The sequence below is a fragment of the Entomomonas sp. E7T21 genome, assembly GCF_058693955.1.
In genome coordinates this window covers 1,095,496-1,326,181 of record NZ_CP191672.1, presented here as the reverse complement: position 1 = coordinate 1,326,181, position 230,686 = coordinate 1,095,496, and the positions used below count along the sequence as shown (strand labels likewise).

The window sequence follows — 230,686 nt, the reverse complement described above, 5'->3', positions numbered from 1 at the left end:
AGAAAAACTACTGGATCATCGAGCAAGGCTTACACTTACTAAAGAGTTAGGACATGGGCGAGAAGAAGTAACTGTACAATATTTAGGGAGATAGCAAGTTCTAAATACAATTTATACTTGATATTTATATATAACCTATGAAATAGCTACATTATTAAAAGTGATGTAGCTATTTAGTACTGTTGCTATATTTTGTTTATTTAGTACAAATTATTTGGATTTTAATTTTGTGTACACTGTACACAGTTTTTTAGTTTTAAAACTCAAAGGTTAATTATGTATTTGTCATCATCTGAGTAATTGTTTCAATGGTTGCATTAACAATATATAAGGGTTTTTATCTAATTATTCTCTTGCAAGGGATATACTAATAATATCTTTCCTATTATTAAGCATACAAACAATAAATCTTGCATAAATATCGATGACTTTTAACTTTGTATACAGTGTATACAAAATTTTTAATAGCTATATTGAGTTATTTAATAATAAAAATTTCACCTTATATCCTTATTTATGTGTTACTTATATAAATACCTAGAAGGCCAAAGCTCAGTAACAGAAATATTAAGCGCATCTGCAATCACCCTTTCTAATTGTGAATATTTAAACTGTAATCCTTGATTTAGTTTATGTGTTCTTAATAATTCATAAAGTTTTATACCTCGTTTATTAAGCGCTTGAATAATCTCATTAGGTGTCCAGTCTTCCTCTAGCATATTTATATCCTATTTATCAACATGAAATAACAGATAAATCTATTATCCCATTTTGGGATAATTATGAAAATAGTTGATATTCGAATTTAGGATTTTTTTGAGATAACCATATGAGTTCTATTTATACTAAAGAATATCAACTAATCATTAATACGTTGAGAAGTGCAAGGATAGCTAAGGGTATCACACAAGTACAATTAGCTGAGGCTTTAGGCAGGCCACAATCATTTGTAGCAAAAATAGAAAACGGTGAAAGACGACTAGATATTGTGGAATTTATGTATATTGCCCAGTTATTAGCGCTTGATCCTTTTAAAGCACTCAAACAACTTACAATAAAGCATAAGCCTCTTACCTCAGCTAAATAGCCATGACCAATAAACAACAACCTGATTACTATAAAATCATTCCACAACATTTATTAGCCGATGCTGACGCACTCATAAATTACGTACGTTATTTTCCCTATCAGTTTCCAACTAAATGTCCTCATTGTGAATACAGTAGCTTTAAACAATTAACAACTAGAAATGTTGTAGATGAACCTCGTTTTCAGTGTTATTTTTGTAAAAAAGAATTTAGCCAATTGACGGGGACTTACTTTGCACGTATGACTCGTATGGAGTTATGGCCTGATTTTATTATGTATCGACTGGTAGGGTTACCTATTAAAAAGATTCATCAGCGGCTGAATATTTCGCAACATGCCTGTATTGTTAGAGAAAGAAGATTAAACCAAATGATGCAAGACCTTTTTCCTAAGCTTTACCAGTGGTGGAAACCGCATCATGATTATACTGATCACACACTAACAGCCGAAATTACCCAAGAGCAGAAAGTTATTGTCAATTGGGTTAAAGAGCGTATAAACCAGCAAACAGCAACCTGTTCCCAATGTGGACACTTTATAAAACAACGAATCAATTTAAGAAATAAAAAAGAAGGTGTACATAAAAATAGACCTTATTTTGAATGTGGTAAATGTGCTTATAAATTTAGTATATTTAAAGAAACTCCACTTAATAGACTACGCCACAAGGATTTTTGGGTACCTTTTATTAAAGAACTTTGTCAAGGCAAAAATAATGAAGAGATTTTAAACACCCTTTCTAATCAACATAAACTTAAATTAGGCTTAGGAACTATTATAAACTGGCGTAAGCGTTTTATTGAACAAATGCAGATATTAGGATTAACTAATTTAGTAGCATGGTTAAAATGGCAGCGTGTTCGAAACAAAGCTGCTGAAACGCGAGAAAACAAAAAACAAGTAACTTATAAGAAAAATAAAAATAAATTATAAGCGTTTTTATAAAGTAATTAGTTAACAAAATCAGATGATTAATACATACTATACCTGGAGCATAAGTGGTCATTATGGCGGCAATGAAACCAATAATACCAACAAAAAAAGTTAAAAACTTGCTCGCTCCATAACTAAAAGCAATAACATGGGTACGCAAAGCCATAGGCGCATAACGAATAGCCTGTTGGTCTATGGCGTTACCTGTTTGATCTAGGCTATAGGTGCCTGCTTTAATGCCTTGTTCTATTTGCTTTTGTAGTGTTTGATCATAGTCATTGCGACGCAAATAGTCTGGCGAATGCTCTTGAAAAATAAGTTAGGCACTACAGGTTCGGTATAGCCCCAAGGCAGCAGAATTTGTGCAAATTGCTTTAGCCAGCCCCTTTTTGGGGGCTTGGCTTGAGGGGGTATCACTTCGGAGTTATAGGTAGTCGTCGTATAGTAGTTATTATTATTTATCATTTATTACCACTATCCTTAGTTTATGGTGACTAGTTATTTATTGCTACTTTGCGGCAAGCCTTGTACATGGTAGCTCATTAGATCAGGGCGACCTATGGTATCTAATTGACGGGCTTGTAAACGCATGTCACTGCAAAGTTGTTGAAAGTGTTCATCACTCATTCCCATCCAGTAGTTAGGGTCTCGACCTGTTTGCTGATCGTATTTAACCGTCACAGGGTCATTTTTGCGGTAGTAATCCCATGCAGGAATATCGGGTAACGGTTGACTAATATCCATAAAGTTTTGCAAACAATCCCATGCAGCTAAAGCATTAGCTTGATCTGGCCCTAAGGGGGCAATATGGCTTAAATCAATAATCTTTTTGGGCTGGTAACGATGAATTAACGAGAGTTTATAGTACATTACTCCTGAATTGGTAGGCACCATACCTAAATAAGCATCCCATTCATAAAAAGGGGCGCTAAAATCCCCTTTACGGTGATTAACAATAGTAACCATGCCAGTACGACGATTAAATTCCCATACGATGCCCTTTCTACCTGTAGCTAACCACCAATTAGTAGGCAACCAATTCATTACAGCATAACTAATTAACCAAATAATTAGAAAGGGTAACCAACACAAGAATGTCAAAAGTAATAATTCTAAAGCAGACCATTCTCCACCTGCAGCTAACCAACTAATAAAGAAGAATGGTACTAAAAGAATAGGAAACCATTTAGTAAGAGTTTCACCAGCAGCATGGGCATATAGCCAAAAACGGGTACGAATCGCTAAAGGGGCATAACTAAATACTTCTTCAGTTAAATCGCCCCCTAAATCTAAACGACCAGTAATAGCCTCACCCTTTGCCCGTAGCTGTTTTTCTTCTTGCCAATCCGCCACATTACGCCGTAACAGAGAGGGTAGCAGAATATCAAACATATTTTGTGAAGCCACTGGCTGGGTATTGCCCCATGGTAAGCGAGTGGCGGTTGATTTTTCTAACCCTGACCATTGGGTAGCCGCTGATTGATCAGGGATGGTTTGGGAGTTATAGGCGGTAGTACTATAGTAATTACTCATACATATTTTTGCTGTTGCTAAAATTGGGATTATTTATTACTTTTATTTGTTAGTATTTTTATTTGCTCGTTAATTAAAGATTCCTCAGTAGCCATCATAAATTCTTCATATTCTAAAGCTTTTCTCTCTATTTCAACTTGATAATTTTTAAGTTCTTCTGCTGTCATTGTTTTTTTTCTTAGCTCATGCTCTGCTAACTCTTGTTGTATGGCTTTATCCTTACAAAGCCGCAATTTTTTTGCTCTTCTAAATATATTTCCTCTAGTAACTCAATTTCAGCCTTCAACTCTTCTATATCCTTCATTGTGCACCATAATAGTAAACCTTATAGGCAATAATCCCTAACTGTAACTGCTAATTATTACTACTTTGAGGTAAGCCCTGTACGTGATAACTCATTAGATCAGGACGCCCCATAGTATTTAATTGGCGGGCTTGTAAACGCATGTCACTACAAAGTTGTTGAAAGTGTTCATCGCTCATTCCCATCCAGTAGTTAGGGTCTCGACCCGTCTGTTGATCATGTTTAACAGTCATAGGATCATTTTTGCGGTAGTAATCCCATGCAGGAATATTGGGTAACGGTTGACTAATATCCATAAAGTTTTGCAAACAATCCCATGCAGCTAAAGCGTTAGCTTGATCTGGTCCCAAGGGAGCAATATGGCTTAAATCAATAATCTTTTTGGGCTGGTAACGATGAATTAATGAGAGTTTATAATACATTACTCCTGAATTGGTAGGTACCATACCTAAATAAGCATCCCATTCATAAAAAGGGGCGCTAAAATCCCCTTTACGGTGATTAACAACAGTAACCATGCCTGTTCGACGGTTAAATTCCCATACGATGCCCTTTCTACCTGTAGCTAACCACCAACTATTAGGTAACCAATTCATTACAGCATAACTAATTAACCAAATTATAGGGAAAGGTAGCCAAAAAAATAAAACAAAAAGAAATTGTCCCAATATATCCCCAGTTCTTTCTGTTAAAACAAAAGTAAAAAAGCATGGAATCAAAATAGCTGGAAACCATTTTGTTAATGTTTCACCAGCAGCATGGGCATATAGCCAAAATCGGGTACGAATCGCCAATGGTGCATAACTAAATACTTCCTCGGTTAAATTACCCCCTAAATCTAAACGCCCCGTGACGGGCTTGCCCTTTGCCCGTAGCTGTTTTTCTTCTTGCCAATCCGCCACATTACGCCGTAACAGAGAGGGCGGCAGAATATCAAACATATTTTGTGAAGCCACTGGCTGGGTATTGCCCCACGGTAAGCGAGTGGCAGTTGATTTTTCTAACCCTGACCATTGAGTAGCCACTGGTTGATCAGGGATAGCTTGCGAGTTATAGGCAGTAGGGGCGTAATAATTACTCATGAACGTTCTTTCTCTTGCCAAAAGGGTTGACTACCATTGTTAAAATCAGGTGTATTATAGCGTGACCCATCCGTATAACGTACATTACTATTTTCGATTGTAGGCGCTGGGAAATAAAACCGTTTACCTTGATAATTAACGGCTAGTTGTACCTTGGTTTTAAACTTAGTCCAAAGTTGTTCACTAAGTGCGCCATTGCCCACTAAATGGGGGGCAGTAATAAAACGACGACCATATTGAGTATCATGGGTTTCTACCACCCTTTCTATTTTATCATCCACCCCAAAGGCTAATGCTCTGCCTACATAACGGCATTCTATTTTGTAATCCACTTTCACACCTAATAAGCTAACCAGATGATTATTCACTCGAATATCATCAGAAACACCTACTTGACGCATCATGCCATAACGTGTTTGATATGTGGAAACAGTGCGATCAGTACGGTAAATATCAATATTAATGCCTGCAAATAAACCTATTAAACGATAATAAGCTTCAGTAGGATCCAGCAGATGAGTCATTGACGTACCACTGGCACTAAAGGGGCCATTTTTTAGCCAACTTTCTAGTTGAGTATCTTGGAATAGATAAATTAACCCTGCTGCTATTAAGCCAATAATAAGTGCTGCCCACATCATGGGGGTTAATAGTAAGAAAGTAGCCCCCGCAAAATAAGGGGCAATGATAGCAAGCGCACTGGAAGCGACCATTAGCCAACGAGCAAACCGTACTAGGCTATCTTCACGCCGATGGGCAGTAGTCATTACATCATAGAGACTATTGCCTAAAGCAACTACACCTAATATAGATTGTGCAACCGCTAAACGGGAAATAGCCGAGCCTAAAGCAAAAGGAGATTTAGCGCCAAAGATTCTTGGAACTTTATTAGTATCTATATTCCAAATTACTTTACGTAACCCTGTTTCATTAATATTTTGTTTAGCCAAAAAGGCTACATAATCTTCTATTGCAAAACCTAGATCAATAAATCCAGCAATTATACCAGTCCTTCCTCTAATATCTCCATCACTATACTCTATAGCTCTAGCAAAATTATAAACCTGAAACCCTACAATAGCCGCTTTAAAATAGCCTGTATTAGCAATACGGTAAAGGCGATGCTCCACTACCTGGCGCATATTTTGTTGTTGTTGCATAATATCTCGACTAACAATACTCATATCGTTTAGATATCGATCATAAATAGCTTTTTCTCCTGCTAATACATCGCTTAGTGCCTTTTTTGCATTAATAGCTGTTTGTAATTCTGCTTGAGCCGTTGTTAATTGGCCTCGTTTAACATCTAAGTCCTCTTCAGCATGTCTAATAGCTACCCGATCTGTGCTTTGTTGTGTTTCCAACACTCTTGTTTTTGCTTCTGCCAACGCTTTTTCTGCATCTAATACCCTTAAATGTTGTTCAGAAATTCTTAGCCGTTCAACTGGATTATTAACAAGGTGTTCTTGATAAAGTCTATTTTGCTCAGCTTGTTTTAAAGCATCATTTAATCTTGCTATTTCTGCTTGGTTAGCACCACTGCCTTTGCTAATTTCTGCAGCCAATTCAGCACGGATTCGTTGTTCTTCGGCTAGCGCTCGACCATATTCAGTTTGGCTAGTTCTAATTTGTTGTTGATCTGCCAGATTTTGCTGTCTTGCACGTTCTAGTCTTATTCTTTCCTGCTCGATTGCTTGTCTTTGCTCATCACGATTTAAACTAGAAACAATGGGGGTGCTTGTGTCACCTTCATTTAGTTCAGAGATAAGACGTTCTAATTCGCTGCCTTTACGGGCAAAAATAACACCCTCATATTCAGGCATAATATCTGCTGATACACCGCCTACAGAAGAACGAGTAGTACCTGCATTTACTCCCCCTTGTCCATCTGGCACTATTCCGCCAAGGGTTTTTAAGTCATCAAAATGTAACCCTTTTAATGGCATTCTCACTAGCACACCGTCAACCATAGAGCCATCTATATAGCGTTTGAATGGCGCTATATAGGCATCTTTTAACATACCACCAAGAATATTTCGTTGGTTTTCGAATAATAACGCACGCCATACTGGTATTGTACCTTGACCATCAAACAGACGTATTCTAGCAGCGAATGCTTGAGTAGTATTACGTGTATTTGCTGATGCTTCGCCAATTAGCTCTGATATATTTTGAATAGCTAACCATTGTTTTTGTGCATAAATACTGATTTCTTGACGATAAATTTGTCGATTTAGTTCTGTTATTTGCTGTTTCTGATCATTTATTGGTCCGTCTAACTCAGCTTTTCTAGTAGTTGTTTGCTGTTCCTGTTGTTGTATATCAACTTGTTGATTAGCTACTGATTGCTGTCGACTCTGAACCTCTTGTAATTTTTGATCATAGTTTTGTTGTGCTGAGGTGTATCTGGCTAATGCAGTATTAAATTGTGGGGTGATATTATTTAACGTTTTATTTAGTGCATCAAGTTCTTTAAATGCTTTAACAAATAAACCATCAAGAATATTAGCTGCATTACTAACAGCGCCTATTAGGCCTTTTGCTACTGCAATTGTTGTATCTGTGTTGCTAGTTCCTGTTTGTCCTGCAGAAGCTTCACTGCCATAGATTAGTACAATAGTTGCTGTATCTATAGTATTTTGTTTATCCTGTGGAATATTACCACTTTCTATACACTCTGCTAGCAAATCTGGTCTAGCCCAACCTAATCCATAGTTTGGAGTGGCCGCTACTTGTTGTTTTGCATCTGCCAGATCATCTCTATTTAAGGGGGCAAATAACATTTTATGTAATGTCATTTGTGGATTTTCTATTACTGCTCTTAGAAAACTAAAATTTGCCTTAGCATCTTTAGTAAACATGGCTATATGTCTTTTACCATAATAGATACGATGGTCTGGACTCATGTAGGGGTCAATTTCTGGCGTTGGTGTTCCTAACATACCCAATGTAGTAGCTAGAAAACAATAAGCTGCCGCGTAATGTTCTTTGCTATTTAAGCTTAAGTGGTCTGCCCATATATTGAGCTGATAGGATGATTGAAATGAGGTCAGTAAATGGCGCGTAACTTCATCATAACGTGCGGCAATTACCGCTCTTTCAAGAACTCCACTATGATAAGCTAATTTTTTCTCACCTTCTGCATCTAATTTATTTAGTGCACTGCTATGGGTATTGTCTTTATCATTGATTTTTCTTGGAGATACTACTTGTTGTATGAGTAATGCACTATCAAAATACTGACGTTGTGCTATATCGGCTGTCATTTTACCCATTACTTCTTGACTACGACTAGCTGCTTGCACTGAATGACGTATACGATAGTGACTATCATCTACACATACGCAGTATATTTTACGATCTTGGGCATCTTGTAAAGCATTAATAAAAGGTTGTGCAGATGGAGCATCCCATATTGAGTTGTCTTTTTTATCATTAAATACGGCAGGATTTTCTCGTTGTACTTCGCCTATTACTTTATTGATTGAACTCATAAAGTAGCCAACTGATTCAGGCTTTTCCTGTTCATTTTGATTTTCATTTGACACTGACGAATTTGTTGTATTCACTGTAGGAGAATAAGGTACCATTGAAGAGTTAAAAATTGACTGTGTACTAAGCAGTTGGGCCACCATTGCTTTGATTTGAGTACGTTGTTCTAGGGTATATTGTAATGCTCCTAACTCTAATATTTTGCCATTAGGTAGTTCATTACCTTCTTTGGCTTGGTCTAGAAACTCTCTGGAAAAAGCTATAGCATCTGTTAGATAGCTATTTGATTCGTCATAAATATATTTACTGGGGAAATCTAATAAGTTTTCAAATAGATGATCTCTTCCCCGTTGAGGTGCCATCTCTGTGGCAGGGAAAGCTGTGCTTTGAATTTTTTGTATTGTAGTACGTACTCTGGGTAGGTCTGCATGACTACGTTGTACAGCCCCTGCATAATTACCAAAACGTGGCCTAATATAGGTTAATGCCGATGCTTCTAGTAATTCTTTACCTTTTAATAAATCTTTTGTTACTGTTGCCCAGTCTTGCGCTAACGACACAGTTCTTTGTGGATGCTTTACACTATCACCAGCAATTAATAATAAGTTTATCCGTACGGCACTTAATTGAACTTCTGAATAAAAAAAGCTAATTTCACTTGATACATCATCATTATTGTAAACACTTGGCACCCAAATCTCTTTTAACGGTGCACCTGATGCCTCTCGCTCATCTGCCTTAAAAATAAGCTCCTGATTGTCGTAATATTGTGTATCTGATAAGGCAACATCTTTATAAATTGGGTACAGTGTACCTTCCTCTTGTTCTATTTTTATTTCACGCCAGAGTTTACCTGGGCTAAACATATAAAGATATCCTTCTCTTGCTAACACAGGAGCGCCTGAGTTAGGAATACTTACTGTGCTATTGTCAACATTATGCAGTTGAGTACAAGCAATGATAGGAACTATTTGATTAATTTGTTTATCATACTGCTTTGGCGTTTGAACTACATCCATATGCAATGCAAAAGTAATTGGAGTACCTTTAGTATTAGTAATTTCTAAATAAGCCCCTAAACCACTTTTATCTTTAAGATTTTCCCAACTCCACATATAAAGGGTACTAAGTAGTTTACCTTTAGCATAGGTTGTACGCGTGGGATTTACCTCTTCTAATAGTTCTTTGTTATCAGGATAATACTTATTACCTTGATCATCCATTACAAATAGCTTTTGTTCTTCTGGGTGATCTTTACCCATTACTTGGATTATAAAACTAGGTGTATCACAAGCTATTTCTGTACAGTAACCATTAACTTTATCATTCATTATTGCACTTCCATTTTTAATTCATTTAAGCTTTTACTATATTATTTGCTGACTTATGCAAAATAATGTTCTAAGTAAATTAATCGATGCTCTAAATTATCCGTTGGCCATTCTTCTGGCTTATTTTTAGTTGGGTATTTTGCTCTGATAGCTAGATATTGCTTTAAATTAACCTCAGTATTAAAACCATCCTGTATACCTTGTTTAACCCATAAAATAACTTGGTCTATACCAGCATTATTGGTATTTTCTGTTAAGTTTTGTTGCCAATGATAGGCAAATTTTTCTTCCTGCATATCTTGTAATGCAAGGTGTTGGTTTTTTCCTAAAATGGGCGTTGGCTGTGTTTTCTGTTGGTTGCTTTGCCAATCATTAACCAATTTATTATCCCAAAACTGCCATTTATCAGACTCAAAAACTCTATTACGCCAAGTAATGTTGTACCATTCAATGCGACTAATAGGTCCTAACCATTGAGCAGCCTCTTGCTCACTCAAACTGGTAAAAAAATAACTGGCTATGTAAGGATCATAGTAACGAAATAATCCTTTATGTTCAGTTGTTACATAAACTATAAGTATATACTTAAGTTGTTGTATTACTGATTTTTTTGGAAAACTGCTAGTCACTATAAGACCTGCATTTTTTTCTAAAAAAGAACGATAATTACTAGTAGCAGTGTTATCCTCAATTAATAAAGGACTTTGCTCTTTATAATCTGCAAGCTCTGTATCTTTAAATAAATAATCTACTTGTGGTTTTTGGAATTTACCACTAAAGACTTTTTCTAATGCGCCATTTTGTTGATCTAATAATAAATATTGGGTCATGCCATTGCTCCCTGTTCTTTTTTACGACAAGGACAATCAGTTAATGGACAATCAGCAGAGGTACCACCTTGTTTCTTGCCACATAGCAGAATAATAGGAGTATGCTGTTGCTGAGCCTGTGTTATTTTATGGCTTACTACAGGCGCAGAAGTTACTTCAACGGCTTTATCCTGATTTAGTGGTAACAAAGGTGCAGCAGGAGTACCAATCATAGGAACACCCCCAGTCCATTGCGGAGTAGTCATCCAAATACCCATTGGGTTTAATACTATATGCTGTCCGCCTGCTTTGAGTGTTAAGCTCAAGCCACCATCTATAACTAGATTCATACCTGCCTTAAGATGAATTTCCTGGCCTGCTTCGATAGTTTGTACTGTACCAATAGTAGTATGTTGGCTTATACCAATGGTTGTGTGATCATTGGCTAGTAGTTGGGTTTTTCTGTCTAATTGAGTTAAATGATGTTCTTCACTCTCGTTTTTGGTGTATCTGTTCTTTTTAATGGTTTCTGAGTGTTCGTTATTAACTTGTAGATGGCTGTTATTGTTTACTTGTACTGTGTGGTTATTTTTTGTGAGTTGATCAAAGTCTTTTTGGCTTTGCACAAAGATTTGTTCTTGACCCGCTTTGTCTTCTATTCTTAACTCATTAGAACCAACACCACCTTTTGATGAGCTTGTTTTGAAGACACTTCTGGTTTTATTTGCAGGAAGATCGTAAGGGACTTTGTTAACCCCATTATGAACTGCGCCTTTGATTAGGGGTTGATCTGGATCTCCTTCTAGGAAATCTACCATGACTTCCATACCCACTCTAGGTATTACTACCGTACCATAACCATCATGTGCCCAGTTACTGGCTACTCTAATCCAATGGGAAGAGTTTTCATCCATAGTACCTTCACGATCCCAATGGAACTGAACCTTCACGCGACCATATTCATCACAGTAGATTTCTTCACCTGCTGCGCCTGTGACAATGGCTGTTTGACTACCCAGTACTTTTGGTTTTGGATGGGTATGTTGTGGTCTAAAGGGCACTTCTTGGGGTATGGCATTAAATACATTGAAGTAACCCTGTTGTTGATTTTGAGCAGGGAATTCCAACTCTAAGCTAGTATTGGGATCAAGGTATTTATCCAGTTGGCTGGGTAGGGTAGTATTAGTGGCGCTGGCTTCTCCACCAAAAGCCTCTAATACCTGTGGTTGGTATGCTTTATGTTTAATTTGAGTAATAAGCCAAGGTTTAGTAGCATCTAGGGTATCTAAACTAGGATGATCTTCTATACTAATATAATAACCACTATGTAAGGTAGGTATATCACTATAGCCTTCTGCTGTTAAATGCTCTACGCGTAAACGTTCTATTTGTACTTTAGCGAGTTGCTCATTTCTCGCTTTATCCATCCCAGTGGAAGGATAATCATAAAACTCTAGGTTAGGTTCTGTGGCTGAATTACCTTTTTGACTTTGTTTACCCTCACTTGTGCCTTCAGGGATCTTCATATTAGTAAAGTTATAATCACGCCAAGCCGCTGTTTGGGTTTTAGAGGCTAAAGACACATCAAAATATTTTAAAGCCTGAGTATCCGCCACCATTCCCGTATCATTCATAAACTTAACGGCTTCAGCCACACTAGGGAAAAAAGGCATGGCATCGGTAAAAACCATCTTATGGGCATTAGCAGAATGTTGGAAGTGATAAGCTATTCCTTCCTCTTGGCAAAGACGCGATACAAAATGATAGTCGGATTCATCATATTGCACACAAAAGTCTCGTACAGGATACATACTGGCGTCTTTAAATTGATACGCAAAGCCTGATTCAGCATTCTCCATAATACCGTGTTCTTCTAAAATAACTTTAATAATCTCAGGCGTCGTTTTACCCACAAATTTACGCTGATTCACTCTTCTCATTAGATTAGAAAAACGTGGCGTAATCACCATAGAAAATGTCGCATAATGCTGCCCAACAGCACCACGCTTAACGGATTGAACAACTCCATGAATACCAGAGCCAGACTTACCTTCAGGCGTAAAAGCTAAAAACACAGACTTACTTAATAACTGGGTGATATCAAAGCGTACATGCTTATTGACTAACACCACTTCAAACGCATAAGGTGAAGAGATACCTTCGGTACCCATAAAGGATAAGACTTGTAATTTATCTAAAGCGGTTTCAACGTTAGCATTAGAAAGAGTATCTTTTAGACCACCACTTAACGCAGTAGTAAGCGTAGAAAAGGGATCTAAGGATTTTGCACTGCTAGCCAAAGAAGAGAGTTTATCACCTATACTACTGCCTGTATTACTAGATAATCCTGTAGCAGAATTTGATTCATCCCAAAACAACTGGAAGTGGCTGTCATTAGCTTTATAATACATTCTGTAACTTCCCTAATATAATTTTAGTATAACAGTAAGTAATATATCTCCACTTACTGAGAGCCAGATAGACTCCATTATTGGGTTTAATTATAAACTAAAATACAAAATCATATATAGATTTTAGTACAACTAAGTCCAATTAAACATTTATAGAGAGAAAAGGCTCCAAAAACTAAAAGGGCTTAAAGGAAAAGATATTAAAGGGTAAAGGACTTATCTTGAAAAGGCTTTTAAAAGGTTTGTGTACATTAAAAAATGACATGATATTCACTCTTAAATCTATATAGAGTACAATAAATAACAGCATATCAATTTGATTTTCAAAGTAGTTTAACTTGTACATCATATTGTACAATAAAATTGGTAATTTACTAAAATATCTTGAATAATTAATAGGATAGATAACTGATGAGAATCTCGTTTTCCGCCCCATATTCAATTTCTTATTAAAAATCAAAAGCTTATATTTAGCTATTATTATTCTAATTTTATTACTATTCACTATCTTAATTTATCTAATTCGTTGATATATGGTATTTTTTAGTACTTTTCTCAAGTGGTTTTTTCTCCATTTTTAATAATCTATGATTAATCAAATGGCACCATAATGGTACCTAAATTTAAAAAATTCATTATTAATTAAAATAACCCTTTGGTAATTCAATTATTTTTCCTATGATTCTGAGTCGTACGTTACGCCACACCTTTATCTAGAGATATTTATAGCTTTATTTTTAGCCATTAATTCTATTATCGTTGCATCCTCTTTTAGCAGATGTATTTCAAATCTGGCAACCCCCAGAAATAAAAAACTTCAAATTTCAATAGTATGTACTGTAATGTTGGCTAATTTATGTTATCTGTCTGGTCAAACAAACTTCCGTGAACTACTAGATACAAAATGTGCATTATTTAACTCAGAAATAGAGTTAGTTAAAAGCACAACTTAATGTAGTAACTAACCCATACCAAGTATTAGGAGATTATTATAAATAAACCAAAACAAGTTATTTAATTATATTAATCTATTAACTTATACTGTAGCAGTGAAACCCAAAAATCATATCAATTATTGTAACAGTATGCCATTTTCATTGTTACTAAAGTAAATTTAGAGAATAAGAGCCTTAAAAGTCAATTGAGGAAATAATAAAAAATAAGACTTTTCAATTTTTATAAAAATACTTAAAAAACTATTAATTGAAACTTAATCAAAAAATTAACTATTAATCAATCAGTCATAAATTTAAACCCTACTCTACCCTCCAACTGCTACTTTTTACTTTCACAAGCTTACTGTTCTATAAAGTTAAATAAAAACTATAAAGACATCTTTACCTTCTTTTTTTGTTGCAGCAGAAACGCTTGAAAGTTATGTACATACGTATAACCCTCGACGCCTACCGCGCCCTTGGCAAAGAACAATGAAACACATGGCGACTGTTCAGGGAACATTGCTCTAAAAAACGAAGCGGTAGCCAACGTTTACCTGCTTCTTGTCAAAACGGCTGCCACTTGCATAGTCCACGTCCACATAGAGGGAATGACGGTTTGCGATCTCGCCCGTTACCCCCAGCCCTAGGTCCAGCCATTCTCCCTTGTAGTTGTAATTATTGTGGAACACTTTGTTGTAATGCACGTCCACATCGGCCGTGAATTCCCTCACATAACCGGCCTTGAGATAGACATTCAGCGGTATCTGGCTTTCCTTGAGGTTATAGCCCATTAGCCCGCCGGCACGAAGCAGTGTGGAATCATATGCGCTCATCTTCGTATCCAAGCCGTTGTCAGAAGAAAAGGATACCTTATTTTGATACGTATACACCCCCTGCACCTGCGGTTCCACGTAAAAACCCTGCCGCTTTTCGGCAAAGTAAAACCGTTTACCGATTTCCAAGCCAAAAGTGTAGGCGTTGCTCGAACCATCTCCTTTAACCGTCATGCCTTGGCTGTCCGAGGTCTTAAACTGGTTCCGGATATGCGATACTTTGGCAGTGGCGTCGATATAGAGATCGTCCTCGGTGCCCCAAAGCGCATACAGACCAGCATGGAAGCTCTTCATATCACTGCTGGACTTGTCATGCTCTGGGCTGCCCCACGTATAGCCACCCATGACACCCACAAAAAACTTGTCACTGATCGAACTCAGGTTTTTATCAGCCCCGAACTGAATTCCGTAATAATCCATGGAATATTTGGAAAGTTGATGAAACTCTGTGGCGTCCAAACGGCCGACAAAGCTCCTTGCCCATACGTCACCCTCTCGAGTGTGTCTAAGATCGCCCATCCTTTGCAACAATGTCTGGAGCTCAATATAAGTTATAACGTAGTTGGTAGTTATGAAGTTGGACGATGTTTCGGCTGGTCTGTTAAGATCGGGTGGAACCCCAGTTCCAGTTCCACCTCCACCTCCACCGCCACTACCACCACCGCCGCCACCCGGTTCAGTCACGCCCCCGTCGGCCACGAGATACCAGTGTCCATCGCTGTTTTGAATGAGCTTGTAAGTATATTGGCCTATGTCCACCGATTTTCCCTGATAGAGCGAAAAGCTCCCGCCGCCATCAACGCTGTGCACGAGTTTCAGTACTTCCTGCCCGTTGACAGCCACGCTACCGAGTCCGAGCTGTGCACTGGGGACAAGCAAACTGTGGCTACCGTTGGTGTTGGTGACATGAATAAGGTCACCGTCGTTGTAAGCACCTGCCCCAATCCCATTAACATGAGGCCGCAATTCAAAATTACCGTTGCCTGATAGATTGAGAATGTCCAGTTGCACCCTGTTGGCCGCCCCATTCATATTGTAGTTCTGCGCCCCCAGATACACCCAAGCTCCGTCGGTCAGGGAAAGATTGGACACAGCGGAGGCGTATTGGGTGCCTGTGGCCCCGTTGGCCGCGGATATACGGTTGGATTGGGTGACATACCAAGCAGTTCCTGAGCCATTCAGAGAAATATCGGCATTGCCCCATTCAATCGCGCTGGAGCCTTTGAGCCAACTGTTACCATTGAGAGTAAACGTGGCTGTCGTGCCCGCCCCAGTGAAAAGGTCACCCGTGAGATTACTACTGTCATTAAGGGTCACCGTCGTGCTTCCGCCAGGCTCCGTATTGACATTACCGACCCAGCGGCTGGCGTCGTTAAGGGTAAATGTTGACTGACTGCCACCCAAAGTGGTCAGGTCGCCACTAATCGTGGTGTTATCATGGGTGGTGAAGGTCAGTATGCCGCTCCCGCTCACGTCCATGTTACCAGTGTATGAAGCGCTGTCCCACAAGGTGAAGTGCGAAGTGCCACTGCCTTGTACAGTAAGGTCGCCATCCACGATCGAAGTGCCGCTTGCATAGAGATCAAGGACCGAGGAGCCGCTTTCGGATATGATCGGGCCCTGTAGGCTGGCTGAGTCACTGAGATAGAGTGTGAGCTTGCCGCCAGAGGTCACTGTCAGACCGCTGGACATTGTCGTCCTGTCCTTGGCGCGGACAGTGATGTTGGTTGAGGAACCTCCAGTGATCTGGCCGCTAATTTCAGCATCATCTGCCAAATTCAACTCCACCATGCCACCAGAACTCTCAAGAAGCAAATCGCCGATATAATGTGCGTTTCCGTAGAGGTAGATGTTCGCGTGCGCTCCATTGTTGATGTCCAGAACCCCGTGAAAGGTCGAGTCGCCTCCGGCCGTCAGGTATAGATGCCCTCCCAAGGTGCCTTCTATACGTCCAGTGACGGAAACGTCGTCCAGGGTCGAGACTCTGACTATACCAGTGTCGTGAACTGTTAGGTTGCCCTGAAGAATATCGTCCCCACTGAAGGTATAGGACAAATCCTGTCCAGAACCGACATCTATGTCTCCAGTATAGACAGTTGCTACGGACGAACCAGCATGGAAGAACAAAGCAAAAAACAAGGTCGCGATACAGCTAGTAATTTCAACATTATGTGTATGAGTATTAAATATCTCTTTTTCTTCATAAATCTGCGCTGTATTCTTCTTAATAGCAGATTCCAGATTTTTTAATGAAAAAGTTTTCACTATTGTCATACACCATATCCCCAAAAATATTCTTAACATTACATACAGGTGATTTTATCTGTATATTCATATTTAACTCTTAAAATAACGATTTAGATTATTTTTTAAGTCAAGCATATTTCATAAGATTTATTAGAGCAATGCGACGATATGCTTAAAGTTTAAATGAATATCTTTCAAATCACACATAGATATATTTGGGAATAGTCCACTATGTTGTTCGCGTTTTTATTTGTTTGTTGAGTAAATATTTAATAAGGCATGAGTTAAAAATTTACTTTTCTCAACTAACAGGTATTTTCAAAAACTGTGATATGCCAGTGAGTTCAAGTCGGTATTTAGCCTTAAACGAGCAAAATAATTTAATGATAGCACTATTAATACTAGCTAGGCTGTCAAATTATTTAGGGCACAAGCTTATATCATTCATTACAGTTCTATTAGCAGCCATCGGTTGTTTAATTTTCTATCATGTCTCATCAAGTAGTTCTTCTCTTTTTATTGGCAGATTGATGCAAGGCTTATCCTATGGTTTGTATTCTATAGCTACCTATGCTGTAGACACCGCTCCTGAATCCCCTATCTGGTTAGGTACTACCGTAATCAGTGGCTCACCCATGCTTGGACTAACCTGCGGAGCATTTGGTTCAGGTTTACTGAAGGAGTCAAGCTAGGGTCAACAATATTAGTTTTTGAAGTTCTTTTAGCCATATTAATTATTTGTGCTGTTTTATTTATATTCAGCATTGAAACTATTGGGCAAAATAAATGTAAAGGTGTTATACGCTCTTTAATTCCACAGATATATGTTCCAAAATCAGTTAGAAAATATTTGCCTGCTACAACCTGTATATTTATTGAGATATTGGCTATTGAGGGTCTTTATCAAGTATACAGTTTAACGATGGCATTTCAACAACTTGGTATAACTAATAGTATTGTGGCTCCCAATCTAATTGGTGGTTCCATTGCGGGAAAATTAATCCTATTAAAGCTCAGAAATTGGAAATGATATTATTTTTAGTTAGTATTGTTGCGGTGATCTTATTTTTACATCTAGCTAGTTTTATTCCCTTTCTTATTGCTAGTATTTTTGCAGGCATAGCTTGGGGAGCAATATTTACAGGCTTTATGCGTTCTCATCTTAAATGAAACAAATGAAAAAGATAGGGCTAGTGTCCTTTCTACTATATTTTTTATTTCTTATAGTGGGGCTACCATACCTAATTTGATCGTTAGCCAAATTGCTCATAAATCTAGTTTTATTGAATTAGCGATTGGATATGGTTTCTTAATGACTTTAACTTGTATTTTAACGTTAGTTTTTACAAAAAATTTTAGATAATATTTAATTAAGAAAGCTATAGCTACAGCCCATATAGGCTGTAGCTATAGTAAAACATTGTTAGTAGTTATTAAGGTATTGGTTAAAAAATTAAGTTAACTTATTCCATAGAATCAAATCTGCACGATAATACAAATCTATGCCATTAGCTTTTGGCACAATAACAAGCTCTTTAGGCTCTGCGGCTAATTTATAAGCATTATCAATGCAGCCACGAGAAGGGGCGATTTCACCAACCACAAGTAATATCGGTCTAGGTGAAGTGGATTCAATATCATTGAATGGATAAAAGTCATAAATTTGGCATAGGTAGCAGCTATACTTCTGCGATCATTAGAAACAACTTTTCCTCTTTCTGTCTGGTAAAAGTCATTTGACTCTTTTCCTTCAATAAATTCAGGATCATTTAGCTAAAACCTCATCTACAGAATAATATATACCCGTTCTTTTCGCATGATCTCGTGCGGCTAACGCTCAGTTAATAAATTGCTCTTTAGTTTCTCTCATTTCATTATTAAATTCTGACTGAGTTTGGTCTGATATTACTTTATTCATTATAGCTTCCTCAATCCTTATACTAATAATTATTTGATAACAATAACATTTATATTAGAGATGACTATCTTAATGTTGTATTTATCAATTATAAATTGATGATTTTTAAAGCGATATTTTGAGTAATAAACTTTACCACTCAACCTTTGAATAACTTGTTAAGTTAAAATTATCCATATCTGGAATATTAGCTTTGTAATTTGGGAAATCTACTCTCTTACAGGGTTTGACAACATTGTTTCATTGAAATAAAATTGACGGTACCAGAAATGGCGCCAAAGTGCGTTCTGGTAAAAATTAATTTAATTAAAAACAACATGTTATAATCTGAGTTCGAGTCTCGTTTCCCGCTCCAATTCATATGTTATTAACATCCAGTAAGTTCCAAGATTCTATATAAATCACATAGTTATAGTTTTTCAGGTGCTTATAGTTTCCATTAAAAACCTATTTAAGCCTGAAAAATTTAGTACATAAATTAGTACATCTGTGATTTTGAAATAGTACATGTCTATTTCCGTTTTCTCATTAACAACATCACCGCGTTAATCTACATTGTATTAACGTTTGTATTTGTTACGTTATGAGGAAAATGTCATGTCAAAACTAACTGACCTTAAAATCAACACGGCTAACGACTCATTAGCCACTAATAGAGCACTAATAAAGGACGAACTATCATTATCCATCGTATTATCAGTAATAACTAAATATAACGCAGGCTCTTCGTTATCAATTAATTGATTGGCGTTAAAAGGCCCTTCTTGATTTGACTCTATATATTGAAACTCGAGGGCAAGTGTTAGCTTTAATTCGTTATACGCACGTCGAATGAGTATTTCGGTATCTTGTCTTCGTTCATGCTGATTTAACTGTAAAATAGTTAGAGTATCACCATCATCCATTTGGCTTAATCGGTCATACAAATTGGATAAAATCCACTGATAGGACTCTAAATAAAACCATTTATTTGTCTCACTAAAAGCAAATACTTCATGAGCTGAATAACTTTGTTCAGCCTGATTCGCTAATAAGTCATCAGTCGATAAATTTTGAGGGGTAATGACAACACTACCGAGCACAGCCAATGATTGCATTGACCAGTCTTGCCATTTTTCATCGCGGAGTTTTATTTCCTCACTCCAAAGAGCGATTTTTTCCTCGCTTAAACCATAGATAAAAAGGCGGAGACCAAAAAGCATACCCGTCACCGCCACTGTAATTCCGACAAGAATCACAACAAAGAAGGTATTATTATTGTTAACACTATCGGAGAAAAAGAATAGCGTTATCAGTATGGCTAATGCAAAAACCAATAGGATGATACACAACCAGTTCCAGAGTTTAATTGGTTGTGGCGGAGGTAATTTTGCTATGTCTGACTTAGGCCACATGATATCCACCTTATGTCTTATTTTTTATATCTCAATAGTTTTACACGAGCCAAGGTTATTTTTATTGCTTATTTCGTGCGTACGCCACCATGTCTTTAGGGTAATACATAAAATGCTGTAAGCTACTGTCGTCAATATTTTTTAAATATGCGACTGCCGCTGCTTCAAAACACCAGTAACCATAGAATGAGCAATAGTCACGTGAATCCTCTTGCTGTGATAAGTGAATATCAATATATTCATAACCTGCTTTACGTAGTCCGTCATACCAGCGACATAAATATTCATCTAAGTATTTTAAGGTTTCTTTTGGGGTTTCAGCATGTATCGCTTTATAAAGAGGATTTCTAAAACTGAGCCCTCTTGGCGTGTTAGCTTCGGTAATAGGATAGTTAGGGATTTTCATCGCAATTAAACTATCAATCGCCTTTTCTCTATTTTCCTGATCAAGATCGGTCGCTTTAACAATCGTTTCAAACCAGTCTTGTCTGTCAAATAAGATACATAATCCCAATAAATTTGAAAGAAACTCACTCTCAAAGTACTTACTAAAGCTATTTAATTGCGTCACAAATTCATTATTTTTTACCGATGAATGTCTAACCACAAAATCTATAGCTTCTGTGGTAAGTTCTACTATAGAAACCATCAAGGGTGGTAATTCTGAAATAGATTTACCCGCTGTATAGTCTAAACACAATTGTTCATATTGAAGAAAAACCATCGGTTCAGTAAAAGGCTCTTTAGTTGTTTTCATATGTTTATCATATTCAGAAATTTCCCAATTCAAAATTTTTTGAAAATAGTGATAAAAGTCCTCATCTAATAATTTTTGACGGCGTTGTTGTTCAAATTCTGACATTATTATTTCTCCTATTATGCTTTTACTTAGGCTTGTTTCCATTGCCTTTAGAAGTTAAGCGACGTCGTTTTTCCTTGATAATATTTTCTATGGTTGGTTCACCGTACTTATGTATCACAATACCGCTATGAACTGCATGATCAAGATCAGATTTTGTATCATCCATCATCGCCTCAATATGAGAGAGACCTGGCTCAACTAACAGTGATACAGCAATAATATGACGGGTACATATTATTGAGTAGTTAGCATTTTGAGAATAAGGTCTAAAATCAGCCCTAATATCAGGCGACAATGATATCATTAATCTATCCACTCTCTGCTTAACCCAATGATGATCCATCTGAATAACTGGTTTACCTTTATGTTTTTCTGACAATACCCCTAGCCGACTGGCAAGATACTTGGTCGTTGGTCTGGCAATACCTGCGGTGGCTTTTGCTTCAATAATGGCATATTTTTTACCTTGGTTATTACTAGGATTTGCTCGCCACAAGCCATCAATACCTGTATCATTGCCAATATAGCTATTTTTATTGAGTTTTTTGCCGTCGTTTAGTTTGCCTGGGTGATGTGAACTTGGTGATTGTTGCCAAGACCCTGCTTGTCCTTTATCATGCTCAATCCATTGTCCTTTACCTCATCCTAATTGCTCAAGACAATAGTAATCGGCAACATGTTCGCCAACCCCGCCAATCACAAAATTCATATTAATATTTTGGAACTGACTTCTAATTCTGGCCGTCAAATTACCGCGACTTTTGGTTACGGTTGGTATACTGGTCTTACCATGGGGTTGGGTATTCCCCGTTTTTCCTTGTGGTGCGAAACTGTTTTTGGCTGAGTTTATACGCTTTAATAGACAGCGTTCAATGGCAATACGTACTGCAGGAACTAATACATCTTCGACAATCATGGTTAATTGGCCACTCACATCACGTAAAAAACTATCCAGTTTTTCAGGGGCTCCCAACCAACGTGCTACAGTATACTCATTAAGTTCCGCGACACTTTTTACACGAACTTCATCAAGGTATCCTTGTAACGCTGGTACATCTATCATTTGCATCAAGTATTTTTCAGGATTTAGTGGTAAATTCATGTCGAATAATCGGTTAGCTTCTTCTAAAATCGCTACAACAACATCAAACATGACAGGACCATAGAACTGCGTTTTTCTGAGGAGTGACTTAAATGCTAACCGAAACCCGCCCCCAACACCCGGAATTACACAGATAATCCCCATTAAGAGCTGAAATTTCGCTTTTAATTTGTTACATGTAATCTTTATGGTTGTTATATGTAATTGTCGATAGTTATAAAACGCTACATTATTTTTGTCAAAAATCTAGTTTGCGACCATGCTTGATTTTATGTTAATTTTTTAAGCCTTACTCACTTCTTTAAAATGTTTATTTATATTTTTTAAATTAATCGAATAGTTTACCTAAAATAATTAAAAGCCAAATCAAACAAGACTAAAAAATATCCGTGAAGTAGCTTAGCCAAAAGCGGCTTTCAGACGTTGTAAAAACAGTTCAGCCGGTTTAGAGAATATCTGATATTTTTTCCAAACAATATCCACATCTACTTCCAGTACTGGTTTAAGTGGACGGAAACAGAGTGAGCTATTACCAGCAGTATTGACCAGTTTATCCAGACATAATGCATAACCAATACCTTTTTCCACCATTAAGGTTGCATTAAAAATTAAATTATACGTTGCAACAATATTTAGTTTTTTATAATCACGTTTAATCCATTTTGCGATGCGGTCATCAACAAACCGTTGCTTTGAACCAATCAAAGGCAAGTCCCATAAATCCTTCGGTTGAATGAACTCTTTTTGCGCCAAAGGACTATCTTTGCGCATTAATACCCCCCATGTATCTTTTGCTGGTAAAACTAAAGAGTCATATTTACTGATATGTGCTGGTTCAATAAGTACTCCGAAATCTAATAAACCTTTATCGATACGTTCAGTAACTTCATCCGCATCGCCACTAAAAATATGAACATTAACATGTGGATAATCGTTCTGTAACTCTTTAATCACATCAGCGACCAATCCCATCACATAGCTTTCACCACCACCAATGTAAATATCGCCGCTAATGATTTCCACTGGAGCCTGAAATTCGGCCTCAGTCTTTCTGACCAATTCAACGATTTCCTCCGCTCGTTTACGCAACCGCATTCCTTCATCAGTTAGTGTTATTTTTCGGCTACCGCGAATAAACAATGTAGTACCGAGTTCATCTTCCAGTTCGCTAAGTTGTCTTGATAAGGTTGGTTGAGTTAAGTGTAAATATTCGGCAGCAGCAGTTACACTCTCCTCTCTGGCAAGTGCTAAGAAATAACGTAGTACTTTGATATCCATGAACTGTACTCCCTATATTTAACAAAATATAGACCTATGCTTTAAAGGCATTACTTACTATACAATATAAGTATTTTACATACCTTTATTATCTTAATAAACTTAAAAATATTAAAAGTAATCGGGTTAAAAGATGAGATGGATGTGTTTTTGGTGAGTGTTCAAAACTTAAAAGATGCGGGTTGTAAAGAAGCGTTCATAGCGAAGTATATTGACTTGCAAGCAAAAGGTAATACAGCAGAACAATTACGCATATTACTTCGTCACCGTTGCCAGTTGCTTGAACTACTCCATGAAAAACAAAAGCAGATCGATTGTCTTGACTATTTGCTTTACTCCTTGAAAAAAAGTCGTAATGGCAATTCACCTCAATTTTTTAATAAATGAGAGAGTAAGTTGCCTTTTACTGACAAAAGTAATGCGTTCGTTATGACACGTTCGCTGATTTTTAACTGATTGAGTATTAAGATGAAAGTAGAGATAAATGCATCATTGGAAAAAGCACATTGGTCGGCAATCTGCTCGCTGTTTATAGGGGTAACCAGTTTAATTGCTGCAGAGTTTATTCCAGTGAGTTTATTAACACCTATTGCGCAAGAGTTAAATATTACCGAAGGTATGGCTGGGCAAAGCGTAACAGTGGTGGGTGTTTTGGCCGTGCTTGCCAGCCTGACATTATCGCCATTAACGAAGACGATTAATCGGCGTTATATTTTACTGATATTGTCTGCTTTATTAGTGATTTCAAACATATTGGTTGCCTTAGCACCTAATTATCCTGTGTTGTTAATGGGTCGCGGTATATTAGGGCTTTGCGTCGGTGGCTTCTGGTCAATGGCTTCGGCAGTTGCGTTACAGCTGGCGCCTAAAAGAGATATTCCCCGTGCGTTAAGTATTATATATGCGGGAGTTTCTGTCGCGACCATTATTTCCTTACCACTTGCCAGCTATTTAGGTTCTATAATTGGCTGGCGTAGCGTTTTCCTACTTTCCGCGCTGTTAAGTGCTATTGCACTCGTCTGGCAATATTTTGCTTTACCTTCCTTAACAGCGCAGACAGGCAATGGTTTTAAAAATATGTTTGGTCTGTTGCAGCAAAACTGGGTGCTTATTGGTATTGGTGCCACAATTTTCAGTTACGGTGGTTACCATATCTTTTTCACTTATCTTAGGCCATTTCTCGAATATAACCTGACATTATCGTCAGATACATTAGCAACTGTTTTACTAGTATTTGGTATCGCTAATTGCATGGGAACTTTTATTGCTGGTTTTTTCCTCGGCAAACAGTTTCGAGCAACCATGATTGCTGTTCATCTTATCCTGCTCGTGCTTGCGATTTTATTATTGAGCAGTAATGGACAAACCATTTGGAACTTGATCTTAGTCATTGGCTGGGGATTGATGTTTGGTTTTATCCCTGTCGGTTGGTCTACGTGGATTGCTCGTACTCTAGCAGATAAAGCAGAAATGATTGGTGGCCTATCGGTGGCTGCAATTCAATTTTCGATTGGCTTAGCAGCAGCGATCGGTGGACTGATTTTCGACAATATAGGCATGTACGGTATCTTTATCACAGCAGCGCTGATTCTGGCTGGATCAGCAATATTAATCAAATTGAGTTTCTCATTATTTTTCAGGGCAACAAATAGATTAGCGTAATGTTTTATTTTGAAAATTATTAATGTAAACGACCATTTATTATACCAAAGGGGGTCTTATGACAAAACTTCGGCAACTCCTCAACTTTAATGGTGCGATAGCAATATTGATCGCTTTCGCAGGCATTATTTCATCCACATCAGCTATAGGTCAAGATATGTCAAATGGTGCAAATAATTTTTATCAAAGCGATAAAGTAACCGTACAAAAAGTAACCTTTAAAAACCAATTTACTATGAATGTGACAGGTAATTTGTTTATGCCTAAAGCGTTCGACCAAAATGCTAAGCATCCGGCTATTATTGTCGGTCATCCTATGGGAGCGGTAAAAGAGCAAAGTGCTAATTTATATGCAACTAAAATGGCAGAACAAGGCTTCGTCACGTTAGCAATTGATCTGTCGTATTGGGGGGAAAGCGAGGGACAACCACGTAATTTAGTATCACCCGATATTTATGCCGAAGACTTTAGTGCGGCCGTGGATTATTTAGGAACGCAGCCTTTTGTGGACCGAGCAAATATAGGTGTAATTGGTATTTGTGGCAGTGGCAGCTTTGCCATCAGCGCGGCTAAAATCGATCCCCGCTTGAAGGCGATTGCGACAGTGAGTATGTACGATATGGGGGCTGCAAACCGCAATGCGTTAAATCACTCATTAACGCTGGAACAAAGAAAGCAAATCATTGCCGATGCTGCTCAGCAACGTTATGTTGAATTCACTGGCGGTGAAACAAAATATACCAGTGGAACGGTACATGAAATTAATGATAAGTCTACGCCGATTGAGCGCGAATTCTTTGATTTTTATCGTACGCCTCGAGGAGAATTTACGCCTAAAGGTTTGTCTGCTGAGTTAACAACTCATCCAACCCTGACCAGCAACGTGAAATTTATGAATTTCTATCCGTTCAATGATATTGAAACTATTTCACCACGGCCAATGTTATTTATTGCTGGTGAAAAAGCTCATTCAATTGAATTTAGTCAAGACGCTTACAAACGCGCAGCACAACCCAAAGAACTTTATATCGTTCCAGATACAGGACATGTGGATTTATATGACCGAGTGAATCTTATTCCATTTGATAAACTAACCACATTCTTTAAAACCAACTTGCAGTAATGTTAAAAAACGGGAGATACCAACGTATCTCCTAATTAAGGGAGCAACGCTATGATTAAAAAACTTTTTTTCACTTTTTTCATAGGTTTTATGTTTACAACATGGGCAAGTGCACAAATGAACACATCAAATAACTCTCGAGATACGGTGATTGCCCGTATTAAAGTCACTTTTGCCAACAATGAAGTCGTGGTTAGTTTGTTTGATACAGCTGCCAGCCATGAACTTTTGGCTCAATTACCGTTAACCTTAAGTTTCTCTGATTTTTCTAATACAGAAAAAATTGCCTATCCACCTAAAAAGCTCACGACACATAACACACCAAATGCAGAACAAACAACAGGTGACTTTACCTATTATGCACCTTGGGGCAATTTAGCCATATTCTATAAAGGTAATGGCCATGGCACTCAATTATATGTGTTAGGACGAATTGAGTCAGGCAAAGAAAAGCTGGTCACCATGAAACGTGATTTTAACGCTGTGATTGAGCTGATCGACTAAAGCTCTTAAGGTTTGCTTATATGGTTAAACATTAGTGAGAAACTCGTATGAATATAAGACAATATATGATCGTGCTTTTGATATTTTTCAGCCTATCTACCCATGCGCAAAATACTCAGGTTCGTCATTTCCCTACGCCAGAAACCGTCAGCACTCAAATTCTGCCACTGGTTTCTGGTGAGCCTGCATCTATTTGGAATGACCATCCAAAAACAAATCAGGAGTGGAAGAACTGGGTTAATCAATTTGCTCAGCATAGTATTCAGCAATTGCCAGCTTTACGTAAGCAGATGCAGGTTACTGTTGAACCTGTGCAGTTTGGTGGTATAAATGGCTTTATTATTACACCAAAACAGACTCGATCTGAAAACAAAAATCGTGTATTGCTACATTTTCATGGGGGCGGTTATGTGCTTAATCCGGGAGAGGCTGGAACGGATGAAGCCATTTTGATGGCAGGCTTTGGCCAAATTAAAGTGATTTCAATTGATTACCGTATGCCACCTGATTTCCCCTTTCCAGCCGCTATTGATGATGCAGTAGCAGCTTATCGTGAAATTCTTAAGCATTACCCAGCGAACAAAATAGGGGTTTTTGGCACCTCTACTGGTGGCGGTATAACGCTCGCGCTAATGTTAAAAGCTAAAGCAGAAAGTTTACCATTACCAGCCGCAATTGTTGTGGGAACACCTTGGACTGATTTATCTAAAACAGGCGATTCTTATTTCACCCATGAAGGGATTGATAATGTTCTGGTTAGTTATGACGGCTGGCTGGGTGATGCAGCAAAACTGTATGCTAATGGTGAAGACTTAAAGGATCCGTTACTTTCACCCATTTATGGTGATGTTACAGATTTTCCACCAACACTGTTATTCAGTGGAACACGCGATCTGTTTTTAAGTAATACCGTACGAATGCATTTAAAACTACGTGATGCTGGTGTGACTGCTGATTTAATAGTACTTGAAGGTTTATCACACGCCCAGTATTTAATGGTGCCAGATGCCCCTGAAACTAAACGTTACTTTAATGAAAGCAGCCGATTTTTTAACCATTATTTAGCACAATAGTTGGCTTTCTTCTCCATTAGAGACTTATGGATGGAAGAAGCTCCAATGATTATTTATTTGTAGTTAGATTGGTTATACGATTGTGCCAGATGAATATTTAAATGCAGTCAAATTATGGTGGAGTAAACGGCATAATTTTCAGATAAATAAAGACTGGATACTTTATTCAACTAATGTCATACCAGCTATCTTATCTATTATTCATACAGTGACCTCACCAGGGGAACATGTTTTAATTAAACCGACTGTTTATAACATTTTTTATAATAGTATTCTCAATAATGGCAGACGCTTATTAGAAAGTAATTTAGTGTATAAACAGGGACGATATAATTAGGATGAGTTCCTCGTTCTTTAGACAAATAAATTAAATTCCTTGTGCTATCAACATCTAAACCAACAAGCCTCTCTGCTAAGCGATTATGCATAGACCTAGGGATTACATAATGATTTTAATAGCATTCTGGAACTTAATATTAACTCTCTCTTGCGGAGTCCAGTTTCTTGCTCCTCCACCAGCCTTAACTAAATCATGCTCTTGTACCCATGCACGATTTATTGCAGTCCCCCTTGAACTCGGTTGTGCTCTAATTTCATCTCTTGGTTTATACCTATATCATCCCCAAGGATCAACCCAATGAATAGGATTCGGAGCATATTGATAAAGATTGTGCCCGTCTAACAAACCTATAGGATCAGGCTGAATAAATCGTCCTATATCAGGGTCATAATACCTAAAGGTATTATAGTGCAATCCTGTTTTTCTATCCAGATACTGGCCTTGGTATCTTAAGTTTTGCTCAAAGTAATTTTGGTTGTTTTTCCATTTGTTTGTTATATTGTCTCAAATTTCATATTCCGCTTGCCAAGTGGTATTGTCTTGATTGTCTGTGAGTTGTTCAGACCGGCTAACCAAACGAGTATGGAGAAAAACTATTATTCATCTAGGTTATTAATCAGTCTAAGATACTGTTTTTTGCAATTCCATCAATCCCTTTTCAAGTTTTGTTATATTTTCAGCATTTCCACCTTTATCTATATATTTAAACCAATTAGGTATTATCTTGACAAATAAAGCATTACCAATATCTGTTAGATTAGATTGTTTAACAACTAGATCTAATTTTAAATAGCCTTGTTCATTAAATGGATCAATATTGATTAAATTATTATCTTTTAAAAAAGACAATAATATTGTAGACGATTTTATAACTCTTTTTTGATAATCATCACTTTTATTTCTTGATAAAAGCATTGGCATATTATGCATGTTAAAATCTATATCACTCATATTTACTTAGCCCTATATACAGTTGAAACATCATCAACTTTTATTAATTCCCGTGTTTTAGGATCTCTTACATAAACCCCACCTGCTTGACGAATTCTATCCTCTTTAGCCAGCTGTGCAATTTTATCCGCAGTTTTACTAGTTATTTCCTTTGCTACTCCTGTTTTTCCATCAGCATTTTTGATCACAAAATCAACTCTTCGACCTTCACCTGTAATAGGATCTCTAACTATTTTTCCATTAGAATCTCTTAAGTACCTCTCAGATAGAACGTTATCTTTTCCATAGCGTTGTTCAAATATTTTTTGTGCTCTTTTCTCTCTTGCTGTCCCATCAACTTTATTTTTTATACAATCCCACCCCCAAGGATCGATCCAAGCTATAGGATTAGGTGCATATTGATAAAGATTGTGCCCACCTAATAACCCAATAGGGTCTGGCTGAGTAAATCGTCCTATATCAGGGTCATAATACCTAAAGGTATTGTAATGTAATCCCGTTTCTCTATCTAGATACTGGCCTTGATATCTTAAGTTTTGCTCAAAGTTATTATGACTATTTTTCCATTCATTTGTTGTATTGCCCCAAATTTCATATTCTGCTTGCCAAGTGGTATTGCCTTTATTATCTGTAAGTTGTTCAGGCAGACCTGACAAGTTATTATGGAAATAACTTATTTTTTCTTTACCTTTTTCTCCATCTACTCTAGCCAGTAGGTTGTAACCATTATCATAGATATAGTAGCTAGTTAAGCCATTTTGTTTTTCGCCTAGCAAGCGCATACCTTGCCAGTAGAATTCTGTTTTAGCTACAGGTGTTTCTAAATTAGCGGGTAGATAAGTGGCTTTTTCTATACGCCGCCCGATAGGATCATATTTGAAACGTATATATTTTGTATTCTGGTGTTGAGTATGTTTAATTTCGGTAATACGGTGTTCGGCATCGTATTTAAAATGCTGAATAGTATGCCCACCTATACGCTTTTCTGCTAACCGACCAAAGCGGTCATAGTAGTAACGTTTATCTTGATATACTTGAATACGGTTGTGTTTTACATAACCTTGACTGGTATCACCATTGAGTAAGTTAGCAGCAGCATCATATTGTAATATTTCATAGTTAACCGCTTGCCCTTGTGGAGTATTTTGATAGCTTTGTAAAACACGCCCTGTACTATCATAGTTATAATAACGTGTTACTTGGTAACTATTTTGGCTAATATTTAGATGCGCTTCACTGCGTTGTGTTCCTGTGGTGTTAGCTGCATTTTGGGCAAATAGTCTACCCATAATTGGCGGATTATCTTTTTGTTGAGGTTTAATATCTTGTAAACCATGAGGCTCTAAAGGTAGCTTTTGCCCTAAGCGATCAGCGAGTGCTTTACCTTGCTGTGGATTGCGTTGGTATTGGGTAAAATGTTCTGCTATTAGGTTATCAGCTCCATCATATTGGTATGCTTTTTCTAATAAAGGTAATATATTTTGCTGTTTTTGTTGAGGCTGGCTAATTTGTCGCCTAATTAAGCGTCCTGTTTTATCATATTTAGTATGGGTATCAAGTTGTCCTTGAGTTCTTAGGATTTCTTGATGCAGTCTATCACGTTCAAAGTCAGCAATGATTAAACCGTCTAAATTAATTTGATGTAAATAACCGCTACCATAATAAAGGTGGTTTAGATTACGTCCATCAGGTAGTGTAAATTGTTCAAGGTTGCCTAGTTCATCATAACTATATTTTAAGTTACCAAAATTATTAATTTCACTTTGTAGCTGACCAAGCTCATCATAAGTATAAGCTAATGTTTGTTTTTTACCTTGGCTATCAGTAAAAACTATAGATATTAAATTATCATTTTTATCGTAACTATATTCTGTTATTCCATCATCCGTTATTTTTTTTATTAAACGCCCTATGGCATCGCGCTCAAAACGATGACTAATAATAGTTTGATAATCCTTTGTATCAATATGGGTAGATTCGGTATCATCATTAGCAGCTAGGCGTTTTCGTGGATCATTTTCAATAGGTGCTCCGATATAGTCAATACCAATAACTTGATCCAAATTATTATAATGATAACATCTTGCACCACCATCAAGTTCATGTTGCACAGTCAGGCGATCTAGCGCATCCCATTCAAAACGATAACTTTCTTTATTCTCATTGGTTAACGCAGTTAAACGACCATAATCATCATAATGATACCCTACTGATCGCCCCTGCGCATCAATACGTTGGGTGATTCGACCTGCTATATTATATTTATATTGAGTGATATTTTGAACCGGGTCAATATACCCTGTTATAAGACCAATTTGGTTGCGTTGATAACGTATTACACGCTCATCAGCTAAAGTAATCTGTGTTAAAAAGCCTGTTAGGTCATATTGATAGGTAGTGGCTTGATTTAATTCATTAATAACTTGCTCAAGAAAACCCCGTTGGTCATATTTATAATAAGTATGATAACCTGAACAATCACGATACTGTATTAATTGTCCTGAAGCTGTCCAGCGCAGTATCTTTTCTTTACCTGTTGCATCAGTAATATGAGTAATTAGTCCTCTGGTATCATATTCATAGGATGTGACTTGTTGTAATGGATCAATAACTTTTATAAGGTTACCTACACCATCATAGTAGTAATACCACGCATTGCTATTAAAATCTATGACTCGGCTTGGTAAACCTTTATAATTGTTATAGTAAGTATATCTAGTACGTCCTAAAGGATCTGTTGCTTCTATCTCATGGCCATATTCATTGTATTGAAATTGCCATGCATTTCCTAATGGATCAATACTCTTTGTTAATAGTCCATCTTTCCATTCATCTAGCCATTTATTACCCAAAGCATCTAGTTGCTCATAAACATTATGGTACTCATCCCAATAATAGAGTTCAGTGCGACCTAAACTATCTGTAACTTTAGTTTCACCTTTAGTTAAATCATAATTAAAGTAATAGTCTTCACCTGTATCAGTCCAGTGATGAATAACTCGCCATTCTTGTTGGGGTTGAGGCGCTTTTAAGGTTTTTGGTATACGTTCATTAGGCACATCATAAACTGCCCACTCATAATAACAGGTATTTCCTGCTGGCTGAGTATGACTTGCCATTTTACGATCAGCATTATAAGTAAACTGACGTAATACAGTATTTTCTTGGTTTTTAACAGTTTTTAAATCACCGTACTCTGTAAATTCATAGCTAACTAATAGTTCTGATTTTTCAATGGTAGCTTTATTTTCATTATTTAAATAAAGACGCTCTACTGATTGTAAACGCTTCAGATATTGGGGGTGATAGTTAAGCTGGATAACAATATGTTGTTCATTATCACTAATACGATCAATACGACCATCCTCATCATAACTAAGATCAAGATGGTTACCATTACGATCGCTCAAGCGTAATAGTCTTGAACGATTAGGATTAGATGGGTCTTTATCAAAAACACTAAGTATGCCAGAGCCAACATCTTCAATGACTGTAAGACTTGGCGTAATTTGAGTTATGCATAATTTTTCTTCTGGTACATAAAGATAGCTTCCTTCTTTTAAGTTACCTAACTCTAATTGTCTTCCTATATCATCATAATAAAGCCATAGCTCTCCCTCTTCTGGATGAGGAATTCTTCTAATTTCACATTCATAAAATAAACTCCATCCCATACCCAATAAAGTATTATTTCTATCACTAGCGCTACTATAATTACGTTGCCACACAATAGGTAATAAACTAGGTAATTGAAAATCTAAATCATTACTTTCATTCCATTGTAGTTTTGTACCACTATTAACCATTACTGGGTTACCCTTACCACAACCTCCTTTAATTTTTGCGATACCTCGCACAATCATAATGGCATCAAAGATCATCGTGGCCGCTTGCACCCACTTATTTTTACCACTAGTAATATCTCTAACTGTAATAGTTTCTCCACCTATACGCACATCGGGGGACACTTTATCTGCCTGATAGTTCTCATTAATATCACCTTCACAAGTGGTTTTCATGTTACTACGGCCAGCAGGTTGGCCATTGATATTAACTTCTTCTGAACCTTGAGCAATATATTGAGACGTTTTAGAGAACTCTTCTGCAAAATCATTGCCTGTAAAAAAGTCAAACACACTATTAATCATGTATGAAAAAGAATCATTAGTATGGCGCTCACAAAACACACAATCTTCATCAGCAGGCTCAGTCCCCAGATCGGCCTTTGTCACAACAGGGGAGTCAGCAATTGCTTTTCCTCTATCAATAAAGCCTTCAACAATACCCATTGGAGTCATTCCCCATAAGGTTTTTTTCAATGCATCCCAAGTGCTAGGTCCAGTTTCAGGAACTTTTTCTATATCAGCTACTTTCTTACCCGCTGCACGTGCAGAAAACCGAGAGTTTGTACGAGTATCTCTAGATGCTGTAGAGATAAACCCCATCTCCTCTGGTGGAGATACCCAATTTCCCACTGAATCGGCAATTTCAGTAATTTTTTTCCCTATTCCAGTAGATTGAGCGGCTGTTCCCATCACTGCGCCAGCTATTAAACCAACACCTAATGCCACTGCTGGACAAGCTATAAAACAAGTAACTGCAAAAGCAGCTGCACCATAAATAAGAGCCTCTGTTGCCCAACTAACCAGCTCCCCAAGCCATGAGGTGTGTATTAACGGATCTTGTAACCTTGCTGCCCATTCATCTGACATAAAATATCCTTACTAGTTAATTATCCTTAAATTGGGAAAGATCAATACTGGCTTTAATCTCATCCCATTGGGTTTTATCTGCATCATCTAGTGGTTTCTGCTTTACATAATTAATTGCAATCGTATTTTGAGTATCAGGCACTTGTAGTAATAATTGAAATTGATAGGTAGGTACTTTATTACGTAAAAACTGATTACGTGTTTGTACAGCTTCTATATCTTGATTGAGGCCTACTTTTACTGATTCAATTGAGTCATTTTTAAAACCATCTACTGTTTTTTGAAGTTTTTTCATTTGTTGATTAAAATCTGTTGCAAGATCTTTACCATTCAATAAACCTCGACCAATAACAATAGTCATCTCTAACGCTTTATAGGAAAGAATGTTTAATGTCATATCTCTATAATCATTAGAGGGAATATCTATTTGTATATCTTCTGCATGGTATTTCATGAATCATTTCTACCCTTTTAGTTTTATGATTACTTAGCTTTAGTCCAAGGCAATACACCTTTCTTTTTTCCTGGCTTTAACTCCCCAACATGCTGTAAAACAGCATTAAACTCTTTCGTACAGGGTTTATAACGGACAAGTGTTTGACCTTTCATGCTATTATTTTCATCAATAAAAAGCTGTAGCAAAATATCACCATTCTCCTCCATCCAGGCTTCACCAACATAACTAGTGTTTTCTATTTGATTAATTACTTTATGACATTGGTTCAAACTGATAAATATTTGTATACGCGTTTCTAAAATATTACGTTTTAAATAAGCGGCACGCTCCAAATTACCTTTCTTCTCTTCAGTATTAGCTAGTAGCATTTTCATTTCTGAATCATCTTTTATCTCACCAGAAAGATATTTGTTACCAATTAATTGAATGCCTTTATTAAATGAATGAATAGCTTTTTTAAACTCGTTGTTAATAAGGGATTCTTTTCCTTGTTGAAGTATGTTATTAAGAACGACAAGGTCATCACACATTGCAACAGTACTAATTGCAGTAAACGTTATATAGTTAACTGGTATATTCTGATATATATAGTGATCCACAGGAATATAATCCATAAGAGAACTCCTATTCACACTCATACTTTTGTTTAGCTAATGCAATACGTGTATCTAAAGTATTGTGTTTTAAATTTGCCGCTGTTTCTATATTTCCTTTTTTTTCTTCTGTTTCAGCTAATATTAATTTAAAGGCTGTACTGTCTTTTATATTATCTGAAATATAATTATCACCTATTATTTGAATACCTTTAGAAAATAGATTTAAAGCATCCTCAAACTCATTAACCTTAATGCATTTTTGCCCCTTCATGAGTAGTTGCTCTGCTTGCTTAATTTCTTGACAATTCATCTTATAAACTCCATTATTTAAGGATATATCCTTTTTAATATACCGTTCTTACCTTCATAGTAAGCCATATTATTTGCTGTAGCTGTTTCTTTTGCTGCAATACTAGAGGCTTCTGCTAGAGATTTTCCTTGATTAACTAACTCAAAAACACGTGTATCATGAGCCGTTGCAGAAATATTCTCTTTAGTAGCTGTTGTTGTCATCATAAGGAATTGTTTATCGCCACTTTGTACCATATCAATATATTGTTTATTGGAAATAGTGGTTGCTATATCTCCTCCACTAAAAGAGATATCCGTAAATCCCCCTTCGGATATATCATAAGGATGAGTATGGAAAACACCTACCATTTCCTTTCCTTTCGGAATATTAAAATCTGGTGTAAAAGAGCCACTCGTTCCTCCAGCTGTGTTTATGATAGAGTATTTCCCTGTAGTAGTATCTTTAACAAACGTACCACCAAACTCCTGACTTTTGCCATTAGGAAAACTATTTCCCCAGAGTTGATCAAAAGTTCCTTGCATGCTAGATAAATTAACTTCTTTGGGAGTATTGGTTACAGTTGTAGGCATTGTTTCTGGTAATATGCCTTGTACTGGGGGAGTTACGCCATTAACTGCGTTATTCTTATTTTTCTCTGATGTAATATTCAATGAGCTTACACCACTCTCATTTAATTGATTTTGATGGGTAACGGCATCTTGTTTATCTTGTTCTACAGAACTACCTTCCTGACTACCACCGCCACCACCAAAATAACTTTCAACTTCCTGATTAATTGTACCAGAAGCAGTTCCTGGTACAGTTGCAACACCTTTACGTGAGCCTTTTGATCCAATGTTAAGATCTAGCAGTCCTGTATTAGTATTAATTTGTCCTGCTGTTTCACCAAAGATATTAAAAGTCTTACAACTGATGTTAAGTGAACCGTCAGCATGTAAATCAATAGCTGTTTCACCACACACTAAACGAAGCATTTCACCCGCCTCCATTTCATAGGTGGTAGTAACTTTATCTTTTTTATTAGCACCTACTTTAAGTTCATCAGTTTTACGAACAACACGAGTACGATTATTACCAATAGTAACGTTTTCATCGTTACCTATATTTTTTGAACGATTCACCCCAACTTTAAGAGTTTCATTATTTTCTACTACAATATTTTGGTCTTTTTGAGCATGAATATAAATTTGCTCCTCACCCTTTTTATCCTCAAAAGTGAGCTCATTTGAACCGCCACCACCAGGCGAACTATTAGTTTTAAAACCTGTTTTGGTTTTATTATCAGGCATACCCTCAGCTTGGGTATTAATACCATTATTAACACAACCTGTTATCATTGGCTGATCAGGGTCACCTTCTAAAAAGGTAATCACTGCTTCCATACCTATTCTTGGGATAGTAAATGTCCCATAACCTTTATGTGCCCAATTACTACCTACTCGTACCCAACAGCTAGAGTTTTCATCAAACTGCCCTTCACGATCCCAAAAAAACTGGACTTTAACACTACCATACTCATTACAATAGATTTCCTCACCAGCAGGACCAACCACTTTTGCTGTTTGACTTCCATAAATTCTGGTTCTTGGATGTTGTAATGCAGGTCGCCAAATAACGTCTTTAGGTGTTGCTGTAAAGGTATTACGATAACCTTGGTGAAACTCCCCCTCAGGAAATGCTAAATCATTATTTGATGAAAATTTGTTTTTGAGCCTAGCATTATTTTCCCCACCTAATGCTTCAACGACTTGTGGTTGTTTTCCTTGATGGATAATCGTATTAAGTAACCAAGGGTCTTTTGCATCAATGCTTGGATGTTCATCTATAGATAAATAATAACCTGTATGTAGGGTAGGTACATCACTATAACCTTCAGCTAATACATGAGTTGTTCTTAAACGTTCTACCGCTATCTGAGCCAGTTGTTTACCTCGTGCATTATCCATAAAACGTCCAGGATAATCATAAAACTCTATATCAGGTTCAATGGCACCATTTGCCTTGGCACTTTGCGTTCCCTCTGCTTGACCTTCAGGTATTTTGGTATTCGTAAAGTTGTAATCCCGCCATGTAGTACGTTTAGTTTTACTGGTAAGATTAACATCAAAGGCTTTAATTACAGAATCGTCTGCAACAAAACCAGTACCTGATGCATAACGAACAGCCTGAGCTAGTGAAGGAAAAATAGGATTACTATCACCAAATACCATTAAATGATTATCTGCTGTATGTTTAAAGTGATAATGAATTCCCTCTTCTTCACAAAGGCGTTGGATAAAATAGGCATCTGTTTCATCATACTGTACACAATAATCTCGTTTTGGATAGGTTTCTTTTAAATGAAATTCATGTTGTGAACCTTCCATAATTCCATATTCACTAAGAACTTGTGTAATAATTTGAGGAACTGTTTTATGCTGAAAAATCCGTTGATTTGTTCGTTTTTCAAGATGTGCAAAACGTGGTGCTAAAATAACGCTATATTCTGCATAATCATTACCTACAGCACCGCGTCTAACAGACATAATAACGCCATGTACACCGTTTTTTCCATCAGGCGTAAAAGCAAGATAGGCTGGCTTACTTAATAACTGGGTAATATCATAACGAATATGTTTATTAACCAGATTGATTTCAAAGGTATAGGGTTGGCTAATTGATTCCTTTCCTTCAAAACTTAAGATTTGTAACCCTGTATTTTCTAAACCAGCAACTGACAGATTGAAGTGGGTTTCATTAGCAAGATTAAACATAAACATACCTTTAAAATTATCCTTAAATTACTCTCGAATGATAGTACCTTAGTCTTAAAAACACGTATTAGACCTAAGTCTAATATGAGGAAAAGAATACTATGACATTAAGAGCCACTATCCTATTAATTTTTAATGAGTTTTATAAGTTTAACTAGCTAAAAAAAAGTTAAAGTGATTTGTGATAAAAGTCTCAAAATAAACATTTATAATATTTAAAATAAAAACTGTTTACTTATAACTTAAACTGGATAAACAAGATAATAAAATAAGTAATCAGAAAAGATTAAAACTAATTAACTAAAAACTATTTATCTAATTCCTTATTTATGAGAAATTTTATAACTCTAACTTCAATTATATTCAATCTCTTAAAAAGGTTAGTTAGCTAATAGATATACATCAAAGATACAGAGACGTATAGGATCTATAGTTACCCTAAATTTTGCAAGGATTAATTTGATAACTGTAAGCTTGCTTCAATCTATCCGATGTCTATTAGATATATAACATATCAGCATCACAATGAGTTACGCACTTAATAAACCTAAAAAAATCACAGCATCAAAATACCATTCTTATACACAGGTTAATCATTAGGTTGATAAGCCATTCATGTCATTAATTATTAATCTTCACAAAACTAATGTAGGTAACTAAAAAACCCTCTATTTAGTTACTATCTTAATAGCAGTTAATAGTTTGTATTAAATACTGTTTGTTTAGTAGTATTAAAATACCTTTTTACAATGCAGTACCTTTTTTTGGTATAAATAAAGAAGACATATCAGCGCCTTCTAATTCCAATAATTTTATTTTTGTAGCAATCCCTCCAGCATAGCCTGTTAAGCTACCATTTGCTCCCACTACTCGGTGGCAAGGGATTATAATAGAAATAGGATTATGCCCAACTGCACCACCAACTGCCTGACTAGACATACTTTGTTTATTCATTTTCACAGCCATTTTTTTGGCAATATCACCATAGGTAATAACTTTACCGTAGGGTATTTCAGTCAAAATATTCCATATTTGTTGGCGAAACTCTCCACCAATAGGTGCTAATGGTAATTCAGAAATGGCAGGTTGCTTGCCAGCAAAATATTTTTCTAACCAATTTTTGGTTGCCTTAAAAACAGGTATGTTATCCTTTTCTACCATGGCCTCAAGTATAGTATCACCATGATACTTTTGCCCTGCTATCCACAAACCAAGCAGACTTTCGCCATCACATGCTAAAGTAAGTAAACCGACAGGTGATAAATAAGTTGTTGAGTAATACATTTTTAGCCCTCCTCTCATTATTTGCAATTTACAGAGAGTTCCAAAGATTTATTGTTGCGTAACTGCGCCAAGGTCGCCATGCTTCTGCCATAGAAAGAAGTTGCTTTGATGTATAGGGTTCAAGTGCTTTTTTTACACCCACATCTGTTTCCAGAAAAGCATCAGTCCATGCCATTGTACGCATAGCAATATACTGCGCTGTCCAACTACCAATACCACGAATTGCCATTAGTTTTTTTATTTCTACTTCTGGTTGCGCACAAAAGCCAAAATCAATTTTTCCGTATACTAATGCCTGTGCTAATTCAAAAATAGTCCTTACACGGCTTGCAATAATACCTAATGGCCCAAAGTGATTTTCAATAAGGCCATCCAGAGCAAGTATATTTTCAGGTGATGGAAAAACATGAGTCAACCCCTCTACTCCTGTTTGCAAGGGTGTACCATAATGCTCAACCAACCTAGCTGCTAATGTACTTGATGCTTTTACCGTAATTTGTTGTCCTAATACTGCTCGTACTGCCATTTCAAACGCATTAAAACAACCAGGTAAACGAATTCCCAAAACACAAAGCCCAGCTCGAATATTATTCATTGGTGCGAGGGTTTCATATACTGCATAGGGATCACAATACAAATCAAATAAATGACGCACTCTTGCTAATACTTGTGATAATACTGGTAATAGGGTCTCGCTTATGGTAACAGTCAAAACATCTTGTTTTGGCTTATGCCCTACCCGTACCCAACCATAGATATGTTGTTGATCTGCATTGACTAAATGGACAGTACGCAGATATTGCCCATCCTTTACTATCTCTACACCTTTAATTGCACGTTGCGCTAGAAAGTTTAATATCTGTTGCCACTGATAAGGAGGACGATAGCCTAAAGCCAACGTTATATTGCTGTCATGCTTTTTTCTTTCTGAAATTCGTTTGCGTAAAACCGTAGGTGCAAGGTTATAGTGTTTTTTAAAAAGGTCATTAAATCTTCGTAAGCTACCAAAGCCTGCTACCATTGCAACATTTAGTACAGATAAATTGGTATCAGTAAGAAGATTTTTGGCAGAGAGTAATCGACATGTTTGAAGATATTGTACTGGTGACACATTATATTCGGCCATAAATACTCGTCGTAAATGCCGATCTGTGCAGCCAAGACGTATAGCAAGCTCATCTAATCGTTGGCCACTTCCACAATTCTCCTCCAACATTCTTGCAGCTCGATGAGCCAAGGTAACAGTAGCATCAGTGATTGACATACCTGGTGCAAGCTCTGGTCGACATAAAAGGCACGGCCGATACCCCGCCTGCTCGGCTTCCGCTGCGGTTGCATAAAAAGTACAATTTTCAATTTTCGGTTGCTTTGCTCTACAGACTGGACGGCAGTATATTCCAGTGGACGATATAGCTACAAAAAAACGTCCATCAAAACGTGCATCTTTCGCTTTAAATGCTGTATATAAACCAGTTTTATCAGTAATCAGCATGGCTACTGCCCTTTATTTAAACTTGACCTAATTATGTCATATATTTAAAAAAATTCTGGCTATTTTCGGACATCATATTGTAAGAGTATTAGCTATTATTTAAATATAAGCTAATAAACCAAGACAGGTTTAATTACTCATAGACATTACATTAGTGTAATGTAATGAATAATAAGCTCACTTTTGCTACAGTACTGATATAATAAGCGTTCGCTCATTTTTAAAGCCACCTATTTAAAGTACCAATCCTATTACTTATGAATAAAACAAAGCAACAACAGCTTATTCGCTGGCTAAAACAACAAAATGGCATAGCAAAGAACTGGCTACGGCTATCAATGCTGCTTGGTACGATTAATGGCCTTGTTATTATTTTTCAGGCTTGGCTGTTGGCTACTATTCTACATAGCCTTATTGTAGAACAGGTTAATAAAGAATCACTCTCCCTTTACTTTTTGGGGCTGATTGCTACTACTGTAATACGAACAGTTCTAGCGTGGGCAAGAGAGAAAGTAGGCTTTTTATGTGGTGCAGCAGTTCGTAAAACTATTCGTAAAACAGTGTTAGATAAGTTGGAGGCATTAGGCCCTGTCTGGATTCAGAATAAACCTGCTGGTAGTTGGGCAAGCATGATCCTTGAACAAATCGAGGAAATGCAAGATTTTTACTCCCGTTATTTACCACAGGTAGCGTTAGCTGCCATTATCCCTATTTTTATATTAATTGCTGTTTATCCTACTAACTGGGCGGCTGGCCTTATTCTTACATTTACAGCCCCGCTAATCCCTTTATTTATGGCATTAGTAGGTATGGGTGCAGCAGAAGCAAACCAACGTAATTTTGCGGTATTGGCTAGATTAAGTGGTACTTTTCTTGATCGTTTAAAAGGGCTTAATACACTGCGTTTGTTCTTTCAAGGTAATAATGAAATCAAACAGCTCGAAGAATCTTCAGAAGATTTCAGACAACGAACCATGACTGTATTAAAACAAGCCTTTCTCTCTTCAGCAGTATTAGAATTTTTTGCCTCAGTATCAATCGCCATAGTGGCTGTGTATTTTGGTTTCTCCTATTTGGGTGATCTTAATTTTGGACACTATGGTTTAGGGGTTACCTTATTTGCTGGTTTTTTTGCCTTAATACTAGCCCCCGAATTTTTTCAGCCATTACGAGATTTAGGTACTTTCTACCATGCCAAAGCACAGGCAATAGGTGCAGCTGAATCATTAGTAACCTTTTTAGCACATGAAAATAATAATCCCTTAGTGGGCGATAAATTAATTGATAATCCAGATGAGATTATCATTACCGCTAATGAGTTATTTATTCTATCGCCACAGGGTCAGCAATTAGCAGGCCCTTTATCTTTTACCATCAACAGTAAACAAAAAATTGCTATCGTTGGGCATAGTGGTGCAGGTAAAAGTTCGCTATTTAATCTATTACTAGGATTTCTACCCTACCAAGGTTCGTTAACTGTTAATGGTGTTGAGCTTAATCAGCTTGATATTGAGAACTGGCGCAAACAACTCAGTTGGGTGGGACAAAACCCCTATTTACCCGAAACAACGATTAAACAAAATATCTTACTTTCTAACCCAAACGCTTCTGAACAGCAATTAACTACCGCCATTAAAAAAGCTTATATTGATGAATTTTTAGAGCGTCTGCCTAATGGTATAGAAACCTCAGTGGGTGAATATGCCACTCAACTTTCCGTAGGACAGGCACAACGCCTTGCTGTTGCTAGAGCCTTATTAATGCCTTGTCAGCTATTGTTATTAGATGAACCCACCGCTAGTTTAGATGCTAATAGTGAAATGTTAGTGATGCAATCATTAACAGAAGCCGCTCAACATCAAGCAACGCTTATGATTACCCACCAGTTAAAAGATACAGCTAACTATGACACTATCTGGGTGATGGATAAGGGTATGATTATACAAACAGGTAACTATCAAGAACTCTGTAGTGTTGAGGGTGCCTTTGCTCAATTATTAGCTAGCCAAAGAGAGGAGATTTAAACAATGCGTGATTTATATCCTTTCTTAAAACTTTATCGTCAATATTGGCGAAAAATCGCATTAGGTATTTTGCTGGCTATTCTCACCTTACTTGCCAGTATTTGCTTATTAAGCATATCGGGTTGGTTCTTAGCTTCAACCGCTTTAGCAGGCATTATGGGCGTTACCTTCAACTATTTACTACCTTCAGCAGGTGTCCGTGGTTCTGCGGTTCTGCGTACCGTTTTTCGTTATGGTGAGCGCTTAGTTAGCCACGATACCACTTTTAGAATTTTAGCTAAGCTACGTGTTTTTACCTTTAGAAAATTACTACCACTAACCCCTAGTGCTATCTCTCGTTTTAAACAAGCCGAATTATTAAATCGCTTAGTGGCTGATATCGATACCCTAGACCATCTTTATCTACGCCTCATCTCACCAATAGTCAGCGCCATTATGGTGATTTTTATCATCACTACTGGTTTATTATTTATTGATGCTAATCTAGCTTTAACCTTAGGCCTTATACTCACTGTATTAGTGTTAATCACCCCTCTTATCTTTTATTATGCAGGCAATCCTATTGGCATTAGCCTAACCCAATTAAAAGGCCAATATCGAACAGAGCTTACTGCTTGGTTACAGGGGCAAGCTGAACTCGCTATTTTTAATGCACTAGCACGTTTTCGTTCACAACTAAATAATACTGAAATAAAGTGGTTAAACACTCAGAAAAAACAAGCTTCATTAACGGGCTTATCCCAATCCTTTATTATTCTAGCTGCTGGCCTAACTACTGTTCTTATACTCTGGTTAGCGGCTAATGGTGTTGGAGCTAACCATACCTTAAACCCTCTGATTGCCCTATTTACCTTTGCTTCACTAGCAGCTTTTGAAACCCTTGCGCCTGTTGCAACTGCTTTCTTACATTTAAGCCAAGTTACCTCATCTGCTAAACGAGTCAATGAATTACTATCGCAACAAGCCGATGTTACCTTTACCCAAGCAAAAGCAGATTATCTACCTCAAGCCAGTCTACAACTAAACAAAGTCTCTTTTAGCTACCCTGACCAACCACAAAATGTATTAACCAATATCAATCTACAACTGCAAACAGGCCAGCATATTGCGCTATTAGGTAAAACAGGCTGTGGTAAATCAACATTACTACAGCTACTAACCCGCGCTTGGGATCCTCAACAAGGGCAGATTACCCTTAACCAAATAGCACTGGCTGACTACGATGAACAAACCTTAAGACAAATGATCTCAGTGGTGACACAACGCGTGCATATTTTTAGCGCCACATTACGACACAACCTTTTAATTGCTAATGCAGATACTACAGAGCAACAACTGATAGAGGTTTTAAATCAGGTTGGGCTTAGTAAGCTACTTGAAAATGATGGCCTTAACCAATGGTTAGGTGAAGGTGGTAGGCAACTTTCAGGGGGTGAGCAAACCCGTATAGGTATTGCTAGAGCCTTACTCCATCAAGCTCCACTTATCTTATTAGATGAACCAACCAATGGCTTAGACACTGAAACAGAACAGCAAATATTACGCATCTTAAAACAACATGCTCAACATAAAACCTTAATTATGGTGACACACCGTTTAACCAACTTAAACGAAATGGATATGATTGTGGTGATGGATGCTGGCAACATTATCGAACAAGGTAATCATCACGCACTGCTAGAACAAAAAGGTCGCTACTGGCAGTTTGTTAACAGTGCTGCTCAATAGTTACCTATACCATAAAACCATTGATTGCATTTATTCAATGGTTTGTAATTTACAAATTAAAAGATGTTTAATTTACCGTTTAAACCTTATTTAACAATTGAAGTTAAATAATTAGTTAATACTGGCATATGATCAAAAATAAAAAAGTGATTACCTTGCATTTCAATAAAATTAATAGGTTGTTTATTTTCCTGTTGCCACGCGTAAACAGACTCTTTAGTCATATCCTCCTGATCACCATAGATAACTGTCATAGGTACGTCTAAACTATATTGAGCTATTGTGTAGTTATAATTTTCTACTAACTTAAAATCATTTTTAATAATCGGCTCAAAATAATCTTTTAATTCTTGATACTCTAAAAACTCATCAGGAATTCCTCCCATGTTTTTTAAAGAATCCCAAAACTCTGTGGAAGGCAAATGATGAATGAACTTACTTCTTCTAAAACAAGGCGCATTTCGTCCTGAAACAATAAGATGTGTAGGATGTGGCAGATTCTCTTGTTTAATCTTATTAGCCAGAAGATAAGCTAATAATGCTCCCATACTATGACCATAAAATATATATTGTCTATCTAACTCTAAAGGTTTAATCACCTTCATAAAAAGATAATCTACTAATGTATTTATATCATCTATTAATGGTGTATTTGATAAAGCTTCCCTGCCAGGTAATTCAGGTGTTACTACTTCATAAACTGTTTGCAATGGTTCTAACATCTCTCTATAAGATAATGAATTACCTCCTGCAAAAGGGAATAAAATAAGTAATGGCTTCTTGTTATTCATGCTATTTTCCTCATTGACTACTAAACAGTTACTGTTAGTAGTTATCCTTTTTCCATATAGTTTAAATAATCTGCACTGTTGTAATATTTATCATCATGGGTAATAGTGAAAAGTAAACTCTTCTTTTTTTAATAATGGCTGAGTTTTTATATAAAACTTCCCACAAAAAGCTGAATTTAGATAAGCACTCCACTCATCTACTATTAGGGCTAACTGTTTATAGAGACTTATAGATAATATTGTGATAAAAAAATGACCTTTCTCTAAAGTTAGTTTTTTATCAAAAACAATTTCACTACTAATAGTGTTGTCATTATGGTGAACAATTAATTGGTAAGGTTTTAATTTTATTTTCACATTGTCTAAAGCAGATACAGCTGATATTTCTAACATAACTCAGTAATCTCTTATTAAGCTAATTCCTTGTCAAATAAATATCAACTTCAAACTAACTAACAATTACTGCAAGTTATAATAATATTTATAAAATTCTGACTCAATATAAGTAAAAAATAATGCTATTTACATTACAAAAAGAAGTCCGAAATCGGCATGATTTAAAACGAAATTTATGTTCTTTAATTAATTAATTTAATCCAATCGCTATCCATTAGACAACAGAGACCAAAGTCTAATATATTAATTTTATTAACATTACCATGAATAGCAGTCATATAATTCAACACTTTTATAATTTGCTAATGCATACTTAAAATTCTTATAAATATTAAAATATCTATGTTCCACTAAAAGGTTTCTCAAAGAACTCCAATTAATTTATCCAGATTCTTAAATATTTTATTTTGGAAGTTTGTACATTTTTCTAAAAAAGTAATCAAGTAATCTTGGAATATTGCCCAATGTTATTCTCTTTAGTAAGGATTACACTTCTATATGATCTGTGAATCTAGTTAATAATGTTTTGTATTAATTAGATAATTTTCTGATTTATTACTTAGTTAAAACAGAAATCTGAATGTTATCAATGGAAGTAATCATGAAAAAGACTAAAATCGTATGTACATTAGGCCCAGCAACCGATACAGCAGAGATTTTAGAACAGTTATTGATTAATGGGATGAATGTAGCTCGATTTAATTTTTCTCATGGCAGTCATCAAGATCATCGAGCAAGGATAAGTGCTATTAGAGCTGCTTCTAAACGAGTGAACATTCCAATAGCTATTATGTTAGATACCAAAGGGCCAGAAATGCGCTTAGGTTGCTTTAAAAATGGCAAAGCAAACCTAAAAAAAGGTCAATCATTTACCTTAACAACAGCAGAGCTTGTAGGTGATGAAACAATAGCCTCTATCACTCATCACAACTTACCTCAAGAAGTACAAGTAGGTAATAAGATTTTATTAGCAGATGGTTTGATTGAGCTGACTGTACAATCTATTGAAGATAATCAGATAGTAACAATCGTTGAAAATAGTGGCAATATTAGTGATAGAAAACGTGTTGCCGCACCTGGTGTTAGTTTAGGATTACCACCTGTTTCAGAAAAGGATATCCAAGATATTCTATTGGGCATTGAGGAAGATATAGATTTTATTGCAGCCTCTTTTGTACAACGTGCCTCTGATGTACAAGTAATTAGAGAAATATTAGACGAACATAACTCAAGTATCCAAATTATCTCTAAAATTGAAAATGCCGAAGGCGTTAAAAATATGGCAGAAATTTTAGAAGTATCGGATGGCCTTATGGTCGCCCGTGGTGATTTGGGGGTTGAAATACCAGCCGAAGAAGTACCACTTATTCAAAAAGCGATGATTAAATTATGTAATAAGTTAGGCAAGCCCATTATTACCGCAACCCAAATGCTCGAAAGCATGATGGTTAATCCAAGACCAACCCGAGCAGAAGCGAGTGATGTTGCCAACGCTATTTTAGATGGTACAGATGCTATTATGTTAAGTGGCGAAACTGCTTCTGGACAATATCCTGTAGAAGCGGTTAAGACTATGGTATCCATAGCTAAACGCACTGAACAAGCCATTGATTGTGAAACGGAGCTAGTTCGCTCAGGGTTTAAACGAACCAACACAACGGACGCTATCAGTCATGCATCGGTACAAATTGCTGTCGAGCTAAATATTAAAGGCATTATTACCGCAACCGAAAGTGGTTTTACCGCACAGATGGTATCCAGATACAGACCCCAACCTTTTATTTTTGCAGTAACACCCCATGAAAAAACCATTAGACGTTTACAGCTCATTTGGGGAGTTATTGCTGTTCAAGGAAAACCCAGTGACAATACTGACACAATGACCAAAGAAGCAATTCAACGTTGTTTAGACGCTGGTTATATTCAAACCGGTGATCTTGTGGAAGTAACTGCAGGAATCCCCATTGGTACGAGAGGAAGTACCAATATGATTCAAGTACATGTTGCTGGAACCAGTTTAGGTAGCTAACACAATGACTAGTTACCTCTTTTTATCTACTAAGCTATATGGAGTAATAAGCTTTAAGCTTATTTTACCCATTAAAAAGCCTCACATCTTATTAAAAAATCACTCACTGCTCAAAAAGCACCTAACGAGTGATTGCCGTTTTGTTGCGGCTATACCAAGCCAACAAAACTATCGTTTTTTTTCCAACATCCTAAGGAAATAAATATGAGCAATTTAACTGATAAACAAACAGTTGCATGGAAAGGTTTTAAAGGCACTCACTGGCAAAATGAAGTGAATGTACGCGATTTTATTCAAGCCAACTATACGCCCTATGAGGGTGACGAAGCTTTTCTAACAGAAGCGACTGAAGCAACAACTAAGTTATGGAATGAAGTTTTGGAGGGTATTAAGGTTGAAAATACAACTAAAGCACCACTCGATTTTGATACGGACATTATTTCTACTATCACATCCCATGACGCTGGCTACATCAGCCAATCTTTAGAAACTATTGTCGGCTTACAAACTGATAAACCACTAAAACGGGCAATTATTCCCTTTGGTGGTATTCGGATGATTGAGAGCTCTTGCCAAGCCTATAATCGTACACTAGACCCTACTGTAGCAGAAATCTTTACTAAATACCGTAAAACGCATAACCAAGCGGTATTTGATGTATATACGCCTGAAATTGTAGCTTGCCGTAAATCGGGGATTATCACTGGTTTACCAGATGCCTATGGGCGTGGTCGTATTATTGGTGACTATCGTCGTGTAGCACTCTATGGCATTGATTTTTTAATGGCTGATAAGCGTAAACAATTTGATTCACTACAAGCTGATTTAGAAAAAGGTACAGACTTAGAAGCCACTATCCGTTTACGTGAAGAAATCACTGAACAACACAAAGCATTAAACCAAATAAAACAAATGGCAGCCAAATATGGCTATGATATTTCAATACCAGCCACTACTGCTCAAGAAGCTATTCAGTGGACTTATTTTGGTTACTTAGCAGCTGTTAAATCGCAAAATGGCGCAGCTATGTCGCTAGGCCGAGTATCAACTTTTCTCGATATTTATATTCAACGTGATTTGGATAATGGTGTAATCACAGAACAACAAGCACAAGAGTTTATCGACCATTTTGTGATGAAATTACGGATGGTTCGCTTTTTACGTACCCCAGAATATGATGAGCTATTTTCTGGTGATCCAATATGGGCAACTGAATCCATTGGTGGTATGGGACTAGATGGACGAACATTAGTCACTAAAAACTCATTCCGTTTCTTACATACCCTCTATAATATGGGTCCCTCTCCAGAGCCTAATATCACTATTTTATGGTCTGAAAAACTACCACAAAGCTTTAAAGAATACGCCAGTAAAGTATCCATAGATACCTCATCATTACAATATGAAAATGATGATTTAATGCGTCCCGACTTTAATAGTGATGACTATGCTATTGCTTGCTGTGTAAGCCCTATGGTAGTCGGTAAACAAATGCAATTCTTTGGTGCACGGGCTAACTTAGCCAAAACCTTACTATATGCAATTAATGGCGGTATTGATGAGAAATTAAAAATTCAAGTAGGCCCAAAAACAGCGCCAATGCTAGATGAAGTATTAGATTTTGATAAAGTAATGGCTGGTTTAGATTCATTTATGGATTGGCTCGCTAAACAATACGTCACTGCTTTAAACTGCATTCACTATATGCATGATAAGTACAGCTATGAAGCAGCCTTGATGGCATTACATGATCGCGATGTTGTTCGCACCATGGCTTGTGGTATTGCAGGGCTATCTGTAGCAGCCGACTCACTAGCTGCTATTAAATATGCCACCGTCAAACCCATTCGTGATAAAGATGGCATTGCTATCGATTTTAAAATTGAAGGTGACTACCCTCAATTTGGTAATAATGATGCGCGAGTTGATGATATTGCTTGTGATCTTGTGGAACGGTTTATGACTAAGATCAGTCAATTAAAAACCTATCGTAATGCAACCCCGACTCAGTCTGTACTTACTATTACTTCAAATGTTGTATATGGTAAAAAGACGGGTAATACACCTGATGGTCGCCCTGCTGGCGCACCCTTTGGCCCAGGCGCTAATCCTATGCATGGCCGCGATAAAAAGGGAGCGGTTGCCTCATTAACCTCTGTCGCTAAATTACCTTTTGCTTATGCTAAAGATGGCATTTCTTACACCTTTTCTATTGTTCCCAAAACACTGGGTAAAGATGATAGAACTCGCAAAACAAATCTTGCTGGAATGATGGATGGCTACTTCCATCATAGCAATGAGTTTGAGGGAGGTCAGCACCTCAATGTTAACGTGTTAGATCGTGAAATGTTATTAGACGCACAACAACACCCTGAAAAATACCCGAGCCTAACCATTCGTGTATCAGGCTATGCAGTGCGTTTTAACTCTTTAACCAAAGAGCAACAAAACGATGTAATCAGTCGCACTTTTACAGAAGCGATGTAATTTAACTACTACAGAAAAGACTCTAGCAAGAGTCTTTTCTTGTACAGGCAATATTAAAGATAATGACTACATCTTTAGCATCAGCAACAGGCAGCATCCATTCCATTGAATCTTTTGGTACTGTTGATGGTCCAGGAATACGTTTTATTGTATTTTTCCAAGGTTGCGTTATGCGTTGTCTGTATTGTCATAATCCCGATACATGGGATATAAAAGCAGGTCGTTTGATTACCATTGACGAACTGATGCAAGAAATTATTTCCTATAAACACTTCTTAATACCCAATGGTGGAGGTGTTACCGCCTCTGGCGGTGAAGCCATGCTACAAGCTGAATTTATAAGCCAATGGTTTAAAGCTTGTCATTCAGCAGGCATAAGCACCTGTTTAGATACCAACGGCTATGTAAAACGCTACACGCAACACATCATAGACTTGCTGCAAGAAACTGATCTGGTTATGTTAGATTTAAAACAAATCAATAATGACACGCATAAAAAACTAACGGGTATTTCTAATCAATATACCTTAAATTTTGCACGCTATTTACAGCAACAAAATAAACCTACTTGGATTCGTTATGTAGTTGTACCTGGTTGGACAGATGATGATAATTCAGCTCACCTATTGGGTCAGTTTACCCAATCTATGCAAAACATTGAAAAGATAGAACTATTGCCTTTTCATAAACTAGGCGAACATAAATGGCAAAATTTAGGATGGAAATACAAGTTAGAGAGTACGCAGCCTCCCTCTTCCGAAACCTTAAAACGTATTCAACATATCATTGCTAGTTATGGTCATAAGGTTACTTACTAGGTTTTATAATCAACTATACTTTTAAGCTAGAGATCGCCAAGCAACGACCTCTATTTATCTTTTAACTATAAACACAGTGGGATAATAAGTCATACTATCCCACTAAACCCTATAAAATTAATATCGCTCTAAAATCGTTAATATTAGTTCGACTAGGGCCTGTTTCCACTAAATCACCCAACTCACTAAAAAGACTATAAGCATCATTTTTAGCCAAATATTCTGCCCCAGAAAGCCCTAATTGAGCCGCTCGAGTTAAAGTATCAGGTGTTATAATAGCACCTGCATTATCCTCACTGCCATCAATGCCATCGGTATCACAAGCAATCGCATAAACATTATCTAAACCATTTAACTCAATAGCTAATGCTAATAAAAACTCAGTATTTCTACCACCACGACCACCTTCAGCAGCAATGGTCACTGTTGTTTCACCACCCGTTAATAATAAAGCGGGTTTGGCAACAGGAGTTTCATGTTGTTTAATTTGCCTAACAATTCCAGCGTGCATTGCCGCCACATGTCGTGCTTCTCCAGTAATACTATCACCTAAAAACAGCACATTAAGCCCCATCGCCTGCGCTGCTTGTTCAGTTGCTTTAAAAGCATCATAGGGCGTTACAATTAGGTGAGACTCCGTATTAGATAACGACTTAGGTGTTTCATCTTGTTCAGTAGCAGATGCTAAAAATTGAGCAACTGCTTCTGGTAACTGAATATTGTACTTTTTCAGAATACGTTTCACATCAGCAAAGGTAGATGGGTCTGCAACCGTTGCACCTGAACCAATTACAGATAAGTCATCACCCACCACATCAGAAATGGCAAAGGTAATTACTTTTGCTGGTGCCGCCACTTGTGCTAAATGACCACCTTTGATAGCTGATAAATGCTTACGTACTACATTCATTTCATCAATTGGCGCACCACAAGCTAACAACTGTTTAGTGATAAATTTCTTATCATCTAAAGTAATACCTTCACGTGGTAAGCTCATTAATGCAGAAGCACCACCTGAAGCTAAAAAAATCACTATATCATCTGCTGTAGCCGACTGGGCATATTCAAATAGCCTTTTAGCTGCTGCTTGCCCTTTACTATCAGGTACAGGATGTGATGCTTCAACAATTTTAATAAACTTAGTGTCTAAGCCATGCTCATAGCGGGTGATCACCATACCTTCTATAGGAAATGGATAAACCCTCTCTAACTCGGCAGCCATACTAGCAGCTGCCTTACCCGCACCTAACACAATGGTTTTGCCTTTTGGTGATGTTTTTGGCAATAGCTGCGCTATTTTACCTTCTGGCATTGCTGCCTGTAAGATAATCCTAAACAATTGATTTAGCATTTCTTTTGGCTGAGGCATTGAATATAACCCTCATAAAATAATAAATAAAAGACAACTGTCACCCTTACAAGGCAACGCTCATAACAAATTTTCTAATGTTACTGACTAAAAGGTTAATTCTCCTCCCTAATCTAATGCATAGTGATTAGGGAGGTATCATTAAAAAACTACTTTTTAATCTCAACTTTAGCAAGCTTCTCGTAAAAACGTGCAATGGCACTATGGTCAAGATCACCCATGCCATCAGTACGAAGTGCTTGCATTATTTCCATTACAGAAGCGGTTAATGGCAATGAAGTACCCACGCCATGAGATGTATCTAAGGCGTTTTGTAAATCTTTAATATGCAGATCAATACGGAAACCAGGTTTAAAGTTACGCTCAAGCACCATCGGCGCTTTAGCATCTAATACCGTACTACCTGCTAAACCACCGCGAATTGCTTGATAAACAAGCTCTGGCTCAACCCCTGCTTTAGTGGCTAAAGCAAATGCTTCTGACATAGCCGCGATATTGAGTGCTACAATCACTTGGTTAGCTAATTTAGTTACGTTACCAGCACCAATAGCGCCTGTGTAAACAACAGAACCTGCCATTGTTTTCATTAGATCATAATGTTTATCGAATAAAGCCTTATCACCGCCTACCATCACTGAAAGCGTACCATCAATTGCTTTAGGCTCACCACCACTAACGGGAGCATCAAGCATGGCAATACCTTTCTTAGCCAAGGCATCATGAATTGCTCGACTGGCTAAAGGAGCAATAGAACTCATATCTATTAACACTGTGCCTGCTTTGGCATGCTCAGCAATTCCTCCTTCACCCAATGCGACTTCTTGCACTTGAGGAGAATTAGGAAGCATGGTAATAATTACATCAGCTTGTTCTGCTACCTCTTTGTTGGATTGAGCTGCTTTGGCACCTGCTAATACAACTTCATCAATAGATGCTTGATTATGATCATAAACAACTAACGAATAACCTGCTTTTAACAAGTTTTTGCTCATTGGTTTACCCATAATACCTAAGCCAATAAAACCTACAATCATCATCTTCTCCTAAATAAACAAATTAAAAAACACTCAGTCATTATTTTAAAAACTTATCTGCCAATGCCTGAGTTGCACCACGGAACACCCCTAAATCACTACCTACGCCTACAAAAGTCGCTCCCATTTCAAGGTAGCGTCTAGCATCAGCCTCAACAGGTGCTAAAATACCTGCTGCTTTATTGTGCGCTTTTGCTACATCAAAAATATGTTGGATGACTTTTTGTACTTCTGGGTGATTAGGTTGCCCAAAATGATTTAATGCGGCTGATAGATCACTGGGGCCAACAAACAGTAAATCTACACCATCAACTGCTGCGATTTGCTCAACGTTCTGCACGCCTAACTGACTTTCAATTTGTACCATGACACAAATATTTTGATTAATCTTCTCAAAATAATCCGCCACCGTACCAAACTTATTACTTCGATGAGCAACTGATACCCCCCTTATACCTTCAGGTGGATAACGAGTTGCTTTAACCGCTTTAATAGCCTCTTCTTTGGTTTCTACCATAGGTACTAAGAAGTTATAAAAGCCGATATCAAGTAACCGTTTAATCAATACAACGTCATTACTAGCAGGACGCACTACAGGTGCACTCCTGCTATCTTTAAGAGTCATTAACTGTGGAATAAAGGTTAAGACATCATTACAAGCATGTTCACCATCTAACAATAACCAGTCAAAACCAGCTAAACCTAAGACTTCAGTTGTAATTGGACTGCCTAACGCCGCCCAACAACCAAATAATGTTTTTTTATTAATCACATCATGTTTTAACTGATTAAAACAGCTATTTTCTTTAGACATTTTCATTCTCTCAACAGCAATTAACGAACTAAGCAAGGACGTTTATTATCAAATGTCCAGTTAGGAATTAAATATTGCATGGCCATTGCATCATTACGATTACCAAGCCCCATACTCTTGAAAAGCTCATGAGCTTTCATCACTTGGTCCATATCAATTTCAATACCTAGCCCTGGTTTTTTAGGTACTTGCACCATACCTTTAACAATTTGTAATGGCTCTTTAGTAATACGCTGATTACCTTCTTGCCAAATCCAATGGGTATCAATTGCAGTAATATTACCCGGTGCCGCTGCTGCAGTATGAGTAAACATTGCTAAAGACACATCAAAATGATTATTGGAATGGGAACCCCATGTCAACCCAAACTCATGACACATTTGCGCAACCCGTACAGAACCGTTCATTGTCCAGAAATGTGGATCAGCCAATGGAATATCTACTGATTGTAGGGAAATGGTATGTCCCATTTGTCGCCAATCAGTGGCTATCATATTAGTAGCAGTTGGCAGACCTGTTGCACGGCGGAACTCTGCCATAATTTCACGGCCAGAATAACCTTGCTCAGCACCACAAGGATCTTCCGCATAGGCAAGCGTACCTTTTAAATATTTACCAATCTTAATGGCTTCATCTAATGACCAACCGCCATTAGGGTCTAAGGTTACGCGGGCATTAGGGAACCTTTTCTTAATGGCAATAATCGCCTCTGCTTCTTCTTCCCCTTTTAATACACCACCTTTCAATTTGAAGTCATTAAACCCGTATTTCTCATAAGTAGCTTCCGCTAAACGAGCAATAGACTCTGCTGTTAACGCTTCTTCATGGCGTAAACGATACCAGTCACAAGATTCATTCGGCTGACTTTGATAAGGTAAATCAGTTTTATTGCGATCACCCACATAGAATAGATAGCCAAGCATTTCTACTTCATCACGTTGCTGACCATCACCTAATAATGATGCTACGGTAACGCCTAAGAACTTACCTAATAAATCCAACATCGCTGCTTCAATGGCCGTTACCACATGTATCGTTGAACGTTGATCAAAGGTTTGATTACCACGGCCACCCTCATCACGATCAGCAAATTGCTTACGCACCACATTCATCACATTTTTATATTCACCAATGGGTTTACCCACCACTAATGGCTTAGCATCTTCTAACGTTTTGGTGACATTGCCAACACAAGGTACTTCACCCACTCCCACATTACCACTGTTATCTTTTAAGATAACTATATTACGGGTAAAAAATGGTGAGTGAGCACCACTTAAATTCAATAGCATACTGTCATAGCCAGCTATAGGGATTACTTGCATTTCTGTAATTACAGGTGTCTTATTCATAAAACAGCTCCTAATATTAATACTTGTTCTCTATACATTAGCCTTAATACCCAATACTGCTAGCGAACCATACAAGGCCGCTTCCGATCAAATGTCCAACCCTGATAATAAAACTGCATAGGTATGGCATCGTTACGCGCCCCTGTTGGCAGTTTTTTATGTAACTCGTGTGCTTTGGCGATTTTATCCATATCTAACTCAATGCCTAAACCCGGTTTATCATTGAGTTTAATTTTTCCATTAACAATCTTTAAGGGATCTTTAGTCAACGTCATATCACCCTCTTGCCAGATCCAATGGGTATCTAATGCCGTTGGATTACCCGGTGCAGAAGCACCTACATGGGTAAACATTGCCAATGAAATATCAAAGTGATTATTAGAATGACAACCCCATGTTAAGCCCCATTCATTACATAAGTGAGCCACTTTACTAGCGCCTGTTAATGTCCAGAAGTGAGGGTCAGCTAAGGGAATATCTACTGATTGCAACATGATGGAATGACACATTTCACGCCAATTAGTAGCAACCATATTAGTAGCAGTGGGTAGACCTGTTGCTCGTTTAAACTCAGCCATAATTTCCCTGCCTGAATACCCCTGCTCTGCACCACAAGGGTCTTCTGCATAGGTTAGAACATCCTGCATACCTTTACAAAGGCGGATAGCCTCTGCTAATGACCAACATCCATTAGGATCTAAAGTAATACGTGCCTCAGGGAAACGTTGCTTAAGTGCAATAATGGTTTCAATTTCCTTTTCCCCCTCAAGCACACCACCCTTTAATTTAAAATCTTTAAAACCATAAAGATCTGTAGCTGCTTCTGCTAGCTCAACAACTCGCTGTGTGCTCATTGCTTGTTGACGACGAATACGATACCAGTCATGGCTATTAGTAACAGGTGCTTGATAAGGCAAATCAGTAATTTTGTCATCACCTATATAAAATAAGTAACCTAGTACTGTTACTTCATCCCGTTGCTTACCAGGGCCTAGTAATTCAGCCACCGGCACATTTAAAAACTGCCCCATTAAATCAAGTAACGCCGCTTCTAAGGCAGCGACAGCATTAACACGCAACTCAAATGTCCAAGCACCACTGCCAAAGGTATCGTAATCAGCATCCAAATAGCCATTGTGCATATCATTAACGATACGGTTTAAAATAGAGATAGGTTTACCTTCTACATGAGCAACAGCCTCTGCTAACGCATTAAAAATCGTTTCTCCACCGGGTGCTTCTCCTGCGCCCACATGCCCTGCGTTATCTTTAAGGATTACAATATTGCGCGTAAAATAAGGTGAATGTGCACCACCTACATTCATTAGCATACTGTCATAGCCTGCTACAGGAATAACTTGCATTGAAGTGATCGTAGGAACTGTTTGTGTACTCATCATCTTTCTTCCCATTTATCAATTCTTTACGGGATCCTTTTTAAGCTCCATTCGCTTAATAGGGCCAACAATAAATAAGAAACTAAACGCTGCCATAAATGCATGGGCTGCCACGAATACTAAAGCCCACTCAAAACGACCTGTAGTATGAACGATATAACCAATAATAATAGGCGAAATAATACTAGAAGCATTACCAAACATATTAAATAAGCCGCCTGCTAAACCACTGATTTCTTTAGGTGCAGTATCAGCCATTACAGCCCAACCTAACGCTCCTACTCCTTTACCAAAGAAAGCTAATGACATAAACAAAATAACCATTGGAATAGAATCTACATAATTACAAAAGATCATGGTCATTGAAAACAACATGCCAAACACAATCGGTGTTTTACGGGCTATGGCTAAAGAGTTGGTTTTTCTCATTAAAAAATCTGAGAATATGCCACCTAAGATACCCCCACCAAAGCCACAGATTGCAGGTACAGCAGCTAAGAAACCTACTGACTTAATATCTAAGTTACGCTCTGTTGCTAAATAAATAGGAAACCAAGTAATAAAAAAATAGGTCAATACATTGATGCAATACTGACCTAAATAAACGCCTAACATCATTCTATTGGTAATCAATTGTTTAATATAACCAAGATTAGGACCTTCGTTCTTTTTCTCTTTTTTCTGGTCCATATCTACTAAACCACCACCTTCGGCGATATAGTCCACTTCTGCTTTATTAGCCCAAGGGTGATCTTTAGGATTATGCACTAAAATAATAGTGACAAAACTGATAAAAATACCAATTCCGCCCATAAAGAAGAACACTGATTGCCAACCATATTCATGAGTTAACCAACCCATAATAGGCGCAAAAATAACGGTCGCGAAATATTGTGCAGAGTTAAAAATAGATACGGCTGTAGCCCGCTCTTTAGCTGGGAACCATGCTGCAGTGATTCGACTATTCCCCGGAAATGATGGAGCCTCAGCTAAGCCCATTAAAAAGCGGAAAGTAAATAACATTATCAGTGCCCATGCACCAATAAAGAAATGAACAGTCCCTTGTAACAAAGTAAAAATAGACCAAAATAGAATACTACAAAAATAAACTCGTTTTGAACCGAATCTATCTAACAACCAACCACCAGGTAACTGACCAATAACATAGGCAATACTAAAAGAAGCGATAACCCATCCCATCGCAGCTGCGTCAAAGCCAAGCTCACCACTCAAACTCTTACCAGCAATACCTATAGTAGAACGATCCCCATAGTTAATAGCAGTTACAATAAATAAGAAAATAACCATCATCCAACGTACATTAGTACGTTTAGCACTTCGCGTTACTACATTTGTATTCTCAGCCATAATAGATACCACCATGATTTGAGCAGAAATTCTTTCCATCGATTTATAATTTAACGCTGAAATCAAATGTAACACCTGCTTTGCTTACAAAGCATTAGGCAAACGCCCAATATTTTTATAGTTTCTATTTTTTTTAATGGGCAGATACACTAACAATCTCTAAGCTCCCTGTCCTGCAATATATAACCTATATCCACTAGGCATATTCACTAACATTGCTGCATATCTAGAGGCAAAATTGTTAGTTTGCACACTGTTATTTAGCAAAAAATCACATAAGATGATACCAATCCAAAAACCAATAATTTATAAGGTGAGGAAACACGCATGACTGATGAGACTACTAGCACACCTCTATATATTAAAGTTCACCCCAGTGATAATGTTGCAATTGTTGTTAATGACCATGGTCTACCTACAGGCACTGTCTTTGCAGATGGTTTAACACTGGTTGAAGATATTCCTCAAGCACATAAAGTAGCACTGACAGATATTGCTGATGGTGAAGCCTTTATCCGTTATGGCGAAGTTGTTGGCTATGCCATTGGCAATGTAAAAAAAGGGAGTTGGGTACATGAAGGCATAACCCGTATGCCAACAGCGCCAGAACTACATGAACTGCCTATAGCCACCAAAATACCAAAACCTCTTCCGCCCTTAGAAGGCTATACTTTTGAAGGCTATAAAAATCCAGATGGTAGTGTTGGTACTCGTAATCTATTAGGGATTACCATGAGTGTTAACTGTGTATCGGGTGTTGTAGAGTATGTCACTAAAATAATTGAACGTGATCTGCTGCCTAAATACCCTAATGTGGATGGTGTTATCCCTCTTACCCACCTTTATGGCTGCGGTGTTGCCATTGATGCGCCAGCAGCTATTATTCCTATCAGATCAATTCATAACTTAGCTAAAAACCCCAACTTTGGCGGTGAGGTAATGGTTGTTAGTTTAGGTTGTGAAAAATTCCAACCAGAACGGTTGCTCAAAGGCACACCTGATACACAACCTATCAAACTAGTTGATGCCGATGATGTGGTGGTACTACAAGATGAACAACATCATGGTTTTCAATCCATGGTTGAACATATTCTAGCGGTAGCAGAAAGACACTTAGCACGTCTCAACCAAAGAAAACGTGAAACAGTCCCTGCCTCCGAACTTGTGGTTGGTATGCAGTGTGGTGGAAGCGATGCTTTCTCTGGCGTTACAGCCAATCCTTCAGTTGGTTTTGCTTCTGATTTATTAGTACGTTGTGGTGCAACCGTTATGTTCTCTGAAGTGACAGAAGTACGTGACGGGATCCACTTACTCACACCACGGGTAGCCAACGAAGAAGTGGGCAAAGCACTTATTCGAGAAATGGCATGGTATGACGATTATTTAAATGCTGGCAAAGTAGACCGCAGTGCTAACACTACCCCAGGCAATAAAAAAGGGGGCTTAAATAATATTGTAGAAAAAGCCATGGGCTCCATTGCCAAATCTGGCACCAGTGCTATTGTAGAAGTATTATCACCCGGCCAACGCCCCACAAAACGCGGCCTAATCTTTGCCGCTACTCCTGCCAGTGATTTTGTTTGTGGCACACAACAAGTCGCCTCTGGCATTACTGTTCAAGTATTTACCTCAGGGCGTGGTACACCTTATGGTTTAGCCGCTGTACCTGTTATTAAAATGGCCAGTCGCAATGCTATTGCAGATCGCTGGTTTGACTTAATGGATATCAGCGCAGGTGATATTGCATTAGGCAAGAAAACTATTGAAGACGTAGGTTGGGAATTATTTAAAATGATCTTAGAAGTAGCCAGTGGCAAAAAACCTTGGTCAGATCATTGGGGACTACATAACCCACTGGCTGTATTTAATCCAGCTCCTGTAACATAATACAACCCATTACATGGGATCGAGTTAATCATCGATCTCATGTAATGCATCTTCTACAGCATTAGTGCCATCCAACTGCAAAGCAATATACATCAACAACCTATCATCCAATAACTCAATATCCAAGCCTGTAATAGAAGCCACTTTAGTTAACCTATACTCCAAAGTATTACGGTGAATATGCAAGGCTTTAGCGGTATTACCCATTTGCAGATTATGCTTAAACCAAGCATGCAATGTTTTCTGTAATATGCCATTGCTATCTTGAGCTTTTAACTTATTTAAAGGAAGTGAAAATTCTGAAGCAGTCCAGCCTGAGTTTAACGAATTTAACAACACAGGTAAGGACATTTCTTGATAATAATAGTTTTTTACTTCAGGCTTACGTTGCTTACCTAACATTAACGTAGTATAAGCAGTCTGGTATGAGTAGGCTAAATGATTGCTACCCATACCCTCCTTAAAATAATGCCCTAAAGCCGTTCTAATATTTAACTTACTACGTTGCTCACTTAATAACACCAACTGAGCAAGCCTTGCCTTATGCTCTTCTATATCCCAACGTCCATACTGGTTTAATGCAGGCGACAAGACAATCATTTCTGTTAGCGAACGAATAGCAAATAAACAACCTATATTTTGTGCAACCAGATAATCTTGCAGTAGCTTAATTTCATCAATGGCTACTTCTACTTTTAAATTTTCGCTATCAATACCAACAACTATCGCCACTCGTGGCACATTTAAATCAATACCTAAACGCTGTGCCCACTCAAAATGCCGTTTAGATAACTCTTTAGACTGCAATAGATCAAGCACCAGCTCCTCTCGTAAACGAGTTTCTTGAGCGACGCTACGCAATAACTTAGCTTGCTCCATCATCATCACAGCAGACATACAAACTAATTCGCCAAACTGTTTTAAATGCGCAGGTTCCCCTGTTAATCCAATAACACCAACCACTTCATCATCAATAATTAGAGGCAAATTAACACCCGGTTTAACACCGTGTAAATCACCACTCATCTTTGAATCAATAGCTATCATACGACCTAATGAAAGAGCCATCATCGCCCCTTCATGTAACTCACCTATTCGCTCAGGATCACCACTCCCTATGATCAAACCATTGGTATCAATAATATTCACATTACAACCAATGATCTTCATTGTTTTATCAACAATCTGTTGAGCTAATTCCGAAGTAAGAAGATAAGCACTCACTAAAGTACTCCCTAAGATAACAATCTTTCCCCAACTTAATTAACCTAGTTTACTCCCAAAATCCACAAAAGATAATAACAACTTTATTTATATAAATTTGTGCGTTTAGTTATCCAATACTAACTATTAAAATACTAAGCAAAAATAAAGGGGAAAAATTCCCCCTTTAAAAAGTGCTTAATATAACAATATGTTAGTTATTGCGATTATTTTTAACATGACGACGCAGCTTACTAAATTCGCTAACACTGCCAAACATATTATTAATTTTCGCATGTTCTAACTGACGTGAGTTTAGTCCCTCATACTGAGTTTCCCTTGCAAGTTTTCGATAGCTCTCCAACCGCTCCAATGATAATGTACCATCAGAAATCGCTTGTTGAACTGCACATCGATTTTCACTGGTATGTGTACAATTTCTATATTTACATTGTAAAGCCAATGATTCGATATCTTCGAACGCTTTAGCTAGATTTCCCGTATCTAACTGCAACTCACGCATTCCTGGTGTATCGATGACAGCCCCACCATTAGGCAGTACTAATAACTGTCTTGATGTGGTTGTATGTCGACCTGAATCATCACTACCCACTGCTTGAGTTAGAAATACATCCTTACCTAGCAGTTGATTAACTAATGATGATTTCCCAACACCTGACGAGCCTAAAAAAACAACCGTTTTCTCCTTACTGAGATAAGGTGCAAAAACCTTATAATTATCAGACTGTAGAATAGAAGTAACTAACACATTTACACCTAAACTCACCGCCGCTACTTGTTGCAGTTTATTTGCTAAATCAGCACAAAGGTCTGACTTTGTCAAAACAACCACAGGTGTTGCTGTACCTTGCCAAGCAATCGATAAATAACGCTCTAAACGACGTAGATTAAAGTCATTATTTAATGACATACAAATAAAAATATAATCAATATTCGAAGCAACAATTTGTACTGTGTTTTGAGTTCCTGCTGCCCTACGCTCAAATGTAGTTTTTCTTGGCAAGATATGATGAATAATAGCTGTTTGTTCAATATCAGCTAAACTAACCATTACCCAATCGCCAACCACAGGAAAATCTGTATTGGTATTAGCGCAATGGATAAATTTACCAGATACTAAAGCGTGTGCTTCACCATGCTCAGTAATAATTGTATAAATATTACGATGTTGCCCAGTAACTCTTGCTAGCGTTAATTCTGGGAATAGCAAAGCGTCTTGTTCGAAACGAGATGATAATCCGTAACTTGTTAACTGTTGATACGGCATTTAAACCTCCAAATCAATGTATATATTTGGAGGAAAAAAGTTTACTTGACCTCTTCCTCCATCATTGTTTCAAAAATGAAGGTCACTACAATATCCCTAAACATACTCTTCTCCTTTGCAGGATTAACAATAAATTTATTTAACTATATAACAGTATATTTTATAGCAATTATAAGATCAAAGGTAATTCTAGTGATTATCTAAATAAGAGGAATTGTAGGTAAAACACTTAAAAAAGGCTCATTGGTTTGTTGCCATTCTATTTTAGTTTGCATTTGTTGGTTAAAATTAAATATTTTACTTAACAACTTTTTTAGCATATTTAGATTCTTTTCATAAAAATATTTTTTAGTAGAGGTTACTCTTCACTATAAATAATCGATAAATTATTATGTTCTGCTTGTTGTTTTATAAACGCTATTAAATCGTCTTTATTATGTTTGTTATAAAATAAATCTGTATTTTGTTTTTTATGATAAAAATTTGTACCCCATATATAGATTATATTCATTGGCTCAACTATCTCTATCTTTGTAACTTTATCCCAGCTTGTTAAAAGATGTTTATAATCAAGATGACTTGCAATATAACCTTTAGAAAATAAGGTAGCACCTGCCAAGATACCTACACCAACTATACCCCCAAAATTAACTGGGATTAGTGTAGGATTTACTATACAAACAATCACCAATAGAATACCAACTAACCAAAGAAAAACTAGAGAAAAGAATTTTATAAATAAAATACCATCTACCCAGCTTGCAAGTTCAATATTTTTAATTGTGATTCGATAATAGTAAATTTTTCCTCCTAAAAAAGCTAAATATAAGCTAGTTGAAAAAAAAAATATAATTCCCCATAAAATTATTAACATTAATATTTTTATTAATAATGATTCGTTATAGGAAAAAATATCTTTAGAAAAAAATATTCCCATCAATACAAATAAACCTGATGTGGTATAACCAAAAACTTTTTTTAGTAGCAAATCCTTTTTATTATCTACTAATCCTCTTTTACTCCATTGCAACACAACAGACTCATTGGTTACTTCCCACTCAGTTTTCTCTATTAACTGCTGGTTATAATTAAATAAGTTAAATAATTTTCTAATCATTTTAATATCAATCAGGTTCATAAGCTCGACCATAAACCACTTCAATATGGTTAATAGTTGCTTTTTCAGTTACAAGTTGAACTAATTGATTAAAATTTTCTTCTGTACAAAATAAATTAAAAAGTTTACTTCGTTGTTTTCTGCGATTAAAACTTTTAGCCACTAATAAAATAAGCTTTCTTGAGTTATCTATTTTTAATTCCTCTACTGTATTTAAATAAGTAAATAAATGTTTATATTTAAGATGGGTTTCTAAATAACTTTTAGAAAATAAAGTAGCACCTGCAATAAGCCCAACCCCAACCATACCACCTAAACTAATTAATAAAATAGCAGGATCAGTTATAAATATAAAAACTAAAAATAAAAAAACAACACATAGAAATATTTGCATAATTTCTTTAAATTTTGGTAATCCCTCATTCCAACTTGCTAATTCAATAGATTCCTTGGTAATACGATAAGTATAGAATTCGCCACCTACTGTATAAAAATAAGACATAAAAATTATTGGACCTGCCATAATTCCCCCAATACACATTATGCCAATAATATCTAATTGATCCTTAGCCGCTATTAAAAGAAGAGTTGTAGGGAAAATACCAAAAAGAAGAATAATACCTGCAAATCCTAATTTCCCTAATAATATTTCTCTTTTATTTCCCACACGTCCTCTAGCAGTCCAACTAAATAAGATAGGCTCATCTGTTTGTTGCCATTCTATTTTAGTTTGCATTTGTTGGTTAAATCTAAATATTTTACTTAACAACTTTTTTAGCATTATTTTATTTCCTAAAGGGTAATTATTTACTACCCCCAAGTTTCACAATAATGAATTCCTTTTTCTAACTCTTCTTCATTAACTTGTTGCTGTATTAGTTTAACTATTTCATCAAAAATCTCTGGATTACAAAATAAATTAAATAGATCAACCCGCTGTTTTTTATCATAAAAGTCTTTTCCCCAAACTAATATAATTGGTTTTCCTCTATTATCTATTTCTATCTTTAGTAGGCTATCCCACCGAGTAATCATATGTTGATAGTTAAGGTGACTTTCAATATAGCCTTTAGAAAACAAGGTAGCACCTGCCAAGATACCTACACCTGCCATCCCCCCTAAACTTACTAATAATGCCGTAGGTTCTGTAATAAATACTATAACTAGAAAGGGAGTTATTATAATAAGTAACCCTTGAGCTAACTGCTTACCAAATAATAAGTCTTCTTTCCAACAGACTAACTCTAATTCTTTTTCTGTAATACGATAAGTATAAAATTTAAATTCAAATATTCCAAAATAGCCAAGCGTAACAAATGGAATATAAAAAACAAGCATAATTAATAAACTTATTAAAGAATCCATCATTGTCTTAGAAGCAGTCAAAAGCAATATTGATGTAAAAATTATAAGACATAAAAAAAAGCCATAGAATGTGATTTTTTTCCAAAAAATATCTTTCTTATTTCCTATAATACCCCTATTTGTCCAACTTAATAAAATAGGTTCATTGGTTTGTTGCCATTCTATTTTGGTCTGTATTTGTTGGTTAAAATTAAATATTTTACTTAACAACTTTTTTAGCATATTTAGATTCTTTTCATAAAAATATTTTTTAGTAAAGGTTACTCTTCACTATAAATAATCGATAAATTATTATGTTCTGCTTGTTGTTTTATAAACGCTATTAAATCGTCTTTATTATGTTTGTTATAAAATAAATAAAATAAATCTGTATTTTGTTTTTTATGATAAAAATTTGTACCCCATATATAGATTATATTCATTGGCTCAACTATCTCTATCTTTGTAACTTTATCCCAGCTTGTTAAAAGATGTTTATAATCAAGATGACTTGCAATATAACCTTTAGAAAATAAGGTAGCACCTGCCAAAATACCTACACCTGCCATCCCCCCTAAACTTACTAATAATGCCGTTGGCTCTGTAATAAATACTATAACTAGAAAGGGAGTTATTATAATAAGTAACCCTTGAGCTAGCTGTTTACCAAATAATAAATCTTCTTTCCAACTAACTAGCTCTAACTTTTGAGGTGTAATATGGTAATTATATAGTTTACTTTCCATAATACCCCAATAAATAATAGGAGCTAATGGTAATAAAATTAATAAGAAAACCATGCTGTAAATTAATAAATTAACTACTGATGTGTTATTTCCCATAAAAAGTATAAATGAAAAAATACTAAAAAATATCCCAAATATAAAAAAACACATAAACTTACGATACTTTAAATCAGACCCAACCCATTGTATTCCTCTCTTTTGCCATTGGAATAGAATAGGATCATTGTTTTTTTCCCAAATAATACTTTCTATCATTTGCTTATTGTAGTTAAGTAATTTTTTTAACATAACTATTATTTCCTATCAGTAATAGGCTGCCCTACCATCAATCTGTAAGTTTTTAACTGGTTAGCGTATTGAGGATTGTTGATATGGAAACCTGCTCCATCCTGCTTGCCTTCATCAATAGTAAGATGTCTAGGCTGACTCTTGCCTTCTATTGTACCTATTGTACCTGTCTGTAATACTTGTTGATAGCTAAAATCTATATTTTCTGGTTGACCTTCTATACCTGGTGCATTAAGTAAGCTAGCGGGTTGATTAAAGTTCATTGGGAACTCCAGTTTAAAACTAAGGATAGTATCAGTAGTAGACTCATAAGCTACCCAAGCGGTATAGATATAGCGTTTAAAATCATCATGGGCTTCATAATCAAAAGGTTCTACCCTGTATTCAGAGGTGGCTGGTGGATTAAGAGGTAAACCTTCTCCTAAAGGCTTATTAGGATCTGTCCAGCTACCCCAACGTTCAAGGGTATCAGTAAAGGTTTGATAGCCTTGTTCTAGTGGTACATCATCACGAAAGAATATTCGATCTTCCATTAGTAGGGTTTTTAGGGTAATGGTATTGCCTTTTAATTCTACAGGTAAGGCAAACTGTAACCAAAAACCCGTTATTTTTTGGTTGTGGTATAGAATATCTCCTCTACCACCGTATTGTGGACCTTTATATTGCTGGGTATAGGTTAGATGTACGGCTGGCTCTAGTAAAATTTTATACAATGCTTTTAACTCGGTAAGTTGGGTTTGTTCATCATTACCCTGTGATTCACACTTTGTTCCCCAAATACATTTATCTAACCAAAGGGCTAGTCCCTCTCTATGGAAGTATTGTGTCCAAATAGTTGCTACCAAATAAACAATACCTGCAACAAATAATACAGGTGTAACCCATGTTCCTACTACAAAAGCACAATCAAACAGTAAAAATAAGATAGCATTACTTGCTGCAAATGTACCAACTCCACCAGAAACAATAAGTGAAACTAATTTTACTACTTGTCCTGCCCCTTCAAACCAATTTGATGAGTTCTCAACATCTTTCCAAGTTGTTCCAATTTCTGCTAAAGCGCCTACCGCCAATAAACCATTTAAAATACCCACCCGTGCAATTAGCTTAGGAGCTATTCTTGCTAATCCAGTATTTTGAGCTGCTAAATCTTTAACTGTTAAACTAAGCAGTTTTCTTGCATTTTGATTACGAAGAATATCATTAGTGCTATCAATCACGCCCCTAGCCAATTTATAATAGCGATCCCATACTGGCCCCATCCAGAGAGTCATCACAGATTGGCCTAGATACCCAATATTACTGGTAATCGTTAGGGTATCTTTGGTATTACTGAAGCTTTTAGCTTGGTTAATGGCCTCCGCTGTATTGTAGAGATTCCATACCACCGCCACTAAGGGTAAAAAGTTAACTTTGACTTCATTAGTAAATCGGCTAACAAAGCGGCTCGCCATACTTTTAGCCTCTAGTGCTGAATGTGCTCGAGCATAGGCACGCTCCATTGCTTCGTATTGGCCACTTTGGCGATAGAAAAATTCTTCTGTACCTACTGATGTATTAATAGTTCCTGCTGTTGCTACAAAAGGAATAGGTTTTTGTGCATTTCTTAGTGCAAGTTGCCTTTGTAATTCTGTACGCTGACGTTGATTTGCCCTTATTGTTTCCCTATCTCGTAAGTGTTCTTCTTTAGTCGTGCGCCCTTTGCTACTCAGTTCTACGTTTTGTTGAGAGAGTGCTTTAATATCGGCATTTAATTTACGTACATCCTCAGCCCAAACAAGAAACTCTTCTCTAAAACGAAGATTTTTATAGAAGCTCATATCATTAGAAGGCGCTAGAGTAATTACGCTTGCATAGGGTAGTAGTTCATTGGGTTGCATTAAAGCAAATTTAAATAGGCATTCTAGTACCATATTGTTATATGCTTTACCTAGGGCATTACCAATAGACATGCGCTGCATAACTGCATAGCTACGCTTGGCAACATCATTAAGCTCTCTAAAGAATGGTAAATCTTTTAAATGTTCATTGGATAAGGCGCCTATGGTGTCATTAACTCGGCTAAAGATGTTATAGCCTAGTTGACTACTCATTTCTACTCCACCTGTACCTGATTTATCACCTGTTTGGTTGATGGCTAAATCTTGGCTAGCTTCACTCGCTACACGAACAAAAAGTTTGTAGAGGTCTTCATTAAAGTTAAAAAAGCTTAAGCCAAAAAGGGTGTTAGGTTTTTTGAGTTGTTCAAACAGCCATTCACTGCCTTGACTATTTTCTTGGATAAGGTTAATAATTTTTTCTGCATTAACAAATAGTTCTGTTGAATGTTGAAAAACAGTGGTGTCATGGAATATTTCATCGGCATCAGGAGATAGTTTATCTAGCCATAGCACAAGATCTGCAATCATATTATCTGTGCAGTATTGGTAAGCTTTTAATGCTTGTTCTCGTTTAACCAAATGGTCTAATGCTTCTTCTAGTTTAAGGTGACGTCTTAAATTAGAACAACGATCCCACTCAATTACTTTATTTAACCATAAGATAGTTTGTGTTTCACCTGTTGCACTGGTAACGGTAGCACTTTCTTTAGGCTCTCCCCCTTTACTAGCCCATTTAGCTTGAAATGCTCTTGCTACACTATTAAATTGTTTTTCAGAACCACTAAAACCGCCCCAAGGTGCAGGAGGATCCATCTCAGCAGCCACTCTATTTTGCTCACGTTCTAGATAGGCATTGTATGCCGCATCTAGGTAGCCTAAACTTACTAGATCTTTTAGATATTGGTATTTTTGTTCTTGATCTTCTTTAACTTGGTCTGGAAGAAACTCATCAACACCCAAGCCGCTTAGGCTAATGGCTATTTCTGCAATACGCGTTTTACGTTGGTTTTGCTCTTCGTAGTTGGTCTTTTCTGTTACTACATAGCTTAAGCCCAATAATAGGTCATCTATAATACCGAATGGGTCATCTAGTGCGGCAATAATATCTGCTTGTTTGTTATCTGAGGCAGCTAAGATTGATATATCTGGTATATTGCTAACAAGTTCTCTAGTTTCATTTATATGTTCTACATTTGATGTTGTTAAACTTGATTTGAAATTAGTTTGCGGTTGACCTTGAAAAATATCTGCTACATTTTTTGCAAGGTTTTCTAGTGTGTCAGTATGTTCTGGCAGGTAGTTTGGCAAATTAAATTTGCGCATCCATTTGCTGCTATTTACAGCAGATTGCATTTTTTCACAGATACGCCATGACCATTGCACAGATGAGTAGGCCATATACACTACAGTATTAGGAACTGTTATTAACTGACTCGCTTCCCCTGCTGCTGTTCTTTCGTCTTTATCTTTATTTGCTTCTAGGTCAACCTTGATAAACTCTGGTTTACCACCTACGCTTTGAGCAGGTTTGATTTGGTATTCTTCCAGTTTATTTTGACTTGTCCAAACATAAAGCCAGCCTGAACGTAGTTGCCGTAAGTTGTAGTTACGGCTGCTAAGGGTTGGTAAGAGTGTATCTAAATCTGGGTGTTTAGCTAGCCATTCTTTGCTTAAGCCATGCTCACTTGCGGTAGTTATTATTTTTTTCCAATCTTGTGGCTGATCTAGTTGAGATAGGTCTTCTAAAAAGAAATTTTCATCTACTGCATAGCGTACAGGAAATATTTTGATTTCAGTAACCTGATTAGGACATTGACCACTTCCACTTGCAGTATTATCGTGCCTAGCTCTTACTGTATCATTTCTATTAGTTTGTGCTGTATTTCCCATTATACTATCTCCATTGTTACTGCTTCACTAGGCTGGGTACGCTCATCAAAAAAATGTTGTATATTGACTTCTGCTGGAAGCCCTTTGTACTTTGGTTGCGATGCCAACCAGCTTTGATAAATGCCTTGTGGTTTGGATGCAAAATCATTACCAAACTCCATAGCCATGACATACCACATTGCATAGCTACGATTACTAATAACACCAAATTCTGTCGCTTTTTTATGTTGCAATTCCATCCATTGGCTAATTTTGCTTTCTGGCTGATTTTCAAAGAAATTAGGCATTATTTCTAGGCAAGTTTCATAGATTTCATTTTTTAATTTGAAAGCAGCCGCATTATTAAGTGCCTCAACTTGAGGTTCATTTAGGTAGTCAAGCTGAATCTTTAAAGGTTCTGTTTGTGGATTTTCAAAAGTTTGCCACTCTATAGCTGGTTGTTGCCACTTAGCAACTGGTACAGGCACTTGCCATGTATTAATAGGCCCCATGATGTCTGGTAGTGCATTTTGCCCATAGCTATTTAGCCAATACCAAGTAATTAGTGGGTCTGCAAATCTAAATAGGGCTTTGCTATTTGTTTCATCTGTCACTGTAATTATCTGTTTTAGATGATCTGCTACTGTTTGTAGATATTCATTGCTATGAATAATGGTTGCACTGTTAGTCCAACTTTGTTTTATTTCATTAATTAAATTAGAACCATCTAACGCTGATACCAATATTGGACCAAGATCATAATTGTCTTTATAGGGCGTATTGATATACAGTGGTATGGTTTGTAATGGTTCCTTTTTTGAGTACAACTCACGTATTGCTGTTTGTCGCATAACTCCGTCAACAAGTGCATAAGTATATCGAGCCATTATGCATTTTCCTTAGCTTGTGCAGCCATTTGTTCGCAAATCTCACAACGAGGTTGAGCTTTCAATAAAGCTTGCCGTTGCGCTACAGGTGAACTAGTTGACTCTACAGCCTTATTTTTATTTAAAGGCAGTAATGGCGTTGCTGGCGTACCTGCCATTGGAACACCACCTGTCCATACTGGCATGGTCATCCAGATACCTGCTGGATTTAATACAATATGTTGACCACCTGCTTTTAGGGTTAAACTTAAACCTCCATCAATAACTGTTTGCATACCTGATTTAAGATGGATTTCTTGCCCCGCTTCAATAGTTTGCACTGTACCAATAGTGGTATGTTCACTTATCCCTACTGTTTTATGATCGTTCATCATTATTTGAGTTTTACGATCTAACTGAGTTAAATGGTGTTCTTCACTTTGTTGGTGCTGGTAACGGTTCTTAACAATCGTTTCGCTATGTTCATTTTGAACCTGAAGATGTGAGTTATTGTTGACCTGCACAGTGTGGTTATTTTTTGTAAGCTGATCAAAATCTTTTTGGGCTTGTACAAATATTTGTTCTTGCCCTGCCTTGTCTTCAATACGAAGCTCGTTAGAACCTACACCGCCTTTTGAAGAACTGGTTTTAAATACACTTCTAGTCTTGTTGGCTGGTAGATCATAAGGTACTTTATTAACACCGTTATGGACTGCCCCTGTAATTACAGGGGAATCTGGGTCACCTTCTAAGAAGCTGACCATTACCTCCATTCCAACTCTAGGAATAACTACCGTACCATAACCATCATGTGCCCAGTTGCTGGCTACTCTGATCCAATAAGAGCTATTTTCATCATAAGAGCCTTCTCTATCCCAATGAAATTGTACTTTAACTCGACCATACTCATCACAGTAGATCTCCTCACCTGCAGCACCTGTAACAATAGCTGTTTGTGATCCTAATACTTGAGGTTTTCTATGTAGTCTTGCTGGTCGGTAAGTAACTGCCTGTGGAGTAGCAACTAGACAATTACGATAACCTTGTCGATAGTCTTCATAAGGGAACTCTAACTCTTCAACAATAGGATGTCTAAAATACTTCTGAAGTGTATTGTATAATGCTTCAAGGGTAGTTGTATTGGCCGAGCTCTCCCCTCCCCATGCTTCTAGTACTTGAGGTTGTCTTGCCTGATGGAGGATTTGTTTAACTAGCCATGGTTGTGTGGTATCTAAAGTATCTAATGCTGGATAATCTTCTATTATGAAGAAGTAACCTGCGTGCAGCGTTGGTACATCAGAGTAAGCTTCCGCTAGAATATGACTTGCTCTTAATCGTTCAATCTCTATTTTTGAAAGTTGGTCAGCTTTGGCTTTATCCATATGTGGATTTGGATAATCGTAGCTTTCTAGATCTGGTTCTACTGCTTCATTAGCTTTTTTACTAAGTTTCCCTTCTGATGTACCCTCGGGGATTTTCATATTAGTAAAATTATAGTTTCTAAAACTCGCTGTTTTAGTAGCGCTACTTAATCCTACATCAAAACGCTTAAGCACAGGATGGTCTGCTACAAAACCTGTATCACTAGCATAATGAATTGCTTCTGCTAGTGAGGGTAGAAATGGTTGAGCATCACTAAAAACCATTTGATGTGAGGTATTGGTAAAGTTATATGTAATACCCCATCCTTCTTCTTCACATAAGCGATGAATGAAGTCAGCATCATTCTCATCATACTGTACACAAAACTCACGAGGTGCATAAGTTTCTTTAAGTTTAAATTCAAAACCATTTTTATCACCTTGTTGCATGGCATGCTCATTGAGAATAGAGGTGATAATTTCTGGTACTGTTTTTTCAACCCAACGACGTTGGTTTACTCTTTTGTAAAGATGACTAAAACGAGGAGCAAGTATTACTTTGAATTGAGCATAGTGATTACCAACAGCCCCACGCTTTACACTATGAATAACACCATGAATCCCTTGCTGGCCATCTGCTGTAAATGAAAGATAAGCTGGTTTGGAAAGAAGCTGTGTTATATCAAATCGTAAATGATTATGAACAAGTGTAACTTCAAAGGCATACTCAGCATTCATTCCTTCAATACCATCAAAACTCAATACTTGCAAACCAGAACTCTCTAACCCTTCTATTTGCAATGAGTAGATGGTTTCATTAGCTACACTAAACACTTTTTAACTCCTTCAAACCGCAATAGCCAAATACATCAATATCATTTTATTTATTCAATATTAAATAAAACTTAATTATGCTACTAAACTATCTCTTATTATTAGACTATAGTATAAAGACAATTAAACATTGATAAAAGCAATAGCTTATTAATTTTCCATGCAATGATTTAAGACTTTGATATTGAAGTAATTTTTATCTTTAATATTATTTACCTAATAAAATAAGAGGCTCTCTAAATATAATGAAAGTCATGGTTGTTATACTCTAGACAAAGTCCATATTATTCAAAATTGAGACAGGTTTAATCTTCAATTAACCTTTTAAAAGAAAATTTTTAATCACTAAAAACTTATAAATCAAAATATTTAACTTAAAAAGAAATAATATTGTAGCTATTTTGCTTTCTAAACAATGGTATGAGTTTTTCTTAAAATATGTTTATAATCATTATATTAAAGATTAATTAATACTCATACCACATTGATATTAGTCTAGTTATAATGTGAACTCTAATAGGTATTATATTCATCACATAATCAATAGCTTATATATCATTAACCCAATATAATGTATAAGACATTGGTATAATTATCATTAATATCTTACTAGGTTACTCTGTTAGTCACATTTTTGTAGATTTTCTTCTACAAGGGTGTGTTTTTTTAATCATCGAAATTATGGAGAAATGAAGATGAAAAAAATTATTTTGGCAGGCACTGTTGCCTTATTTGCAGTTATGGCAGTTCCAGCACAAGCAGAACTAGCTGATCAACCTTGGGTTTTAACAGGCACTTCACTTGTTAAAACAGGCTTTTTACAATACATAAAAGCTTGCCATTGGAAAAGAAGTGAATATGTAAATGGTATTTATCAAGCTCAAATGACCACTACATACACCTCTAAATTCAGTGGTTGTCCAGCGCCTATGAATTGATATTCAACTATATCAATCTTTCATTGGTGAGAGTTATCTTTGCGGTATTGTTTAAGGATAAGAAGTATTGGCAATAAGGATAACTCTTTGGTATTATTAAAAATATCTATTATTAACTAACTCATAAATAAATTTAGTTATCACTCAATAACAGGCTGTAGACAATCAGCCCAAAATTTTATCTTTATAAGATAGAATCGCATAATTATCTAAAATTACAATTGATATAAACGAATGCCAATATATAATTCAATGTAAAAATAGATATAAGGAACTGGAATGAAGAAGGGAATAAAAATAGTCGTTTCTCTCCTAATATTGTTGGGCTTAATTTATTGGTGTTATTCTGCATTTTTTTCTACTTCTGATGAAGTTAGCTACATTACAGAACCTGTTCGTGTGGGCACTATTAAAAGAACTGTTAATACCTCTGGCGAAGTTGGGGCTGTCCAGTTAGTAACAGTAGGTGCTCAAGTTTCAGGCCAAATAACAAAGCTATATGTAAAACTAGGTCAAAAAGTTAAAAAAGGCGATAAAATTGCGGATATTGACTCTATTACACAAATCAACGAATTAAATATTAATAAAGCCAGATTAGAAACCTACAAAGCACAATTAGTATCCAGAGAAATAGCGTTAAGAGTCGCTCAAAAAAAATATACTCGAGAAAAAAACTTAAAAAAACATAATGCCACTTCAGATGAAAATCTTGAATCCGCAGAAGATGCCTTAGCATCAGCTCGAGCAAGTGTAACAGAGATGAAGTCGCAAATTGTGCAAGCACAAATAGAAGTTAATAATGCTGAAACTAATTTGGGATATACCAAAATTATAGCACCATTAGATGGAACTATTGTTTCAACCCCTATCGAAGAAGGTCAAACAGTTAACTCCAATCAAACAACACCAACTATTGTAAAAATAGCTGATTTATCCAAAATGGAAATCAAAATGCAGATTTCTGAAGGAGATATAACAAAAATACAACCAAATATGGAGGTTAGTTATACCATTCTTTCAGAACCTAATACTGTTTATCAAGGAAAACTGAATCGCATAGATCCTGGCTTAATATCCCTCACCAAAGGCGACTATAACGGTTCTACAGAAGCAAACACAGCTGTTTACTATTATGCTAATGTGATTGTACCTAACGAAGCAAATAAATTACGTATAGGCATGACTACTCAAAATACGATTACGATTGCCAGTGCAGAAGATGTTTTACTAGTTCCCAAAGTAGCATTAAAGGGACAAGGTGATAATACTTATGTTGATGTGTTAGAAGCTGATGGAATCACTGTAAGCACTAAAAAGGTAACTATAGGATTATCCGATAATATAAATGCACAAGTACTATCTGGCTTACAAGGAGGTGAGCAAGTCATTACCATGCAAATGACCTCAGCAGAAATGCATAACAAAGTCATGTCTAGTGTACAACGCATGTAGTTGAGATTATATAAATGGCTATGATTGAAGTTACTAATCTCAATAAATATTTTGGTGAGGGTAATAATAGAACTCACGTTCTGAAAGATATAAACCTTGCCATTGAGGCTGGAGAGTTTATAGCTATTGTTGGGCAATCTGGTTCAGGTAAAACAACTTTGATGAATACACTAGGTTGTCTTGATACGCCCTCCTCTGGCTCCTATAAAATAGATAATATTGAAACCAGTAGCATGACGTCTAATGAGTTAGCTCAAGTTCGTGGAGAAAAATTTGGTTTTATCTTTCAACGTTATAACCTATTAGCTAATTTATCGGCATTAGATAATGTTGCATTACCAGCTATTTATTTAGGTGTCGATCATACAGAACGTACTAATAAAGCAACAAAATTATTAAATGATTTAAACCTACCCGATAAATTAAAAAATAAACCTAATGAACTATCAGGTGGGCAACAACAAAGAGTAAGTATTGCGCGCGCATTAATGAATGGTGGTGAAATTATCTTAGCCGACGAACCTACTGGAGCACTAGACTCACACAGTGGTGAAATGGTTATGGATATTTTAAAAGAGCTGCATCAGCAACAACATACCATTATATTAGTAACTCATGATCAACAGATTGCAAGTTATGCTCATCGTATTATAGAAATAAAAGATGGTGAGATTATTGCAGATACTCGCAAGCAAAATCAGCCTAACACGCCTATTGAAGCAAAAAAGCAGCCTATAAAATACAACCCTTTTGTTTTTTATAAAGACCAGTTATTTGAGTCTTTTAAAATGTCTATTCAAGCAATTGTGGCACACAAACTTCGCTCTATACTAACAATGCTAGGAATTATTATCGGCATAGCTTCCGTAGTCACTGTTGTTGCATTGGGTAGAGGTTCGCAACAAAAAATTCTATCTGATATTAACTCATTAGGCACAGATACTATCACTATTTATGCGGGTAGTGGCGCTGGTGATATGTACTCAGGAAGGGTGACTACTTTAACCGATGATGATGCTAAAGAACTGGCAAAATTAAGTTATATTGATGGCGCAAGCCCTACTATTACCTCATCAGGCACTTTGGTTTTTAACAATATTTCGGTCAATAGTCAGGTTACAGGTGTTAACGAACAATATTTTTATATTAAAGGCCAACAGATTGCTGAAGGTAGATTTTTTAATTTAGAGGATGTGGTTAATAATAATTCGGTTGTTGTTATCGATCATAACACCCAGCAAAGACTTTTTCCTTCATCTTCTGCTATAGGAAAAGTTGTTCTATTTAATAAACAACCTTTCGAAGTGGTTGGCGTTACTGTACCTAACAGTGGTTTTATGGCTAGCAGTAATAATCTAGAACTATGGATGCCTTACACAACTACCATGAGTAAAATCGCAGGTAGCAGCAATATATCTTCCATTATTGTGAAAGTTAAAGAGAATATTAATACCCAAATTGCTGATAGCGGTATTACTAAATTTCTAACTATTAAACATGAAAAAACAGATTTTTACACCGCGAATATGGATGCGATTAAACAAACCATAGAAAGTACCACCGATACCATGACACTATTAATATCTTGTATTGCCTTAATTTCTTTGATTGTAGGAGGTATAGGTGTAATGAATATTATGTTGGTGTCGGTAACCGAAAGAACCAAAGAAATTGGTATACGCATGGCTATTGGTGCAAGAGAACACAGTATTTTAGAACAATTTCTAATTGAGGCTATATTAATTTGCTTAATTGGCGGTATATTAGGCATTGGCCTTTCTTATTTAATTGGTGTTATTTTTAGTCTATTATTTAGTGATTTTCCGCTCGTTTTTTCAATCGAGTCTATTATACTAGCATTGTGTTGCTCAACGGCTATCGGTATTATTTTTGGATTTATGCCGGCTCGTAATGCCTCCAAACTTAATCCAATTGTTGCTCTTTCAAGGGAATGAAGAAAACGATAATGAATAAATGCACCGTTACACTAATTACATGTGTTTTTATACTGCTTGTTGTAGGTTGTACATCTACCAAAAATCCTGATGAGCAATTAAAAGAACGTGTTCAGTTAACAGAGGATATTCTTAAGCGTTATAAAATCGATGATCATTGGTGGAAGGTTTACAATGATCAACAGCTTAATCGGCTTATTGAATTAGCCATGAGCAATAATATTGATTTAGCAAAACGGGCTATTGATATTAATAGAGCTTTATACCAAGCCAATCTAATTGGAGAAGATTTAGTACCTACTTTTTCTGCTGGAACAGATGGTTCCATCCAAAAAAGCCTTAAAACAGGCGATGCATCAACACGCTCTTTCTCTGGAAAAATTAATGTTAGCTATGAAGTAGATTTATGGCAAAAAATTGCTAATACTGTTTCTGCACAACAATGGGAATATGCAGCCACTATTCAAGATCGAGAAACCACTCGCTTAGCTTTAATAAATAACGTGGTAGATGCTTATTACCACCTTCTATATTTACATCAAGCGATTACTATCACTGAACAAAATATAGAAAACTATCAACAAATTAGTCAGCTAGTTTCATATAAATACCAATATGGCAGAGTGTCCTCATTAGATCCTGCACAGGCTAAACAAGCGATTTTAAATGCTAGAAATAGCCTTATTGATTTACAAAACCAATTAAAGACCACCGAACAAACATTACGTGATTTACTGAATTTAAAACCAACAGAATCCTTATTAATTAATTATCCTGATCTATTAACATTACAACTACCTAAAGTAGATTTAAATGTTCCTCTTTCAGTGATCGCTAACAGACCAGACCTACGCGCTGCTGAATACCGCTTACAGAAAGCTGCACTCGATTTAAAAGCCACTGAAAAAAGTTGGTATCCAACTATAACCTTAGGTGCTGCTGTTAATAGCTCATCTGATAAAGCACGAACTACTTTTGACTTACCAATGGCAGCAGGTAATGTCAGTATTGATCTTCCTTTTTTAGACTGGAATAGAATACGCTGGCGTGTAAAAATTTCTAAAGAAGATTATGAAGGTATAAGACTTGACCTAGAAAAAGCTATTACCACAGCCTTAAATGAAATTAGTACCTACTATTATAATTACTCAAATGCTCAAGCATCATTAGCCAATTTACAAGATAAATATAATTATGATGTAGAGATCACACAGTATTATGATATTAGATATCAACAAGGTGCAGGTGAACTTAAAGATTGGCTAGATGCACTCAATACAGAAACCAATACTAAAATATCTTTACTGTCTAATCGCTATCAACTTATTCAATATGAAAATCAGATTTATAAAGCAATAGCGGGAAGATATATAGAATAATATTGTTTATATTTTTCTTAACGGTATCCAAAACCAATTTTAAAAAGTATAAAAATTATTTCTCCATCAACTGATAAACCAAATCAACATTTACATGCTGGCGGATATGGTCGGCTAATTTATCGTATTGTTGGTCTTTAAAGGCGGTATAGTCAAACGGTTGTTCTGTTAGCTTATCAGCATAAGGCTCTAGTAAATAATCAATAACCTCTGCATTATCTAAAATACCGTGAATATAAGTACCAAAGCATTTATTATTCAATAGATAACCATCGGTTGTATTATCCGTTAAGTGATTGACAGGTGATGTGGGATTATCATCCATTGGGGTGGTAATTCCCATATGGATTTCATAACCATCACAAAGGCTAGCAGATTGTTGAAAGTTAAATTTAACTTGCCGTGTTACTTTTTCACCTAGCATCTTGGTAGATACGGGTAATAATCCTAAACCTGGTAATCGTTCAATAGAACCTTCCACATGGTCAGGGTCACAAATCTCCTGCCCCATCATTTGGAAACCACCACAAATACCTACTACCGTAGCGCCAGCTCGATGGGCTTTTAAAATACTTTGTGCTACTCCATTACGACGTAACTCATATAAATCATCTAAGGTGCTTTTACTACCAGGCAATAAAATAATATCTGCTTTGGCAATTTCATCTACATTACTACTGTAATATAAATGAACTCTTGGGTCTCGCTCTAAACGATTAAAATCGGTAAAGTTAGACATATGCCTTAATAGTACCACTACCACATTAACCTTACCATGGGATGCTTGAATTTGCTTAGTATGTAGTGCAACAGAATCTTCTTCTTCAATATGAATATCTTTATAGTAAGGCACTACACCCACCACAGGAATACCACATAAATCTTCGAGTATTTTAATACCCGATTCAAACAGTCGAATATCACCACGAAATTTATTAATTAATATACCTTTTACGTATTTTCGTTCTTCTTCTGTAAGTAGCATAATAGAACCATAAACGCTGGCAAATACACCACCACGATCAATATCTGCTACCAAGATGACACTGGCTTTAGCGTGAATAGCCATTGGCATATTAACTAGATCAACTTCCCTTAAATTGATCTCCGAAATACTACCTGCACCCTCCATTACTACAGGATTATAGCTGCTTGCTAAACGATCAAAAGCCGCATTTACCTCTGCTCTCAACTCCTCCCTGCCTTCTGTTCGGAAATATTGATAAGCATTTTGATTACCTATGGGCTTACCATTTAATACTACTTGGCAAGTATGATCTGATGAAGGCTTGAGCAATAATGGATTCATATCGGTATGACAAGCCACCCCTGCCGCTTCCGCCTGTACTGCTTGCGCTCTGCCTATTTCTAAGCCCTCTTCCGTAGCATAGGAATTATTAGCCATATTCTGTGCTTTAAAAGGTGCTGGAGTATAACCATCCTGTTTAAAGATACGACAAAATCCTGCGGTAATAATACTTTTCCCAACATCACTACCTGTACCAACAAACATAAGGGGTGAAAGCTTTTGCATAATGTTAGCCTTTATTCAAATTGCAGTTAGGAAAAATAGTTAATGGCGTAATAGAACCATAGCTAGGCGCATTATTAAACATATTTTCTATGGTTGTCACCCCTGCATAAACACGGGCACAGTTAATAATACCACCATGAGTAAAGATGGCTGCTTTTTCGATTGTCGTTGGTAAAGTATTAATAAACTCAATAAAGCGCTTATATAAATCTTGGAATGATTCGCCATTGGTGGTGGCAGTATTTATCCAATCATTATAAAAGTTTTGTAAATTAGGGTCTTGAATATCATCCCACTTTTGCATTTCCCAATCACCAAAATTAAGTTCTTTTAAACGATGATCCGTAATAGCATTAGTAAAACCACAATAATTAGCTAACTTGGTACAGCGACTTAATGGGCTAGTAAAAACATGATCAAACTTAATCTGTTTAATCTGCTCAAATACTACGGTAGCTTCATCGTTAAAACTATCCTTTAAACCCACATCACTCCAGCCATAGCAAATACCTTGCGGCACATCTACCGCTGTATGACGAATAAAATAGAGCTTCATACTAATCCTACTAACGCAACAAATGACAAGTAAAAAGACAACTCTGTCATTAAAAATAAAGCCCCTGCACAATCGCCTGTATAACCTTGTATTTTACTTTGCATAAAAGCAGTTAATAGAAAAAATACTGCAATAGGTAAAAGTATTGATAGGTAGTAAACGGGTGAAACAATGCCAAAGATTATTAATAATGGCACTAAAGCAAAGCTGATTGAATATAAAAAATACTTAGTTTTAATATCATCATAAACAACTTTTACTTTACTGGTTTCAGCGGTACGAGCATAGCTTAAACGGACGGTAATAAAAGAAGATAATCCTTTACAAAATGGATCAGCTACTAAGATAGCTAAACAAGCCAAATACACAGGTAAAGCACTTAATAAAGTGAATAATAAAAGAAAATAAACAATTAAACCCAATACACCATAACAACCTATATGGCTATCTTTCATAATAGCCAAGATACGCTCTTTAGAAATTCCACCACCAAAGCCATCAAAAAAATCAGCTAAGCCATCTTCATGTAGTGCACCTGTTAATAATAACCTACTGGCTATCGCTAGCATAACAGCTACTGCTATAGGGAATAATAGACTACTTAAATACAGTACCATAGCCATTACCGAGGCAGTTAACCAACCCGCCATTGACCAATAATAGATAATATTTTTAAAGTACTCGTCAGGAATCATCCGATTCCTAAAAAAAGGTAGTCGCGTAAAAAAAATAATAACGGCAATAAATGCTAACATTTGGTAATCGGAGTAACTTCCGCCTTTGCAAAAGATTTCATTTCATTCATCATTCGCACTGCTGATTCAACCAATGGAAAGGCACATACTGCACCTGTTCCCTCACCTAATCTAAACTGTAACTGCAACAATGATTGCACACCCATATAATCTAATAGCAGTTTATGACCTGTTTCTTCACCCTGATGACCAAAAATCGCATAATCAATAATATGAGGATAAAACTTAGCAGCCATTAAAACACAGTTGGTCATAATAAAACCATCTATCAAAATAACCATCCCTAACTCGGCAGCTCTTAGCATAGCACCTACGGTCATCACCATTTCATAGCCACCAAAATAACGCATAATATCTAGGGTAGAACCATCCCCCCGATAGTTATCCACTGCTTGTTGCAATACTTGATATTTACGCAATGTACCCTCAGAAGCCCAACCTGACCCAGCTCCTACACATTGTTTTAAATCGATACCTGTTAAATAGCTCATCCAGATAGAAGATGGAGAGGTATTAGCAATGCCTAATTCACCAAAAGAAATAATATTACAACCTGCTTGATGACATTGCTCAACTAACTCCACTCCAGTGTTAATAGCCTGCTCCATTTGCTGTTCGGTCATGGCTGCTTGATAAAGAAAATTAGCGGTACCTTTACTAATTTTACGATCAATTACCCCTGTATCTGCCTCAAAATCGTAGTCAACACCTGCATCAACTACTAATAACTTAAATCCATGTTGTCGTACAAAAATATTGATACCACCACCACCCTCAACAAAATTAAGGGCTTGTTGCCATGTAATGGCTTTTGGCGAAGGGCTAACCCCTGATTCAGCTATGCCATGATCCGCAGCAAATAAAATATGGTGAGGGTTAGTTAATTTCGGTGATAAACTTTGTTGAATAGTGCCTACTTGTGCAGCTATTTTTTCTAATATGCCTAACGAACCCTTCGGCTTAGCTAGGTTATCAATCTTATCTTGTAATAAGGAGCAAATCGCTTCATCTGGTTTATTAATCACAAAACTTCTCATCACTACCCCTTAATTTTCATCGGTATGCCTGCCACTGTGAAATAAACTTCATCAGCCTGCTGCGCAATATATTGATTTAACCAGCCTAATAAATCGGTAAACTTTCTTTGTAAGGTATTTTCTGGTGTGCCACCTAAACCAATTTCATTGGTCACAAAAATAAACTGTGCATTTTGTTGTGTAAATAAAGCAAACTCTTGCTTTAGCTCTATTAACGCCTGTTCAATAGCACTGTCTAAATCAAAAAAATAATTAGTGGCCCATAAAGTAACGCAATCTACCAACACCACTTTATTAGTCACATCATGCTGTGATAATTTTTTTTCTTCCTCAATATTTGTCCATTGATCACCACGTGCTAATTGATGTCTTTCAATACGTTGCCGATACTCCTCGTCCCAAATACGAGAAGTAGCTATATAAATAGGATTCGCGCTTAACGATAACGCTAACTTTTCAGCAAAACTACTTTTGCCTGATCGCTGTCCACCTGTTACTAAGGTTATTTTTTTCATCACTCTTGCTCTGTTAGCCATTCACTAATGGCAGCTACTAGCAAATTATTTTGCGCTACACTCTGACTAGCCACCCTAAAATAATGTTTATCTAAACCAACAAAATTAGCCGCATCACGAATTAATAAATGATGTTTATTAGCTAAATAGTTTTTTAACTCTGCAGCACTTTTACCATTTAATAATTTCACTAAAAAGTAATGGGTTTGAGTAGGTAAAACCTGTAATTGTTTAAAGGCTGCTAGGGCTTGCTGTAATTGTTTGGTTTGTTGCAGTAGGACTAATAAATCAACCTGTAACTCATTAGCATGTTGCAATAAATAGTTGCCTGCCACAATTGCTAAACTATTAACCGACCAAGGCATCCGAAAATAATTAATGCGCGCGAGCAAATCACTATTAGCCACCAAATAACCTAAGCGTAAACCCGGAATAGCAAACTGTTTAGTCATTGAATGCAACACTATCACATTAGGGTATTGAATCACTTTATCAATTGCCAATAATGCATCTATAGCAAACGCTGCATAGGATTGATCAACTACAAAATAAGTGGTTGGATACTGCTTAAATAAAGTAAGTAATTGCTGCTCCGAATAAACTTCACCCGTTGGATTGTTAGGACTACATAACCAACATAATTCTGTTTGCGGTGCAATATCATGCAGATCAAAAACATGTTGTAGTTGATGTTGATGTATCTCACAAGCATCCGCATACTCACTAAATACAGGCGATACAATGGTTGTTTTACTACCGCGAAATGCTTGCGCAATCAGATAAATCGCTTCTGTTGCACCATTGGTAACGGAGATACAAGCTGCTGCAATATTAGTTTGCGCTGCTAATAACTCTCTCACAGAAACCGCATCAGGTTCAGGATAACCATGAATAACATCAATATGCTGTGTTAAGTATTGTTCTAACCCTGATAAATCTGTTTGGTGATAAACATTAGAACTAAAATTAGCTATAATTTTTGGATATTGATAACCATCATCACCATGCCCATTAATCATTTTTAGTTATCTCTACTGTTTATACTAGGCTGATACTCTCGTCTTAATAAGCTATAAATAGCTAAATCCGTGAAAACACCATCAACCAATAATTCTCCATCTCGTTCAATACCCTCTAAGGAGAAACCTAATCTTTCTGGAATGCTACGACTTTTGCTATTAGCTACTGCTACCTTTATTTGTACTCTATTTAGCGCTAATGTGGTAAATGCCATATCAAGTAAAGCAGCTACGGCAGCAGTCATTATGCCCCGCCCTTGCGCCTTTTCAGATAACCAATAACCAATTTCTATTTTGTGATTTAGAGTATCGTTATCTTTAAAACCAACTAAACCGATTAATTGGTCTTGTTCATAAATAGTAAACTGTGGCGTATTTTCTAAACCTAAAACACCTTCAATATATTCTTTAATGGTTTGTTCTTCTTGTGAAGCGTCTACAAAAGGTAACCACTGCCGTAAATAACTACGCTCATTATTAATAACCTGAAAGATATTACTACTATCCTCTAAAGATAATGGCTTTAACACAATATGCTGATTAATAATGGTTAGCATAATTTATCCTGACTATTAAAAAATTCCTGCTCATTGCGATACAACGGTAAACCTTTCTCTAAATGTAACCTAACTAACCAAGGTTGTACCAAGCCTGCTTGCTTGATTAAATCACTTTCTAGAAATACTTGCTGAGTTGCGCCCTGTGTTAATAAACGTCCTTGATTCAGCACATAAACCTCATCACAGACTTGATAAATCAAATCAATATCATGGCTAGAAATAACTACTTGTTTCCCTTCTGCTACTACCCTTTGCAGAATTTCAATAATATGTTGTCGCCCCATCGGGTCTAAGCCTGCGGTAGGTTCATCCAACAAAATACAAGGGGCATCTAGTACTAATGCGCCTGCAATAGCCACCCGTTTTTTCTGTCCAAAACTTAAATACTGAATAGGTTGATCTGCAAAATGTTGCGCATCTACTAACGCCAAAGCGTTATTAACTCGCCTAGTGATTTCATCTTCAGTTACCCCTAAATTACGTAAACTAAAAGCAATATCACTGCGTATATCGGTATAAAAAATTTGCTGATCTGGGTCTTGAAAAACAATGGATACGTTTTGTCGTAATTGATATAAATCTTGCTTTTTATAACTGATGGGTTTGCCATTCCAGCACACTTCACCAGCATTAGGTTTTAAAATACCTAGCAAAATCATAAATAAGGTAGACTTACCTGAACCATTGGCACCAATTAGCCCTGTTACCTTACCCGATGATAAACTTAAGCTAATATCCTCTAATGCCCAGTCACCTTGCTCATATTTAAAACTAACGTTGTTTGTTGATAACATATACTTCTATTCCAACCTTAAAGGTGAAAATCACCCTTAAATAGCTTAGTTTCTAAGGCTATAGTCATTTGACTATAACGAGTTAAAACTCGGCTAAGTAACATGGTTATCAACATACCCAAAGAACGATAACTGGTTCTAGGTGAGATATAACCAAAACGTAATGTTTGTGCGCGTTTAATAGCAGACACTTCATCTAAAAAGATAAAAATAAATCGATAAGTCAGTAAAATAATTTCCAATAATGCTTTAGGCATATGAATTTTTTTACCAATTTGAATTAACTGATCAAAGGGTGTGGTTAGCACAAATAAATAAGTGACGGCTAAACAAGATAAACTACGAAAAAAGGCATTTTGGGCAACCCATAACGATTCAGCACTAACGCCAATATACAGGGAACCAATATGGAAACTAGCTAACATCCGACTATTACTCCAGTCAAACGATAACAAAATACCTACTACACTCACCATCAGAAAAGCAAAAGGAACCATCATCCATCGACAGTATTTGCTAAAACTAATACGCGTCACATAACAAGTGATAGGTGCTAGCACAACTAAAATAATTAATTGAACTAATCCTATTGAACACAAAGCCACTAGCAATAAAACAATATAGGCTAATGCCTTAGTTAGCGGATTTATTTCGCGCCAGCGACTTTGATAAGCATAATGATCAATTTCTAACATCAGTCTTTGGCCTTCTACCGCGATAAAAGCCTAAAATATAGCAAATTATCCCTGTACCAATGGAGCCTTGTAAGGTAAATAACAAACTCTCTACCTCACCACTAGCAGGCTCAAAGAAAGACTCAAACCATGGTTCATAATCAGGATGGCTTTGGGTAATAGCCTCCTCAGCTTGACCATCTGCACCACTGAACTCTGCCCCTTTATTGGAAGGGAGGAAAAAGGGAACTAAACACATAATTACCACAATGGTTAATAACAACAGATTCTTTTTCATTGTGTAAAGCCCCCTGCTGGTGCAATTTTACGCTCAGTAATAACATTATAAATAATAACTGTTAATAACCCCTCAGCAATGGCAATAGGGATTTGTGTTAAGCAGAAAATACTCATAAATTTAGTGGCTGCGGCCACAAAACCTAATTGTGGATCTGGGAAAGCGCCTGCTAACTGAATAGAAGTGACAAAGTAAGTAACGATATCCGCAGTAAAGGCGCATAAAAACACCCCGACATCTTTACGGATTTTAAATTTGCATGAAATTCGCCAAATGTAGTAACCAACCACAGGGCCAAATACTGCCATTGACATACCATTAGCGCCTAAAGTGGTTAACCCTCCATGGGCTAAAAACAAGGCTTGGAATAATAAAACAATACCTGCTAAAACAGCCATCACCCAAGGGCCAAACATCACCACCCCTAAACCAACACCCGTAGGATGAGAACAACTACCCGTAACTGATGGCATTTTTAAAGAAGAAAGCACAAACACAAAAGCGGCACAAAGTGCTAGTAATACTTTTTTATCAGTACTGCCTGTAGATATTTTCTTTAATTGATAAATGCCCAAAATTAAAAAAGGAATATAGATTGCCCACCAAGTACCAGCCCAAACAGGTGGTAGAAACCCTTCCATAATATGCATTGCAAAAGCTTGCTGCGGAAATAATACCAGTAAGGCCGCCCCGCCAATTACTGATAAACGCTTGAATCTTATATTCATCGTTATAACCTTAATTTGTTAGGTAACAAATATTCCTCGCTTCATGCAGGTAAGGTTATATAGAGAAAATAAATATTTCATAGATATAACCCTTCCCACCGAAGGGGGTATTCTTCTGTAATCAGACAGGTCTTCTGGCTTGGCTTCATCCTCCTCTGTTCCTTCCCGAGTTTCCTCAGTGGTTACAACAGATTCGTCCACCTTACAGCAGCGGGGGCTGCGCAGGAATTTCACCTGCTTCCTTAGCAAAAATGCTATATCTGACTACAACTTAGTGAAAAGTCTATGCCCTTTTTAGTGGCTGGTAAATGTGAATTTGAGAAAAGATTGACGCAGGTAATAGGTTAGTTAAATTAACTTTAAAGATAGTTAATAATCATTTCAAAGTAACCCCAACTATTTGCCTGAATAGAAGTCATCCAGATAATTCACATAACCTACTACGAATACTAGAACTCTTTAATAGAGCATGGCATACTTGTGTACACAATATAGAATGTAACTATCCACTCAAGCAGCCAAATTTAAATTGATAGCAACCACTACAAAATCCTATACGCAATCATGGAACTAATCGTTATTAGCCTATTTGGCCTTGCCTTACTATTTTGTCTATTAGCTAACTTATCTGTTTTATATGCTTTACTAGTGGGCTATATTCTTTTCTTCTGCTATGGATTACTAAAAAAGCATAGCTTTAAAGAAGTTATGCGAATGTCACTACAAGGCGTTTACCAAATAAAAGTTATTTTACTGGTACTTATATTGGTGGGAATAATAACCGCTACATGGCGAGCCTCTGGCACTATTCCCTTTATTACCTACACCTCATCCCACCTGATTATTCCTTCATTATTTATTTTAATTGTATTTTTACTTAACTGCCTAATCTCTATTATTACAGGTACTGCTGTGGGAACATCCGCAACCATCGGCATTATTTGTATGAGCCTTGGTAATATTATGGGGATTAATGAAGTACTGGTAGGCGGTGCTATTTTATCAGGCGTTTATGTGGGTGATCGTTGTTCCCCAGTATCAACCAGTGCACTGCTGATAAGTACTCTCACCCAAACCAATATTTACCAAAATATAAAGCTAATGATAAAAACCAGTCTTGTGCCTTTTATCGTGACTTGCGCCATTTATCTATTACTTGGCTTAACAACTACAGCAACACCGCAAACCTTAGCAGTGCTCGATTTAATCCCAGATTATTTTAATCTGCATTGGATAGTGTTATTACCAGCGATACTTATTATTTTTCTAGCCCTATTCAAAATAAGAGTGTTATGGTTAATGTCTAGTTGTGTCATCGTTAGCTGTTTGCTTTGTGTATTTATGCAAAATATCCCCGTAAGCGAGCTAATACAGATTATGGTATGGGGCTACCAAATAGATAATGCTGAACTGGCTGTAATCTTTAATGGTGGTGGTATACTCACCATGTTAAAAGTAATAGCCATTGTGTGTATTTCTGCCACTTACTCGGGTATCTTTAGTGGAACAGATATTTTAAAAGGCTTAAAGAGCTCTATTGCTGCCTCTTCTAAATACCTAAATGTTTTTGGCAGTACCCTGCTTACATCATTTTGTACAGCCATTATTAGCTGTAACCAAACCCTCACTATTATCCTAACCTACTTGCTTTGCAGGGACTTAACAACAGATAATAAAGAACTAGCCATCAATCTAGAAGATACAGCGGTAGTAGTCTCTCCCCTTATCCCATGGTCAGTAGCCTGCGCAGCCCCCCTTATAACCGTTGGCGCGCCTACCCTATCTATTGTACTAGCTTGCTATCTTTATTTAATTCCACTATGGCGGTTGTTTTTTCTTAAAAGATATCCTCTAGTAAATAACTAAATTTTTTTCAATAGTTAAAAATAGTTTTAAATCACCTGACCCTAAAAATTATAACTACCTCTTTAAAATAATACTTTATCTCGCCCTAATAAAAAAATCTATGTTCTTTTATTGAAAGATAAGTGTATATTTACAAAAGATTAAAGCAGGCAATATACCCGATTAAATAAATATATTTTGTTAAAATAAATAGTAATTGATTAAATTGTAAGGAATATTTAATGAAAACATATCCCCGTATACTTTCTACATTGTGTTTAATTGGGCTAATAAGTCACTCTCCTTTATGGGCAGAAACTACTACAACTAACTCTGAACAAGTACCAATAATCAGTAAAAATCTAACAGAGAATACTATTATTGTTTACTTCAATCTCTATGATGAAACTGTTGCTGATAAAGAAAGCAGCGAAACCTATCGCAAGTTATTAAAAGTTAATAATGACGGAAGTTATTTAGTACAAGACTTTTACAGCAAAACAGATAATCAATTAACTAGTCCAATGACTTTAAAAAAAGCTCAAGACCTTACAGTTAATTATCTACACCTAAAAGATTTAGATGGAACTATTCTTTACTCGAACGAAGATGGTTCAAAAATGTTGGAGAAAACTTTTAAAAATGGCAAAGTAGAAGGTACCCTAACTCGCTGGAATAAAGCTGGTCAAAAAAATTATGAAGCTCATTATAAAGACAACAAATTAGAGGGTGTAGTATATAGTTGGCATGACAATGGTAAAAAGGCATCAGAGAGCCATTTTAAAAATGGCAAGCTTGATGGAAAGACAATTAACTGGAATGAACTTGGTAATAAAAAACAAGAAGCTAATTATAAAGCGGGCAAACAAGATGGTGTAACTACTCATTGGTATGAGGGCAAAAACCAAAAACTCTATGAAACTCATTATAAGGATGGTAATAGAGATGGACTTCATACCACTTGGTACGAAAATGGACAAAAGAAATCGGAAGAAAATTATAAAAATGATATGCTAGATGGTTTATCTACATCATGGGACGAAAACGGACATAAAGAATATGAAATTAATTACAAAGAAGATAGACCATTAGATAGTACTCGCTAATAAAATGAAACTGAGCATTAACTAACTATTAACTCTATAAAAGCTTACTTATCTATACAGTAAGCTTTTTTAATGAAACCATTCAGATAATATATAATCCATTGTTAAGAAATATTTTTCATTTAAGTTTAAGCTAAATCTTCCACTCCTTATTCACCAAAATAGTAGTAAAGTAAGGTAGTTTTTCATCGGCTGGAATATCTTTTAAATTGCGGTATTGCTTTTCAGAGGTCAGTGAAGCATCAGATACCAATACGGCATAATCTAATAAACCTAACTCTTCAATTAATGCTTTTACATCAGGTAAGCAAGAGGCTGCTTTCATTAATACTAGGCTTGAATGTTGTTGTAGGGCTTGGGCTAATACTTCTTTACCCACTGTACAAGACATAACCACTAAGGATTGGGTTTCCATTGCTAAAGGACGTTTTGTTTTGGCGGCAATCAGTGCAAACGAAGTAATACCGGGGATAATTTCGATATCTAAACCATCGGGTAACCGTTCTAAAATACTTACCCATGTGCTATAGAGCATCACATCGCCTAAGGATACAAAAGCTACTTTTTTACCTGCTGTTATATCGCTAACAATTTCATCGGTTACTGCTTGCCATGCTTGTTGTTTTTCCTCTGCATTATTACTCATGGGGAAATGGCGTTCTTTAATTTCGGTTTGGTTGCCAATATATTCACGTACAATGGAAAGCGCCAAGCTATCACCACCTTTACGGGCAGCAGGTGCATAGACTATATCCATATGTGCTAGTAATCTAGCGGCCCTTACAGTAATTAAATCAGATGCACCGGGGCCTGTACCTATTGCGTATAACTTTCCACTCATTTTATTGTTTCTCACTAACAGCATCTAATAAATGTTGTGCAAATAATGCTCTGATTTGTTCGTTTTCACCTAAGCCTTGTAGGTAACACTCTGTTTCAATACCTAGCGCTTTAATTTGGCTATTCCATGAATCTTCTTCATCGGATGCCATATCATTAATGGCATGATCGCCTGCTACTATCATAAAGGGCATGAGGTGTACTTTACGTACTTTATCTCGTTGTAAACGTTCTAAAATAGTCTCTATTTCAGGGTAGCTTTCTACGGCGCCCATTATAAAAGGTAATTTTTTGTCCATAAATAGATGGTCGATACAAGCATAAGCAGCGAAAGTATGGTGAGTAGTACCATGCCCCATAAACAGTACCCGCTCATCAGGTTGTAAGTTAGGTGCTTGTGCTTTTAGTGCCTCTATTACTGCTTCAAAATCTGCAAAGGTAGTTAGTAGTGGCTTGCCAATTTCCATACGTTCAAACTGATCTTTATACACCAATACTTCACTAGTAATTTTCTCGTACTCATCACCATTAATAATATGCAGTGACTGAATAACCACATCCGTATAGCCTTGCTCAATTAACCGTTCTAACGCTTGTTGTGGACTATCCACATACATTTGGTCGCGCTCAGCTATCTTGCGACGAATAATATGCGACGTCCACGAACGGAAGAAGTCACGATCAGGACAAATATCACGCATGGCCTGTTCACAGGTTTCAATATTTTTGATCCGTGTTTCTGGGTAACTCGTGCCAAAACTAACTACTAATAATGCTTTTTTCACAGCTATCACCTTATTCAGCAGGGTCGCTAATAAATTGAGAAAAATCCAGTAAGTTATGCAAACCAACCACTTCACCAATTACAATTAAGGCAGGCGGTTTAACCTTTTGCTCTTCAGCTACTTGTACAATATTACCTAATGTACCTGTTACTACGCGTTGGTTAGCTCGGCTTGCCCACATGATAATACCAACGGGGGTATCAGCACTTTTGCCATATTGCATCAATTCTTCGGTGATATTCGCTAAGTTAGAAACACCCATTAAAATCACAATAGTACCTTGCAATTGTGCAAGTGCTTGCCAGTTAATTGGGTCTTTTTCTTTGTCTGCTCGTAAGTGGCCTGTTACCACATGGAACGAGGAAGCATGGTCACGATGGGTAACAGGAATACCTGCATAGGTTAAGCCGCCAATAGCCGAAGTCACCCCTGGTACTACTTCAAAAGGTACTTGTTGCTCAACTAATAACTGCGCTTCTTCGCCACCACGCCCGAATACATAAGGGTCACCGCTTTTTAAACGAACTACTTTCTTACCTGCTTTAGCATGGTCGGCTAAAATTTGGTTAATATCTTGCTGTGGAATAGGATGATGATCGCTTTCTTTACCCACATTAATTTTTTCACAATATTCTGGTGCAAAGGTTAATAACTCAGGATTAACTAAGCGATCATACACCAATACATCAGCATGCTTGATACATTCCATACCTTTTACGGTAATTAAAGAAATATCACCTGGCCCTGCCCCTACTAACCACACTTTACCTGCCATTTTTTCTACCTTCTATTAACTAAATGCCTTTAACTGGCACTCTAATTCCTCAATCGTTGAAACAAACCTTTGATAGATTTGTTTAGGACGACTAATCACGATACATCTAATATTAAGAGCCAAACAGGGTAATACTTTTTCGGTATAACCGCCCTCTGCCCCAGACTCTTTAGTAATCACTACATCAGGTTGATAAAACTGATACATTGCCTGATTCATTTCACGAGTGAATGGCCCTTTCATCGCCACAATTTCACCAATCCCTAAACCTAAATCAACACAGGATTGAATAACCCCTACTGTGGGTAATACGCGCGCAATTAATGTTTTTTCAGGCAATAACTGTTTATATTTGGCTAACTCTTTACTACCAGTGGTTAAAAAAACCTTATTGCCTACTTCTTTAGCAGCCATACAAGCTTCTTCAACCGTTGCCACTTTAATCAGTAAAGGGTGCTCCAATAAATCAATTTGAGTTTGTCGCTCATAACGAATTAAAGGTAAATTAACCTTACTGGTCGCTTCCATAATATTTTTGGAAACTTCCGCAGCAAATGGATGAGTAGCATCAATCACTAAAGCAACTTGTTCTTTGGTAAATAAGGCAGCCATTTGCTCAATATCTAATCTACCCACGTGTACTTTGCCATTTAAAGCCAACGCAGTTTCACTGCCTGCTTCAGTGGCTACTGAAAGGCCATAGCTTAAGCCTAGCCTTTCTAACATCTGACACAATAAGACTGCATCAGAGGTGCCACCAAACACATGAATTTTTCCCTTAAAAGCTTGGCTCACACCCTATATCCTCGTGGTGTAATCATATAGTCCTTATAACGATAGGTTGATTTATTACCCACAATCACCATCGAGGTCATGCCTACCACGGTATAATCAATATCTTTAAAAGTGGTTAGCCATAAATCTTCTTTGCTACGACCTGCCGCTTTTACTATTCCGACTGGCGTATCGGGGCTTTTAAAAGGAGCCATTAATTCAAAAGCTTTTGCTAAATGGTCTGGGCGGCCTTTGGAACGTGGGTTATAAAAACAGATTACAAAATCAGCTTCTGCCGCCATACGCACTCGTTTTTCAATTAACTCCCAAGGGGTTAATAGATCACTTAAGCTAATATGACAAAAGTCATGCATTAATGGGCAACCTAAAATAGCGGCACAAGCTACACTAGAGGTAACACCAGGAATCACTTGCACATCAATATCTAAGTTATCACGGGCAATAATTTCAAAGATAGGCCCTGCCATACCGTAAACACCTGTATCACCGCTGCTTACTAAGGCGACATTTTTGCCTGTTTTGGCGGCTTCAATCGCCACTTCACAGCGCTCTATCTCTTTACACATACCTGTTCTAACGAGCTCTTTACCTTCAATTAAAGGCTTGATTAGATTGGTATAGGTTTTATAACCGACTATTACCTCTGAATTTTTAATAGCGGCTACTGCATCTTGAGTCATTGAACCTTCATCACCAGGGCCTAAACCTACTAAATACAACATATACTTACTCCTAATGTGATGGTAATACCATCCTGTTTTAACGTTTCACCTAATAAATTGCCGTCGCTCATAATCCACGCAGAGGGCTGTGATACACTGCCTATGCCTAGGGTTTTGCGGACAAATTCAGAAGCAGCAAAGCGATGCTCATGCTGCTGTAACTCTTCAATCGTAAATACGGTAAAGGGCACTGCTAAACGCTTAGCTAAAGCAATAAGCCCTTGTTCATCTTGCTTAATAATGACACTGCCAATTTGTTTAATGGCTCGTATATCTAGCTGATATTTTGCTAAGTGCTGACAAAGTGTTTGATAGATTAACTCAGCATCGGTATCACGCCGACAGCCCATCCCCACTACAATATTTTTGGGAATAACTTGAATCACTGGGTAATCACTATTAACCTGTAAATCGGTGCGATTGGATACAACCACGAGGGCAGCTAATTCGCTTGGTAATTGCTTAAGGTCTGTTACCGCTACAAAGCCTCGAACATCTTTGACACTAACCTGTTCAAGGTATAGTCCAACTCGCTGACCACTCACCAATATTTGATTAATATCTTTAACCTGTTGTCGATAAGAAGCTACATCCCCGCCTACTTCTTGAATTAAGGTATCTAATGCCGCCACTTGATTAACATCAGTAGCCGTAGTAATAACAGGGGTTGCCCCTAACAGTTGGGCAATCTGCATAGTTAGCTTATTACCACCACCAACATGCCCAGAGAGTAAACTAATGACATGCTGTGCTTGCTCATCCATTACCAGTACCGCAGGGTCTGCTAACTTATCAGTCACTAAGGGCGCAATCATGCGCACCGTAATACCAGTGGCACAAATAAACAGTAATGACTGATAACTAGCGAATAACCTTTTTACACAATCCGCCATGCTACCGTTAAAGCCTATAAAGCCTTCGCTAACCAGCTTATCGCTGGTATAACAATCACAAGGAATTAACTTAGCCAAGCGTAAAGCCTGTGCTTTAGCCCCTGGTGTAACGGTTAGTATAGCTAATTCAGGCTTTTCTAAATTCATGGCTAAAATCTGCGTCATAGAGTTTCGAGTAGTGGTACTCTTCACCAAGAAAACGACCCACTAAAATAAGTGCCGTTTTATTAATACCTGCTTCTTTTACCTTCTGTGCGATATCCGCTAAGGTACCCTCAACTTTTTGCTCATCTGGCCATGTTGCCTTATAGATCACTGCCACAGGCGTATCCATAGGATAACCCTTGCCCTCATCATGTAAGTTATCGACCACACTGGCGATATTTTGTACTGATAAGAAGATAGCCATTGAGGTTTGGTGTTGTGCAAAAGCCTCTAAAGATTCTTTAAAAGGCATTGGGGTACGCCCTTCCATACGGGTAATAATTAGACTTTGTGCCACTTCAGGCACGGTATATTCCACGCCTAATTGTGAAGCTGCGCCTAAGAAAGAACTCACACCAGGTACAGAAACAAAACCAATATTCAACTTGGCCAATTCTTCACTTTGTTCACGAATTGAACCATACAGTGATAGATCTCCCGTTTGGAGGCGTACCACTAATTTGCCTTGCTCTATGCCCTGTTGCATTAAACTGATAATTTCTTCTAAGTTCAGTTTTGCACTGTCGTGACAAGCTGCACCCTCTTTACAATACTTTAATAAATCGTGATTAATGAGTGAGCCTGCATAAATCACTACATCCGCCTCAGCTAAAATACGGTAACCTTTTAAAGTAATTAATTCACAATCACCAGGGCCTGCACCAATAAAATAAACTTTACTATAATCAATGGTTGCTTGTGTCATTCGCTTACTGCCCCTTTTGTACAGGAAATAATATAGGTTGGATTATTAGGTTTAAAATATTTGCCCTTACCCAACTTGGTTAAACGTGATACTTGTAGCTGGCTTGCTTCAATATTTTCAAAACCAACTTGTTGTAGAATATCTAAGGCTTCCATGAGGTTATTTAATAAAATAAAGTTCAGTACTAAACGCCCTTGTGGATTTAAATGGGTAAATGCCCAGCTAATAATTTCATCTAAAGCGCCACCACTACCGCCTACAAATACAGCATCAATAGGTTGCTTAGGTAATACTTCGGGTGCATTACCTTCAATAACCTGTAGATTAGTAACAGCAAACTTGTCACAGTTTTGTTTAATTAAACTAATGGCCTCTGGATTTTTCTCAATGGCAATAGTTTTTAAATTAGGATAACGTAAACTAGCCTCAATACAGATACTGCCCGTACCTGCCCCCACATCAACTAATGTGCTCGCATTTTCTAAATTTAACCAGTCGATGGTTAATACCCGAACTTCTTCTTTAGTCATGGGTACATCACCCCGAATAAATAATTCATCTTTCATCAATAATCACCACTACATTCATTTGATAAGGTTGGTCTAATACTTCTGTGGCTGGCATAATCGTAATTTGTTCGTTGGGATAAGAAAGATTTTCGCCAATCACAAGAGTACGTTGTAAACCACGGTTAATAATTTGTTGTGCAATTTGGTAAGGACCGATTTTGTCATCCGTCACTAAGGCTACTTTCTTATGCTGTAACATAAAATCAAAGTCGGGGGTTTTACCATGACTGCTGGTTAGATAAACATCATTCATATCCAGTGCAATACGTGAGAAAAGGTATTGCATAGAGCTGATACCTGATACTACCTGTACTTCACTGCTACTCATTTGCTGGTTAATATATTTACCCAAGCCATATAACATGGGATCACCAGAAGCTAATACCACCACTTTTTCATGTTGGTGTTGTTTTAGCCATACAATAAGATCGGATAATTTTTTATCTAATAAATGCGCTTTCGCATGCTGATGAGGTACTGCCACTAATTGTCGTTCTGCACCAACAATCCAGTCACAATCATCGATTAGACGTTTAGCTAAAGGCACTAGATAATCCGCTGAACCTGGCCCTAAACCTACTACATTAATCATTCCCGAAACTCCTCTATTAATTCAGTTAAAGGAGCACTACTGCCTAAAATTCTGCCATCCATCGAACATAAAATAGCATCGGCTTGCATGGGGTTTTTAGTAAACTTTGATAGTTGCTCAACACGGTCTTTAATACGTAACGCAATATGTTGGTAAACCGCTTGATAGCCTTCTTGCTCAATGAGTTCCATAGCAGCTTCAGTGGTTTTACAGTCATCAATTTTTAATAAAAATGCTTGTGGTACACCCATCAGTGCTAATACCGCAATAAGCGTTTCAATACGTCCATCTGCCACATGGTTGTGGGTATGGAAGATACCCGCCGCCACTTTAATTAATTTACCTAAATGACCTAACAATAAAACTCGTTTAAAGCCTAATCGCTCAGCATCTTTTAGCACATAGCGCACAAAGTTACTCATTACCACCACATAGTTACTGTTCATGCCCATTTCTTCAGCAAACTTTTCACCATGATTACCGGGAACAAAAATAATTTTCTGTAGCCCTTGCGCCTGTTTCATCTCAATTTCTAGGGTGATGGACTTTTTCCAACTTTCATCAGACATAGGGGTAACAATACCTGTTGTACCCAAGATAGAAATACCATCCATAATTCCTAAACGAGGATTAAAGGTTTGTTGTGCTCGTTCTGCACCTTCAGGTGCAAAAATAATCACCGCTGCCCCTTTTTGCTCACCGATTACTTCACGCACTGCTTCCTCAATGGTTCTTCGAGGAGTATCGTTAATAGCCGCAGAACCTATTTCATGGCGCACCCCTTTACGGGTTACTCTGCCTACCCCTTCACCGCCATCAATGGTAATTTTGCCTGAATCATTCAGTGTTACTTGGGCAAAAATTAACATACCGTGAGTAACATCTATATCATCACCACCATCTTTTTGAATGGCGGCAACGGCTGTATTACCTTCAATACTAGGCTCTAATACATCTAAATCTAATACCACACCTGATGGTGTAATAATTGAAACTTGTGGAATAACAACTTGCTGCAATACCATTAAGGCCGCTACTTTAGCTGCTGCTGTGGCACAAGAGCCAGTGGTATAGCCTTTACGGTACTGCTTATTGTCAATCCAAACAAAGTGTTCCATTAGTTAATACTCACATGCTATATAACAAAGCATTGATAATAGCTGCCGCAATATTAGAACCACCTTTGCGCCCTGCCGCGGCAATATAAGGTAAATCACTTTGCATTAAGGCATCTTTTGATTCAGCCGCTCCCACAAACCCTACAGGAACACCAACCACAGCGGCTGGTTTTAATTTACCCTCTTGATATAACTCTAATAAACGGAACAGTGCCGTTGGTGCATTACCAAATACGAAGATTTTCTCACCCTCTTCGCCAGCTGCTTGTTCAACCGCCGCCATGGAGCGAGTAATTCCTTTAGCATGGGCAATGTCACGGGTAATCGGGTCTGCTACATAACAACGATACTGACAACCTAACTTATCTAAACGGGTTTTATTCATGCCAGATAACACCATATTAGTATCGGTATAAATAGTGGCACCATTTTTTAAAGCAGCTAATAATGCTTGATTTGCATCATCAGAAAATTTAAGAATATCTAACCAATCAAAGTCAGCACTGGTATGTACACAACGTTTAATGATCTTTTCTTGCAGTTCATCCACAAACTCATAATCAGGTCTAATTTCTTCAATAATTTCTTGAATAATTTCAAAACTTCTATCTTCAATATTTTGTGGTTGGGTTATATAGGTCATTTGTTTTCCTTAGCCTAAAAACTTAATAAAGCAATAACTAGCCGTAAACACTAACAAAGCTAATGTTGCGGCTACATACATCAGTTGAATGGTGCTAGTAATATCATTTTGCTCAATAGGGCGAACTTCATCCCCTAACCAAGGTTTCTCTACTAACTCACCAAAATAATTATTGGGCCCACCTAAGCGAACACCAAGCGCACCCGCCACAGTCGCCTCAGGCCATGCACAATTGGGGCTTTTATGTTGTTTACGATCACGCCAACCGATAACTAAAGCAGCTTTAGCATTGAGTTTGAGTAAATAGGCGGCAAAGGCAAATAACAACCAACTAATACGCGCAGGGATATAATTAAAGATATCATCTAACTTGGCAGAAAAATAACCAATGGCTTTATATTTAGGGGTTTGATAACCCACCATTGAATCTAAGGTGTTGACTGCCTTATAAGCCATCGCTAAGGGCACACCACCAATAAACAAATAGAACAAAGGAGCAATAATGCCATCGACACTATTCTCTGCTACGGTTTCAACCACTGCTCGAGTCATCTGTGGTTTATCTAGTTCTGTGGTATCCCTACCCACAATATAAGATAACTGCACTCGTGCTTGCTCTACTGTACCTGTATCTAATGCCTGATAAACAGACATTGCAGCATCTTTTAAACACTTAGTAGCTAAGATGGTATAGGCTAACACACATTCAACAATAAAACTCACCCACCATGACCATAAGCCCAGTAAATAGAGTAAGCCCCAAGTTACTAAGAAAGTACCACCGACAATAATCAACCATAACCATAAACCACCCCATTTTAGGGAGGCATCATTAGTGCATAAGTAGCGAATCTTTTGTTGCACAAAAGTAATGCTATTACCTATCCAACGCACAGGATGAGGCCATCCTTGCGGGTCACCCAATAATAAATCCGCCACAAAGCCAATAATGATTGGAAGAATAGGCAATAAATAACTCATACTAGCGCCCTATCCAGCCAATGGCACAGCATAAAAGGATTTTGATAAAAATGAATATGCAGGTAACTTGCTAGGGTATTGCCTACTTGATAACCACCTTGCCATTGTTTAATAACTTCGCCATCACGGGTTTTATACATGGCAAAAGCACAAGGCAAATCTGTGAAAAACTCTGAATGGTGGAATTCATGGCCTTTTAATATTTCACCCGTATCAGCCAATAAAGTATTGGTTAATGCTCTACCCTCACAATAACCAAAACGTTTTAAGCCTTTAGTCATTTGACTATAACCTGCTAATACCCCCACCATGTCAAAACTCTTACCATCAACCTGTAAAGACTCGCCTAAATACATCAAACCACCACATTCAGCATAAATAGGTTTAGCTTGCTGATGTGCTTGCAAAATAGACTGGCGCATAGCTTGATTAGCAGCTAGTTGCTCTGCAAACACTTCGGGAAAACCGCCCCCTAAATAAACCAAATCGCATTCAGGTAATTGGCTATCCGTTAATGGGCTAAAAGGTATTAACTGCAAGCCTAGTTGCTTAAGCAAATCTAAATTATCTTGGTAATAAAAATGGAATGCTGCATCCTGTGCAATGGCCATTGTTAAACCTTGGTATTTAGCTGTATTGGGTAATTTAGGCTCATTAACTGCAAGCTCTTGACCTGCACTTAACTCAATAATACGATCTACTTCAATATACTGTTCTATAGCATCGGCTAATTGCTGCCAGTAACTTTGCATATCCTGCATTTCTTCAGTAGGTACTAGACCCAAATGGCGTTCAGGCAATACTAACTCTGGCATATTAGGCAAACGACCTAATACAGGTATTTGACAATAGGTTTCTATGGCTTGTTTGAGTAGTTGATAGTGGCTATCGGTATTCACCCGATTAACCAATACCCCCACAATAGGCACATTGGGTTGAAATTTTTGAAACCCCATAACCGTAGCAGCAATAGAAGTTGAAACCGCTTTTCCATCAACCACTAAAATAATCGGGCAATTTAATATTTTGGCTAAACCTGCGCTACTGCAATAATTAGGGTCAACACCATAACCATCATATAGCCCCATTACCCCTTCAATAATGTTAATATCGGCAGTTTTAGCGTGAGACTGGAAAAGGTATTTAAGATTATTTTCAGGTAACATAAACGCATCAAGATTAAATGATGCATAGCCTGTAGCTAATTTATGCCAACCTGTATCGATATAGTCAGGACCTACTTTATAAGGTTGCACCTTTAAGCCTCGTCGCGTTAAAGCATGCATTAAACCTAACGTTACAGTGGTTTTACCTGCCCCACTGTGAGTTGCCCCAAACATAATTTTTTTCACAATATCTTTTGTCCATCCGCCCGAAAACAAAAATCCCCACCTTCTGTCAGGTAGGGATTTTCGTTTTGCTATAGATTGTATATGGGCTAAATAAACAAAATAAGCAGAACATACCCTCCCACCGAAGGTGTTACTCTGCGTTTAGATGGTCTTCTGGCTTTGCTTCATCCTTTCCTCTACCTTCCCAAACATTTCGTTCAGTGGTGTCTTAGAGGATCGTCCACATTACAGCAGCGGGGGCTGCGCAGGAATCACACCTGCTTCCATAATAACAACTTGTTATTACTAATCAAAAACGCATTAATTAAGTAACATACTAATTGAAATAGCTGGAAAACTACAACACTATTCAAAATAATCACTAGTTTGTTGATTTAAGTAAAAAATCAGTGATCTTTTGTTTAATTAACTTGGCACGAGTAGGATCTCGTGCTTCTGTAGAAATAGATACGATTAGACCCTTTTCTCGAATAACCGCAGGTGTAAAAAAATTGGAAGCCTCAGGCAATGCAGTATCATCAAACCATTGCCAATGTTCAATATATCGCCCTACCTCATCATTTACCTGCTGCTTATCCGTTGCTGCATAAATAATATGCATTCCTTTAGTATCATTAGCTTGAAAAGGACGTTGGATTATTTGTATATCAGGCAATGTTTTTATTTCTGGCAATACCTCTGGCGATACTACTGTAATCTCTGCACCTGTTCCCAGCAAGCCTTGCAACTTACGCAAAGCTACTTTTCCTGCGCCCACTACCAATACTTTTTTGTTTACTAACTTAAGCGTCAAAGGATATAACTTTGTCATACTAAATGGCCTTAAAATATTAAATCTGTCTATTTAAAACAATTTCTGAAATACCTTGCTGTTTATTTAGCACCCTTGCTAATACAAACAATACATCAGATAGACGATTTAAATATTGAATAGTCATCGGGATATATTCATCTTGCAGATCAGCAGCAATAACATAGCGTTCAGTACGACGACAAGTTACCCTCGCCACATGACAATGCGCACCTGCTTGCGAACCACCAGGTAATACGAAATCTTGTACTGGTTCTAACTGCTTCATTAACTCAGCCGCCCAACTCTCTAGAAACTCAACGTGACGCGTTGCTAATGCACAACGATTAGAGTTTGCTAATTGTGAACCTGCTACTAATAATTGATGTTGGATTGTTACTAGATTATCAAAAATTTCTTTATCTTCTATATAAACACGCAATACACCAATAGCAGTATTTAACTCGTCAATACCACCAATAGCCATAATACGTGGAGAGCTTTTGCTGATACGAGAACCATCACCTATACGAGTAGTACCTTGGTCACCTGTTTTAGTAATAATCTTTGATAATTGAAATCTCATAATAACTCCCCATAGTCTATTTATTATGCTACAAGGTTTATTTCTATTTATCTAGAAAATAATAAAATGATGGGAAGTATTTCACTTCATGAATAAGAATAAGTGTTTTGCAACAATAAGGTGTGAAAATTTGCTACAAAGCGCGTCTATCAATTCCGCCACAGTATAATACTGGCAGGACTCAAATCTGCAAAACCCGAAGGTCACAATGCCCTAATGTATTTCCACTGGCATTTATTTGTCACTTAAAATCTTTATTACTATTATCCACCCACTCCTGTGGTTAGTTTATAGTGGCAGGATTACCCGCGATATAGTAGAAGCTGAGATTCAACGCCTTGAGTGGATGTGGAAAAAAACTACACCCGCAGAACAACAATCTCAAACACAACAACAGTTTTGTATCCAACGACTAGACCAAGAAACTTGGGATACACTGGATTTATTTGATCAATTACAATTGCCAAGCATTATAGAAATATGTAGAAAAAGCCGTAATATGTCAGAGGCAGGTCGTAAACTGTTTAATCAGTCATGCCAACAAAGAGCCACCATCAATGACTCTGACCGTTTACGTAAATACCTACAAAAATTTGGATTAACATGGGAGATGATACAATAAATTATTTTATTGTTATCACAGAGACAATGGATGCAATAAAAAGCTTTCACAGACTTAAAAACAATGAAAATAACTCTATTGGATTATCCAATTACACGATAAAGTTATATCAATATTCGTAAAAGTTGTTTGACTGTTTAAGCTAACCACGCTTTAATTTATGTTTGTGAATTTAAATTAATCCAAGAGGATAGTGTGTTTAACTGGTCATATATTCAACAAGTTTTACCAACCTTTGAACATGCTCTGTGGCTTACAGTTAAAATATCAGCAGTAGGGATTTTGGCTGCGATTATTATAGGTGCTGTTTGTAGCATTGTTATTTTTTATAGGATTACGGTTATCTCTGCTATTGCTAGAGGTTATATAGCTTTTTTCAGAAATACGCCACTGTTGCTTCATTTATTTTTTATCTATTTTGGTTTACCTAGAGCCTTTAAGATTACACTAAGTTTTGAGGTAACTGCACTGATTGGTTTATCTCTGTTAGGCGGCGCTTATATGGCAGAAGCTTTTCGTAGTGGTATTGAAGCAGTGGCTAAATCACAATTTGAATCAGGGCAAGCAATTGGTTTGAATCGTTTGCAAATGATTCGCTATATAGTATTGCCACAAGCTATTTCCTATTGTGTACCTGCATTAGGTGCTAACTGTATTTTTTTATTTAAAGAAACCTCTGTATTTACTGCTATTGCAGGGACTGACATCACTACTATTGCCATTAACTTTATTAGTAATGATGGTCACAGTAATGAAAACTTACTGTTACTAGTGGTTGCTTATCTTATTGTGATATTACCTTTTATTTGCTTATTGTCTTATATTGAAAAGAGGATGCGCCATGCAGAATTTGGGAATTAATATCCTCTTTGATTGGATTACTATTAAACGCCTTTTAGAAGGGCTGTATTTCACCTTAGAAGTTTCTTTTGCTGCTATTTTACTAAGCAGTTTGTTGGGTACATTATTTGGTATTATTCGTACCTCTAACAAACTGGTAGTACGTATTATCTTCCGAATTTATTTGGAAGTTGTTCGCGTTCTGCCTACCCTAGTACTACTTTATATTCTTTACTACACCTTACCGAGTATATTTAATTTAAATATTGACGGTCGGTTAGTCGGTATACTTGCTTTCACCTTTTGGGGTGCTGCTGAAATGAGTGATATTATTCGTAGTGCTATTATTTCATTACCTAAACACCAAACAGAATCTGCCTTAGCAATTGGTTTAAACAAAACCCAATTATTCTGTTATGTATTACTGCCTCAAGCTTTAAAACTTGCTGTACCCCCTGCTATTAATTTAGCCGCTAGAATTATTATGACTACTTCTTTACTTGTTTTAATCAGCGTGCAAGATATTACTAAAGTGGGCAAAGAAATTATCGAATATGCCACCATGATGGGTAATGATATGGCACCGTTCTGGATTTATGGATTTATCTTATTAGTGTTCTTTGCTATCTGCTATCCATTATCCAAACTTTCACAACGTTTAACCAAAAGAAAAGGTTGATAAGGTCGGGCTTTAAATATGATTGATAACACTGAAACACTATTAGCAATAACCGATCTTCATAAACGCTTTGGTGAACGTGAAGTGCTAAAAGGTATTGATCTCTCTGTACAGAAAGGCGAAGTAGTCACCATACTTGGCCCTTCAGGTTGTGGTAAATCAACCCTATTACGTTGTTTAAACGGCCTAGAAAGTATTCAACAAGGTTCTATTAAACTGGATAATATTGAACTTAACACCCCTACCACCTCATGGATTCAAGTAAGGCAAAAAGTAGGCATGGTTTTTCAAAGCTATGACTTATTTCCTAACATGAATGTGATTGATAATATTTTATTAGGTCCATTAAAAGTACAAAAACGCGCTAAAACTGAAGCTATGCAACAAGCCGATGAGTTACTTACCCGTGTTGGTTTAATTGATCGTAAAACAGCTTATCCTAGACAACTATCAGGAGGTCAAAAACAACGTATTGCTATCGTTCGTGCCCTTTGCATGAATCCTGAAATTATGCTTTTTGATGAGGTAACTGCCTCTCTCGATCCTGAAATGGTTCGAGAGGTACTAGAAGTTATTCAAGATTTAGCCAAACAAGGGATGACCATGATTCTAGTTACTCATGAACTGAGCTTTGCTAGACGTGTGGCTAATAGAATTGTCTTTATGGATCAAGGTAAAATTGTAGAAATGGCTGAACCTGAAGCCTTCTTTACAGATCCTCAAACAGAACGTGCTAAACAATTTTTGACTGTATTTGATTTTTAAGGAGCAATAATGAAATTATTAACTAAAAAAACCACAGGCTTACTCCTCAGCAGTATTCTTTGTTTTGCTTTAACTGCTTGTGGCGACAGTGATAAACCAACTGTTGAAACTGATAACGTACAACCTCCTTCTGCCTCAAGCCTACAAGCCATTAAAGATCGTGGAGAGCTACGCGTAGCGGTTTTTAGTGATAAACCACCTTTTGGTTATGTTGATAAAGAAGGCAATAGCCAAGGTTATGATATTGAACTAGCTAAACGCCTTGCTAAAGATTTACTAGGTGATGAAAATAAGGTGAAATTTGTGCTTACTGAAGCACAAAATCGCATTAATGTACTTACCTCTAATAAAGTAGATATTACGCTAGCTAATTTTACAGTGACACCTGAGCGTGCTACCCAAGTAGATTTTGCCAAACCTTATATGAAAACAGCAATAGGTGTTGTTTCTCCTAAAACTGGCGCTATTACCGATGTTGAACAATTAGATGGCAAAGTACTGATTGTTAATAAAGGTACTACTGCTGAAACTTATTTTGCCAAACATTACCCTAATGTTAAATTGCAGAAATATGACCATAACTCAGAAGCCTTTGCTGCACTTAAAGATGGTCGTGGTGTAGGCTTAGCTCATGACAATACATTACTTTATGCATGGACTAAAAATAACCCTGATTTTGAAGTAGCCTTACATAAAGTAGGTGAAGATGATGTGATTGCACCAGCAGTTAAAAAAGACAATGTTGAATTATTAAACTGGGTTAATGAAGAAATCGGTAAACTGCAAAATGAAGAGTTTTTCCATAAGGCTTACGATAAAACTGTTAAACCTTTCTATGGTGACAATATTGATCCTAATAATGTAGTCATTGACACCAGTAATTTAAATATGGCTGAAGTGCCTACAACTAACGATGAAGCTGAAGAAACAGCAGAATAATAACTGCTGTTAACCAATAAAAAAGCGACCCTTGAGTCGCTTTTTTATTATGAATAATATCTATGATAGCTGTTGCTATAAATCTAGTATTAACTTATCACTCTTACACCCAGACACACATACCATCATCACATCATTAGCCGCCTTTTGACGTGGGCTTAGTACGCTATCACGATGATCTGGCATTCCCTCTAGCACCTTAGTTTCACAAGCGCCACAAATACCCTGACGACAAGCAGTATTCACTAACACACCGGCTGTTTCTAAAACCTCTATAAGAGAACCACCTGCTGGCACATCTAAAATCATCCCTGACTTAGCTAACTCCACCACATAGGCATGACTTTGCTCTGCTTCTACTATTTCTTTTGCAGCAAAATACTCTACATGACTATTGTCATAACCTAACTTTTGACAGGCTGCTTCAAAAGCTTCTAACATCGCCACAGGACCACAACAGTAGAAATGCACATCTTTATCATGTCCTGCTAAATATTGCTCAAGGTTTGGTATACCTGCTTTCTCATCATCGAAATGCCATGTAATTTTTACATTCAATTTTTCTAACTGATCAAGATAAGCCGCTTCTTGTCGGCTACGCGCACAGTAAATTAACTCTACTGAATTACCCAATGTTAATAAACGCACTAACATACAATAAATAGGTGTAATACCAATACCACCTGCTACTAATACACTGTGATTTGCTGCTTCATCTAAGGTAAAATTATTACGTGGTTTAGAAATCTGTAGCTCCTGCCCTACTCTAAGTTCCTTATGAATATAGGTAGAACCACCTTTACTATTGCCATCTAACAACACACCTAATACATAACAATCTTTTTCTTCTGGAGAGTTTAATAATGAATAGCTTCTCACCAGACCATTGGGTAAATGTAAATCAATATGAGACCCTGCTTCGAAAGATTGAAACTGCGTACCTACTGTAGGTGCTAACTCAATACTAATAATATTTTTAGCCTCATAGCGTAAGCCACGCACAAAAGCTGTTTGAAACTCTGACATAATTTTATTTTACCTTTATTTTTAGCTACTAATAGTGAATAAGAATATTTAGACAAAAATACAAAAACTAATTATTCTTAATAAGAACTTACCATTACCTATAAACACGTTTATTATACAACTTTAGTACAATATCAGTAACTTTATTCCTCTACTCAATGACTTTGAGCTCAATATTCTGATGAACCTAACTACTATTATTAATAGGCAATCTCCTCCTACTCCTTGGCAAACAGGTGAGAAAATACCTTGGAATGAACCAGCATTTAGTCAACGAATGCTAGAGAACCATCTTTCACAAGAACATGATTGGGCAAGTCGTCGTTATAAAATCATCGATCAACATATCGCTTGGATTAGCCAACAATTACCCAATAAACAATCTAAAATACTTGATCTAGGTTGTGGACCTGGTTTTTATACTCAGCGTTTAGCGAAACTTGGTTATCAATGTACTGCTGTTGATTTCTCACCTGCTTCTATTGAATATGCCAAGCAACAAGCTATACAAGATAATCTTAATATAAACTATCTATTAGCTGATATTCGCAACTATCAACCTACAGATCGGTTTGATCTTATTATGATGACATTTGGTGAGTTTAATGTCTTTAAAGAAACTGATATTAAAGCTCTACTTAACAATATAACCCAATACCTTACCCCAAATGGGTATCTATTAATTGAAGCACATACTTATCAAGCTATATTAACTTATGGCCAACAGACAGCTTCTTGGCAGTCGTATAAAACAGGACTATTTTTAGATTCTCCTCATATTTGCCTAGAAGAACATTTCTGGAATGAGCAACAAACAACAGCTACCACACGCTACTATATAATTGATACTGTAAATAACCAAACAATAGAATATGGTAGCTCCATGAAAGCCTATACCGACTTAGCGTATCAACGATTATTTCAAGAAGCTGGCATGATTAGCATTAACAAACTAACGCATACTCAATGGCCAACAGGCGATATTTTTACTGAGAAACTACAAACCTTTATTTGTCAGAAATAACTATTTAGAAGACTTCCTATGAAAAATAAACTAATCACTCTACTCATTATTATGTTACTCCCTCTATATAGCATGGCTGATCAATGGGATGATACTTTCTTACAACTAGTTGCGGATAAAAATAATGCTCTGCCTTATGATATTGTTGAAGGCTACCAAGTATTTGACATTGACTACAACCTTAAACAACGAATATTTAAAAATCATATTCAAATTACTAAAAGTAACATTACTAAACAAATGATAGAACAAGAATACAACAGAGATATAGCTGAGTTTTGTAAGATTGAAGACACCCAAACAACACTTAATGAAGGTATTTCTTATCAGTTTCTATTTTATAGACAACAAAATGAAACACCTTTTCTTATAATTACTATTGATAAAACTGTTTGTAAATAACACTTCACCAACAATTACTTGCGCATAAATGCTCAAGTAACTCCACTAAAAATAACTAGGCATATTTTCACATATAACAACCATAAAGATTACATGTAACAAATTAAAATTGTGTTATTAAGTGACGTTTTTTGTCATACAACAGATTTAATTGTCATTTTTAAAACGCTTTATTTTTATGCAAATATTTGAAGCAGATCACACTTTTTTATGTTTGTTGGTTATAACTGTTTGAAATAATTATGTTTTAATTTATATGGCATGCTAATTGCTGAATAAAAGTAATCTTAATTAAAATGTAAGATGCTTGATAAAGGGATGCTTTAGCAATTAGGTTTGTCGTCAATTGTTTTTCTCTTCTAAGATTTTGGAAATGCTTCAAGGTGTTTTTTAAGATCTTGTACTTAACGTTTGAATAAATTTTTACTTTAATTTCATTGTTACTTTAAATAATGAAAATGGGTATTTTTTTGCCTAAAAAAAGTGGGAATCTAATAAAAATAAGTGGTTATTACAAGGACTATGGATTATGTTTGACCCTGCTAATACAACACATTTTTCTATCACTATAGATGGACTCGAGAATACTCGGCTACAAGTATTAAGCTTTGAGGGTATTGAATCATTAAACTATTCTTATGCGTTTGAAATAAATTTAGTTAATGACCATATTCGCTACGATATTACTCAGTTACTCAATAAACCCGCTTTTTTAGCATTCGACCCAGAGGGGCAGAATGGAATCCATGGGATTATTGATTCCGTTAAACGTGGCTCTATCAGTAATCACTACGCTATATTCCAAATTATATTAGTACCTCGCTTTAAACAATTGGAAAGGAATGTTGATCAGCGAATTTTCCAAAATAAAACTGTACCGCAAATTATTAGTCAAGTTTTAGCTGAGTTTGGTATTTTAGAGGGCAGTCATCATGAGTTTAGGTTAGGCCCTACGCCTTATCCTGAGCGTGAGTATTGTGTGCAATACGATGAATCAACTGCTCATTTTATCCATCGTCTATGCGAGGAGGAAGGCATCCATTTTCATTTTGAGCATAACTCTACCCAGCACTTGATGGTATTCGGTGATTCTCAGCCTATCTTTCCTTCTCTAGCTGAAGCCATTAGTTATGTATCTGATACAGGTTTTGTGGCAGATAAACAGGTTATTAAACAATTTGACGTTAGCTTGGCTAGTCGTACCCAAAGTGCCTCTTGGCGAGACTATAATTTTAAACGCGCCAAAATTCCTACAGGTAGTGCTGAAGGTAAACAAAGTAAAAAGGCCAATGAAGCGGTTGAGCCTGCATTAGAATATTATGATTACCCTGGTCACTTTGTAGATAATAAACGAGGTGAACAATTAGCTAATATCGAAATTGAACGCTTAAGAACCAATCATCTCATTGCTGAAGGACAGAGTGACGTTACTTGCCTACATAGTGGTTATTACCTAACCGTTGATAAACATCCCAGTACTGATACAGAAGACCCTTGGCTAGTCAATACTATCCGCCACCAAGGTAAACAACCACAAGTGTTAGAGGCTTTTGGTGGAGAGGCATCAGCGGCTAGCATTGTGCCATCAAAAATTGAAGTCATTATTAATTCTCCTGAACTAAATAACAACCAACTGCAATTTACATCCAGTAACTTTAATCAAGGTTATCGTAATGCGTTTGTGGCGACACCAAGGGAAGTAGTATGGCGGCCTGTTCGTTTGCATCCTAAACCTAAGGTGTTAGGGAGTCAAACCGCTATTGTAACAGGCCCATCAGGTGAAGAAATTTATTGCGATGAATATGGCCGCGTTAAAGTACAGTTTCATTGGGATCGTGAGGGTAATTATAACGAGCGTTCAAGTTGTTGGATCCGTGTTACTTCTAGTTGGGCACATGATGGTTATGGTGCAGTAACCATACCGCGTGTCGGTATGGAAGTAATGATCGATTATTTAGAAGGTGACCCTGACCAGCCTATTATCACGGGTTGTTTACATAATGGGGTTAACAAAGTTCCTTATGAGTTACCAGCCCATAAAACCAAAAGTGTTTTTAAAACCAGTTCCTCTAAAGGGGGTGTTGGCTCTAATGAACTTAGGATAGAAGATAAAGCAGGTAATGAGCAAATCTTTATCCAAGCGCAAAAAGATTTTGAGCAACTCACTAAAAATAATCATACCGTACAGGTTAATAACAATAGTCATTTACAAGTTAATAATGAACACAGTGAAACGATTAAGAAAAATCGTTATACCAAGAACGAAGCTGAAGAACATCACCTTACGCAACTAGACCGTAAAACACAAATTCTAGCTAATGACCATCTTACTGTAGCTAAAAGCCAACACACTACTATTGGCACTATTTCAAGCACAGAGGCAGGTCAAGAGATACATATCAAAGCAGGTATGAGTATAGTGATTGATGGTGGGTTATCTTTAACTTTAAAAGCAGGCGGGCAGCATATTGTATTAAACCCTGCGGGTATTTTTACCTCTGTTCCAATGGTAACAGGTGGTTCGCCTATGACAGGTACTGCTGCTAGTCCATTATTACCTCTTAATATTGAAAAAGCTGTTCCTCCAACACTAGCTCCTTTTGCGCAACGCCATGCTCTTTTACAACTAAAACCTCGTTGTGAGATTTGTGAACAAATGGCGGCTCAAGCGAAGGAGAATGCTTAATGGCAATTAATCAATTTCTTCTAATTGATGGTGCTTTAAGGCAAACAGCCATTAAAGACCTTTATGCTAATTATCAAGGGTTAAAAATAATGCCCCTGTATATTGGCACACCTTACCATGATAATTATGATATAGGCCCTATTCTAGTGGGCAATCTCAACCAATCTCATTTACGTCAAGAAATAAACCAATACGATTGGGCAATTACTGCTTCCATTATAGAAAGCACACAAGATATCAATACCATAGCCGAACATTTACAACAATTTCTTGTAGTAGATGATGAAGCAGGCAGTCATGCTCTATTTCGTTTTGCTGATCCATTAATTACTTGGCACTGGCTTAATAGTTATGGAGAGCAGGTACATAACGAAATTATGGGACCAATTACACAATGGCAAGTGATAAAACCTATTCCCCATTGGCAGAACGATAAAACACCACAATGGCAAACATTTACCAAAGCAGAAAAATCTATAAAGCTAACAACAGCTATTAACTTTTTACTTCCTCCACAAACAGAAGCACTCAGTAAAGCCAATGATTTTCGCTTTAAAAATCGCTTATATGATTGGCTAAAAGAACATAAAGCCCATGCTTTTGAAAATAAGACAGAAGAGCAAATTAGTTATTGGATGGACTACTGCTATGAAGAAGCAGAGGTTTTTAACTTAATTAGCGAACGTAGCTTCGCCATGTGGTTTGAATTATCTGCTGACTATGGTTATGACTTCGCTACTCGTATTGAAGATAACCCTTATAAGGAATGGTTCACTCAGAATCCTAAAGAAAAAGGGTTGCCTACTGAGGTTACTATTCAGCATTTTTATCAATCTCTAATACAACAATTATCAAATTCAGTTACAGGAGTTTAAAATGAATACTAATGAACACTATAACAATTTAGCTGAAAGTTTCAGTCAACTTCCTGTTAATACTGACGCTTGCTGTACTAATAGTCTAGATGTAATTATTACTCCTGTGCGTTATGCAATTGATGATCTAATTAACATTAATGACACTGGCTTAAAAGAAGATTCTCTACACACAGGTAGAACATGCCAACGCACAAGTCGATTTGATAATCAATTAAAAACCCGTCATTTCACAATGCGTCAGCTTCGTGATGGTTGGTTATATGTTTATGATCAAACAACACAACAACTTGATGAGTATAAAATACAAGGTAGTTTTTTTATCAAACAAGATACAAAACAAACATCGCTACCTTATATAAGATACCCTGCCTGCAGTATTTTATATTTATTCTTTTGTCCAGTGCAGCTAACAGATAGGCTTAAAAAGGGAGATATGTTTTCCTCAAGCTCATTTCTAGAAGATAATCGCTGGGTAAAAAAAGTCGACCTCCCCACTTTATGTAGTGACGGATTTCCTTATGAAGAGGGAAACTGGCTAGATCGTATGATTCCATTAGAAGAGATCACAACTTTTGTTTCTGATATAAAGCGCGCTGATGATAAAAGCTTGGACCCTTTTTATAGTACAAGTATTTCCACTATTGAAAGACCAAATGACGTAGTTTCAAAATTAAGTATATTGTCACCTAAAAAAAGCTCTCCTTCTCTGCCTATTAAAGAAAGAGTGTCTGAAAGAGTAATAAGACAAGGAGAGGTAATAGATTCTACTAAAACTAATCAAAGTTTAAATATGATCGCTATACTTGAAGATCCTTTTGCAGTTATTGATGATCTAATATTAAATATCTTACCTTATTATGCTCAAGATATAGCATATACAACAGATGAAGGAAGACGAGCTATTGAAATAGCTCAACATTGTATATCTCTGATTTTCTCAGAAATTATTAATGATGTAATGCCATTAGAAACAAAAAATAACTTATACAAGCGCTATTCTTTATTAAAAGAGATTACAAACCATATAAGAGGATTAGATAGTGTAGTAATTGAGCAATACCGTACTTTAAGGCAATATTATAAAATAAATGAAAGCTTTAAACTTAAAACTAAATATCTTAAACCAATTAAAGAAATCTTAAAGATAGCTGATGAAGATCTAAATTTAGACGATATGCTCAACACTTTAATAGATTGGTCTAAAACAACTTATGAGCTTGATCGTAGGGTAGAGGATATCATTACTTATCTTAATTACATAGGGTATTGTGAGGGGATTGGTAGCTCAGCAACACTTCTAGTAGATTTTGGTCTTGATAATATAGATATAAAGCAAGCAACTATGGCACAGGAAATTTGCCATAAGGTTACTTTTTATATTTCTCATGTAGAGCGTGGTAGGCAATGGATAAAAGACACAGTAGAACTTCATAGAGAACATTTTATAACTTTGTCGCCTTTTAACTTTGAGTTTGATATTTATAAAACTATACGGGATATTAGCTCAAAAATTAAGAAAACAACAACTGTTACTAAAGATATTTACAATTTGGTAACACAAAGTATTAAATCAAATAATATTGCTAATCTAGCATTTAAAACTTTAGAGAAAATTTTAAATGATCCTAATGCACCTTTAAATATTTATTACGATACATTAAAAATAATTCAAACAAACTTAATAACACGCAATGGATTAGCTTTACATACAATAACTGGCTTAATACTAGATAATAGATTTAAAAATTTTTCAATATCTTATTTCTCTAATTCTAACGAATTTATAAAATGGAAAAAAGAGGTTATATCAATTCAAAAAGATATTATAAGATGGAACAAAATACTTAAATTGCCTATATCTAACTTTGAAAAAAATACAAAAATTCCACAAGGCTCAAAAACGAAAAAAATGTCTAGAGCAAAATTTAATGAGCTTTATACACAATGGATATCTCAAAGAACTGAGGCAATCAAAAAATTAGAAAAAAAATTAAAAGAATTCCCTACAGCAATGATATTAGAAGACCTTGATAAAAAGCATCAAAACACTTTAAAAACTATAAATAAAAGAAGTAATGACCTAGAAAAAACTACCAAAAACTTGGATGCAGCATTCACAGTAATATCATTAGGATGTGCATTAACCAGTGTATGCATCGCTATACGTGAGTTAATAGATGCATATAAATCAGAGAAAATGACAACTGATATTATTGCAAAAAATATTTTGATTCTTTCAAATTCAACAATAAGTATTATTGATAGTATTATTAAATTAAACACCCCCATTATTACTGATGCACTAACAAAATACCTTAAAGTAGACACTATCATTAACAAAAAAATTGATGCTATTGAAAAAATAAATGAAAAGGCTTCAAAAATTAAAATTTCTGCGGATAGTCTAGATTGGTATATGAAAGCACCTGCTAGGGGAGTTTTACTTATAGGATGCTTAGTTAGTCTTTATGAAATGCCCAATCTCGTTAACGGATATCAAGATGCAAAAACTACTGAAGAGCAAATCTGGTATGGTGTAAAAATAGCTTCCATTATGGTATCTGTATCGCTTTCAACAATTGCTTTAGTTACAGGTATGACAGCTGGCCCTATAGGAATAATACTCTCAATTGCTGCAGGAATTTTATATCTTATAAGCTCATATTTTATTGACTCTGCATATCGAACCGAGCTGCAAGCTTGGATGAAAAAATGTTACTGGAGAAAACATGAAAATGGCTATAATGATATAAAAACAGAATTAACTGAACTCTATAAAATTCATCTTTGCCCAGTAGTAAAATATAAACATATTTATGAATTAGACAATGACAAATCTAATATTGTAGGTGTTTGGGTGGATATTTATTTATCTTCCTACCTTGAAGGCTCTACTATTCAATATGGTATAAATGGTACGCCTCTTGCGCAAAATAACAAAACACTGAATATTGAATACTCTAATTGGATTAATCTTGATTACAGTAAAGACATTTTACCAAATCGACCTCCTCAAGTAGCTACAGATAGTAAAGACACTAAAGAAATAATAATAATAGAAAATCTTAAAGGAGACATTGAGTCTATCATTACTACTACTAAACAACCAGACCTTACAGTGGATGCAATATATGCAAAAGATGATAAACATCGTATATGTAGATCTTGGATTCCTTTAACAAAAAATATAAATACTTCTCTTGGATTTCACATATCATTATCATATGAAAACTTTGATCTTAATTACATTTATAATCTGTCAAGACCTGATAAGAGTAAGTCTGAAAGCACAAAACTTTCAGATGCAAAACTACTTTCTAGGAACACTGATAAGAAAGGACTCTTATTAACTGAAACAAAAAATATACCTGAATCAATAAATGATAATTAATAAAGTTTGGGGCTAAAACCCCAAACCTTTTAAACAAAATAACTCTTCAGCGGAGGAAAGCCATTAAACTCAATAGCGCTATAGCTAGTAGTATAAGCACCTGTTGATAGCCAGTAGAGTCTGTCACCTGCTGAGAGGTTTAGGGGTAGGCCGTATTTGTAGTTTTCGTACATAATATCAGCGCTATCACAGGTAGGGCCTGCGATAATGACTTCTTCTAGCTCGCCTTTCTTTTCGGTATAGACTGGGAATTTAATGGCTTCGTCCATAGTTTCGATTAGACCTGAGAATTTACCTACATCGGTAAATACCCAGCGTTCTACAGCGGTTCTAGATTTGCGTGAAACCATTACCACTTCACTTACCAACACGCCTGCATTCGCTACCAGTGAACGGCCTGGTTCTAGGATAATTTCTGGTAGCTCTTCGCCAAAGTCTTCTTGTAAAAAACGTAAGATTTCTTTGGCATACATTTCTAATTCATTAGTTTTTTGTAGGTAGTTAGCAGGAAAGCCACCGCCCATATTAATCATTTTTAGTTCAATATTGTCTTCTTCTTTAAGACGTTGAAAAATCACTTTTACCTTAGCAATAGCGCCATCCCATACGTCAATTTCACGTTGTTGCGAACCCACATGGAAAGATACTCCATAAGGTACTAAACCTAGTTGTTTAGCTAAAATTAATAAATCCATTGCCATATCACTTTGGCAACCAAACTTACGGGAAAGTGGCCAGTCAGCTGAACTTGAACCTTCACTTAAAATACGTACATAAATTTTTGAACCTGGTGCTGCTTTGGCAATATTACGTAAATCAGATTCTGAATCTGTAGCAAATAAACGTACGCCCTTTTCATAGAAATAACGAATATCTTTGCTTTTTTTAATAGTATTGCCATAGCTTACTTTTTCAGGTGATACACCTTGCGCCAGCACTTTATCTAATTCATAGATAGAGGCAATATCAAAATGTGAACCTTTGTCTTTTAGTAAACGAGTAATTTCTACTGCAGGGTTAGCTTTTACTGCATAGTAAATTTTAGCAAAGGGAAAGTTATTTACTAGCTGGTCATATGCATTTGCAATGGTCTTGGTATCAATTACAACGAATGGGGTGTCATGCTGTTCAGCACATTCTTTAATGCGTTTAAAAGTTTCAGGCGCATAGTAGTCTTCTACTTTAATAGTAGTCATGGTCATTGTGGGTTACTCCAAATTTATTATTAAACATTTTTACTGGATGAACGCCTAATCAGTATCCCCACTTTGGATCGCCTACTTCCCAAGGCATGTCGCCGAAATATATAGTATTAAAACTGCTATCTCTCGTCATCAGTACTTGAGCCGGATGGATCGTTGCCAGCATGAGCGTTCAGGATGCGAACTTTATTCTTTAATTTATTTAAGATCAATAAGAAATTTGTATAAGTAATCCTTTATTTGGAATAATAAATTGTTTATTAAGAGCTTTTTCTTATAACATTGTTTTTATTTATAGTTATAATATAACATAACAAATCTTTATTGATCATGGGCAAATAATATGCGTTGTTTTTTATTAATAGGCTCTCTTTGCTATTCTTTAGTAATATCTACCGCAATGGCTACAACCTTTCATGATGAAGTATATGAAGGCAGTTTAACAGCCCATGAGCATGGTCGAGCACAGTTAAATATAGCTATTAGTGATGATACATTAGAAATAGGATTAGATTCTGCGGCTATTAATTTAGTAGGATTTGAACATATTCCTACAACAGAGAGTGATAAGACATTAGCATCTCAAGCACAACTACAGCTTAATAATCCATTAATATTATTTGCCATTCCTACTGTTGCAAAATGTAGCCTTATCGATAAGGAAATTATTAGTCCTATTTTTGTTAATCAGGCTATAAATAATAATATTGCGCAAAAACTAACTCATCTGGATATAGAAGCTAATTATAGCTTTACTTGTGCCAATATTACTGAGCTCAATCAGCTTGATTTAAGTTATTTCTTTAAACATTTCCCTAATACTAATAAGTTAACCATTCAATATATTAGCGATAATGGACAGAAGGGAATAGATCTAACCCCTGCAAAACCATTATTTAAACTTCAATAATGGCTAACTTAATTGATCTTAAAAATTTACAATTTGCTTGGCCTAAACAAGCCACTTTATTAGATATTGCTGAATTCACACTAGGTTATAATGAAAAGTTGTTTTTAAAAGGCCCTTCTGGCAGTGGTAAAACAACGTTATTAAGTTTATTAGGTGGTGTCTTGAAAGCTAATAAAGGAATTATTCAATTATTAGGTCAAGATTTATCCATGCTTTCCTCTGGTGCTAGAGACCAATTTCGTGTTGAACATATTGGCTATATTTTTCAACAATTTAATCTATTGCCCTTTTTATCTGTTGAAGAAAATGTACTACTTCCCTGTCATTTCTCTAAACGAAGAACACAAGTTGCTAATGAACACTTTGGTAGTATTCAACAAGCGGCTAAGTCTTTATTAACTGATTTAGGTTTGGATAAGACATTATTTTTACGACGTGCGGATCAGTTATCAATAGGACAACAGCAGCGTGTAGCTGCTGCAAGAGCATTAATTGGCTCACCTGAATTAATTATTGCCGATGAACCCACCTCTGCTTTAGATACTGATACTAGGGAAAGTTTTATTAAGCTGTTATTTAATGAATGTGATAAAACAGGTAGTAGTTTATTATTTGTCAGTCACGATCAAACCTTAACACCCTTATTTGATCGTTGCCTTTCCTTACCTGATCTCAACCAAACAAGTCAAGGTAAGGATACTGTCTAATATGTATTTATTTCGCCTTGCTTTTGCTAGTTTACGTAATCGATTGTTTACAGCGCTTCTTACTATTATGGCAATCGCTTTGTCTGTTTGTTTATTGTTAGCAGTAGAACGTGTAAGAACAGAGGCTAAAACAAGTTTTGCTAGCACTATTGCTGGTACAGACTTAATTGTAGGAGCTCGTTCTGGTTCAGTAAATTTGTTGCTTTATTCTGTCTTTAGAATTGGTAATGCAACTAATAATATTCACTGGTCTAGTTATCAAGATATTAGCCAAGATCCTCGTGTAGCATGGACAATTCCCCTTTCGCTTGGTGACTCTCATAGAGGATATCGTGTATTAGGAACTGACTTAAATTATTTTAAGCATTATCAGTTTGGTCACAAACAGCAGTTACAATTTGTTGAAGGTAGAGCTTTTAAAGATATATTTGATGTGGTGTTGGGTTCTGAAGTCGCTAAAACATTAAACTATAAACTGGATGAGAACATTGTATTAGCTCATGGGGTTAGTACCATTAGTTTAGTAAAACATAATGATAAACCTTTTAAAATAGTGGGTATTTTAAAACAAACAGCAACACCTGTTGATAGAACAGTGCATATTAGTCTACAAGGAATGGAGGCAATTCATATTGATTGGCATAATGGTATGCCTGCTCGTGGTAACCAACAAATATCAGCTGAACATGTTCGAGAATTAGATTTACAGCCTACACAAATTACTGCTTTTTTGCTAGGAGTAAAGAATAAGGTAGCCACTTTCGCATTACAACGACAAATTAGTAACTACAAAGCTGAACCTTTAATGGCTATTTTACCAGGTATTGCCTTGCAAGAATTATGGGGGTTAATGAGTACAGCTGAACAGGCGCTATTAGTTGTATCACTTTTCGTTGTGCTAACAGGTTTAATCGGTATGTTAACCGCTATTTTAACCAGTTTAAATGAACGCCGACGAGAAATGGCTATTTTAAGATCAGTAGGTGCTAAACCTTGGCATATTGCTAGTTTGCTTATAATGGAATCTTTTATGCTGGCTTTTATTGGTATAGCACTGGGTTTAGTTCTGTTATACATTGGTATTTTATGTAGTCAACATTGGCTACAAACAAACTACGGGTTATATTTTAGTTTTAATTTACCCAGTGTCTATGAATGGGGATTATTGGCTTGTATCTTACTAGCAGCCTTACTAATGGGGCTTATTCCTGCTTGGCGCGCTTATCGCCAATCGTTAACAGATGGATTATCTATCAAAATTTAGTCATCAATTATGATTATTAATTTACTGTTATGTTCTTTATTTTTATAGCCCTTAATCTATCAGTCTACTTCTTTTTATATGGTTATTTGATTTGTTATCCTTTAAATAACAAAGATAGGTTATAATTTTGTATACTATTTTAATAATTTCCCCATAAAGCATAAATAATTAGAGAAACAATCATGACTGTGATTAAACAAGATGATCTTATCCAAAGTGTAGCTGATGCACTACAATATATTTCTTATTATCATCCGCTTGATTTTATTGAAGCAATGAAAGAAGCTTATGACCGTGAAGAATCCCCAGCGGCTAAAGATGCTATTGCACAAATTTTAGTAAACTCAAGGATGTGTGCTACTGGTCACAGACCAATCTGTCAAGATACAGGTATTGTAACTGTATTTGTAAAAGTGGGGATGGATGTCCAATGGGATGGCGCCACCATGAGTGTTGACGATATGATCAACGAAGGTGTACGTCGTGCCTATACTTGCCCAGATAATGTGTTACGTGCATCTATTTTAGCTGACCCAGCAGGTGCTCGTAAAAATACCAAAGATAATACACCTGCCGTTATTCATTACTCCATAGTACCTGGTAATAAAGTTGAAGTTGATGTGGCCGCTAAAGGTGGTGGTTCAGAAAACAAAAGTAAAATGGCTATGTTAAACCCCTCAGACTCTATTGTAGATTGGGTGTTAAAAACTGTGCCTACTATGGGCGCTGGTTGGTGTCCGCCTGGTATGTTGGGTATTGGTATTGGTGGTACAGCCGAAAAAGCAGCAGTAATGGCTAAACAAGTATTAATGGATCATATCGATATCCATGAATTAAAAGCACGTGGCGCTAAAAATCGTGTTGAAGAATTACGTTTAGAGCTATTTGAAAAAGTTAATGAATTGGGTATTGGAGCACAAGGATTAGGTGGTTTAACCACCGTACTTGATGTAAAAATTATGGATTACCCTACCCATGCAGCCTCTTTACCTGTATGTATGATTCCTAACTGTGCTGCTACTCGCCATGCTCACTTTGTATTAGATGGTTCGGGTGCTGCTGAATTAAAAGCACCTCCACTATCCGCATACCCTGAAGTAGCTTGGGGAGATGCTGGTGCAGCAAGACGTGTTAATTTAGACACATTAAAACCTGAAGATGTTTTAGAGTGGAAATCAGGCGAAACTATTTTACTAAGCGGTAAAATGTTAACAGGCCGTGATGCTGCCCATAAACGCATGGTTGATATGTTAAATAAAGGTGAGCAATTACCTGTTGATTTAAAAGGCCGTTTTATATACTACGTAGGCCCTGTTGACCCTGTCCGCGATGAAGTGGTTGGCCCTGCTGGCCCTACTACAGCAACTCGGATGGATAAATTTACTCGTCAAATCCTTGAACAAACAGGTTTATTGGGAATGATTGGTAAATCAGAACGTGGCCCTGCTGCTATTGACGCTATCAAAGATAACAAAGCTGTTTATTTAATGGCGGTAGGTGGTGCAGCTTACTTAGTAGCGCAAGCCATCAAGAAAGCTAAAGTACTTGCTTTCCCAGAATTAGGTATGGAAGCTATCTATGAGTTTGATGTGGAAGATATGCCTGTTACTGTTGCAGTGGACAGTTCTGGTGTGTCTGTTCATAACACTGGCCCACAAATATGGCACGAAAAGATAATTGAAAAACTCAAAGAAACTAAGTAAAACTAAAAAGGCTTCTTAAAAGAAGCCTTTTTTACATCTGTATTGAGGAGTTGTTGGTGTATCATTTCATCTTTTATAGTCTATTTTCTATTGTTTCTATCGCTCTTCTTGTTGCTATCGTTCTGCATTATCGTAAAATTTTAAAAAAGGCGGAAGAAGACCAATTAAGATTAGAAGCTATTGTAAATACAGCTGTTGATGGAATTATTACTATTAATGAAAATGGTTTAATACAGAGCTATAACAAGTCTGCAGAGCGTATTTTTGGCTGGACTGCTGATGAAATTATAGGTCGTAATGTCAATGTCTTAATGAATAGTAATGACCAACAAAATCATGATCACTATTTACAACATTATCAAAAAACAAAAATACCAAAAATAATTGGCTCTGGTCGAGAGCTATTAGCTGTAAAAAAAGATGGTTCAACCTTTCCTATCCGATTAACACTTGGGGAAGCTAAACTACCTGATCACTCGCTTTATGTTAGTATCATCATAGATATGACGCAACGTAAAGCCATGGAAAATGCTCTACGTGAAAATGAGCAACAATTTCGCTCACTGGTTACTAATATTCCAGGTATTGCCTTTCGTATTACTGCCAACTTAGAAAGAAAATCAGTTTATATTAGTGATGGTATTTCCCAACTTACAGGCTTAAAAATAGAAGATATAACATCCGGTAGAAGATCTTATCTTGAAGTGATTAAACCCGAGTTTATTTCTCTATTAGATGAAACTTTATTAAAAGTCATTGCAACTAAAAAACGCTATACAATAGAGTATCAAATAACTCACTTAGATGGTCGAGAACTTTGGGTTTGGGAAAGTGGTGTATTTGTTTCTAATGGTGATCAACAATGGATAGATGGTGTTATTTTAGATATTACCGATCGTCATTTAATTGAAGAGCAAATACGTACTTCTCGAGATATAGCAGAAAAAAATGCGGCAAATACTATGGAGTTCTTAGCCAATATCAGCCATGAAATACGAACACCACTTAATGCTGTGTTTGGTTTTACTCATCTATTGGCTGAAACACCTTTATCTTCTATTCAAAAACATTATATGGAGTCAGTAACTAGTGCTACAAACTCCCTATTTTCATTAATCAATAATGTACTAGATGTAATGAAACTAGATCGTTCAGCCATGGAACTAGAAAATATTGATTTTTCTTTAAAAGCACTACTTGAAGATTGTATAACCCTTTTCCGACTCTCTGCTCAAACAAAAAATCTAAAACTTACATTAGATTACTCACCTAATCTAAAAACCTTTTTTAAAGGTGATCCATTAAGAATTCGGCAAATAATTACTAATATTCTCTCAAATGCCATTAAATTTACTAAACAAGGCGAAATCTCAATCAATGCCTTTATGGATCAAAATAAAGTTCATTTAGCTATTAAAGATACGGGTATTGGTATTAGTCCTAGTAATTTAGAAAAAATCTTTCTACCTTTTACTCAGGAAGATGCTTCGATGTCTCGTCACTTTGGAGGTACTGGTTTAGGGACAACAATTGCTAAACAGTTAACAGAGCTTATGCAAGGCAAAATAATGGTGGAAAGTAAACTTGATGTAGGAACAACTTTCCATATAATCCTGCCACTGCAAGAAGGTATTTATACACCACCTAAAGACAAAGAAACTCAACAAAAATTACCCTTATTAACTATTCTAGCTGTTGATGACATTCCATATAACCTAGAACTATTAGAAATCATTCTAAAAAAAGAAGGTCATACTGTGATATCTAAAACCAATGGTTTTGATGCCATAGAAGCTTTTAAAACAACACATTTTGACTTAGTGTTAATGGACATACAAATGCCTGACCTAGACGGTATTGAGACAACTAGAATAATACGTGAGTATGAACATAAACAAAATTTAAAAGCCACTCCTATTCTTGCATTCACTGCAAATGTGTTAGCACGTGAAAGACAAAATGCACGTACGGTAGGAATGAATGGTTTTGTAAAAAAACCGTTTGATTCACAGGACATAAAAAATACTATTGCTACAGTCTATTTTAATGGTTCCTTAAATGAACATTTATCCAATGATAATAATAGCGCTCCAATGGAAACTTCTTTATTAATAGACTGGAATAACGCGATCAGTTTATGGAACGATAAAGATCACTTAATTAAAGTAATTTACAATTTTTTAGTATCTATCAAAGAAGAATTAAGTACTTTTAAACTAACTGAACAAAATACTGATTTATTTTTCAATATCATCCACAAAGCTAAAGGAGCTTCTGGTAATCTTTGTTTATCAAAACTTTATCAATGCATAGTAAAAATTGAACAATATAAAAAGCCATTAGATTTAAATCAACTAAGTACTTTATTAGAAAGTTTTTTAGAAATTACAGAAGAGACTCTCAATGAAGTTATACCTTTGTTACCAATTACTGAACAACCTGCAAAATCAGCTATTATTATCACATCCATAGATGATAAAACATTCATTGCAGACGTTAGTACAAACTTAACATTAGGCAAAATGAATGATAGCCAAATACAAAGAGTATTTGATATATTGACGGCACACCATCAATATCAAGTATTATCTCAATTAAAGGAATCACTTGATAAATTTGAACTTATAAACGCTAGTTTTTTATTAAAAAACTTAATTAAGTAACCCTATGCACGCTAAAATTTTATTAGTTGATGACGAACCATCTAATTTGCAACTATTACGACAAACATTAAAAGAAGATTATGAACTATTCTTTGCAAAAGATGGTAAAACAACCCTACAACTTGCTGAGCAAAACAAACCAGATTTAATTTTATTAGATGTTCTAATGCCTCTAATGGACGGTTTTGAAACTTGTCGTCAACTAAAAAGCAATCCAAAAACTAAGCATATTCCTGTTATTTTTATTACCTCCCTTAATGACACTATTGATGAGTCTAAGGGTTTTGAAGTCGGTGGTGTCGACTATATTAGTAAACCCATAAAACCTATTACTGTAAAAGCTAGAGTTAAAACACACCTTACCTTAGTAGATATTGCTGAATTACGCAGAACACAGTTACAAATCATTGAATGTCTTGGCCGAGCGGCTGAATATAAAGATGATGATACTGGGCAGCATGTATCACGGATGAGCCGTTATGCAAAAGTGTTAGCAAAGGCAGTTGGTTTTTCAGAAGAGCAAGCTGATTTATTAATGAATGCTGTACCTATGCACGATATAGGAAAAATTGGTATTCCTGATTCTATCTTAATGAAACAAGCAGTGTTAACCCCAGAAGAAAGGGATATTATGCGCACCCATGTGGAAATTGGCGTAAAAATTATTGGTGAAGATCCCGCTGAACTTTTCAGGATAGCTAGAACAGTTGCACAACACCATCACGAAAAATGGGATGGTTCGGGATATCCTCAGGGTTTAAAAGAAGAAAAAATTCCTATAGAAGCTAGAATTGTTGCTATTGCTGATGTATTTGATGCACTCACTAATAAAAGACCTTATAAGCCTGAATGGTCTGTAGAACAAGCGATAGAATATATGTTGGAGCAACGAGGCAAACATTTTGATCCTAAGCTACTATCATTATTTATTGAAAATATGCCTTCTATTTTGGAAATCAAAGCTAAATTTGCAGATCAAAATTAATCTAAAAGAGATGATATACAACATAAAATCTATCAAAATGCTTTATTACTAACGATACAATTAGTATACTTCTCAAATCAATAATTAAATATAGTATTACTATACATAGCTGTTAAGTTTATAATTTATAGTTTCTATATTGTTCTAAGGATCGTACTAATTATTATGAGCGCACAAAATCCTCCTTTAACAGGACTTCCAAAACTGTTTGTAGATAACAATATCTTATCAGAAAATGATATGCGCCAAGCCATGCAACAATCAAAGGTAGAACAATTACCGCTTGTTACTTATTTAGTACAAAATAAAATGGCTAGTGCAAAAAGCATTGCTATACTCATTTCAGAACAATTAGGATTACCTCTTTTTGATTTAAGCAGTTTACAAATAGATGATGCCTTAAAGTCTGTAGTTACTGAAAAGCTAGCTCGTCAACACCGAGCAATCCCTCTATGGAAGCGTGGCAATAGTTTATTTTTAGGTATTTCTGACCCATCAAACCAACAGGGCTTAAGGGATATTCAATTTAATACAGGCTTACCTGTTGATGCAATTCTTGTTGAAGAAGATAAATTAACTTCTTTACTGGACCGTTTTTTTGATACAGAAGCAGAACAAGTCAGTACTAGTCCCTTACAAAAACCTGGTTCAGGTGATGATGAAAAAGAGGACGAAGCAGTTGTTAACTTTGTTAACCAAATGCTATTAAATGCTATACGTAGTGGCGCATCTGACTTACATTTCGAACCTTATGAAAAGAGTTACCGAGTACGTTTCCGTAGTGACGGGATTTTACAGATAAAATCACGTCCGCCCATTGAACTCGCACCGCGTATTGCAGCTCGTTTAAAAGTAATGTCTGATATGGATATTTCTGAACGTCGGAAACCTCAAGATGGTCGTATTAAATTAAAAGTTTCAGAAAGAAAATCCATCGATTTCCGGGTTAATACTTGCCCTACTTTATGGGGTGAAAAAATTGTATTACGGATATTAGACTCCTCTAGTGCACAAATGGGTATTGACTCTCTAGGTTATGAGCCTGAACAAAAAGCACTCTATATGGAAGCTCTTAGTCATCCCCAAGGTATGATTTTAGTAACAGGACCAACGGGTTCTGGTAAAACGGTATCCCTCTATACAGGTTTAAATATACTTAATACACCAGATATTAATATCTCCACAGCAGAAGACCCTGTTGAAATTAACTTAGAAGGGATTAACCAAGTTAACGTTAACCCTAAACAAGGAATGGATTTTGCGGCAGCGTTACGGGCATTCTTACGTCAAGATCCAGATATTATTATGGTTGGTGAAATTCGTGACTTGGAAACAGCAGAAATTGCTATTAAAGCTGCTCAAACAGGCCATATGGTAATGTCAACTTTACATACTAATAGTGCCCCTGAAACATTAACACGTCTAATGAATATGGGAGTTGCTTCTTTTAATATTGCGACCTCTGTCAATCTAATTATTGCCCAACGATTAGCAAGACGTTTATGTCCACATTGTAAGCAAGAAATGGAAATCCCCCATGAAGCCTTAGTAAAAGCAGGATTTCCAGAAGATAAAATTGGTAATTTCACTGTTTACGGCCCTGTAGGTTGTGACCGCTGTAATAATGGTTATAAAGGCCGTGTGGGTATCTATGAAGTAGTAAAAATAACTCCTGCTTTACAACGTATTATTATGTCAGAAGGCAATGCTATTGAAATTGCTGATGAAGCAAGAAAAGAAGGTTTTGCGGACTTAAGAACCTCTGGTCTCAAAAAAGTAATGGATGGTTTAACCAGTCTAGAAGAAGTTAATCGTGTTACATCGGATTAATAACTGGTAGAAACGATTAAAACTTTGATATTCATCATATTTTGACTATAGAACAAATATTCAACTTCTATAGCATGTAAGTTATGGTAGAATTACTACAGTATTTTATTGATGTAATAATGGATTGATTATAAAGAGTTTGACTTCAAAAAGTCAAAATGCTTGTAAAAAGAGGTGCTCATGGCGCAAGTAGCAAAAACACGTACTTATTTATGGAAAGGTGTAGATAAATCTGGTAACAAACTAAAAGGGGAATTAAATGCAACAGACCCTACTGTTATCAAGGCTATTCTCCGTAAACAAGGTATCACTGCTAAACAAATTAATCGTAAACTAGAGCTTGGTATGGGTGGCAAAATCAAGCCTATTGATATTGCTATTTTTACGCGCCAAATGGCCACTATGATGAAAGCCGGTGTACCTATGATTCAAGCTCTTGAGATCATAGCCGAAGGTGCCGAAAAACCTAAAATACGTGAGCTACTGGATAATATTAAACAAGAAGTAGCTTCTGGTAATAGTTTTACTTCTTCTTTAAGAAAACGTCCATTATATTTTGATGAGCTTTTTTGTAGCCTTATTGAGGCTGGTGAAAAGTCAGGTACTTTAGAGACATTATTAGACCGAGTTGCTGGTTATAAGGAAAAAAGTGAGTCACTAAAGAAAAAAGTAAAAAAAGCAATGATTTATCCTATTGCTATTCTTGTAGTGGCGGCTATCGTTTCTGCCATTCTCTTAATCAAAGTAGTACCTCAGTTTGCTGCTATCTTCCAGAGCTTTGGTGCTGAACTACCTTGGCTAACTCAGCAAGTTGTTGATATGTCAGAATATTTACAATCTGATGGATGGAAAGTACTTGTTGCGATTTTTGTTATTGGTTTCGCAATTAAAGAAGCCTATAAGCGCGCACCGGCTTTCCGAGATCTTATTGATAGAGGATTGCTACGTATACCTATTGTAGGTTCTATTATCTATAACTCTGCTGTTGCTCGTTTTACTCGTACTTTATCTACTACTTTTGCTGCTGGTGTTCCTCTAGTAGAAGCATTAGACTCAGTAGCAGGCGCTACGGGAAATATTGTATATAAAAGAGCTGTACTAAAAATCAAGCAAGAAGTTTCTACAGGTAGACAGCTCAACTTTGCTATGCGTGGTAGTAATGTATTCCCTGCCTTAGCCGTTCAGTTAACTGCGATTGGTGAAGAATCTGGTTCGTTAGATAGTATGCTTGGTAAAGCAGCTAATTTTTATGAAGAAGCGGTAGATAATATTGTTGATAGTTTATCTGCCCTTATGGAACCAATGATTATGGCTGTATTAGGGGTTATTATTGGTACATTGATTATTGCTATGTACTTACCAATTTTCCAAATGGGCAGTGTTGTATAATATTAATGACTGTTTTTACCGAAATTCCTTCGTTATTTATTTTTGCCTCCCTACTAATAGGTTTATTAGTAGGGAGTTTTCTTAATGTGGTTATTTATCGTTTACCTAAGATGATGATCAATGCTTGGCAGCAGGAGGCTCGTGAAATTCTTGAGCAACCTCAACCTATTGAGCCACAAACTAAGTTTAATCTATTTCTACCCTCTTCTACCTGTCCCCATTGTGGCCATAAAATAACAGCAGTAGAAAATATACCTATCATTAGTTACTTAGTATTAAGAGGTCGTTGTAGAGGCTGTAAAGCGCCTATTAGTAAACGTTACCCCCTTGTAGAATTATGTTCAGGTATTCTTTCTGGTTGGATTGCTTGGTATTTTGGCTTTTCTGCTGAAGCACTATTGCTTATTTTATTAACTTGGGGTCTTATAGCAATGAGTATGATCGATATCGATCATCAGTTACTACCTGACTCATTAGTATTACCTTTATTGTGGGTAGGCATTCTTGCTAATGCTTATGGATTATTCCCTGATATCAGCATCAATAGTGCTATTTTGGGGGCTGTAATAGGTTATATGTCACTATGGACTGTAAACGCCCTCTTTAAACTACTACGTGGTTATGATGGCATGGGGCATGGCGACTTTAAACTACTTGCTCTGTTTGGTGCATGGGGTGGCTATCAAATTTTACCTGTAGTTATTCTACTATCCGCCGCAGCTGGTGCAGTAATAGGTATTATTGGTCTATTATTATTTGCAGGCAAAAATAAAATGCCCTATGGTCCCTACTTAGCTATTGCTGGTTGGATTGCCCTAATTTGGGGACAAGATATCGTTTCTGCTTACTTAAAGTTTTCAGGCCTCAATTAACTCTGCTATTATTTGTTAGGGATATTAATTTATATTAGTATCCCTTACTATGTCTTCTATTATTTCTTAACAAGAGACTAACTACAGTGAAAAGGTGGACACTGGGTATTACAGGTGGTATAGGCAGTGGTAAAACTGCTGTTGCTCAACTATTTGCCAATAAAGGAATTGAGACCGTTGATGCTGACCAAGCTGCCCGTTGGGTAGTAAGTAAAGGAAAACCTGCTCTAACAAAAATAGTAGAACATTTTGGTTCACAGATCCTATTAGAAGATGGTAATTTAAATCGGGCAGTATTACGCCAACAAATTTTCCAAAATCCACAGCAACGTGAATGGCTTGAAAAACTATTACATCCCATTATTCGTCAAGAGATTTGTCAATTCTTAGAAAACACTAACTCACCCTATAATATTTTAGTCTCCCCTCTTCTGATAGAATCAAAACAATATGAACTGGTTCATCGTGTCTTGGTTATCGATACCACCGAATCAATACAAATTACCCGTAGCATGCAAAGGGATAATAATTCAGAAGAGCAAATTAGAGCCATTATGCAGACTCAATTGACTAGAAATGAACGAATTCACTACGCTGATGATATAATAATTAATGATCAAGATATATCTCATTTAGAGCAACAAGTAGAACTACTACATCAATTTTATTTAACACTCTGTAAGAGTTAAGTTTATGAAAAAACAACCTATTGTTAATTGTCCCACATGCCAAAAGTCACTTATGTATAGTAGTAATAATCCCTTTCGTCCTTTTTGCTCTGAACGTTGTAAATTAATAGATTTAGGAGCATGGGCTGCAGAAGAACACAGCATTGCAGGACAAGAATTAATTAGTGATGAGTTTATTACAGAAGATGAATTAGCAGAAATAATGTCTAAACAGTTACATTAGTCCATTAAAAAACCCTGCTAAAGCAGGGTTTTTAATAACTAAATACTTACTACTCTTGTACTGGCGTATCAGATACAGCAGGTGCTGTATTCTCAGCAGCTACCGCATCCTTAATAGATAGTTTGATACGACCACGGTTATCTACATCAATAACCATTACTTTAACCATTTGACCTTCTTTCAATACATCTGTCACTTTCTCAATGCGTTGTTCACTAATTTGTGAAATATGCACTAAGCCATCTTTACCAGGTAAAATATTAACAAAAGCACCAAAATCAACAATACGTTCTACTTTACCTTCATAGATCTTACCTACTTCAGCCTCAGCAGTAATACCTAACACACGTTGTTGAGCCATTTCAGCTGCTTCTTTAGTTTCACCAAAGATTTTGATAACACCATTATCATCGATATCAATAGAAGCTTTTGTTTCATCACAGATACCACGAATAACCGCACCACCTTTACCGATTACATCACGGATCTTATCAGGATCAATTTTGAAGGTAAGCATAGTAGGTGCATTAGCAGATAGCTCACGAGGTTGACTAATCACTTCGTTCATTTGCTTAAGAATATGTAAACGCGCTTCCAATGCTTGGTTTAACGCAATCTCCATAATCTCTTCAGTGATACCATTAATTTTGATATCCATTTGTAACGCTGTAACACCTTGAGCAGTACCCGCTACTTTAAAGTCCATATCACCTAAATGGTCTTCATCACCTAAAATATCGGTTAATACTGCAAATTTATCACCTTCTTTCACTAAACCCATGGCAATACCGGCAACAGGGGCACGTAATGGAACACCAGCATCCATCAATGATAAAGAAGCGCCACAAACTGAAGCCATAGAGCTAGAACCATTAGACTCAGTAATTTCAGAAACTACACGCACAGTGTAAGGGAATTCAGCTTCATTAGGTAAAACTGCCTGTACACCACGACGAGCTAAACGACCATGACCAATTTCACGACGCCCAACACCACCCATACGACCACATTCGCCTACTGAGTATGGAGGGAAGTTATAATGCAACATAAATGCATCACGTTGTTCACCTTCTAAAGAGTCCAGTAGTTGTGAATCACGTGCAGTACCTAAAGTAGTGACTACTAAAGCTTGTGTTTCACCACGTGTAAATAGTGCAGAACCATGAGTTTTACCTAACACGCCTGTTTGAATATTTAATGGGCGCACAGTACGTGTATCACGGCCATCAATACGAGGCTGACCATTAACAATATTCTCACGAACAATACGGTATTCTAACAAACCAAAAATATTCTTAACTTCTTGTTCAGAAGGTTGGCCTTCTTCACTACCCGCGAATTTAGCAACGGCTTGCTCACGTAAAGTATCTAGTGCTGCATAACGTTCTTGTTTTGCTGTAATGGTATAAGCTTTAGAAATAGCTTCACCTAATTCTGCTTTAATAGCATTAATCAAAGCAGTGTTTTCTACAGGTGCTTGCCATTCAATTGCTGGCTTATTTACTTCAGCAGCAAACTCTTTAACTGCTTTGATTACTGCTTGCAATTCTTGATGAGCAAATAACACACCACCTAACATTTGGTCTTCTGTTAATTCTTTAGCTTCAGACTCAACCATTAATACTGCTGTTTCAGTACCAGCAACTACCATGTCTAAATGAGAAGCTTGTAACTGCTCATAAGTAGGGTTTAATAAATAACCAGAATCAATATGGAAACCTACACGAGCGGCACCTATTGGACCTTCAAAAGGAATTCCAGAAATAGCTAAAGCTGCTGAAGTACCTATCATTGCAGCGATATCTGGATCAGATTTTTTATTAGTAGAAAGCACTGTACAGATTACTTGTACTTCGTTTACAAAACCTTCTGGAAATAGTGGACGAATAGGACGATCAATTAAACGAGAGGTTAATGTTTCTTTTTCTGAAGGACGACTTTCACGCTTCAAAAAACCACCTGGAATACGTCCAGCTGCATACGTTTTTTCTTGATAATGTACAGATAATGGGAAAAAATCTTGTCCTTCCGTTGCATTTTTAGCAGCAACTACACTTACTAGTACACTTAAATCGTTATCAATAGTAACTAACACTGCACCATTTGCCTGACGTGCAATACGACCTGTTTCTAAAGTTACCGTTGATTGACCAAATTGAAATTGTTTTTTAACCGGATTTAGCACGGTATATTCCTTCTTTATCTAACTTACTTAATATGAAATTGGTTGATACGTTGGGAGTTGGACCCTAACTCATCAAATAAAAAATCTATTCTCAAAACAGAAAGCTGGAAGCAGCATAACCTGGTTTCCAGCTTTCTTGCACCTTAGCGGCGAAGTCCCAAACTAGCAATTAACGCTGCGTAACGTTCAGTATCCTTAGATTTTAAGTATTCTTGAAGTTTACGACGTTGGTTAACCATACGAATAAGACCACGACGTGAGTGGTGATCTTTTGCATTAGCTTTAAAGTGATCGCTCAACTTGTTAATATTGGCTGTTAATAGCGCAATTTGAACTTCTGGAGAGCCAGTATCACTCGCACCACGTGCATATTGCTTAACGATTTGAGCTTTTTCTTCTACTGTAAGTGCCATATTTTATTACCTTTTAAAAGCAGACCAGGGAAACTCCCTGTGTTATTGATAAGAGGATTAACCGTGTCTGCTAACAGCCACCCTCTAAAGGTATTAATCAACTAATACCTTATTCTCAAAAATCTTTAATTCAGCCTGATATTATAACAGTTATTAGCTATTTTGTATCAAACGTTTTGGCGCTAATCGACCATCATTAGCTACTTCACCAATACCAATAAAACGACCTTGATGATCGCGTACTCGAATATAAGTATTTAAAGGTGCTTCTGGCACACGAACTGGCTGACCATGTAACCAATAATAGCTAGTATGCTCTGTTAGCTCTAGGCAAGGCCAATGCAATAGCCCTGCATCAACTGGTAACAAAAATTGATCAAGCGCTTCACTACCTGATTTTTCTTGCAATTCAATCAGCGTTTCTAAATCAATAGCTTGCTCAAGATGAAAGGGACCCGCCTCGGTACGACAAAGCATTGCCACATGAGCACCACAACCTAACACCTGACCAATATCTTCTACTAGCGTACGAATATAAGTACCTTTACTACAAGAAACTACTAAACGAGCTTTATCACCTTCAAAAGACAATAACTCTAATTCATCAATAGTAATTTGGCGTGGCTCTCTATCGACTACTTCCCCTGCCCTAGCCAATTTATAAAGAGGCTGACCATCTTTCTTAATAGCAGAATACATGGGAGGAATCTGGGTAATTTCCCCTCTAAAACGAGGTAATACAGCTAATAAATCTTGTTCAGTGCAGTTTACTGGTTTTTGTTCTAATACCTGCCCTTCAGCATCCCCCGTTGCAGTAGTAATACCTAACTGCATCACCACTTCATAACGTTTATCTGCATTTAATAAATATTGAGAAAACTTAGTAGCCTCACCAAAACAGATAGGTAATACACCCGTTGCTAATGGATCTAGACTACCTGTATGACCTGCCTTGTTAGCATTAAATAACCAACGTACTTTTTGCAATGCTGCATTAGAGCTAAACGTTAATGGTTTATTTAGTATCAATACCCCATCCACAGATCTGCGCTTACGCTTTACCTGACTCACTCCTCATCATCTCCCTGACGATATTTACGATCTTCAGCAAGTGCTTTATCTATTAATGCTGACATCGTACTACCACGTACAATACTTTCATCATAAACAAAGTGTAACTGAGGAATAGTACGCAACTTCATCGCTTTACCTAATAGACTACGCAAGTAACCGCTGGCATTAGTTAATATCTCTAGACTTAATGCAATATCATCTTCTGCATTTTTACCCATCACAGTGATATATACTTTTGCATGCCCTAAATCACGTGCCACATTCACAGCTGTAATAGTAACAATCCCTAAACGAGGATCTTTAATTTCACGTTGAATTAACAAAGCTAATTCACGCTGCATTTGATCACCTACACGCTGAGTTCGGCTATATTCTTTTGCCATAATTTTTAATTTAACCCTAGCTTTATAAACTACTTAGTATAAAAATAATTCAATTAATCTAAATAAATAAGTTCCCCATAATGAAATCACTATGGAGAACTTAGTTGATAATGCTATTTATTAAAGTGAACGAGCGACTTGAACTTTTTCAAACACTTCAATCTTATCACCCACTTTAACATCATTGTAGCTCTTAACGCCGATACCACACTCCATACCAGCACGTACTTCAGCCACATCATCTTTAAAGCGACGTAGTGATTCTAATTCACCTTCAAAGATAACCACATCATCACGTAATACACGGATTGGACGGTTACGATGCACTAAACCTTCAGTTACCATACAACCTGCAATGGCACCAAACTTAGGTGAACGGAATACATCACGTACTTCTGCAATACCTAGGATATTTTCACGAACATCACTACCTAACATACCCGATAGTGCTTTCTTCACATCCTCAATAATGTCATAAATAACGTTATAATAACGTAAGTCTAAACCTTCTGACTCAACAATCTTACGTGCACCTGCATCAGCACGAACGTTAAAGCCGAAAATTACTGCATTAGAAGCTAAGGCTAAGTTAGCATCACTTTCTGTAATACCACCTACACCAGTACCTACTACTCGTACTTGTACTTCATCATTACCTAAATCAACTAACGATGACTGTAATGCTTCCAAAGAACCGCGCACATCTGCTTTTAACACAATATTGAGGCTCTTCTTCTCATCTTGTCCCATGTTGTCAAAGATATTCTCTAACTTCGCTGAATGTTGACGAGCTAATTTAACTTCACGGAATTTACCTTGGCGGAATAAAGCCACTTCACGTGCTTTCTTCTCATCAGGTACCACATTCACTTCATCACCAGCATCTGGCGTACCATCCAGACCCAATACTTCTACAGGAATAGAAGGACCAGCCTCTTTAATAGGCTTACCATTTTCGTCCAGCATAGCACGTACACGACCATAGTTAACACCTACTAGAATCATGTCACCTTGATGTAAGGTACCATTTTGCACCAAAATAGTAGCAACAGGGCCACGGCCCTTATCAAGGCGTGACTCAATAACAATGCCCTGTGCAGGCGCACTTGGTACAGCTGTTAATTCTAAAAGCTCAGCCTGTAATAATACTGATTCCAATAACGTATCAATATTAGTACCTTGCTTAGCTGATACAGGAATGAATTGGGTATCACCACCCCAATCTTCTGGGATAACATCACGACCAGCTAGTTCATTCTTAATACGATCTAAATCAGCTTCTGGCTTATCAATTTTGTTAATCGCTACAACAATAGGTACACCTGCTGCTTTAGCATGTTGAATCGCTTCTTCAGTTTGAGGCATCACACCATCATCAGCAGCTACCACAAGAATAACAATATCAGTTGCCTGTGCACCACGGGCACGCATTGCAGTAAATGCAGCATGGCCTGGTGTATCTAAGAAAGTAATCATGCCACGATCTGTTTCCACATGGTAAGCACCAATATGCTGAGTAATGCCACCTGCCTCACCCGTAGCCACTTTAGTACGGCGGATATAGTCAAGTAACGAAGTTTTACCATGGTCAACATGCCCCATCACTGTTACTACAGGAGCACGATGAATAGCTTCACCTTCAAATTTTAATGACTCTGCTAATTGATCTTCTAAAGCATTATTGTTAATTAACTTAACGGTATGCCCCATTTCCTCAACTACTAACTGAGCTGTATCACGGTCTAATACTTGATTGATAGTGACCGGAGAGCCCATTTTAAACATAAGCTTAACAACTTCCGCACCTTTTACGGCCATTTGTTGAGCTAATTCTGCTACAGTGATGGTTTCACCAATATTTACTTCGCGCACTATAGGTCCTGTTGGTGCTTGGAAACCATGCTGATTTTCCGCAGCACGTTTCTTTTGTTTATTTTTACCACGGCTACCGCCACGACGAGCGTAACCTGCCTCTTCATCATCATCACTTATTGCATGAAGATTACGAGGAGCACTTATCTTAGTAGGTTTTGCAGCAGCAGCTTTACGCTCACGACGCTCTTCTTCCTCATCACGGCCTCTCGAAGCTCGACGAGGCTCTTCACGCAATACCACTTTCTCTTTTTTAGGCTTATTCTTAGCCTTTGCTGCTTCTTCTTGCTCTGTTGTTACAGGTTGAACTTTATCTTCAACATTAACAGGCGTTGCTTTAACTGCCTCATTAACATCTGTTTTACGGCGAACTTCAACTGTAACAGTGTTAGAGCTAGGTATTCTAACAGGCTCTACTTTAACTTTTTCTGGCACTTCTTTTTTCTTAGTTACTTCAACAACGGGTTCTTTCACTTTTTCTACTGGCTGAACTACAGGTTTTTCTTCTTTAGCCTTAGTTGCACCAGTTTCTTTAGTTGCAGTAGGTTGCTTAACCTGTTTCTCTGCTTCTTTTTGATTTTTAGGAGCTTCTTTGGCTTTAGACTCCTTCACGTTTGGTTCTACCTGATTTTCTACAACTTGTTTAGTTTCCGCAGCAACAGTAGCTTTTGGCTGTTTCGGTGCAGCTTTCTCAACTACTACTGGTTCCTCTACAGGCTCTTCAGGTACATCACGTTTAACAAACGTTTTCTTCTTACGATGCTCTACCTTAACTGTTTTAGTACCGGCTTTAATCTGTTCTGTGGTTTTACGTTTTAACGTTATCTTTTTAGGTGCATCAGTTTTTGCTTTATCACCACTTAAATAAGTTAATAATTGTTGCTTTTCTTTATCTGATACTTTTTGATCAGCACTTGTATGTGGTAATCCTGCTTCTTTCATTTGTTGTAGCAAACGATCTACAGGAGCTTTAACACTTGCTGCCAATTCTTTTACTGTAACCTGTGTCATTTCTCTCTCCTCAAGCCTATTAACCATTAAATGCTCTACTCAAACCAATGAGCACGAGCAATCATGATTAACTCTCCTGCACGCTCTTCATTCATCCCTGTAATTTCGACTAAGTCGTCAACACTTTGTTCAGCCAAGTCTTCACGAGTAATAATGCCATTAATAGCTAGCTGTCTAGCCAACTCCTCATCCATACCTTCCAATGCTAAAAGATCTTCTGCTGGCTTCGCAGAGGCCAATTTTTCTTCAGTAGCAATAGCTCTAGTTAATAAGCGATCTTTAGCACGGTTTCTTAATTCACTTACAATTTCTTCATCAAAACCATCAATACTTAGCATCTCTTCCATAGGTACATAAGCAACCTCTTCTAAGGTAGTGAATCCTTCCTCTACTAATAATTGAGCTAGCTCTTCATCTACATCCAACTCATCAATAAAGGCTTGCAGAATATCTCCTGTCTCTGCTTGTTGTTTTTCCTGAATCTCATCTTCAGTCATTACATTTAAAGTCCAACTAGTTAGTTGACTTGCTAAACGTACATTTTGACCACCACGACCAATCGCTTGTGCTAAGTTCTCTTCAGCCACTGCAATATCCATCGTATGAGTATCTTCATCAACAATAATGGTTGCTACTTCCGCAGGAGCCATTGCATTGATTACATACTGCGCTGGATTTTCATTCCATAACACAATATCAACACGCTCACCACCTAACTCACCAGATACTGCTTGCACACGTGAGCCACGCATACCAATACAAGCACCTTGCGGGTCAATGCGTTTATCTTTAGAACGTACGGCTAATTTAGCGCGCGAACCTGGGTCACGAGAAGCACCCATTACTTCGATTAAGCCTTCTGAAATTTCAGGTACTTCAATACGGAATAATTCAATAATCATTTCAGGTGCTGTACGAGATAAAATAAGCTGTGGTCCACGGTGTTCTGTACGAATCTCTTTTAATAATGCACGAACTCTCATGCCTACTCTGAAAATCTCACGAGGTATCACTTGATCACGAGGTAAAATAGCTTCCGCATTGTTACCTAAATCTAAAATAATACTTTCTCTTGTTACTTTTTTAACAGTACCAGAGATAATTGAGCCTACATGTTCACGATAAGCGTCAACCATTTGTGCACGTTCAGCTTCTCTTACTTTTTGTACAATAACTTGCTTTGCTGTTTGTGCGGCAATACGACCAAATTCTACAGAAGCAATTTTTTCTTCAACAACATCGTCAATCTCTGCATCAAAACCTTTTTCTTTTGCTTCTTCTACTGTTAATTCAGCCGCAGGATTAACCTGATCTATCTCATCAACTATATGCCATTGACGATAAGTCTCATAATCTCCTGTACGAGGATCGATTTGCACCCGTACCTCTATATCATCGTCATAAGACTTTTTAGTCACTGTAGCTAATGCAATTTCTAGTGCCTCAAAAATTACACTTGGTGGCACACCTTTTTCATTTGATACTGATTCAACAACCAATAATACTTCTTTACTCATTTCTCTGCCTCTTCCCATCCTTAATAACTGTTAACTGTTGTTAATCAAAATTTGGCTCTATATTAGCCTTCTCTATTAGTTCTATTGGTAATAGATACTCTTGATTATCAACTCGTAATACTATTTGTTGGTCCTCGATGCCTTGTAAACTTCCATTAAAATTACGTCTACCTTCAAAAGCACTGCGTAACTTAACTTTTATCTGTTCGCCTATATATTGTTCATATTGCTCTAAGGTAAACAATGGTCGATCCATTCCAGGCGAAGAAACCTCCAAGGTATACTCATAAGGAATAGGATCTTCTACATCCAATATTGCACTGACCTGCTTGCTGACTTTTTCACAATCTTCCACACCAATTCCATTGCTATGATCAATAAACACTCTAAGTAAGGAGTGCTTACCTTGTGAAATAAATTCAACTCCCCAACACTGATAACCTAAAGACTCAATGACTGGAGCTAGCAGTGTCTGTAATTGTTCTAATCTAGTAGACACTTTTGCCTCCAATAAAAAATGGGCGTATAGCCCATTTTTATAATTAATTTTAAAACTGTAATTAACAAAAAACCCCATAATTGGGGCTTTTTAAAATATGGTTGCGGGGGCTGGATTTGAACCAACGACCTTCGGGTTATGAGCCCGACGAGCTACCAAGCTGCTCCACCCCGCGTCAAAGTGGGGCAATGATATAGAAAAATAATACATGCGTCAAGTAAAAAGACTGTTTAATTTTTATTAAACACAAATTTAACTATTCTTTAATAACTTTCTTTATTACTTAAAATTATTATTATTATCATGTAAACTAACTAATGCCCCTTACTTACTAAATCTTAGGTAGATACTTTATGTCTAAAACTGTTCATGAAAATTTAATTGATTTACAGTATAAATTAAACCATGCCAAAACCAATACTACTGCTGATAAAGAAGAAATAGAACGTTTGGCAGAGAAGATTAACCATCAACTGGAACTAGAAAAACTAGGCCAACAACCTGATATTAATTTAGTAGAAGAATTAGGACTAGCTGTAGGAGAATTTGAAGCTGAACATCCTACATTGTCAGCAGCCCTGAGAAATATTATGATTACACTACAAAATATTGGTATTTAATAATAAGGCAGTTTTATTACTGCCTTACTAATCGATTGTTACCATACTCAATTTGCTTAAGGCTACGACAAGGATTAATATCCAGACCACCACGCCTTACATAACGCCCTATTACTATCAGTTGTTCTGGTTTCAATAAGCCATTCAAATCCAAGAAGATACGTTCTATACATTGCTCATGAAAATCAGCATGTTGTCGAAAGCTAATAATATACTGTAATAAACTACCATGATCTAATTGTTTAGCTGCTTTATAAGTGATGGATAATGTAGCCCAATCAGGTTGTCCTGTTACTGGACAATTAGATTTTAATAGATGAGTATATACTGTCTCCTCTACTTCTTTATCATGGGTTTTTAATAAAGTTGCTGTAGGGTGATTATATTGATCAATCTTGATATCAAGATCATCTATACAAATACCTTCTACATTAGTAAGGCCAAATTTAGTAAAAGCATCTAACGTATATAAATTAACAACAACAGACTTTCCTGCTGCTGCCGAAAGGTCAGTAATTAAGGCCTGCTTTACAACCTCATCCGACTCAAATACCGTTTGATTAAAACTATTTAAATACAGCTTAAAGGACTTAGACTCAATAATAGCAGGTGAGTCCGCAGGTATAATAAACTCAGCAATCATAACCTTTGGTTTACCTGAAGGCGTTAACCATGACAGTTCATAACTATTCCAAATATCAACACCGTAATAAGGCAAGGTATTTGCTGTTAAACCTAACTCTTGCCACTTAACTTGACGTGCTATTGGAAATAGCAAATCTGGCTGATAATGATCAATATATTGATTTACTTTACCTAATGGCGACTCTTCAGCTGGATGATAATTCATAACTAATTAGCTAACTCTTGTTTAATACTTGCAAAAGTACGTACCCAAGGCTTACTTTCTTGAATAGCTGCAGGTAACTTTTTAATTGCCTCTTGTGCAGCAGAACGACTCGTAAATTCACCTTGAGTAATTACATAATCAATTTTATCTGCTCTTAAGCGTTTAAAATATTGATAACTACCCGATTGTTTACGAATAAAATCTTGTGCTGCCTTTTCGTTACTCGCCACACTAACTTGAATAGTAAAGTTAGCTCCTGTTTTACCACGATACCACGCATTACCCTGTGCAACTGGCTTAGCTGTTTCTTGGGGTTTGGTTACTTCTTGTGGATTATTTGCAACTGGTTTAACTTCTGGCTTAGTAACAGTTTGGGTTTGAGTAGCAACAGGTGGTGTAGGTTCTGTTACTACAGGAGGAGGTAACATTGCATTATCAACAACTGGAGTGTCATTATTTAACGGCTGATTATTGGATGGTGCGACATCTGTTGATAATGGTATATCTTGAGTAACTTGACCAGAACCTGCATCACTAGGTAAATCTGCATAATGGCTGGCAACAATGGTCGGCTCTTGCTCCGTAGAAGGTGATTTTGAAAATAATAAAATAGCTACTAAAGCGATTGCAATGACACCTGCTATCGCTAAATGTTTTTTGGGTAACATTAATTTAGGTTTTGCTGCCTTTACTTCTCTTGTTGTATCAGAGGCATAAAGAGCAACTTCATCCTCACTTTCATCAAAATCATTAAATAATGAAGATTGATCTTGATGTTGCATATTTTCAATCAAGATATCTCTAGCCACCTGATTAATAACACCAGGCCAACCACCTGATTTTGTATAAATCTCTAACAATTGTTCATCAGTAAATATACCTAACTCTTGCCCTGCTCCCTCTAAACGCAATAAAAGATATTCTTTAATTTCTTCTAAAGTATAAGGCGTTAATGGCAAATTAAAGGTAACTTCTTTAGCTAATGAAGAACTTTCTAATTGATCTAATAAATTTGGTCTAGCAAATAAAAATATGTGCAAACTGGCTAAATGCTCATTAGCTAAATTTAATAATAATTGGATAATATCTTCTGATAATTGGTCAGCATCATCTATCATAAAATATAGGCTGATACTTTGTTCTGACAACTTACTGATTTGCTCAATAATAGCTGCTATTGTATTATTGGTCGCTTGTAGCTCTTCTACTAACAAAGCTAAAACATCTGAAACTTTTTCACAATCAGCCGCTGAAATATTAATAATTTTTATAGTGTCTTTATTAACACTTGCTATCAGTGCTTGTCTTAATAGTGTTTTACCACTACCTTTAGGCCCTGTTATTAATAACATCAACTGACTATGACGAGCTAAATGATGCAACTGCCCTAAAATAGTTTTACGCTGAGCAGGGAAAAATTTAAAGTTAGGAACCCTTGCAGCAAAAGGATCATGGTCTAACTGATAATAACTTAAAAAAGGTTCATCTGCCCGTAACGTATTCATTTATTTAATCCGTCAAAATAGAGTCAAGCAATTGTTGATAATTAGTGGATAGTATAGCATTCAATATATCACTAGCAAATTCACTTGTTACTACTGCTTCACCTATTTTTTGTAATAAAACAAGACGTATTTGTCCATCTAACGTTTTTTTATCTACCCGCATATATTTTAGAAAATCATTTGCGGTCATGTTAGTAGGTGGAACAATGGGTAAACCAGCTTTAGCGAATAATTTAATACCTCTATCACGATCTTGTGCTGATAGCCAACCTAGTTGCATAGACATTTCTAAAGCCATTACCGTACCTGCTGCAACTGCTTCGCCATGTAACCAATTACCATAGCCTTGATGCGTCTCAATAGCATGACCAAATGTATGACCCAAATTTAAAATAGCGCGAATTCCTGACTCTGTCTCATCCATCGCCACTACACGCGCTTTAATATCGCAAGACCATTCAATCGCTTTAATTAAACTTTGTGTATCCAAGCTTTTTAGCTGATCAATATTTAACTCTAACCAGTCAAAAAAATCTTTATCTGCAATCAAGCCATATTTGATAACTTCTGCTAAGCCTGCTGATAGCTCTCTTGCAGGTAATGTATGCAAAGTGCTAATATCAATAATAACTGACTTAGGCTGATAAAATGCACCTATCATATTTTTGCCTAAGTCATGATTAATCCCTGTTTTGCCACCTACAGAAGAATCAACTTGAGATAATAATGTAGTAGGTACTTGAATAAAATTAACACCTCGTTGATAACAAGCAGCAGCAAAACCAGTCATATCACCAATGACACCACCACCTAAAGCAATTAAGGTAACCTTACGGGTACACTCTGCTGTAAGCAAACCATCAAAAATTAGTTGTAATGTCTGCCAATTTTTATACTTTTCTCCATCTGGTAACACTACACTTTCATATTGATAATCTACTAGTTGAGCTAATAAACTATCTAAATATAAAGGTGCTACTGTTTCATTGGTTACCACAACTACTTGACTACCTTTAATATAAGGCTCAAGCAATTCTTTTCGAAATAAGCTTTCACCAATAAAAATAGGGTAGCTACGATCACCTAACTCTACTTGTAACCTATGCATATTAAATTCCAGATAAATAATAGAAGTAATTGAGTAGAACTTTACTACAAACCTAAAGATTCTAAAATATGTTGGATTAAAAAACGTGGATGACGCTCATCAGTTGTGATAATTATATGAGCTACTTGACGGTATAATGGATCCCTTATAGCCATAAGGTCTTGTAATACTTTTTTAGGATCAGCTACTTGCAATAGTGGCCTTTGTTTATCTTTTGCTGTGCGTGATATCTGCTGTTCAACAGAAGCATGCAAATAAATAACGGTTGTTTTATCAAACAATATCTGTCGTGTTTCTTCTCGAAGAATTGCACCACCACCTGTGGCTAAAACAAAACCATCATTACCTTCATTACAAATCTCTGTAATAATATTTTGTTCTCTATCTCTAAATCCCTTTTCACCTTCCACATCAAAAATCCATGAAATACTGGCACCTGAACGTGCTTCTATCTCACGATCCGAATCAATAAAAGGTAAATTGAGCTCTCTAGAAAGTAGACGCCCAATGGTGCTTTTTCCAGCTCCCATTGGGCCCACTAATGTTAAACATCTTGACAACGTGTTATCTCGAAGCAAACGCCTTACTATCAATAATACGTGGAGTTATAAAAATTAATAACTCTTGTTTAGTATTAGATACAGTATCACGACGGAACAAGCGTCCCATCACAGGTAAATCACCTAAGAATGGTACTTTTTCTGTTACTTTACTTTGTTCATTCTGGAACACACCACCTAATACAATAGTTTCACCATCAGACACTAATACTTTAGCATTAACTTCATTTTTATTAATGGGTGGAACACCTTGATATGTCCGTGACTCATTAACAGAGTCTTTAGTCACTGTAACAGCCATCATAATTTGATTATCTGGAGTAATTTGTGGAGTTACCTCTAAAGAAAGTAATGCCTCCTTAAATGAAGTAGAAGTAGCACCACTTGAAGAGGCTTCTTGATAAGGTACTTCTTGACCTTTCATAATCCTTGCAGTTTCTTTATCTGAAGTTGTTACTTTCGGTTGAGAAATTATCTCACCTTGTCCAGATTTCTGCATAGCATTTAATTTTAAATCAATCATTACATTCGAACTAAAAAAACCTATACCAATACCTGAGGTGGCATTTGCCGCACCTAAGTCTACTACTGGTGCTGCTGGTGTCCACATGTAGTTATCTCCATCATGAGTAATCGATGTACCAAGATTACCAAAATCTTTGCCAGCGCCCTCAGAGTTTACACGACCATCAGCACCACCATAACTTTGCCAATTACGAGATTTTGAGCCAATATCAGCTCCCCAACGAACCCCTAGGCTTTTAGCGAAATCAACATTAGCCTCAACAATACGTGCTTCAATTTGTACTTGACGCACAGGTCGGTCTAACTGAGTGATAATACGTCTTAACTCTTCTAAACGTTCTTCTGTTTGATAAGCAATAATCGTGTTAGTACGCTTATCAACAGTCAAAGAACCTCGATCATTACTAGTCATATTCGCATTATAAGCACCATTCTGATTAGTTTGTACACTATTAGTCTGGGACATAGTTGCTTGGAATAATGCAATAATACTTGTAGCATCAGCATAATTAACAGGGATAAGCTCACGACGTAAAGGTTGTGTTGCTTTTAATGTTTGTTCAGCATCAAACATTCTACGAGCAGACTCTGCTAACTCATCAGCAGGAGCAATAATAAGAATATTACCTTCTTGACGCTTTGCAAGCCCTCTTGTACGCATGATAATATCTAATGCTTGATCCCATGGTACATTTTGTAAACGTAAAGTAATATTACCTGTTACTGAATCAGTAGCCACTAAATTTAATTTAGTAAAATCTGCTAGAATTTGTAATACACTTCTTACTTCAATATCTTGGAAATTTAAAGATAAAGTATCACCTTTAAAAACACCTTGATCTTCTAAACGGCGTTGTTTTTCTTCTGCAGATACATGTTTAACACTAACAGTTAATTCATCATTAGCTTGAAAAACTAAATAATCATAATTTCCCTTAGGCTCAATAGAAATACTCGAACCATCCGATTTAGCTGTTGAGTTAATAAACTGCACAGGCGTTGCAAAATCTTTAACATCTAACCGTACACGTAATGATTCAGGTAATTGTGTTTTAGGGAAATTAAGAACTATTTTACCTCCCTTTTCTTGTACATCAGGACTAATTGTACTATTTGATAACTTAACGACAATATTACCTTCACCATTATCACCACGTCTAAAATCAATATTTTCAATAGCATTTCCAACTGAGGTAACTGCTTTTGTGGTAACTGGCGTAACATTATTTGTTGGCTTAGTAGATACTGTAGAAGCAGTATTTGTTTGAGCAACTGGTGATGCCGTAGTTTTATCACCTAATATAATAAAAATATTATTGCCTTCTGCACGCGTTGTATAAGGTACTAAAGTATTTAAGCCTACCACTAATCGCGTTACATTTTTAGATTCAACTACTGTTAGATTTCTTACATTACCTATACCAACAGCCCTTCTTTTCTCACCTAATTGGCTTGTAACACCAGGTAAATCAAGGGCAATACGTGCAGGCTGATCAATTGTATAACCATTAGGCGCTGCTACTGGTTCATCAAACATTAATTTAAGCTCTACCCGTTCGCCAGGTAAAGAAACAACATCCATATCTTTTAAATTAGCTGCATATAATATTGAGGGAATAGCCATACCTAATAAAGCTACACTTAAACGTATTAAAGAAACATTCATTGCTGTTTTCCGTTGTTCAATTGGGGTATTCTTTTTCATCTGTAACATCCTTAAGATTAATTTTTAAGCTCTAAGGTATAGGGTCTTTCTCGGCAACCTTCATTACCATCAGAAATTTTCTCTAGAACTTCAAGTCCAAAATCATTAATGGAGATTACTTGTCCATGATTTACACCAATGTAATCTCCTACTCTTATGCGATGAATACCTCCAGCACCACGCAATAATGCATAATGCTCTTTGTCATTTTCTATTGTACCCACCATAGCAAATGATCCTATATCAAAGCCTTCTAAATATTGTTTTGGCCTTGTCAAATCAGGCATAACACATTTAACACCTGACTCATCAGGATCTGGTTTTGGTTGCATAATAGCATCTTGACTTTGAAAAGGGTCTCTCATAAAAGTAGCTGTATATGAAAAAGGTAAATAAGGCTTTGGTTCAGGCAAAGGTTCAATTGCCCTAGCAGGCCTAGCTTTAATACGATCGGTATATTCTTCTAAATCGGTAATACCTGAGTTTCCACAACCTACCAATACACTTGTTAATACACCCAAGAATAGAATGCGTTTAAACATTATCATTTCACATCCTCACGGTAACGGTATGTTTTCGCTAAAACATTAATAGTTAACTTAGAAGAATCTCCTACCACCTCTGGTTTTATTGAAAAATCATTTAATGTAACAATCCTAGGTAATGCAGCAACCTTAGTAGCAAAATTAGCAAATGCGTGATAATTACCCGTTATGGTAATTTGTACAGGCAACTCTACATAAAAAGGCTGTTTTACTTCTTTTTGAAGTCTAATTTGTTTAAATTCTAAACCGCTCGTTAAACCCGCTTTAGTTACATCTTCAATTAAACCTGGCACTTCAGTTTCAGCTGGTAATTGCTTTAGTAAACCACTAAATGATTCCTCAATAGCATCCATTTGAGCCTTATAAGCGTTTAAACTAGCTGATTGAGCAGCCTTTGTTTCAAAGTCTGCTTTCAACTTTGGCTCTTGACCCCTTGCTTTTTCTAAAGAGGCACGAACATCACTTAAAACAAAGTTATAACCTAAAACACAAATAACAATTAATACCAATAAACAAGCAAGAACCATAATAGGTAGAGGCCATGTTCCAGGACTCTTAAGATCTAAATTGTTTAGATCTAAGCTTTTTAAATCAAGACTCATTGTATAGCCCCCCCATCCTTTGGTTCACCTTGATCAACTAATAAAGTAAAACTTGCTGTTTTGTCATTTGGATCTTTTTTGTTGATTTGAGTAATCACAGCCAAATTAGGATTAGCTAACCATGGTGAGTTATCAAAATTACGCATCAATTGTGAAACACGATTATTAGAAACTGTCATACCTTGAATAGTGATTTGTTTATTACTTTTAGATAAAGAAGTATAAAAAACACCCTCTGGCAAGGTACGAACAAATTGGTCTAATAATCTCGCTAGAATTTGACGATTTGACTGTAAATCTTGAATAATCTTCATCCGAGATAATAATTCAGATTTTTTAGATTTCAAATCCTCAATTATTTTAAGATTATTATCCATTACCGTAATTTGTTGCTTTAGATAACTATTACGTAAATTTTGATTTTCAACTTGTAACTCAAAATACTTATTAGCAATATAAACCAAAATAACAGCAACCACTACAGCAACTGCTACAGCTATAAAAAATTGACGTTTCCGCTCTTCCCGTAGCTGCTCACGCCATGGTAATAAATTAATACGTACCATTAGTCAAAACTCCTCATTGCTAAACCACAAGCAATCATCAGTGATGGTGCATCCTGTGCCAATACAGATGCATTAATTTTAGATGATGTTTTCATCTCGGCAAAAGGATTAGCCATCTCTGTTGCGATGTTCAATTTATCTTGGATATAACTTGGTAATTGCTGAATACGTGCACCACCACCAGCTAGAACAATTCCATCAATAGTATTATGTTGTCCTGTTGCAAAGAAAAACTGTAAGGAACGAGCTATTTGATCAGAGATTTGATCCATAAATCCTTGTAATACTGATTGCTCATAATCCTCAGGCAACTCTCCTCTTTTCTTCGCACGCTCTGCATCAAGGAAGGTTAAACCGTAGTGTCTTTGTATCTCTTCAGTAAGTTGACGACCACCAAACATTTGCTCACGATTATAAATAATATGTCCATTATGGATAATATTAAAACTAAGCATTGATGATCCAATATCAATAACAGCAATTGGTGCAGCAGCGCCGGCGCTTTTCACCATAGGGATAAGTGCTGCTGCCCGCTCCATAGCATAGGATTCAAGATCAACAACACCTGCTGATAATCCTGTATAAGCTAATACTGCTTCTCTCGTTTCGATACTTTCTTTGCGGCAAGCAGCTAACAAAACTTCTTCTTTAGAATCATCATTGGGTGATGATGTACCTAAGCGTGCAAAGTCAATAGCCACTTCATCTAAAGGATAAGGAATATATTGATCCGCTTCTAATTGCAGTTGAACTTCTACATCCGCATCACTCATTCCTTTTGTAACTTCTACAACACGAGTAATCACAGATGAGCCACCAACTGCTACTACAGCAGACGTTGCCTTAACCTTAGCAGCTTTAACAGCTTTCTCTAAGACTTTACCAACTGCTTCGATATCATGGATATTTCTATCAGAAACAACGCCCAATGGCAGTTCTTCGACAGCATACCCATTCAATATATAAGAAGCACCTGACTGATCTAAGTCCACCACTCTCACGGAGCTAGCCCCTATATCAATCCCCAATAACTTTTTAACTTTCTTTTTGAATAGCACGATGTTTTTCCCTATCTACATCCGCAACTTACGGAAAAAATTACTCTGTACACACTATATACTATATATAAATATCAAATTTTACTACTCAATTCATAGTGATCTTTACGTAAAAAAGCTATAATATGTCGCAAGTGTTGTTCTAACTCAATAATTTTAACAAAATATTACTATTATTTGCTAGGAATTTATTAATTTTGATTCGTTTATATAAATTTATTTGGTGGTCTTTTATATCATTAATTTGTGTAGTTCCACTTGTAATCAGTGGCGCAGCTCTTTATTTGAGCCACAATTTACCGTCTATTGAATCAATACGCCACATAGAATTACAAATACCATTACGTGTTTATAGTGCAGATAATAAGCTAATTGCTGAATTTGGAGAAATGCGTCGCTCACCTATTGCCTACAAGGAAATCCCTCCTAATTTTGTTAATGCATTATTGGCAGCAGAAGATGATAACTTTAAAAGCCACTATGGCATTGATCTTAAAAGTTTACTACGTGCAATACTTGAATTAGCAACCACCGGCCATAAACAATCAGGTGGCAGTACTATCACTATGCAGGTTGCAAGAAATTATTTTTTATCAAGTGAGCAAACCTATATACGTAAAGCAAGAGAAATCTTGTTAGCTTTAAAATTAGAACAGGAATTAACCAAAGAAGAAATTTTAGAGTTATACCTTAATAAAATATTTTTAGGTTATCGCTCTTACGGAATTGAAGCTGCTTCTCAAGTTTATTATGGGAAATCTGTTAAAGATTTATCATTGGCTCAAATGGCCACTTTAGCTGGTCTTCCTAAAGCACCATCAGCTAATAATCCAATTATTAATCCTAAACGTAGCTTAGAAAGAAGAAATTGGATTCTTTCCAGAATGTATAACTTGAGAATGATCAATAAAGCAGACTATGAAAAAGCTAAAGCTGAACCAGAGACAGCTAAACGCCATGATGCCATTCCTGAGCTTGCCGCACCTTATATAGCTGAAATAATACGCTCAGAAATGGTTGAAAAATATGGTGATGCTGCTTATACAGATGGCTATCAAGTAACTGCTACTATTTCCTCACCTTTACAAGAAGCGGCTAATCAGGCTTTACGCAAAGGTTTATTAGAATATGACAAACGTCATGGTTATCGTGGTGCAGAACAACCATCAATAGCAATAGAAAGTTGGTCTAATATACTTAAAGAACAAAAATCTATTGGTTATTTAGAACCGGCTATAGTAACAGCTATTGATGAGCAAAATATTACTGTGCTTACTCAACAAAACCAGCAAGAAATAGTTGCTTGGGCAACAATGAAATGGGCAAGATCTTATTTATCTAACAATAGCATGGGGCCTCTACCTAAAACCCCTAAAGATATTGTTAAAGTGGGTGACTTAATTCGTGTACAAAGGGATCAACAAGGAACTTTATACTTTAGTCAGCTCCCTAAAGCGGAATCTGCCTTAGTTTCATTGAACTCACAAACAGGTGCTGTTGAAGCGCTCGTAGGCGGCTTTTCATTTGATCAAAGTAACTATAACCGTGTTACCCAAGCTAAACGCCAACCAGGTTCCAGCTTTAAACCTTTTATTTATAGCGCAGCATTAGATGCAGGGTTCACTGCAGCAAGCAAGATTAATGATGCCCCTATTGTTGTAGAGGATGGTTCTAATAAGAAAAAATGGAAACCAAAAAATGATGGTAATAAATTCTTAGGACCTATTAGTTTAAGGGAAGGTTTATACCGCTCTAGAAACTTAGTAACTATTCGTTTATTACAAAGTGTAGGTATTGATAATACATTAGACTATATTGAAAAATTTGGTTTTGCCAAAGAAAGTTTACCACCCTCTCTTTCACTTGCATTAGGCTCAGCTGATGTATCACCAATGCAAATAGCCCGTGCATGGACTGTATTTGCTAGTGGTGGCTATAAAATCTATCCTTATGTAATTGATGAAATTAAAGACCGTAATGACAAAGTTATTTTTACAGCTACACCACCTGCTATTCCAGAAATAAACCAAACAATAACCGAAGTTAGTGAGCATAAAGCTGTACTTATGCCTATGGAAAAAGATGATCAACCAAAAACCATACCTAATATAGCTGAGTCTGTTATTGATAAGCGCACAGCTTATATTATGAATAGTATCTTACAAGATGTAATTAAACGTGGTACAGGTACAAGAGCTTTAGCATTAAAACGTACAGATCTAGCAGGAAAAACAGGTACCACAAATGACACTAAAGATGCTTGGTTTGCAGGCTATAATGGTGATTACACAACCGTTGTTTGGGTTGGCTTTGATAAACCAGATACATTAGGACGCCGTGAATATGGTGGCACCTTAGCTCTGCCTATTTGGATTGACTATATGCAAGTAGCGTTAAAAGATAAACCTAATAAGACCATGCCCAAGCCCGCAGGTATTGTACAACTTAAAATAGATGCGGATACTGGCCGTCTAGCTTCTGATAACTCACAAAGAACTTATACGGAGCTATTTAAGAAAGAGGATGCTATCAAGGGAGATGATTCTTCAGGTCTTCCTATGTCAAGTGATGATGTAGCGCCTATGGAATTATTCTAATGCTATAAAAAAGGCTTATTTGTTGATCAAATAAGCCTTTTTTACATCACTATAAATTAACTCTATTTGCTAACTTACCTTGTTTATAATGTTCTTCTTTTATTTTATTTCCGTATTTATCCCAGAAGATCCATACACCCTCTTTTTTGCCATTTTTGTATTTTCCTTCTGAACGCTTAGTTTCTGCATCATCTAACCAAAAGGTTTTCCAGACTCCCTCTCTCTTATCATTTTTATAATAGCCTAACATTTCCCTTTTACCTCTATCATCCCAAGAAACCCAAACACCCTCTTTTTTGCCATTAACTAACATAACTTGTGACTTTAAACGACCATTTTCATCCCAAACTAACCAAATATTTCGATCCATTTTATTATCATTTAAGCTACCTAATTTACTTTTTTGGTCTTCTTTTATATCAGATAAAACAGCCTCTAAGCGTCCATTTTTATAGAAGGTTTCATTCATATTGGAACCATCTATATTCCACATACGCCATAAACCTTCTAGTTTTCCTAACTTATACATTCCTTCAGCATGTTTTTGTCCATTACTAAACCAACGTGTCCACATACCATCTTTTTTACCATCAATATAATTTCCATCCTGCATTTTAATGCCATTCTCATACCACATAATATAAGCGCCTGTAATACTTAACTCTGACTCAGGCATAGTGTAGTAAACATAAGGGATACGAGTGACATCTTCTATTCTTTCTAACACAAATGGATCTGTCGCTTTATTATTAGTATCCTTATATATCTCCTGTACAAGAAATCCTTCAGGAGCTTTCTTTAAAAAAAGACGATAAACTCTGTAATTAAACAATGCTGTATCATGACTACTATCTGTCTCAGCCACAATTTGCCCCTCTTCCCATGGAAGAGTTGAATTTGCTCCTTCTTTTTGTTCTGCTTTAACAACAGAAACTAAAAAAAAGACTGCTATAAACAATGTTATTATCTTATTCATGCAAAATATCTATTGGCTGTAGAGCGTCTTAAATTTACTAATTAAACACTATTAAATACAAGTATAACCTATAGCCGTAATGCTATAATCAATTTTATTTATTAATCAAGAGTAATTATTACATGCAGATTTGGATTGACGCTGATGCCTGCCCCAAAATTGCTAAAGAATTAGTTTATAAATTTGCCCATAAACGCAACCTACACGTCACTTTAGTGGCTGGGCAAGGGCAAACTAAACCCATTTTTAATTGGGTAAGCCTTATTATTGTACCAACAGGTATGGATGCTGCTGATGACTATTTAGTAGAGCACTCCCAACCCAATGATCTTGTGATATGTAGCGATATTCCATTAGCAGACAGATTAATAAAAAAACAAGTCGCTGTACTTGATCCTAAAGGCCGTGAATTTACTCCTAATAATATGTCCAACAAACTAGCGATGCGCAACTTATTTACAGAACTTAGGGATCAAGGCCAGATTAACTCACAGCAGGCAAGTTATGGTGACAAAGATAAACAACAATTTGCTAATAGTTTAGATCGTATTCTTACTCGGCTACAGAATCAAACAAAGTAAATATATTTACGAACGTACCTCGCTACTACTATATAAGTTATAATTAATTTAATTTTTTATTTGTTAACTGGTTTATTAATGGACACTCAAAACACACCTATTGTTACCGTTATTATCTCCTCCTATAATCATGCACACTATATCGAAGAAACGATTAATAGTGTTATTAATCAAACCTACCCTAACATAGAACTACTGGTTATTGATGATGGCTCATCAGATAATAGTGTTGAACTATTAACAAAGCTTCAAAAACAACATGGTTTTGATTTATTAATTCAAGAAAACAAAGGGTTATCAAAAACCTTAAATGAAGCAATTGCTAGAGCCAAAGGTGAGTTAATAGTCCCCTTTGGTTCAGATGATATTATGTTGCCTGAACGTATCACTACCCAAGTTAACTATATTCAAGATAAACCAGAAGTAGGTATCTGTGCTTCCAATATGGATATTATTGACAGTGAAGGAAATCTTTTTCCAGAAAAAGAACAAAAACATCGCCACATACCTTTTCGCCGCTTAGATTTTGATGATATTTTTCTTGATAGAAAACCTGGCGCTATGGCTGCAACATTGATGCTTCGCAAAGAAGCACTCGTTAAAATAGGTGGCTTTGATCCAGAAATTAGATTAGAAGATCTCTATATTATGCTTGCTATTACTAAAGCAGGTTATTTTATGGATGTGCTTCCTCAGGTACTTTCTCTGTACCGCAAGCATCCAACCAACACCTATAAAAACTTACCCTTTATGTTTGATTATAGTTGTAAAACCTATGCACGTTTTAAAGACAGTCCCCATTATCAAGATGTACTAATGAAAATGTGTAATTCAATGTTCTTAAAAAGTGCTTCCAGAGATAAAGTACTAGCTAAACGAGTGCTTAAACAAATACCTTGGAAATATTGGAATAAAAAGACATTCCGTGGACTACTACGATTATGGTTCAGTTAACAAGTAGCAAAGAAAAAAGGGAATAATTTATATTCCCTTTTTCTTTATTAATGACTTAATCCATTAATATTTTCTTTAAATACTCACCATAACTTGTTTTAGATAACTGCTCAGCTTTTTTCTGCAACTGTTCAGCCGTTATCCAACCTTTTTGGAAAGCTATTTCTTCTAAACAAGCAATTTTAGCGTCTTGGCGTTTTTCTAGAGTATATACATATTGACTAGCTTCTAATAACGAATCATGTGTACCACTATCTAACCAAGCAAAACCACGTCCTAACAACTGTACATCTAATGACTGCTGCTTAAGATATACACAATTAACATCAGTAATCTCTAGCTCGCCTCTTGGTGATGGCTTAATATTTTTTGCAATATCTATTACTTGATTATCATAAAAATAAAGCCCTGTTACTGCATAATGAGACTTTGGCTTTTTAGGCTTCTCTTCAATACTTAATACCTTACCATCCTTGTCAAACTCTACCACACCAAAACGCTCTGGATCAGATACATGATAACCAAAAACAGTTGCTCCTGTTTGCTTTTGATTAGCTTGTTTTAAACTAATAGAAAAATTAGCACCATGAAAGATATTATCACCTAGAATCAAACAACTAGGATCATTACCTAAAAACGACTCACCAATAATAAAAGCTTGTGCTAAACCATCTGGAGAAGGTTGTGCAGCATACTGAATATTTAATCCCCACTCACTGCCATCACCAAAAATTCTTTGAAAACCTGGTAAATCTGTAGGTGTAGAAATAATTAAAATATCCTGAATATCAGCCAGCATTAAAGTAGACATTGGATAATAAATCATTGGTTTATCATAAATAGGTAGTAGTTGCTTAGAAACACCCAAAGTAATTGGATGTAATCTTGTCCCAGAACCACCCGCTAAAATAATACCTTTTCTTTTTCCCATGTTTTATTCCACGCTATAAATTTGTTAGCCAATTATTTTACTAACTCAATGTTAGCTAATTAAAAGTCCTATTATATAAGACTATGCATACAATTAACAAAAAACCGCCCTATAAAGGCGGTTTTATATTCAATTAAACCATTAAATCTTAGCGCTTAATTCTTTAATCTCATGATTTAAAATATGATCATTCTCTGAATAATCCACAGGACAATCAATTAAATGCACACCAGGCTCATTCAAACATTTCTGCACTAACGGTGCAAACTCTGCTGCACTATTAACTCTATGTCCCTCAGCACCATAGCTTTCTGCATATTTCACGAAATCTGGATTACCATAAGTTAAACCAAAATCATCAAACGCCATATTAGATTGTTTCCAACGGATCATACCATAAGCATCATCACGTAAAATAATCACCACAATATGTAAGCCTAAGCGTACAGCTGTTTCTAATTCTTGACTATTCATCATAAAACCACCATCACCACAAACGGCAACAATAGGTTTATCTGGATGAACAAGACGTGCCGCCATAGCAGAAGGTAATCCTGCCCCCATAGTAGCTAAAGCATTATCTAATAATACTGTATTTGGCATATGGGCTTTATAGTTGCGGGCAAACCAAAGTTTATAAACGCCATTATCTAAAGTCACAATACCATCGGCTGGCATAATTTTTCGTAAATCTGCTACTAAGCGCTGTGGATACATAGGAAAACGGTCATCATCAGCACCTACTTTTAAGTGAGCTTCATTAGCCTCACGAATAGCCAATAAACGAGAAAAATCCCATGTAGGTTGCACAATAATCTCTTGTTTAATTTGCCAAATAGCATTAGCAATATCACCTACCACTTCAATTTGTGGGAAATAAACAGGATCCACTTCTGCTGAACGGAAGTTAATATGAATAACTTCTGTACCACCACGTACCATAAAGAAAGGTGGTTTTTCAATAACATCATGTCCAACATTAATAATAAGATCCGCTGACTCTAATGCTCTATGTACAAAGTCACCTGAAGACAACGCTGCATTACCAAGGAAACGAGGATGACTCTCATCAACCACACCTTTCCCCATTTGCGTTGTTACAAAAGGAATACCTGTTTTCTCAATTAATTGATATAAAACACGCGCTGTCATTTTACGATTAGCACCAGCACCGATTACTAATACTGGGCTTTTGGCTGTTTCCATTTTAGAAACAGCCGCACGAATGGCTTTTTCTTCTGCTAATGGACGACGTGTTAAACTGGCTGGAATGGGCGTATTATCAGTTTCATCTGCTGCCACATCTTCTGGTAACTCTAAGTGAACCGCGCCTGGCTTTTCTTCCTCTGCTAAACGTACTGCCTCGCGTATCCGAGATGGAATATTATCCGCAGAAGCCAATTGATGGGTAAACTTAGTTAATGGAGACATCATCCCCACCACATCCAAAATCTGGAAACGGCCTTGTTTTGAGCGTCTAATTGGCTTCTGACCAGTGATCATTAATAATGGCATACCACCTAAGTAAGCATAAGCGCCCGCAGTAACTAAATTGGTTGCACCTGGGCCTAACGTTGAAAGACACACACCTACTTTACCTGTTAAACGGCCATAGGTTGCGGCCATAAAACCTGCTGATTGTTCATGACGTGTTAAAATAAGTTTAATTTGTTCTGAACGAGATAATGAATCTAATAAATCTAGATTTTCCTCACCAGGAATACCAAAAATATACTTAACACCTTCACTTTCAAGGCATTGCACAACAAGATCAGAGGCTTTAGTCATCAGTTACTACCTTCGTAAAATTCGCACCGCAGAATGATATAAAATAAATTAGTCAATAAAGCGTGTAATAATGCAACAGCTTTATTCATTTGTCCATAATTAAACGACTTTTATCCTAGTATAGAGTGCTTTACTACCAAAGAGTTCGATAAAAAAATTAGTTTAGCTAGGATTTATATTTTGCATCACTTATACTAAATTAATCATATGTAAAAAAGTTAGTTAATGAATAGATCAACAATGTACAAATTTATTTACTACTGTTTAGTACTTGTTACTACCAGCTTACCTCTCTTAGCAACTACTACTAACACAGAGTCTACCTCTGCTACTCAAAGTCACTCAATAAAAGTGGGAGACATTGTTGCTAACAATGATTTTCTATACCGAAAAATTGTAGAAGTTACAGCAGACGGATATAAGGTTCAAAATTTCTACAAACAAACTGATGACAAACAATCTGATATTTTTCTTATCAAAGAAACTAAATACCTCAATTATTTTCAACCACTGGATTACTATAATCTACAAAACCTCATTTTTGATGGGCCTCTTATTTTATGGTCTATCAATGGTCATAAAGCCTTAGATATTATTGTCAGTAATGGCAATGCCGAAGGCCCGTTTAAGAGTTATTATTCTATTAATGGCAATAAAGAAATTGAAGGCAACTATAAATTAGGTAAACCCGAAGGGCTTTGGCAATATTGGGATATGGATGGTAATGTAGAAAAACAAGTATATTATAAAGCAGGCATTATACAGTGGCAGAAAGACAGCATTAGTTTAAAAGGAATCTAATTAAATGCCTGATCAGTACCCTCAACCCAATACGATTAAGAAAAGAATCTATTTTTGGCCTCCAATACTAGTGGGTACAGCAAGTGCACTTATTATATTTACTGCATTACTTTATTTTAGCTGGCTTAATGTCATAACCTGTTTAATTATTCCTATTATGAGTGGCTTTATTACATTAGCAATAGCTAATCCTTTGGTTCAATCGGATAGAGTCTGTCAAATCTTTCTACCTTGGGCTTCTTTAGTACTGCTTATTCCTTTTGCTTATTGGAAATTAAAAATACTTATTTTACTGGTTTTTCCAATAGCCAGTTTAGGTGGTTGGTTAGCTGGCCAACTATTCACTAAAATTCGTCAATATTATGATGAGTAAATAAAAAATATTTTCATATTATATTTTTATGATATTATAAAAACATCAAGTGAAAAAGATGTAATATGAATACGATACAAGAAAATGCTAATACTGCTGCAAATTTTTTAAAAGGAATTGCTAACCCTCATCGATTATTAATTCTTTGTTTATTAGCAGAAGGCGAAAAGAATGTAACAACCTTAGTAGAAGCTACGGGTATACCTCAAACTTCTATTTCCCAGCACTTAGCAAAATTAAAGCAAGAAAAAATGGTTACTTTTCGGCGCGACCATAGGGTGTTGTACTACTCTATTTGTAACGAAGCAGTAACTAAAATTATGGATGTACTTTACCAAACATTTTGTAAGGAGTAACAATATGACTACTAATATTTCCCCGAAACAAGCAGAAGAAATGTTAAAAGCAGGTGATGCTATTCTAGTTGATGTACGTGATAACGATATGTATCAAGCTGAACATATTATTTATGCAGCTTCAGTACCTGTAGAACAACTTAACCAACAACAACTACAAGTATTAGCAGAGCAGCCTAAGAAAGTTATCTTTCAATGTATGAGAGGAATAAAATCTCAACAAGCTAGTAACTTAGCAAAAGATTTAGGTGACAAAGTATATAATATGGAAGGTGGCCTTGTAGCATGGAAAGAAGCAGGATTACCTACCCTATTAGGCACTAATACAAACGGCCCCAAAATGTCACTAGTTAGACAAATGCAAATTACTTTGGGTATTGTTTTACTAGTAATCTTCCTCATTCCTTTCTTAACAGGTCTCTTTGGCTTCCTTCTCTATTTAATCCCCGTTATCGGTATTGTTCTTATTGCGGCAGGTTTCGTTGGTTGCTGTCCATTAATGAAAATTCTAGGTCAAATGCCTTGGAATAAGTGAACCCTATAAAGGAGTAATTAATAATTACTCCTTTATAACTTTATTAAAACGCTATATAAATAACTGGTTTTATCCCATCTCGTTCGTTATTACTATACTTATATTTAGTATCATCTAGCCAATCACTACTTAACATTTGTTGCTGCTCATTCCATTGCAAAGGGTGTTGATTATAAGGATTAACAATTTTATTAGTGACCAACCAATCGCCTACTTGCTGCTTATCAAGTCCTTTCTGTTTAATAGCCAATTTAGTATTTACTAGCAATAAATAAAGAGATAGATCATATAATCTAAACTGATAACTATCATAGTTAGGTAATGCCACATTCAGTAAAACTTCACCATAAAAATTATGTAAAAAGAAAATCCCTTTTTCATTCATTAGATATACTAAGAAATGTTTAGCCTTTTTGTCATCTTGCTTATTCACTTGCTGTAAATAATAAGAAGAAGCTTCTGGTAAAACCAACATAGCATTTTGTATAAAAGAGTCATATAACTTATAATTTTTATTTAATGAGGCATTTCTATCAAACAGCAAGAACCACAAAGTTAATCTGTCCTTATTAATAAGCGACTGATAAAAATAAAGCCCACCATTACGCTCTATCATTAAAGCTCGAGCTATTGCTTGTTGCTCATATATCGTTAAAGGCTTTAATAGGCTATTAATTTCTTCATTATGTAAATAATCCATTAATTCAGGTTTATCTAACAAATCTTCAATAACATGATAAATAGTTAATAGTTGCCTTATCGCGACCATAGGAGCAACTAAGGTATCTTGACCTGATAATATTTTTTTATAAAAATCAATTTCTTCTTGTAAAATTACAATACCCTTTTCTACCTGATCTTGATTAATTAGTAAAACTGCCTCACCTACCCTTAGTTCAGTAAGCCGCATCATATTTTGAAAGTTAAGTATTGGCGCTGATAATGATGTGAAATAACCATTGTAATTAGGTAATTTAATTATTTGTTTATAACGATCTAATAAAATATGATTTTTTTCTATTAAATGTGTTATAGATCTAGAATGCTCAACAATTTTTCTTGTACAACCTAACTCTGTTAAATTTTTACAAGGAAATTGGTAGTCTTTTCCATTCACTTGGTAATTAAGTTCTAATGCATTACCTTGGTTATAATAGCTCCATTGCTCCATTAATCTAGAGTCTTTGGTTACAATAGCTGCCTTAATCTTTTGTTGGTTATCAATAATTATTTGTTTACCGACTAGAAAATAATCCATATCTACTGGAGCATCAATACCCATAAAACTAACATAAGCATTTTGCTCCATTGTCTTTTTATCAATCTCAAGGCTATGAGTAAGTATATCAGCAACTTGTGGGTTTAGTTTTTCTTGCTTTAAAACGCCAATAACAAAAACAGCTAACAGTCCTAAAAAAATAAAACCCATTAGGTATAAAAGCTTTCGTATCATAATATCCCTATCTATTATAACTTCTACTGAGTTTCTTGATTGAAATAGCTCTCTCTTATTTTTACTCCTTTTTGATAGATAATTTCTTTATCTTTACTGCCATCTTCTTTCCAATATGTCCAAGTATCATCCTGTAAGTCGTTAATATAACTGCCTTCAGCCCATTTTTTTCCTTCTGCATAGTAAGTCCATAACCCCATGCGCTGATTTGCAGAATACTCTCCTTCAGAAACTTTTTCCCCTTTACTATCCCAAACTATCCATAAGCCATTTAACAAACCATTTTTATAATTCCCTAGTGTTTGTTGTTGACCATTCTCATACCATTTTTTATAAGGTCCATTTAATACATTATTTACATAATTAATTTGTGATTTTATTCGTCCATCAGCATGCCACTCTGTCCACTGACCAGCCTTTTTACCATCATCATATTGACCTTTTAATTTTAATATACCACTGTCATACCAGACCTGCATGACACCATCTAAAACACCTTTGTCTTTATACAATAATTCATACTGTTTTTGTTCATTTTTATACCATGTAACATAAGGCCCTTCAATACTTCTTAAAGAACCTAACTGCTTCAACTCATAGATATTGTGAATTAATACAGGATCAGATTGTTTTTTATTAGTATCTGCAAAAAAATCTTGTACTACAAAACTATTCTCACCTTCTATTGTTACTATCTTTCGGTAATAACCATTGTTATCAATATTATCTACAGGTGCCCAATACTGATTAAAGTATCCAACAACCATTCCTTCCTTTAAAGAAGCACGAAAACGCTGGTCTGGTGTTAGATTCTCCGGCTCAATAGCAACATTATTTGTTGCTGTTGATGCTTGTTGCTCAGTATTTTGAGCAAACCCAATATTCACCACTCCTACTAACAATAAAAGTTTTAGTGATAAAAGATACTTTATATATTGCCTCACTGTAGCTATTACCCTTTCATTACCTACACAATTTTTTGATTATAATACAGTATAGTCATGGAATTAAGAATTTAACTAAACTAATTCAGCTAGTTTTTAAGTAAAAATAGCTATTTATCACAAAACTCTCTAAAATGATCAACCTCTTCTTAATATTCTTATTAAATTTAGTAATATTCTTCTCAATACACAATAGTTGACTAAAATAGTAGGAAATAGCATAATAGTCCTATATTTATAGATATTGAGGCAAATTAATGCGCTTAACAACCAAAGGCCGTTATGCAGTTACTGCAATGCTTGACCTTGCCATCAATGCTGAACATAATCCAGTATCATTAGCTGATATTTCTGAAAGGCAAGATATCTCCCTATCCTATCTTGAACAATTATTTGCTAAACTACGTCGTTATGAACTAGTAACCAGTGTACGTGGGCCAGGTGGTGGTTATCAGTTAGCCCGCAGTATGGAAAATATTGACATCGCAGAAGTCATTGATGCTGTTAATGAGACAGTAGATGCTACCCGTTGCCAAGGTCATGCTGGTTGTAACTCTGGTGATATTTGCCTAACACATCATTTATGGCAAGGTCTTAGCCAACAAATACATGATTTTTTAAGTGGTATTACATTAGCTGATCTTGTTAATAAACGTGAAATTCGTGATGTTGCCCGTAGGCAAAATGAACGCCAACAAACAGCATATACACTTAATAGTAATAAAATAGAAACATCTTTTCTTGAATAAGATGATTTCTTCCGTGAGGAAAAACTGATGAGCTCTCCAATTTATTTAGATTATTCTGCCACTACCCCTGTAGATCCACGTGTTGCAAAAAAAATGATCGATTGCCTAACAATGGAAGGGAATTTTGGTAATCCAGCATCTCGTTCTCATATTTTTGGTTGGAGAGCAGAAGAAGCTGTTGAAAATGCTCGCCGCCAAGTGGCTGACCTACTAGGTGCCGACCCACGTGAAATAGTTTGGACATCAGGCGCTACTGAATCAGATAATCTTGCCATAAAAGGTGCTGCTCATTTCTATGCAAGTAAAGGTAAACACCTTATTACTTCAAAAATTGAACACAAAGCTGTACTTGATACCATGCGTCAACTAGAACGTGAAGGCTTTGAAGTAACCTATCTTACACCTACAGAACAAGGTGAAATTACTGTAGACATGATCAAAGATGCATTACGCGAAGATACTATCCTTGTGTCAATCATGCATGTCAATAACGAAATCGGCACTATCAATGATATTGCTGCTATTGGTGAGTTAACACGTTCTAAAGGTGTATTACTCCATGTAGATGCTGCTCAATCAGCAGGCAAACTACCTATTAATTTAGAAGAACTTAAAGTTGACTTAATGTCTGTTTGCGCTCATAAAATATATGGCCCAAAAGGCATTGGTGCTCTGTATGTACAACGTAAGCCAAGAGTAAGAATCGAAGCGCAAATTCATGGTGGTGGTCATGAACGAGGCATGCGCTCAGGCACATTAGCAACGCATCAAATTGTTGGTATGGGAGAAGCATTTCACCTTGCAAAACTAGAAATGCAAAAAGATACTGAACATTCAAAAACTTTACGTGATCATTTCTTCAAGCAAGTTAATCAACTAGAAGAAGTGTATGTGAATGGTTCTTTAGAAAATAGCGTACCTAATATTCTTAACTTAAGTTTTAACTATGTTGAGGGTGAATCACTAATGATGTCTTTAAAAGACTTAGCCGTATCATCTGGTTCTGCTTGTACTTCTGCATCACTAGAGCCTTCTTATGTATTACGTGCACTAGGACGTAATGATGAGCTTGCGCATAGTTCTATTCGTTTTGGTTTTGGGCGTTTTACTACAGAAGAAAATGTTGATTTAGCTGCACAAAAAGTTTGCGAAGCAGTTAGCAAACTTCGCGAATTATCCCCCCTTTGGGATATGTATAAAGATGGTGTAGATATTTCTAAAATAGAATGGCAAGCCCACTAATTATAAAGATTAATTACCGTATTAACTGATTTGAGGAATTAAACAATGGCCTATAGCGATAAAGTGATCGACCATTATGAGAACCCACGTAATGTAGGTAAAATGGATGCTGAAGATCCTAATGTAGGAACTGGCATGGTAGGCGCACCTGCCTGTGGTGACGTAATGCGTTTACAAATTAAAGTCAATGACCAAGGTGTTATTGAAGATGCTAAATTCAAAACCTATGGCTGTGGTAGTGCTATCGCCTCTAGCTCATTAGCGACTGAATGGATGAAAGGTAAAACCTTAGACGAAGCAGGTAGCATCAAAAATACCCAGTTAGCTGAAGAATTAGCATTGCCCCCAGTAAAAATTCACTGCTCGGTTTTAGCAGAAGATGCTATTAAAGCAGCTATTACTGATTATAAAACCAAAAAAGGAATGGTTTAATCCATCTTATTTGGTAAGGAGATTCTATGGCAATTACTATGACCCCTGCAGCGGCTAAACATATAGAAAGCGCTTTAGCTAACCGTGGTAAGGGTATTGGTATTCGTTTAGGGGTTCGTACAACAGGTTGCTCTGGCATGGCTTATGTACTTGAGTTTGTTGATGACACCGACCAAAATGATGTTGTATTTGATAATTTTGGTGTTAAAGTGGTTGTAGACCCTAAAAGTTTAATTTACATTGACGGAACAGAACTTGATTTCGTACGAGAAGGCCTAAATGAAGGATTTAAATTCAACAACCCTAACGTGCGCGGCGAATGCGGGTGTGGAGAAAGCTTCAACGTCTGAAGAATGCAGAGGTGATAAACCCTGCTACTTTGCACTATTAGATTTAAAGCCACATTTTAATATTGATTTAAACGATCTTGCTGAACGTTACCGTAAAAAGGCTGCATCAGCACATCCTGATCGTTTTGTATCGGCTACTGAAAGAGAAAAACGCTTAGCATTAGAACACTCTGCTAATCTAAATGAAGCTTATCAAATTTTAAAAACACCTTCACAACGTGCTCGTTACTTACTCAGTCTAAAAGGTAGTAATATACCGCTTGAAACTACAGTACAAGACCCTGAGTTTCTTATGCAACAAATGCAATGGCATGAAGAATTAGATGAGCTTAGAGAACAACCTGATACTAAACAGTTAAATAATTTCAAAACTCGTATTAAACAAACACAAACTAACTTAGAAGCAGAGTTTGATAAATACTGGCAAGATCATGAATATTATTTACATGCTGAACAGCTTGTTAGACGTATGCAATTTATGGACAAATTAACTTTGTCTGTAAAACAGCTAGAAGAACACTTAGACGATTAACCTAAACCATTAAGAAATATACATGTCTTTATTGCAGATAGCAGAACCAGGTCAAAGCCCTAAACCACATCAGAAAAAACTAGCCGTTGGTATCGACTTAGGTACCACCAACTCATTAGTTGCGAGTGTATTAAGTGGCATTCCTAAAGCATTAACAGACCTTGAAAACAATGTTATTTTACCTTCAGTAGTTCATTACTTACCTGATCAAATAGAAGTAGGAAAAACAGCTAAAGCAGGTACAACACAAGATCCACTTAACACTATTTCCTCTGTCAAACGCCTAATGGGACGAGGGATTAGTGACGTAAAACAACTAGGTGAACAACTCCCCTATCGTTTTACACAGGGCGAATCCAATATGCCGTTTATTGAAACGGTACAAGGTCCTAAAAGCCCTGTAGAAATTTCTGCTGAAATACTAAAAGCACTAAAAGAACGTGCAGAACAAAGTTTAGGCGGTTCACTGGTAGGCGCTGTAATTACAGTACCTGCTTATTTCGATGATGGACAGCGACAAGCAACCAAAGATGCTGCTCGTTTAGCAGGGCTTACTGTACTACGCTTGTTAAATGAACCTACTGCTGCCGCTGTGGCTTATGGCCTAGACAAACAAGCTGAAGGTATTATTGCAATCTATGATCTAGGTGGTGGTACATTTGATATTTCTATTTTACGCCTTGCCAAAGGTGTCTTTGAAGTTTTATCAACAGGTGGTGATAGCTCGTTAGGTGGCGATGATTTCGACCATCTTATTGCTGATTGGATTATTACAGAGGCCAATCTCTCCAATGATCTCTCCCCTTCTGAACAAAAAACATTGTTAAAAATTGCTTGCGCGGCTAAAGAATCACTCACTGACAATCAACAAACCACCATCAGCTATAAAAACTGGCAAAGTAATTTGACCCGTGAACAGTTCAACAACTTAATCACTCCTTTGGTTGAACGTACCCTTAAAGCCTGTCGTCGAGCAGTGCGAGATACAGATATCGACCTAGATGAAATCACCAATGTAGTAATGGTAGGTGGCTCCACACGAGTTCCCCTTGTTCGACAACAAGTAGGAGAACTATTTGGTAGTCAACCCCTCACCGATATTGACCCTGACCAAGTGGTTGCATTAGGTGCGGCTGTACAAGCAGATGCACTAGTGGGTAATCGCAGTGATGATGATCAACTATTACTACTCGATGTTATACCTCTCTCATTGGGTCTTGAAACAATGGGTGGACTAATGGAAAAAGTTATTCCTAGAAATACCACTATTCCCGTCGCCAGGGCGCAGGACTTTACCACCTATAAAGATGGGCAAACTGCTATGATGATTCACGTACTACAAGGTGAACGAGAACTAGTAGCAGATTGTCGTTCTTTAGCACGTTTTGAACTTCGTGGTTTTCCGCCAATGGTGGCGGGTGCCGCTAAAATACGGGTCACCTTTCAAGTAGATGCTGATGGTTTATTAGCAGTATCAGCGCAAGAACTAACCAGTGGCGCCCATGCAGCAATCCAAGTTAAACCCTCTTATGGCTTAACTGATGGTGAAATTGCTCGCATGTTACAAGATTCTTTTGCATATGCAGAAAATGATAAACAACAACGTAGTCTAAGAGAAGCACAAGTAGAAGCAAACCAACTAGTTGAAATTACTGAAGCAGCATTACAAGCTGATGGTAAAGAACTCCTTAACCAAACAGAATACCAAGAAATAACTAAACATGTAGCTGAATTAAAGAAAGTAGTTAATAGTAATGATCTACTGACTATTGAAAAATATACTCAAAAACTTTCCACAGCTACAGACTCTTTTGCGGCCAAACGAATGAATGCTACCGTTAAACAAGCATTAACAGGCCGTAGACTTAATGAAATAGACAGTGAATAGCACAGGATAATTTTATGCCTACCATTACTTTTTTACCTAATGAAGAACATTGCCCAGAAGGTGCAGTAATTGAAGCAGAAACAGGCGAAACCATTATTGAAGCTGCCCTACGCAACGGTATAGAAATAGAACATGCCTGTGAAATGTCTTGTGCTTGTACTACTTGCCATGTCGTTGTACGTGATGGTTTTGACAGCCTAGAACCTTCTGATGAATTAGAAGATGATATGCTAGACAAAGCATGGGGACTTGAACCTGATTCCCGCCTCTCCTGCCAAGCTGTTGTAGGAGATGAAGATTTAATTGTAGAAATCCCTCGCTATACTATTAATCAAGTTTCAGAAAATCACTAACAGGAGCCTTAAAATGACTCTTAAATGGACAGACGTACAAGAAATAGCTATTCAACTAACTGATACTTACCCTACTGTAAATCCACTCACTATTAACTTCGTTGAGTTACGCCAAAAAGTAATGGATTTACCTGAATTTAATGATGATCCTAATCGTTGTGGTGAAAAAGTACTAGAAGCTATTCAAGGTGCTTGGATAGAAGAGTTAGAATTATAAATTTTTATAACTCATCAGCTTATCCTTTTATGATGTACTTAACCAGTATTGACATCATTATGGCTATCATTACATTGATAAAAAATTAACTAAAGAAAACTGCACTATACCTAAAATCAATGCGGGTTAACTTGTATAAAGTTTATTTATTTTATAACTAATAATACTAACTCTAAATGATTCAAAACTTATTAAAAACTATCAAAATTCAATAGATAATTTTTAGTCTAAATTAAGTCTTTTTTATTAAAAAAACTATCCACAAAAACTGTGGATAACTTTGTTAATAATATTTGAAAATATATGGCTATCCCTACTGAATACTACCTTTGCCACAAATTGATCACTTTTCAATTAAAATATAACATTATAAAAATCAATAACTTATAAAAACAAGCTATATTTTAAATCTTTACCAATGAAAAAGCACTGAATTATCAATAAGTGTGCATAAGTCAAGTTAATTCTATTTATTTTTTAAATCATTAGTCGATTAAAATTAACACGCTAAATACTAAAAATAGTTAACTTTATTAACACACAAACATAATAGAATACTGACTCTATTTTTAAATTTTATTATTCTATAGTATTAATTATTCAGCTTGATTAGAGTAATCTTTATTATCTAACATTATTCTTTCCATCCACTATCAATTTATAGTTAAATTAGGAAAGATATAAAAAACAACAACTCTAAAAATAAAAAGACCTTAATAGAAATCTATTAAGGTCTTTTATTTGGTGGAGCCGGGGGGATTTGAACCCCCGTCCGCCAGCACTCCGCTATCGGTTCTACATGCTTAGCCTTATCTACTAAATTGACCCATTGCCGCCCGATAGGCAGGGTGCGCTGGGCTAGCTATATAAAATTTAGTCACGCCGCCTATAGCAAACTTTGTGACGATCCTGTTCTATCTGACAGATGGTTCGGGTTTACAGGCATCCCCTAGCATCTGCTAGCTGATTAAGCAGCTAGAGCGTAGTTGTCGTCGTTGGCAACTATAATTTTGTAGCAACGAATTTACGAGGTTTGCTACCAGCTCGACATGCCCCTCAAGTTTCATCACCAGCGTCGAATCCTAATCGACCCCAAAGGGAAACCTTAGGTTATGAGCATTATAGATGATTAATCATTAGATGTCGAATAACTGCCTTATTCACATTACTAACTAGAAGCTAAAACTTTTTTATAAAGCTCTATATATTGCTTACTTACTACTTCTTGTGACCATAATTCAACAGCTCTTTCTCTAGCATTTTTTTGGAGTAGCTTATAGTTATCTTGATCTGTCAAAATTTTCCTAATGCCTTCTGCAAGATCTTCACTATCATACGCTTTGGCAAGATAACCTGTTTTATTATGTTCAATTGCTGAAGTAAGTCCTGTGCAATTAAATGCTACAACAGGTGTTCCACAAGCCTGTGCTTCTGTTGCTGTTTGAGGTAAATTTTCTTGTCTTGAAGGAACGACCATTATATCAATTGCATTATAGAAAAGCGCCATTGTATAGTCATCATAAAAGCGTCCCATATAATGAATAGGAATATTTAACTTTAACTTTTCTTTTGGTTCAGTTTGTCCTACAACTACACATGCAATATCCAATAGATTTACACTATTTGATAAATGATTTAATGAGTCTAGTAATAGGTCAAATCCTTTTCTAAAATCTTTTGTATTAATAGCTCCAAAACCAATTAATAGAATATCTTTTGGTAACCCCAATATTTCCCTACATATATTCTTATCTAATGGTTTATAAAGTGTTGTATCTAATGCATTAGGTATTGTAAATATTGGCCATCCCGTAAATAAATTACTTTCAGAAACACATTGAGATAACCAATCACTAGGAGTCACAATAGAAAAAGGTATTTGCCAATATTTCTTCTTACGCTCCCATACTTTACGATCAATGTCTACTCCCTTCTCGCCTTGTTCCCTATTACTTTTTAAATACCCTTCCTTAAACCTAATTGAACTATCTACAACATAATGTTCTGAACCACAAAATGCCCACATATCATGTAAAGTCATCACTATAGGCTTATTAATAGAGGCAATTTGTTTAATTGATAAAGTCTCAGCATTGCACCAATGTAAATTAACTAAATCAACCTCAAATGTATTAATATTTTTTAATAAATGACTTCTAAACCAATTACCTGAATGTAAATCTTTATTTTCAGTTTTTTGAAGATTTTGTATTCTATTTGCCATAATATTTCTTAAAACTGTCCATAGTCTTTCTATTTTAGAATTAGGTTTATTTACATAATAACAATCTGTGTATTTATGTAATACAAGCATTTCAGCATCAACATCAAATTTTCTTAATGCACTTAGAACTCTAAATGCAGCTCTATCTGCCCCACCTAAACCATCTGTAGCTGAGACAATCAAAGGTTTCATAATGAAAATATTCTCTTTAGTTTATATTTGACACGAGTAATAAAACTAAGCTTATGCTGTAAATAAAATCTTCTAATTCTCTCTGTTGCAATGGTGTTTTCTGCTATTTTCTCTGAAAAGACTAATGGATATTTATTATTAACTGAAGAAACATAAACATCTTTATCATCACAATTTTCACCAGAACCATCTATACCTATATTTTTAACAAAGGTTTCTGTAGGATTTAAACAAAACCCCTGTTTTTCAAAAATGGTGGCATACCAGAAAATCGCCCAGGTATTTAATTGCCCGTTTGCATTGGCAACAACTTGCGTCCAAAAATCATGTGCGCCATCTAAATTAAATTGTTTAATTTTTCTTCTATTCCAGCTCTCTACTAATCGACTAGGATCTTTTTCAAAATATTGCCAACGATCTTGCCACGTTGCCCATCCCCAACAATTCATGACTCGCCAAAAAAAAGTATCTCCTATATCCGTATTCTCAATAGGATAATTCCACCCGCTTATATGCCATACTTTCTTTGATTTTTGATATTTTTCTAATGCTTCATTCATAAAACTTAAGAAATATTTAGATGTTACAATATCATCTTCTAAAATAATTGCTCTTCCATAAGTTTCAATAACTGAACTGACTCCCTCAATAATACTCTTGGCTAAACCATAGTTTTCTTTTCGTTCAATTATTTTGATAGTTTTAAAGCCTTCTATGGTTTCTAGTACTTTTCTTACTTCCTTAACAGAATCAGACATAGATTCACTTTTGGGAGCATCTGAGAAAACAATTAAATCTGTTTGAGAAGCTAGAATATTTATTTTTAATGCATTAATAACTTTTTGCGTATGAGCTGGTCTAGCATAAACAAATAAAATAACAGGGGCATAAGTTTTTATATTGTCAATATCCAATTTCATGATTCCCAATACTTATGACATATCACTTAAATTAAGATTAGTTATTAACTTCTAATAAACGTTGCATTAGCCCCATCCATACAAATATGCTTCATCCTTTTACTTTTTAGTAATTCAATATATTTATGAACACGATTATGTGCACCATTATCCAATGGTGTATGTAGCTCATCAAACTCTATTAGTAATAAGTAAGGTAAATTACCTGTACTAATTAAATGCTCAATAACCTGATATTCAGCACCTTCAATATCTAACTTTAATAATGCCACATTATTATGAGATAATTTTTCACAGATTGTAGAAATTGTATAACAATCTGCTTCAAAAAATTCTTCTGTTCCTTGTAAGTTTAGAATAGAACAAGATACATGATCTGGATTATAAGGCATAAAAAACTTCAATCGTGAGTTTTCTCCTGTTACTCCCCATGGATAAAAATGAATTTTTTGAAAATCAGTTGAACTTATATCATAATATTTCGTTGTATTATTAATAGCAAATAGTTCCTGTAATTCTATTGCTTTGGTTAAATTGTTGAAATGAGTAAGAGCCTTTGGCGTAGGATCAAAAATACAAATATTACAAGGAAAGCGTTTAGCAAGTTCACAATCAAAACTAATATCCTCTCCTGCACCAGCTAAGTAGCAATTATCTGTATCAGTCAAAGATAGCTGTTTTGGAATATACCACCCTCCATAGTCTGTTCCTAAACGAATAAGTAAGGATTTATCCCAAAAATCACTCTTATCAACTTGAAATTCCCTTTTCCCAAAGAAATGCTTCTTAACTCTTCCTAAGAACTTTTTTATCATTTCATAATCCTATAATGTATAACTTAATTGATGCATAGTATACATTGTTAACAAACTATAAAATAATAAAAAAGGGTGTATCAACACCCTTTTTTATTAACAATAATATATTAACTTCTATCTTATTTTTCTAAGTCTTTTACTGAGCTTTGAATATCCTCAGTAGTTTTCTTATCTACTGACTTATCAATATTCTCCTCTCCCCCAAACAAATCAATATTACTAAACTTTGGAATAGAGTCCTCTCTTTTTTTCACTATCTCACTCTTAACATCAGAAGAAAAACTAGAAATATCTGAACGTTGCTCAGTTTCTAACTGACGACGCTTAATTTCACGTGGGTCATTAGGAGCACGTCCAACAGACCGAGCAGGTTGTTCCACTACTTTTTCTGCCTCTGTTAACTGCGTTACTGATGGAGTTAACTGCGCAGCATTATTAACTGATGATACAACTTGCTGTTCAACAGCAGGTTTTGAGGCAACATGCTCTTTTACTTCTACTTCTTTTAAATTAGCTTCAGTAGTAGATTGAGCCTGTTCTCTCACCTCTTCCTTAACAATAGTAGTAGGCTGTTGCTCAACCTTTTGTACCTGTTTAGCGGTTTCAGAAACAATAGTGATTTCTTTTGATATAGAAGTCTCTACTTTTTCCTGCTGCTGCTCAACAGGCTTTTGAGCTCTCTCAACAGTAGCAGTTTGACTATCTTGAGCATCAATAGACTGCTTCTCCATTGTAAACTGTGGATTTTCTGTTTCAACCGCTTCATTACGTTGTTCACGTTGACGATCATTTCTTGGATTACGACGACGATCATTTCTTGGATTACGACGACGCTGGCCTCTAGCTCTACGACGAGGACGCTCATCATTATCTATTATATTCTCATCATTTTTTACTAATATTTCCTCAGTTTTTTCTATAACTTCAGGCTCAATATTCTCTTTAACTCGATCATTGTTTTGATTACGACGATTAGGACGCTCCTGTTTAGGCTTACGCTCTTCATCTTTATCTTTAGTAGAAGTATTTCTATCTTCTCTCGAATTATTTTGTTGTGTATCACGACGATTATTACGGCGTGGTTGGTTTCTATTTTCGTTTTGAGGACGACGACCATTACGATCATTATTTGTTGTATTCTTTTCAGTTTTATTCGCTACCTCTTCAACAGGTTCTTCTTTAACTGAAAATAAACTAACCAACGACTTCACTAAACTTCTTAAACCACCAACTTTTTTCTCAGCCTCAGGTGCAGGTTGTTTTGGAGCGATTGTTTTAACCATTGCTTCTTGACGAATTAACGCTTTAGAAGAGCTTACATGATTATGATCATCTTCAGCCTCAGCGTGGTGAATTTCATAGCTTAATTCATTAAACTGTGCATCAGGGCTATCAGTACGTAACCGTTGAACCTCAAAATTAGGTGTTTCTAAATGATCATTAGGAACAATAACTATTCTAACTTGGCTACGTAATTCGATCTTAGTAATAGCATTACGTTTTTCATTTAATAAAAATGCTGCCACAGGAATTGGTACTTGAGCCCTTACTTCAGCAGTAGACTCTTTTAAAGTCTCTTCTTCAATTAAACGTAAAATAGCTAAGGCTATAGATTCAATATCACGAATAGTACCTTGACCATTACAACGTGGACAAGTTACACCACTTGTTTCACGTAATGATGGACGTAACCGTTGACGTGACATTTCTAAAAGACCAAACTTAGAAATAGAGCCTACTTGAACACGTGCACGATCCGCTTTTAAAGCTTCTGTCATACGATCTTCAACAGCACGACGGTTCTTTGATGGAGTCATATCGATAAAATCGATAACAATCAAACCGCCAATATCTCTTAGTCTAAATTGACGAGCAATTTCATCAGCAGCTTCTAGGTTAGTTTGTAAAGCCGTTTCTTCAATATCACTACCACGTGTTGCACGTGCCGAGTTAATATCAATAGAAACCAATGCTTCTGTTGGGTCAATAACAATAGAACCCCCAGAAGGCAAACGTACTTCACGTTGGAAAGCGGTTTCAATTTGGCTTTCAATTTGATAACGGTTAAATAAAGGAACAGGATCTTGATAAAGCTTCACTTTATTTTTGTATTGAGGAATTACCTGACTAATAAAGTTTAATGCCTCTTCATAAGCATCTACTGTATCAATTAATACTTCACCAATATCTTGACGTAAATAATCACGAATAGTACGAATAATAACGTTACTTTCTTGATAAATTAAGAATGGTGCAGGGCTACTATCTGCTGCTTCTTTAATAGCAGACCATAATTGTAAAAGATAATCTAAATCCCACTGTAATTCTTCAATACTACGGCCTAAACCTGCAGTACGAACAATGAGTCCCATATCAGGTGGAGTTTGTAAAGCATTGAGAATTTCTTTAAGTTCTGATCTTTCATCGCCTTCAATACGACGAGAAATACCACCGGCACTTGGGTTATTCGGCATTAATACCAGATAACGACCAGCTAAGCTAATAAAAGTAGTTAACGCAGCACCTTTATTACCACGTTCCTCTTTCTCCACTTGCACAATAACTTCTTGGCCTTCTTGCAGTAAATCTTTAATACTAGGACGACCACCACCATTACCATCAGGGTTATTAATGAAATACTCACGGGAAATTTCTTTAAGGGGTAAAAAACCTTGACGACCAGAACCAAAATCAACAAAAGCCGCTTCTAGGCTTGGTTGAATAGCTGCAATACGGCCTTTATAAATATTGGCTTTCTTTTGTTCACGAGCACCAGACTCGATATCTAAATCAAATAGACGTTGACCATCTACAAGCGCTACGCGTAACTCTTCAGGCTGAGTTGCGTTAATCAGCATTCTTTTCATATTGTACCATCTGTTTCCATGCAAGCAGAAACACTCGGGCACACAACGCTCAAGGTCAGTGTTTGGGGCGCGCTAAAGTGGTATACCACCTTCGTGTCTAGCGTGACTAACAAATCATAGTTAGTCCGCGACCGCGTCTCCTGTTTTTGTAGTTACAAAAACATATAGTAGCAGGAGGAGGAATCTATTCAGTAAGGCGGATGCTATGGCATCTAACGCTTTAAACTACACTCTTACTTTGTAGTGCATCTCCACCCAACATGTTCCATGATAAATCGGGTGCCGCGTTCAGTATTTTCGCCCGCGGGTTATTACTTTATTAAAACCATCTTTATTATTAATAATGGTTTTAGCCATATTTCCAGAACTTTTATCAGATTAAATGATTACTGATTGGTAGTCTGAACCTACATACAATTTTTCACTTATTACTAATTAATTATTAGCCAATGCTCTACTTTGCAGACATTTTATAACCAGAATGAAATAAGGTTTCAATATCTGTATATTTGTTTCTCTATAAACAAATAATTCTGCGACAAGCTATATAATTATAAATAAACTTTGTAATGCTTAAAATAGTTCTCATTAATAATTCATGAGCGGATTAAATGGCCTTTTTTAGAACCATATTTTAGTTATTCCTTATAAAACTTATTTTAAGCTAATAACAATCATATATACCTTTTATAGGTTCGCTGAATATAACAGTTAATATACTATTCTTCAATGGAAATAGTTAACTACTTAACAATTAGTTATATAACTTTTAAAATACCTACTATATAAATAAAAGATTAATAACCTAGACACTGCAAAAACACCTTAATTTAAGGTAAAATATACGACCTTCATCTTATCCTTTTTATTGAGATTATCTGACAATGCTGATTCTGCGTGGTACTCCTGCTCTTTCTTCATTCCGTCATGGAAAATTAGTTAACCAATTACAAGCTGCTGCGCCTCATGTTACAGCAGTTTATGCTGAATTTATGCATTTTGCAGATACTACTGCCGAATTATCAGCAGAGCATAAACAGGTTCTAGAACGCTTACTTAAATACGGTCCTGCTGTAAAAGTTGAAGAACCTAAAGGGAAACTTTATTTAGTATTACCCCGTTTTGGTACTATTTCACCTTGGTCAAGTAAAGCAACTGATATTGCTCATAATTGTGGTTTAGATACTATTATTCGTATAGAGCGTGGTGTTGCTTACTATATTGAAGGTGATTTATCAGCGGCTGAACAGCAAACTGTAGCTCGTATCTTACATGATCGCATGACACAACAAGTGCTTGATAATATAGAACAAGCAGAAAAACTATTTAACCATGCTGAACCACGCCCTTTAACTTCAGTAGATATATTAGAGAAAGGTCGCTCAGCATTAGTAGAAGCTAACCAACAATTAGGCTTAGCACTCGCAGAAGATGAAATTGATTACTTAGTAAATGCTTTTACTGAGCTAAAACGTAACCCTAATGATGTTGAACTAATGATGTTTGCTCAAGCAAACTCTGAACATTGTCGCCACAAAATTTTTAATGCCAGTTGGGATATTGATGGCGAAGCTCAACAAAAAAGCCTGTTTGGTATGATTAAAAACACTTATGAAATGGGACATGAAGGTGTTTTATCTGCTTACAAAGACAATGCTTCAGTGATCGAAGGCTTTACTGCAGGCCGCTTTTTCCCTAATTCAGAATCAAAAGTATATACAGCCAACCAAGAGCCTGTACATATTTTAATGAAGGTTGAAACCCATAATCACCCCACAGCTATTGCTCCGTTCCCTGGGGCTTCTACAGGTTCGGGTGGTGAAATTCGTGATGAAGGTGCTACAGGACGCGGTGCTAAACCTAAAGCAGGTTTAACAGGCTTTACTGTTTCAAACTTAAATATTCCTAACTTTATCCAGCCTTGGGAAAAACCATACGGTAAACCAGATCGTATTGTTAGTGCATTAGATATTATGATCGAAGGCCCGTTAGGTGGTGCTGCCTTTAATAATGAATTTGGCCGCCCTGCACTAAATGGCTACTTCCGCACCTTTGAACAAAGTGTTGATACTCCTCACGGTGAAGAAGTTCGCGGCTATCACAAACCTATTATGCTAGCAGGTGGTTTAGGCAATATCCGCGCTGAACATGTGCAAAAAGCAGAAATTAGCGTTGGCGCAAAACTTATTGTACTCGGTGGCCCAGCTATGCTTATTGGTTTAGGTGGCGGTGCTGCCTCATCAATGGCAACAGGTACTAGTTCAGCAGATTTAGATTTCGCCTCGGTACAACGTGATAATCCAGAGATGGAACGTCGTTGCCAAGAAGTTATTGATCGTTGCTGGCAATTAGGCGATAACAACCCTATTAAGTTTATTCATGATGTGGGGGCAGGTGGTCTTTCTAATGCCCTACCAGAACTTATTCATGATGGTGGTCGTGGCGGTAAATTTGAATTACGTAATGTACCAAATGCCGAACCTAATATGACCCCCTTAGAAATTTGGTGTAATGAATCACAAGAACGTTATGTGATGTCAGTAGATGCTGCTGACTTTGAACGTTTTAAAGAAATTTGTGAAAGAGAGCGTTGCCCCTTTGCTGTAGTAGGTGAAGCCATTGCAGATCACCAGCTTACTGTACACGATAACCACTTTAATAATAATCCTGTGGATATGCCATTACAGGTATTACTAGGTAAAGCTCCTCGTATGCACCGCACGGCTAAACGTGAAAAAATAGCAGGTGATAACTTCACAACACAGGGTATTGAATTAAAAGAAGCTATCAGCCGAGTATTACACCACCCAACCGTAGCCAGTAAAAGTTTCCTAATCGCTATTGGTGATCGCACTATTACAGGTTTAGTAGCCCGTGACCAATTTGTAGGCCCTTGGCAAGTACCTGTAGCAGACTGTGCTGTAACAGCTACTAGCTTTGATGTGTATACAGGTGAAGCAATGGCAATGGGTGAAAGAACACCTCTAGCCTTATTAGATGCACCTGCTTCTGGTCGTATGGCTGTAGCTGAAAGTATTACCAATATTGCTGCTGCACGTATTGAAAAACTATCAGATATTAAATTATCTGCTAACTGGATGGCAGCAGCAGGCCATGCTGGTGAAGATGCGCGCCTTTATGATACGGTAAAAGCAGTAGGTATGGAGTTATGTCCTGAATTAGGTATTACTATTCCAGTGGGTAAAGACTCTATGTCAATGAAAACTCGCTGGTCAGATAATGGACAAGAAAAAAGCGTAACTTCACCTCTTTCTTTAGTAATTTCAGCCTTTGCGCCTGTACAAGATATTCGTCAAACCTTAACCCCTGAACTTCGTTTAGAGCAAGGTGCTACAGATCTTATTTTAATCGATCTAGGCCGTGGTCAAAATCGTCTAGGCGCCTCTATTCTTACTCAAGTATATAGCCAACTAGGACAAGAAGTACCTGATTTAGATGATGCAGAAGATTTAAAAGCTTTCTTTGCTATTATCCAAGGTTTAAATGCTGATAATAAATTATTGGCTTATCATGATCGTTCTGATGGTGGTTTACTAGCTACTGTCTTAGAAATGGCCTTTGCTGGTCATTGTGGTTTAAATATTCAATTAGATCCACTGGTAGAAAGTACTGATGATGTATTAGCTGCACTCTTTAATGAAGAACTAGGTGCTGTTATCCAAGTTCGTCAGGAAGATACTGAAGAAGTGCTTGCTCACTTTAGTGGCGCTGGTTTAGAAGATGCTGTATCCGTAATTGGACAGCCCACTAAACAACAAAATATTCATTTTAGTTTAGAAGGAAACTCACTCTTTAATGAAAGCCGTGCTAACTTACAACAACAATGGTCAGCAACTAGCTATCAAATTCAACGTTTAAGAAATAACATAGAGTGCGCTGATCAAGAATTTGCAATCATTGCTGATGATAGTAATCCAGGTTTACAAGTAAAACTTACTTACGATCTTCAACAAAATATTGCCGCACCTTATATTAATAAAGGTATTCGCCCTCAAGTAGCTATTTTACGTGAACAAGGTGTAAATGGTCAGGTAGAAATGGCAGCCGCTTTTGATCGTGCTGGCTTTGCTGCTGTGGACGTACATATGAGTGATATCTTAGCAGGCCGTATAAATCTTAATGACTTTAAAGGTATTGTAGCTTGTGGTGGTTTCTCTTATGGTGACGTACTAGGCGCAGGCGAAGGTTGGGCAAAATCTATTTTATTTAACAGTCAAGCTAGAGATGCATTTACTGCTTTCTTTAATCGTAATGACACCTTTACATTAGGCGTATGTAATGGTTGTCAAATGCTCTCTAATCTACATGAATTAATTCCTGGCACTGAATTATGGCCACATTTTGTACGCAATAAATCAGAACAGTTCGAAGCCCGTGTAGCTATGGTAGAAGTACAACAATCCCCTTCTATCTTCTTACAAGGTATGGCAGGTACTAAAATGCCTATTGCTATTGCTCATGGTGAAGGTTATGCAGAATTCACAGATCAACAAGCATTAACTAATGCTGATCAATCTGGTTTAGTGGCATTACGTTATATTGATAACTATGGTAAGGCTACCGAGCAATACCCAGCTAACCCTAATAGTTCACCTCTTGGTATTACAGGGTTATGTAATACTGATGGCCGCGTAACTATTATGATGCCTCACCCAGAACGTGTCTTTAGAACTGTGCAAAACTCTTGGTACCCTGATAAATCAAAAGAAGATGCAGGTTGGATTAGAATTTTCCAAAATGCTCGTGTTTGGGTAGACTAATTGTTAAAAAGAAAAAGCCAAGCAATTGCTTGGCTTTTTTATTTATTACAATTTACTAATTACTGATTGGTGATGAAGTTCCAGACTGAACTTGCGGTTGTACAGGTTGTAACTTACTTAATAAGTTTATTGCTTCCTGATCACCTTGATCTGCCGCTTTCTTTAATAACTCAATAGCTTTCTCTGGGTTCTTTTCAATACCATCAATACCAGCCATATAGAGTATAGCTAAGTAGTATTGAGCAGGAGCATAACCTTGGTTAGCAGATTTTTCATACCAAACAGAAGCTTCTTTCTCACTTTCTTTAAGCCCTGCTTTACCCTCTGTATACATTTGCCCTAAATGATATTGACCTTTAGCATCACCTTGCTCAGCAGCCTTTCTGAACCATTCTAATGCTGCTACATCATCTTTTTTTCCAGATAAACCAAAATAGTAAACTTTACCTAAATCTACTTGTGCAGGAGCATAGCCAAGGTTAGCAGATTGATTAAGTAAATCAGCTATCTTTTGTTGATTTGCTTTAGCCGTTTTAGAATCACTCATATATTGAATAGCTTGCTCATAGAGTGCTTTTGCTTGCTCTTTATTATCTACCACTTGAGTTCCAGATACAGCTTGAGCCATCACATAGGAAAATTGTGATGTCCCCACAGTAACTAATCCCAAACAAAGAATACCTGTAGTTAGATATCGTGAACAAGAACCGCTTATTTTCATGCCTAATGCATCCTTAGTAGCCAAAAGTATTAGATGGATAGTGTACCCTTTTTTTCAAAAGGGTTAATTGAGTTTTTTAATCAATATATTTCTATACATTTATATATACTATTTTTCCACATCTGTTAGCTCAAATTGCCTTACAGTAATATTATTAAATATCATAAAAATCAAACTATTGTCTGTATATTTAGCACTATAAGCACCTGTATAGTTATATAAGCGCATAGCCATAGAGGTATATTGCCAAGCCCTTATATCGGAACAAATAATGGATTGTTTTAATAATTCTGTATAAGCATGCTCTTTTGCAAAGCTTTGTACAGCTTTTGCTGCTTGTTGTAGACTAGGTTCCACTTGTGGATTATCCCATCCCCAAGCAAAAGTACTATTATCTAATGTATAAATCCCCACTACTTGCACAGGCGCACAAACCTCTATACCTACTGTTTCACTATTGAAATAAAAATAAATTTTTTCTTGTTGTTGATCAATATTCCAATAATTACAACGCTCAATACTCCATGTATCAATATGAAACTGGGTGGCTACTTCTAGTGCTTGCATACTACTTTTGATATATTCTTCCAAGGCTGGATTCTTTTCAAAAGTATCTATCATGTATCATTCCTTACTAATTAATCCTAGCATTTTAGAGTAGCATTAAATACCCATTAACAACAGTCAAATCATTAATAAGTTACTGGATAATACACTGTTCTACTTCATATTAAGTAGAACAGTAACTATTAAGTTTAATGGGCTGTCCAGCCACCATCCACAGAAATCATTGACCCTGTAATAGAATTAGCTGTATCACTACATAAAAAGCTAGCAATACCTGCTACCTCTTCAACTTTAACAAACTGCTTATTAGGTTGCTCGCCTAATAAAACCTCTTTAATTACCTGTTCCTTGGTCATATTATGGGTTTTCATTTGATCTGGAATTTGCGACTCAACTAATGGTGTTAATACATAACCTGGACAAATAGCATTGGCTGTAACACCATGTTCAGCAGCTTCCAAAGCAACTGCCTTAGTCAGTCCTGCAAGACCATGTTTGGCTGCTACATAAGCTGATTTAAAGGGTGAAGCAATTAAAGCATGGGCAGAAGCAATATTTATAATACGTCCCCATTTATTTTTCTTCATAATAGGTAATGCATGTTTGATCGTATGAAAACTAGCGGTTAAGTTAAGCGCAATAATGGTATCCCATTTTTCAGTAGGAAACTCATCAATAGGTGCCACATGCTGCACACCGGCATTATTTACTAAAATATCTAAACTACCAAATAACTTATAGGTTTGCTCAATCATTATTTGAATTTCATCTGGCTTAGTTAAGTCAGCACCCATATAGGCTACTTTTACGTCATAGTCCTCTTGAATCTGTTGTACCAGTGTATTTATATCTTCCTCTTTGCCAAAACCATTCAACACAATATTAGCACCTTTTGCAGCCAAAGCCTCTGCAATAGCTTTGCCAATTCCACTGGTTGAACCTGTTACTAACGCTACTTTATTTTTTAACATTATTTTTTCCTCAATAATTTAATTCAATAAATGCCTTAACGCCTATGGCAAACCATTTTTACTAACTATGCAAATCTAGACTATAAAATAAACACTTTTACTGCAAAAAAGATCTTGGGCTAATTAACTAATTATAAATAAATTATTTAACAGCAATACGCATACGATATGAAAAATCTATTTCAAAAGACTCTTGTTTAAAAATACCTTTGATTGTCTTACTAAATCTTTGAACATCCTCTTCTATAAGTTCAGGACGTTTTTTTAATAATGTTTGTAGACTACCCTGACTCAATATAATATTGATAAATCGCTCGGCTGTGCATATTTCGGTATTGCTAAAAACCACTTCCCGCGAATACCTGAAATAGCCACTTTCTCTGATTCTAGATAAGTGTTTATTTTTCTCATAACGTGTGAATGTATCTCTTATGTCAGGTAATTCAATCTCCATTTTCTTTACCTTTTCATAAAGATTATTATAAGCCTGTTCTGCCTGCCACTTAGCAATAGGAGGCCAATCACAATCTACTGTAGCAAACACTCCACCTGCTTTTAAAACACGATTTATTTCTTTTAATGTTGTTATTGGTTCCATCCAATGAAATGACTGGGAACAAATAACCACATCAGCACAATTATCTTCTAACCCTGTATCATGGCTATAGCCATTGCTAAAACTAATATTGTCACTTTGTTTTTTTTGAGCAACAGCTAACATATCTAAACTTGGCTCAATACCAACCACATGCTTACAGAAATCTTTCCATACAACCGTAGAAAGTCCTGTTCCACAACCTAAATCAATCACTTTATCAGGTTGTTTTTCTAAATAACGAGTAATAATCTTTACAGGATACACTGGCATAGTCGGTCTTGCACTTTCATAGGTATCTGCAAAACCTGTAAATCTATCAGCATTTTTTTGAATTTCATTGACCATACGATTACTCACTTTATAGTTACTAGCCTGCCTATTGCTAGACAAGCTTAAAACTGGTGACTAATTCATATTATTGCATATACAACCTATAGAAGTTGTATAAAGTACGAGAAAACTGTTTAAGGGTATTACAGTATATTTAATACTGAGAAAATTAATATTATTCTTTACAAACTATGGTATTTCTCTTTGTTTTTGTAACCAAGGTGGTAAATGAAACATTAAAAAAAGACCAAGTAACGCAATAACAAAATATAAAAAACCACGTAACTTATAACCTAGCAGCCCTAAGCTATTCACACCCAAAAATACAATAGCGGCCAGCAACACTGCTATTATAGCTAGCCCTATTGGGCTATTAAATAACGAGCCAAAACCTGATGTTTTAATAAACAAATAAAGTTGCAAAACAACACAAACTAATATTATTAAAACAATTCTTGGCTCCAGTTCTGCTATTACATTATAAGCAAGAATAGGAGCCAATACAGACTTATTGAGAGTAGGAAAGATAACCAATAAGGTTATCCATATTCCTCCCACCCAAAGAGATTGTAAAAATGCCCAAGCAAATCGCTCAACGCTATTTAATCTCTTATTAGACATGCTTCACTTCAATTATTTCATATTCCACTTCACCACTAGGAATACGAATTAATATCACCTCACCTTCCTCTTTACCAATAATGGCTCTGGCTATAGGTGAGCTAACTGAGATTTTACCCTCTTTAATATCTGCTTCATCATCACCAACAATCTGATATACCGTAGACTCATTGGTATCCATATTGATAAGTTCTACTGTTGAACCAAAAATTACCTTACCTGAAGGTGGAATCGACGAAATATCAATAATATGAGCATTAGATAACTTCGCTTCAATATCCCTAATACGCGCTTCTACCATACCTTGCTGCTCACGTGCAGCATGGTATTCAGCATTCTCTTTAAGGTCACCTAATTCACGTGCTTCACCAATGGCTTTACTAAGCTCTGGACGACGTTCAGTTTTTAGATATTTTAATTCTTCCTCAAGGGCTTTTGCACCTTGCACAGTCATTGGAAATTTTTTCATGTGTTAAACTATTCCTGCATGAAGGTCCTGCAAGCGACGCACATTTCTCTCTACACCAAATTTTAGTGCTTCACAAACCGCTTGTCCACCTGCAATAGTAGTAGTAATACAAACTTTATGTTGTAATGCATTACGACGAATTGAGTAAGAGTCTGCAATGGATTGACGACCTTCAGTAGTATTAATGATTAAATCAATTTCACCATTTTTAATCATATCTACAATATGTGGGCGTCCTTCAGTTACCTTGTTAATACGCTTAACAGGTAAACCAGCACTCTCTATTACTTTAGCAGTACCAGATGTTGACACGATTTCAAAGCCTAATTCGACTAAGTCGCGTACAACACTGGTTACAATGAGTTTGTCTTCTTCACGAACACTAATAAATGCTCGGCCTCCTTCACTCGGTAGTATTTCATTAGCGCCTGCTTGTGCTTTTGCGAAAGCCTCAGCAAAACTATCACCAACCCCCATCACTTCCCCTGTAGATTTCATTTCTGGTCCTAAAATAGGATCCACACCTGGGAACTTAGCAAATGGGAATACCGCTTCTTTAACACTAAAATACTTAGGAATAATTTCCTCGGTAAAACCAATTTCTTTCAGTTTTTTACCAGCCATCACTCTAGCTGCTATTTTAGCCAGTGATGTACCAATACACTTAGATACAAAAGGTACTGTACGAGAAGCGCGAGGATTTACTTCTAATACATAAATCTTATCACCTTGTAAGGCTAATTGGACATTCATTAAACCAATTACACCTAACTCTAAAGCCATTGCTTTTACTTGCTTACGAATTTCATCTTGTACTTCTTTAGAGAGTGAATATGGTGGTAAAGAACAGGCAGAGTCACCAGAATGCACACCTGCTTGCTCAATATGCTGCATAATGGCACCAATCACTACATCTTCACCATCACAAATAGCATCCACATCTATTTCAATCGCACAATTTAAGAAATGATCCAATAATACAGGGCTATCATTAGACACCTGCACAGCCTCACGCATATAGCGTTTTAACTCATCCGTATCATAAACGATTTCCATTGCACGACCACCTAACACATAGGATGGGCGCACTACCAATGGATAACCAATTTTTTCGGCACCATCAATCGCTTCTTGTTCACTACGAGCAGTTGAATTAGGTGGTTGTAAAAGATTTAAACGCTCTACCATTTGTTGAAAACGCTCACGGTCTTCAGCGCGGTCAATCGAATCAGGGCTTGTACCAATAATAGGTACACCCGCTTCTTCTAAGGCACGACAAATTTTCAGTGGTGTTTGACCACCATATTGCACAATTACCCCTTTAGGTTTTTCAACACGAACAATCTCTAATACATCTTCAAGGGTAACAGGCTCAAAATATAAACGATCAGACGTATCATAATCAGTAGATACTGTCTCTGGGTTACAGTTAACCATGATGGTTTCGTAACCATCTTCACGCATAGCTAACGCAGCATGCACACAGCAATAATCAAACTCAATACCTTGTCCAATACGGTTAGGGCCACCACCTAATACCATAATCTTGTCACGGTTAGACGGATTAGCCTCACACTCTTCTTCATAAGTAGAGTACATATAAGCCGTGTCTGTAGCAAACTCTGCCGCACAAGTATCTACACGTTTATAAACAGGTAATACTTCTAACTTATGACGATGGCCACGTAATGCTTTTTCACTAATACCTAATAACTTAGCTAAACGAGCATCAGAAAAACCTTTACGTTTTAATTTACGCATCATTGGCTTATCAAGTGTTGCTAAACCAAGGGTTTTAACCTGTTCTTCTAATTTAATAATTTCTTCAATTTGCACTAAGAACCAAAGATCAATCTTAGTTAAATCAAAAATCCTTTCAATTGAATAACCAGCACGCATAGCATCCGCTATATACCAAATACGGTCAGCACCAGGTACTGTTAATTCACGATTTAAGATACTTTCAACTTCTGGGGCAGATAAATCCACTTTAGGATCAAAACCATTAGCACCCACTTCTAAACCGCGTAATGCCTTCTGCACAGACTCTTGGAAAGTACGACCAATAGCCATCACTTCCCCTACTGATTTCATTTGCGTGGTTAAGCGTGCGTCTGCTTTTGGAAATTTCTCAAAGGCAAAACGAGGCACTTTAGTTACCACATAATCAATCGCTGGCTCAAATGAAGCAGGCGTTCTGCCACCTGTAATATCATTTTGTAGTTCATCTAAGGTATAACCCACTGCTAACTTCGCTGCCACTTTTGCAATAGGGAAACCTGTTGCCTTAGAAGCTAATGCAGAAGAACGCGATACTCGTGGATTCATCTCAATAACCACCATACGGCCAGTATCTGGACAAATACCAAACTGTACGTTAGAACCACCTGTTTCAACACCAATTTCACGCAATACTGCTAAAGAAGCATTACGCATAATTTGGTATTCTTTATCCGTTAAAGTTTGCGCAGGCGCAACAGTGATTGAATCACCTGTATGAACCCCCATAGGGTCAAAGTTCTCAATAGAACAAACAATAATGCAGTTATCTTTTTTATCCCGCACCACTTCCATTTCATATTCTTTCCAACCAATTAATGATTCATCAATCAGTAATTCATTAGTAGGCGATAAATCCAAACCTCTGGTACAAATTTCTTCGAATTCTTCGCGATTATAAGCAATACCACCGCCCGTACCACCCATAGTAAATGAGGGGCGAATAATACAAGGAAAACCAACTTGATCTAATACGCCATAAGCTTCTTCAAGGGTATGGGCAATACCAGAACGTGGGCACTCCAAACCAATAGCTTTCATCGCTTGGTCAAAACGTGAACGATCTTCTGCTTTATCAATTGTATCCGCATTAGCACCAATCATTTCCACGTCAAATTTAGTTAACACGCCATGACGTTCTAAATCTAAGGCACAGTTAAGTGCAGTCTGACCACCCATAGTAGGTAATAATGCATCTGGTTGTTCTTTTTCAATAATTTTAGCCACTGTTTGCCATTTAATTGGCTCAATATAAGTAGCATCAGCCATCGCTGGGTCAGTCATAATCGTAGCAGGATTAGAGTTAACCAAGATAACTCGATAACCCTCTTCTTTCAAAGCCTTACATGCTTGTGCGCCAGAGTAATCAAACTCACAAGCCTGACCAATAACAATAGGGCCTGCACCAAGGATAAGGATACTCTTTATATCTGTACGTTTTGGCATGGTTCTCTCGTGCTTCTCAATTAATCTAACTTAGGCAGTGGCAAGTCTAACGCCAAAACCCACAAATAAAACCCCAACACTGGCAGTAGCTGTAGCGGCTAAACGTTTTCTCTTATGAAACCACATCGCTAAAGACACACCAGCAAAAATTAAAAATGACAAATAAATAAAACTGCAGGCTTGTAAAGTTAATCCTAAAATTAAAAACGATAACCCTGTATGGGCATAATTAGGATCTACAAACTGAATAAAAAAAGCGATACAAAATAAAATAGCTTTAGGATTAGATAAACTTAACAACAACGCTTTCTTAAAAGGGCTTCTAACACTGGTTTTAGCAGTAATATCATCTTCAATCTCAGCATTAGCTGACTTGTGAAACTTCTGCCATGCACCTTTTAACATCATAAAGCCTAGATAGCATAAATAAAGCGCACCTAGTCCCTTAATAATTAAAAACAATACGGGCCATGTTTTAAGCAATGAAGCCATCCCTAACGCTGACGCAGTCATTAAAATAGCATCACCTAAAAATACTGCACAAGCAGCTTGATATCCTTTAGATACCCCACTTTGTGCAGCTGTAGCTAATACGAACAAAGAATTAGGGCCAGGCAATAAAATAACACCTATTGTTGCCACTAAAAACGTCCAGTAATTAATAACTCCAAGACTTTCAAACATTGTTATGCCTTAACGATTAGCAGCCATGTCAGCCACAAAACGATCAAATAAAGGGGCTACATCTTGAGGGCCTGGGCTTGCTTCTGGATGACCTTGGAAACTAAATGCTTGTTTATCAATACGCTCAATACCTTGCAAAGTACCATCAAATAATGATTTATGGGTAGCTCTTAAATTGCTAGGTAAAGTGCCTTCATCTACAGCAAAACCATGGTTCTGGCTAGTAATCATCACTATACCTGATTTTAAATCCTGTACAGGGTGGTTAGCACCATGATGCCCATGTGGCATTTTCATTGTTTTAGCACCACAAGCTAATGCTAATAACTGATGCCCTAAACAAATACCAAATATAGGAATATTATGTTCTTCTAATAACTCGCGAATAGCTTTAATGGCATAATCACAAGGTGCAGGATCGCCAGGGCCATTCGATAAAAAGATACCATCAGGATTTAATGCTAACACTTCTTTAGCAGTAGTTTGTGCAGGTACAACCGTAACCTTACAACCTCTTGCAGTTAACATTCCTAAAATATTGTGTTTAACTCCATAGTCAAAGGCTACCACATGATAAGGTAGTTCATTAGCTGGAATTTCTGGCCTACTATCTGTTTCCAAATTCCACAAACCAGTACGCCACTCATAAGGCTCTTTAACACTTACTACCTTAGCTAAATCCATTCCCTGTAACCCAGGAAAGCTACGCGCCAAATCTAACGCTTTTTCTGGGGTTGCATCTGCACCCGTTAAAATACAACCATTTTGTGAACCTTTTTCACGTAGTACACGGGTTAAGCGACGAGTATCTATCTCTGCAATAGCTACAACATTATTTTCTTTTAAATAATCAGGTAAACTTTGTTTATTACGCCAATTACTTGCCAATAAAGGTAAGTCACGAATTACTAAACCAGCCGCCCATACTTGGTTAGATTCAGCATCTTCAGGAGTGGTACCTGTATTACCAATATGCGGATAGGTTAAAGTAACAATTTGTTGAGCATACGAAGGATCAGTTAAAATCTCCTGATAACCTGTCATGGCTGTATTAAAAACAACCTCGCCAATGGTTTGCCCATCAGCACCTATAGACTCACCGTAAAAAACACTGCCATCGGCAAGAGCTAGTATGGCTGGCGTAGACAAAGGAACCTCCAATATAGAATTTAGGCGCGTGTAAAGAAGCGGGATGCCCGTGCAAACCGTCATCCCGTTATGAATTCTTTAAAATATACGCTGGTTTTTTAGTTGATACACTAAATGGATATTGTACGATAAACCAACCAAATAACCAAGTTAAAAGTCAGAATAAAAACGTGCTATATGCTTTACTTTTTGTTGTTAGGTTTTCTTTTAATAGCTAATAATTTTTCAATATTCTCAAAATGAGTCATATCAGTTATTTCGATCATTAACCATTTACCATCATGATAAGTAGTAGCCTCATCATATTGCTGTTGGATACTTAGGCTAAACTCATGGCGAGTTTGTTCAAACTTTTCTCGTTCAGCTTTACCAAAAATGACCATAAAGCCAAAATTATGTTGTCGTGGATATAACGCACATAACGTTTTGCTACTACGACGAAACTTCAATTCATATTTTGCAGCTTTACCACCTTTATTCCATAGAGTATCCATCAGGTAATGCTGATTAATAAAGTCAATGACATTCAGCCATGTTTGGTAGCAAACTGTACCTAATAATTGTTTTATTTCTTGCTCTGTGGGTATTTTATCCAACATAGTAAATTCCTTTTTTGATTTTGAATATAGCTGTTGCTATACAATTTTAGACAAGGCAAATGACTGAAGACAGTACAACTATTACGGCAAAGTCATTCAACGACGTATAAAAGTGTAGAGTAATAGCTATAGATAATAAAAAAGGCAGTTGCATTATTATACAACTACCCTTTATAAGTGTTATTGGTTTAAATCAGCTTAAACCATCCAACAGGAACAACCAAAGACTCCCCAGAAGCTTTTTAAGTCATCTGCGGGTGCATTAGTACCCCATGATTTAATATGGCTATGACCATGTACACCACAGTTATTACTACAACCACAAGCCATATTTTGTAATTGATAACGTTGTGCTTGTTGTTGATAGCCCCATGCTGCATAACCTTTATAGGTATTTACAGGCGACCAATCTGGCATCGCTGGAGGTGGTGGTGTATCTAATGAAGCAAAATCACCTGCCCCATAGACTACTTTGCCACCTACTATAGTTAAATCAGACACAATATGACTGATCTCATCTTCACTGCATTTAAAATAGTCTTTATTAGGTACAATTAAATCCGCTAATTGGCCTTTTTCAATACGCCCCTTATTACCTTCTTCATTAGAAAACCATGTTACATTTTCAGTCCACATACGTAATGCCGTTTCACGGTCTAAACAATTAGCTTGTGGATAAATACGCAAACCACCTACAGTCTTACCTGTTACCATCCAAGCTAATGATACCCAAGGATTATAAGAGGCAACACGAGTAGCATCAGTGCCTGCTGAAATAGGTACACCTTTATCTATTATCTTAGTAATGGGTGGAGTAGCTTCTGCTGCTTTCTGACCATAACGTTCAACAAAATACTCACCTTGGTAAGCCATACGATGTTGTACAGCAATGCCACCGCCTAAAGCAGCAATACGATCGATTGATTTATCAGAGATAGTTTCAGCATGGTCAAAGAACCAATTTAACCCTTTAAAAGGTGTTTCTTCATTCACTTTCTCAAATACATCTAAGGCACGTTCAATGGTTTCATCATAGGTAGCATGCATCCGCCAAGGCCAACGATTTTGTGCCAATACCCGAACTACATCTTCTAATTCACCTTCCATTTCAGGTGGCATATCTGGCCGAGGTTGACGGAAATCTTCAAAGTCAGCTGCGGAGAACACTAGCATCTCACCACCACCATTTAAGCGGAAGTAATCATCACCTTGCTTGTATTTAGCGGTGTTTGTCCAATTAAGGAAATCTTCTTTTTCTGCTTTTGGTTTTTGGGTAAATAAATTATAGGCAATACGTACTGTTAGCTGATCATCTTTTGCTAATTTCTCAATCACTTCATAATCATCTGGATAATTTTGAAAACCACCACCCGCATCAATTGCTCCAGTAACACCTAAACGGTTTAACTCACGCATAAAGTGTCTTGTTGAGTTTATTTGATAATCAAGAGGTAATTTAGGGCCTTTAGCTAACGTAGCATAAAGAATACCTGCATTAGGCTTAGCTAATAATAGCCCTGTTGGATTACCTTTAGCATCACGCACAATTTCTCCACCTGGAGGATTAGGTGTATCTTTGGTATACCCTACAACACGTAATGCGGCTGCATTTAATAATGCACGATCATACAAATGTAAAATAAATACTGTTGTATCTGGAGCTACTGCATTTAATTCTTCAATAGTAGGTAAACGCTTTTCAGCAAACTGGTGTTCTGTAAAACCACCCACTACACGCACCCATTGTGGAGGAGGCGTAATAGCCACTTGTTGTTTTAACATTTGCATGGCATCAGCAAGGCTAGGAACGCCATCCCAACGCAATTCCATATTAAAATTTAGGCCACCACGAATTATATGTAGATGATTATCAATTAACCCTGGCAGTACAGAGCGCCCCTTTAGATCAATAAGATGGGTATTGGTACTGGCTAATGGTATGATTTCTTCATTTAGACCAACGGCTAGAAATCGCCCCTCTTTAATAGCCACTGCCTTAGCTACAGGTTTGGTAGGATCTAATGTTGTAAATTGACCATTATGAAGGATGATCTCTGGATTACTTTCTGTAGCCATTACAAACTCTCCAAAATAGCAACTCGATAAATAACGTTTATCAACAATGCGTTAATTATTAAGCTGCATTATTTATGACAATTCAAATACTAAGATCTCGCTAGGCTTAACCGCTTCAATAATAACCTTTTGCTCTTCGGCAATAGCAATACCATCACTGGTATGGGCATGTGTACTATTCACTATAATTTCACCAGAAACTACCTGTATCCAAACCTTATCGTGCTTTTCGGGAATAACATACTCTTGTCGCTCATCTTGCTCTAACTTCCAGCGCCATAACTGCATATCTTGGAAAACTTTTAGCGATCCATCACGTGCATCAGGCGATAAAATGAGTTGTTTACCTAATTTTTGAGCAAAACTTCGAGTTTCATAGCGTGGTTGTAATCTTTCTTTATCAGGAATTATCAAAATTTGATAAAAATGTAATAATTCATCATCTGATGGGTTACATTCTGAGTGGTGCAAACCTATTCCAGCACTCATAATTTGAAACTCGCCTGCTTTAACTTGTTCTTTATGCCCCATACTATCTTGATGCTCTATTGTACCCCGTAGAACATAAGAAAGAATTTCCATATCTTTATGAGGGTGCTTGCCAAATCCTTCACCAGGTTGAACACGATCTTCACTAATTACCCTTAGTGTAGCAAACCCCATAAAATCAGGATCATAGTAATCACCAAAAGAAAATGTATTATAGCTTTCTAGCCAACCGTGATTAGCATAACCCCTTGCTTCAGCTTCACGGAGATAAATCATATAGCCTCCTATACCGTCATCCTTAATGTTTATAAAGATGACAGATAGTTACCCCATTCAATAGAACAATGAAAGGAATAATTTGTAGTTAAATAAAACACTTAAACAAAATACCTTATGACTCAACAACACGTTGTGGTGCTTTATGAACCAAAGTGTATGCATAATCAACACCCATACCATAAGCACCACTATGTTCACGCACTAAACTCATAACCTCATCATAAGTTTCTTTACGTGCCCAATCTCGTTGGTATTCAAGCAATACTTGTTGCCACGTTACAGGCACTGCCCCCGCTTGTACCATTCTTTCAATGGAACGCTCATGGGCATCTACACTAGTGCCACCAGAAGTATCTGTTACCACATACACCTCATAGCCAGCATCTAATGCCATCAACGCAGGGAACGTTAAACAAACCTCAGTCCACAATGCAGAAATAATTAATTTTTTGCGGCCAGTTGCTTTTACTGCTTCAACAAACTTTTTGTCTTCCCAAGAGTTCATTGAGGTACGCTCAATAGGTTTAACATTTGGATGAACAGCTAACAATTCAGGCCAAATATAGCCACTAAAACTCTCTGTCTCAACGGAAGTATAGATAGTAGGCACATTAAAAATTCTGCCCGCTTTAGCAAGAGCCACTACATTATTTTTTAACTGTTGTCGATCAATGTTAGCCACACCAAAAGCCATTTGAGGCTGATGATCAATAAAAATTAATGTAGAGTTTTTTGGATCAATTAATTCACGAATGCTCATATTAACTACCTATATCTATGTAATATTGATTTAACAATCTTATCAGGGCATTAAACTGGAAATATCCTACCCACAAACATTGTTCCAATTTCTAAACTGATGACGACAAATTAACATGCAGAATAAATAACTTCTTTAAGACTTAAGGTGTAAATAAACTAACTTAATTAATAAATACCAAAATATGATATATAAAACACAAAAACTTATAAAACAAATACTACATATTGATTTATAAGAATTTATTGATTTTAAAAAATAAATAGCATGCCCAAAAATCATCACTTTTAGGTAACTAGTTAATGTTTTCTGTAAAACACCTAGTAACAAATTATGAGAGGGCTAGCTATTTATCTTTTTTTGCTTAATAATTATTTTTTATCAGAAAATAGAGCTATTAGATTTTATTATGCATATTCATATTCTTGGTATTTGTGGTACTTTTATGGGTTCTTTAGCAGTATTAGCTAAAGAACTAGGTTACAAGGTAACAGGTAGTGATGCCAATGTTTACCCACCTATGAGTACTCAGCTAGAAACACAAGGCATTGAACTATTACAAGGCTATTTACCTGAACATCTACAACCTGCTCCCGACTTGGTGATTGTAGGCAATACGATGAAACGTGGTAACCCTGCCATAGAATATATGCTTAATCAAAACCTACACTATACCTCTGGTCCACAATGGCTAGCCGAACACGTACTACAGAGTCGTCATGTACTGGCTGTAGCAGGCACTCATGGTAAAACTAGCACTAGTAGTATGCTAGCTTGGGTATTAGAAGCAACTGGTTTAAAACCTGGTTTTTTAATTGGTGGTGTACCCCAAAATTTTGCTGTTTCTGCTCGACTAGGTGATTCTAAGTATTTTGTGATTGAAGCAGATGAATACGATTGCGCCTTTTTTGATAAACGCTCTAAATTTGTTCACTACCACCCAAGAACAGCTATTTTAAATAATCTAGAATATGATCATGCTGATATTTTTCCTGATTTAGCAGCTATTGAAAGACAATTCCATCATCTTGTAAGAACAATTCCTAGTGAGGGGCTTATTATTTACCCTTCTACTGAACAAGCCTTACAAAGAGTAATAGACATGGGTTGTTGGACACCGATCCAAACAACTGAAAAGGGCAACTGGCAAGCAAAACTATTAACAGATGATGGTGCAAACTTTGAAGTTTATTTGGATAAACAACTATGTGGTACTGTATCTTGGTCTCTCACAGGGCAACATAATGTTAATAATGCCTTAGCTTGTATCGCCGCTGCAAATCATGTTGGTATTGAACCCAAACAAGCTATACAGGCTTTAGCACAATTTAAAAATGCTAAACGACGTATGGAAAAAATAGCAGAGATTAATGGTATTACAATCTATGATGACTTTGCCCATCATCCAACAGCTATTGCCACAACACTAGATGGCTTACGTAAACATATTGGTTCTGCTCAACTTATTGCTATTATTGAGCCACGCTCCAACTCCATGAAGCTAGGCGCACATCGTACAGGATTAGCAGAAAGCGTTGTACAAGCAGATCAAGCTATTTGGTATGCACCAGAAAACTTAGGATGGGATTTAGCTTCTGTTGTTAAGCAATCAGCTATATCAACGACTGTTTGTGACTCACTAGAAGCCATTATTGATACTGTAAAGCAACAAGCTAAAACAGGGGCACATATTGTTATTATGAGTAATGGTGGTTTTGGCGGTATTCACCAAAAACTCGCTAAGGCATTAGCTGAATAATACTATTGAAAGAAACTAGCTATATGTTAGTTTCTTTCACCCTATAAATAATATATTGTTATTCTTGTTAGATAAAATTAATAGCTATACCAAATACCAGCTTCACAAACCACTTTGCCAGTTAACTCTAAATTAGTTAACTCAATCAACACATCCTCAAAAGGTAAATTCAAACTCACTGCTAATGCTTCACTTGTTTGAGGTGCTGCTCGTAAACTGGTTAACAAAAGGTTATCAACAACCATTGTTTCCTCTTCTACTACCTCTTCAGACTCTACAATATCAATATTTTTCCATCCTTGTAATGCTTCTAAAATATGATCTACTGTTTCAACTAACATTGCCCCTTCTCTAATTAGTTGATGACAACCTTTTACAGCAGGATAATGAATAGAACCTGGTATGGCAAAAACCTCTCTTCCCTGCTCAGCCGCTAATTTTGCAGTGATTAAAGAACCACTTGATAGCGTAGCTTCAACTACTAATGTACCTAGTGATAAGCCACTAATAATTCGATTACGTCTTGGAAAGTTGGCGGCTTGAGGAGCTGTATCTAGTGGAAATTCCGAAACTAAAGCGCCTCCATTTACGACCATATCATCTGCTAATTTTTTATGACTAGCTGGATACATATGATGTAAACCACATCCCAATACACCTATTGTTAAACCTTGTCCCACCAAAGCTCCTGCATGAGCAGCACCATCTATACCCAATGCCAAACCACTAGTAATAGTAAAACCACCACTAGCTAAGCTTTTAGCAAATTGAAAAGTGGTATCTAAGCCAGGTTTACTTGCATGCCGACTACCCACTATAGCCAGCTGGGGATTCTCTAGAATATTAGGATTACCTTTTATAAATAGTACAGGTGGATAATCAATTATCTCTCTTAATAATGCAGGATATTGAGGGGAATCGCAGAATAATACATGTTGATTATCTTGCTCTAGCCATTCTAAAGATTTATCAATATTTTCTTTAATCTGACTAATATTAATAGATTGGCAACTGCTTGGTAAACCAGCTTGTAACCAAGCACTTTGAGAAGCCAATGCCTCTTTTGCAGAACCAAAATAATTAACTAACTGTAGAAACCGTTTACTACCTATTTTAGGTAAATTATGTAATATAAGGCGCGCTTCTAGCTCTTGAAAGGATAAACTAACTTCCATACATTTTATCCTGATAATAATTCGTTATTTTTATGATAAATAGATAACTAATTTAAAATAAACTAATTATCTATCTAAAATCATATAATTTTAATAGCAAGTACCTACAGAATCTTTTCCACAAATCTTACCATTTATCCAAATAGCGCCTGCTAATTTTGCATTAGTAAAATCAGTATTGGTTATTTCAGCACCTGTTAAATTAGCTTTTGTTAAGTCAGCATTTTTTAAATTAGCATTTGTTAACTGAGCATCACTTAAATCAGTATTTCGTAGATTAGCACTTGATAAATCAGCATTAGTAAAATTAATACCCGCTAACTTCTTACCTGAAAAATCTTTTCCTACTAAAGAAGCATTAATATAACTACTATCTAATACCTTATTATCTGTATCGTCTATATTAGAACTACCTTTTTTACCAATCACGGGGATTGAGCCATCACCTTTTGTTGATAACTTACCTTGTTTATTAGATATAGTATTAGAGCCATCTGTACCACTAGAAACTGATCCATCAGGTGTTTGCACCTCAATGGCACCATCTTTACCAATATCTAACGATGATTGTGCTTGAGCGGAAAGAGGCAATAAAACCGCTAAACAGAATATATAAGATAGTAATTTCATCTTTCTCTCCTAAATTTATAGTACAAAAACAAAAAAGAGAGATTAAATCTCTCTTTTTTAACACCTTCAAATTATTGTGGATTCTTTAGCTTATCACCAACACTCAATGGAAGATTAGCCGACAACACAATACCATAACTTAACTTATCATAAACACGAAATACCATTAATAAACCGGCTTCTTCATCTGGCAATTTAACATCTCCACCTGCAACCTGGTCTTTTACTGTTTCACCTAAACGATAAACAGCTAATACATTACCTACCTCAATGCCATCCTTACTACCTTTGTTGATAATAACAATATCTGTTTGACCAACTTGTGTCACCCCACGAGGAACATCAACAATTTCACCATTAATCAATGTTTTTGGTGAACTAGGTTGGAAATTAGCATCAATATTACGTGCTTCTGTTGCAAAAACACGATCGCCATTACGCACTTCTTGTGTTGTTCTAATTAAACGCAATGTTGCAACTTCACCTTGCTGAGCAATTAAACTAGCGCTAGCTATTTCGTCTGCATTAACACCTAACAACTCATTAGTTTTAGGGTCTTTAAACTCTTTTGCTTGGCGATAGATACCAAAACCAGTCTCCCCAGCTGGTAATTTGCCTCTCACATATACTTTACTACCAGCACCACTAACTACACTACCATTTTCTCCACCTACTACATAAGGCACAGTTTCAAATGCTTTAGCATTAGGCATCACTCTATTTTTCAATAAAAATGCATTAATCGATTGTAATGGAATAGTAGGAATGGCATCCACCACCGGCTCTACACGTACAGTAGGAGATAATTTCACTGTACCTCTTGATGTACCACGATTTACGGTTAATCTTGGCTTACCATTTACATAAGTTAATGTTAATGTATCACCTGGGTAAATTAAATTAGGATTTTTAATAGAAGGATTTACATGCCAAATTTCTTTCCAAAGCCATGGCTTTGCTAAGAAACGACCTGAAATATCCCACAAAGTATCCCCTTTTACAACTGTATAAGTTGTAGGATGGTTCTCTTTCAGTTCAACTTGTTGAGCCTGTACTAACACGCTAGAAGCTAGTAAACCAAGGGCGAGTAATAATTTCCTCATGCCATGCATTCCTTTATCATCACTAAATTTGTAAAATTACAACAGAAAACATTTAGTCTATAGTGTAAACTGTTCTGGTATTATAAAGCTATTTCTTAAACTTTCTATAATGAAATCTATTGTACTATGTCAATTTTAACCATACTTGAATTTCCTGACCCACGTTTACGAACTGTTGCACAGCCTATTGAGGCGGTTGATGCTGACCTTCAAAAATTTATTGATGACATGTTTGAAACCATGTATGAAGCACCAGGTATAGGTTTAGCTGCAACACAAGTAAACTTCCATAAGCGTCTTATTGTAATCGATATTACTGAGGATCGTACACATCCTTTAGTATTTATTAATCCAAAAATTGAAATTTTGTCAGAAGATCCACATACTTACAAAGAAGGTTGCCTTTCTGTACCAGGTTTTTATGAGGAAGTAGAAAGACCTGAACGGGTAAAAGTAAATGCCTTAGATCGTGATGGAAAACCTTTCGAAATGATCTGCGAAGATCTATTAGCTGTTTGTATTCAACATGAATGTGATCATCTAGACGGCAAACTCTTTGTAGACTATATTTCATCATTGAAGCGTAATCGTATTGCTAATAAGCTAGAAAAACAGCATAAGCTTGAAAAAAGAGGACGTTCTGAGTAATGACCACACCTCTTAAAATTATTTTTGCTGGCACACCAGAATTTGCTGCAATACATTTAGAAAAGATAATTAAGCAAAATAAATATCAATTGGTTGGTGTTTATACCCAACCTGATCGTCCTGCTGGTCGTGGCAAGAAACTAATGGCTAGTCCTGTAAAAGTGTTAGCAGAACAACATGGTATTCCTGTATTCCAACCTTCTACCCTAAAAACTATTGAAGCACAACAGCAACTTGCTGAGTTAGAACCTGATTTAATGGTAGTAGTTGCTTATGGACTTATATTACCGCAAACAGTACTAGATATACCAAAACTAGGTTGTATTAATAGCCATGCCTCTTTGTTACCTCGTTGGCGAGGTGCTGCACCTATTCAAAGGGCTATCCAAGCAGGCGATAAAGAAAGTGGTGTCACTGTTATGCAAATGGAAGCAGGTTTAGATACTGGTCCTATGCTGCTTAAAGTAACTACTCCTATTACTGAACAAGATACAGGTGGTAGCTTACATGATAGATTAACTGAACTAGGCGCTAACGCTATTATAGAAGCTATAGATGGTTTAGCTAACCATACACTTAAAGGTGAACAACAAGACGATAGCCTAGCCACTTATGCTCACAAACTTACGAAAGAAGAAGCACAAATTGATTGGAATAAATCAGCGATTGAACTAGCCAATACAGTAAGAGCTTTTAATCCTTGGCCTATCTGTCATACTTTAATTCAAGGGCAATCTTTAAAAATCCTAGAGGCAAAGTTAGTTGATTTACAAGGTATGGCTGGCAGAATACTTGAAATTTCTAAAGAAGGATTAATTGTAGCCTGTGGTTCACAAGCATTATGTTTAACCAAACTACAATTACCTAATAGCAAACCACTTTCTTTTTGGGATGTTTACAATGGTCATAAAGACCTCTTTAACAGTACTCAGGAATTGGGGAAATGAACCCTCGCTTAGCTGCCTGTAAAGCTCTGACTCCGGTATTACTAGGAAAAGCCTCTCTTGCCAGTACTTTACCACCTCAACTCACATTAATAGATGAGACTAATAAAGCACTTGTGCAGGAGCTAACATTAGGCACAGCGCGTTGGCAGCCTCGCTTAGAGTTACTGTTAAACAAGTTACTTGAGAAGCCATTAAAAAATTCAGATAAAGATATAGAAGCCTTACTTTATATTGGCCTCTACCAACTTCTTTATATGCGAATACCTGCTCATGCTGCCATTAACGAAACCGTTAGTTGTGTTACAACACTAAAAAAGTTATGGGCAAAAGGCTTAGTCAATGCTGTATTAAGAAATTGCCAAAGAGAAAGTACTGATATCTTTGCTAACTTAGCTAAAGATCCTGTTGAGTTTACAGCTCATCCTCGTTGGCTACAAAAACGCCTAAAACAAGATTGGCCCAATGAGTGGCAAGCTATCTGTGAAGCTAATAATATCCATCCTCCGATGACCCTTAGAGTAAATACAAGATATACCACAAGGGAAAACTATTTAAACCTATTAAACGAAGCGAATCTTAAAGCAACTCCCTGCTCATATAGTTCAGAGGGAATACAACTGGTTACCCCTTGCCCTGTAAACCACCTTCCCTACTTTGCAGAGGGCTGGCTTAGTGTGCAAGATGAAGCTGCCCAATTAGCTGCTCATTTACTTGAATTAAAACCTCAACAACGTGTATTAGATGCCTGTTGTGCTCCTGGTGGTAAAACCTGCCATATTTTAGAGTTACAACCACAATTAACAGAAGTAGTAGCCATTGATGCTGAAAGCAGCCGTTTAGAACGTGTCACTGAAAATCTACAACGTCTAAACTTACAAGCAACCCTTAAAGTAGCTGATGGTCGTGAGACAGCAACATGGTGGGACAACAAACCCTTTGAACGCATATTATTAGATGCTCCTTGTTCAGCTACAGGAGTTATACGTCGTCATCCAGATATTAAATTAACCCGTAAAGAAGAAGATATAACACCTTTAGCGACGCTTCAACAGGAATTATTAACCGCTATTTGGCCAACTCTCGCTGTTGGTGGCATACTTGTCTATGCCACTTGCTCTGTATTGCCTGAAGAGAACACCGACAATATCAAAAAATTCCTTACTAATCATTTAAATGCAAGAGAGTTAGATATAGGAAATATTGGTATTAAACAACCCCATGGCCGCCAATTACTGCCACAAATTAATGGCCATGATGGGTTTTACTACGCCAAATTAATTAAAATTGCAAAATAATTTATGTTAATTACTCCTGTGCAACCTGCTGAATTCACAACTTTATTAGAAATATGGGAAGCATCTGTTCGTGCTACTCACAACTTTTTACCAGAACAGACAATACAAGCATTAAAACCACAGGTTTTAAATGATTACTTACCCATGGTCACATTATTTTGTAGCCGTACAGATGATCAAAAAATCACTGGTTTTGCTGGAGTACACGATAACAAACTAGAAATGCTATTTATTGATCCCTCCTATAGAGGACAGGGATTAGGTAAAGCACTATTAAAACATGCTATTGAGCATTTTCAAGTTAATGAACTTGATGTTAATGAGCAAAATCCACAAGCCTTAGGATTTTATCAACATCAAGGCTTTGAAATTATCAGTCGTTCCCCTTTAGATGGACAAGGAAATCCTTACCCTTTATTACATATGCGACTTATAACCCATTAATTTTATTAAAAAGTCAACTTATAACCTTAAGTATTTAATTATATTTATCCAGAATATTAACTGAATCTTAATTTATAGCTTTACTTACTTTACTTAATGTAATATCCAGATACAATTAGCAACACCAACTATTTGTATTCATTATCACGGAGCAACATCATGCAGGATCAAGGGCAAAATCCTTACCAACCACCTTCTACCAACAGCATCAATACTGAATCTGTTCAATTAGGAAAAAAACGCACTATTGAAGAAGCGATAGCTAATGGCTATGATTTTAGTATTAGTGATGTAATTTCTAAAGCGTGGGCACAAGTTAATGGCGTAAAACTAACTTTCTTTTTACCACTGTTAGCTATAGGTATTATCAGTTTTATTATTGGTTTAATTTTAGGCTTTTTACCTCCTAAAGTGATAGGACCAATAAATTTCTTTGTTAATATTGCTTTAAATGCTCTTGCTGCAGGGTTTATTGTTTTAGCACTAAAACGCCTAAGAGGACAGCAAATAAATCTTAAAGAAGACTTTTTATCTATTCTTCCTATCTTTAGTGTTATAATTCTTGCAACCTTATTGACTACCTTATTAACAGCAGTAGGTATGTTATTAATACTTATTCCTGGTATATATTTGGCTGTTGCATATTGCCTTACAAATTGGATCATTATTGATAATCCTGGCATTTCAGCTTGGCAAGCAATGGAAGCTTCTCGTAAAATTATTACCCAACGTTGGTTTAGCGTTTTTGGATTAATGATTGTTCTAGGCATTATCCTAATGATTTCAGCTATTCCTTTTGGCATTGGTTTAATTTGGACTTTCCCTTTATTTATGCTGTCAATAGGTACACTATACCAAATCATTTTTGAAGTTTAAGTAATAGCACATTACTTTCACCTCATAAAAAAAGCTCTTCTTTCGAAGAGCTTTTTATTTTAATCCCTATCAATAAACCTTGAACGAGGTGTTGCCATAGGGATAATATCACCATCCAATGGTAAAAACTCTCCTAAGCTATCATCAAAGGCTTTAATTTGACTGGTTTCAATATCATAAACCCAACCATGGATAAATAGGTTTCCGCCTGCCAAACGAGAAGCTACAGATGGATGAGTACGCAAATGCTCTAACTGTAAAACCACATTTTCTTCAGTTAGTACATCTAAGGTATCTTCACTTAAACAACCACAGTTTTCTTGGACGACGGTACGCGCTGTTTCTGCATAACGTAACCAAGCACGTACTGTTGGCATTGACTCTAATACTTGCTCATTAATAACTGCTCGCATTGCACCACAGTCAGAATGGCCACATATAATAATATGTTGCACATTTAAAGCCATTACTGCATATTCAATTGCCGTAGAAACACCACCATTAATCTGTCCATAAGGTGGAACTACGTTACCCACATTACGAGTAACAAATAAATCACCTGGCGAACTTTGAGTAATCAACTCAGGAACAACTCTAGAGTCTGCACAAGTAATAAACATTGCTCGTGGTGTTTGGGCACTAGCTAGTTTTTTAAATAAGTCTCGCTGCTCTGGAAACACTTCTTGTCTAAAACGTTTGAAACCTTCAACTATTTGGGTTAATGCTTCTGTTGCAGACTCTTTTGGAGGCAAAAGCCTTTTGGAATAACTTCTTTTACGCATAATTTTCTCTATTTACTCATCCGATACTAACCAAATTAATGAAGCCATTCGTCCTGTTATATTCTGGCGACGATAAGAATAAAATTGCTGATCACTTACCGTACAAAATCCACCACCAAAAATAGCAGTTACTCCCTTAGCCTCTAAACGAAAACGTGCTAGCTGATAGATATCAGCTAAATAACGATCCTGATTACCACTCGCTACAAAAGCCTGTTCAGCTAAACTACTGTGAGTTACAAAAGCCTCTCTAACTTCTGCGCCTACTTCAAAATTTTCAGGGCCAATAGCAGGGCCTAACCAAACTAATAATTGGTCAGCAGCAACAGGTAAAGATTCTATTGTTGCCTCCAATATACCGTTTAATAATCCTCGCCAACCCGCATGAGCAGCGGCTACATAATCCCCTTTTTTATCACAAAACAACACAGGTAAACAATCCGCAGTCATTACTACACTAGCCATACCTTTTTCATTAGTCCAACTAGCATCAGCTCTCAGGACTTTTGAAGAGTCAGCCTTAACGACTAAAGTACTATGTGTCTGCTCTAACCAAGCAGCCTTTTTATAACCTAGCGCTTGTTGTACCCTTCTTCTGTTCTCAACAACAGCTTCAGGGTTATCACCCACATGCAACCCTAAATTTAATGAACTATAATTACCTTCGCTCACTCCACCTACACGCGTTGTTACACAGCTTTTAACATGTGTAGGTAGCGGCCAATCAGGTTTAATCCATAATTCATCAATTGCTGGCATCACTTTTCCTCAAATGATTGGTTATCTTGCCGCAATAAACTTAACATCCATACTATATCCTCAGGTAACTCAGACTCCCAACGGATACGTTTACCTGTGGTAGGATGATCTAATTCTAAAAAACGGGCATGCAAAGCTTGTCGAGGAAACTCTTTTAAACTCTGTATTAATGTTGGATTAGAGGCAGGAGGAATACGAAAGCGCCCACCATAAACAGGATCACCTAACAAAGGGAAATTAATATGTGCCATATGTACTCTAATTTGATGAGTGCGACCCGTTTCTAACTGAACTCTAATATGAGTATAAGCCCTAAAACGCTCTAACACACGATAGTGAGTCACTGCTTTCTTACCATCAGCTACTACAGCCATTTTTTGACGTTGTACACCATGTCTATTAATCGGCGCATCCACTGTTCCACCAGAAGTCACTACACCAGCTACAATCGCCTCATAAATACGGCTAACACTACGTGCTTGTAACTGCTCTACTAACTTAGTCTGTGCCTCTAATGTTTTAGCAACAACCATTAAACCTGTCGTATCTTTATCTAATCGGTGAACAATACCTGCTCGAGGTACATTTTGTAATTCAGGCGCATGATAAAGTAATGCATTTAACAATGTACCTTCATAATGACCTGCTGCTGGATGAACAACTAAACCAGCGGGCTTATTTATAACTAATAATGCCTCATCTTCATATACGACATTTAGCTTAATATTTTGTGCTACCCAGTCCCCCTGAGCCTCTTGCTCAGCATTTAATGCTAAAAGAGCACCACTAAAAACTGTATCTTTTGGTTTCAATACTGCCCCATTTACTGTTAACTTACCCTCTTTAATCCAAGTAGATAATCGAGAACGCGAGTAATCACTAAACAATTGTGCGGCTATTTGATCAAGGCGTTGTCCGCCTAGCTCAGTAGGGACTTGTGCAGATAGTTCTATTTTAGTTGAATTCATAAAAAATTTAATTATAGTCTTTGGTTTAAGGCTCAGCTTATGGTTAAATAGGAAAAATTTATCCTAACCGTTATAATAGTCATCATAGCAAGACTATATTAATAGCAACAGTATTTTTAAGAGAACACTATCACCATGCGTGTGAAACATTTACTAGTTATTTCACTATTTATCCTAATAAGTGCTTGTTCAAGCTCTAACAAAGTAGATGAAAGTCTTACTGAGGTACAATTATACCAACAAGCTCAAAAAGATCTTAGTGATAAAAATTTTAGCGCTGCAATTGCTAAACTAAAAGCATTAGAATCTCGTTATCCGTTTGGTCGTTACGCAGAACAAGCTCAACTTGAGCTTATTTATGGCTATTATAGAATATCTGATGCAGAAGCGACACGCGACTCAGCTAATCGTTTTATTCGCTTGCACCCAGATCATCCTAATGTTGACTATGCTTATTATATGAAAGGGCTAGCTTCTTTTGAACAAGACCAAAGCTTTTTAGCACGTTTCTTACCATTAGATATGACAACCCGTGACCCTGGTGCAGCAAGAGATTCTTACAATGAATTTGCGCAACTTACCAGATACTTCCCTAATAGCCGTTATGCTCCTGATGCTAAAGCTAGAATGGTGTATTTACGCAACCTATTAGCGGCTTATGAAGTGCATGTAGGTTACTACTATTTAGATAGACAAGCCTATATTGGTGCGGCCAGACGTGGTGCTTATATTGTTGAAAACTTTAATGGCACACCATCAACAGGTGATGGCCTAGCTATTATGGTTGAGGCTTATCAAAGAATGGGCATGAATGATCTTGCTAATGCTAGTTTAGAAACATTGAAATTAAACTACCCAAAACACCCTACTATTGCTAGTGGCACCTTTAAACCTGTAGTAAAAGAACTACAAGACCGTGACTGGTTCACTCGCACAATGGCTCGTTGGGTAGGTAGTAATAATGATCCACTACCACCAGGCCAAACCCGTGCTAATGAAGACTTAGAAAAACGTTATAAAGATGCACTAGAAGAAATACCAAAAGAAATTAAAGAAAGTACCAACTAATCAAAAGGGCAGTTTAACTGCCCTTTATATTTTCTAATACTCTAACCAATCTATATCCAACCAATTATTATCCTAATTACAGTGTTCAGACTGTTGCTCAATTATTGACCAATCATTAACTAATTAGTCATTAACAAATCTACCATTAGCTAAATTTATAATTACCTTAATACACTAGGATTAGCTTATAATGATCCTCATTATTAAATAAATGGATAGTTTAAAATGTCTTATCAAGCTGTTCCTCTTAATAAAGCTTATCTACTGCTAAATCACGGCCCAACTGTAATGATTAGCTCCGCATTTGGTGATAAACGAAATATTATGAGTGCTGCTTGGTCTACCCCTTTAGACTTCGACCCTGCCAGAGTAGTGGTAATAATTGATAAACAGACCTACTCCAAAGAACTTATTGAAGCTTCTGGAGAATTTACTGTATTAATTCCCAGTAAAAAAATAGCTAAACAAGTATTACAAGTAGGTACAACCTCTGGTAGAGATATAGATAAATTTACTGAATTTAATCTAACAACCGTTGCAGCTAAAACCATACAAGCGCCACTCATCACAGATTGCTTAGCCTGTTTAGAATGTAAACTTATTCCAGAACCACACAATCAAAACACATATGACCTCTATATTGGTGAAGTCACGGCGGCATGGGCTGACCCTGAAGTATTTAGTGAAGGTAGATGGCATATTAAATCTGATCAAAAGCGCTCTATTCACTACCAAGCTGGTGGTGAATTTTTTGCAATTGGTGACTCATTTCATATTGATTAAGTGTTAAAGGAAGCACTTATTTGTATATACCATATTTATCTTAAAATTTAAAAACACAAGGAGTAGTGATCTAATATGACTATATATAATATATCCGTAGCAATAAAAACTAATACAGCCCCAGAAAATCTTTACTATGATATGGAGCTTTATAAAACAGATTGGTCAGGAAATGAAACGTTTGCCTTAAGACCTACAGGTAAACATCCACTACAAGCAGATTATAAAACTCAAGTACATCCCTCACTAGATATTAGTGATCCCCCAGAAACTTGTTATATTCTTTCGATAGATATTTATCGCAAAGTGGGTGTTGACTATATCAAAATGAACCAAGACCCAATAACCGCAATAATGCCTTTAAAAGGTTTTCAAACAACCGACAAAGACTGGGGTGCATCAAGAGAGTTTGAATATTTTGAAACAGCCCAAGACACTAAAAAAGCTGAAGATGGTCAAGTAAATACTTATAAATTAAATATATCCTCAAAACCCAGAATATTTGAAGCCAAAGAACATCCTATAGGCGATCCACTTGATCCTTTTACTAAACAAAAGGTTGAAGAAGAATTAAAAATTAGAATGACTAGGCCTTTTAAATCTTATATATATGATCTTACTAAATCTCCTCAAGAAAATGGAAAAATAAAAGATTATTATGATTTAGTAGGCATTTATCCTAATCAAGCAGCATCAATGTTCTGTGGACCAGCAGCTTTTTTTTATTGTGTCCAAAAAGATAGACCTGATATTTATCAACAAGTTATTAAAGAGCTTTGGCAGTCTGGTAAGACTAAAATAGGTTCTTTAAAATTAGAGGCAGATAAAAGTGTAAGGCATCCAAAAGGTTTTTTTACAGATAATGGTACTGTTAAAATTCCTGCTATAGATTGGATTGTGATGGCAAGTCTAAGAGATACTGAAAATACAGGGCTTTTTTCTATTAATTCACCTAGTGCAGGTTTTCTTTGGTGGAACTGGGCAGGAGCAGTAACTATGTGGGGAGTATTGGAGAAATGGTTTAAAAGAGCAGGTGCTACTAAAAAATACGATAACATCAGTATTGCTCATAGTAATTTACAAGATGTTTGTAATTTAAATAAATATATTGGTAAGGATACCCATGTAGTTACACTAATTGGTAGTGGTATGTTGGCAGAGGATAACCCACAATTGAAAAATCATTGGATAGTTTTGGAGGGTAAATTAAAAATAAAAGATTCGGAAGAAGAAGTTACTATTTCAACTCCTTTATCCTCGTTAGTAGAACTAGAAGTATTTTCATGGGGAAAAGTAAAAAATAGAATTAGAAATGGACTAACATTAGGCGAGTTTTTAAAATATATTTATGGAGGAATGGTATTTACTAAAATACCTTAAAGAATTATGGCAAAATTCGTTAATAGAGCAAGCTATATAATAATTTTATTATGTTTGAACTATATTATAGGTTGTTCCTCTTCAATTACTTTTTTACCAGATGATTTACCTACTGCTACAGTGGGTAAACCTTATTATATTGAAGTACAAATAAAAGGGGGAGCCCCAGTAGCTTCACTTACTTGGGAAGCTTTACCAGTTAATAATGGATTCTTTGTTGAAACTATTGAAAAAGAAGGTTTTGGAGAGAAAAACTTTTTAAAAGTATATGGAACACCAATTGAACCAGTAAATACAAAAATTACATTGTATGGTTTTACTTATGGAACTTCATCTTCAGGTGAAGAATTTAAGAAAACCTATTTAATTAAAGTAAAAAAAGCAAATTAAATGAAAAATTTGAGCATTATATTTGCTGTATGTTTTTTACTAATAGGTTGTACTTCATCCAAAGTAGTTATTACACCTGATGAGTTACCAGAAGCTAATTTTAAACAACCTTATTATGCAAAATTTGAAATTAAAGGTGGTTCGGGGCCTGTATCAGCAGGGGGATTGAGCTACTCAATGACTCCCGTTAACTCAGGAATAGAATTGGATATATGTGATCCTGATGATAAAACCTTTTTTACATACAATTGTTTTATTGTTAAAGGAATTCCCAAAATATCACAAAATATAACTCTCAAAATCAAAGGTGATATGGTGGGTACCATGTATATGGGTAGTAGTGAATTTAATAAAACCTATATTATTAAAGTAAAAGAATCAGAATAAATAAAATAAAAAATTTAATCTTTTAGATACCTTCTATTCTTAACCAATTTATTTTAAAGACTGTTTAGTATAAATATCATAACGGCTACTTTTACCCTCTAAGCTATAATTAGGCTTAACTCCCTCTATAATAGGGGCTTTACGAGGGCGTTTAACGACTACTCGATGACTAGCCAATGATAATGCAGCCTCTAATAATTGTGTTGCATCTAAATCATCCCCCACCAGTGGGCGAAATAATCTCATCTCTTTTTTAACCAATGCTGATTTATCACGATGAGGAAACATAGGATCAACATACACCACTTGTGGAATAGCATTTTGCCAATTTTTCATTACATCAATAGCATTACCTTTTATTAGTGTCATTCTCTGCACAATAGAGAAAACTTCACTGTCTTGCAAAGCTCGTTGTAAACCATCTTCTAACAAAGCAGCAATAATAGGTTGACGTTCAATTAAGGTCATTTGACAACCTAAAGTAGCCAGCACAAAAGAATCCTTTCCTAAACCTGCTGTGGCATCCAATACACTGGGAATAATATTACCCTGTATACCAACTGCTTTAGCTATCATTTGTCCTTTACCACCGCCAAATTTACGACGATGTGCCACAGCGCCCTCTACAAAATCCACCTTTAAAGCACCTATATTTTTTTCGGTTAAACACTGCAACTGCAATCCCTGCTCACCTATTTGCAGTACAAAGTCTGCCTCCCCTGCCATTGGTAAAGCAAACTCTGTCGCTAATGCTATTGCCTGCTGTTGCCAATTAGCACTCATGGCCTCAACACGAATAACGGCTTGTTTTAAATCAGTTACCATTAAAAAATATTTGCCTTATTGATAAAAAGTAATTTATATACACAGTATCTATCATAGAGGAAGCAAGTTTATCATGACCATTCAAGACTTTCAGAGTTTAGCTAACGAAAAAGACTATTATTTTTAGGTACTGCAAGAGAAATTGAAAATGTCTGAAACTACCAATACATTAGTATTTGATGAATATTTACTTGATTCACCTATTGGTAAACTTATTATCTGGTTGGATAAGCAAAATATCCTGCAATTTATTGGTTGGGATGAGTTTAAAGAAGAGACATTGCAACAACTAGCTCGCTATTACCAAGTTAAAGAAATTGTTTTACAACCCTCTTCTCAATCCAATACGGTTATTCAAACCATTGAAAACTATTTTAAGGGTGATATTAAAGGTATTGATTCATTAGCTGTGGCTAACTTTGGTACAGATTTTCAGAAACAAGTATGGCAAGCATTACGCACCATTCCTGCGGGAGGTACTATTAGCTATGGTGAGCTGGCTGAACAAATTGGTAAGCCGTTGGCTAGTCGTGCAGTAGGAATGGCCAACCACTGCAATCCCATTGCTATTGTAGTACCTTGCCACCGTGTTATTGGTAAAAACAATAAACTAACAGGTTATGCAGGAGGCGTAGAACGTAAACAATGGTTACTAGACCACGAATGCTATCATATAACGCTAGCTTAATTTATTTAAGGGTATTCTTTTGGCAATACGCTTTAGCAAATTGAATAGCATTGTTAATAGCTGCTTTAGCTTGAGGGCTATTTTTCCAACAAGTTGCATTTAACATGGTGGCCGCTTGGCTAGTAATATCTTCTGTATTGGCAGTAGCTAAGATGGATAATGAATCTATCCCCATTTGCTCTAACCTTTGTATAACTGTATTACCTACTCCTTTAACTGTTAATAATGCAGATCTTTCAGTAGCTGAAAAAGCCATGTTGCTCTCCTTAAGCTGTATCAACGTTCTATACTAGTATAGCTATAATAAATCTATAGCAAAAAGTCAGATTATGCTATGATTTACCCTTTAATTCGTCCTTATAGTGCTTAGTCACAAGATTTTATAATTCAGGATCCAATCATGTCTGAAGAACAACAAACACAAATTTCCGCTAACGATGAAAAAAGTTGGAAGTTATTGGAAAAAACCTTACAAGCTAGCCTTATTGAACAACGTCGTTCAAGACGTTGGGGCATATTTTTTAAATTATTAACGTTCTTTTACCTATTTATATTAATAGCTATTGCAATGGGTGGTTTTAAAGGTGACATCAGTACCTCAACATCACACACTGCTGTTATTGATTTACGTGGCATGATTGCCGATCAAACAGATGCCAGTGCAGATAACCTTGTAACAGGATTAAGAGCTGCTTTTAAAGATTCTAATACTAAAGCGGTGATTATACGTATTAATAGCCCTGGTGGCACACCTGTTCAAGCAGGTTACGTATATGATGAAATCAAACGCTTACGTGCACTATATCCGCAAATTAAAGTTTATGCGGTGATTACTGATTTAGGTGCATCAGGTGCATACTATATTGCTAGTGCCGCAGATGAAATTTATGCAGATAAAGCTAGCTTAGTTGGCTCCATCGGTGTGACTGCTGCTGGCTTTGGTTTTGTTGATGCCATGAACAAATTAGGTATTGAGCGTCGTGCTTATACATCTGGTGAACATAAAGCGTTCTTAGATCCATTCCAACCTATGAATAAAGAAGAAACAGAGTTTTGGAAGAATACGCTAAACACAGTACACCAACAATTTATCAACCAAGTAAAAGCAGGTCGTGGTGATCGCTTAAAAGATAAAGAACATCCTGAGTTATTCTCTGGCCTTATCTGGTCTGGCGAACAAGCGAAAGAGCTTGGCTTAATCGATGGTTTTGGCAGCACCAGTTATGTAGCTCGTGAGATTGTTGGTGAAGAAAACCTAAAAAACTTTACTGTGCAAGATAGCCCATTTGATCGCTTTGCTAAAAAGCTTGGTGCTAGTGCTGCTAAAGAAATAGGCACCTCTGTTGGTTTACAGGGTGTTAACTTACAATAATATGACAGAGGTAATGTTGCCATTACCTCTTACTTTTTTTACGTGTTAAAAACGGGAGTAAGCCATTATGTCTGGCAATACCATTGGCAAATTATTTACAGTCACTACCGCAGGTGAGAGTCATGGCCCTGCATTAATGGCTATTGTTGATGGTTGCCCTCCTGGACTCCCTCTCTCAGAAGCAGATTTACAAACAGATTTAGACCGTCGTCGTCCTGGCAGTAGCAAATTTACTACCCAACGCCAAGAAGCTGACCAAGTAGAAATTTTATCAGGTGTTTTTGAAGGGATTACCACAGGTTGCCCTATTGGCTTATTGATTCGTAATACCGATCAAAAATCAAAAGACTATACTGCCATTAAAGATATCTTCCGCCCTGCTCATGCTGATTATACTTACTACCATAAATATGGTATTCGTGATTATCGTGGTGGTGGTCGCTCCTCTGCTCGTGAAACAGCAATGCGTGTTGCAGCAGGTGCTATTGCAAAAAAATACCTAGCCACTAAAGGTATTATCATTCGTGGTTATATGAGTCAACTAGGCCCTATTGAAATACCTTTCAAAAGCTGGGATGCAGTCAATGCTGATGGCAATCATTTTTTTGCAGCTGATCTTGATAAGTTACCTGAGTTAGAAACTTATATGGAACAACTACGCCGTGATCAAGACTCTGTAGGTGCCAAAATCACTGTAGTTGCAGAAGGTGTTCCTGTCGGATTAGGTGAACCTATTTTTGATCGATTAGATGCCGAACTTGCTTATGCATTGATGGGTATTAATGCAGTCAAAGGTGTAGAGATAGGTGCAGGTTTTAAAAGTGTTACACAGCGTGGTACTGAACATAGAGATGAATTAACCAAAGCAGGTTTTTTATCTAATAATGCTGGCGGTATTCTTGGTGGTATTTCTTCAGGCCAATCAATTGTTGCCAATCTAGCGTTAAAACCTACCCCAAGTATCACCACTCCTGGTCATTCTATAGATACTCATGGTAATGAAATTGAGGTTATCACTAAAGGTCGTCACGATCCTTGTGTCGGTATTCGTGCCACTCCAATTGCTGAAGCAATGATGGCTATTGTATTAATGGATCACTTCCTTAGAAATCGTGGTCAAAATTCAGATGTAAAACTTGCTTAACTTTGTTATCCATAAGTAATAAATGCTTATGGATAATACTATTTCATTCATAATGAATCCAACCCTTGGTAGTACCAGAGCCTTTAATTTTCACTGCATTTGGTGGTTCTTTAAATATATAATCAGTCCCTTTGTTTACATAAGTTACTGCTTGTGCTGGTAATTTTATATCTGGTCTACCAGAACTGTCGCCATAAATCACCGTTTCAAATACAGCATTCCTTTGGCTATTGTTTATAATGATAGAGTAAATACCAAATTTGGGTGTAACACTTACCTGTTGCTTATTTGCCAAGGTAAATTTAGCAGGTAAGAATAGTATTTTTTCTTCATAAGTATTTCGTTCTTCGTTCAAAATATAAACGTGATTTACAAAAGAAAAATATAGTCCCCCAAATACAACAGCCACTAAAATAAAGACACTTTTTCTATAACCTTTTAATTTTTCTGACTTCCTAGAAAAAATAATATAACTGCCACAAATGATTAATACAGCTACAACAAAAATTGCTATTGCAATTTCTTGACTAAACATACTCATCTCCATAAAAATTAAATTGGCTTAATGAATGTACTAAATCAAGCTTATTTATATCTTAAGATCTCCTTTTCCATTAATTAAATTTAACTATTTATTTGATAATTGCTTGCGATATAACCAAGGAGGAGTAGGATTTGATTGAGACCATAAACCAGCTTTATTTGCCCGAGCCTTAGTCTCTAATAAGGGTAGACTATCATCTTGATTATAGTTGGTATATACCCATGCCATCCCTAGCCTAACCATTTCTTGATTAATATTTAGATCGTCTAGTTTAATAATAGCTACCATACGCTGATACTGATCTTTATCCACTTCAATAACAGTAACCACCTTATTTTTAACCCTATCTGCTAATGCTTTCTTAGCTTTTGAGCCAAAAGCTTGGCCTTTTTCTGGTGCATCAATTCCTGCTAAACGAATACGAATGGGCTGATTTACTACCAATACATCTAGGGTATCACCATCAATCACATGAATAACTTCTGCTGTAAAACTATTCTCAGAAATCTGGTAATAATAAAAACCTACAGCTATTAATAAAATAACTATGCAAATAATTGGATTATGTTGTAGTCGTTTAAATAATGGTATTTTTCTTTTCACAGAACTGAACAAATGATGAAGTAACAAACAAAATAATTGAACTATCAGACTTTATATAGGGTCAATCATTGTACAATGATTATGTTAGTTTTTATTAGCAATATTTATATAAAAACACTTCGATGTAATAACTAAAAATGGTAATGATCTATGAAGTACTTACTAATATTAATCACCACTTGTTTGTTCTCAAGTATGGCACTGGCTGATAGTAACGCTGTAAAGTTGTGTGTAGATATGTTAAAACAGCGACAAGAACAAGCAGGTACCCCTAATAAAATCACTGATAAACAGGCAAATACCTATTGCCAATGCATTGTTCCAAAGTTAGAAAAACTAAAAACAGGTACCATGCCTTCTCAGCAAGAACTAAATAATCTTTATAACCAATGTATGACTAAAGCTGGTATTAAACCCGCTAAATAACAGGGTTTAAAACTTACCTTTAACAAATTTAATAATGCACACTGAAGCCTTTGACTCTATTTTATCAAAGGCTTCAATCATTAACGCTAAAGCACCTTGTTCGCCAAAGCCTCCTGAACCTGCACCAATAATTGGAAATGCTACTGAATTAATTTGCTGATCGTTGATTATTTGCATCGCAGAAAAAACTGATTGCTGAATTGAATAACGAGTGGCTCGCCAAAACATATTAATACCTGCCACATGAATAATTGCTTTATAAGGCAATTTTCCTGATCCAGTAATCACCGCTTGTCCTAATTTTATTGAACCCATCTTTCCCAATTCGAAAAAAGGTGCATAACCTGCCTGTTTCTTAATAGCCCCAGATACACCTTGCGGTAATAAAAGCCACCAAGGGATAATATTTCTATTCCATGCATTAACAATCACCTCAACAGGCTGCTGTAATAAATCTCCTTCAATAATACTGACCTGCATTAATAATTTTCCTTCGCTTTATAGCTATCATGTTCGCTTTAGATTAACGCAATTAAAGAATATTAATAAGCTTTTAACAAATAAATAGCTAATAATTAAATTTAATGTTTTTGTAAAAAATATTAAAAAAACTTTTGTTAATGATAATTATCTGAGATAATGAGAATAATTCTTATTATTCTTTTCTAAATTAAATTGGATGAATATGTTAAACGTATCTAGTCGTCGCTCTTCACTTGTTAAACAATTGATTCTAATTACCACACTGTGTTTTACTTCTTTAAGTTTTGCGCAACAAGTATCCCCAACAACACAGCATGAGCACCCACAAGTAGAACAAAACACTACTGCTACACCAGCAGAACAACCGACCACTAGTACTACTAACAATGAAGCATCTCAACCAACACTAGATCCAGCAGTTACTGCTGCAAATATCCAACAAGCAGAACAATCTTTAGATCATGACCTTTCTCCTTGGGGCATGTATCAAAATGCAGATATTGTCGTTAAAACAGTAATGGTAGGCCTATTGTTAGCCTCACTTGCTACATGGACAATCTTTATTGCTAAACTTACTGAATTACTTAGTGCTAAAAGATGTTTACGTCAAGAAATGGCTGCTTTAAGAAATACCAAGAACTTAAAACAAGCCAACGAAGTGGCCAATACATTTTCTAAAAATAGCCTTGCTACTTTATTGATTGAAGACCTGCAAGAAGAACTCGAACTATCCGCTGAATCTACCAGCCATGAAGGGATTAAAGAGCGTGCCGCTTTTCGTCAAGATCGCTTAGTAGCTGCCAGTGGTCGCAAAATGAATGCAGGTACCAGTATCCTTGCTACTATTGGTGCAGTATCCCCCTTTATCGGTTTATTTGGTACGGTATGGGGAATCATGAATAGCTTTATTGGTATCGCTAAATCGCAAACCACCAATCTTGCTGTAGTTGCTCCTGGTATTGCAGAAGCCTTATTAGCAACAGCTATGGGGTTGGTGGCAGCTATTCCTGCGGTAATTATTTATAACGTATTTACACGCTCTATTAGCCATTACAAAGTGATGGTAAGTGATATTTCAGCCCATGCTTTATTACTATTAAGTCGTGACTTAGACCGTAAAAGCTATACAGCTTCTACCACTACCACGCGCTCAAATGTAACAAAAATAGGCTAATTAACATGGCAATCAATTTAAAAGAAGGTAGCGACGAAAATACCGAAATGAGTGAAATCAATGTCACTCCTTTCATTGATGTGATGTTAGTACTGTTAATTATCTTTATGGTAGCCGCGCCACTGGCTACTGTGGATATTAAAGTAGACTTACCTGCCTCAACAGCTACTCCACAACCTAGGCCAGAACAACCTATTGTATTGACCTTAAAAGCAGATCAACAACTGTATTTAGGCAATGAATTAATTGCTAATCCTGATCAATTAGCCATTGAACTTGAGAAGCAAACCAAAGGTAATAAAGAAACTACCATCTTCTTCCAAGCTGATAAAACAGTTAACTATGAAGATCTTATTAATGTGATGAATGACCTTAGAAAAACAGGTTATCTAAAAATTGGATTAGTAGGTTTAGAGGCTATGGGGAATAATGAGTAATAACTCTATAGCAAATAGTTCACGTTGGTTAATTGCTTTTATTATCGTTGTAGCACTGCATATTGGTCTTGCTACTGCCTTAATATTAGGCTGGAACCCATTGCCACCAGTACAGCCACCTATACCAGCGGCTGTTATGTTAGAGCTTGCTCCATTACCTGAGGCACCTAACAATACACCTCAGGAAAACCCAGCACCCGTTGAACAAGTGGCTTCTGATCCAACACCTGTTGAGCCCGAGCCCATCCAAGAGCCTGACCCAATACCTGTGCCAGAACCTGTAGAAGCGCCTAAACCAAAAGTAGTTATTCAGAAGAAACCAGAGCCAAAACCTATTAAAAAGCCGGTTGAAAAACCAGTCGAAAAACCTATTGAAAAACCAAAAGAGATTACAGAAGATACAAAACCTAAAGCTGAAGTAACTACTAACTCCTCAGCAGTAAGTGATCGCGTATCTGACCGAGTAGCAGCTCCTGTTACTACTAGCTCTACCCGTCCATCAAAGGCACAAATTACATGGCAATCACAATTATTTAGCCGTATCGCCCGTTACAAACGCTATCCTCGTGAGGCTAGAAGTAAACATCAAGAAGGTACTGTATCTGTCAACTTTACGATTGATGCACAAGGCCAAGTATTGGCGAAACATATCGTCAAAAGCTCTGGCTATCCATCATTGGATCAAGAGGTATTAGACCTATTAGACCGAGCCCAACCATTACCCAAACCACCTACCGAAGTATTAAATGGTAACAGCTCCCGTGCTATTACTATCCCTATTAACTTTAATTTAAGAAGAGATAGATAATTAGCCTCTATAAGTACCTAATAAACAACTAAATACTCTAGCTTGTTGACTATAAGCCTAATTTATAGCAATGTATTCCATTAATAAATGCTATTATTAAATCTTATAGAAAGTAATTAACATTGCTTTATTGTTAGTTTATTAATAATTACTTATAGAACTTAAAACCATGCAAAGAAACTTTTTTTCTATCAATAAATGCAGTCATGATGAGCAAAAGCTACTTAAAGCATTACGTGCATTAAATTGGCAAGGCAATTGGCCTGCACAAGCTGGTTTTTTATTAGAAGAAATAGGAATTTTTTCTGTCCATGCTTTTCCTTTTGCTCGCTTAGTTCAAGCGATATTAACGACTAATCCCAATTTTAACCTTCTAGGGCCAGACTCGCCTTTTGTATCTAAAGATGAAATAGAACTACTATCAGCACTAGGCCATACTGCAAGAAGTATAAAAAGCAAATCTGTAGCTATTACTCCTCTACTTCCTACTGATGTTCAAACATTATTAGATATTTGTGGTGAAGAATTACGTATAGCAAAAGTAAATATCAAGCCAAGGGCTGTTCTAAAATCTTTTAAAGATTTAGTCGCCAAGTCCACTAAACAAACTAATCATCACTTTCCTCACTTACTGACTCAAGTAGTCAGTATTGAACAACTTACACCAGCCTTTCATCGTATAGTTTTAACAGGGGAAGATTTAAAAGATTTTGCTGTGGAATACCCTGCACAATGGGTAAAAGTCTTTTTACCGAATAGTAAGATGACTGGTCGTGCTTATACTATTCGTTATTTTGATGCAGCTAAACAACAATTAACTTTAGATATAGCGATTAACCATCATGGCTTAATTTCTTCTTGGGCAAAAAAGGCCAAAATAGGTGATGAAATTTATATTGCTGGCCCCAGAGGTGGGTTTCGCGATTTAGAAATAGACTCTTGGTTGTTATTATTAGCTGATGAAACAGGCATTCCATCTATTTCTGTCATTCTTGAGCAACTTCCCGCCCATTTAAAGGTCTATGCTTATATAGAAGCAACCAATAAGCAAGAGCAACAACAGCTTACAACACAAGCTGATGCAACTATTCATTGGGTTTTTAAAGACTCTCAAAAGGAAGGTTTAAAAACTGTTCTAAAATCTAATGATTTGCCAAATACCCAAGGGCATGCTTGGATTGCAGCTGAAGCCTCAGTGATTCGAAATATCCGTGTTCAACTACTAAAAGAACGTGGTTTTCACTTAGGCAATATACAGACCACAGGCTATTGGAAATTGGGTGAAAAAGACCACAAAGACTTAGCCGCTATTTTGTAGTGGCTTTTTCAACAATAAGTTATTAACTTGACCAATATCTATTAACTATCCTTTATCGATATTAGATTAATTTTATGAGCGATTTACCTTTACAACAAATTATTGAACAACTTGAGCGGATTGCAAATAGCTTAAATAATGCTTTTCCTCCTCCACCTGTTTACTCCATTAAAGAAGATGTTATAGCTTATTTATGGGAACATCGCTTTTACAACGGTATTGAACAACCTACCCTGATTCCTGTTGAAGAACCTAACCTGATAGCTTTTGAAGATTTACAAAATATTGACCGTCAAAAAGCTCTAATCGAACAAAATACACGTCAATTTGTAGAAGGTTTACCAGCTAATAATGTATTGCTTACAGGTGCAAGAGGTACAGGTAAAAGCTCACTAATAAAAGCCTGTTTAAACGCTTTCCATACTAAAGGGTTAAGACTTATTGAGGTGGATAAAGAACATTTAATGGATTTACCACAAATCATCTCTATGACCCGTGGTCGTCCAGAACGTTTTATTATTTTCTGTGATGATATTTCTTTTGAAGAAGGTGAAACAGGCTATAAAGGCTTAAAAACTGTATTGGATGGTTCAATTGCTGGCAAATCTGATAACACCCTAATATATGCCACCTCAAATCGCAAACACCTAATGCCTGAACGAATTGACGATAATTTAAGTTATCGAACAGATCATAATGGTGAAATCCATCCAGGTGAAGTAATCGAGGAAAAAATCTCACTTTCTGAACGCTTTGGTTTATGGATTTCTATCTATGGCTTTAATCAAGAACAATACTTAACAGCTGTTAGCCAATGGTTAACTACTTATGGTATTGATATGGCAGGCAATGAAGCAATAGAAAAAGAGGCTATTCGTTGGGCAACCTACCGCGGCTCACGTTCTGGTCGTATTGCAGCACAGTTTGCTAAAGATTATGCAGGTAGATTAAAGTCTACTCAGTAAAATATGACAAGGCTATAAATTATTGTATAGCCTTGCCACTCTTAATGACTAAATAATAATCTTATAACGTTGTACTTTTTTTACTTTTAACAAAAGCAATCACAAAGATCATTAAGCTAAATATTATATAAATGATGCCATTTTTCTTATCAACATCGTAAGGGTTTGGTATTTTTGGTAAAGCTTTGGCATATCTTTCTGGTAAATTAATTGAAGGATTATTGGGATCATATAAAATTTGCTCTGAAATTTTTTTGCCTAACATATTTTTTGTATGTGGCAAATACTTCATTTCTAAACGCTTACCAAACACTAATAATTTTTTAGTATAAGTGTTGCCATCTACCTCAAACATATATCTATAGACATAAATACTAGGTGTAACAAAGATAGCCCCCTTAACAATATGAGAACTCTGTGTCTCTATATATTCAATACTTCCTTTAGTAACACAAGGTTGCTTATTACACCGTAAAGAAAGAAGATGATACGCTTGCTCCTTTATGGGTAAATAAAATTTCTTTGTATCATTATCAGCAATAATATATAAAGCAATACCACAAATCAGTATGAAAAAACTAAAAATAAGAGCCACAGTTTTTCCTTCCACTACATTACCTCCTATAATATAGAGCTGTTAAATAGCTAATATCTTTACTTTAATGTTTACAATTTATACTCATTATAAACAGGATAAGCATACTGCATAATTAAGTAGGGCCTATGTTCTTCTGGGCAAGCATCTATACGTTTTTGCCATTCTTGCTTAGCTTTTTCAATCTTTTCTACTGGAAATAAGCTTTCAATAGCAGGAACGTTTATTGTTTGATCTGCTTTCTCCCACATTGCATAAGCCAAATAATGTACAGGAAATAGATGATAATTACCTAAAATCTGTTGATCTATTAAATCTGCTAACTCCTTAGCATCTTCAAAACCATTGCTGATAGGCTTACCAAAATGAACATGTACATCCCCTTTATAACCCGTAATCCCTAATGCAATACTACGGTCATCTTCACCAACAGCTTTGGTATACTTACCTTCTGTAGCCTTAATATAAAGTTCACGTGCCTTCATTAAATCGCAAGGATCATATTCATAACTAATAGAAATGGGTAAAAGATTTAAGCTAGCAATTACCTCAACAAAATTCTCTTCCTTACGGCTTATATGCAACATTTTCAATAATGCTGAATCTGTTTCATCATTCCCATCTTTAGCTCGCCCTTCCGCCTGAGCTATCCAAATAGATTCATGATCTTGTAAGATTGAATGATTAATATAGGCTGATAACTGCTGATAAGCAGCTAACTTTTCTTTACGTCCAGTTACCGAACGTTGTACCACAAAGCTTTTATTTAAACGCATTAAATCAGCTACATATTGCTTTTGTAGTAAATTATCCCCAATAGCAATACGCGGAGTATCCATACCAACTAAATGCAATGCATAATTAGTTAATGTAGGATCCATTACGATATCACGATGATTCGCCATATATAGATACTTACATTGAGTATCTATATTTTCTCCACCAGAATAGGTAAAGTGTTCAATACTTGAAGAAATAGAATGCTCTACATAGTCAGCTATTTTTAACTGTAAATCGCGTACACTATGAATCTTTGATAGATAATTCTTTAATTTACGAGCAATAAAAGGCCGTAATAACCATCCAAAAGTACTACTTAAATGGGGAAAACGGAACCTTAATACGGTATTAATAAACTCATTATCCTTTGATAGCCTCTCTATTACAGCAGGTACTTCATCATCATGGTAAGGACGAATGGTATTAAACTGTCCCATATTTTTCTCTACGACTCACTATTGGTTTAATTTATTAAAGGAATAAAAAAAATTAACATTTATAATAAATTTGGATCGGTTATTATAAGGCTATTTGATATTCACGCATATAGCCCATATATAATATAGATTATACCTTATATCCTAACCTTGTATTAAGGTATCTGAAATAATTTATCCTAAACGAGTGTATTATGACTTCTGCCCTAACCATCAGACAGTTAACTAAAGTCTATAACAATGGCTTTCAAGCCCTTAAAGGGATTGATTTAGATGTTGCTCAAGGTGACTTCTTTGCCCTTCTTGGCCCAAATGGTGCTGGCAAATCCACCACTATTGGTATTTTATCTTCTTTAGTTAATAAAACCAGCGGTTCTATTAAAGTTTTTGGTCATGACTATGATACTGACCTGTTTAATTTAAAACGCCATCTTGGCGTTGTACCACAAGAGTTTAACTTTAATCAGTTTGAAAAGTGTTTTGACGTTATTATTACTCAAGCTGGTTATTATGGTGTTCCTGCCAAAATAGCTAAAGAGCGCGCTGAGTTCTACTTTACTGAACTAGGGCTATGGGATAAAAAAGATGTTACTGTCCGTATGTTATCGGGCGGCATGAAACGTCGTTTAATGATTGTTCGCGCATTGATTCATGAACCAAAACTACTTATTCTTGATGAACCTACTGCTGGGGTAGATATTGAGTTACGTCGTTCTATGTGGAGCTTCTTAACCAAACTTAATCAGAAACGAGGCATGACTATCATCCTCACCACTCACTACCTTGAAGAAGCTGAACAATTGTGTCGCAATATCGCCATTATTAATCATGGTGAAATTGTAAAAAATACCAGTATGCGTTCACTACTCAGTACCCTAAGTGAAGAAACCGTTATTTTAGACTTAGCCAACCCTTTAGTAGCGCCACCTGCTTTACAAGGTTATGACTGCAAATTGGCTGATAACCAAACACTTGAAGTAGTAGTTAAGCACAATCAAGGTATTAATGATTTATTTAATCAATTAAGTATACAAGGCATTCTAGTGTCTAGTATGAGAAACAAGAGTAATCGATTAGAAGAATTATTTTTAGCATTAGTGGAAAATAACGAGAAAGTAAAAGTATCATGAATATCCAACTCGCAACCAACTTAATAGCCTTACGCACTATTGTAAGTCGTGAAATACACCGTTTTATGCGGATATGGGCACAAACTCTGTTACCGCCAGCCATTACCATGGCTTTATATTTTATTATTTTTGGTAAACTTATTGGTAGTCGTATTGGTGATATGGGCGGATTTGACTATATTCAATATATAGTACCTGGCCTTATTATGATGTCAGTAATTACTAACTCTTACAGTAATGTGGTATCTAGCTTCTTTGGGGCTAAATTCCACCGCTCTATTGAAGAACTACTTATCTCTCCTGTATCACCACACACTATTTTAGTGGGTTATATTACAGGTGGTATTTTAAGGGGCTTGGCTGTTGGTTTTATAGTATCCATCTTGTCCATGTTTTTTACTGAGTTACAAATACATCATTTAGGCATTACTATTCTAGTAGTCGTATTAACTGCTGCTGTATTCTCTTTAGCTGGTTTTATTAATGCTGTTTATGCGCGTAACTTTGATGATATTTCTATTATCCCTACCTTTGTACTAACACCCTTAACCTATTTAGGTGGTGTTTTTTACTCTATTAATTTATTGCCTGAATTTTGGCAATCAGTATCCTTAATTAATCCTATTTTACATATGGTTAACGCATTCCGTTATGGTATCTTAGGGGTATCGGATATTAATATTTTTATTGCAATTGGCTTTTTATTAGTTGCTACTTTTGTGCTCTATGGCTTAAGCCTTTATCTACTTAAAACAGGCAAAGGACTACGTCAGTAAAAAGGAACGATATGAAGGATACTATTACACACCTAGCCCAACATTTAGGCAAACAGCTTAAAAAACAGCAAGCCCAAGTGACCACTGCTGAATCTTGTACAGGTGGTGGTATTGCTGAAGCTATCACTCGTATTTCTGGCAGTTCTAGTTGGTTTGAAGCAGGTTATATCACTTACTCCAACAAGCAGAAAACACTGATGTTAAATGTACCCAATCAACTGTTTGACACAGTAGGTGCTGTCAGTGAAGAGGTAGTTATGGCAATGGTTGGGGGTGCTATTGCTAAAAGTAATGCGCAATATGGTGTAGCCGTTAGTGGTGTAGCAGGTCCAACAGGTGGTACTGAACATCACCCAGTTGGTATGGTATGGTTTGCTTGGTATACCAATAACCAATGCTATACCCATTGCGCACAATTTACAGGAAACCGAGCGAGTATTCGTGAACAAACCATACAGTTAGCGCTACATGGCTTGATACGATTAACTCAACAAAAAACACCTGTTGAAAGTTAAAAAGTGCTTTAGTTATACCCTAGCACTATGAAATAATAGTCGCCAAATTTTGGTGTTAAATAGACACTAATAATTAGCTTTCTTATATGAATGAGGATTGATAATGGAAGAGAATAAAAAGCGCGCACTAGCCGCTGCTTTAACACAGATTGAACGGCAATTCGGTAAAGGTGCTGTAATGCGTATGGGTGACCAAGAGCGCCAAGCTATTCCTGCCATTTCTACTGGTTCATTGGGGCTAGATATTGCCCTTGGTATTGGTGGTTTACCTAAAGGTCGTATTGTTGAGATTTATGGCCCCGAGTCTTCTGGTAAAACTACCTTAACCTTATCAGTTATTGCAGAAGCACAAAAGCAAGGTTGTGTATGTGCCTTCGTAGACGCTGAACATGCATTAGACCCAGAATATGCAGGTAAATTAGGGGTTAATGTTGATGATCTCTATGTTGCTCAACCAGATACAGGTGAGCAAGCACTTGAAATTACTGACATGCTTGTACGTTCAAATGCTGTAGACGTTATTATTGTTGACTCTGTAGCCGCCCTTGTACCTAAAGCTGAAATTGAAGGCGAAATGGGTGACTCTCATATGGGTTTACAAGCGCGTTTAATGTCACAAGCATTACGTAAAATCACAGGTAATATCAAAACCGCTAACTGTTTAGTTATCTTTATTAACCAAATTCGTATGAAAATTGGTGTAATGTTTGGTAACCCTGAAACAACTACAGGTGGTAATGCTCTTAAATTCTATGCTTCTGTACGTTTAGATATTCGTCGTACAGGTTCAGTAAAAGAAGGTGATGAAGTTACAGGTAGTGAAACACGCGTTAAAGTGGTTAAAAACAAAGTAGCGCCTCCTTTCCGTCAAGCTGAATTCCAAATCCTTTATGGTAAAGGTATTTATCGTACAGGTGAAATTATTGACCTTGGCGTACAGCTTGGCTTAGTTGAAAAAGCAGGTGCATGGTATAGCTATGATGGTAAGAAAATTGGTCAAGGTAAAGCCAATGCTTCTAAATTCTTAGAAGAAAATCCAGAGATTACCAAAACACTAGAAACAACTATCCGTGAAAAATTATTAAGCCAACCAGTACCTATTACTGAAAGTAATGATACGGCTGCTGAAGATTAAGCAATGGCTGTTCTAGATACTTCCATAGCTATCCGCAAGGTAGCTATGGATATCTTGGCAATGCGTGAGCATGGTCGTATTGAACTAAAGCGTAAACTGTTACGCAAAGGTGCCCTACCTGAATTGATTGATGCAGTACTCGATCAACTTACCGAAGATAAACTTCTTTCTGAACACCGCTACTTAGAATCCTATATTAGAAGCCGCGCTAATAATGGTTATGGCCCATTGCGTATTCAACAAGAACTAATGGAACGTGGACTTAACAAAGCAGATATTAATCAAGCCTTACAAGAGGCAGATTATGACTGGCAAGAACAACTTGAAGCACTGTGGCAACGTAAATTTGGTGCGCCTCCCAAAGATGCTAAAGAAAAAGCTAAACAAGGTCGTTTTTTACTTTATCGTGGCTTCTACATGGATGCTATTTCTAAACTATTAAATAGAAAATAGCCCTCGCCTTATTAACTACTTTGATACCCAATAATACAATATCTCACAAGTTGCAACTAAATCGTTATATAAGACAGCCCTAAAAAAATGCTAAAATTACTCCTCTTTTATATTTGTTAATAACTCTGCTCTGTATATTTTTTATGTCTGATACTACCACCTCTTCTGCAAACTCTAAATTCTGGCAAGCATGGTTACCCGTTATTGCGCTATCTTTTGCTGCCTTTATTTTTAATACTACCGAGTTTGTACCCGTAGGCTTATTACCGAGTATTGCTGAAAGTTTTAATATGGATGTATCACACACAGGGTTACTGATTACAGGGTATGCTTGGGTAGTCACCCTAATGTCGCTACCCCTTACCATCCTTACTGCCAGAATAGAAAGACGCTTATTACTAGTTATTTTGTTTGTTTTATTTATTGGTAGCCATATTATGGCTTGGCTTGCTTGGAGCTTTGCTTCATTAATGGTTGCTCGAATTGGTATCGCCTGTGCTCATGCTGTATTTTGGGCTATTACAGTACCACTAGCTGCCCGTATTGCACCTTTTCATAAACGAGCTAAGGCTTTAAGTTTTATCGTAACAGGTTCATCATTAGCTACTGTATTAGGCGTACCTATTGGAACTATTATTGGTCAACATACAGGCTGGCGTATTACCTTTTTATGCATTGCCATTATCGCTTTTATTGTTATGCTAATATTGATTTGGTTACTTCCTAAATTACCTAGTAATAATGCTGGTTCTTTAAAAAGTCTACCCTCTCTATTAAAACGCCCTGCCCTTATCAATGTTTATATCTTAACAGCCATTATAGTAACAGGACATTTTACCGCTTATACCTATATCACCCCCTTTATGACAGAAGTAGGTGGCTTTAGCAAAAACTTTGTAGTGATTTTATTATTATGTATTGGTGGTGCAGGCATTATTGGCAGTATTATTTTTACAAAAAAATCACCACAATATCCAATTGGGCTAGTTTTGAGCTCAATAGCTATTCTATTAACTAGCTTACTAGTCCTGACTATCAGCACCTATAGCCATTATACCACTGCTATACTTTGTATCATTTGGGGCAGTGTAATGACTATTATTGCCCTTGCTCTACAAACTAAAGTATTGGATATAGCACCTGATGCTTCTGATGTGGCTATCTCCATGTTCTCAGGTATCTTCAATATTGGTATTGGTGGCGGAGCATTAGTAGGAAGTATTGTATTAGCAAAAACCAATACATCTTATGTAGGTTATGCAGGCGCTGTATTTGTATTGATTGCCTTCGCTATATTCTGCCTTATTTCTCGTCGCTATTGGACACAACAATATAATCTACAACCCTATCAAGAAAAACTAGCAGCTGATAAGTAAAACAGCATTTAATGACTCTGTGAATTATTTCATCTAACAAGGTAACGCTTTGTACTAAACCTTAATTGAAAATTAATGACCTTTGCAGTTAAACCGCAAAGTACTTAGAATGGATATATTAAAACACCAGTAAAACAAGGAGTCATTTATGTTAAATGCCTATAGAATAAAAAGAATTGTTATTACTTTACTGGCAACTACTGGTCTGTTAATAGCTGGACTTATTACTTCCTGCTCATTAATGACCCAGTCTTATATAAAGGCTCAACACACTTCAACGACAATTCCTGCTGTTTCTACCGAACACCTTATCCAGCATGTTAAACAATTATCTATTACCAATCATCCAAGAAGCTATACCCATTTAGATAATTTAAATGCAGCTGCCGATTATATTAAACAGCAATTATCTCTTTACTCAGACAAAATATCAGAGCAACCTTTTCAAGTACAAGATAATACCTATCGCAATATTATTGCTCGTTTTGGCCCTGAACAAGGGGAACGCATTGTTATAGGGGCTCATTATGATAGTTGTGGTATGACTCGTGGCGCAGATGATAATGCCAGTGGTGTAGCAGGGTTATTAGAATTAGCCAGATTATTAAAAGAGAATCCACCTACAACTCCTGTTGAATTAGTTGCTTATAGTTTAGAAGAGCCCCCTTTTTTTAGAACAGATAATATGGGTAGCTCTTTCCACGCTCGTTGGCTTGCAGAAACTAAACAATCTGTAAAATTAATGATTTCCCTCGAAATGATAGGTTATTTTAGTGATAAGCCTAACTCACAAAACTTCCCTTTTGGGTTTATGAAAAAGTTATACAGCGATCAAGGTAACTTTATTGCTGTGATTAGCAATATGGATAATAGAAAAGTAACAGGCAAAGTAAAAAGCTTAATGATGGGAGCTACAGATTTACCTGTCTACTCGCTTAATGCTCCAAGCTCTGTACCAGGTATTGATCTTTCAGACCACCAACATTATTGGAAAAATAACTTCCCTGCTGTGATGGTTACAGACACTGCTTTTTATCGTAATCATCATTATCATGAGGTAGGCGGTGATAGCTGGGATGATTTAGATTACAACCGTATGGCCAAAGTAGTACAGGGTGTTTATATTGTTGTACAACACTACTGAAATAATTCAGGTAAAAAAATGGAGAAGCCTAAGCTTCTCCACCATAGAGACCCTATGGAAAATAATAATTACATATTAGGATAAACTGGGCCACCGCCACCTTCAGGTGGAGTCCAAGTAATATTTTGTGCAGGGTCTTTAATATCACAAGTCTTACAATGAACACAGTTAGCTGCATTAATTTGGAAACGCTTAGTACCATCATCATTTTCAACTACTTCATATACACCAGCAGGGCAATAACGTTGCGCAGGTTCAGCATATTCAGGTAAGTTTTTATTGATAGGAACATTAGCATCTGCCAATTTTAGATGGCAAGGTTGATTTTCTTCATGGGTAGTATTTGATAAGAACACCGAAGACAAACGATCAAATGTAATTATCCCATCAGGTTTTGGATAATCAATCTTTGCTGACTCACTTGCTTTCTTAAGGGTATTATAATCTTGGCGAGTATCATGCAAAGTAAAAGGTAATTTACCTGCAAAGATATTTTGATCAATATAACTAAACGCACCACCCCAGAATGTACCAAACTTGTGCATAGCAGGGCCAAAGTTACGTGAGCGATATAGCTCATCATATACCCAACTATTTTTAAATAATTCTGGATAAGAAATTAATTCATCACCTGCTCGACCAGCCACTAAAGCTTCAAAAGTAGCATCAGCTGCTAACATGCCAGACTTCATTGCTGTGTGGCTGCCTTTAATTTTAGAGAAGTTTAATGTTCCTAAATCACAACCAATTAAAGCACCACCTGGGAAAATCATTTTAGGTAGAGAGTTTAAACCACCTTTTACAACGGCACGTGCACCATAACAAATACGTTTACCACCTTCTAAATATTGGCGAATAACTGGGTGCAATTTATGCCTCTGGAATTCTTCAAAAGGTGATAAGTAAGGGTTTTCATAAGATAAATCTATAATCAAACCAACCACTACTTGGTTATTTTCAATATGGTATAAGAATGAACCACCTGGACTTGCCTTCGTTAATGGCCAACCTGTGGTATGTACTACTAAACCTTCTTCATGTTTAGCTGGGTCGATTTCCCATAACTCTTTAATACCAATACCATAATGTTGTGGATCAGAATCAGCATCTAAGTTGTAATGCTTAATAAGTTCTTTACCTAGATGACCACGGCAGCCCTCTGCAAATAAAGTATATTTACCACGTAATTCCATGCCTGGTGTGTATAAGCCTTCTTTAGGGTTGCCATCTTTATCAACCCCCATATCACCCGTTAAAATACCGCATACTTTATTTTGATCATCTATTAATAATTCTTGTGCAGCAAAGCCAGGATATACTTCTACACCTAATGCTTCTGCTTGCTCAGCCAACCAACGACATAGATTACCTAAAGAAATAATATAATTGCCATGATTACGCATTGTTTTAGGAATGAACGCATCTGGAATTTTTTTAGAATCTTTCTCACTGGTAAAGAAATAAATATCATCGCGTTTAACATGAGTCTTTAAAGGTGCACCCTTCTCTTTCCAATCAGGAAATAATTCTTGCAATGCGTGAGGTTCAAATACCGCACCTGATAAGATGTGGGCGCCTACCTCTACCCCTTTCTCAACCACACAAACGCTAATTTCTTGGTTTGCTTCTATTGCTTTTTGTTTTAAACGGCATGCAGCAGAAAGCCCTGCAGGACCCGCCCCAACAATTACAACATCAAACTCCATGAATTCACGTTCCACAATATTCTCCTCACAGCTTTTCTTATTTACCGTTTAGTAATTAGGCCACTTATCAATAAACAATGTTATTTTGACTAAAACTTACTAAACCCTTTACTAATATTTACTTATTTTATCAATAAATTCTACTAATATAACTGACATTATTAAATTATTTAAGTCCATAAGTTTCACGATGCGAAATCAAATACCGATTTTCAACATATTATAGCACTATAATTTAACCTTGCTTATCAAAAAATATAGATTTTTTACTACAATAATTACAAATTCAAGATATATATCAATTAATGCTAAAGTCATTAGCCATATTGAATTAAATGTGACACTCTATCAAATATTCTTACTTTTATACTCTTTATTTTTACAGACTTTAGTAATAATAAATAATAGCATGCTCCTTAACACTACATTTTATTATGCTACATTATTTTTAAAATAACCTTTTTTTATCTATTCTCTATTACAATAGTAAATAATTTTTCTAATTAATGTTTATAAATAATGATGGATACTCCTACTCTTTTATGGTTAGTTATTATTGCTACTGGATTATTATTTTTTGTCCTTAGTAGTATTATTTGGGCATTATATAAACAACTTACTGATGCTAATTTACAACTACAAACCCTACAACAACAGCAACAGGATTATCATATTCAAGCTGAAAACTTTAAAACTCAAAATACTCAATTGAAAGAGCAAAATTTAGAGCTAAAGGCTAACAACCAAGAACTACAAATTAAATTTGAACATTTACAAACACGCCATACCCAACTGACTAATCAATATATCCAAGCCAATACGACTTTAAAACAAAAAGAAGAACATTTTGTTGAGCAAATAAAGTTATTTAATGATAATCGCCAACAATTAAAGTTAGAGTTTGAACAATTAGCCTCTCAGATTTTTGAGGCTAAAGGTAAAAGCTTTACTGAGCAAAGCCAACAATCACTGCAATCATTATTAACACCTTTTCGTGAACAAATTGCAGGCTTTCGTCATAAAGTAGAAGAAATTCACCATGCAGAAACTATTCAAAAAACAGAATTAAGCCAAGAATTAAAGCATTTAAAAGAACTCAATCTACAAATTACCCAAGAAACTCATGATTTAACCGTTGCCTTAAAAGGTGATAAAAAGATGCAAGGTAATTGGGGTGAGCTAATTTTAGAAAATATATTAGAACAAGCAGGGCTACAACCCAATAAAGACTTTAGCTTACAAAAGCGAATTTATTCTGAAGAAGGTGAACCTCAAGTTCCCGATGTAATCATCAATCTTCCGCAACAAAAGCACTTAGTCATCGATGCAAAAGTATCGCTTAATGCTTATATTAAAACCATTAATGCCGAGACTACGGAGCTTCAACAATCAGCCCTTAAAGAACATATTAAAGCCATTAGCCAACGGATTAAAGAATTATCAGAGCGTTTTTATTATAAATCACCAGATATTAATTCGCCTGAATTGGTGATTATGTTTATTCCTATTGAGCCTGCTTTTATTGCAGCTTTTAAGAATGATGAAACGTTACTGCAAAAAGCCATTGATCAAAATATTTTAGTGGCTACGCCTACTACACTGCTTGCTTGCCTCACTATTGTTAGACAACTATGGCGACTTGAAAATCAGAGCCGTAATACGATAGAACTTTCTAATATAGCAAGCAAAGTTTATGACAAACTGCGCTCTTTTTTAAGCAGTATGGATGAAATTGAAAATAACCTATCCAAAGCCCAAACAGCCTATAGAAAAGCTAAAGGCCAATTAACGGATGGCAAGGGTAACTTAGTAAAACTGGTAGATGATTTTGTAGAGTTAGGTGTAGCCGTTAAAGGTGAAATAAGTGACGACTGGCAAGAAAAAGCAGCCTTAGGATTAAGCATAGAACCACCAACTTCATAGGCCCTCTATAAAAAATCAAAGTATCATGAATAAAAAAGCCATCTTAATTGATGGCTTTTTTAAATTTAACTCTTTACTAGAACTTATCAAATACAAAAGTATAAGTGGCAATTAGACGATTTTCATCCAAGTCATTAGAAGCACCTGAACGGAAAGTTGCATTCATCCATGCTAACTCAAGATCTTTTAAAGGACCTGACTGAATTTTGTAGGCAACTTTAAAGTCACGCTCCCATTCTCTTTCCTTTTTACCA

Annotated in this window: 209 protein-coding genes, 1 tRNA gene, 1 other RNA gene, 1 pseudogene and 2 riboswitches (2 of these 214 running past the window's edge); of the genes and pseudogenes, 88 read left to right on the top strand and 124 right to left on the bottom strand. The window is 36.4% G+C overall.

All coding sequences use genetic code 11. From position 1 onward, the window contains the following. Positions 1-94, top strand: partial view of a phage integrase N-terminal domain-containing protein gene (locus tag ACQVD9_RS06275; protein WP_264746719.1) — the end only. 788 nt of this gene lie to the left of the window's left edge; the window shows 94 of its 882 coding nt (coding positions 789-882); its start codon lies off the left edge, out of view; its stop codon occupies positions 92-94. Between the two features lie 427 nt (positions 95-521). Here the strand turns inward: ACQVD9_RS06275 and ACQVD9_RS06270 are convergent, their stop codons facing one another. Next, positions 522-719, bottom strand: a complete 198-nt coding sequence (locus ACQVD9_RS06270) for a helix-turn-helix domain-containing protein (protein ID WP_264746720.1) — start codon at positions 717-719, stop codon at positions 522-524. 110 nt (positions 720-829) lie between these two features. On the opposite strand from ACQVD9_RS06270, the gene ACQVD9_RS06265 reads away from it, so the two are divergent. Both ACQVD9_RS06265 and ACQVD9_RS06260 read left to right on the top strand, forming a co-directional pair. Then, positions 830-1,087 carry a helix-turn-helix domain-containing protein gene (locus tag ACQVD9_RS06265; RefSeq protein ID WP_264746721.1) on the top strand — a complete coding sequence of 86 codons (258 nt, stop codon included), beginning with the start codon at positions 830-832 and terminating at the stop codon, positions 1,085-1,087. Positions 1,088-1,089: 2 nt separating this feature from the next. Continuing rightward, positions 1,090-2,022 (top strand): hypothetical protein, encoded by a 933-nt coding sequence (locus ACQVD9_RS06260; protein WP_264746722.1) that lies wholly within the window; start codon positions 1,090-1,092, stop codon positions 2,020-2,022. Positions 2,023-2,520: 498 nt separating this feature from the next. On the opposite strand, the gene ACQVD9_RS06255 is transcribed toward ACQVD9_RS06260, so the two are convergent. The 7 genes from ACQVD9_RS06255 to ACQVD9_RS06225 form a co-directional block, all read right to left on the bottom strand. Then, the gene (locus ACQVD9_RS06255) at positions 2,521-3,555 is read right to left on the bottom strand and encodes a hypothetical protein (RefSeq protein WP_264746723.1); all 1,035 of its coding nucleotides are present in this window, start codon (positions 3,553-3,555) and stop codon (positions 2,521-2,523) included. Positions 3,556-3,584: 29 nt separating this feature from the next. Then, entirely contained in the window at positions 3,585-3,788 is a 204-nt protein-coding gene (locus ACQVD9_RS06250) for a hypothetical protein (RefSeq protein ID WP_264746724.1), read from the bottom strand. A 121-nt stretch (positions 3,789-3,909) separates the two neighbouring features. Continuing rightward, a complete protein-coding gene (locus ACQVD9_RS06245) occupies positions 3,910-4,941 on the bottom strand; it encodes a hypothetical protein (protein WP_264746725.1) in 1,032 nt (343 codons plus the stop codon). Beyond that, entirely contained in the window at positions 4,938-9,764 is a 4,827-nt protein-coding gene (locus ACQVD9_RS06240; RefSeq protein ID WP_264746726.1) for a hypothetical protein, read from the bottom strand. Before ACQVD9_RS06240 ends, ACQVD9_RS06245 begins: the two co-directional genes overlap by 4 nt. A 53-nt stretch (positions 9,765-9,817) precedes the next feature. Next, complete coding sequence (locus ACQVD9_RS06235) at positions 9,818-10,594, bottom strand: DUF4123 domain-containing protein (RefSeq protein ID WP_264746727.1); 777 nt, start codon at positions 10,592-10,594, stop codon at positions 9,818-9,820. After that, entirely contained in the window at positions 10,591-12,984 is a 2,394-nt protein-coding gene (gene tssI, locus ACQVD9_RS06230; protein ID WP_264746728.1) for a type VI secretion system tip protein TssI/VgrG, read from the bottom strand. Before tssI (ACQVD9_RS06230) ends, ACQVD9_RS06235 begins: the two co-directional genes overlap by 4 nt. Positions 12,985-14,446: 1,462 nt before the next feature. Continuing rightward, positions 14,447-17,029 (bottom strand): autotransporter outer membrane beta-barrel domain-containing protein, encoded by a 2,583-nt coding sequence (locus ACQVD9_RS06225; protein ID WP_264745208.1) that lies wholly within the window; start codon positions 17,027-17,029, stop codon positions 14,447-14,449. A 503-nt stretch (positions 17,030-17,532) separates the two neighbouring features. Between ACQVD9_RS06225 and ACQVD9_RS06220 the strand changes: the two genes are divergently transcribed. Further along, positions 17,533-17,694 carry a hypothetical protein gene (locus ACQVD9_RS06220; protein WP_264745207.1) on the top strand — a complete coding sequence of 54 codons (162 nt, stop codon included), beginning with the start codon at positions 17,533-17,535 and terminating at the stop codon, positions 17,692-17,694. A 334-nt stretch (positions 17,695-18,028) separates the two neighbouring features. Then, entirely contained in the window at positions 18,029-18,172 is a 144-nt protein-coding gene (locus ACQVD9_RS06215) for a hypothetical protein (RefSeq protein WP_264745206.1), read from the top strand. A 283-nt stretch (positions 18,173-18,455) separates the two neighbouring features. Here ACQVD9_RS06215 and ACQVD9_RS06210 read toward each other — a convergent pair whose 3' ends face one another. The 6 genes from ACQVD9_RS06210 to ACQVD9_RS06185 form a co-directional block, all read right to left on the bottom strand. Continuing rightward, entirely contained in the window at positions 18,456-18,605 is a 150-nt protein-coding gene (locus ACQVD9_RS06210) for a hypothetical protein (RefSeq protein ID WP_264745205.1), read from the bottom strand. An 896-nt stretch (positions 18,606-19,501) separates the two neighbouring features. Further along, positions 19,502-20,314 (bottom strand): hypothetical protein, encoded by an 813-nt coding sequence (locus tag ACQVD9_RS06205; protein WP_264745204.1) that lies wholly within the window; start codon positions 20,312-20,314, stop codon positions 19,502-19,504. A 61-nt stretch (positions 20,315-20,375) separates the two neighbouring features. Further along, a complete protein-coding gene (locus ACQVD9_RS06200) occupies positions 20,376-21,176 on the bottom strand; it encodes a PoNe immunity protein domain-containing protein (protein ID WP_264745203.1) in 801 nt (266 codons plus the stop codon). A gap of 22 nt (positions 21,177-21,198) precedes the next feature. Then, positions 21,199-21,672, bottom strand: coding sequence for a hypothetical protein (locus ACQVD9_RS06195; RefSeq protein WP_264745202.1), 474 nt, complete (start codon positions 21,670-21,672; stop codon positions 21,199-21,201). 144 nt (positions 21,673-21,816) lie between these two features. Next, a complete protein-coding gene (locus ACQVD9_RS06190) occupies positions 21,817-22,278 on the bottom strand; it encodes a hypothetical protein (protein ID WP_264745201.1) in 462 nt (153 codons plus the stop codon). Between the two features lie 399 nt (positions 22,279-22,677). After that, positions 22,678-23,556 (bottom strand): LysR family transcriptional regulator, encoded by an 879-nt coding sequence (locus tag ACQVD9_RS06185; protein ID WP_264745200.1) that lies wholly within the window; start codon positions 23,554-23,556, stop codon positions 22,678-22,680. 153 nt (positions 23,557-23,709) lie between these two features. On the opposite strand from ACQVD9_RS06185, the gene ACQVD9_RS06180 reads away from it, so the two are divergent. From ACQVD9_RS06180 to ACQVD9_RS06160, 5 genes are all read left to right on the top strand, one after another. After that, positions 23,710-23,943, top strand: coding sequence for a hypothetical protein (locus ACQVD9_RS06180; RefSeq protein WP_264745199.1), 234 nt, complete (start codon positions 23,710-23,712; stop codon positions 23,941-23,943). An 81-nt stretch (positions 23,944-24,024) separates the two neighbouring features. Next, complete coding sequence (locus ACQVD9_RS06175; protein ID WP_264745198.1) at positions 24,025-25,218, top strand: MFS transporter; 1,194 nt, start codon at positions 24,025-24,027, stop codon at positions 25,216-25,218. Positions 25,219-25,375: 157 nt separating this feature from the next. Beyond that, a complete protein-coding gene (locus ACQVD9_RS06170; protein WP_264747862.1) occupies positions 25,376-26,341 on the top strand; it encodes an alpha/beta hydrolase in 966 nt (321 codons plus the stop codon). A 117-nt stretch (positions 26,342-26,458) separates the two neighbouring features. After that, positions 26,459-26,845, top strand: a complete 387-nt coding sequence (locus ACQVD9_RS06165; protein WP_264745197.1) for a cyclophilin-like fold protein — start codon at positions 26,459-26,461, stop codon at positions 26,843-26,845. Positions 26,846-26,892: 47 nt separating this feature from the next. Then, complete coding sequence (locus ACQVD9_RS06160) at positions 26,893-27,918, top strand: alpha/beta hydrolase (protein ID WP_264745196.1); 1,026 nt, start codon at positions 26,893-26,895, stop codon at positions 27,916-27,918. 439 nt (positions 27,919-28,357) lie between these two features. Here the strand turns inward: ACQVD9_RS06160 and ACQVD9_RS06155 are convergent, their stop codons facing one another. From ACQVD9_RS06155 to ACQVD9_RS06110, 10 genes and pseudogenes are all read right to left on the bottom strand, one after another. Then, positions 28,358-28,510: a hypothetical protein gene (locus tag ACQVD9_RS06155; RefSeq protein ID WP_413774188.1), complete on the bottom strand. Its 153-nt coding sequence runs from the start codon at positions 28,508-28,510 to the stop codon at positions 28,358-28,360. Between the two features lie 27 nt (positions 28,511-28,537). Further along, positions 28,538-28,723, bottom strand: a pseudogene (locus ACQVD9_RS06150) (RHS repeat-associated core domain-containing protein); the annotation flags it as partial. Positions 28,724-28,879: 156 nt separating this feature from the next. Next, positions 28,880-29,209 carry a hypothetical protein gene (locus ACQVD9_RS06145; protein WP_264745195.1) on the bottom strand — a complete coding sequence of 110 codons (330 nt, stop codon included), beginning with the start codon at positions 29,207-29,209 and terminating at the stop codon, positions 28,880-28,882. 2 nt (positions 29,210-29,211) lie between these two features. Next, entirely contained in the window at positions 29,212-33,921 is a 4,710-nt protein-coding gene (locus tag ACQVD9_RS06140) for an RHS repeat-associated core domain-containing protein (RefSeq protein ID WP_264745194.1), read from the bottom strand. A gap of 16 nt (positions 33,922-33,937) precedes the next feature. Then, on the bottom strand, positions 33,938-34,375 hold the full coding sequence (locus ACQVD9_RS06135) for a DUF1795 domain-containing protein (RefSeq protein ID WP_264745193.1): 438 nt from the start codon (positions 34,373-34,375) through the stop codon (positions 33,938-33,940). A 29-nt stretch (positions 34,376-34,404) separates the two neighbouring features. Beyond that, positions 34,405-34,992 carry a hypothetical protein gene (locus tag ACQVD9_RS06130; RefSeq protein WP_264745192.1) on the bottom strand — a complete coding sequence of 196 codons (588 nt, stop codon included), beginning with the start codon at positions 34,990-34,992 and terminating at the stop codon, positions 34,405-34,407. A gap of 10 nt (positions 34,993-35,002) precedes the next feature. Continuing rightward, positions 35,003-35,284, bottom strand: a complete 282-nt coding sequence (locus ACQVD9_RS06125; RefSeq protein WP_264745191.1) for a hypothetical protein — start codon at positions 35,282-35,284, stop codon at positions 35,003-35,005. A gap of 17 nt (positions 35,285-35,301) precedes the next feature. Beyond that, the gene (tssI, locus tag ACQVD9_RS06120; protein WP_264745190.1) at positions 35,302-38,040 is read right to left on the bottom strand and encodes a type VI secretion system tip protein TssI/VgrG; all 2,739 of its coding nucleotides are present in this window, start codon (positions 38,038-38,040) and stop codon (positions 35,302-35,304) included. A 744-nt stretch (positions 38,041-38,784) separates the two neighbouring features. After that, positions 38,785-39,324 (bottom strand): methylated-DNA--[protein]-cysteine S-methyltransferase, encoded by a 540-nt coding sequence (locus ACQVD9_RS06115; RefSeq protein ID WP_264745189.1) that lies wholly within the window; start codon positions 39,322-39,324, stop codon positions 38,785-38,787. Positions 39,325-39,352: 28 nt separating this feature from the next. Continuing rightward, positions 39,353-40,816, bottom strand: coding sequence for a DNA-3-methyladenine glycosylase 2 family protein (locus ACQVD9_RS06110; RefSeq protein ID WP_264745188.1), 1,464 nt, complete (start codon positions 40,814-40,816; stop codon positions 39,353-39,355). 257 nt (positions 40,817-41,073) lie between these two features. On the opposite strand from ACQVD9_RS06110, the gene cydD reads away from it, so the two are divergent. Then, entirely contained in the window at positions 41,074-42,840 is a 1,767-nt protein-coding gene (gene cydD, locus ACQVD9_RS06105; protein WP_264745187.1) for a heme ABC transporter permease/ATP-binding protein CydD, read from the top strand. Between the two features lie 3 nt (positions 42,841-42,843). Continuing rightward, the gene (gene cydC / locus ACQVD9_RS06100; protein ID WP_264745186.1) at positions 42,844-44,568 is read left to right on the top strand and encodes a heme ABC transporter ATP-binding protein/permease CydC; all 1,725 of its coding nucleotides are present in this window, start codon (positions 42,844-42,846) and stop codon (positions 44,566-44,568) included. An 86-nt stretch (positions 44,569-44,654) separates the two neighbouring features. Here cydC and ACQVD9_RS06095 read toward each other — a convergent pair whose 3' ends face one another. Together ACQVD9_RS06095 and ACQVD9_RS06090 are read right to left on the bottom strand one after the other, a co-directional pair. Further along, a complete protein-coding gene (locus tag ACQVD9_RS06095) occupies positions 44,655-45,359 on the bottom strand; it encodes a thioesterase II family protein (RefSeq protein ID WP_264745185.1) in 705 nt (234 codons plus the stop codon). A 93-nt stretch (positions 45,360-45,452) separates the two neighbouring features. Then, on the bottom strand, positions 45,453-45,752 hold the full coding sequence (locus tag ACQVD9_RS06090) for a hypothetical protein (RefSeq protein WP_264745184.1): 300 nt from the start codon (positions 45,750-45,752) through the stop codon (positions 45,453-45,455). Between the two features lie 604 nt (positions 45,753-46,356). Between ACQVD9_RS06090 and pyk the strand changes: the two genes are divergently transcribed. From pyk to pflA, 3 genes are all read left to right on the top strand, one after another. Further along, positions 46,357-47,784, top strand: a complete 1,428-nt coding sequence (gene pyk / locus ACQVD9_RS06085) for a pyruvate kinase (protein ID WP_264745183.1) — start codon at positions 46,357-46,359, stop codon at positions 47,782-47,784. Between the two features lie 204 nt (positions 47,785-47,988). Further along, on the top strand, positions 47,989-50,271 hold the full coding sequence (gene pflB, locus ACQVD9_RS06080; RefSeq protein ID WP_264745182.1) for a formate C-acetyltransferase: 2,283 nt from the start codon (positions 47,989-47,991) through the stop codon (positions 50,269-50,271). 62 nt (positions 50,272-50,333) lie between these two features. Beyond that, positions 50,334-51,089, top strand: a complete 756-nt coding sequence (pflA, locus tag ACQVD9_RS06075) for a pyruvate formate lyase 1-activating protein (protein WP_264745181.1) — start codon at positions 50,334-50,336, stop codon at positions 51,087-51,089. Positions 51,090-51,198: 109 nt separating this feature from the next. Here pflA and ACQVD9_RS06070 read toward each other — a convergent pair whose 3' ends face one another. The 6 genes from ACQVD9_RS06070 to ACQVD9_RS06045 all read right to left on the bottom strand — a co-directional run bounded on the left by ACQVD9_RS06070 (position 51,199) and on the right by ACQVD9_RS06045 (position 58,423). After that, positions 51,199-52,458 (bottom strand): glycerate kinase type-2 family protein, encoded by a 1,260-nt coding sequence (locus tag ACQVD9_RS06070; RefSeq protein ID WP_264745180.1) that lies wholly within the window; start codon positions 52,456-52,458, stop codon positions 51,199-51,201. Positions 52,459-52,607: 149 nt separating this feature from the next. After that, complete coding sequence (garR, locus tag ACQVD9_RS06065; RefSeq protein WP_264745179.1) at positions 52,608-53,495, bottom strand: 2-hydroxy-3-oxopropionate reductase; 888 nt, start codon at positions 53,493-53,495, stop codon at positions 52,608-52,610. 37 nt (positions 53,496-53,532) lie between these two features. Further along, the gene (gene garL, locus ACQVD9_RS06060; RefSeq protein ID WP_264745178.1) at positions 53,533-54,306 is read right to left on the bottom strand and encodes a 2-dehydro-3-deoxyglucarate aldolase; all 774 of its coding nucleotides are present in this window, start codon (positions 54,304-54,306) and stop codon (positions 53,533-53,535) included. 20 nt (positions 54,307-54,326) lie between these two features. Next, positions 54,327-55,658: a glucarate dehydratase gene (gudD, locus tag ACQVD9_RS06055; protein ID WP_264745177.1), complete on the bottom strand. Its 1,332-nt coding sequence runs from the start codon at positions 55,656-55,658 to the stop codon at positions 54,327-54,329. Between the two features lie 59 nt (positions 55,659-55,717). Further along, positions 55,718-57,058, bottom strand: a complete 1,341-nt coding sequence (locus ACQVD9_RS06050; RefSeq protein ID WP_413774140.1) for an enolase C-terminal domain-like protein — start codon at positions 57,056-57,058, stop codon at positions 55,718-55,720. Positions 57,059-57,073: 15 nt separating this feature from the next. Then, entirely contained in the window at positions 57,074-58,423 is a 1,350-nt protein-coding gene (locus tag ACQVD9_RS06045; RefSeq protein ID WP_264745176.1) for an MFS transporter, read from the bottom strand. A gap of 327 nt (positions 58,424-58,750) precedes the next feature. Between ACQVD9_RS06045 and garD the strand changes: the two genes are divergently transcribed. Continuing rightward, positions 58,751-60,310, top strand: a complete 1,560-nt coding sequence (gene garD / locus ACQVD9_RS06040) for a galactarate dehydratase (RefSeq protein WP_264745175.1) — start codon at positions 58,751-58,753, stop codon at positions 60,308-60,310. 24 nt (positions 60,311-60,334) lie between these two features. On the opposite strand, the gene ACQVD9_RS06035 is transcribed toward garD, so the two are convergent. The 9 genes from ACQVD9_RS06035 to tssI (ACQVD9_RS05995) form a co-directional block, all read right to left on the bottom strand. After that, on the bottom strand, positions 60,335-61,534 hold the full coding sequence (locus tag ACQVD9_RS06035) for a sugar diacid recognition domain-containing protein (protein WP_264745174.1): 1,200 nt from the start codon (positions 61,532-61,534) through the stop codon (positions 60,335-60,337). Between the two features lie 193 nt (positions 61,535-61,727). Next, on the bottom strand, positions 61,728-62,801 hold the full coding sequence (gene rsgA, locus ACQVD9_RS06030) for a ribosome small subunit-dependent GTPase A (protein WP_264745173.1): 1,074 nt from the start codon (positions 62,799-62,801) through the stop codon (positions 61,728-61,730). A 358-nt stretch (positions 62,802-63,159) separates the two neighbouring features. After that, positions 63,160-63,939: a hypothetical protein gene (locus ACQVD9_RS06025; RefSeq protein WP_264745172.1), complete on the bottom strand. Its 780-nt coding sequence runs from the start codon at positions 63,937-63,939 to the stop codon at positions 63,160-63,162. Continuing rightward, a complete protein-coding gene (locus ACQVD9_RS06020) occupies positions 63,926-64,699 on the bottom strand; it encodes a hypothetical protein (protein WP_264745171.1) in 774 nt (257 codons plus the stop codon). The genes ACQVD9_RS06025 and ACQVD9_RS06020 overlap by 14 nt, the downstream gene beginning before the upstream one ends. Positions 64,700-64,728: 29 nt before the next feature. Beyond that, the gene (locus ACQVD9_RS06015) at positions 64,729-65,505 is read right to left on the bottom strand and encodes a hypothetical protein (protein ID WP_264745170.1); all 777 of its coding nucleotides are present in this window, start codon (positions 65,503-65,505) and stop codon (positions 64,729-64,731) included. A gap of 38 nt (positions 65,506-65,543) precedes the next feature. After that, a complete protein-coding gene (locus ACQVD9_RS06010) occupies positions 65,544-66,296 on the bottom strand; it encodes a hypothetical protein (protein ID WP_264745169.1) in 753 nt (250 codons plus the stop codon). Positions 66,297-66,301: 5 nt separating this feature from the next. Beyond that, a complete protein-coding gene (locus tag ACQVD9_RS06005) occupies positions 66,302-70,066 on the bottom strand; it encodes a T6SS effector BTH_I2691 family protein (RefSeq protein ID WP_264745168.1) in 3,765 nt (1,254 codons plus the stop codon). Next, a complete protein-coding gene (locus tag ACQVD9_RS06000) occupies positions 70,066-70,932 on the bottom strand; it encodes a DUF4123 domain-containing protein (protein WP_264745167.1) in 867 nt (288 codons plus the stop codon). Before ACQVD9_RS06000 ends, ACQVD9_RS06005 begins: the two co-directional genes overlap by 1 nt. Further along, the gene (gene tssI, locus ACQVD9_RS05995) at positions 70,932-73,106 is read right to left on the bottom strand and encodes a type VI secretion system tip protein TssI/VgrG (RefSeq protein WP_264745166.1); all 2,175 of its coding nucleotides are present in this window, start codon (positions 73,104-73,106) and stop codon (positions 70,932-70,934) included. The genes ACQVD9_RS06000 and tssI (ACQVD9_RS05995) overlap by 1 nt, the downstream gene beginning before the upstream one ends. Positions 73,107-73,801: 695 nt before the next feature. Between tssI (ACQVD9_RS05995) and ACQVD9_RS05990 the strand changes: the two genes are divergently transcribed. The 4 genes from ACQVD9_RS05990 (at position 73,802) to tdeA (ending at position 78,830) form a co-directional block, all read left to right on the top strand. After that, positions 73,802-74,044: a hypothetical protein gene (locus ACQVD9_RS05990; protein WP_264745165.1), complete on the top strand. Its 243-nt coding sequence runs from the start codon at positions 73,802-73,804 to the stop codon at positions 74,042-74,044. Between the two features lie 279 nt (positions 74,045-74,323). Then, positions 74,324-75,496 (top strand): efflux RND transporter periplasmic adaptor subunit, encoded by a 1,173-nt coding sequence (locus ACQVD9_RS05985; protein WP_264745164.1) that lies wholly within the window; start codon positions 74,324-74,326, stop codon positions 75,494-75,496. A 14-nt stretch (positions 75,497-75,510) separates the two neighbouring features. After that, complete coding sequence (locus tag ACQVD9_RS05980) at positions 75,511-77,451, top strand: MacB family efflux pump subunit (RefSeq protein WP_264745163.1); 1,941 nt, start codon at positions 75,511-75,513, stop codon at positions 77,449-77,451. An 11-nt stretch (positions 77,452-77,462) separates the two neighbouring features. Then, on the top strand, positions 77,463-78,830 hold the full coding sequence (gene tdeA / locus ACQVD9_RS05975) for a toxin/drug exporter TdeA (RefSeq protein WP_264745162.1): 1,368 nt from the start codon (positions 77,463-77,465) through the stop codon (positions 78,828-78,830). Between the two features lie 55 nt (positions 78,831-78,885). Here tdeA and ACQVD9_RS05970 read toward each other — a convergent pair whose 3' ends face one another. From ACQVD9_RS05970 to ACQVD9_RS05920, 11 genes are read right to left on the bottom strand one after another with little or no spacing between them, the layout of a single operon-like run. After that, positions 78,886-80,364: a cobyric acid synthase gene (locus tag ACQVD9_RS05970; RefSeq protein ID WP_264745161.1), complete on the bottom strand. Its 1,479-nt coding sequence runs from the start codon at positions 80,362-80,364 to the stop codon at positions 78,886-78,888. A 4-nt stretch (positions 80,365-80,368) separates the two neighbouring features. Next, positions 80,369-80,920 (bottom strand): alpha-ribazole phosphatase, encoded by a 552-nt coding sequence (gene cobC, locus ACQVD9_RS05965; protein WP_264745160.1) that lies wholly within the window; start codon positions 80,918-80,920, stop codon positions 80,369-80,371. Then, complete coding sequence (gene cobS / locus ACQVD9_RS05960; RefSeq protein WP_264745159.1) at positions 80,917-81,675, bottom strand: adenosylcobinamide-GDP ribazoletransferase; 759 nt, start codon at positions 81,673-81,675, stop codon at positions 80,917-80,919. Before cobS ends, cobC begins: the two co-directional genes overlap by 4 nt. Further along, positions 81,669-82,712 (bottom strand): nicotinate-nucleotide--dimethylbenzimidazole phosphoribosyltransferase, encoded by a 1,044-nt coding sequence (gene cobT / locus ACQVD9_RS05955; RefSeq protein WP_264745158.1) that lies wholly within the window; start codon positions 82,710-82,712, stop codon positions 81,669-81,671. The genes cobS and cobT overlap by 7 nt, the downstream gene beginning before the upstream one ends. Before the next feature lie 2 nt (positions 82,713-82,714). Further along, entirely contained in the window at positions 82,715-83,227 is a 513-nt protein-coding gene (cobU, locus tag ACQVD9_RS05950; protein ID WP_264745157.1) for a bifunctional adenosylcobinamide kinase/adenosylcobinamide-phosphate guanylyltransferase, read from the bottom strand. Next, a complete protein-coding gene (locus tag ACQVD9_RS05945) occupies positions 83,227-84,246 on the bottom strand; it encodes an aminotransferase class I/II-fold pyridoxal phosphate-dependent enzyme (protein ID WP_264745156.1) in 1,020 nt (339 codons plus the stop codon). Before ACQVD9_RS05945 ends, cobU begins: the two co-directional genes overlap by 1 nt. Before the next feature lie 2 nt (positions 84,247-84,248). After that, positions 84,249-84,803: a GNAT family N-acetyltransferase gene (locus ACQVD9_RS05940; RefSeq protein WP_264745155.1), complete on the bottom strand. Its 555-nt coding sequence runs from the start codon at positions 84,801-84,803 to the stop codon at positions 84,249-84,251. Then, on the bottom strand, positions 84,797-85,600 hold the full coding sequence (locus ACQVD9_RS05935) for an ATP-binding cassette domain-containing protein (protein WP_264745154.1): 804 nt from the start codon (positions 85,598-85,600) through the stop codon (positions 84,797-84,799). The genes ACQVD9_RS05940 and ACQVD9_RS05935 overlap by 7 nt, the downstream gene beginning before the upstream one ends. 17 nt (positions 85,601-85,617) lie before the next feature. After that, the gene (cbiQ, locus tag ACQVD9_RS05930; protein ID WP_264745153.1) at positions 85,618-86,295 is read right to left on the bottom strand and encodes a cobalt ECF transporter T component CbiQ; all 678 of its coding nucleotides are present in this window, start codon (positions 86,293-86,295) and stop codon (positions 85,618-85,620) included. After that, positions 86,282-86,572, bottom strand: a complete 291-nt coding sequence (locus tag ACQVD9_RS05925; RefSeq protein ID WP_264745152.1) for an energy-coupling factor ABC transporter substrate-binding protein — start codon at positions 86,570-86,572, stop codon at positions 86,282-86,284. The genes cbiQ and ACQVD9_RS05925 overlap by 14 nt, the downstream gene beginning before the upstream one ends. Beyond that, complete coding sequence (locus tag ACQVD9_RS05920) at positions 86,569-87,300, bottom strand: energy-coupling factor ABC transporter permease (RefSeq protein ID WP_264745151.1); 732 nt, start codon at positions 87,298-87,300, stop codon at positions 86,569-86,571. The genes ACQVD9_RS05925 and ACQVD9_RS05920 overlap by 4 nt, the downstream gene beginning before the upstream one ends. A gap of 107 nt (positions 87,301-87,407) precedes the next feature. Beyond that, positions 87,408-87,579, bottom strand: a riboswitch (cobalamin riboswitch). A 285-nt stretch (positions 87,580-87,864) separates the two neighbouring features. Between ACQVD9_RS05920 and ACQVD9_RS05915 the strand changes: the two genes are divergently transcribed. Then, positions 87,865-89,166, top strand: coding sequence for a Na+/H+ antiporter NhaC family protein (locus tag ACQVD9_RS05915; protein ID WP_264745150.1), 1,302 nt, complete (start codon positions 87,865-87,867; stop codon positions 89,164-89,166). A 221-nt stretch (positions 89,167-89,387) separates the two neighbouring features. Then, complete coding sequence (locus ACQVD9_RS05910) at positions 89,388-90,251, top strand: toxin-antitoxin system YwqK family antitoxin (protein WP_264745149.1); 864 nt, start codon at positions 89,388-89,390, stop codon at positions 90,249-90,251. Between the two features lie 133 nt (positions 90,252-90,384). Here the strand turns inward: ACQVD9_RS05910 and ACQVD9_RS05905 are convergent, their stop codons facing one another. The 15 genes from ACQVD9_RS05905 to ACQVD9_RS05835 form a co-directional block, all read right to left on the bottom strand. Then, entirely contained in the window at positions 90,385-91,092 is a 708-nt protein-coding gene (locus tag ACQVD9_RS05905; protein WP_264745148.1) for a cobalt-factor II C(20)-methyltransferase, read from the bottom strand. Between the two features lies 1 nt (position 91,093). Beyond that, a complete protein-coding gene (cbiK, locus tag ACQVD9_RS05900; RefSeq protein ID WP_264745147.1) occupies positions 91,094-91,876 on the bottom strand; it encodes a sirohydrochlorin cobaltochelatase in 783 nt (260 codons plus the stop codon). Between the two features lie 10 nt (positions 91,877-91,886). Beyond that, positions 91,887-92,651: a uroporphyrinogen-III C-methyltransferase gene (gene cobA, locus ACQVD9_RS05895; protein ID WP_264745146.1), complete on the bottom strand. Its 765-nt coding sequence runs from the start codon at positions 92,649-92,651 to the stop codon at positions 91,887-91,889. A 15-nt stretch (positions 92,652-92,666) separates the two neighbouring features. Further along, a complete protein-coding gene (cobK, locus tag ACQVD9_RS05890) occupies positions 92,667-93,446 on the bottom strand; it encodes a precorrin-6A reductase (RefSeq protein ID WP_264745145.1) in 780 nt (259 codons plus the stop codon). After that, entirely contained in the window at positions 93,443-94,168 is a 726-nt protein-coding gene (gene cobJ, locus ACQVD9_RS05885) for a precorrin-3B C(17)-methyltransferase (protein WP_264745144.1), read from the bottom strand. Before cobJ ends, cobK begins: the two co-directional genes overlap by 4 nt. Next, on the bottom strand, positions 94,156-95,226 hold the full coding sequence (cbiG, locus tag ACQVD9_RS05880; protein ID WP_264745143.1) for a cobalt-precorrin 5A hydrolase: 1,071 nt from the start codon (positions 95,224-95,226) through the stop codon (positions 94,156-94,158). The genes cobJ and cbiG overlap by 13 nt, the downstream gene beginning before the upstream one ends. Next, positions 95,189-95,971 carry a cobalt-precorrin-4 methyltransferase gene (locus ACQVD9_RS05875; protein WP_264745142.1) on the bottom strand — a complete coding sequence of 261 codons (783 nt, stop codon included), beginning with the start codon at positions 95,969-95,971 and terminating at the stop codon, positions 95,189-95,191. The genes cbiG and ACQVD9_RS05875 overlap by 38 nt, the downstream gene beginning before the upstream one ends. Further along, positions 95,968-96,537, bottom strand: a complete 570-nt coding sequence (locus ACQVD9_RS05870; RefSeq protein WP_264745141.1) for a decarboxylating cobalt-precorrin-6B (C(15))-methyltransferase — start codon at positions 96,535-96,537, stop codon at positions 95,968-95,970. The genes ACQVD9_RS05875 and ACQVD9_RS05870 overlap by 4 nt, the downstream gene beginning before the upstream one ends. After that, positions 96,527-97,132: a cobalt-precorrin-7 (C(5))-methyltransferase gene (locus tag ACQVD9_RS05865; protein ID WP_264745140.1), complete on the bottom strand. Its 606-nt coding sequence runs from the start codon at positions 97,130-97,132 to the stop codon at positions 96,527-96,529. The genes ACQVD9_RS05870 and ACQVD9_RS05865 overlap by 11 nt, the downstream gene beginning before the upstream one ends. Further along, positions 97,129-98,250 carry a cobalt-precorrin-5B (C(1))-methyltransferase CbiD gene (gene cbiD / locus ACQVD9_RS05860; protein ID WP_264745139.1) on the bottom strand — a complete coding sequence of 374 codons (1,122 nt, stop codon included), beginning with the start codon at positions 98,248-98,250 and terminating at the stop codon, positions 97,129-97,131. Before cbiD ends, ACQVD9_RS05865 begins: the two co-directional genes overlap by 4 nt. Positions 98,251-98,260: 10 nt before the next feature. Next, positions 98,261-98,893: a cobalt-precorrin-8 methylmutase gene (locus ACQVD9_RS05855; RefSeq protein WP_264745138.1), complete on the bottom strand. Its 633-nt coding sequence runs from the start codon at positions 98,891-98,893 to the stop codon at positions 98,261-98,263. A gap of 9 nt (positions 98,894-98,902) precedes the next feature. Then, the gene (gene cbiB / locus ACQVD9_RS05850; protein ID WP_264745137.1) at positions 98,903-99,874 is read right to left on the bottom strand and encodes an adenosylcobinamide-phosphate synthase CbiB; all 972 of its coding nucleotides are present in this window, start codon (positions 99,872-99,874) and stop codon (positions 98,903-98,905) included. After that, positions 99,871-101,226 carry a cobyrinic acid a,c-diamide synthase CobB gene (locus ACQVD9_RS05845; RefSeq protein ID WP_264745136.1) on the bottom strand — a complete coding sequence of 452 codons (1,356 nt, stop codon included), beginning with the start codon at positions 101,224-101,226 and terminating at the stop codon, positions 99,871-99,873. Before ACQVD9_RS05845 ends, cbiB begins: the two co-directional genes overlap by 4 nt. Positions 101,227-101,352: 126 nt before the next feature. Beyond that, a riboswitch (cobalamin riboswitch) is annotated at positions 101,353-101,531 on the bottom strand. 56 nt (positions 101,532-101,587) lie between these two features. Beyond that, complete coding sequence (locus tag ACQVD9_RS05840; protein WP_264745135.1) at positions 101,588-102,037, bottom strand: precorrin-2 dehydrogenase/sirohydrochlorin ferrochelatase family protein; 450 nt, start codon at positions 102,035-102,037, stop codon at positions 101,588-101,590. Between the two features lie 19 nt (positions 102,038-102,056). Further along, positions 102,057-102,602, bottom strand: coding sequence for a cob(I)yrinic acid a,c-diamide adenosyltransferase (locus ACQVD9_RS05835; protein ID WP_264745134.1), 546 nt, complete (start codon positions 102,600-102,602; stop codon positions 102,057-102,059). 238 nt (positions 102,603-102,840) lie between these two features. Between ACQVD9_RS05835 and ACQVD9_RS05830 the strand changes: the two genes are divergently transcribed. The 5 genes from ACQVD9_RS05830 (at position 102,841) to ACQVD9_RS05810 (ending at position 106,447) form a co-directional block, all read left to right on the top strand. Continuing rightward, complete coding sequence (locus ACQVD9_RS05830) at positions 102,841-103,224, top strand: hypothetical protein (RefSeq protein WP_264745133.1); 384 nt, start codon at positions 102,841-102,843, stop codon at positions 103,222-103,224. A gap of 195 nt (positions 103,225-103,419) precedes the next feature. Further along, on the top strand, positions 103,420-104,085 hold the full coding sequence (locus ACQVD9_RS05825; protein ID WP_264745132.1) for an amino acid ABC transporter permease: 666 nt from the start codon (positions 103,420-103,422) through the stop codon (positions 104,083-104,085). Continuing rightward, complete coding sequence (locus ACQVD9_RS05820) at positions 104,066-104,743, top strand: amino acid ABC transporter permease (RefSeq protein ID WP_264745131.1); 678 nt, start codon at positions 104,066-104,068, stop codon at positions 104,741-104,743. Before ACQVD9_RS05825 ends, ACQVD9_RS05820 begins: the two co-directional genes overlap by 20 nt. A gap of 18 nt (positions 104,744-104,761) precedes the next feature. Beyond that, positions 104,762-105,508 (top strand): amino acid ABC transporter ATP-binding protein, encoded by a 747-nt coding sequence (locus ACQVD9_RS05815; RefSeq protein WP_264745130.1) that lies wholly within the window; start codon positions 104,762-104,764, stop codon positions 105,506-105,508. A 9-nt stretch (positions 105,509-105,517) separates the two neighbouring features. After that, on the top strand, positions 105,518-106,447 hold the full coding sequence (locus tag ACQVD9_RS05810) for a cysteine ABC transporter substrate-binding protein (RefSeq protein WP_264745129.1): 930 nt from the start codon (positions 105,518-105,520) through the stop codon (positions 106,445-106,447). Positions 106,448-106,522: 75 nt separating this feature from the next. Here ACQVD9_RS05810 and ACQVD9_RS05805 read toward each other — a convergent pair whose 3' ends face one another. After that, positions 106,523-107,473 carry a PDR/VanB family oxidoreductase gene (locus ACQVD9_RS05805; RefSeq protein ID WP_264745128.1) on the bottom strand — a complete coding sequence of 317 codons (951 nt, stop codon included), beginning with the start codon at positions 107,471-107,473 and terminating at the stop codon, positions 106,523-106,525. Positions 107,474-107,654: 181 nt separating this feature from the next. Here ACQVD9_RS05805 and ACQVD9_RS05800 point away from each other — a divergent pair, with 181 nt between their 5' ends. The 5 genes from ACQVD9_RS05800 (at position 107,655) to ACQVD9_RS05780 (ending at position 115,854) form a co-directional block, all read left to right on the top strand. Further along, the gene (locus tag ACQVD9_RS05800) at positions 107,655-108,497 is read left to right on the top strand and encodes a class I SAM-dependent methyltransferase (protein WP_264745127.1); all 843 of its coding nucleotides are present in this window, start codon (positions 107,655-107,657) and stop codon (positions 108,495-108,497) included. An 18-nt stretch (positions 108,498-108,515) separates the two neighbouring features. After that, positions 108,516-108,899, top strand: a complete 384-nt coding sequence (locus ACQVD9_RS05795; protein WP_264745126.1) for a hypothetical protein — start codon at positions 108,516-108,518, stop codon at positions 108,897-108,899. A 529-nt stretch (positions 108,900-109,428) separates the two neighbouring features. Continuing rightward, on the top strand, positions 109,429-111,585 hold the full coding sequence (gene tssI, locus ACQVD9_RS05790) for a type VI secretion system tip protein TssI/VgrG (protein WP_492089227.1): 2,157 nt from the start codon (positions 109,429-109,431) through the stop codon (positions 111,583-111,585). Continuing rightward, positions 111,585-112,460, top strand: coding sequence for a DUF4123 domain-containing protein (locus ACQVD9_RS05785; protein WP_264745124.1), 876 nt, complete (start codon positions 111,585-111,587; stop codon positions 112,458-112,460). Before tssI (ACQVD9_RS05790) ends, ACQVD9_RS05785 begins: the two co-directional genes overlap by 1 nt. A gap of 1 nt (position 112,461) precedes the next feature. Continuing rightward, positions 112,462-115,854 (top strand): toxin VasX, encoded by a 3,393-nt coding sequence (locus ACQVD9_RS05780; protein ID WP_264745123.1) that lies wholly within the window; start codon positions 112,462-112,464, stop codon positions 115,852-115,854. A 29-nt stretch (positions 115,855-115,883) separates the two neighbouring features. Here the strand turns inward: ACQVD9_RS05780 and ACQVD9_RS05775 are convergent, their stop codons facing one another. Further along, the gene (locus ACQVD9_RS05775) at positions 115,884-117,050 is read right to left on the bottom strand and encodes a type III PLP-dependent enzyme (RefSeq protein WP_264747859.1); all 1,167 of its coding nucleotides are present in this window, start codon (positions 117,048-117,050) and stop codon (positions 115,884-115,886) included. A 349-nt stretch (positions 117,051-117,399) separates the two neighbouring features. Here ACQVD9_RS05775 and ACQVD9_RS05770 point away from each other — a divergent pair, with 349 nt between their 5' ends. The 11 genes from ACQVD9_RS05770 to yacG all read left to right on the top strand — a co-directional run bounded on the left by ACQVD9_RS05770 (position 117,400) and on the right by yacG (position 130,291). Continuing rightward, positions 117,400-117,966 (top strand): DUF2796 domain-containing protein, encoded by a 567-nt coding sequence (locus tag ACQVD9_RS05770; protein ID WP_264745122.1) that lies wholly within the window; start codon positions 117,400-117,402, stop codon positions 117,964-117,966. Beyond that, entirely contained in the window at positions 117,963-118,673 is a 711-nt protein-coding gene (locus ACQVD9_RS05765; protein ID WP_264747858.1) for an ABC transporter ATP-binding protein, read from the top strand. Before ACQVD9_RS05770 ends, ACQVD9_RS05765 begins: the two co-directional genes overlap by 4 nt. A 1-nt stretch (position 118,674) precedes the next feature. Next, positions 118,675-119,937 (top strand): ABC transporter permease, encoded by a 1,263-nt coding sequence (locus tag ACQVD9_RS05760; protein ID WP_264745121.1) that lies wholly within the window; start codon positions 118,675-118,677, stop codon positions 119,935-119,937. 182 nt (positions 119,938-120,119) lie between these two features. After that, entirely contained in the window at positions 120,120-121,640 is a 1,521-nt protein-coding gene (locus ACQVD9_RS05755; protein WP_264745120.1) for a fumarate hydratase, read from the top strand. Between the two features lie 56 nt (positions 121,641-121,696). Further along, positions 121,697-124,303 carry a PAS domain S-box protein gene (locus ACQVD9_RS05750; protein ID WP_264745119.1) on the top strand — a complete coding sequence of 869 codons (2,607 nt, stop codon included), beginning with the start codon at positions 121,697-121,699 and terminating at the stop codon, positions 124,301-124,303. A gap of 4 nt (positions 124,304-124,307) precedes the next feature. Next, on the top strand, positions 124,308-125,288 hold the full coding sequence (locus tag ACQVD9_RS05745) for a response regulator (RefSeq protein WP_264745118.1): 981 nt from the start codon (positions 124,308-124,310) through the stop codon (positions 125,286-125,288). A 165-nt stretch (positions 125,289-125,453) separates the two neighbouring features. After that, complete coding sequence (gene pilB, locus ACQVD9_RS05740) at positions 125,454-127,118, top strand: type IV-A pilus assembly ATPase PilB (RefSeq protein WP_264745117.1); 1,665 nt, start codon at positions 125,454-125,456, stop codon at positions 127,116-127,118. A gap of 180 nt (positions 127,119-127,298) precedes the next feature. Then, a complete protein-coding gene (locus tag ACQVD9_RS05735; RefSeq protein WP_264745116.1) occupies positions 127,299-128,507 on the top strand; it encodes a type II secretion system F family protein in 1,209 nt (402 codons plus the stop codon). A gap of 5 nt (positions 128,508-128,512) precedes the next feature. Further along, a complete protein-coding gene (locus tag ACQVD9_RS05730; RefSeq protein ID WP_264745115.1) occupies positions 128,513-129,379 on the top strand; it encodes a prepilin peptidase in 867 nt (288 codons plus the stop codon). Between the two features lie 86 nt (positions 129,380-129,465). After that, on the top strand, positions 129,466-130,068 hold the full coding sequence (gene coaE, locus ACQVD9_RS05725; protein WP_264745114.1) for a dephospho-CoA kinase: 603 nt from the start codon (positions 129,466-129,468) through the stop codon (positions 130,066-130,068). Positions 130,069-130,072: 4 nt separating this feature from the next. Beyond that, positions 130,073-130,291, top strand: a complete 219-nt coding sequence (gene yacG, locus ACQVD9_RS05720; protein WP_264745113.1) for a DNA gyrase inhibitor YacG — start codon at positions 130,073-130,075, stop codon at positions 130,289-130,291. Between the two features lie 49 nt (positions 130,292-130,340). Here yacG and pnp read toward each other — a convergent pair whose 3' ends face one another. The 8 genes from pnp to ACQVD9_RS05680 all read right to left on the bottom strand — a co-directional run bounded on the left by pnp (position 130,341) and on the right by ACQVD9_RS05680 (position 139,420). Further along, positions 130,341-132,476, bottom strand: a complete 2,136-nt coding sequence (gene pnp, locus ACQVD9_RS05715; protein WP_264745112.1) for a polyribonucleotide nucleotidyltransferase — start codon at positions 132,474-132,476, stop codon at positions 130,341-130,343. Between the two features lie 143 nt (positions 132,477-132,619). Beyond that, entirely contained in the window at positions 132,620-132,889 is a 270-nt protein-coding gene (gene rpsO / locus ACQVD9_RS05710) for a 30S ribosomal protein S15 (RefSeq protein ID WP_201094453.1), read from the bottom strand. Between the two features lie 153 nt (positions 132,890-133,042). Next, the gene (gene truB, locus ACQVD9_RS05705; RefSeq protein WP_264745111.1) at positions 133,043-133,960 is read right to left on the bottom strand and encodes a tRNA pseudouridine(55) synthase TruB; all 918 of its coding nucleotides are present in this window, start codon (positions 133,958-133,960) and stop codon (positions 133,043-133,045) included. After that, positions 133,957-134,346 carry a 30S ribosome-binding factor RbfA gene (gene rbfA / locus ACQVD9_RS05700; RefSeq protein WP_264745110.1) on the bottom strand — a complete coding sequence of 130 codons (390 nt, stop codon included), beginning with the start codon at positions 134,344-134,346 and terminating at the stop codon, positions 133,957-133,959. Before rbfA ends, truB begins: the two co-directional genes overlap by 4 nt. Positions 134,347-134,466: 120 nt before the next feature. Continuing rightward, positions 134,467-137,229, bottom strand: a complete 2,763-nt coding sequence (infB, locus tag ACQVD9_RS05695; RefSeq protein ID WP_264745109.1) for a translation initiation factor IF-2 — start codon at positions 137,227-137,229, stop codon at positions 134,467-134,469. Positions 137,230-137,264: 35 nt separating this feature from the next. Next, positions 137,265-138,746, bottom strand: coding sequence for a transcription termination factor NusA (gene nusA / locus ACQVD9_RS05690; RefSeq protein WP_264745108.1), 1,482 nt, complete (start codon positions 138,744-138,746; stop codon positions 137,265-137,267). 40 nt (positions 138,747-138,786) lie between these two features. Further along, positions 138,787-139,245: a ribosome maturation factor RimP gene (rimP, locus tag ACQVD9_RS05685; protein ID WP_264745107.1), complete on the bottom strand. Its 459-nt coding sequence runs from the start codon at positions 139,243-139,245 to the stop codon at positions 138,787-138,789. Between the two features lie 98 nt (positions 139,246-139,343). After that, positions 139,344-139,420 (bottom strand) — tRNA-Met (locus ACQVD9_RS05680). A gap of 178 nt (positions 139,421-139,598) precedes the next feature. On the opposite strand from ACQVD9_RS05680, the gene ACQVD9_RS05675 reads away from it, so the two are divergent. Further along, positions 139,599-139,865: a DUF4404 family protein gene (locus ACQVD9_RS05675; protein ID WP_264745106.1), complete on the top strand. Its 267-nt coding sequence runs from the start codon at positions 139,599-139,601 to the stop codon at positions 139,863-139,865. Between the two features lie 16 nt (positions 139,866-139,881). Here the strand turns inward: ACQVD9_RS05675 and queF are convergent, their stop codons facing one another. From queF to pilM, 9 genes are read right to left on the bottom strand one after another with little or no spacing between them, the layout of a single operon-like run. Next, a complete protein-coding gene (queF, locus tag ACQVD9_RS05670; RefSeq protein WP_264745105.1) occupies positions 139,882-140,715 on the bottom strand; it encodes an NADPH-dependent 7-cyano-7-deazaguanine reductase QueF in 834 nt (277 codons plus the stop codon). Between the two features lie 2 nt (positions 140,716-140,717). After that, positions 140,718-142,220, bottom strand: a complete 1,503-nt coding sequence (locus ACQVD9_RS05665; RefSeq protein WP_264745104.1) for an ATPase, T2SS/T4P/T4SS family — start codon at positions 142,218-142,220, stop codon at positions 140,718-140,720. Positions 142,221-142,224: 4 nt separating this feature from the next. Beyond that, entirely contained in the window at positions 142,225-143,328 is a 1,104-nt protein-coding gene (aroB, locus tag ACQVD9_RS05660) for a 3-dehydroquinate synthase (protein WP_264745103.1), read from the bottom strand. Positions 143,329-143,372: 44 nt separating this feature from the next. Beyond that, a complete protein-coding gene (gene aroK / locus ACQVD9_RS05655; protein WP_319804726.1) occupies positions 143,373-143,888 on the bottom strand; it encodes a shikimate kinase AroK in 516 nt (171 codons plus the stop codon). A gap of 4 nt (positions 143,889-143,892) precedes the next feature. Then, entirely contained in the window at positions 143,893-146,079 is a 2,187-nt protein-coding gene (locus tag ACQVD9_RS05650) for a type IV pilus secretin PilQ (RefSeq protein WP_264747857.1), read from the bottom strand. Between the two features lie 56 nt (positions 146,080-146,135). Next, on the bottom strand, positions 146,136-146,666 hold the full coding sequence (locus tag ACQVD9_RS05645) for a pilus assembly protein PilP (protein WP_264745101.1): 531 nt from the start codon (positions 146,664-146,666) through the stop codon (positions 146,136-146,138). After that, positions 146,663-147,265 carry a type IV pilus inner membrane component PilO gene (locus ACQVD9_RS05640; RefSeq protein WP_264745100.1) on the bottom strand — a complete coding sequence of 201 codons (603 nt, stop codon included), beginning with the start codon at positions 147,263-147,265 and terminating at the stop codon, positions 146,663-146,665. The genes ACQVD9_RS05645 and ACQVD9_RS05640 overlap by 4 nt, the downstream gene beginning before the upstream one ends. Further along, on the bottom strand, positions 147,262-147,831 hold the full coding sequence (locus ACQVD9_RS05635) for a PilN domain-containing protein (protein WP_264745099.1): 570 nt from the start codon (positions 147,829-147,831) through the stop codon (positions 147,262-147,264). The genes ACQVD9_RS05640 and ACQVD9_RS05635 overlap by 4 nt, the downstream gene beginning before the upstream one ends. Then, positions 147,831-148,889, bottom strand: coding sequence for a type IV pilus assembly protein PilM (gene pilM, locus ACQVD9_RS05630; protein ID WP_413774138.1), 1,059 nt, complete (start codon positions 148,887-148,889; stop codon positions 147,831-147,833). Before pilM ends, ACQVD9_RS05635 begins: the two co-directional genes overlap by 1 nt. 197 nt (positions 148,890-149,086) lie before the next feature. Here pilM and ACQVD9_RS05625 point away from each other — a divergent pair, with 197 nt between their 5' ends. Next, positions 149,087-151,486: a penicillin-binding protein 1A gene (locus ACQVD9_RS05625; protein ID WP_264745098.1), complete on the top strand. Its 2,400-nt coding sequence runs from the start codon at positions 149,087-149,089 to the stop codon at positions 151,484-151,486. A 49-nt stretch (positions 151,487-151,535) separates the two neighbouring features. On the opposite strand, the gene ACQVD9_RS05620 is transcribed toward ACQVD9_RS05625, so the two are convergent. After that, entirely contained in the window at positions 151,536-152,462 is a 927-nt protein-coding gene (locus tag ACQVD9_RS05620; RefSeq protein ID WP_264745097.1) for a toxin-antitoxin system YwqK family antitoxin, read from the bottom strand. A 122-nt stretch (positions 152,463-152,584) separates the two neighbouring features. Here ACQVD9_RS05620 and ACQVD9_RS05615 point away from each other — a divergent pair, with 122 nt between their 5' ends. Beyond that, positions 152,585-153,043, top strand: a complete 459-nt coding sequence (locus ACQVD9_RS05615) for a YaiI/YqxD family protein (protein WP_264745096.1) — start codon at positions 152,585-152,587, stop codon at positions 153,041-153,043. 78 nt (positions 153,044-153,121) lie between these two features. Beyond that, on the top strand, positions 153,122-153,997 hold the full coding sequence (locus ACQVD9_RS05610; protein ID WP_264745095.1) for a glycosyltransferase family 2 protein: 876 nt from the start codon (positions 153,122-153,124) through the stop codon (positions 153,995-153,997). A 55-nt stretch (positions 153,998-154,052) separates the two neighbouring features. On the opposite strand, the gene rfbA is transcribed toward ACQVD9_RS05610, so the two are convergent. Continuing rightward, positions 154,053-154,928 carry a glucose-1-phosphate thymidylyltransferase RfbA gene (gene rfbA / locus ACQVD9_RS05605; protein WP_264745094.1) on the bottom strand — a complete coding sequence of 292 codons (876 nt, stop codon included), beginning with the start codon at positions 154,926-154,928 and terminating at the stop codon, positions 154,053-154,055. 141 nt (positions 154,929-155,069) lie between these two features. Beyond that, the gene (locus ACQVD9_RS05600) at positions 155,070-156,716 is read right to left on the bottom strand and encodes an acetolactate synthase large subunit (RefSeq protein WP_264745093.1); all 1,647 of its coding nucleotides are present in this window, start codon (positions 156,714-156,716) and stop codon (positions 155,070-155,072) included. Positions 156,717-156,956: 240 nt separating this feature from the next. Here ACQVD9_RS05600 and ACQVD9_RS05595 point away from each other — a divergent pair, with 240 nt between their 5' ends. From ACQVD9_RS05595 to ACQVD9_RS05580, 4 genes are all read left to right on the top strand, one after another. Then, a complete protein-coding gene (locus ACQVD9_RS05595) occupies positions 156,957-157,517 on the top strand; it encodes a toxin-antitoxin system YwqK family antitoxin (protein ID WP_264745092.1) in 561 nt (186 codons plus the stop codon). Positions 157,518-157,521: 4 nt separating this feature from the next. Then, positions 157,522-157,890 (top strand): hypothetical protein, encoded by a 369-nt coding sequence (locus ACQVD9_RS05590; RefSeq protein ID WP_264745091.1) that lies wholly within the window; start codon positions 157,522-157,524, stop codon positions 157,888-157,890. 65 nt (positions 157,891-157,955) lie between these two features. After that, positions 157,956-158,246, top strand: coding sequence for an ArsR/SmtB family transcription factor (locus tag ACQVD9_RS05585; protein ID WP_264745090.1), 291 nt, complete (start codon positions 157,956-157,958; stop codon positions 158,244-158,246). A gap of 4 nt (positions 158,247-158,250) precedes the next feature. Continuing rightward, positions 158,251-158,781 carry a rhodanese-like domain-containing protein gene (locus ACQVD9_RS05580; protein ID WP_264745089.1) on the top strand — a complete coding sequence of 177 codons (531 nt, stop codon included), beginning with the start codon at positions 158,251-158,253 and terminating at the stop codon, positions 158,779-158,781. Between the two features lie 43 nt (positions 158,782-158,824). Here ACQVD9_RS05580 and ACQVD9_RS05575 read toward each other — a convergent pair whose 3' ends face one another. Together ACQVD9_RS05575 and ACQVD9_RS05570 are read right to left on the bottom strand one after the other, a co-directional pair. After that, entirely contained in the window at positions 158,825-160,234 is a 1,410-nt protein-coding gene (locus ACQVD9_RS05575) for a hypothetical protein (protein ID WP_264745088.1), read from the bottom strand. A gap of 23 nt (positions 160,235-160,257) precedes the next feature. Next, positions 160,258-161,121: a toxin-antitoxin system YwqK family antitoxin gene (locus ACQVD9_RS05570; protein ID WP_264745087.1), complete on the bottom strand. Its 864-nt coding sequence runs from the start codon at positions 161,119-161,121 to the stop codon at positions 160,258-160,260. A 314-nt stretch (positions 161,122-161,435) separates the two neighbouring features. On the opposite strand from ACQVD9_RS05570, the gene iscR reads away from it, so the two are divergent. From iscR to iscX, 8 genes are read left to right on the top strand one after another with little or no spacing between them, the layout of a single operon-like run. Next, positions 161,436-161,927 (top strand): Fe-S cluster assembly transcriptional regulator IscR, encoded by a 492-nt coding sequence (iscR, locus tag ACQVD9_RS05565; RefSeq protein ID WP_264745086.1) that lies wholly within the window; start codon positions 161,436-161,438, stop codon positions 161,925-161,927. Between the two features lie 27 nt (positions 161,928-161,954). Beyond that, positions 161,955-163,169, top strand: coding sequence for an IscS subfamily cysteine desulfurase (locus ACQVD9_RS05560; protein ID WP_264745085.1), 1,215 nt, complete (start codon positions 161,955-161,957; stop codon positions 163,167-163,169). Between the two features lie 45 nt (positions 163,170-163,214). After that, positions 163,215-163,601 carry a Fe-S cluster assembly scaffold IscU gene (iscU, locus tag ACQVD9_RS05555; protein ID WP_264745084.1) on the top strand — a complete coding sequence of 129 codons (387 nt, stop codon included), beginning with the start codon at positions 163,215-163,217 and terminating at the stop codon, positions 163,599-163,601. Positions 163,602-163,627: 26 nt separating this feature from the next. Then, positions 163,628-163,951, top strand: coding sequence for an iron-sulfur cluster assembly protein IscA (gene iscA, locus ACQVD9_RS05550; protein ID WP_264745083.1), 324 nt, complete (start codon positions 163,628-163,630; stop codon positions 163,949-163,951). After that, a complete protein-coding gene (hscB, locus tag ACQVD9_RS05545; RefSeq protein WP_264745082.1) occupies positions 163,929-164,483 on the top strand; it encodes a co-chaperone HscB in 555 nt (184 codons plus the stop codon). The genes iscA and hscB overlap by 23 nt, the downstream gene beginning before the upstream one ends. Positions 164,484-164,505: 22 nt before the next feature. Next, the gene (hscA, locus tag ACQVD9_RS05540; protein WP_264745081.1) at positions 164,506-166,371 is read left to right on the top strand and encodes a Fe-S protein assembly chaperone HscA; all 1,866 of its coding nucleotides are present in this window, start codon (positions 164,506-164,508) and stop codon (positions 166,369-166,371) included. 14 nt (positions 166,372-166,385) lie between these two features. Further along, the gene (gene fdx / locus ACQVD9_RS05535) at positions 166,386-166,724 is read left to right on the top strand and encodes an ISC system 2Fe-2S type ferredoxin (RefSeq protein WP_264745080.1); all 339 of its coding nucleotides are present in this window, start codon (positions 166,386-166,388) and stop codon (positions 166,722-166,724) included. Between the two features lie 13 nt (positions 166,725-166,737). After that, positions 166,738-166,941 (top strand): Fe-S cluster assembly protein IscX, encoded by a 204-nt coding sequence (gene iscX / locus ACQVD9_RS05530; RefSeq protein ID WP_264745079.1) that lies wholly within the window; start codon positions 166,738-166,740, stop codon positions 166,939-166,941. Between the two features lie 742 nt (positions 166,942-167,683). Here iscX and ssrA read toward each other — a convergent pair. From ssrA to ACQVD9_RS05505, 5 genes are all read right to left on the bottom strand, one after another. Continuing rightward, positions 167,684-168,035: a transfer-messenger RNA gene (ssrA, locus tag ACQVD9_RS05525) on the bottom strand. Between the two features lie 74 nt (positions 168,036-168,109). Further along, positions 168,110-169,357 (bottom strand): glycosyltransferase, encoded by a 1,248-nt coding sequence (locus tag ACQVD9_RS05520; protein WP_264745078.1) that lies wholly within the window; start codon positions 169,355-169,357, stop codon positions 168,110-168,112. Continuing rightward, entirely contained in the window at positions 169,354-170,277 is a 924-nt protein-coding gene (locus ACQVD9_RS05515) for a sugar transferase (protein ID WP_264745077.1), read from the bottom strand. Before ACQVD9_RS05515 ends, ACQVD9_RS05520 begins: the two co-directional genes overlap by 4 nt. Positions 170,278-170,321: 44 nt before the next feature. Further along, positions 170,322-171,092, bottom strand: coding sequence for an FkbM family methyltransferase (locus ACQVD9_RS05510; RefSeq protein ID WP_264745076.1), 771 nt, complete (start codon positions 171,090-171,092; stop codon positions 170,322-170,324). 122 nt (positions 171,093-171,214) lie between these two features. Further along, positions 171,215-173,962, bottom strand: coding sequence for an Rne/Rng family ribonuclease (locus ACQVD9_RS05505; protein ID WP_264745075.1), 2,748 nt, complete (start codon positions 173,960-173,962; stop codon positions 171,215-171,217). 884 nt (positions 173,963-174,846) lie between these two features. Between ACQVD9_RS05505 and purL the strand changes: the two genes are divergently transcribed. After that, positions 174,847-178,743 carry a phosphoribosylformylglycinamidine synthase gene (purL, locus tag ACQVD9_RS05500; RefSeq protein ID WP_264745074.1) on the top strand — a complete coding sequence of 1,299 codons (3,897 nt, stop codon included), beginning with the start codon at positions 174,847-174,849 and terminating at the stop codon, positions 178,741-178,743. Between the two features lie 55 nt (positions 178,744-178,798). Here purL and ACQVD9_RS05495 read toward each other — a convergent pair whose 3' ends face one another. The 13 genes from ACQVD9_RS05495 to ACQVD9_RS05435 form a co-directional block, all read right to left on the bottom strand. Next, positions 178,799-179,464 carry a tetratricopeptide repeat protein gene (locus ACQVD9_RS05495; protein WP_264745073.1) on the bottom strand — a complete coding sequence of 222 codons (666 nt, stop codon included), beginning with the start codon at positions 179,462-179,464 and terminating at the stop codon, positions 178,799-178,801. Between the two features lie 108 nt (positions 179,465-179,572). Next, the gene (locus ACQVD9_RS05490; protein ID WP_264745072.1) at positions 179,573-180,085 is read right to left on the bottom strand and encodes a DUF6882 domain-containing protein; all 513 of its coding nucleotides are present in this window, start codon (positions 180,083-180,085) and stop codon (positions 179,573-179,575) included. A 134-nt stretch (positions 180,086-180,219) separates the two neighbouring features. Then, the gene (locus tag ACQVD9_RS05485; protein WP_264747855.1) at positions 180,220-181,005 is read right to left on the bottom strand and encodes a 3-hydroxybutyrate dehydrogenase; all 786 of its coding nucleotides are present in this window, start codon (positions 181,003-181,005) and stop codon (positions 180,220-180,222) included. Positions 181,006-181,144: 139 nt separating this feature from the next. Then, the gene (locus ACQVD9_RS05480) at positions 181,145-181,957 is read right to left on the bottom strand and encodes a class I SAM-dependent methyltransferase (protein WP_492089226.1); all 813 of its coding nucleotides are present in this window, start codon (positions 181,955-181,957) and stop codon (positions 181,145-181,147) included. A 162-nt stretch (positions 181,958-182,119) separates the two neighbouring features. Continuing rightward, on the bottom strand, positions 182,120-182,551 hold the full coding sequence (locus ACQVD9_RS05475; RefSeq protein WP_264745070.1) for a hypothetical protein: 432 nt from the start codon (positions 182,549-182,551) through the stop codon (positions 182,120-182,122). After that, positions 182,544-183,020 carry a transcription elongation factor GreA gene (gene greA, locus ACQVD9_RS05470; RefSeq protein ID WP_264745069.1) on the bottom strand — a complete coding sequence of 159 codons (477 nt, stop codon included), beginning with the start codon at positions 183,018-183,020 and terminating at the stop codon, positions 182,544-182,546. The genes ACQVD9_RS05475 and greA overlap by 8 nt, the downstream gene beginning before the upstream one ends. Before the next feature lie 3 nt (positions 183,021-183,023). Then, entirely contained in the window at positions 183,024-186,245 is a 3,222-nt protein-coding gene (gene carB / locus ACQVD9_RS05465) for a carbamoyl-phosphate synthase large subunit (RefSeq protein ID WP_264745068.1), read from the bottom strand. Positions 186,246-186,275: 30 nt separating this feature from the next. Continuing rightward, positions 186,276-186,929: a leucine efflux protein LeuE gene (leuE, locus tag ACQVD9_RS05460; RefSeq protein WP_264745067.1), complete on the bottom strand. Its 654-nt coding sequence runs from the start codon at positions 186,927-186,929 to the stop codon at positions 186,276-186,278. A gap of 9 nt (positions 186,930-186,938) precedes the next feature. Beyond that, positions 186,939-188,078: a glutamine-hydrolyzing carbamoyl-phosphate synthase small subunit gene (gene carA / locus ACQVD9_RS05455; RefSeq protein ID WP_264745066.1), complete on the bottom strand. Its 1,140-nt coding sequence runs from the start codon at positions 188,076-188,078 to the stop codon at positions 186,939-186,941. A gap of 182 nt (positions 188,079-188,260) precedes the next feature. After that, a complete protein-coding gene (locus ACQVD9_RS05450; RefSeq protein ID WP_264745065.1) occupies positions 188,261-188,677 on the bottom strand; it encodes a DUF3788 domain-containing protein in 417 nt (138 codons plus the stop codon). Between the two features lie 198 nt (positions 188,678-188,875). After that, positions 188,876-190,753 (bottom strand): amidohydrolase, encoded by a 1,878-nt coding sequence (locus ACQVD9_RS05445; RefSeq protein ID WP_264745064.1) that lies wholly within the window; start codon positions 190,751-190,753, stop codon positions 188,876-188,878. 72 nt (positions 190,754-190,825) lie between these two features. Beyond that, the gene (locus ACQVD9_RS05440) at positions 190,826-191,518 is read right to left on the bottom strand and encodes a pirin family protein (RefSeq protein WP_264745063.1); all 693 of its coding nucleotides are present in this window, start codon (positions 191,516-191,518) and stop codon (positions 190,826-190,828) included. A gap of 115 nt (positions 191,519-191,633) precedes the next feature. Continuing rightward, positions 191,634-192,281 (bottom strand): hydrolase, encoded by a 648-nt coding sequence (locus ACQVD9_RS05435; RefSeq protein ID WP_264745062.1) that lies wholly within the window; start codon positions 192,279-192,281, stop codon positions 191,634-191,636. 409 nt (positions 192,282-192,690) lie between these two features. Here ACQVD9_RS05435 and mpl point away from each other — a divergent pair, with 409 nt between their 5' ends. Continuing rightward, positions 192,691-194,040, top strand: coding sequence for a UDP-N-acetylmuramate:L-alanyl-gamma-D-glutamyl-meso-diaminopimelate ligase (mpl, locus tag ACQVD9_RS05430; RefSeq protein WP_264745061.1), 1,350 nt, complete (start codon positions 192,691-192,693; stop codon positions 194,038-194,040). A 77-nt stretch (positions 194,041-194,117) separates the two neighbouring features. Here the strand turns inward: mpl and dprA are convergent, their stop codons facing one another. The 3 genes from dprA to ACQVD9_RS05415 all read right to left on the bottom strand — a co-directional run bounded on the left by dprA (position 194,118) and on the right by ACQVD9_RS05415 (position 196,948). Beyond that, on the bottom strand, positions 194,118-195,215 hold the full coding sequence (gene dprA / locus ACQVD9_RS05425; RefSeq protein WP_264745060.1) for a DNA-processing protein DprA: 1,098 nt from the start codon (positions 195,213-195,215) through the stop codon (positions 194,118-194,120). A gap of 90 nt (positions 195,216-195,305) precedes the next feature. Further along, a complete protein-coding gene (locus ACQVD9_RS05420) occupies positions 195,306-195,845 on the bottom strand; it encodes a pentapeptide repeat-containing protein (RefSeq protein WP_264745059.1) in 540 nt (179 codons plus the stop codon). A gap of 71 nt (positions 195,846-195,916) precedes the next feature. Continuing rightward, positions 195,917-196,948: a LysM peptidoglycan-binding domain-containing protein gene (locus ACQVD9_RS05415; protein WP_264745058.1), complete on the bottom strand. Its 1,032-nt coding sequence runs from the start codon at positions 196,946-196,948 to the stop codon at positions 195,917-195,919. A 126-nt stretch (positions 196,949-197,074) separates the two neighbouring features. Between ACQVD9_RS05415 and def the strand changes: the two genes are divergently transcribed. From def to ACQVD9_RS05390, 5 genes are all read left to right on the top strand, one after another. Next, positions 197,075-197,596, top strand: a complete 522-nt coding sequence (def, locus tag ACQVD9_RS05410; protein ID WP_264745057.1) for a peptide deformylase — start codon at positions 197,075-197,077, stop codon at positions 197,594-197,596. Next, entirely contained in the window at positions 197,596-198,543 is a 948-nt protein-coding gene (fmt, locus tag ACQVD9_RS05405; protein WP_264745056.1) for a methionyl-tRNA formyltransferase, read from the top strand. The genes def and fmt overlap by 1 nt, the downstream gene beginning before the upstream one ends. Then, positions 198,540-199,838, top strand: coding sequence for a 16S rRNA (cytosine(967)-C(5))-methyltransferase RsmB (rsmB, locus tag ACQVD9_RS05400; RefSeq protein WP_264745055.1), 1,299 nt, complete (start codon positions 198,540-198,542; stop codon positions 199,836-199,838). The genes fmt and rsmB overlap by 4 nt, the downstream gene beginning before the upstream one ends. Positions 199,839-199,841: 3 nt before the next feature. Further along, entirely contained in the window at positions 199,842-200,282 is a 441-nt protein-coding gene (locus ACQVD9_RS05395) for an acetyltransferase (RefSeq protein WP_264745054.1), read from the top strand. A 159-nt stretch (positions 200,283-200,441) separates the two neighbouring features. After that, the gene (locus tag ACQVD9_RS05390; RefSeq protein ID WP_264745053.1) at positions 200,442-201,158 is read left to right on the top strand and encodes a DUF975 family protein; all 717 of its coding nucleotides are present in this window, start codon (positions 200,442-200,444) and stop codon (positions 201,156-201,158) included. 59 nt (positions 201,159-201,217) lie between these two features. Here the strand turns inward: ACQVD9_RS05390 and ACQVD9_RS05385 are convergent, their stop codons facing one another. From ACQVD9_RS05385 to rluD, 3 genes are read right to left on the bottom strand one after another with little or no spacing between them, the layout of a single operon-like run. Further along, positions 201,218-201,940, bottom strand: coding sequence for a carbonic anhydrase (locus tag ACQVD9_RS05385; RefSeq protein WP_264745052.1), 723 nt, complete (start codon positions 201,938-201,940; stop codon positions 201,218-201,220). Positions 201,941-201,952: 12 nt separating this feature from the next. Next, on the bottom strand, positions 201,953-202,699 hold the full coding sequence (gene pgeF / locus ACQVD9_RS05380; RefSeq protein ID WP_264745051.1) for a peptidoglycan editing factor PgeF: 747 nt from the start codon (positions 202,697-202,699) through the stop codon (positions 201,953-201,955). After that, positions 202,699-203,667, bottom strand: coding sequence for a 23S rRNA pseudouridine(1911/1915/1917) synthase RluD (rluD, locus tag ACQVD9_RS05375; RefSeq protein ID WP_264745050.1), 969 nt, complete (start codon positions 203,665-203,667; stop codon positions 202,699-202,701). The genes pgeF and rluD overlap by 1 nt, the downstream gene beginning before the upstream one ends. Before the next feature lie 135 nt (positions 203,668-203,802). Here rluD and ACQVD9_RS05370 point away from each other — a divergent pair, with 135 nt between their 5' ends. The 5 genes from ACQVD9_RS05370 (at position 203,803) to ACQVD9_RS05350 (ending at position 207,675) form a co-directional block, all read left to right on the top strand. After that, positions 203,803-204,735: an outer membrane protein assembly factor BamD gene (locus ACQVD9_RS05370; protein ID WP_264745049.1), complete on the top strand. Its 933-nt coding sequence runs from the start codon at positions 203,803-203,805 to the stop codon at positions 204,733-204,735. Between the two features lie 225 nt (positions 204,736-204,960). Further along, positions 204,961-205,518: a flavin reductase family protein gene (locus ACQVD9_RS05365; protein WP_264745048.1), complete on the top strand. Its 558-nt coding sequence runs from the start codon at positions 204,961-204,963 to the stop codon at positions 205,516-205,518. A gap of 75 nt (positions 205,519-205,593) precedes the next feature. Then, positions 205,594-206,898, top strand: a complete 1,305-nt coding sequence (locus ACQVD9_RS05360; protein WP_264745047.1) for a hypothetical protein — start codon at positions 205,594-205,596, stop codon at positions 206,896-206,898. Between the two features lie 6 nt (positions 206,899-206,904). Further along, positions 206,905-207,288, top strand: coding sequence for a hypothetical protein (locus tag ACQVD9_RS05355; protein WP_264745046.1), 384 nt, complete (start codon positions 206,905-206,907; stop codon positions 207,286-207,288). Further along, complete coding sequence (locus tag ACQVD9_RS05350) at positions 207,289-207,675, top strand: putative periplasmic lipoprotein (RefSeq protein ID WP_264745045.1); 387 nt, start codon at positions 207,289-207,291, stop codon at positions 207,673-207,675. A 48-nt stretch (positions 207,676-207,723) separates the two neighbouring features. Here ACQVD9_RS05350 and ACQVD9_RS05345 read toward each other — a convergent pair whose 3' ends face one another. Next, positions 207,724-208,500 (bottom strand): class I SAM-dependent methyltransferase, encoded by a 777-nt coding sequence (locus ACQVD9_RS05345; RefSeq protein WP_264745044.1) that lies wholly within the window; start codon positions 208,498-208,500, stop codon positions 207,724-207,726. Positions 208,501-208,648: 148 nt separating this feature from the next. Between ACQVD9_RS05345 and ACQVD9_RS05340 the strand changes: the two genes are divergently transcribed. Further along, on the top strand, positions 208,649-209,188 hold the full coding sequence (locus ACQVD9_RS05340; RefSeq protein ID WP_319804725.1) for a methylated-DNA--[protein]-cysteine S-methyltransferase: 540 nt from the start codon (positions 208,649-208,651) through the stop codon (positions 209,186-209,188). A 1-nt stretch (position 209,189) separates the two neighbouring features. Here the strand turns inward: ACQVD9_RS05340 and ACQVD9_RS05335 are convergent, their stop codons facing one another. Further along, positions 209,190-209,444 (bottom strand): helix-hairpin-helix domain-containing protein, encoded by a 255-nt coding sequence (locus tag ACQVD9_RS05335; RefSeq protein WP_264745043.1) that lies wholly within the window; start codon positions 209,442-209,444, stop codon positions 209,190-209,192. 144 nt (positions 209,445-209,588) lie between these two features. Here ACQVD9_RS05335 and sppA point away from each other — a divergent pair, with 144 nt between their 5' ends. Both sppA and aroC read left to right on the top strand, forming a co-directional pair. Continuing rightward, positions 209,589-210,560 (top strand): signal peptide peptidase SppA, encoded by a 972-nt coding sequence (sppA, locus tag ACQVD9_RS05330; RefSeq protein WP_264745042.1) that lies wholly within the window; start codon positions 209,589-209,591, stop codon positions 210,558-210,560. 67 nt (positions 210,561-210,627) lie between these two features. Further along, positions 210,628-211,704 carry a chorismate synthase gene (gene aroC / locus ACQVD9_RS05325; RefSeq protein WP_264745041.1) on the top strand — a complete coding sequence of 359 codons (1,077 nt, stop codon included), beginning with the start codon at positions 210,628-210,630 and terminating at the stop codon, positions 211,702-211,704. A gap of 43 nt (positions 211,705-211,747) precedes the next feature. Here the strand turns inward: aroC and ACQVD9_RS05320 are convergent, their stop codons facing one another. Beyond that, positions 211,748-212,239 (bottom strand): hypothetical protein, encoded by a 492-nt coding sequence (locus tag ACQVD9_RS05320; protein ID WP_264745040.1) that lies wholly within the window; start codon positions 212,237-212,239, stop codon positions 211,748-211,750. A gap of 93 nt (positions 212,240-212,332) precedes the next feature. Then, the gene (locus ACQVD9_RS05315) at positions 212,333-212,851 is read right to left on the bottom strand and encodes a thermonuclease family protein (protein WP_264745039.1); all 519 of its coding nucleotides are present in this window, start codon (positions 212,849-212,851) and stop codon (positions 212,333-212,335) included. 150 nt (positions 212,852-213,001) lie between these two features. Here ACQVD9_RS05315 and ACQVD9_RS05310 point away from each other — a divergent pair, with 150 nt between their 5' ends. Next, positions 213,002-213,277, top strand: coding sequence for a hypothetical protein (locus tag ACQVD9_RS05310; protein ID WP_264745038.1), 276 nt, complete (start codon positions 213,002-213,004; stop codon positions 213,275-213,277). Between the two features lie 6 nt (positions 213,278-213,283). Here ACQVD9_RS05310 and ACQVD9_RS05305 read toward each other — a convergent pair whose 3' ends face one another. After that, on the bottom strand, positions 213,284-213,757 hold the full coding sequence (locus tag ACQVD9_RS05305; protein WP_264745037.1) for a macro domain-containing protein: 474 nt from the start codon (positions 213,755-213,757) through the stop codon (positions 213,284-213,286). 205 nt (positions 213,758-213,962) lie between these two features. On the opposite strand from ACQVD9_RS05305, the gene exbB reads away from it, so the two are divergent. From exbB to ACQVD9_RS05280, 5 genes are all read left to right on the top strand, one after another. Then, complete coding sequence (gene exbB, locus ACQVD9_RS05300; RefSeq protein WP_264745036.1) at positions 213,963-214,934, top strand: tonB-system energizer ExbB; 972 nt, start codon at positions 213,963-213,965, stop codon at positions 214,932-214,934. 5 nt (positions 214,935-214,939) lie between these two features. Next, positions 214,940-215,371: a TonB system transport protein ExbD gene (exbD, locus tag ACQVD9_RS05295; RefSeq protein ID WP_264745035.1), complete on the top strand. Its 432-nt coding sequence runs from the start codon at positions 214,940-214,942 to the stop codon at positions 215,369-215,371. Next, positions 215,364-216,179 carry an energy transducer TonB gene (locus ACQVD9_RS05290; protein ID WP_264745034.1) on the top strand — a complete coding sequence of 272 codons (816 nt, stop codon included), beginning with the start codon at positions 215,364-215,366 and terminating at the stop codon, positions 216,177-216,179. Before exbD ends, ACQVD9_RS05290 begins: the two co-directional genes overlap by 8 nt. A 169-nt stretch (positions 216,180-216,348) precedes the next feature. Continuing rightward, the gene (locus ACQVD9_RS05285) at positions 216,349-217,497 is read left to right on the top strand and encodes a siderophore-interacting protein (protein ID WP_264745033.1); all 1,149 of its coding nucleotides are present in this window, start codon (positions 216,349-216,351) and stop codon (positions 217,495-217,497) included. A gap of 74 nt (positions 217,498-217,571) precedes the next feature. Next, a complete protein-coding gene (locus ACQVD9_RS05280; protein ID WP_264745032.1) occupies positions 217,572-218,462 on the top strand; it encodes an ATP-binding protein in 891 nt (296 codons plus the stop codon). Positions 218,463-218,523: 61 nt separating this feature from the next. Here ACQVD9_RS05280 and ACQVD9_RS05275 read toward each other — a convergent pair whose 3' ends face one another. Both ACQVD9_RS05275 and ACQVD9_RS05270 read right to left on the bottom strand, forming a co-directional pair. Then, positions 218,524-219,072, bottom strand: coding sequence for a hypothetical protein (locus tag ACQVD9_RS05275; RefSeq protein ID WP_264745031.1), 549 nt, complete (start codon positions 219,070-219,072; stop codon positions 218,524-218,526). A 56-nt stretch (positions 219,073-219,128) separates the two neighbouring features. Beyond that, positions 219,129-220,274, bottom strand: coding sequence for a 1-acyl-sn-glycerol-3-phosphate acyltransferase (locus ACQVD9_RS05270; RefSeq protein WP_264745030.1), 1,146 nt, complete (start codon positions 220,272-220,274; stop codon positions 219,129-219,131). 194 nt (positions 220,275-220,468) lie between these two features. Here ACQVD9_RS05270 and ACQVD9_RS05265 point away from each other — a divergent pair, with 194 nt between their 5' ends. The 7 genes from ACQVD9_RS05265 (at position 220,469) to ACQVD9_RS05235 (ending at position 226,803) form a co-directional block, all read left to right on the top strand. Further along, positions 220,469-221,404, top strand: a complete 936-nt coding sequence (locus ACQVD9_RS05265; protein ID WP_264745029.1) for an ABC transporter ATP-binding protein — start codon at positions 220,469-220,471, stop codon at positions 221,402-221,404. Further along, complete coding sequence (locus ACQVD9_RS05260) at positions 221,401-222,180, top strand: ABC transporter permease (protein WP_264745028.1); 780 nt, start codon at positions 221,401-221,403, stop codon at positions 222,178-222,180. Before ACQVD9_RS05265 ends, ACQVD9_RS05260 begins: the two co-directional genes overlap by 4 nt. A gap of 11 nt (positions 222,181-222,191) precedes the next feature. Beyond that, positions 222,192-222,695, top strand: coding sequence for a CinA family protein (locus ACQVD9_RS05255; RefSeq protein ID WP_264745027.1), 504 nt, complete (start codon positions 222,192-222,194; stop codon positions 222,693-222,695). Between the two features lie 103 nt (positions 222,696-222,798). Beyond that, a complete protein-coding gene (recA, locus tag ACQVD9_RS05250; protein WP_264745026.1) occupies positions 222,799-223,830 on the top strand; it encodes a recombinase RecA in 1,032 nt (343 codons plus the stop codon). A 3-nt stretch (positions 223,831-223,833) separates the two neighbouring features. Then, positions 223,834-224,283: a recombination regulator RecX gene (gene recX / locus ACQVD9_RS05245; protein WP_264745025.1), complete on the top strand. Its 450-nt coding sequence runs from the start codon at positions 223,834-223,836 to the stop codon at positions 224,281-224,283. Between the two features lie 143 nt (positions 224,284-224,426). After that, the gene (locus tag ACQVD9_RS05240; RefSeq protein ID WP_264745024.1) at positions 224,427-225,659 is read left to right on the top strand and encodes a sugar transporter; all 1,233 of its coding nucleotides are present in this window, start codon (positions 224,427-224,429) and stop codon (positions 225,657-225,659) included. A gap of 148 nt (positions 225,660-225,807) precedes the next feature. Next, the gene (locus tag ACQVD9_RS05235) at positions 225,808-226,803 is read left to right on the top strand and encodes a M28 family peptidase (protein WP_264745023.1); all 996 of its coding nucleotides are present in this window, start codon (positions 225,808-225,810) and stop codon (positions 226,801-226,803) included. 68 nt (positions 226,804-226,871) lie between these two features. On the opposite strand, the gene ACQVD9_RS05230 is transcribed toward ACQVD9_RS05235, so the two are convergent. After that, positions 226,872-228,524: an electron transfer flavoprotein-ubiquinone oxidoreductase gene (locus ACQVD9_RS05230; protein ID WP_264745022.1), complete on the bottom strand. Its 1,653-nt coding sequence runs from the start codon at positions 228,522-228,524 to the stop codon at positions 226,872-226,874. A gap of 504 nt (positions 228,525-229,028) precedes the next feature. Between ACQVD9_RS05230 and ACQVD9_RS05225 the strand changes: the two genes are divergently transcribed. After that, complete coding sequence (locus ACQVD9_RS05225; protein WP_264745021.1) at positions 229,029-230,432, top strand: DNA recombination protein RmuC; 1,404 nt, start codon at positions 229,029-229,031, stop codon at positions 230,430-230,432. Positions 230,433-230,508: 76 nt separating this feature from the next. Here ACQVD9_RS05225 and ACQVD9_RS05220 read toward each other — a convergent pair whose 3' ends face one another. Further along, a protein-coding gene (locus ACQVD9_RS05220) for an OprD family porin (RefSeq protein WP_264745020.1) crosses the window boundary here: on the bottom strand, positions 230,509-230,686 show its 3' end. The gene runs 1,175 nt beyond the window's last position; 178 of the gene's 1,353 nt are visible here — the last part of the coding sequence; the start codon falls outside the window, past its right edge; it ends in the stop codon at positions 230,509-230,511.

What these genes read in the sequence shown, in the direction of transcription:
- ACQVD9_RS06270 (WP_264746720.1), bottom strand. Translation starts at nt 719, where the DNA reads ATGCTAGAGGAAGACTGGACACCTAATGAGATTATTCAAGCGCTTAAT.
- ACQVD9_RS06265 (WP_264746721.1), top strand. Translation starts at nt 830, where the DNA reads ATGAGTTCTATTTATACTAAAGAATATCAACTAATCATTAATACGTTG.
- ACQVD9_RS06260 (WP_264746722.1), top strand. Translation starts at nt 1,090, where the DNA reads ATGACCAATAAACAACAACCTGATTACTATAAAATCATTCCACAACAT.
- ACQVD9_RS06255 (WP_264746723.1), bottom strand. Translation starts at nt 3,555, where the DNA reads ATGAGTAATTACTATAGTACTACCGCCTATAACTCCCAAACCATCCCT.
- ACQVD9_RS06245 (WP_264746725.1), bottom strand. Translation starts at nt 4,941, where the DNA reads ATGAGTAATTATTACGCCCCTACTGCCTATAACTCGCAAGCTATCCCT.
- ACQVD9_RS06240 (WP_264746726.1), bottom strand. Translation starts at nt 9,764, where the DNA reads ATGAATGATAAAGTTAATGGTTACTGTACAGAAATAGCTTGTGATACA.
- ACQVD9_RS06235 (WP_264746727.1), bottom strand. Translation starts at nt 10,594, where the DNA reads ATGACCCAATATTTATTATTAGATCAACAAAATGGCGCATTAGAAAAA.
- tssI (WP_264746728.1), bottom strand. Translation starts at nt 12,984, where the DNA reads ATGTATTATAAAGCTAATGACAGCCACTTCCAGTTGTTTTGGGATGAA.
- ACQVD9_RS06225 (WP_264745208.1), bottom strand. Translation starts at nt 17,029, where the DNA reads ATGACAATAGTGAAAACTTTTTCATTAAAAAATCTGGAATCTGCTATT.
- ACQVD9_RS06220 (WP_264745207.1), top strand. Translation starts at nt 17,533, where the DNA reads ATGCAAGGCTTATCCTATGGTTTGTATTCTATAGCTACCTATGCTGTA.
- ACQVD9_RS06215 (WP_264745206.1), top strand. Translation starts at nt 18,029, where the DNA reads ATGATATTATTTTTAGTTAGTATTGTTGCGGTGATCTTATTTTTACAT.
- ACQVD9_RS06205 (WP_264745204.1), bottom strand. Translation starts at nt 20,314, where the DNA reads ATGTGGCCTAAGTCAGACATAGCAAAATTACCTCCGCCACAACCAATT.
- ACQVD9_RS06200 (WP_264745203.1), bottom strand. Translation starts at nt 21,176, where the DNA reads ATGTCAGAATTTGAACAACAACGCCGTCAAAAATTATTAGATGAGGAC.
- ACQVD9_RS06190 (WP_264745201.1), bottom strand. Translation starts at nt 22,278, where the DNA reads ATGAATTTACCACTAAATCCTGAAAAATACTTGATGCAAATGATAGAT.
- ACQVD9_RS06185 (WP_264745200.1), bottom strand. Translation starts at nt 23,556, where the DNA reads ATGGATATCAAAGTACTACGTTATTTCTTAGCACTTGCCAGAGAGGAG.
- ACQVD9_RS06175 (WP_264745198.1), top strand. Translation starts at nt 24,025, where the DNA reads ATGAAAGTAGAGATAAATGCATCATTGGAAAAAGCACATTGGTCGGCA.
- ACQVD9_RS06170 (WP_264747862.1), top strand. Translation starts at nt 25,376, where the DNA reads ATGTCAAATGGTGCAAATAATTTTTATCAAAGCGATAAAGTAACCGTA.
- ACQVD9_RS06165 (WP_264745197.1), top strand. Translation starts at nt 26,459, where the DNA reads ATGAACACATCAAATAACTCTCGAGATACGGTGATTGCCCGTATTAAA.
- ACQVD9_RS06160 (WP_264745196.1), top strand. Translation starts at nt 26,893, where the DNA reads ATGAATATAAGACAATATATGATCGTGCTTTTGATATTTTTCAGCCTA.
- ACQVD9_RS06145 (WP_264745195.1), bottom strand. Translation starts at nt 29,209, where the DNA reads ATGAGTGATATAGATTTTAACATGCATAATATGCCAATGCTTTTATCA.
- ACQVD9_RS06140 (WP_264745194.1), bottom strand. Translation starts at nt 33,921, where the DNA reads ATGTCAGATGAATGGGCAGCAAGGTTACAAGATCCGTTAATACACACC.
- ACQVD9_RS06135 (WP_264745193.1), bottom strand. Translation starts at nt 34,375, where the DNA reads ATGAAATACCATGCAGAAGATATACAAATAGATATTCCCTCTAATGAT.
- ACQVD9_RS06130 (WP_264745192.1), bottom strand. Translation starts at nt 34,992, where the DNA reads ATGGATTATATTCCTGTGGATCACTATATATATCAGAATATACCAGTT.
- ACQVD9_RS06125 (WP_264745191.1), bottom strand. Translation starts at nt 35,284, where the DNA reads ATGAATTGTCAAGAAATTAAGCAAGCAGAGCAACTACTCATGAAGGGG.
- tssI (WP_264745190.1), bottom strand. Translation starts at nt 38,040, where the DNA reads ATGTTTAATCTTGCTAATGAAACCCACTTCAATCTGTCAGTTGCTGGT.
- ACQVD9_RS06115 (WP_264745189.1), bottom strand. Translation starts at nt 39,324, where the DNA reads ATGTATTACTCAACAACTTATTTATCACCTGTCGGTTTACTTACTTTA.
- ACQVD9_RS06110 (WP_264745188.1), bottom strand. Translation starts at nt 40,816, where the DNA reads ATGCTGATTACTGATAAAACTGGTTTATATACAGCATTTAAAGCGAAA.
- cydD (WP_264745187.1), top strand. Translation starts at nt 41,074, where the DNA reads ATGAATAAAACAAAGCAACAACAGCTTATTCGCTGGCTAAAACAACAA.
- cydC (WP_264745186.1), top strand. Translation starts at nt 42,844, where the DNA reads ATGCGTGATTTATATCCTTTCTTAAAACTTTATCGTCAATATTGGCGA.
- ACQVD9_RS06095 (WP_264745185.1), bottom strand. Translation starts at nt 45,359, where the DNA reads ATGAATAACAAGAAGCCATTACTTATTTTATTCCCTTTTGCAGGAGGT.
- ACQVD9_RS06090 (WP_264745184.1), bottom strand. Translation starts at nt 45,752, where the DNA reads ATGTTAGAAATATCAGCTGTATCTGCTTTAGACAATGTGAAAATAAAA.
- pyk (WP_264745183.1), top strand. Translation starts at nt 46,357, where the DNA reads ATGAAAAAGACTAAAATCGTATGTACATTAGGCCCAGCAACCGATACA.
- pflB (WP_264745182.1), top strand. Translation starts at nt 47,989, where the DNA reads ATGAGCAATTTAACTGATAAACAAACAGTTGCATGGAAAGGTTTTAAA.
- pflA (WP_264745181.1), top strand. Translation starts at nt 50,334, where the DNA reads ATGACTACATCTTTAGCATCAGCAACAGGCAGCATCCATTCCATTGAA.
- ACQVD9_RS06070 (WP_264745180.1), bottom strand. Translation starts at nt 52,458, where the DNA reads ATGCCTCAGCCAAAAGAAATGCTAAATCAATTGTTTAGGATTATCTTA.
- garR (WP_264745179.1), bottom strand. Translation starts at nt 53,495, where the DNA reads ATGATGATTGTAGGTTTTATTGGCTTAGGTATTATGGGTAAACCAATG.
- garL (WP_264745178.1), bottom strand. Translation starts at nt 54,306, where the DNA reads ATGTCTAAAGAAAATAGCTGTTTTAATCAGTTAAAACATGATGTGATT.
- gudD (WP_264745177.1), bottom strand. Translation starts at nt 55,658, where the DNA reads ATGAATAAGACACCTGTAATTACAGAAATGCAAGTAATCCCTATAGCT.
- ACQVD9_RS06050 (WP_413774140.1), bottom strand. Translation starts at nt 57,058, where the DNA reads ATGATGAGTACACAAACAGTTCCTACGATCACTTCAATGCAAGTTATT.
- ACQVD9_RS06045 (WP_264745176.1), bottom strand. Translation starts at nt 58,423, where the DNA reads ATGGCTGAGAATACAAATGTAGTAACGCGAAGTGCTAAACGTACTAAT.
- garD (WP_264745175.1), top strand. Translation starts at nt 58,751, where the DNA reads ATGACTGATGAGACTACTAGCACACCTCTATATATTAAAGTTCACCCC.
- rsgA (WP_264745173.1), bottom strand. Translation starts at nt 62,801, where the DNA reads ATGCCGTATCAACAGTTAACAAGTTACGGATTATCATCTCGTTTCGAA.
- ACQVD9_RS06025 (WP_264745172.1), bottom strand. Translation starts at nt 63,939, where the DNA reads ATGAACCTGATTGATATTAAAATGATTAGAAAATTATTTAACTTATTT.
- ACQVD9_RS06020 (WP_264745171.1), bottom strand. Translation starts at nt 64,699, where the DNA reads ATGCTAAAAAAGTTGTTAAGTAAAATATTTAGATTTAACCAACAAATG.
- ACQVD9_RS06015 (WP_264745170.1), bottom strand. Translation starts at nt 65,505, where the DNA reads ATGCTAAAAAAGTTGTTAAGTAAAATATTTAATTTTAACCAACAAATA.
- ACQVD9_RS06010 (WP_264745169.1), bottom strand. Translation starts at nt 66,296, where the DNA reads ATGTTAAAAAAATTACTTAACTACAATAAGCAAATGATAGAAAGTATT.
- ACQVD9_RS06005 (WP_264745168.1), bottom strand. Translation starts at nt 70,066, where the DNA reads ATGGGAAATACAGCACAAACTAATAGAAATGATACAGTAAGAGCTAGG.
- ACQVD9_RS06000 (WP_264745167.1), bottom strand. Translation starts at nt 70,932, where the DNA reads ATGGCTCGATATACTTATGCACTTGTTGACGGAGTTATGCGACAAACA.
- ACQVD9_RS05990 (WP_264745165.1), top strand. Translation starts at nt 73,802, where the DNA reads ATGAAAAAAATTATTTTGGCAGGCACTGTTGCCTTATTTGCAGTTATG.
- ACQVD9_RS05985 (WP_264745164.1), top strand. Translation starts at nt 74,324, where the DNA reads ATGAAGAAGGGAATAAAAATAGTCGTTTCTCTCCTAATATTGTTGGGC.
- ACQVD9_RS05980 (WP_264745163.1), top strand. Translation starts at nt 75,511, where the DNA reads ATGGCTATGATTGAAGTTACTAATCTCAATAAATATTTTGGTGAGGGT.
- tdeA (WP_264745162.1), top strand. Translation starts at nt 77,463, where the DNA reads ATGAATAAATGCACCGTTACACTAATTACATGTGTTTTTATACTGCTT.
- ACQVD9_RS05970 (WP_264745161.1), bottom strand. Translation starts at nt 80,364, where the DNA reads ATGCAAAAGCTTTCACCCCTTATGTTTGTTGGTACAGGTAGTGATGTT.
- cobC (WP_264745160.1), bottom strand. Translation starts at nt 80,920, where the DNA reads ATGAAGCTCTATTTTATTCGTCATACAGCGGTAGATGTGCCGCAAGGT.
- cobS (WP_264745159.1), bottom strand. Translation starts at nt 81,675, where the DNA reads ATGTTAGCATTTATTGCCGTTATTATTTTTTTTACGCGACTACCTTTT.
- cobT (WP_264745158.1), bottom strand. Translation starts at nt 82,712, where the DNA reads ATGAGAAGTTTTGTGATTAATAAACCAGATGAAGCGATTTGCTCCTTA.
- cobU (WP_264745157.1), bottom strand. Translation starts at nt 83,227, where the DNA reads ATGAAAAAAATAACCTTAGTAACAGGTGGACAGCGATCAGGCAAAAGT.
- ACQVD9_RS05945 (WP_264745156.1), bottom strand. Translation starts at nt 84,246, where the DNA reads ATGATTAATGGGCATGGTGATGATGGTTATCAATATCCAAAAATTATA.
- ACQVD9_RS05940 (WP_264745155.1), bottom strand. Translation starts at nt 84,803, where the DNA reads ATGCTAACCATTATTAATCAGCATATTGTGTTAAAGCCATTATCTTTA.
- ACQVD9_RS05935 (WP_264745154.1), bottom strand. Translation starts at nt 85,600, where the DNA reads ATGTTATCAACAAACAACGTTAGTTTTAAATATGAGCAAGGTGACTGG.
- cbiQ (WP_264745153.1), bottom strand. Translation starts at nt 86,295, where the DNA reads ATGTTAGAAATTGATCATTATGCTTATCAAAGTCGCTGGCGCGAAATA.
- ACQVD9_RS05925 (WP_264745152.1), bottom strand. Translation starts at nt 86,572, where the DNA reads ATGAAAAAGAATCTGTTGTTATTAACCATTGTGGTAATTATGTGTTTA.
- ACQVD9_RS05920 (WP_264745151.1), bottom strand. Translation starts at nt 87,300, where the DNA reads ATGAATATAAGATTCAAGCGTTTATCAGTAATTGGCGGGGCGGCCTTA.
- ACQVD9_RS05915 (WP_264745150.1), top strand. Translation starts at nt 87,865, where the DNA reads ATGGAACTAATCGTTATTAGCCTATTTGGCCTTGCCTTACTATTTTGT.
- ACQVD9_RS05910 (WP_264745149.1), top strand. Translation starts at nt 89,388, where the DNA reads ATGAAAACATATCCCCGTATACTTTCTACATTGTGTTTAATTGGGCTA.
- ACQVD9_RS05905 (WP_264745148.1), bottom strand. Translation starts at nt 91,092, where the DNA reads ATGAGTGGAAAGTTATACGCAATAGGTACAGGCCCCGGTGCATCTGAT.
- cobA (WP_264745146.1), bottom strand. Translation starts at nt 92,651, where the DNA reads ATGGCAGGTAAAGTGTGGTTAGTAGGGGCAGGGCCAGGTGATATTTCT.
- cobJ (WP_264745144.1), bottom strand. Translation starts at nt 94,168, where the DNA reads ATGTTGTATTTAGTAGGTTTAGGCCCTGGTGATGAAGGTTCAATGACT.
- cbiG (WP_264745143.1), bottom strand. Translation starts at nt 95,226, where the DNA reads ATGACGCAGATTTTAGCCATGAATTTAGAAAAGCCTGAATTAGCTATA.
- ACQVD9_RS05875 (WP_264745142.1), bottom strand. Translation starts at nt 95,971, where the DNA reads ATGACACAAGCAACCATTGATTATAGTAAAGTTTATTTTATTGGTGCA.
- ACQVD9_RS05870 (WP_264745141.1), bottom strand. Translation starts at nt 96,537, where the DNA reads ATGAAAGATGAATTATTTATTCGGGGTGATGTACCCATGACTAAAGAA.
- ACQVD9_RS05865 (WP_264745140.1), bottom strand. Translation starts at nt 97,132, where the DNA reads ATGATTAATGTAGTAGGTTTAGGGCCAGGTTCAGCGGATTATCTAGTG.
- cbiD (WP_264745139.1), bottom strand. Translation starts at nt 98,250, where the DNA reads ATGGAACACTTTGTTTGGATTGACAATAAGCAGTACCGTAAAGGCTAT.
- ACQVD9_RS05855 (WP_264745138.1), bottom strand. Translation starts at nt 98,893, where the DNA reads ATGACCTATATAACCCAACCACAAAATATTGAAGATAGAAGTTTTGAA.
- cbiB (WP_264745137.1), bottom strand. Translation starts at nt 99,874, where the DNA reads ATGAGTTATTTATTGCCTATTCTTCCAATCATTATTGGCTTTGTGGCG.
- ACQVD9_RS05840 (WP_264745135.1), bottom strand. Translation starts at nt 102,037, where the DNA reads ATGACAAAGTTATATCCTTTGACGCTTAAGTTAGTAAACAAAAAAGTA.
- ACQVD9_RS05835 (WP_264745134.1), bottom strand. Translation starts at nt 102,602, where the DNA reads ATGAGATTTCAATTATCAAAGATTATTACTAAAACAGGTGACCAAGGT.
- ACQVD9_RS05820 (WP_264745131.1), top strand. Translation starts at nt 104,066, where the DNA reads ATGCAGAATTTGGGAATTAATATCCTCTTTGATTGGATTACTATTAAA.
- ACQVD9_RS05815 (WP_264745130.1), top strand. Translation starts at nt 104,762, where the DNA reads ATGATTGATAACACTGAAACACTATTAGCAATAACCGATCTTCATAAA.
- ACQVD9_RS05810 (WP_264745129.1), top strand. Translation starts at nt 105,518, where the DNA reads ATGAAATTATTAACTAAAAAAACCACAGGCTTACTCCTCAGCAGTATT.
- ACQVD9_RS05805 (WP_264745128.1), bottom strand. Translation starts at nt 107,473, where the DNA reads ATGTCAGAGTTTCAAACAGCTTTTGTGCGTGGCTTACGCTATGAGGCT.
- ACQVD9_RS05800 (WP_264745127.1), top strand. Translation starts at nt 107,655, where the DNA reads ATGAACCTAACTACTATTATTAATAGGCAATCTCCTCCTACTCCTTGG.
- ACQVD9_RS05795 (WP_264745126.1), top strand. Translation starts at nt 108,516, where the DNA reads ATGAAAAATAAACTAATCACTCTACTCATTATTATGTTACTCCCTCTA.
- tssI (WP_492089227.1), top strand. Translation starts at nt 109,429, where the DNA reads ATGTTTGACCCTGCTAATACAACACATTTTTCTATCACTATAGATGGA.
- ACQVD9_RS05785 (WP_264745124.1), top strand. Translation starts at nt 111,585, where the DNA reads ATGGCAATTAATCAATTTCTTCTAATTGATGGTGCTTTAAGGCAAACA.
- ACQVD9_RS05780 (WP_264745123.1), top strand. Translation starts at nt 112,462, where the DNA reads ATGAATACTAATGAACACTATAACAATTTAGCTGAAAGTTTCAGTCAA.
- ACQVD9_RS05775 (WP_264747859.1), bottom strand. Translation starts at nt 117,050, where the DNA reads ATGACTACTATTAAAGTAGAAGACTACTATGCGCCTGAAACTTTTAAA.
- ACQVD9_RS05770 (WP_264745122.1), top strand. Translation starts at nt 117,400, where the DNA reads ATGCGTTGTTTTTTATTAATAGGCTCTCTTTGCTATTCTTTAGTAATA.
- ACQVD9_RS05760 (WP_264745121.1), top strand. Translation starts at nt 118,675, where the DNA reads ATGTATTTATTTCGCCTTGCTTTTGCTAGTTTACGTAATCGATTGTTT.
- ACQVD9_RS05755 (WP_264745120.1), top strand. Translation starts at nt 120,120, where the DNA reads ATGACTGTGATTAAACAAGATGATCTTATCCAAAGTGTAGCTGATGCA.
- ACQVD9_RS05745 (WP_264745118.1), top strand. Translation starts at nt 124,308, where the DNA reads ATGCACGCTAAAATTTTATTAGTTGATGACGAACCATCTAATTTGCAA.
- pilB (WP_264745117.1), top strand. Translation starts at nt 125,454, where the DNA reads ATGAGCGCACAAAATCCTCCTTTAACAGGACTTCCAAAACTGTTTGTA.
- ACQVD9_RS05735 (WP_264745116.1), top strand. Translation starts at nt 127,299, where the DNA reads ATGGCGCAAGTAGCAAAAACACGTACTTATTTATGGAAAGGTGTAGAT.
- ACQVD9_RS05730 (WP_264745115.1), top strand. Translation starts at nt 128,513, where the DNA reads ATGACTGTTTTTACCGAAATTCCTTCGTTATTTATTTTTGCCTCCCTA.
- yacG (WP_264745113.1), top strand. Translation starts at nt 130,073, where the DNA reads ATGAAAAAACAACCTATTGTTAATTGTCCCACATGCCAAAAGTCACTT.
- rpsO (WP_201094453.1), bottom strand. Translation starts at nt 132,889, where the DNA reads ATGGCACTTACAGTAGAAGAAAAAGCTCAAATCGTTAAGCAATATGCA.
- rbfA (WP_264745110.1), bottom strand. Translation starts at nt 134,346, where the DNA reads ATGGCAAAAGAATATAGCCGAACTCAGCGTGTAGGTGATCAAATGCAG.
- infB (WP_264745109.1), bottom strand. Translation starts at nt 137,229, where the DNA reads ATGACACAGGTTACAGTAAAAGAATTGGCAGCAAGTGTTAAAGCTCCT.
- nusA (WP_264745108.1), bottom strand. Translation starts at nt 138,746, where the DNA reads ATGAGTAAAGAAGTATTATTGGTTGTTGAATCAGTATCAAATGAAAAA.
- ACQVD9_RS05675 (WP_264745106.1), top strand. Translation starts at nt 139,599, where the DNA reads ATGTCTAAAACTGTTCATGAAAATTTAATTGATTTACAGTATAAATTA.
- queF (WP_264745105.1), bottom strand. Translation starts at nt 140,715, where the DNA reads ATGAATTATCATCCAGCTGAAGAGTCGCCATTAGGTAAAGTAAATCAA.
- ACQVD9_RS05665 (WP_264745104.1), bottom strand. Translation starts at nt 142,220, where the DNA reads ATGAATACGTTACGGGCAGATGAACCTTTTTTAAGTTATTATCAGTTA.
- aroB (WP_264745103.1), bottom strand. Translation starts at nt 143,328, where the DNA reads ATGCATAGGTTACAAGTAGAGTTAGGTGATCGTAGCTACCCTATTTTT.
- ACQVD9_RS05650 (WP_264747857.1), bottom strand. Translation starts at nt 146,079, where the DNA reads ATGAATGTTTCTTTAATACGTTTAAGTGTAGCTTTATTAGGTATGGCT.
- ACQVD9_RS05645 (WP_264745101.1), bottom strand. Translation starts at nt 146,666, where the DNA reads ATGATAATGTTTAAACGCATTCTATTCTTGGGTGTATTAACAAGTGTA.
- ACQVD9_RS05640 (WP_264745100.1), bottom strand. Translation starts at nt 147,265, where the DNA reads ATGAGTCTTGATTTAAAAAGCTTAGATCTAAACAATTTAGATCTTAAG.
- ACQVD9_RS05635 (WP_264745099.1), bottom strand. Translation starts at nt 147,831, where the DNA reads ATGGTACGTATTAATTTATTACCATGGCGTGAGCAGCTACGGGAAGAG.
- ACQVD9_RS05620 (WP_264745097.1), bottom strand. Translation starts at nt 152,462, where the DNA reads ATGAATAAGATAATAACATTGTTTATAGCAGTCTTTTTTTTAGTTTCT.
- ACQVD9_RS05615 (WP_264745096.1), top strand. Translation starts at nt 152,585, where the DNA reads ATGCAGATTTGGATTGACGCTGATGCCTGCCCCAAAATTGCTAAAGAA.
- ACQVD9_RS05610 (WP_264745095.1), top strand. Translation starts at nt 153,122, where the DNA reads ATGGACACTCAAAACACACCTATTGTTACCGTTATTATCTCCTCCTAT.
- rfbA (WP_264745094.1), bottom strand. Translation starts at nt 154,928, where the DNA reads ATGGGAAAAAGAAAAGGTATTATTTTAGCGGGTGGTTCTGGGACAAGA.
- ACQVD9_RS05600 (WP_264745093.1), bottom strand. Translation starts at nt 156,716, where the DNA reads ATGACTAAAGCCTCTGATCTTGTTGTGCAATGCCTTGAAAGTGAAGGT.
- ACQVD9_RS05595 (WP_264745092.1), top strand. Translation starts at nt 156,957, where the DNA reads ATGTACAAATTTATTTACTACTGTTTAGTACTTGTTACTACCAGCTTA.
- ACQVD9_RS05590 (WP_264745091.1), top strand. Translation starts at nt 157,522, where the DNA reads ATGCCTGATCAGTACCCTCAACCCAATACGATTAAGAAAAGAATCTAT.
- ACQVD9_RS05585 (WP_264745090.1), top strand. Translation starts at nt 157,956, where the DNA reads ATGAATACGATACAAGAAAATGCTAATACTGCTGCAAATTTTTTAAAA.
- ACQVD9_RS05580 (WP_264745089.1), top strand. Translation starts at nt 158,251, where the DNA reads ATGACTACTAATATTTCCCCGAAACAAGCAGAAGAAATGTTAAAAGCA.
- ACQVD9_RS05575 (WP_264745088.1), bottom strand. Translation starts at nt 160,234, where the DNA reads ATGATACGAAAGCTTTTATACCTAATGGGTTTTATTTTTTTAGGACTG.
- iscR (WP_264745086.1), top strand. Translation starts at nt 161,436, where the DNA reads ATGCGCTTAACAACCAAAGGCCGTTATGCAGTTACTGCAATGCTTGAC.
- ACQVD9_RS05560 (WP_264745085.1), top strand. Translation starts at nt 161,955, where the DNA reads ATGAGCTCTCCAATTTATTTAGATTATTCTGCCACTACCCCTGTAGAT.
- iscU (WP_264745084.1), top strand. Translation starts at nt 163,215, where the DNA reads ATGGCCTATAGCGATAAAGTGATCGACCATTATGAGAACCCACGTAAT.
- iscA (WP_264745083.1), top strand. Translation starts at nt 163,628, where the DNA reads ATGGCAATTACTATGACCCCTGCAGCGGCTAAACATATAGAAAGCGCT.
- hscA (WP_264745081.1), top strand. Translation starts at nt 164,506, where the DNA reads ATGTCTTTATTGCAGATAGCAGAACCAGGTCAAAGCCCTAAACCACAT.
- fdx (WP_264745080.1), top strand. Translation starts at nt 166,386, where the DNA reads ATGCCTACCATTACTTTTTTACCTAATGAAGAACATTGCCCAGAAGGT.
- iscX (WP_264745079.1), top strand. Translation starts at nt 166,738, where the DNA reads ATGACTCTTAAATGGACAGACGTACAAGAAATAGCTATTCAACTAACT.
- ACQVD9_RS05520 (WP_264745078.1), bottom strand. Translation starts at nt 169,357, where the DNA reads ATGAAACCTTTGATTGTCTCAGCTACAGATGGTTTAGGTGGGGCAGAT.
- ACQVD9_RS05515 (WP_264745077.1), bottom strand. Translation starts at nt 170,277, where the DNA reads ATGAAATTGGATATTGACAATATAAAAACTTATGCCCCTGTTATTTTA.
- ACQVD9_RS05510 (WP_264745076.1), bottom strand. Translation starts at nt 171,092, where the DNA reads ATGATAAAAAAGTTCTTAGGAAGAGTTAAGAAGCATTTCTTTGGGAAA.
- ACQVD9_RS05505 (WP_264745075.1), bottom strand. Translation starts at nt 173,962, where the DNA reads ATGAAAAGAATGCTGATTAACGCAACTCAGCCTGAAGAGTTACGCGTA.
- purL (WP_264745074.1), top strand. Translation starts at nt 174,847, where the DNA reads ATGCTGATTCTGCGTGGTACTCCTGCTCTTTCTTCATTCCGTCATGGA.
- ACQVD9_RS05495 (WP_264745073.1), bottom strand. Translation starts at nt 179,464, where the DNA reads ATGAAAATAAGCGGTTCTTGTTCACGATATCTAACTACAGGTATTCTT.
- ACQVD9_RS05490 (WP_264745072.1), bottom strand. Translation starts at nt 180,085, where the DNA reads ATGATAGATACTTTTGAAAAGAATCCAGCCTTGGAAGAATATATCAAA.
- ACQVD9_RS05475 (WP_264745070.1), bottom strand. Translation starts at nt 182,551, where the DNA reads ATGTCTAATAAGAGATTAAATAGCGTTGAGCGATTTGCTTGGGCATTT.
- greA (WP_264745069.1), bottom strand. Translation starts at nt 183,020, where the DNA reads ATGAAAAAATTTCCAATGACTGTGCAAGGTGCAAAAGCCCTTGAGGAA.
- carB (WP_264745068.1), bottom strand. Translation starts at nt 186,245, where the DNA reads ATGCCAAAACGTACAGATATAAAGAGTATCCTTATCCTTGGTGCAGGC.
- leuE (WP_264745067.1), bottom strand. Translation starts at nt 186,929, where the DNA reads ATGTTTGAAAGTCTTGGAGTTATTAATTACTGGACGTTTTTAGTGGCA.
- ACQVD9_RS05450 (WP_264745065.1), bottom strand. Translation starts at nt 188,677, where the DNA reads ATGTTGGATAAAATACCCACAGAGCAAGAAATAAAACAATTATTAGGT.
- ACQVD9_RS05445 (WP_264745064.1), bottom strand. Translation starts at nt 190,753, where the DNA reads ATGGCTACAGAAAGTAATCCAGAGATCATCCTTCATAATGGTCAATTT.
- ACQVD9_RS05440 (WP_264745063.1), bottom strand. Translation starts at nt 191,518, where the DNA reads ATGATTTATCTCCGTGAAGCTGAAGCAAGGGGTTATGCTAATCACGGT.
- ACQVD9_RS05435 (WP_264745062.1), bottom strand. Translation starts at nt 192,281, where the DNA reads ATGAGCATTCGTGAATTAATTGATCCAAAAAACTCTACATTAATTTTT.
- mpl (WP_264745061.1), top strand. Translation starts at nt 192,691, where the DNA reads ATGCATATTCATATTCTTGGTATTTGTGGTACTTTTATGGGTTCTTTA.
- dprA (WP_264745060.1), bottom strand. Translation starts at nt 195,215, where the DNA reads ATGGAAGTTAGTTTATCCTTTCAAGAGCTAGAAGCGCGCCTTATATTA.
- ACQVD9_RS05420 (WP_264745059.1), bottom strand. Translation starts at nt 195,845, where the DNA reads ATGAAATTACTATCTTATATATTCTGTTTAGCGGTTTTATTGCCTCTT.
- ACQVD9_RS05415 (WP_264745058.1), bottom strand. Translation starts at nt 196,948, where the DNA reads ATGAGGAAATTATTACTCGCCCTTGGTTTACTAGCTTCTAGCGTGTTA.
- def (WP_264745057.1), top strand. Translation starts at nt 197,075, where the DNA reads ATGTCAATTTTAACCATACTTGAATTTCCTGACCCACGTTTACGAACT.
- fmt (WP_264745056.1), top strand. Translation starts at nt 197,596, where the DNA reads ATGACCACACCTCTTAAAATTATTTTTGCTGGCACACCAGAATTTGCT.
- rsmB (WP_264745055.1), top strand. Translation starts at nt 198,540, where the DNA reads ATGAACCCTCGCTTAGCTGCCTGTAAAGCTCTGACTCCGGTATTACTA.
- ACQVD9_RS05395 (WP_264745054.1), top strand. Translation starts at nt 199,842, where the DNA reads ATGTTAATTACTCCTGTGCAACCTGCTGAATTCACAACTTTATTAGAA.
- ACQVD9_RS05390 (WP_264745053.1), top strand. Translation starts at nt 200,442, where the DNA reads ATGCAGGATCAAGGGCAAAATCCTTACCAACCACCTTCTACCAACAGC.
- ACQVD9_RS05385 (WP_264745052.1), bottom strand. Translation starts at nt 201,940, where the DNA reads ATGCGTAAAAGAAGTTATTCCAAAAGGCTTTTGCCTCCAAAAGAGTCT.
- pgeF (WP_264745051.1), bottom strand. Translation starts at nt 202,699, where the DNA reads ATGCCAGCAATTGATGAATTATGGATTAAACCTGATTGGCCGCTACCT.
- rluD (WP_264745050.1), bottom strand. Translation starts at nt 203,667, where the DNA reads ATGAATTCAACTAAAATAGAACTATCTGCACAAGTCCCTACTGAGCTA.
- ACQVD9_RS05370 (WP_264745049.1), top strand. Translation starts at nt 203,803, where the DNA reads ATGCGTGTGAAACATTTACTAGTTATTTCACTATTTATCCTAATAAGT.
- ACQVD9_RS05365 (WP_264745048.1), top strand. Translation starts at nt 204,961, where the DNA reads ATGTCTTATCAAGCTGTTCCTCTTAATAAAGCTTATCTACTGCTAAAT.
- ACQVD9_RS05360 (WP_264745047.1), top strand. Translation starts at nt 205,594, where the DNA reads ATGACTATATATAATATATCCGTAGCAATAAAAACTAATACAGCCCCA.
- ACQVD9_RS05355 (WP_264745046.1), top strand. Translation starts at nt 206,905, where the DNA reads ATGGCAAAATTCGTTAATAGAGCAAGCTATATAATAATTTTATTATGT.
- ACQVD9_RS05350 (WP_264745045.1), top strand. Translation starts at nt 207,289, where the DNA reads ATGAAAAATTTGAGCATTATATTTGCTGTATGTTTTTTACTAATAGGT.
- ACQVD9_RS05345 (WP_264745044.1), bottom strand. Translation starts at nt 208,500, where the DNA reads ATGGTAACTGATTTAAAACAAGCCGTTATTCGTGTTGAGGCCATGAGT.
- ACQVD9_RS05340 (WP_319804725.1), top strand. Translation starts at nt 208,649, where the DNA reads ATGTCTGAAACTACCAATACATTAGTATTTGATGAATATTTACTTGAT.
- ACQVD9_RS05335 (WP_264745043.1), bottom strand. Translation starts at nt 209,444, where the DNA reads ATGGCTTTTTCAGCTACTGAAAGATCTGCATTATTAACAGTTAAAGGA.
- sppA (WP_264745042.1), top strand. Translation starts at nt 209,589, where the DNA reads ATGTCTGAAGAACAACAAACACAAATTTCCGCTAACGATGAAAAAAGT.
- aroC (WP_264745041.1), top strand. Translation starts at nt 210,628, where the DNA reads ATGTCTGGCAATACCATTGGCAAATTATTTACAGTCACTACCGCAGGT.
- ACQVD9_RS05320 (WP_264745040.1), bottom strand. Translation starts at nt 212,239, where the DNA reads ATGTTTAGTCAAGAAATTGCAATAGCAATTTTTGTTGTAGCTGTATTA.
- ACQVD9_RS05310 (WP_264745038.1), top strand. Translation starts at nt 213,002, where the DNA reads ATGAAGTACTTACTAATATTAATCACCACTTGTTTGTTCTCAAGTATG.
- ACQVD9_RS05305 (WP_264745037.1), bottom strand. Translation starts at nt 213,757, where the DNA reads ATGCAGGTCAGTATTATTGAAGGAGATTTATTACAGCAGCCTGTTGAG.
- exbB (WP_264745036.1), top strand. Translation starts at nt 213,963, where the DNA reads ATGTTAAACGTATCTAGTCGTCGCTCTTCACTTGTTAAACAATTGATT.
- exbD (WP_264745035.1), top strand. Translation starts at nt 214,940, where the DNA reads ATGGCAATCAATTTAAAAGAAGGTAGCGACGAAAATACCGAAATGAGT.
- ACQVD9_RS05290 (WP_264745034.1), top strand. Translation starts at nt 215,364, where the DNA reads ATGAGTAATAACTCTATAGCAAATAGTTCACGTTGGTTAATTGCTTTT.
- ACQVD9_RS05285 (WP_264745033.1), top strand. Translation starts at nt 216,349, where the DNA reads ATGCAAAGAAACTTTTTTTCTATCAATAAATGCAGTCATGATGAGCAA.
- ACQVD9_RS05280 (WP_264745032.1), top strand. Translation starts at nt 217,572, where the DNA reads ATGAGCGATTTACCTTTACAACAAATTATTGAACAACTTGAGCGGATT.
- ACQVD9_RS05270 (WP_264745030.1), bottom strand. Translation starts at nt 220,274, where the DNA reads ATGGGACAGTTTAATACCATTCGTCCTTACCATGATGATGAAGTACCT.
- ACQVD9_RS05265 (WP_264745029.1), top strand. Translation starts at nt 220,469, where the DNA reads ATGACTTCTGCCCTAACCATCAGACAGTTAACTAAAGTCTATAACAAT.
- ACQVD9_RS05260 (WP_264745028.1), top strand. Translation starts at nt 221,401, where the DNA reads ATGAATATCCAACTCGCAACCAACTTAATAGCCTTACGCACTATTGTA.
- ACQVD9_RS05255 (WP_264745027.1), top strand. Translation starts at nt 222,192, where the DNA reads ATGAAGGATACTATTACACACCTAGCCCAACATTTAGGCAAACAGCTT.
- recA (WP_264745026.1), top strand. Translation starts at nt 222,799, where the DNA reads ATGGAAGAGAATAAAAAGCGCGCACTAGCCGCTGCTTTAACACAGATT.
- recX (WP_264745025.1), top strand. Translation starts at nt 223,834, where the DNA reads ATGGCTGTTCTAGATACTTCCATAGCTATCCGCAAGGTAGCTATGGAT.
- ACQVD9_RS05240 (WP_264745024.1), top strand. Translation starts at nt 224,427, where the DNA reads ATGTCTGATACTACCACCTCTTCTGCAAACTCTAAATTCTGGCAAGCA.
- ACQVD9_RS05235 (WP_264745023.1), top strand. Translation starts at nt 225,808, where the DNA reads ATGTTAAATGCCTATAGAATAAAAAGAATTGTTATTACTTTACTGGCA.
- ACQVD9_RS05225 (WP_264745021.1), top strand. Translation starts at nt 229,029, where the DNA reads ATGATGGATACTCCTACTCTTTTATGGTTAGTTATTATTGCTACTGGA.